Genomic DNA, 230,686 nt, shown 5'->3' on the forward strand with positions numbered 1-230,686 from the left:
ATGAGTTTGCACAATGCCGTCAGGGCGGTGATGTTCACAGAAATCATATCCACCTCTGTCGTAAGGTCAGTGTCTTCAAATTCCCCAAACAAACCGAAGCCTGCATTGTTGATAAGAGTATCCACCTGCAGCTGATGAGACTGAAGTTTATCATACAGCTCCTTCACCGCGTCAGGTTTAGACAAGTCTGCTGGGAATGCGTATGCCTTCACCCCGTACTTTTCCTTCATTTCCTGTGAAAGGGAGACAAGCTTCTCTTCACTTCTCGCCACAAGAATCACGTCATGGCCGGATTCGGCGAACTTATGACTGAAGTGCAGTCCGATTCCACTTGATGCGCCAGTAATTAACACAGTCTTATTCATGAGAACAACCACCTTTTTCGATATGTTTAAACATTTAAACATATCGTATGTAATTGGGGGGATGTTGTCAAATGAATAGCGTTTATATTGTTGTGTTTGTCAGTTGAATTTTTGATTTTGTTTAACAGGTGAAATCTTCTTTATGTTTGACTGTTAAATTATGTTGTTTTTTCAACAGTTAAAATATCCGTTTTATTTAACTGACAAATTATCCTGCTTTTTTAACAGGCAAAATATCCGTTATTTTTAACTGACAAACTTAACCTTTTTTTCAACAGACAAACCCCACAAAAAAAACGGACCCCATCCCCATGAGGTCCGTCCCCTTCTTACACTGTATACTTTTCAGCGTCGATCAGTTTTTCTGATGCAGCACGCTTTGTGGCGATAACGTTGATTGGTGTGTGGCGAGTGAATTTACGCAGTGCGGAAAGCATCATGCGCAGGGTATCGCCCGTTTCTGTTCCAACAAGTGTTTCCTTGGCGTGTTGCTCGATTTCGTTGAACGCTTCCTGACAGAAGATCTGAGTGTAAAGAAGCTTTTGTTTCGCTTTTTCCACTCCCACTTTATTGATGGCTTTCTCTGTACGTAGGACAACCGATTCCATTGCGTAAGCGTTGGAAACGATGTCGGCAATGTTCACAAGGATTTCCTGTTCTTTTTCAAGCGCTTTTCCGAATTTTTGAGCAGCCAATCCGGCAAGCATCAAGCCGATTTTCTTCGCATTTTTCACAAGGTATTTTTCTTGTGCAAGCGGCTCGTCGCCAACCTCTTCAGGCATCAGCATCATCAATTCTTCTTGAAGTGCCTGCGCTTTTTGAAGCAATGGAAGTTCACCTTTCATGGCTTTACGGAGATATGTGCCAGGCACGAGGAGACGGTTGATTTCATTCGTCCCTTCAAAAATACGGTTGATGCGGGAGTCACGGTACATTCTCTCGATTTCATATTCTTGCATGAAGCCGTATCCGCCGTGAAGCTGTACGCCTTCATCGACTACATAATCCAGCACTTCTGTTGCGAAGAATTTGTTCAGTGAACACTCGATCGCATATTCTGCGATGGACTTTGCCACTTCTGTACCGTTTTTCACTTCTTCGTCAGTCAGTTGACTCATACGGTCTTCGAACAATCCTACAGTACGATAGACGGAGCTCTCTGCCGCATATAATTTAGAAGCCATTGTCGACAGCTTTTCTTTCGTCAAGTTGAAGCCTGAAATCGGTGTCTTGAACTGCTGACGTTGATTTGTGTATTGAACCGTCACTTCAAATGCACGTTTGCTGGCCCCGACAGCCCCTACACCTAATTTATAGCGTCCGATATTCAGGATGTTGAAGGCGATGATGTGCCCTTTTCCTGCGTCGCCAAGTAGGTTTTCAACCGGAATTTGAGCGTCTTCAAGGATCAGTGTGCGGGTTGAAGAACTCTTGATTCCCATTTTCTTCTCTTCAGGACCTGTCGAAACGCCAGGGAATTCTTTTTCAACGATGAACGCTGAGAAATGCTCCCCATCGATTTTCGCATACACGACGAATACATCGGCAAATGCAGAGTTGGTGATCCACTGCTTTTCACCATTTAAAATGTAATGCGTGCCTTCTGCGTTCAGCTTGGCAGTCGCTTTCGCACCGAGTGCATCGGACCCGGAACCAGGCTCTGTCAACGCGTAAGCAGCTAACTTTTCGCCAGTTGCAAGCGGTGGAAGATATTTTTGTTTTTGCTCTTCGTTACCGAACAATACGATTGGAAGTGAACCGATGCCGACATGGGCACCGTGTGAGATCGAAAATCCGCCGGCACGGGACATTTTTTCAGCGATCAGGGCAGAACTTACTTTATCCAGTCCAAGTCCGCCGTACTCTTCAGGTACATCGGCACCAAGAAGTCCAAGATCTCCCGCTTCTTTTAACAAGCGTACAGAATGGTCGAACTCATGGTTTTCAAGATTTTCGATGACAGGTACCACTTCATTCAACACGTAGTCTTCCGTCGTTTTGGCAATCATTTTCTGCTCATCGGAATATTCTTCCGGTGTGAAAACCTGCTCATAACTTACGTCTTCAATTAAGAAACTTCCACCTTTGATTAGCTTTTCTGTTTGATTCGCCATTTCGAATCCCCCTAAAGTATTATTTTGAAGGAGTTGGGAGGGGCCTGTTTAGAGGTCCGTCCCTCCCCTGTTAACCGATTAATTCAAAGACGCCCGCGGCGCCCATTCCGCCGCCGATACACATGGTGACGATACCGAATTGCTGGTTTCTGCGCTTCATTTCGTGTACGAGTGAAAGGGTGAGTTTCGCCCCTGTACAGCCTAGCGGGTGACCGAGTGCAATTGCCCCGCCATTGACGTTTACTTTGTCTTCGTCCAGTCCCAGCTGACGGATGACCTGGATTGATTGAGACGCGAATGCTTCGTTCAGTTCGAACAAGCCGATATCCGAAAGCTCAAGACCCGCCATCTTCAGTGCACGGGGAATCGCTTCAACCGGCCCGATCCCCATGATTTCAGGCGGTACGCCCGCTACTGCAAAGCTTCTGAATTTCGCCATCGGCTGAAGTCCAAGCGAGCCTGCCTTTTCCCGGTCCATGACCATGACTGCTGCCGCGCCGTCACTCGTCTGAGAAGAATTCCCTGCCGTAACGGAACCTTTCACATTGAAAGCCGGTCGTAATTTAGCAAGAACATCCGCACTCGTTTCAGCCCGCACCCCTTCATCTTTTGAGAATTGGAAGGTTTTCTCGACGAGTTTGTTTTCACCGTTCACTGAGCGATGAAGTACATCAACGGGTACGATTTCATCGTCGAACTTTCCTTCAGCGATCGCTTTGGCTGCTTTTTGGTGGCTTCGTACAGCAAAGGCATCCTGATCTTCACGGGATACACCGAACTTGCTCGCCACCTGTTCAGCAGTGTGGCCCATGCTCATATAGTATTGGGGAGCATGTTCAGCAAGCTTCGCATTCGGACGGACCACATGCCCCATCATCGGTACAAGGCTCATGGATTCTGCTCCACCTGCGATGGCCGTATCCGAGTGCCCGAGCATGATTTTTTCTGCAGCATAGGCAATGGATTGCAAGCCTGATGAGCAATATCGGTTGATCGTGATCGCCGGAACCGAATCAGGAAGTCCGGCAAGGCCCCCGATATTCCGTGCCATATTCAGCCCTTGTTCTGCTTCCGGCATCGCACATCCGATGATTAAATCATCGATGTTCCCTTCATAATTTCCTGCTCGTTTGAGGGTCTCTTTCACTACAAGTGCCCCAAGATCATCCGGGCGTACCTGAGCTAGTGATCCTTTTCTTGATTTACCGACCGGTGTTCTGGCACCAGCCACAATGACTGCTTCGCGCATGTTATTCCCCCGCTTTCTAATATGTCATGATCAGTTGCGTAATGGTTTTCCTTTTACAAGCATGTGCTGCATCCGCTGCTGCGATTTCGGCTGTGCTACCAGGCTAAGGAATGCTTCCCTTTCAAGATCCAGCAAGTACTGTTCGTCGACTTCCGTTCCGTATGGCACTTTACCGCCTGCGATGACGTATGCGAGCTTCTTCGCGATCATCAAATCATGCTCAGAAATGAATCCTGACTGGAACATGGACTGTGCACCGAGAAGGAGTGTTGCATATCCCGTCTCACCGACAACCGGCACCTTTTTCCGAATCGGTGCTGAATAGCCCGCTTCATACAGGCTTAAAGCAGCCTGCTTTGCATCAAATAACAGATGATCATTGTTAACGCTTACTCCATCTGCTGAATTTAAGAAGTTGTTTTCCCTTGCTTCATCACCGGATGTGGAAACCTTCGCCATGGCAATCGTTTCGAATACTTTATTCGCCACTTTCTGAAGGTCGAACTCCACTCCATTTGGCAGGTTGGCCAAGTGCTTCATGTAAAGCTCTTTGTTTCCGCCTCCCCCAGGGATCAATCCTACTCCGACTTCGACTAGGCCCATGTACGTCTCCATAGACGCCTGGATGTGTGCAGCCGGCAGACAGACTTCGCTTCCTCCGCCTAATGTCATCCCAAATGGTGCTGCTACAACCGGTTTAGAAGAATATTTAATCTTCATCATCGCCTGTTGGAAGTGACGTACAACCATGTCAATTTCAAAGACGTTGTCATCCTGTGCTTCCATGAGGATCATCGCAAGGTTTGCCCCTACACAGAAGTTCTTGCCCTGGTTCCCGATGACGAGTCCTTTGTAATTCTTTTCTACTTCCTCCACGGCAAAATTGATCATTTGCGTGATATCCATGCCGATTGCGTTATTTGGAGAATGGAATTCAAGAAGGGCGATGCCGTCACCGATATCGATCAGGGAGGCTCCTGAGTTCTTCTTGATCAGCTTTCCTTGCTTTTTAAGCGCCTTTAAATCGAGTGCTTTCGGATTTCGTTCTACAAGCTGATATTCACCATTGTGATAGAAATAACGCTCTCCATTTTCTTCTTTATAAAAAGCGGCGTGTCCTTCAGACAGCATCTTCTCTACCCATTCCGGTACGTGAAGGCCTTCTTCCTTCATGCGGGCAACGGATTTCTCCACTCCGATTGCATCCCACGTTTCAAATGGACCCATTTCCCAACCGAAGCCCCACTTCATGGCCTGGTCGATGCTTACGATATCATCGGCGATTTCTCCGTGAAGCTGTGCCGAATACGTTAAGACAGGAGAGATGATGTTCCACAGCAGCGTACCTGCCTGATCCTTCGCATACACGAGGGCTTTTACTTTATTTTTTAACCCTTTTTCATTCTTCGCCATTTCAAGGGAAGGGGTTTTCAATTTTTGACGGGGCTGATAGTCAAGCGTTTCAGGGTTGAGTTCAAGGATCTCCTTGCCTTGTTTCAGGAAGAACCCCTGACCGCTTTTGCTCCCCAACCAGCCTTTTTCAAGCATTTTCTTCATGAAGGCAGGCACTTCGAATACTTTCTGTTCTTCACCTTCCACCTGATCGTAGACATTCTTCGCAACGTGAGCGAATGTATCAAGTCCCACCACATCAAGCGTGCGGAAAGTCGCACTCTTCGGTCTCCCGATCACCGGCCCAGTAACGGAATCCACTTCACCGACTGAATAGCCTCCTTTAAGCATTTCCTGTACGGTGATCAGTAATCCATATGTTCCGATTCGGTTGGCAATGAAGTTCGGCGTATCCTTCGCCATGACAACACCTTTACCGAGAACATCTTCACCGAATGTTTTCATAAAGCTTACGACTTCTGGATCCGTGTTCTTTGTCGGAATCACTTCAAGAAGTTTTAAATATCTTGGCGGGTTGAAGAAATGTGTTCCCAGGAAGTTCTTCTGGAAGTCATCACTTCTTCCTTCAGACATGGCCTCGATTGAAATCCCTGATGTATTCGAACTGATGATGCTTCCCGGTTTACGGTAACGCTCCACTTGCTCAAACACTTTCTTCTTAATGTCCAGGTTCTCTACGACTACCTCAATCACCCAGTCACAATCACCGATATGCTGAAGATCATCTTCGAAGTTTCCTGCCGTAATAAGAGAAGCATTCTGTTTGGATGTAAGTGGTGCCGGTTTTTGTTTAAAAAGCTTTTTTAAAGCGTTTTCACTAAACTGGTTGCGAAATGCCTTACTTTCTTCTGTAAGGCCCTTTGCTTTATGTTCATCGGTTAACTCTCTCGGCACGATATCTAATAGCATTGTCGGGATACCGATATTTGCAAGATGAGCGGCGATTCCCGAACCCATGACTCCTGATCCTAATACTGCGGCTTTTTGAATTCTGCGAACCAATGGTGTTTCCCCCTTTTTTACACTTTGAATGAATACTCATTCATTTTTCTCTCAAAAAAAAGACCCGAATGAGTTCCTGTTACATCTAATATAACGGATATTCTAAAATATCGCAATATTTAAAGAGTTGAAAAATCATAAATTTACAAAAAATTCATACCCAACATTAAACGGAGAAAACATCCCCCTCATCAGCCTATTCCAACACCCCTCCACCAGTGCAGTCCTTCCCCGAAAATACAACTCCTTCTACTATATATATGAAACAAGCTCCTGTTTTGCTCATGGGTATTTGGAGGGACGGACCTTGATTTTTGAACGCTCCCCTCCTTTCACTCATCCATCATTCCTTGTCACATCAGCATTTATCGGCTGCTATGCAATCATCCGGACGACGTTTCCACCAGAAATATGAGGTCCGTCCCTCATATTTCTGGTGGAGGAGGGAAAGTTAGGGGTGTTGGGAATGTTAGGAGTGGAGGTGTTTGTGATGGCGAAGCGGAAGAAGGATCCTTCGAAGGCTGCGGTTAGTGCGGCAAGTGTGAAGGGTGATGCCGGTCCTGTCGTTGAGATGGACGGCGGCGGTAAGAGGAACAGTCAAAACAATCAGTTTAAGAAACAGCGTTAGTATGTGCGCGCGGCATCCGGAGGGTATTGATCGGATGCCGTTTCCTTTTGAGGATGGTTTCCCTTCTGTGGATCCCCTCTCTTTCCGGATATTCACAACCTCTTATATGTACTGACACAGCCTCGCCATCTTCCAAGATTTTTTCCTCCCGATGCAAAATTTAACTTTGCCTTCTTGCCATAAATACAGTAAACTAAGAATATATGTTTGAAGATGTCAGACCTCCTACTTTCCATACGGAAGGTAGCTCGTCTGTTTTTTTCGTATTTGGATGATAACGTTTGCAGATAAGGAGACAAGATATGAAACGCAGATTATTATTTTTTACGGTTGGATTGTTTATTTTGACAATGGGCGTGGCCTTGATCATTAAATCTGGATTGGGTGCGTCTGCATGGGATGCCCTTGCTGTCGGAGAGTCGAATATGTTCGGGATCACGGTCGGTACGGCTGTGTTCATCAATGGGATCGTCCTGATCGGACTCAATGCTCTGATCATGAAGAAGAAGCCTGATGTACTAGCTGCCGGATCGATCCTTGTGATCGGCATGCTGATTGATTTCTGGCTGTTGGTTGTCTTTAACAATTATGCGCCGGAAATGCTGATGAACCAGCTGTTTGCCCTCGCTTCCGGAATTTTGACGATGGGACTTGGAATCGCGATCTATTTACAGGCGAAGTTCCCTGCAAGCCCGATGGACACGTTGATGGTGGCGATCCATACCCGTTTTGGATTGAACCTTCGCAACTCCCGTATCATCAGTGAAGGATTCGCCCTTTCCCTTGCATTCCTCTTTAAAGGGGATATCGGAATCGGTACAATCATTGTTACGCTTCTATTAGGGTTCGTCGTACAATACAGCTTCCCGATTTTCGAACAACTTTTCCAAAAAAAATCATTGGGGAAAGCAGCCGTATCTGCTGACTGACCCGACTTAAAAAAGCAATCTTCTGTTTAGGAGATTGCTTTTTTATTTGAAACCATATCCAAAGCTGAAATCCTCCAGACGTGATATGATAGGACGAAAATGATGCAACCGGTAGGAGCGTTACTCATGCTGCAGACCTTAAATAGAAAACTTGAAAAACTGATGCCCTTCATCACGCCAACAGCGGTGCTGATCGGCGTATTGTGTGCAAGCCGACTGTCTCAATTTTCTTTCCTTGTTCCCTGGGTATTTGCGTTCATGACATTCTCTGGGAGCCTGAGCGCTAACTTCCATTCGCTGCACAGAGCGTTCAAATATCCGTTGCCGCTTCTGACAGCTCTCTTTGTCCTTCATCTCCTCATGCCGCTGTGGGCGTTTGGTGTCGGTCACCTTCTTTTTCCTGAAGACGGACTGACCGTGACCGGACTGCTTCTCGCCATGGCCATACCGACCGGGATCACCAGTTTCGTGTGGGTATCAATTTACAAAGGAAATATCGGTTTGGCTTTATCAATCATTTTGATTGATACGATTCTTTCACCATTCATTGTCCCGGCAAGCCTGTCGCTGTTCGTTGGACAGAAAGTGGAAATGGATATCGCCGACATTATGACCGGCCTCCTGTTGATGGTGGTGATTCCTTCCCTGATCGGGATGCTTTGTAATCAGTTGACAGAAGGCCGAATCAAGAAGACACTCGGCGTCCATTTATCTCCATTTGCAAAGATCGGGATTGGTGTCGTCGTTGCCATCAACAGCTCTGCCGTCGCACCTTATTTGCGACATGTGGACAGTAAGCTGATGCTGATCGCGGGCACCGTTCTCTTCATTGCATTGTCTGGGTTTGGATTTTCCTGGCTCCTTGCCACGATCCTCAAGCAAGGAAGGGAGACAAAAGCGAGCCTTCTTTTTACCGGGGGGATGAGAAATATCAGCGCCGGAGCCGTCATTGCGGTCCACTACTTCCCTGCCCCGGTTGCCGTCCCGGTTGTCATTGGCATGTTATTTCAGCAGGTGCTCGCTTCTTTATTTGGATTTTTATTTCATACAAGGGAAAATAAAAAACGTGAGAATATAAGAGGACCCCATCTTCTATGAAGAATGGAGTCCTCCTTTTGAATTCAGAAGTTCATTGATACGTTTTCTCTGACTTTTATCCGCAAGTATATAAAGTGTGTCATTCGCCTTAATCACTGTATCCCCCATGGGCGTAATTAATTCATGATCCCGGATCACGGCTGAAATTAACGTCTTGTCAGGCAGGTGAATATGTCGAATTTCCTTATTCGTGATGTTAGCATCAGAATTGATGTGTATTTCAAGCATTTCGTTATTTGTTTTACCAATTGAAACGAGTTCAAGACTGTGTGCAACAGGAGGTTTCTCCTTTTTTGCAAGCTTCAGGTAGTTGGCCAGCGGTGAAATCGTCGTTCCTTGAATAAGGGCAGAAAGGAGCACCACAAAGAATACGACATTGAAAATGACTTCATTGTTCTCAATATTTGCAACCATTGGGTATGTTGCTAAAACAATTGGTACAGCTCCCTTTAATCCTGCCCAGGAGATAAAGAACTTCTCTTTCAGTGTAAAACCTTTCACCAGTGCCAAACTTAAATAAACACCGAGGGGCCTCGCTACAAGAATCAATAGAATCGATAAGATGACTCCCTGCCATGCAATGCCTGGCAAGTGCTGTGGAAAGACCAATAAGCCCAATAAGATGAACATGACGATCTGCATCATCCATGCAAACCCTTCATTAAACCTGATAATCGAATGCCTGTAAGTCAGTTCCTGATTCCCTACAACGATGGCCATGATATAAACGGCTAACAATCCACTGGCCCCCAGTATACTCGTGAACGCATAGGTGAAAATGGCAAGGGAAACGGATAATACCGGGTATAGTCCTGATGAATCAAGGTTAATTCGATTGATAATGAAAACAGATGTCCATCCCAGTGCGAGTCCAATCACCAAGCCCAACCCCATTTGCCAAAAAAAGCTTGCAATCAAACTTGCAGGATTAAGTGCAGGGAATTGGATTAACTGTAGGAACGCTACAGTTAAAAAGATAGCCATCGGATCGTTACTTCCCGACTCCGCTTCTAATGTAGATGTAATTTTCCCTTTAATATTTTTGTTCCCCAGTACAGAGAAAACCGCTGCAGCGTCAGTTGATCCAACAATCGCTCCAAAGAGCATCCCTTCCAGCCAAGTAAGATCCAGAATATATTTCGCAGCCATTCCAATCGAGACCGTTGTGACCACCACCCCTATTGTGGCCAACGATAAAGCAGGTTTATAAACCCCCTTTATGCTTTCCCACTTTGTCTGCAGACCACCTTCAAACAAGATAATGATGAGTGCCAGGGTTCCGATAAATTGTGTAAGAGGTGCATTGTCAAAGAAGAAATATGTATTTAAGACCATACCAACAAGGATGAAGAAGATTAGTGAGGGCACGCCTAATCGAGCGGAGAATTTAGCAGTTATCACCCCGATCAATAGCAACAGACCCAGCAGTAAAGTCAAATTATTTATCGTGATTTCCATCCTATCTCCCCAAATGTCATGATGAGTATATTATATGATATTGTGAAGGGCCAAACCATTTTCACGCTTTAAGGACTGAGGCTGACACTTTCGGTTTGAAAGGTATGAGAATATATACGTACCATACACAAGCTATGCCGGACCTGCTTTTATTGAAAGTGATTAACTGTGGCATGTTTTGATCGAGGATTTGGCTTCAATCATTCTCTCCATCTCTTCACATGTATTGGATTCACCTTTGTATACCCCTTCTGGCGCTGACCGGCAACAGAAGGGGGCACTCTTCCCTCAAGGGGTATCAACAATGATTAGGGGGATGTCCGGTCCAACAAGGAACTTAGGATGTCATGAGCTCGGCCATAAAATGAAGGAGTACCGTCTCTCTATTCATTTCCTCCCTGCTCCCTTACATTACTGAAGCTCCTTCCCCATGATGATATACTCCTCTCTAACATTCGGATAAAAACCGTCACGAAGCGTCCGAAAACCCTGGTTTTCATAAAAAGTGACCGCACCCTCATTATCTTTCCGGGTCGTGAGCACCACCTTTTCTTCTCGACGGTTATGAATCAATCGTGCAACGAGCTGCCTCGCAATTCCCTTCCCCCTGTAGCGGGGATCGACGCCAAGTTCCACGAGTTCCATGGTGGTCTTCATCCAGCCGGGATCCGCATATAAGTGCCTGGCGAGTAGATCATGATAGTACTGACCTTTACGAGAGGAATAGCCATATATATATCCGGCGACTCTCTCATCGATGATGGCCAGATACCCTTCAAATCCCGGATACTGTGAATGACGTAAGAACTGGCTTTGCATCGCCCCCGGGTCGACTGCAAAGAGCTGACAATAGAGCCGCATCATGCCCTTGAAGTACTTACCTTCCATTTCAAAAGGGACAATCTTCATTTTCAGGACCCCCCATTCTCTTCACTGCAGTAAAACAAACAAGACCCTATGAAGAATCATAGAGTCTTGTTACATGATTATTTTTTCATGACGCCTTTTAGAACAAAGGCAACGTTGGCAGGTCTTTCGGCAAGCCTTCTCATGAAGTAGCCGTACCAGTCCGTCCCGTATGGAACATAGACGCGCATTGTGTATCCTTCTTTCACAAGCTCATGCTGTCGCTCGACACGGATGCCAAAGAGCATTTGGAACTCGAATTGATCACGTGGGATATTATGTTCTTCCACGAGCCGTTTCGTATATTCGATCATCTCATCATCATGGGTGGCAATCGCTGTATAATTGCCGTTCAGTAAATGAGTCTTGATGATTTTCTTAAAATTGTCATCTACATCTTTCTTATCTGGAAAAGCCACTTCAGGTGATTCTTTATATGCCCCTTTCACCAAACGGAGGTTCGGCGAATACGCATTCAAATCATCGATGTCCTTTTCTGTTCTATATAAATAGGCCTGGATGACCGTACCGATATTATCGTATTCAGCCTTCAAGCGGGTGAAAATATCGATTGTCTTTCCACAGCGGGAATAGTCTTCCATGTCAATCGTGACAAAAATGCCCTGTTTGGTCGCTTCCTCAAGGATCAGCCGCATATTTTTCATGACAACTTCTTCAGAAATATCCAATCCCATCGATGTCATCTTAAGGGAAAGTTGAGAATTCAGGTTTTCTTTCCCGATGGCACGGATCGCCTCCACGCATTCAAGGGCCATTTCATTCGCTTCACGCTCGTTATCCACGAATTCTCCTAAATAGTCGATCGTCACAACCAGGTTTTGCTTATTCAGCTCTCGGATGACTTCAACAGCCTGCTGGATCGAGGACCCGGCAACGAACCTTCCTGCTCCGAAACGCAGACCATACTTTTTAGCCAGCTTCGTCATAGGTTTATTTTTTGAAAGGAATAAAAAGAAATTACGCATTGCTTGCTCCATGTTGCTTACCCCCTGAAAAAACATATATACCAACTCATGAAACCGCTTTCCTTATTGCTAAAAATGAAAAGGTTCAAACTATTAGTACATTTACCATCATCTTATCACCTTTTAAACGTTTTGAATACACTTTCATACACTTATTAGTAGATTATGACGAAATTTGTAAAGAATTGAATAAGGATGTCTATAGTAAGGGAAAATAACCATTGTTTCTCGCCTGGGAGGCGATGAAAACCGACTGAGAAGGAGGAATTACACATGCAGCAGCAACCTCAACAGGGCCAGCAGCAGCCCTACACACAACCGCCGCAAATGCTGACGACAAAGGATTCTCTATACTTAAATGACATGCTTGCCTGGAACTTGAACGCCATGAAAAAATGTCACTTTGCCGCAGCGCACTGTCAGGATGCCGACATTAAAGCAGAGCTGGATAAATGCGGACAGATGCATCAGCGCCACTATCAGCAACTCCTGACCCATTTAAATATGACGAACCAAACCATGATGTAGATAGGAGCTGTTTACAATTGAACCAGCAGAACCAGCAAAAAATCCAAAACCCACAGACACAGGTACCGGAGACGCCTCAGATGAATGACCGGGACTTTATCACGGATATTCTTTCACAGGAAAAATATATGACGGCTTCGTACTGTACAGCTTTGAACGAAGCGAGCCACCAATCTTTATTTCAGGATCTACTCACGATCTTCAATGAAACGCAAAATGCCCAAAGGGAATTGTATAATGAAATGTTCCGGAAGGGCTGGTACAAACTGGAGGCTGCAGACAGCCAAAAAATCCAGCAATCCTACCAGCAGCATCAGCAGTATGCTTCCCAATTTCCTTATGGATATGGCGGGCATGTTCAGTAGAAGGGATGGCAGACGATGGTCTGCCGTTTTCCTTTTTAAGGGGAGGTTTATGGGGGGGTTATGGGACGGGGCGATGGTATTTTGGGTCAGATGGACTGGAGTTGATAATAAATCCGGGAAAGTCGATAATATCTTGCCCGAACTCGATAATATATCCAGAAAGTCGATAATATCCATTCCAAACTCGATAATATCTTATCCAAACCTGATAATATCCCATCCAAACCCCTTCATTCCCCATATGAAATCAATTAAATCCCCCTCTTTTCTCCATCACATCAGCAAAAAAAAGACCCTCTCTACCAAAAGGGCATCTGAAGGTCCATCATTCCTCGTTCTTTTTATCGTTCATTTCTGCGCGATGGGCTTCGTTCATTTGTTTGATTTCGCCTACGATCCGTTTCATCTCTTCCTTGCCTTCCGGGTATAGACCGTTCCAGTGTTTGACGAGTGCAGGCATATTCTTTGCGATGAATGAGTAAAGGGCATATTGTGTGACCATTTCTTTCTTGTCTGGGTCAGAGTCCCCGACTAGCAGCTCTGTGTACTTTTCCAGCAGGGCGTCAAATTGGTCGTTAAATTCGCTCATTTTTCATACCTCCTTGTTGATTGTCATCATTTCCGGCAGAGAGTTTGCGGACAGGTTTTACAGCGATACTGTTCTCCGTCTTCCACCATATATGACAGGCAGCATGTTTTTCTTACTCGCACTTCTTCTTTTGCTTTACTGGTGTGGTACCGTGCCAGGGGATTTTTTTTGAAGCGGCCGAACCAGGTACTGTTTTGATGTGAAAGGAGCTCGGAGAATTGTTCATCCCTCTCTTTTCTCGTACGATCATCCCCTAGAAAATCATCGTTTTCGTATATCCAGAAAACATATACGGCGATATTTTCCCACAGGATCGCATCGGACATACCGGTTGCCTTTTTCAATACCTGCACAAGTGGCGTGAGGTGACCCTGAAAGATCGATTGGATGTAATCGACTTTGTCTTGATGGGATACACATTCAGTCACGGTTGAGTTTTTCAGGTGAAAAAAGGGCATCCATTTTCCGTTTTTCTCCCCGTCAGTGAGGAGCAGATGATCAGGGGATAGATTGATTCTTTTATTCCAATAGGTCATCGCCATCAGGCCGAGTGCGACTGTGAAGGCATAACGTTTGAGGAAAAGGGACGCGGCCACTTTAAGGTCATCTGTACCGATGAGTGGCATCCGGTCGGAAAGATAAGAAATCATCCCCTCCTCGCTCATGAGTGAACGGGGAGTCACCCCTTTCGCTTCCCCGCTCAAGTCATGATATAAGCGGTAGCCCCTTAGGAATCCCCACTGTTCTTCGGTGAGGCTGGTCATCCCGTACCCACCGTGGAATCCATGATACAGCGGCCTTTTCCAAACGGGATGCATAATGGTGTACCAAAGAGAGGATCACGTGAAACCTGGCAGTCCATGTCAAATACGTTTTTCACGAGCTCACAGCTGATGACGTCTTCCGGTTTCCCCTGGGCATAGATCTTTTTATCACGTATCGCCACGATATTATGGGCATATCGGCACGCCAAGTTCAGATCGTGGAGGACCATGACGATCGTCCGCTCTTCTTGTTCATTGAGTTCGAACAATAAATCCAGGATTTCAATTTGATGGGTCAAATCAAGATAGGTTGTCGGCTCATCCAGTAAGATGATGTCTGTGTCCTGGGCGAGTGTCAACGCGATCCATGCACGCTGCCTCTGACCGCCTGAAAGTTCGTCGACTTTCCTATGTTGTAGTTCTTCCATCTTCGTTGCCTTCAGGGCATTTTGAACAATTTCCTCGTCTTTATGTGACCACGTATTTAGCCAAGTCTGATGAGGATACCGCCCCTGTTTGACGAGCTGCAGGACTGTTAATCCTTCAGGAGCAGTCGGTGATTGGGGAAGGATGGCCATTTTTCGAGCGACTTCTTTCGTGGATAAACGGGCGATCGCCTCCGCATCGAGCATGACTGATCCCTGTGCCGGTTTAAGCAGTCTTGCCATGGAGCGGAGAAGGGTCGATTTGCCGCACCCGTTTCCACCGATGAACACCGTGATTTCCCCTTTTGGGATACTGATATCCAGTTCTTCGATGATCGTCCGTTCCCCGTAAGATAACGTTAATTCCTTTGTTGTTAGTACATCACTCATATATGGCCAACCCCTTTAAGAATTTCTGGTTTTAAATAGTAAATAGATAAAGTATGGTGCACCGATCGCTGCAGTGAATACGCCTGCCGGCACTTCGAGAGGCAGGAATAATGTACGGCCGATCAAGTCTGCCACCATCACGAGAATCCCCCCGATGAGGGCAGCAGTCGGAAGGAGGACACCGAATGACGAGCCAACCATCCGTCTTGCCATATGCGGTGCCATCAAGCCGACAAATCCGATCCCGCCTGCGAACGCGACGGCCCCGCCCACCAGTGCCGTCGCCATCAGGAGAAGGATAAAGCGCTGCCGCTCAACATTCCCTCCGACACTTGTCGCGATTTCTTCGCCTAGTTCCTGTATATTCAGCTGCCGCGTAATAAAGAAGCTTAACAGGATAAAGACCAGGCTCCATGGCAGAAGCATCCACACATCCTGCCAATCGGATCCGTTCACTGTGCCCGTGATCCATATATTTGCCTGACTCGCCCTGTAGATTGGACCAAGTATCATCAATAGTGTCGTCAAAGCCTGGGTCAAAGCGGAAATCCCGATCCCGATTAGGACGAGTCTAACAGGAGACACCCCTTTTCGCCAAGCGAGAAAGTATACGAGAAATGCAATGACGGTCGCACCGGCGAATGCCGCGACCGGAAGCCATTTGATACTGACCGTAAGTGAATTGTCATCATTGCTGAACAGGGTCAGGAAGCCGACGACCGCAGCTCCTGCTCCCCCTGTGATCCCGATGATGTCAGGAGAAGCCAGCGGATTGCGGATCATCCCTTGAAGGATTCCACCCGCAACGGCTAAAGCCATTCCTGCAAGCAGGGCGATGAGAATCCGTGGCAGTCGGAAAGACGTCACTACGAGCTGTTCCAGGCTTGTCCCCCCGCCGAAAAAGACACTGATCACTTTCCATGGCGCAATTTTCATATCACCGATTCCGGTGCTCATGATCAGGACGATCAGGGCGAGCACACCCAGGATGGTCACCTTTTTCAATGCCGATACATCAACAAGGAGAGAGACACGGTCCTGAAGCCAACGTTTTCCAATAAACCGATTCATCTGCTAAAACCCCTTCCTTGCCACATACACGAAGAATGGGGCACCGATGATTGCAGTCATGACCCCTACCGGTACTTCCTGCGGCATGATAATGTAACGGGCCCCGATGTCTGCTGCCAATAATAAAATCGCACCTAAGAGCCCTGAATAAGGAATGAGCCAACGGTGATCAACGCCGATGATCTTTCGCGCGAGATGTGGGATGACGATTCCGACGAAGCCGATCGGACCGGCTACTGCCACCGATCCGCCTGCCATCAGTACTACAATCACCAGGGCGATGAATTTGATCAAGGCTGTTTTCAGACCTAGACCTTTGGCAACATCTTCACCCATGGCAAGTATATTCATTTTGCCGGCGATCACGAGTGCCAGCATCCAGCCGCCTGCCATATAAGGGAAAACAGCGCCTAACTGTTCGATGCTTCTCCCCTGAACCGAACCCGCGAGCCAGAACAATACCTGCTCAAGTGCCGCTTCGTTCAGAACGAGCAAGCCCTGGGTAAAGGAAGAAAACATCGCTGTGATCGCAGCCCCTGCCAAAGTAAGCTTCATAGGTGTCAGGCCTTTATTCCCGACTGAGCTGATGACATAGACGCCGACTGCTGCTATACCGGCACCTGTAAACGCAAGCCAAGTGAAAGATTGGAGGCTCGAAACGCCGAACAGCGTGACGGCCACTACGACCATGAATGCACCACCTGCATTGATTCCGAATATACCCGGAGAAGCGAGAGGATTTTTTGTCAATGTCTGCATGATGACACCTGAAATTGCAAGGGAAGCCCCCACCGCTGCTGCAATCAGTGCCCTCGGAAGCCGGATCGTCTGCAGCACAATATGCTCCGTCGAACCGTCCGGATCTGTAAATGCGTTGAAAGCTGCCTTCCAGGATGTATCCGTATAACCATAAACAATACTTATTCCCATGCACACTATAAGGAACAGGAATGTCACCATAAATAAAATAAATTGTTTTTGAGTTTTCATTATGTGAACCTTTCTATTAGGAAAAAAGATTTCATTTCGGTCTATTCTTCCCTTTCTAGTTTAAAGAAGAGACGTACAAGCGTCAATGACTTTGAAAATCATTATCAATTAACTGTTGACAATGAAAACCTTCTCATCTACTATTATGAATGTAAATGATAACGATTATCAATCGATAAAAAAGATTCAGGGGGACCTACATATGAAATTAAAAAGTTTATTATCTTTTCTGCTCATCACAACTCTCCTCTTTCTAGCCGCTTGCGGTAATAAAGAGGAAAAGGAAGAATCAGCAGATAAAGATGCGAAAGAAGAAACATATACAGTCGATCACGCAATGGGGACGACTGAAATCAAAGGAACACCAAAGAAGGTCGTGATCTTAACGAATGAAGGAACGGAAGCACTCCTTTCAATGGATGTAACGCCTGTTGGAGCCGTACAATCTTGGACAGGAGATCCTTGGTATGATCATATCTCCGAGCAAATGAAGGATGCTGAAGTTGTCGGTACTGAAAGTGAATTGAACATCGAAGCGATCGCGAAGCTTCAGCCTGATCTGATCATCGGGAACAAAATGCGTCAGGAAGAACAGTATAACCAACTGAAGGATATCGCTCCTACAGTCATGGCGGAAACCCTTCGCGGTAACTGGAAAGAGAACTTTGAACTGTATGCAAAAGCGTTGAATAAAGAAGAAAAAGGCCAGGAAGTTCTTGCTGCCTATGAGCAGCGCATGGAAGACCTTAAAGGCGAACTTGGTGATAAACTGAACCAGGAAGTGTCCATGGTCCGTTTCATGGCTGGGGATGTCCGTATTTATCATAAAGATTCATTCTCTGGTGTTATTCTTGATCAGTTAGGGTTTGCACGTCCGGAAGGCCAGGATGTTGATGACTTTGCTGAAAAAGGTGTAACGAAAGAACGCATTCCTGCAATGGACGGGGATGTTCTATTCTACTTCACATACGAAACAGGTGATGGTGAAGCGAATAAACTGGCGGAAGAATGGATCAACGACCCACTGTTCCAAAACCTTGAAGTCGCAAAGCAAAATCAAGTCCACGAAGTAAACGATGCAATCTGGAATACTGCAGGTGGTGTCATTGCAGCGAATAAAATGCTTGATGATATAGAAAAGATTTTCTTAAATCAATAATCATATCTCTCACAACATGCCTGGAAGGGTGCCCATCCTTCCAGGCATGTTTTTTTATGTGCACAATGCTTTTTCATAATTCTTCTATTTTCGGAAACACTACAGGATAGACTACACATCGAATATGAGGGGTTAGTATGTTGTCATTTTTCAAAAACAAGAAAAGTACAGATAAAAAGCAATCATATGAAAGCATTATAAAGAGTGCGGAGAAATCTGATGATTTTAAGGAAGCCTTTTACCAAAACCCTCATACCGGGGCCAAATTCAGCCTGCATTTCATTACGACCCTGATCGATGGAAAGATCCTGCAGGAGGATGTCCTTCCCTCTTTGCTTTCGAAGGATTTTCATTCATTTGATGATTTAAAGAAGCTCGTCCCCGTTCTGGATATCCAAGTGTCGAAAGATGAATCGAAAATTGAACAGAAGCTCTATAACGGATACACGGTCCTGACGATGGATGCCTCTAGTAAAGAGTTTGCATTCATCGCCACAAAGAATGAAATGGGAAGGAAAGTGTCCCAGCCCGAAGTGGAATTCAGCGTTGTCGGTCCAAAAGAAGCCTTTGTCGAGTCTCTCAGTGACAACTTGAATCTGATCCGGAAGCGGCTGCCGATTAAAGAATTATTAGTCGAAGAATTCAATATCGGAAAAATGACCCATACGAGAGTCGTCCTTGTCTACCTTGACGGCCTTGCCAATGAAGCGAATGTGAACACAATGAGACAGAGGCTGCAGGCCATAGATTTCGATCAGATCATGGACAGCTCGTTCATTGAGCAGCTCATTGCCGACAACAGCTACTCCCCTTTCCCCCAGCTTCTCGACTCGGAAAGGCCTGACAGGATTGCATCGGTCCTTGTGGAGGGAAAGGTTGTTGTCATGTCAGACGGATCGCCTCATGCCTTGATCGGACCGACGACATTGACCGAGTTTTTCAATGCGTACGAGGATTATTTCCTGAACTTCTCCATTGCCTCTTTCTTCCGTCTCGTACGGGTATTTTCTGTTGCCTTTTCAGTATTGATTACACCAATTTATGTAGCAGCATTAACCTATCATTACGAATTGATTCCAAAGGATCTTATGGCTACCTTGATCACTTCACGGCAGGAGATCCCCCTCCCTCCTATATTGGAGGCGTTGTTTCTCGAGTTGACGATTGAACTACTCCGGGAAGCAGGGGCAAGGTTGCCTACCAAGGTCGGTCAGACGATCGGTATCGTTGGCGGGATCGTGATCGGGACGGCTTCGGTCGAGGCGAGCTTAACGAGTAACGTTCTGCTCATACTCGTTGCGCTCTCTGCCCTTGCCTCCTTTACGACACCGGTTTACCGGATGAGTAATACTATCCGTATCTTACGGTTTCCTTTCCTGTTGTTCGCACAGCTTTGGGGACTTGTCGGTATCGTCTTCTGTTTCTGTCTGCTCATGGGTCACCTGTTACAGTTAACATCACTCGGAAGACCGATACTCGAGCCTCTCTATCCTCCTCGTCTGAAGGACCTGAAGGATGCCCTGATCCGGTTTCCATTCAATAAGCAGGCGGGCAGACCGGAATTTCTGCGCACTAAGATTCCCTTCAGATTCCGTCCTTCTGAAGGAAAACGAAAGGTTGATATTGACGAATGAAGCTTGGAGGTGATGACATGCAGCCAATTCCAGATAGAAGAAAAATATCCCCATTTCTCGTCTTTTTCCTCGTTCACTCGATCCAGGTCGGGGCAGGTGTGCTTGGATTTCAACGCATCATTGCTATGAATGCAGGATATGATGGCTGGGTTGCAGTCATTTTAGCCGGGATCATCACCCATGTCTTGATGATATGTATGTATATCATCCTCGATAAATCAGGCGGTGACCTGGTGTCGGCCCATACCCTCGCCTTCGGGAAGTGGATCGGGAAGCTATTCAGCCTGCTGTTTGCCATCTATTTCAGCCTGCTGGTCGTCACGATCCTCCGTACGTATATCGAGGTGCTGCAGGTGTGGATGTATCCGGAGCTGAGCACCTTCATGTTCGGATTTTTTTTCATGTTCTTGGTGTACTATATTGTAAATGGTGGAGTCAGAACATTGACCGGTACGGCCTTTTTCGGGACAATCCTGCCGAGCTATCTGCTCCTGACATTCATGTTCACCTTTAGATACGCCGACTTCCGGAATTTACTGCCTGTCTTTGATCATTCTATAAAAGATATTTTGATATCTACGAAAAATATGTCTCTCACTTTTCTTGGATACGAATCGATTTTAATGATCTACCCGTTTATCAAAGACGCAAAGAAGTCCCAGAAATATGCGCACTGGGCCCTTTTCACAACGACGACGGTCTACACACTCATCGCCCTTATATCATTCGCTTTTTTCAGCCAAAAACAATTGGAGAAAACGGTGTGGGCCACATTATCCATGTGGAAAATCGTCGAAATGCCCTTTGTGGAGAGATTTGAGTATATCGGCATCGCAAACTGGTGCCTGGTTATCCTGCCGAACGTGTGCATTTCGATCTGGTGCGCTAGCCGGACGCTAAAACGGATCACCCCGGTCAAGCATAAATACACGCTGATGATCGTTTGTATCCTATGTCTCGGTTCCCTGACATTTATCTCAGACCGGGAACAAGTCAATTTGTTAAATGATATTTCTGGGAAGATTGGATACTATTTTAATTTCTTCTATATTCCCATCCTCCTGATACTGGTGATCATCATGAAGAAGGTGAAACATAAACCATGAAGAGGTTCATACTATTATTCACGATATGCCTCCTGTTCCTAAGTGGCTGTGTGGAAAGGGAAATCATTGACGATCTCTATATCGAAACCGGAAAAGCATTTGATTACGCCGGGGAAAATAAGATCAGGGGAACCTCCCTTTTCCCGATTTATGCCGCTGATAAAACCATCCAAAATGGAACCTTGTCTGCAGAAGCAGACTCTACCCGTGAGGTACTCGAAAAGCTGGAAAGGCGCTCTCAGCAGCCTTTGGTCCGGGGAAGCCTGGATGTTGTCGTGATCGGTGAAAAGCTCGCAAAGAAAGGGATCATCGATATCGGAGACTCCCTGCAACGGGATGCAAGTGTTGGGGCAAGATTATACCTTACCATTGCTGAAGGGGAAGCGGGTGAACTCTTAAAGGGAAACTACGGACAAAGAGGAAACGGTACCTACCTTTCAAACCTCATCTATCACAACATCAACAAAAGGGAACTTCCTGAAACAAATCTCCATTTATTTCTGTTTGATTATTTTCAGGACGGACAAACACCTTATCTGCCCTTGGTAAAGCAACTCAATAAAGAAAGTGTCGCCATCACAGGAATCGCCCTGTTCAACAAAGATAAGATGGTAAAGAAAATCCCCGCAAACGATTTATTCTTCTTCAAAATATTGGTCGATAAACTGGCAGAGGGAAGTCATGTAGTGAAAATGGAAGGAGAGGAGGCATCGGAAACAGAAAAATCAGTAGAAGCTTCGGTCACTAGCTTGAGCGCCAAACACAAAATCATCGTAAAACATAAGACCGATCCTGTCGAAGTGACCATAAAAATAAAAATCAGGGGAATCGTCAGGGAATATACCGGAAAGAAATTAACGTCTAAAAAAGTGGATACAGTAGAAAAAAAGATGAAAAAAGATATAGAAAAAAAGTGTATAGCCATGCTGAAGGAGTTTCAGGAATTAGGGATCGACCCCATAGGGATCGGTCAGAACCAAAAGCACGGTGTACGGGGATTCGATATTAAAGAATGGGAAGAAAAAATCTATCCCGAGGTGAAATTCGATGTGAAAGCGGATGTTCAGATCCTGGAAGCTGGTACGGTTGAATAAAAGAAAGTAAAGGGATGAGACATAACGATGCCCTCATCCTCAAAACACGAACTTCTCTGAAATGCAATTCACTTTGGTACTCCACTGCTGATTTCCGTACAGGGCTTACTACATGTATGAAGTGATAGCACAAAAAATCCGAACGAAGCAGATTTTCGACTTCGTTCGGATTTTTATTTAGCAGGCACTTTTTGTGATAAAAGTGATTTGAGTGATCGGCGAAATATTAATTTAATTGGTGATATCGATTTTTACCGACGAAACCACCATATACCATTTTCATAATCGAGCCGAATAACCCCACAATCTTATTTCCCCAAATAAACAACCCGCTTTTCATCCGAACTTTGCTTGCAGGCTTCGATTACTTCAATCACCTCTAACGCGTCTTCAGGGGAAACAGGCAGAGGTTCGTTCCCTGTGATGGCACGGTGGATCCCAAGATAATAACGGGTGTAGTCTCCTTTTTCAGACGGGATGACTTCTGATATGATGTCGTCACCATTCACTGTCGTAAGGACGCCCCAGTTCTCTTCCTCTTCCATCCCCCACTCGGCGGATAATGGATTTTTCCCGGCCTTCAAGTCTTCCTCCTGGCGGTCCATCCCGTGTTTGACGTAGCTGCCGTTACGGCCATGAACCTGATAGCGAGGTCCTGGATCCAATACGATTGAACGTGAGTAGAGCTGGACTCTCAACACGTCATATCCAAGGGTGATCACGAAATAGTCCTCCGCTTTCTCCGGGTTGCGCTGCGGGAACACATCTGCCTGCACCCACTCGGGGGTACCGAACAGGGTGAGTGCCTGATCGATCAGATGGGAACCGAGATCGTACAGAACGCCTGCCCCTTCAATTTGGTTCTCTTTCCAGCGGTCCTTTATTTCCGGACGGAAACGGTCGAAATGGGCTTCGTATGTATAGATTTTTCCAAGTGTTTCTTCCTTGACCAATTGCTGGACGGTCAAAAAGTCCGCATCAAAGCGGCGGTTATGAAAGACGGAAAGATGGAGGCCCCGCTCTTTCGCCAGTGAAAGAAGCTCTTTTCCGTCCTTGCTGTTCGTCACGAACGGTTTCTCGACAATCACATGTTTATCTGCCAGCAAGGCTTGTTTGATCATCGGATAATGAAGATGGTTCGGTGTTGTGATGACAACCAGTTCGATGTCCTGCTGAAGCAGCTCTTCCATGGACGATACGACGGTGGTGCCTTTCAGGTCCTTTTGAACTTTTTCTTCATTGGAAGACAGTACCGATTCAATATGAAACTCTTCTAAATGAGAAAGCAGCGGACGATGAAAGCTTTGTCCTGAAAAACCGTATCCTGCCAAACCTACTTTGATTGTTTGCATAATGTCACCTTTTTCCTCAAAAATGTATTCTCATCGTATCATGGACGGGTTGCGGAAAGAAATGATTCGTTTTACACACTGCATCGTTTTGTATAAAATAGGGGGACAAGGGAGGTTAACAACTTGCAATCAATCAAAAACAAAGAAACCTTTGACGACTTAATCGCGTCAGCTCAACCTGTTATCGTTAAATTCCATGCAGACTGGTGCCCGGACTGCCGCCGCATGGACATGTTCATCGATGAGATCATGGAAACGTTCAATCAATATAAATGGTATGACATCAATAAGGACGAATTCCCGGAAATCGCCGAAAAGTATGATGTTATGGGAATCCCAAGCCTGCTTGTGTACAAGGACGGCGAAAAAATCGCCCACCTTCACAGCGCACATGCCAAAACACCGGAACAGGTCACAGACTTCCTGAACAGCCTGTAAGCTAAAGGTCCGTCCCTCGATCGAGGGACGGACCTTTGTTGTTCAGATGATCTTCTCAGCGAATATTCCCTTTCCCATCAACATACACGGTCTGGACGATCGTTCGCTGATAGGGATTTCCCATCCCTGTGTACCCTTCGATGTCGAGGGTGATATTATGGATCCCTTCTTCAAAGTCTGCAAGGGGCAATGAAGATATTTCCCCTGCGGTTGTGACTGTGGAAGGGTTTGAATCAGGATTGAACGGCAGGTGATGGATCGTGTAAGTCTTCTTTCTCCCTGTATCAGGCCCACTTAAGGCACTGATCATTCCAGCTTGATGATGGAAAAATGCGGTCATCAAATAATGCTCTTTTCCTCTTCCCCTTGCCCTTACTTCCCATTGACCAGGGACGGGGGCTGAAAGGGAGATGGCATGATGATGGGCTCCTGGGAAGAAACCTGTCCTATCGGCCTCCCTATCCCAGGCGGTATACCCTTTTCCGTCAGGGGCGACGAGCTCATACTCACAATCTTTCCTGTCGCTGACCCACACCACGGTGAGACGCCCAATCCCCTCTTCAACCGGGAACCTCTCGATTGCAGAACCTTCATATTCCCCGCCCCGATGAAGGACGGAGGTTTCATCTTCACCGGGCAATTCCTTGAATATTGAAACCTCACCAGGCAGTTCTTCACCTTTGAATACACGCTGCAGGTATTGAAAAATTTCGTTCCCTTCCTTGATCGTCCCGTGGGTCCAGTCACCGACAGCAACTTCAAGGCCAGACTGAAGCCTCGAACTTCTCACCAGGACGGCTCCATCATTTTGACCGAATCGGCTCAGGTACAATCCTCCCCAGAATAACGGAGAGCCTGCATTTCCCCAGCCCGTGCCACCGAACGTATAAAAAGGTACGACCGGTCCACCTTCGTCAGTGGAAGAACGAAACCTTTGCATATAGGCCGTTTGCAGAGAAAATACAGCCTGCGTCCTACTGCCTAATTTCCCGGTCAGCCAGCCGGCCCATTTACTGAAAGCAAGATCTGCAAGTTCGGAGCCATGATGTGGGGATGACAAGGTGATGACCTGCTCTACATATGGATGAGCCCCGTAATGGACAAGGGCTGCCTGGGCATCGATCCCTCCCTTGCTGTGTCCCACGATGATAAGCTTTTGTTGAAAATGGGCATACATCTCCCGAATCTTTTCAGCAAGGATTTCTCCATTTCTCCACATATCCTCATCGGGATGCAAATCGATCAATACCGACTGATGACCGGCATTCCTTGTGGATTCAAGCAGGTCTCCCTCTTCTATCCACGTTGATGAGGATGAATCGATCCCATGGATGAATAACACAGGTAGTCCGTTTACACTGCATGCTTCTTCGTCAATGAACCATCTGCCAGGATGGACTGTCCTTTTCTGCACCAGCTTTCCCTCCCTTTTCGTATCTGATACTCTTCATTATCGTTCAGAGAGGATAAATATTCACCCTTCATTTCCAAAGACAGGAAAAAAGACATATATACTGTTAAACCTTGCATAACTCCGTTTCACTTATCAAACACTACTCTTGAATACGTCTATGGGAGGAATGCAAGTTGACGAAGAAGTATAACAAAGGCAGCGAAAATCAAAATTCACCAAAACGGGGCACAACCGAGTTTGCCTCAGAAATCACCCACGGAGATAACAGTAAAGGGAATAAACATAATAAAGATCAGAGAAACAAGTCGAAGTGACAGATGTCTGTCCTGTGATGAGAAGGAGGAAATGAGATTGGATTATAATCGTGCAAAGCAGATATTATCTTCATCAGCTGAGGTGGAAGTGAAGTATCGGGACGCTTCCGTGTGGATCGATTCGGTCAATGAAGATGGGAGAACAGCCGTTGTTCATCTCCGTGGTCCATTGGAAGAACGTTCGGAGGTAAGTATCGAAGACTTAGAGGAAGCATAAAAAAGAGACGATATGGCCCGGCCATATCGTCTTCTTTATTTGCTTAATGTTTTTCACGGTCCTTGTCTTTATCATGATGTCCTTTATGCTTACCTTTGCCTTTCAGGATATCAAAGATCAGTTTCGCTTGATCCGTATTATCGATTCGTCCTGCAAAGCGTTCTTTTTCTGGACCGAATGCGTATACAGGAACGTCATCACCTGTGTGGCCGCCAGTCGTCCAACCAGTGCCGGAGCGCTTATCAAAGATTTTTTCAATTGCATCATCGATTTTCGTTTGGTCGCCGGTTTCGGCTGCTGTTTTGACAGAAGCGACTTCCTCTTCCGTCAGTTCCAGGTCGATGTTTTCTGCAAGTGTATCTTCCACTGAAGCACCGTTGACGATTTGCTCTGCCATGTAGTCAGGCGTATGCTTCGCCGCTTGGATCGGAGCCGGATCCCAGTTATACTCACCGTCGGCACCGATAGAAATGCCGCCTGTGGAGTGGTCAGCTGTTACGATGACAAGCGTTTCACCATTTTCTTTCGCGAAGTCCCTTACTTTTTCAAAAGCCAGTTCGAAGTCCTTCATTTCACTCATGGCAGCAACAACGTCGTTGTCATGGCCTGCCCAGTCGATTTGACTTCCTTCCACCATCAGGAAGAAACCTTTTTTATTGTTCTCCAAACGATCAAGGGCAGCTGTCGTCATATCAGCAAGGCTGGGCTGCTTCTCATCACGGTCGATCATCTTATCCATTCCCGACTCTGCGAAAAGCCCAAGCACCTGCTCATTATCATCCTTGCCAAGTTCCTCTGCAGATTTCACATAGCTATAGCCATCATTCTTGAACTCATCGGCAAGATTACGGTCTTCACGTTCGAAGAAATCCGTTCCTCCGCCAAGCATGACGTCAATTTTATGTTTTCCATTAATCATTTCATCATAGTAGTCATTTGCAATCGCATCTTCACTTTTACGCTGCTCCTCATGTGCCCCGTAAGATGCAGGCGTCGCATGCGTGATCTGTGATGTAGAGACGATCCCTGTTGACATGCCATTTTCTTTCGCTTGTTCCAATACCGTTTTGACATCTGATTTATCATTATCAACGGCAATTGCATTATTGTACGTTTTCACACCGCCGCTCATCGCTGTCGCAGCAGCTGCAGAGTCGGTTACGTTCTCTTTTTCATCTTCTGGATACGTTGTTTGGAGGCCGACAAGATAAGGATCAAATGCGGTATTCTCCATCTCTGCCGTATCAGGGTTGTCATTCATATAACGAAGGCCGGTTGTATACGGTACACCCATACCATCACCGATCATGAAAATGACGTTCTTCGGTTTACCATGTTTGTAATCCTTCGCTTCTACTTCTGTGTTGTCCTGGTTCATTCCTATGAAACTCCCAAGAGCAAGTGTAGACACTACCGCTACAGGAAGGATCTTCTTCATTGATTTCTTCATTTACCCTACCTCCTATTTTTTCGAGTACATGTAGAAGGATAAAGGGGAAATGTGAAGAACCATTTGCAAAACCAATACAGCAGTGTAAAGCTTCTGTAAACACAGAAAAAACAGGAGAAAAGCCCCCTGTTTTTTCTGTGTAGTCCATGAATTTGGTCACGTTTATTTTCTATATTTTTCTTTCACCATTCATATGGGGTGCTATTCCCTAATCAAAGGCAGGGTGCAGCAGCGGAATGAACCACCTGATTTAATGATTTCTGATAAATCCAGTTCAATGACTTCGAAGCCCTTGTCACGGATCCGTTCATTCATCGAATGATTTTGAACGAGGGAGATGATCTTGTTATCGCCGATCGCCAATACATTCGGTCCCATTTGGAATTGCTCATCATCTGACACGGTGATCACTTGATAGTGCTCCTTGATGAGTGCAAGATCTTCAGGGGAAAATGCCGGCGGATAGACAATCGCCCATTCACTTGAGATGATTGTGAAAACACAATCGAGATGCAGGATATCATCTTTCAAGGGGATTTCATGGACGGTGTATTCAGGCAGCTGGTTCCGCAGGGATTGGATGGCCAGTTGATTCGTGCGGCCGCTCACCCCGATCCAGATATTTTCCCCATCGACAAGTACATCTCCCCCTTCAATGGAATGAAGCAGTCCACGACTTGGCACTTCATTTGCCTTCAGCCAATTCTTCAACGTTTCCACTTCTCCACTGCGCACATCCGTGTTCATGGAAGCAACGAAGAAATGTTCATGGATCGTGAAGCCGATGTCCCTTGTAAAGACTTGTTCATTGAATGCTGGGGACGGCGTGAGGTGAATGACCTCTGAGCCGTGCTTTTCCAACGTCTCGACGAATGTTTTGTGCTGTTCGACCGCTTTATCTATATTGATATTCTCTTTAAGAAAATGCTTTTGTGTTTCATTTATGATTTCATTAATTCTCATATATTCCGGGGAAACCACCATAACCTTCTTTAATTTCCCATACTCGTTAGCACAATATGTTTTATGGTTAGGTGCCATTGGGGAATTCAAACTCATCATTATACCCTCCAAATATTTACTCTTCGGAACTGCTTTTCCCTATTATTATGATAATAAAACTTCCTTTTTATAAGTTATGCGGAAGCAGCATGAGCAGGGACAACGGAGGGCTGACATTGTGAAAATAGGGCTGTTGTCCTTGGGTGATTTTCTACCCTACAAAAAAAGCAGCAAAAAGAAGCTGACACATTACACGCCAGCTACCTTCCCTGTTACGATTCTTCCTTAATGGACCATCCGATCGTGGTCCTTCCAGTACGCTTTTCTGATGACCACCTTTTGGATTTTCCCTGAAGCGGTTTTCGGTAATTCAGCGGCGAAGCTGATGCTCTTCGGTGCTTTGAAGTGGGCAAGCTTTTCCCGGCAGAATGCAATGAGCTCCTCTTCGGTCAAGCTGCGCCCTTCCCTCAGGACCACAACGGCATGGGGCACTTCTCCCCAGCGTTCATGGGGGACGGCAACGACCGCTGCCTCAAGGACACTGTCATGTTCATACAGGGCCCCCTCGACTTCAATGGAAGAGATGTTTTCTCCGCCGCTGATGATGACATCTTTCATCCTGTCGACAATTTCGATGAACCCATCTCCATCAACCGTCGCCATATCACCGGTATGGAGCCACCCGTCCCTGATTGCCCGGTTTGTTGCGTCGGGATTTTTATAATAGCCTTCCATCACCGTATTCGTCCTTGTGATGATCTCACCGATTGCCTTGCCATCATGGGGGACTTCTTCCCCCGCTTCGTCCACTACTTTTACCCTGCTTCCAATCATGCTGTAGCCCGCTTTCGCTTTGAGGCGGTACTGCTCCTCTTTTGGCCGTCCCTTTTCCGTCGACCTTAGTACAGAAGTCGTAATCAGCGGGGAGATTTCTGTCATTCCGTACACCTGGATGAATTCCCAATTCAGATCTTCTTCCACCCTTCTGACAAAGGCAGGCGGAGGTGCTGATCCGGCAATGACCACCCTCACACTTTGATCAATTTCCCGGACCTTCTCCGGGAAGCGTTCAAGGACCATATTAAGTACAGTCGGCGCCATATGCATGACTGTTACGCCGTGAGCTTCCACTTTATCCAGTATCACCTCCGGATCCACCTTCCGAAGCATCACCTGGGTCGCGCCGTTGGCTGTATAGTAAAAAGGCGACCCCCAACCGTTCACATGGAACATCGGCAGGACGTGAAGGAGTGTATCCTGATCCGATACCTTTAAATGATGCATCGATGATAAGGCATGCAAATAATTTGAGCGATGGGACAGAAGCACACCTTTCGGGTCTCCTGTCGTTCCGCTCGTATAAAGCAGGGAAGCGATATCCGTTTCTTCCAATGAAACCCGCTGGATAACCACTTGATTTTCACTTATAAAGATTCACTTTCAATGCCCTGCTTTCACACGGCTCGGCCAATCCCCGTAGAGACCCGTAGAAGCCCTCGAGCATTTCCGTTGTATTCGGGGCAAGATAAGCAACCTTATCCCCTTTCTTAATGCCCCATTCCTTCATTCCCCTAGACAGCTGGTTCACTCGTTCGGACAACTGCCTGTAAGTCAAACGCTTTTCATCATCGATGATCGCCACCTTATCACCGTACTGCTCCACGGCCCTGTCCAAAAAATCCGTCAACACTAAAGGTACATGCATATGTAACGCCAGCCTTTCCCGATAAAATATTTATGTGATATATGGAGTATTTTAACAGATACCGGTTACATTTTGCGAATATTCTGATATATACTTTTTCACTGGAACTCATCTTTCCCTTCATCATTCAATATAAAAAAGCAGCATGATGACACAAATGGTCATCATGCTGCTTTTGGTCAGCGTCCTCTTTTAGCCGTATTCGATGATCTTGAATTTCCGTTGCGGAGGTGTGAACCGCTTTTCCCGGGTTTGTTGCTGGTATTCCGCTTAGACTGCCTTCCCCTTGATGAGCCTTCACCACTCTGTCGGGACGGTCTGTCTTCGCTTTTGCCGCGGCGGCCACGGGAGGATTCCCTTTCCTCTCCGCTCCGGGCCCTTCCTCCCCGGCTGGACTTTGCTTTTCGGTCTTTGTTTGCCTGGATGTGTTTTTCCCGGCGGTCTTTTGCGCTTTCTTCTGATCCCTTCTTGACAGGTGCAGATGATGAAAGAGGGACTTCTACGATACGGCGGGGTAACGTACGGTCGATTCCTTTCTCAATTGCAGCCAGATCCTGCTTGTCCTTTAATGCAACAAAGGTGATCGCCAGTCCGTCATGACCGGCACGGCCTGTGCGCCCGATTCTGTGTATATACGATTCAAGGTCCTGTGGGATGTCGTAGTTGAACACATGTGTGACACCTTCCACGTCAAGTCCACGGGCAGCTACATCGGTTGCGATCAGCAGCTGGAGTTTCGCATCCCTGAACTTCTTCATCACGGCTTCCCTTTTTGCCTGGGATAAGTCACCGTGAAGTTCGTCGACCAGAAAGCCCCTCGCTTTCAAGTCACCGAGCAGCTTGCTGACCCTTCTTTTCGTACGGCAGAAAATGATGCCTAAAAACGGCTGTACGTCCTGGATCGTTTGACTGAGGGCATCCAGTTTCTGACGATCCGTCGTTTCCACGATTTCCTGTTGGATTTCCTGAACAATTTTCTCTTTCTCACGAATCTGCACATTCAGCGGCTGCTTCATATATCGCTTGCCAATCTTGCGTATATCCTTGGACATCGTCGCTGAAAACAGTGCTGTCTGACGGGTAAACGGCGTCTCACGAATGATCGTTTCCACCTCATCGAAGAAACCGATGTGAAGCATTTGATCCGCTTCATCGAGGACAAGGAACGATACGTTCGAGAAGTCGACCGTTTCCCTGCGTACATGATCAAGGATACGGCCAGGTGTCCCGATCACGATATGGATCGCTTTATTTCTCAGCCTTTTAATCTGTTTATCGACATCCTGGCCTCCGTATACGGCCAGAACATGTATATCATCTTCTGCTGAAGACAGCAGCTGATTTAATTCAGCCGTCACCTGGATCGCAAGCTCCCTTGTAGGTGTGACAATCAGGGATTGAATCTCGTCCCGCTCCGGATCGATCTTCTCAAGCATCGGCAGGAGAAACGCCATCGTCTTTCCGGTTCCTGTCTGTGCTTGTCCGATCACGTCTTTCCCATCGAGTAAAGCCGGGATCGTTTCGCTCTGGATCGGTGTCGGTTCTGTGATTGATTGTTCTTTTAATGCATTAACGTACTTAGTTTGAATTCCTAAACTAGTAAAATCTTTCATGGGGTCACCTCTTTGTACCCCATTATACCTGTAATCTCCTTTAGAAAATAGGGCACTATGTTATAATGGGGAAATCGTGAAATGAAAAGAGGAATAGAATGTTATCATTTGAAGATAAATTATCCATTGTCGAAGAGTTCAGTGAATTATCCCGTAAAGATGTTTCATTAAACAGGGTGAATTTTCACTTTGAAGAAAGTCTGTATGAAAAAACGACCGTGGTGTATCATCTGCATCCGAACGGCAACGGATTTGTTTATACCGGCAGCCTTCCAGATTATGAAGCCGACAAAAAAGGGCTCGTCAACATCCGTGACTTTGACCGGGAAGAGCTGAAAAGCATCATCCGCGCGTCCATCGATCTGCTGGCTACCGAAGAAGAAACCGTACCTCCAGTCGAAGAGCGCTGGAAAGATACTGAAGGTCACACCCTCCTGCTCATTGAAGAGGACGACCGCTGGAGTATTTATGCCGGTGATAACCTTGAGGACAGCTTTGGCGGATACGATGAAGCCGCCCTGTACCTTCGGGAGGAAGGCTTCCGCCGGAGATAATATGAAAGGCCGAATCGGATGTCCGGTTCGGCCTTTCGTGTATAGTCCATTCTTATAGTGAACGCGTCAAAATATCCCTTACGCTTTCAGCGTCCATTTCTTTATACGTCCCGACTCCCGGCTTGATGAACGTTTTCTCAACGATCGCATCGAATTCGCTGTCATCGATTTCATAATCGGCGAGGCGTTCAGGCGCACCTAAGGAATTCCAGAAGTCACGGAGCGCTTTGGCCCCTTCCCGCGCCACTTCGATATCCTCTTTCCCTTTCGATTCTATGCCGAAGACATTGACCGCTAGCTGCTTCACTCTTGATAGGTCTTCTTCCAATACATGCTCCAGCCAATTCGGGAATAATATCGCAAGACCCCCGCCGTGGGGGATATCATATACGGCTGAAATCGCATGCTCGATCCGGTGCGTCGCCCAATCCCCTCCGTCTGTTCCGTTAGATAACGTTCCGTTGAACGCCGTCGTACTGACATACATCATCGTTTCCCGATGCTCGAAGGATTGCATGTCTTCCAGCAATTTAGGACCGGTGGCGATCGCGGTTCTCAGCAGGGACTCGATGAAACCGTCAATCATCGGAGTGTTTTCCGTGCGATGGAAGTAATGCTCCAGTGCGTGTGACATGCTGTCCACGATTCCGTAGACCGTTTGATCCCGGGGCACGGAGAATGTGTACGATGGATCAAGGATTGATAACTTCGGAAATACATGGGGTGACGACCAGCCAAGCTTATCGTTCGTTTCCCAATTGGTGATCACGGATACAGGGTTCATTTCAGAGCCGGTCGCAGCAAGCGTCAGAACCGTTCCAAATGGCAACGCTTCTGTGATCGGCGATTTTCCTGTGATAAGATCCCAGGCATCCCCATCATATGTGGCACCGGCCGCGATCGCTTTCGTGCAATCGATCACGCTCCCTCCACCTGCAGCAAGGATGAAGTCGATTCCTTCTTCACGGCAGATTTCTACCCCTTTCCGTACAGTCGTCAGACGAGGGTTGGGTTCGACACCGCTCAATTCGAAAATCTTTGCGTCGATCTTCTTCAATTCGGCCGTCACATCATCATAAACACCATTCTTTTTAATGCTCCCTCCCCCGTACACGAGTAACACGTTCACACCTTTTTCGAGAGTGGTGGATAATTGCTTCACTTCACCTCTTCCGAAGTAAAGCTTTGTAGGATTATATTGTAAAAATGTATTCATTTCTGCACCTCATTTTGTTTTTATATCTTCATTCTAGCAAAGAGTCAGCTCAATGAGATATTGAACCTTTTTCATCCCTTTCATCAAAATATTTGATAGTTAAGATGTCAGGGAAGCGATCAACTGGGTCAACGGAGGAGTCAGCCATTTCTTATTTTGATAGATGATTTGAGTATAAACCTTTACATCCCCATGATTGAAAGGAAGCATCACAAGCTTCCCGCTTTGAAGTTCTTTCTTCACTGAGATCTCCGGCAGGATTGCAATTCCCAGTTCATCAGCCACACACTGCTTGATTGCCTCTAGACTGCTAAAGGAAATGACTGATTTAGGCTGAATTCCTCCCTCATTCAGCACCTGCTCCAGCAGCACCCTGTACGAGCAGCCTTCTTCAGTCAAAATCAGTGTTTCCGATGCAAGCTCATTCAATTCGATTGCATCAAGGCCCGTCAACCGGTGGCCGGGAGATCCGATCATGACGAGCTGTTCCTGCCTGATCGGGATGGTCGTCAACTCCGGATGCTCCACATAACGGTCCATGAGGATGGATAGATCGAACTTCCCCTCAAGTGTCCCTTCTTTCAGATTGGGACAAAGCCCCGATGCAAGCAGGATCTTGAGCTCCGGGTGCTGTTCTTTCAGCTGTTTGATGAATGGGGTGATGAAGTAGGCAGCAAGTGATTCGACCGTCCCGACCCGGAGCGTTCCACGGAGATTGCTTTCCTTCGAGAGCCTCTCCTCCGCCTCATCCAGCAGGGAGAGTATTTGATCCACATAGTAATACAGCTCTTCACCTGATTGGGTCAAGCGCATCTTCCTGCCCGACCTTTCAAATAATTTGGTCCCGTAATGCTCCTCGAGCTTCTTTATTTGAGTGGTCACACTGGATTGTGCGTAGCCCAGCTCTTCGCCTGTCTTTGTATAACTTCCCCATTTGGCCACTTCTTTAAAGGTGTAGTAATAATTCACATCCATAGAGATCCTCCATCATTTATTCCGATAGTTGGTATCGATTATTATAGATAACTCCCATCCTTCAATCAATGATATACTCCTATCCAATGAAAAAAGCGTGGGTCTACGGGACAAAATATGGCGCCCACACGGTCCGGTGCGGTACACTTAGACGACCAAAGCGCTTATGACAGATCATTTGATTTATAGAGGAGTGTTGAATTCTTGAAAATACTTACCCTGTTAGGAAGTACGCGAAAAAACGGCAATTCCGAGTATATAGCGAGAAAAATCGTAGAAGGGACCGATCATACCATCGTCTCCCTGGCCGATATGCATATTGAAGCGATCGAGGACTTACGGCATGCAGAAGGCGGTTTCGTACCGGTCGACGATGATTATGAACAGCTTGTCCGATTAATCGAAGAGCACGACGTACTGCTTTTCGCCACACCTCTTTATTGGTACGGGATGAGCGGCCCCATGAAGAATTTCTTCGACCGATGGAGTCAGTACCTAAGGGATCAGCGCTTTCACCTGAAGGAAGAACTCATGAAGAAGAAAGCATATGTCGTCATCACCGGTGGAAGTTCAGCCAAAATCAAAGCCCTTCCCCTTGTACAGCAGTTCGATTACATTTTCCAATTCGTCAATATGGAATTTGCCGATTACATCATCGGCGCCGGCGTCAAACCGGGAGAAGTCCAACATGATATCGCTGCCCTCGAAAAAGCGGCCCGTTGGAATGCATCATTTAAATAATGGACGTCATATCCGAATGGCTTTCCGGAATTCTTATATAGAATTTCGGAGGTTGTTTGGATTTTTTTATTACCATTTTAATGTGTCAGGGGCCGGAACAGCCCACTTAAGGAAAACAATGTGCTAATCACAGCCCCTTCTGGACATAGTAAGGACAAAACCCCATTGGAGGTGCTTTATGGATTTCCCGACGATCCACACAAACTTCTGGGATGCTGTGATGGCGATCCCCATCATCATGGCAGTCACTCAGCTGATCAAGCTCTTCTTCAAGCCGCCTGCCTTTCTCATCCCGAATATCGCGGTCACTCTCGGGCTCCTCATCTCTATTTTCATCAGCCATAAAGGACATCTTCCGACCGGGGTTTTCATGGGCTTTTTTTACGGATATGCCGCAATAGGAAACTACGCTTCGTTAAAAACAACCCTGTTAACGCTCAGGGGGGAGAAAAAACAGTAGTGAAGTAACTTAGTAAAAAAACGAACAAGCGTTCTTGTTTTTAGCATGACTTTTGTTTTATAATAAAAGAGTACTTAAATACAAGCGAATTGGAGTGGAAATGATGAAGCATCAAGCTACACCTTATTTTAGTTTCAATGGTCAGGCAAAAGAAGCATTGGCGTATTACAAAGATGTGTTTGACGGGGAGATCCTCAGCGTCATGACTTTCGGAGAAGCCGATTTCCCCAGTCCACCTGAAATGTCAGAACATATCATGCATGCCCAGTTTAAAAAAGGAGAGCTGTTCTTCATGATGTCAGACAGTTTCCCCGGTCAGGAAACGACGGCAGGAAATCACATTTCACTCGTACTGGAGCTTGAAAGCGAAGAAGAAATCCAGCATTATTACCGCCGTTTAACCGAAAAAGGGACGGTTGTGATGGAACTGCAAGACACGTTCTGGGGCGCTGTTTATGCAAAGGTGAAAGACCCATACGGCATTCATTGGGACTTGAACTATACGAAGAAATAACATCTGTGGGCGCTGTACATAACTCACCACCCGCTGAACAAGCATTGTACGCTGTTTGAACCAATCAATCCGGACGCATTCGATTTCCAACCATACAGATCGAATCATCGTCCGGATTTTCCTTTCCTTTGAAATCATCTGTTTCAGTTACTTTCATCCCCCTCTCTCCCCTTGATATTTTTGTCCCGAATGAGGTTTTAACCCCCGCTATTTTAGGGAATGGAATATGAACATTATGTTCATTTACCTTAATCATTGGAGGCTCTCTTATGGAATTACACAACGGCAGTTTGTTCTGGCCAACTACATTAAACAACGAACGGTTTGAAAATCATTACGATGTCGCCATCATCGGAGGCGGGATGTCAGGCATTTTATGTGCCTATGTCCTGACAGAAGCCGGATTGAAAGTGGCTGTCATTGAAAAGAGAAAGATCGCCGCCGGCAGCTCTTCTGCGAACACAGGACTGCTCCAATTTTCGAACGATATCATGCTCCATGAGCTGATCGATCAAATCGGTGAAGAGAAAGCAGTGCGATTTTATAAGCTTTGTCTGGAGGCTGTGGAAAACCTGGAGCAAGTGGCGATGAAGTGCACATTGTCACCTGAATTCTCAAGGAGGAAAAGCATCTATTACGCCAGTACCCCACGTCACGTCCCGAAACTGAAAAAAGAATATAAAACGTTGAAGGCTCACGGGTTTCCTGTTGAGTACTGGACGAGAAAAGACATAAAGGAACGCCTGCCGTTCTCAAAGTCCGGCGCCCTGATCACCCACGGAGACGCCGAGGTGAATCCATACCGGTTCGTAAAGGGGATATTTGATTATTTACAGGAAGAAAATAAGACGACGTTCTTCGAAAATCTTGAGGCCGTAGAGATTGAAGAATGTCCTGATTCGGTAAATATCCATACGCCTGAAGGAATCATCCATGCATCTCAGATCGTACATGCAACCGGCTATGAAACACCGCCGATCGGGAAGAAGATCGGGACCGAAATCAACCGTTCATACGCAATCGCCACCAAGCCGATCGACGACTTGTCTCAATGGGATGAACGGGCACTCATATGGGAAACCAAGCGACCTTATCTTTATATGCGCACAACCGCAGACAACCGGATCATTGCAGGCGGCCTCGATGAGGATCACCATGAAGCCCCTCAAAGTAAAAAGAAAATAAAAAAACGTGGGAAGCGGATCGAAAAAGCTATTCAAAAGCTCTTCCCCGACCTGGACATCAAAATGGACTACGCCTGGGGGGCAAGCTTCGGGGAATCGGTGGATAACCTTCCCTTCATCGGCAAGCATCCGGAAAAAGAGAATATCTATTACCTGCTGGGCTATGGAGGTAACGGAACCGTCTACAGCATGCTCGGTTCCCAAATACTCCGCGACCTCATCTTGAAACGACCAAATCCGGATGCAGAGATTGTAAAGTTAGACAGGTGAAAATAGAGGTTGGGACAAAAGGATCCCCGCCAATAAAAAATCCGAACGAAGATTTATCAACATCTACTTCGTTCGGATTTTTTGACGAAAACCCACCGCCGCCCGAGGAAAGCGAAGCCTTGTACGGAAATCAACAGCGGGACAAAATGAGGTGCATTTTATAGTAGTTCTTCGTATTTTTTAGAGGGAAGGCATCGTTATGAACCAGCCTCTAATAACATATGATAATGCTTATCGATTTTTTTGAGGGTTCCTTCTGTGATCAGTTCTTTCGTAAGTGAGGTGACCGTTTCCCGGGTCGATCCGATGAAGCTTGCGATGTCTTGGTGGGTAAGGGGGACATGGATTTTGATCAGCTTTCCTTCACTTTCTCCAAAGCTTTTCATCAAAAAAGACATGAGGTGGAGGATTCTTTCTTTCACAGGCACGTACATGATCCGCTCGAGGAACATGTTTCTCTCCTTCATATGCCTGTGGAGAACCAAATAAAGTTCAGTGAGCACCGCTGGATGGGTGACATGCAAGCTGTCGACCTGTTTTTGTGAGAGGACGCGCACGTTAGTCGGTTCGATCGCCTGCGCAAACACCCCTTCATCATCAAGGCTGAAGCGTTCAATATTACTGAAGAAGTCTCCTTCCCCAAGGACAGCAAGGATGGTGCTCCGGCCGTCATCACTGTTTTTAAAAAGCTTGATTTTCCCGGATTCGATCATATAAAGATTCTTCCCGAAAGAATATGGTTGAAAGATGATATCCTTCTTCCCGTATGTCATGAGTTTCGCCGGCAGTTCTTCGACTGCGGAAACCTGATATTGGGTTGCTGAATTCATGAAGCTCCCTCCCCATCACTTTCAAACTGATCCAGAAACTTGCCATACCCCTCTTCTTCGAGCTTATCTTTCGGTACGAAACGAAGGGCTGCAGAGTTCATGCAATAGCGTAAGCCGGTTGGCTTCGGCCCGTCCTTGAACACATGACCGAGATGGGAGTCTGCGTGCCTGCTCCTCACTTCCGTCCGCACCATGAACAAGCCTCGATCTTCCAGTTCTACAATATTCTCTTCCACAAGCGGCTTTGTGAAACTCGGCCATCCTGTTCCACTTTTGTATTTATCCTTCGAGCTGAACAGCGGTTCCCCTGACACAACATCCACATAAATACCTTCATCTTTATTATCCCAGTACGCGTTGTTAAAAGCTTCCTCCGTACCATCTTCCTGTGTGACCTTGTATTGGATGTCTGTCAGCTTTTCTTTTAACTCCTCATCCGTAAAGGTTGGATAGAGGGAATTGGTTTCAAGCTTGATATGCCGATCCTCTCCCCAGGCTTCATCGAGAAAGTCATCCCTGCCTGAGTTGTTTCGATAAAACTTGTAACTCAATTTATTTTTTTTGTAATAATCCTGGTGATAATCTTCTGCTTTGTAAAACGTTTTAGCCGGTTTGATTTCCGTCACGATTTCTTCATCAAAGCGGCCTGAGTCCGCTAGTTCCTGTTTGGACGCCTCGGCAAGCTTCTTCTGCTGTTCGTCATGATAGAAGATCCCGCTCACATACTGTGGACCCCGGTCGACAAATTGTCCGCCTGCATCGGTCGGGTCGATTTGTCTCCAAAACACTTGCAATAACTGCTCATAAGTGATCACTTCGGGGTTGTATTCCACCTGGACAGCTTCCACGTGTCCCGTCTGTTTCGAAGATACTTCATCATAAGTCGGATTTTTTTCATCCCCGCCTGTGTAGCCTGATACGACCGCATATACTCCGTCCAGTTTTTCAAACGGTGGCTCCATGCACCAGAAGCAGCCTCCTGCAAACGTGGCGACGGCATGTTCTTCATCGAGCATATCCGTGTTCACCGCTTCGCTCCCCAATGACTTCTGGGTCAGGCTTGCATATAACTTCGGTCCGAAAAAAGCGGCAAGACCCACGATAAATAAAAGTCCGATACCGATCATCACTTTTTTCATCCTCTCTCCTCCTTGTTGTTCTCTAAAGGCAGTCGAAACCAGAAGGTGCTTCCAGTCTTGCCGTCACTTTCCACACCGATTTCCCCGCCGTGAAGCTGTATGATTTCCTTACTTATGGAGAGTCCGAGTCCGGATCCTCCACCTGCTTTGTTCCGTGATTTTTCAACACGGTAGAATCGTTCAAAGATTGAATCCTGCTCGTCAAGATGGATGCCCTTTCCATGATCCGTCACAGAAAACTCCATTGCCCCCTCCCTTTTCACTGCAGAGATGACAAGGTTCGTACCGTCCGGTGAGAAGGATAGGGCATTTTGAATCAGATTTGTCATCACTCTTTTGACTTGTACCGGCATGAGGGGGACATGGGGAAGTGTTTCATCGTATTCCACATGTACCTCCATCTCTTTTTCTTCGAAACTCCGCTCGAATTGCTGCATCGTTTCAACGAGAAGCTGATCCATCGGGGTGAATTCAGGGTTCCATGGGAGCTTTCGATTTTCAAGCTGGGAGAACGCCAACACCTCTTCAATCAGGTCACTTAATTTTTCCGTTTCCGTCAGTATCGTTTCATAATACCGTTTCCGTGTTTCCCGGTCTTCGATGATTTCATCATTCAAAGCCGCCACGAACGAATGAATCGACGATAAAGGGGTCCTCAAATCATGGGATACATTCGCAATCAGTTCACTTTTGAACTTTTCCGACTCCTTTAATTCCTCGAACATCCCCTCGATCCTGGAGGACATATGATTGAAATTGGCAGCCAGCTCCTTAATTTCCTTAGGTCCTGCCTCTGTCACCTTCACATCGAAATCACCGCCAGCCATCCTTTCCGCTTCCTTGCTCATCTGCTTCACAGAGGTCAGCAGCGGGGAAGTGATCATCAAATTAACGGCGAAGGACAGGATCCCCGCCCCCATCGTGATCAGCGAAAGGAGGATGATGATATCTGTTGAAAGGAACATCTGCACATAAGAAATGGTCAGAAAGACGAGAATCACGACAAGCGAGATGGTATTGGCCAAGATGAGCAGTGTCCTAATCTTCATATGATCGTTTCCCTTCGAATTTATATCCGATTCCCCAAACGGTCTTGATCCATCGAGGCTCGGATGGATCATCCTCGATCTTTTCCCTCAATCTCCGTATATGTACATTGATGGTATTGGCATCCCCTAAATATTCGTATCCCCACAGTTTTTCAATCAGTTGGGATTTGGAGAATACCTGGGAAGGGTGTTGGGCAAGAAGGGATAACAGCTCAAACTCTTTCACCGTCATGTCCACGTCCTTGCCGCCTGCGGTCACCTTCCGCTTGGACCGGTCGATCATAAGACCCTGCCATGAAAGGACCTCTTCTTCCTCGGCTTTTGCCGGGGAAGAATAAGTCCTTCGCAGCACATTTTTCACTCGCAGCAGCAACTCACGGGGGCTGAACGGTTTCGTGACATAATCATCCGCTCCTATCGTGAGCCCGTAAATCCGGTCCTTCTCCTGTCCAAGTGCCGTCAGCATGATGATGGGCGTATCATGATTTTCCCGTATCTTTTCAGCCACCTGCCATCCATCGATTTCAGGCATCATGATATCGAGTACCACAATGTCCGGACGAAAGGCTTCATAAAGCTCGATCGCTTCTCTCCCATTGGAGGCGGTACTCACTTCATAGCCTTCCCGCACCAGATACCGGGAACATACATCTACAATATTTTCTTCATCATCTACCAACAGCACTTTGTTTGCCATGTGAACGCTCCTTTACATCTCTGAACCTAATTTGGCCCTTCCAAAATCTTCGTTGAATTTCTTACACCATATCACGATTTCCATCCCGGCAGCAGCAGAGGCACCTTCAGGAATTTCATAGCTTTGACTGCCCATGTTTTGTTTTAATTTTCCAAGGGACACGCCGTCTTTAGTATCTTGTCCTTCCTTCACTAAGTAAACGTAAAGATCAGGTCCATCTGTCACTTCAAAATCTTCCAACTGGACATTCTGTGCCGACACCATCACTTTTCCTTTTGCTTCATGATCAGCATCCGCTCCTTTGAATGTACCATTTAAAGCTTCTGCTTCCATTGTATCCTTTGTCATGTCATCTGACGAAGATGAATCGGCTCCTTCCATCATATCGTGTTCTTTCATAGAATCGTCCATCTTCCCATCGTCTTCTTTCATGCCGTCACTGCTTTCTTCCATGGAATCTTCCATCATAGCATCTTCCCCGTCCATGTCTCCATGATCGGACATCACAGACTCATCATGGCCCATTTCATCCATGAATAACGGGGAAACAAGCCACCATCCCATGCCTAATACACCTACTGCAAGTAAACCCAACAACCATTTTTTCATAATCTTTATTCCTCCTTTATAGCGATTAACGTCAGTATAAAAAACAAACCTTATCGATTCATAACGGAATTCTTAATTAATTCTTAAATGTAGATGGCATTCATCTTGGACAGCTTCCTCTCAATCTGAGATAGTAAAGGAAATTGTACAAAAAGGAGTATCCCATGATCATTTCTCTGTTTATCCTGCTTATCATCGTTGTCACAGGCTGGATTGTCATCCGCCCCCCACTTGGAAAGAAAGCTTCCAGGGAAAGGGTTCATTTGTCTCCCCGGCAGTCAGAAGGGGTGTTTCAAAACGAGCTTCCCACTTCCATGGATACAAGCTTTTCGGGCACCGTTTCCATGGTCCGGGACCTGATTAAGAGAGATCCGGGCAGAAAGCCGCCTGGCGATCTGCCGAGAGTGGATTTCCCATCCCTCCGCCACCCCCATCCTGTCCCGAATGTGACCTGGTTCGGCCATTCAGCATCTATGATTGAATTGGAAGATAAAAGGCTGTTGCTTGATCCCATGTTCGGTCCTTCCCCTTCGCCGCTTCCATGGTTAGGCGGAAAGCGTTACAGCAAAGAGCTTCCGTTCAGCATGGATGATCTGCCTGATATTGATGCCGTAATTTTTTCACATGACCATTATGATCATCTTGACTACTCTACGATCCAGAAACTCCGGGGGAAGGTACAGCAATTTTTCGTCCCGATCGGAGTCGGCAGCCATCTGGAACATTGGGGCATCGATCGGGGGCATATCACGGAACTTGACTGGTGGGATGAGCTTGAATGGAGCGGTCTTACTTTGGTTTGTACCCCTGCCAGGCATTTTTCCGGCAGGAGCCTGAATGACCGCAATGCTTCTTTATGGTGTTCGTGGTGCATCATCGGTCCTTCCACTTCCATTTTCTTTAGCGGGGACAGCGGGTATGGCCCCCATTTCGAAAAAATCGGCCGTAAGTACGGTCCCTTTGATCTGACCATGATGGAGTGCGGTCAATATGACCCACGGTGGGCCCCGATTCATATGACCCCTGAAGAAACGGTCCAGGCCCACCGGGACGTACAGGGCAAGTGGCTCCTCCCGATACATTGGGGTGCATTCACATTATCCTTCCATGCCTGGACAGACCCGGTCGAGCGGGTGACGAAAAAGGCGGAGGAAATCGGAGTCCCTGTGGCAACGCCTCGTATCGGGGAAACCTTTCTATTGAAGGAAGGCTCCCTCCCTGATTCAAAATGGTGGAGATGAACATACAATCGCCTAGTTGTATACAATATCTAAGACCATCAAAGTAGGCGATTATACTATGAGCAATAAGCAGAAAGCCACATTCGGAGCCTGGGTGGCCGCCATCGGGACCGTCCTCGCCGCGATCGGCAGCACCCCGATCAAGAGGATTCCCGAGGATACTCTTGAGGCGTTCTCACTCATAGGAAATGAAATGCAGGGAACCGGAAATGCCTTACAGGCAGATGCCATTGACGGATTCTCTTTAACGAAAGCGGGAAATCAAATTCAGGCCATCGGGAATTCCACCGTCATCGCAGGACTTCTCATCGATTTCAATGTAATCGTGAAGCAGGAGCTGAATATCAAGGGGAACCTCATGCAGGCATTGGGTGGGGGCGCAGCCCTTGGTGAATCTTTCAGTAAAGAACATACGACGGAAGAACTGTTTTCAATTTACGGGAACCTCCTCCAGATCATCGGAAACTCCCTTCAAGCCATTTCAGGAATTCTGGAATTAAACGGGAAAGACAGCGGTAAACTTGATGTGGTCGGAAGCTGGATCCAGGCGATCGGGGCGATCATCTCTGCCCTTGTCCAAACGGAAGCCTCCATGACGTAAGGTTGTTTTACATACTCAGTGTGACGGGTTTGTAGGGCAACTTTATACAGCTGCCCAGCCTGATTGCACCTTTTGAAATGTGACAGGGGACCATTTTTAAAAATCATGAGAACTGGGCAAGTGCCCATACCATTCCTCCTTGTATCGAATACTCATAACCATAGAGAGAGAGGAGGATTTGGCTATGAATGATTTTCAACCTGTTCACCATGATTCGTTTATAAATATGTATGATGTCCGCCGCCCGGTCGGCAGGCCTGGATTCGGCAGACCCGGATTTGGATACGGAGGATTTGGCAGAAGGCCATTTGGATTCGGCTTTCCGTTCCTCGGCGGCCTTGCCGGAGGCCTGATCGGCGCCAGCCTGCTCAGTCCGTATGGATATGGCTACGGATACGGTTATCCACCGCCTTACTACGGCTACCCGCCCTATCCCTACCCATACTACTAATCAAAAAAAGAGCCGATCTTCCTCCAAGGTGGAGGAAGATCGGCTCCTTTTACTTGGTAAAGCGGTGAGGGACGGACCTCCATTGGAGGTCCGTCCCTCTTTTTGGGTTGGGGTGAGATGCAGGGGATTCCGGTGTATAATTAATCGATTTTTTTACGATTTGGGGATTTGAAGACGATATTTCACTTCAGATGTGATCTGTTAGAGAAAAATATCTATTTAGAAAGACCTCAAATTTTTTTATCGGCGAAATATTTCATTTAACGGCGATATTCTGGATATAACGGCGAAATTTTGGTTTTATCGGCGAAATCCCAAATATAACGGCGATATCTCTATTTTATCGGCGAACGCTTCCCTCACACCATCCTCGCCCCCAGGCCACCATCCCCATCCCGCCACAAACATATCCCCTGTATAATAATGAGAATTATTATCAATACTATACATTAAAGAAGACAACCACGCCTATGGTTGCCTTCTGATTGCTTACATACCCGGTTCAAAAGTTTTACAGTCGGTTTCTTCACTATTGTGGGCTTTGTCCCCTTTGTGACTGACAACGAAGATTTGGTCAGCAGAGCACATCTTGCCTTCACGGTTATATTTACAGTTTCTCACTTCACACATCACGTCTTGAGCCATGTTTAAACACCTCCCTTATAATCTTTAGCGTGTACGTTTCGAGCACGATTCATACCTGAATTGAAAGAGTGGTTTTCATATTTCCGGGTGCGCCCCCATATAATCAAAGAGAATGTTTGATATGAAGGGAGAGCCTCTATCATGGAACAAAGACGTTTGTACCACGTTCAGAATCTGGCCTTTGAAATCATGGATCAAATGAATACTGAAACCGAATTGAAAGAGACGGATCATCTAAAGCATGTCATTGACAACTTATCCCGTGCCATCGGAAATCTGGCCGATCCATCTGGGACGTTTTCACTTGAGTATGTGGAAGAAAAAATTGCGATCGCCCATTACTTACTATTCAATAACGAAAAGAAGGTGTCCCGGATATCGTTCGATAAACAATCGGTCCCTTTCCAGCCAAAATGAAAAAAAGCAAGAATGCTGCGAGGTCAGCATTCTTGCCTTTTCAATTTTTTAGAGGTCCGTCCCCCTAATGTTTAATCGGATTGATCTCGCCCACCCAATCGCTTGCGCAGATGTCTTTGAAGGGACAGCTTGTACATACTTCCCCGTTCGGCTTGGTGCTTGAGGTGAGAGGTCCAAACAGTTTGTCTTTAAGTGTTTCGATGTAGAGTAGGCCTTTTTCCATCTCAGATTGGGTTGGGGAATGAACGAATTCTTCGCCGCTTAACAGCGAGACGATACGGACAGCAGCTGGCAGCTTTCCGAACGATCTCCCGCAGAAAACCACCGTCAAATAATAATACAGTGTGATCATTTCCGGGTTCGAATCGACAAGGTATTTGGTGACTGTGAACGAATCCTTTTCCCACTCTGCTACTTCAATTGTGAGGGATAGGTGGGTTTCGAGCTCTTCAAAATATTGGCGGAACTTTTCATTCACGAAAAGCGGCGGCAGGCTTCCATAGTTTTGTGTAAGATCCTGCATCAAGTAATCGGTCACCTTTGCCACAGCTAAATAATACTGAATTTTGGAATCGAAGAACGTTGTTTTCAATGAACCTAGGTGTTTTTGAATGATTTCAAGGGCATTGAAGGGTGTTCTCATCTTGGCTGGCATCAGAAAGAAATCTTTCACAACCTGGTTCACAATGAACTGCATCACCTTTTTCCATTCAACTTCCCTCGCTTCTTCCCGCTGTATGTAGTGGTAATAAAATTTATGGGGGCAGTTGATGAATTCTTTCAAATGTACGTCAGACAATGTTTTGATTGAAAGCGAATAGTTCATGTGCCAGGCTCCTTTCATTTATTCTGTTTACTGAACAACAGCTCATTTGCAAATCTTCTGCCAAATTCTTTGCAGGATTCCACATCGTCATCCTCCGGGGTCAATTCCACTTTCAGGCCTTCATGGATCAAGCGTGCCCCTCTTTCAGTGAGCTTCTCATTCAACAGATCCACTGCTGCCCCGTATTTGGGATAGAATGAGTCACAAGACCCGAAACTTGCCGCTGCCTTGGCGGCCAGATCCACTTTATCCATGTCGTCATAAAATTCTTCAAACTCATACGGCAGTTCTCCGTCCCCCCAAGTGTACGCACCGAGCAGAATGCCGGCATAATTCTCAAGGACGGCTGGATCCGGGCAGTCATTCACATCCATCACATCTATTTCGGCACCGGTTTCCCTGATACCGTTCTCAATGGCCGTGGCCATTTCTTCTGTATTTCCACTCATACTTGCATAAATCATCACGATCTTATTACTCACGATAAACCTCCATACCAATTCAATTGATAATAATTATCATTCTCATTATAAATTTAACATTACAAACTTTATTCTCCTTTGTCAACATTTAATTGATAGTTATTCTCAATTAAACTCTTAAAAAAGCATCCCTCACATGAGAGATGCTTTTTGGTCCAACTTTTTTGAAGGAAGGCTGCGGTGGTTCCTGACTGCTTTATAAACGATCAGCGTCACAAAGACCACTCCACTGCACAAGAGGTACAATGCAGGAAAGCCAAAGCGGTCGGAAAGAAGACCTAATAAGAAGGAACCTGCTCCAATCCCAAAATCATAGAAAATAAAGAATGTTGCCGTTGCATGACCGGTCCTTCCCTTTGGTGATGCCTGGATCGCCATCGTCTGAAAGCTCGGTAGCAGGGCACCGTATCCTAAGCCGATGAGTGTCCCGGCGATGATTAAGACAACCAGGGAACCAGTGGCGCTGAGCAGTATCAGCCCGGCGGCGAATATAAAGAGAGACGGATAGATGACCGCGTCCGGACCTGAGCTGTCGAACCGACGTCCTGTATACGGCCTTGATAGCAGCATGGCCGCTGCGAAGACGACGAAGAACACGCTGACCCATTCAAATAAACCGATGGATTTCGCATATACGGAAATAAACGACATGATGCCTGAATAAGCAAACGATGTGAGAAATCCCACCGTGGCAATCGGCACCGCTTTTTTCTCAAACAAATCTTTTAAAGAAATCGGCCTTGAATGATTCACTGCCGCCTCTTCATTCACCACAATGCCGAATGAACACAATAAGCCAATGACGATGACCATTGCAAGACCCATGAAGAGCGTTGTATACGGGATCCAGCGGATGAGATACAGTGACAGGAACGGGCCTGCGACGACGGCCAGGTTCATCGACATGGCGAAATACCCCAGCCCTTCTCCTTTTCTGGAAGCGGGGATCATATCTGCCGCAATGGCAACAAGTACTGTCGTGACAATACTGAACCAAATGCCATGGAAAAAGCGCAGCCCCATCAACAGATAAAAGTCATGAATCCAGTAGTAAAGGAATGACGAAGCCCCAAACATCATCACACTCATGATCAAGGTCTTCTTCTTCCCCACCTGTTCCATGATCCTCCCCGAAAACGGCCGGACAAGTATGGCCGACAATAAGAAAATCGTGGTCGCCAATCCTGCCTCGCCTTCCGTCCCTCCCAGTTCATCGATGATATAAAGGGGCAGCACTGTCAATAACGAATAAAACACGAAAAAGATAAAGAAATTATTCACCAGCGCCATAAAAAATGGACGTGTCCATATCGCTGATTGTTTCGAGGAGTCCATAAAACCCTTCTTTCTAAAATTAGTTGTTATGCTAATTATATCTATAACATGTATATATGTAAATCTAATTGTTATGACAAGAATTTGTTTTATACGCTCAACTCACACTCAATTTCATGTATGATAAAGAAAAAGAATGAAGCAGGTGATAAATGATGAAAATGTCACGTGATGAATCCATCGGGTTGTACACAAGTCATACCGTAAAAAATATCATCCGTTTCCTCACGCTTCATATGAAGGATTTTGACGTGACGCCGGAACAATGGACAGTCCTTCGGAGACTCTCGGAACAAGATGGCATCAGCCAAAAACAGCTGGCGCTAAAGTCAGAAAAAGATCAGCCTACCCTGACAAGAATCCTCGACATTTTAGAGAGGAAAGAATTGATTTTGAAACAAAAAAATCAGGAAGACAGGCGGTCATTCCTGATTTCCATCACAGATAAAGGCTCGAGGGCAAATAAAGAATTATCCCCTTTTATTGAAGAATTATATGAAAATACGATACTTGAAGGGATCTCCGAGGAGGACTTAGAAGTATACAAAAGCGTTCTTTCTCAAATCAATGAAAACATGTCAAAAGGATAGGAGTGGTTTGGATGGAGCATATTCCAATGGCTTTACAAATGTATACGCTTCGGAATGAAAGGGACTTTACAGCTACACTTCATAAAGTAGCGGAGCTTGGATATGACGGGGTGGAGCTCGCAGGCTACGGGGGATTGACGCCTGAACAGCTCAAGAAAACGCTTGACTCTGTAGGACTTGTGGCCGCTTCGAGTCATATACCGTTAGCCGACTTAAGAAGAGATGTTGATAAAGTGATCCATGAAACGCTTGCGCTTGGAAGCAGTTATATTGTCTGTCCGTATCTTTCACCGGAGGAACGGTCGGAAGCCGATTATCATCAATTGATTGATGATTTGAACAAAGTTGGAGAAAAGTGCTTTCAAGAAGGAATCACGCTTTGTTACCATAACCACGAATTTGAACTGACCACCTTGTCAAACGGGAAAACTGCTCTCGATACGATTCTTTCAGAAACCAATCCCCATTGGGTCAAAGCGGAATTTGATATTTATTGGCTGACATATGCCGGCGAAAATCCCGTCGAATGGCTGAAACGATATCAGGGACGGACACCCCTTGTCCATCTGAAAGATATGACGACAGACGGGGAGAAATATTTTGCAGAGCTTGGTGCCGGCGGTGTCGATCTTGCCCCGGTCCTTGAATATGGGCTGCACAGTGATGTAGCGTGGTGGATTGTTGAACAGGATGAGTCAAGAATCCCTCCGCTTGAAAGCGTCAGGATGAGCCTGGATTATTTGCGTCACAATCGGATATGAGGTTACCAAGGACTTGCCATCTGTTTGCAAGTCTTTTTCTTTTTACCTTTAAAGAAAATTAGTCATGCCTTGCAGATTGTATAGTAATGAAGGTGTATCCTGAAACCTCCCCGTCACCATGCTTTCCCCTCCACAAATCCCCAAGTAAAATATGCCTAGAAAAATAATTTTCAACAAAAGGGGCAGGAAATTGCAGATATTCCCGTTCAGATTGTTTCATACGGAAATTCATATACACTAAATATTTCAAATTTACTGATAATTTCCATAATTTTCATTGTCAAACTATCTTTTTTTTACTAGACTACTAATTAGCCGCCGGGGCCAAAAGAAATAGCTATTTCCAAAAATCTAAGATCAAAAGGGGAAATTGTAATTATGTCGAAAAAGAAATTAGTCAGTTTAGCACTAGGTACTTCTCTCGTATTCAGCGCCTCATTTACGGGTGCATCCGCATTTGCTCAGTCTTCTGATTCAATCACTTCGAAAATGGACATCCATCAAAAGGTCATGAATATAGATAAAAAAGGACCTAGCTTCTTATCTGGCAAACTATCAAAAGGTTTTGTAAAGAACGATAAAGACGTCAAACAATTCCTGAAAGACAATAAAGAGCTTTTCGCTGTCGATCCTCATTCTGAGTTGACATTACTTGAAAAGACGACGGATGACCTGGGGATGTCCCACTACAAGTTCACCCAATCGGTCAACGGCGTGCCTGTTGACGGTGCCATCTTCATCGTTCATACCAATAAGCAGAATGAAGTGACGGCTACGACCGGTCAACTTTATAAAGAAGCTTCCAAAAAAGTAACGAAGACAAAATCAAAAATCAATCAAAAGTCAGCCACGGATCTGGCGTGGAAGCATATCGGTGTATCGAAGGCAGATACAGTGGCAGGTTCTCATGATGACCATGCCATCGATGCCCCTAAAGACAGCAAGGTAGAAAGCACGACGGAAAAGAATGAACTCGTGGTCCACCAAAAAGATGGAAAGTTCTCACTTGCTTATAAAGTGCAGCTTCAATTCATCGAACCTTATGGTGCCAACTGGCAAATTTACGTAGATGCGAAGGACGGTTCTATCCTGGAATCTTATAATGCGGTCACTGAGGGAGCGACTACCGGTTACGGTTATGGGGTTTTAGATGACTATAAAGATCTTAATACTTATTATTCAAACGGTACTTATTACTTATATGATGTGACGAAACCAATGAATGGCGTCATCGAAACCCGTACCGCTCAAAATGGTTCGAGCCTGCCTGGCAGCTATACCGTTGACAGCAACAACGCATGGACTGCTTATTCCCAAGCGGCTGAAGTAGACGCACATGCATATGCCGGTCAAGTGTATGACTACTATAAAAACACGCATAACCGCAACAGTTATGACAATAACGGTGCAACGATCCGTTCGACCGTCCACTACGGATCGAATTACAACAACGCGTTCTGGAATGGTTCACAGATGGTTTATGGTGACGGGGACGGTACTACTTTCACTTCCCTTTCAGGCGCATTGGACGTTGTCGCTCATGAATTGACTCATGCTGTTACAGAGCGTACGGCTGGATTACAGTACCAAAATCAATCCGGGGCATTGAATGAATCATTCTCAGATGTATTCGGATACTTCCTTGATCCGACAGATTATTTATTAGGTGAAGATATTTATACGCCAGGCGTTTCCGGAGATGCGCTTCGCAGTCTTTCCAACCCTACTCAATATGGACAGCCTGCCCATATGAGTAACTATGTGAACACCACTTCCGATAACGGAGGCGTTCATACGAATTCAGGTATCCCGAACAAAGCGGCTTATAATACGATCTCAAGCATTGGTAAAGCAAAAGCCGAAAAAATTTACTACCGTGCACTGACTGTTTACTTAACTCCGACAAGTAACTTCAGCTATGCCCGTGCAGCCCTTCTTCAATCAGCCGCAGATCTTTACGGCAGCGGCAGTGCGACATATAACTCCGTAAAATCAGCTTGGGATGCTGTTGGAGTGTATTAAAACAAACGTATCATCCAGATAAAAGTCGTCCTTTACGGGACGGCTTTTTTGTCTCCTGACTAATATTTTGAAAATTCTTTCATAAAACCTAACCAAAACTTCCATTTAACCGATATAATAAATATAGGTACAATGTCACACTGCCGATCCTTTATGAAGGAGGGATGTTCATGTTGGAGCCTTTATTCATAAATGTGTGTATTTTCATCACATTCCTTTATTTCGCTGGTATCATCATGAGGAATCACCGCAAGATCCCCGTTCCCCTCTCTTTATTAATGGGAATGTTCTCGGGTGTGCTTGGGCTTATCATCATGAACTTCTCCATCCCTTTGAACGACAATACGATCGTTGATTTAAGGCATCTGGCAACTGTCGCATCGGCCATTTACATTGGATGGATCCCGGCCCTGATTTCAGCCATCATCATCTCTGCAGGGCGGATAATCATGTTTGGCGTAACGCCTCAGGCAATCGTTGCCGGGGTAGGAATGCTGTTGATCGGCATTCTGACAAGCTTCATGACAAAGCTTTCGTTTCAGAACCTCTACAGGATGCAAAGTATGAACATTGTCAGCCTGATCATCATATTTTTTGCTCTATGGATCAATGTCGGACTGAGCGTCACAATGATGATCATCCCTTTTCATGCAGCGACTTCCATCATTGCAGGGTTTATCTTCTACTCCATAGCAGAACAGATCAAGCGCTCAAATGAGCAATATCAAATGCTGAAACAAAGCGCGACAAAAGATTTCCTGACGAGCCTTAACAACGTGCGACAGTTCGACGTCAGCTATAATCAGGCGTTAAAGGATGCGAAGGAAAGACAGGAAAAACTCTCCTTCCTCTTGATCGATATAGATAACTTTAAGTCGGTAAATGATACGTACGGTCACCAAGCCGGCGATGACGTATTGAAGGAGCTCGGCAAAGTACTTCCCCTCCACTCCAGGACATTTGATATCGTATCAAGAAACGGTGGGGAGGAATTCAGTATCCTGCTGCTCGATTGTCCACATAAACATGCCATGGTGATTGCAGAAAGAATCAGGAAAGCCGTGGAGGGGCATGAATTCCCTATCCATTCTCAGGAAGTACTTCATATCACCGTATCGATTGGTGTTTCAACCTTCCCTGATACGGTTGCACCTGAAAATGAAGAGATATTTGAGCAAGCAGATAAAGCGCTCTACCTAGCTAAACGGACCGGACGAAATAAAGTATGTGACTTCCAGATGGTCCAGGCTACAACTTGATATCAACCGACAGCATTCAGCAGCTTTTCCCAGGAAATGATGGTGAATGTTGTCTAAAATCAAAAAATCCGTACACATTCGAATCTCTTCAATGAATGTGTACGGATTTTTTGATTTTCCAGCAGTGCAACGCGTGGCAACAGCTTAGGACTGCCGCACAAAGGGGAGCGTCATGCACCTGATTCCTCCCCCGCCCTTCTCAAGTTCATTCACATTGACTTCGATCAACTTCTTCCCTTTCAACTTCGGATGGTCATTCAAGATATTTTTATTCGCTTTCGTACTGATCAGAAGGGTTTCCGGATCAATGTTCAGGAAGTTGATGTCAGCGACCGTATGCTTGATTTTATCCGTCCATAGCAGGTCGAAGCCGTGTCGGCGGATGAATTCTTCCATCATCGTGTATCTTCCCCCACTTTCAGTGATGACCTGTACAGGGAACAGTCTCATATAGCTCTTTGCGATCAGAAGCTCCGGCCCGGCTACATTGCAGTTCATGTCCAGGTGCATCGTTTCGCCTGTCCGGGGCAGATCGATGATGCCGATCTCGGAAAATCCAGCCTCGAATATGCTCTTTTTTAATTTCTCCACGCTTTCTATACTGGTCCTGAGGCCTGTATTGATGAAGACCACATCTCTGCTCAGAATGAATACATCCCCATTCTCCAACGCTTTCAATGAATTGTTGTTCCTGATGGAAAACGTATCTTCTTTAAACCAGCTTTGAAACAGTTCATGGCTTTGAATATATTCCGGCGCCCTCATCGTGATCCCGGCCTCTCCCGGTATCACCTTATTGCCATAGACGCAGGCCAGATCCCTGACAAATACCCGGTTGATCAGCTGTGTGCTCAACTCTGCCTCTTCCCCTTGAAGGAAATCGGCATAATCGATCACTTCCACGCCTGCATCTTTCATCGCCTTTTTCATTTCTTCATGATTTTCCTTCGCTTTTTCCTGTTTCACAGGCTTTTCCCAGCCTACATAATCTGCGGTCCGCTGATCGGGGATATCATTTGAAGAGGGGGAGCAGACGAGTACCGTCTTTAATTCCCCGTGTTCACTCCAGCAGTTCGGATTGATTTTCACCATCGGAAAGCCTCCTTGTATTCTCTCCCCATTACTTTCTCCTTTCCTATCGTAATCAATCCATCAACCTTCACATAATTCGCCGGTTGCCGCGCAAGACTATGGAGGGAAAAGGTCAGGTGAAAATGATGAGCAAATGTACAAACGAAACAAATCTTACATGGTGGAAGCTTTCCTTCATCGGTGTGGGCTGCATCATCGGGACAGGCTATTTCCTCGGTTCCGCCATCCCGATCCAGCGGGCAGGATCCCCGGTCATGATTGCCTATTTAGTGGCCGGTATCGGTACATGGATGGTATTCCAGGCACTGGCCAAAATGACAGCAGATCATCCTGAAAAAGGCTCGTTCCGCACTTATTCAAAGAATGCCTATGGAAGATGGGCCGGATTTTGTACCGGGTGGGTGTATTGGTCTGCAGAAATGCTGATCATGGGAAGCCAGTTGACCGCCCTCGGGCTCTTTGCACGATTCTGGTATCCAGGGATTCCCCTCTGGGTTTTCACTGCCGGCTTTGCCTGCCTTGGATTGTTGATCATCCTGATGGGCGTTCAGAAAGTGGAACAGATGGAGAATCTGTTTGGGATGATGAAGCTGTCTGCGATTGTGATGTTCGTCATCATCGCCATTGCCGGCCTCTTCGGCTTGCTTGGGGAAGGGTCTGCCGGCGGAATCACGTCCCCTGTGACCGAATGGTTTCCAAAGGGGGGCAAAGGATTATGGCTTGCGCTTTTGTTTGCGTTTTACGGCTTCGGTGGGATTGAGGTGATGGGACTGATGGCAAGGGAACTGAAAGATCCACATGATGCACCGAAATCAGGCAATATCATGCTTTTGGTTCTCACGGTTCTTTATCTTCTTTCGTTTTATTTTGTTCTGAAGCTTGTGCCTGTGAGCAAGGTCACGGCCGATGAAAGTCCATTCCTTACCGCACTGAAACAGTATGATCTTCCCTGGGTGCCCCATATATTCAACTCGATTTTGATCATTGCCGGGTTTTCTACCATGGTAGCTTCCCTCTATGCGGTCACAACGATGCTCGTGGCCCTTGCAGAGGAAGGGGATGCGCCTTTTGTGTTTGCGAAAAAAGGCAGGATGAGCGTCCCGCTTCCTGCCTTCGGTTTAACCACCCTGGTTGTTTTTGTATCCATCGTGGTCGCGATGCTGCTGCCGGAGAGGCTTTTTGAATATATCACGACTGCGGCGGGACTTATGCTCTTGTACACATGGCTTTTTATCCTCGCTTCTTTCCATAAGCTTCTATGTCATTCAGTCTGGGATACTACAAAGGCAGTACTCCCGGCCCTTCTCATATTGGTCGCCATCAGCGGCACCCTCCTCGAACCGGTAAGCCGGATCGCCTTCATCGTCAGCATTGGGATGCTCCTGTTGATTGGTGTTGCAGCCTTCATAAAAGGAAAAAGAGCTAAAGCATGAACCCTTTAGCTCTTGATTTTTTTATGCTTATTCATAAATGGACATTTGCTCATAGAGGACTCATCATCACTGAGATAATATTGTTTCCACTCGTGATTATCCTCCTGACCGTACCACTTCAGGCTCGGATGCGGTTCCTGTTCATCAAACTCATGAAGCCGCTTGCGGATGACCTTCTTTAACTTTTGGCCGAATGAAGTGGAAGCATTGATTTCATCAAATACCCAGCGGGGCTGGAACGCCAACAGGAAATAAGGGAAATGGCGGCTCTTGCGCAGCGTATGGGCAGGGGTTGCACAGAAGGCAAAATACGGTTCACCATCAAAGCAAAATTCCCATGTGTGATCATGGGGATCAAGGGCGATATCATCCGGCCAGGGCCCTTCGTCAAGTTCATGGACCCGGTTTAACAGCTCCCAAAATACATGTTGATAAGATTCAACTGAGTCCCCATCCATTTCACGGGAATCGAAGAATACGACAAGTGATGCATAATGACCTGTATCCCTCGATACTTCTCCATATTGTTTAAGGATGGACGCCACCGCTTGCGACGCTTCTTCCTGTCTCGGATCTCCTGCGAAACCGTATCGCAATGTATCAGTCTGATAGCCCTGTTTTCCAGGTACGCATGGATAAGGATGCGCTTCATCCAACATCAATGCGGAAAAATGGTGAAAGGCCGATTGCTGCCATGGGGTGAGTTCTTTCATATGTTGCTCAATCCAGCTTTTTGAACATAACATAGTCGATCCCTCCTAAGGATTACTCATTTATCCTATTAGGAGGGTGGAGGCCGGGTGTCTGTCTAGCCGAAGATTACCAGGCAGGCCTGGACACCGAAGTAGATGCCGAACCCCATTAAGATGAGGCCAGAGATGATGGATATAACACGAAGGATCCTGGGACTGACGAGTTTCCTCGCACCTGTTGCCACGCCCGCCATCGTCACATCCCATATCGTGATGCCGAGGAAGATCCCCATGCTGTATAGAAACAGTTGACCGGTCTGATAAGAGCTTGCTGAATGTGCCAGTATCGATCCGTATATCCCGAGCCAGAATATGATGCTGAGCGGGTTGGAAATCGCCATGAAGAATCCTGTCCGAAATGCCTTACCCTTCGTTTCACTTTCATGGTGATCAGATTTGGTGGTGATGCCCCCGGCGTTTTGGATACTTTCAATTCCCGTGTACGTCAGGATCAAGAAGCCAAAAGTCCACAGCAATAACTTTATCGCCGGTGTATCGATGAACTGGGCGACACCGAAATAGATGAGGAGCATGAAAATGCCGTCGGCAACCATTCCTCCCACTCCAACCAGCCATGCATGAAAGAATCCAAAGCGGATTCCCTTGTCCAACTGTGCGGCATTGATCGGTCCCATCGGCGCAGACAGGGATAAACCTAACACGATATAGCTGATGAATATACTCATTTCAAACCACCTTCACATTGACTTCTCCCTATTGTATTCGGACAGGCCGGGAAGTAGTAGACCCCTGTACGGGAAATCATACATATTTTCACCCTTTAAGGTTAATCTAATCATCGATGCCACACCCAAACAAGGAGGAACACCTATGCTCAACCAAAATCAACCGAATGGAGCGCCCGGAACTCAACCGCCGCCTGATATGATGACTGCAACAAGCAGGGATCACGGCGGCCATGAGCTTTACGATGCCCATGAAGTCATCGCCGGTATCATCAGTTTGCTGGACCAATATCAAATGTACAACCAATACATCCAAGATCCGGAATTAAAAGATATTTCCATGCGCCAGTCTGCATTTGTGACGACGATGTACAACTCGATCGTCGAAAGCTTTTCGACCGGACATGACCCCAAGGTCCCGACACAAACCTACTGTATGACTCAGGATCACACCACAACTTACGGCATCAAGCCCGGACCGCCAAAAAAACCGAACGCATCGGTCAGCGAGCTGTCTGATAAAGGATTGTCGGCGTATATGCTTGGTCAGACAAAATCCCTTGCATCACTACTTGCCATGACTGCCCTTGAAATGACCAATCCGGTACTCCGCCGTGTCGTCGCAGACAGTGTACCGAACTTCATAGAGATGAGTTATGAAATTTTCCTGTATCAAAATAAGCACGGATATTATCAGGTCCCTCAGTTAAATGCCCAGGATATGAACCTGATGCTCCAGAGTTATACACCGGTACCGATTCAACATCCGCCTCAGTGACACCAGAACGCCTGCATGTCCTATATGCAGGCGTTCATCTTGAAAGAAAAGCGTATAGAGGTACTGTACGCTTTATAAGACTGCTCTTTTAGGTTCGATATAATCCAACCCGAAGTGCATATGAAGGATCCTCGCCGCCTTTTCAACAGCCTGCCGGTCGACCAGGGCACTCAAGCCGACTGGAGACTCCCAGACCGATACCTTGTCGATATGATAATCATGAAACACATTGGTCACTTTCTCCTGTATTTCAGGCGGAGATTGGATGCGTCCGATCACGCAGACCTTTGACAAGTCATGGCATACTTCCACATGGGTGTAGCTCCGGCTGTATTGCTTTATGATGGTTTGGACTTCACGGATATCCTCATCCTTCACAATTAAAACAATCGTTCCACCGCGTTTGATCAGATCCGTCTCTATATGGTGGGAATCAAGATCATAAAGGATCAATGACTCGCCTCCATCACAGCCATGGATGGTGAGCACCGATACACTCTCCTGATGTGCGACCCCTACGATCGCTTCCTGTCTCTGTGCACGGCCACTGATGACGGTTCCCCTGCTTTCTTTCAGACTGGAACGAACAACGACCGGCACATCGTATTCCCGTGCATGCTTGATTGCCCTCGGATGAAGGACGGTTGCCCCCATCGTAGCGAACGTGAGCATTTCATTATAGGATAAGCGTTCAATCTTTGCTGCATGGGGCACCACCCTCGGATCAGCCGTATAAACCCCATCTACATCCGTATATATATCACATCTTTCCGCTTTCAGGGCTGAAGCGAGAGCAGCCGCCGTCGTATCCGATCCTCCCCTTCCCAATGTCGTCAGTTCTCCCGCTGCCGTTACACCCTGGAAACCTGCCACAATGACGATCCTTCCCTCTGCTAACTCTCCCCGGACCCTGCTTGTATCGATGGAAGTAATCTTGGCGTTGCCGTGCACATCATCCGTTACAATGCCCGCCTGACGGCCAGTCAGGGATACGGCTTGCTGCCCTTTTTGCTGCAGGGCCATTGCGAGCAAGGATATCGTCACTTGTTCACCTGTTGCAAGGAGCATATCCATCTCCCTTTTCCCCGGATCGTTAGAGAGTTCCCCGGCGAGCTTTACGAGGGTATCGGTCGTTTTTGCCATGGCGGAAACGACGACGACCACATCATGACCCTTTTGTCTTTCTTTCAACACAAGACCTGCGACCCGTTTTATGCGATCAGCCGAACCTACAGAAGTCCCGCCGTATTTCTGAACAATGATACTCAATGCTACCCCTACCTTCCATCAGATCTATTTTTATTTAAAATCAGGGAACCAATACGCCCTTTTTCACTTCGTTTTCCAAAGGGATACCCTGAAGGATAGCGACAGCCTGGATGCCTTCATTTGTCCGAAGAAGGGTTCCAATATCCCTTCTCTTTCCTTCTATGAACACATACAGGTGACTGCCGAGCTGGATGCGGTCTTTTAAGTTGAATCGGGAAAGTTTGCTTTGATGGTCCCACTGTTCAGGAAGTCTTAACACCCATTCAAGCACTTCCTGATCCCTTTGAATGTCGACGGGACCGACCATGCTGTCTGCAGCTGCGGTATACTTCCCTTCCATCAGGGAGAGAAAGTCCTCTACCATGGCACTGCCCGTCGGCCGCTTACCTGCTCCCGGCCCTGACAGGGTGATTCTCCCCACGAGGCTGCCCTGTAAAGATACTGCATTTTCTACATCTTCCACACCGTAGAAGGGATGGGTATCATGAACAAGGCGCGGAGCCACCTCTCCCCTGATGCGCCCCTCATCATCCCGTTCAAGCGTTCCCACATGTTTGAACCGGAGCCTGAAGGATTCTGCCGCCTGTAGCCACTCTGCTGTCAGATGTGAGATTCCTTTACGGGAGACTTCACCCACAACAGGCTGCCTGCCGAATGCCGTCTGACTTAAGATCAGAAGCTTATTAAGAGCATCCTGACCTTCAATGTCACTGGTTGGGTCTGCTTCAGCGTACCCCTTTTCCTGGGCCTGCTTCAGTGCTGATTCAAAGGAAATTCCCTTTTTCCTCATTTGGGAAAGAATGAAGTTGGAGGTTCCATTCAGGATCCCCTGAATCCGTTTGATTTCATTGACCTTCAATAATTGCCGGATGCTTCCGATGACCGGGACCCCTCCTGCCGTGGTCGCTTCAAATCCAACACTTACATCATGCTGTTCCGCTTTTGTTAAGAGCGCCGGACCATGTTTAGCAAACAGCGCCTTATTGGCGGTGATGATATGAATCCCCATCTCGATTGCCTGGGTCAAATACCCACGGCCGGGCTCTTCCCCTACGATTGCCTCGAAAATGACGTCAAGGTCCGGAATCGCCAGTATGTCTTCAAAATCCGTCGTGACCGGAATGGATGGCTCGATATTCCTTTGCTTTCCCCCATCCTTGACGAGGATTCCCTTTACCTTCACTTCTTTTCCAAGTACTTCCTTCAATCTTTCCTGATGGGTTTCAATGGCTTCCCACACACCTTGACCGACGGTTCCAAATCCCAGAATCGCCACGTTAATCTTTGACATCTGACTGCCTCCTTTAATCGATGATAGTCTCTGTAGAAGATTCCTGCGATGGAAAGAATGAAGGTATAAAGAAAAACCCTCTTCTTAAGAAGAGGGCTTGATGAGCATGCTCCTCCCCTTATCTTCCAGATTCCTAATGAACCTGTAGGAATTGGCACCTTTACAGATTGTTCCTGTAGGTTGCCGGGCTTCATCGGGCCTATCCCTCCGCCGCTCTTGATAAGAGATATAATGTTTGTTTCGGATCTCGATTTTGAATATGAATTGGATTATATAGTGGATTTCTCTCACCGTCAATACCATTTTCGGTATTTTCTAAAAATTATTACAGGCGTGCACCCTTGGACATACTGTAATAAGATGCTTCCTGATTCTATATTTTTCTTTCTCCAAAAGGTTTTAACTGTTCTTTGGAGGGAAATGGATTCATAATATCATTACCGGAAAGGATCACAATCATGCTTAAAAGACTGCTCCCATTATCTATGAAAAAATATATACTGATGTCAAAACGTCAGCGGAAGAGAGAAATCCGGCTGAATATCTGGTATATGCCCTTCTTTTATATTTGTCTTTCTCTATTATTTGTAGCACTGACGTTATTTTTCGACCTCCACCTGGAGATTTCCAGATTTACATGGAGCTTTCTTCATATGGATGCCCCCGTCACGCGGACACTGGTTAGTACGCTCATCGGGGCTGTCCTTACGCTCAGCGCCTTCACCCTGAATTCACTGCTCGTCGTACTGACCATGTTCAGCGGGCAATTCTCTCCAAGAATGCTGCTTGATTTCATTTCGGATAAACAAACCCAGCATGCACTCGGCATCTTCAACGGCAGCTTTGTATATGTCCTCTTGGTCTTTTTATTTATTGGAAATTCGGATAAAGAGATCTTCGTGGCTGCACCAGTTATGACGATCGGTCTTGCCTTCCTTTGTGCCGTAACGTTCATCTTTTTCATCAACCACGCCTCTACTTGGATGCAGGTTCACAATATCACGTTCAATATGAAGCAGGTATCAGAGGTGATGATCCATCAAACCCTGAAGAACGACCTGGAAGCACACCGGACGACGGAACGTGGAGACATCATGGAGGAAGAAAAGAAACATGCCCTCCACGTCACGTCAAAATGGTCTGGTTATATCCAACTTGTCGACTTTCAAGGCATGATCCTCCGTGCACAGGAGGAGAATCTTGTCATACAGCTCCATTATAAGGTGGGGGATTTCGTCTTGGCAGGAAATGAACTGTTGAGCATATGGGGACCTGATACAGAGGCGGTATCAACCGACGCTTATCTTGCATTTATCGAAATCGGCCATAAAGAAACCGAGATCCAGGACCTGCAGATGGGGATCCATAAACTTGCAGAAGTCGCAATCAAAGCATTGGGGAATGACGATCCTAAAACCGCATCCAACACAATCGATCAAATGGCTGACTTGATGCGTACAGTGGAAGACCAATTATCGTTCACCCCTTATTTGATCGATGAAGAGGACAGGGTCCGGGTTATCCTTCAGTCAGAAGCTTTCGACTATTACCTGTATCGGGGGTTCGGCTATATCCGTCATTATGCGAAAGATAATCACTTGATTATTACGGAAATTGTCCGGGCACTGGCGTTGATCGCAGAAACCATCCCAAAGTCCAAGCACAGGGATCTGTGGGAATTCGCCTGCAATACGATCGATCACATTGAAAGGGAAGTCATCTATGAGCTGGATAAAACCTTCCTCCTTCAAGAACTCCATAAACTGGCCCGGCTCACCAGACATCTTGAAGCTTATCAAGAGGTTGAAAAGAAATTCTATTAAAGAATCGGCAGTAATATGACAAGGAAATCCCGAAATCGTCAACCATCATCGAATGTGTTAAATTACTTTTATGAAGGAAGGTTCCCTTGGTGGAATCCGTCCTTATTTAAGGGAGGGAGTAATAACCCTTCACGAAGAGGACTTTAATTAGGATGTCTGTATAAAGAGATGGAGCACCGTTTTTCAAGTAAAAAAATCCGAACGTTCAATCGAAATTCTTTGTAGAAAATCGACTGCGTTCGGATTTTTTAGTTTGAACTCATATATTATAGGCCATCGTGTCCACTCACTTAAGAACGATCAAACAGCGCCTTCCCTGCAATTCCCGGGTTTGTCATTTCATACGGATTGAGGATCAAATCAAGCTCTTCTTCCGTCAGGACATCGTAATCAAGGCAGAGTTCTCTCACCGATTTCCCTTTCAGGATCGCTTCCCTGGCGATTCTTGAAACCACTTCATATCCTAAGTGGGGATTGACTGCTGTGATGATGCCCACGCTGTTTTCCACATATTCCTTCATGCGGTCTTCATTCGCTTCGATTCCTGCGAGACAATGATCGGTAAAGCTTCTGAACGCATTGTTCATGATGCTGATCGATTGAAGAAGATTGAATACGAGTACTGGCTCCATGACATTCAATTCAAGCTGCCCGGCTTCAGAAGCGAGCGAAATCGTCTGATCATTCCCCATGACCTGGAACGCCACCTGATTGATCAATTCAGGCATGACAGGATTCACTTTCCCCGGCATGATGGATGATCCTGGCTGTCTTGCAGGAAGGGAAATTTCGCCTAATCCGGCACGTGGGCCAGACGCCATGAGGCGGAGATCATTGGCGATTTTGGACATATTGATCATGCATACTTTCAGCGCTGCCGACACTTCTGTATACGCATCGGTATTCTGGGTGGCATCGACAAGATGCTCAGCCCCTGTCAGCGGCAAGCCGCTGATATCTGCAAGATGTTTCACGACGCTTGTGATGTAGGAAGGATCTGCGTTCAAGCCTGTCCCTACAGCGGTCGCCCCCATATTCACTTCATAAAGATGTTCACGTGTGCGGCTGATCCGTTTTATATCCCGTTCCACAACCCTGCTGTACGCTTCGAATTCCTGACCAAGTCGGACCGGCACCGCGTCTTGCAGATGGGTCCGGCCCATTTTGATGACGTGGTCGAACTCCTGTGCTTTCTGTTTCAAGACGCTGTGCATATGTTCCATCGTGTTCAGAAGTTTTTCTATCAGCTTTAGCGTGGAGATATGGATGACCGTCGGGAATACGTCATTGGTAGACTGGGACATATTTACATGGCTGTTCGGGCTCACCTTCCCATATTCCCCTTTTTGATGGGACATGATTTCGAGGGCCCGGTTGGCAATGACTTCGTTGGCGTTCATATTGATGGAAGTGCCTGCCCCTCCCTGGATCGGATCCACGATGAAATATTCATGAAGCTTCCCTTCCAGAATTTCATCCGCTGCCTGTACGATCGCTTGACCAATTCCGTCATAAAGGCGCGTCGTTTCCATGTTGGCAAGCGCTGCCGCCTTCTTTACGGTGGCGAGGGCATCGATCATCTCTTTATGGATTTTATACCCGGTTACCGGAAAGTTCTCAACTGCCCGTAAAGTCTGGATACCGTAATAGACATCTTCAGGTACTTCTTTTTCTCCGAGGAAATCTTTTTCGATTCTATATCTTGCTGCAACATTTATCATGATGATTCTCCCTATTCTGATTTACTGTTTCCAAATGATGATTTTATCAATTCCGGGGATGACAGGCAACGATTTTGCCGTTTCCCCACTGCTTCTGCTGATAGAATCAAACCCTGAATCTCTTAATCTCTTTTCACCTGTGCCCGGAGTTCTTCAAGCTCGCCAACAAGCTTCATGATCAGTTCGTCGCTTTTTCTCAGCTGCTCATTCAGCAGCCGGAGCGTCTCTTCTTCCCATTGAAAAGGATTTCCGTGATCAGGTGTATAGCGTAAGTCTTCGTAAACATCCCCGTCCTCTGCTTCTGTTTCTCGGAAATAGACGGCCACTTCACAGCCCGGATCCCCGAGTGCGATCCTCTTTCTCAAAACCACCTTAGAGTAGCCGAATTTCCGTGCCGCGATGCCGCCGAACACACTGGATGTCATATTGCAAAGGTGGGGGGCATCTTGTACCGCCTCCCCAAATGGACAGGCTGTTGACTTGACGACAATATGATCAGGGTGCACCTCTGAAAGATAGAAATGACCTCCGATTGAATTTTTCAAATCGACGATGACCTCAACATACCGGTCAACCGACCAATCCTCTTCTTTATCTCCGTATAGACCCTCAACCCATTCTCCTGTCCGGAGACCGAGCTGACGGATATATTCATCTGCGGTTTTACCTACTGTTTTTTGATGGATATAGGCGTATTGAGTGATCAATTTGCTTAAGAAAACCGTCCCTGTTAATGATGTCCTCGTTTCCACCTTATCAACCCTTTCCTTGCACGTATGCACTGTAATCTATCTGTTCCATATTATTCTATATCTACTTTTAGGCTAATGCTGATTTCTTTCAGTATACCATCTCTTAAACCCCTGCTGTCCATTTTGGACAATCTGTCTTCTATATAAGGTTAACAATCGATGGGCGTCCTGTCATCTTTTCCAAACCTTTTTTAAAAGATCATATCACGCTTGCGTTGCTGCGCAGCGATATGGAAGTGCCCGTCCCTCCATCTTTCATAGATAGGTAGTTATGGAACTGCCGGAGCAAGCTTTACGGTCCGGTCGGTATACAGCGGTACTCCAATGGTATGCGTAACAAAAAATGAATATAAAAAAAGGCTGCTGGAATGTCCAACAGCCTTTTTCCTTATGATTAATGCATACTGCTTAGTACCCAAACGGACCCTGCCACGATGACAATCGCGATGAAGCCAGCCGACAGCATTTTACCTACTTGCCATTTGCCTTCCCCTTCAGTTACGTGCATGAACATGAAGAGCTGGATTGCAGCCTGGATGAATGCCAGTACGAATACAATCGCTACAATCAGTTGGTAGGATAGATTCGTATATAGCCCGAACCAAACGGCTAAGAACGTTAACGCAATCGACAAGATGAAGCCGATGATCTGAGTCCAAGGCAGTCCACTGTGATTCGATGTGTTATGTCCCATTATTCCACCATCCCTAATAAGTACACGCTTGTGAACACGAAGATCCAGACGAAGTCCAGGAAGTGCCAGTACAAGCTTGATACAAATAGTTTTTTAGCGGTATCAGGATTCAAGCCCCGATTTTTCACCTGGAACATGACGAGAATGATCCATAGAATCCCCACCGATACGTGGAGACCGTGCGTCCCTGTCAGCAGATAGAAGGAAGACCAGTATGCGTTGGTCCCCATCGCTGCCCCTTCATGGACGAGATGGATGAATTCCGTGATTTCCATGTAAAGGAATCCTAATCCGAATAATAATGTGATGATCAGCCAAATCATCATTGATTTGACGTTTCTTGCCCTTAATGCATTGATCGATAAACCGGATGTGAAACTACTGATCAATAACAGGAGCGTCATAATGATCGTATTCTTCATATCGAATACTTCACTTGGAAGCGGACCGCCCATCGTGCCTGCCTTCAAAGCGAAGAACGTTGCGAAGATCGTGGCAAACAATGCGATTTCCGCTCCAAGGAAAACCCAGAATCCGAAAATATTCAGTCGGCCGATATCTGATTGATATTCTAATGGCGTGTTTGGATCTATATTCGTACTATGTGCCATACTCACGCCTCCCTCTTAAACGGATTTTCGTTCTTTTCTATTTCTTCTACACTTACGTAGTATCCTTCATCCTGCTTGTGGGACGTCATTGAGCGATGTGCCATGCATCCGAAGATACCGACTAATGCCAGAATCGCCATCCACCACAGTTCAAACACCAGTCCGAATCCTCCTACGAAGAAGAGCGCAGACATGATGAACGGTGTCCCTGCGTTGCTCGGCATGTGAATCGGTTGATATTCAAAGTTATCAGGAACCATCTTTCTTCCTGTTTGTTTCATTTCATAGAATGCATCATGGCTTTTCACTTCAGCCACATGTGCAAAGTTGTAGTGAGGAGGGATCGCTGAACTTGTCGCCCATTCAAGCGTACGTCCATCCCATGCATCACCTGTTGTTTCTCTTTTTGCAAAACGGTAGCTGTAGTAGATTCCATAAACAAGAACCATGAATCCTACACCCATTCCGAACGCCCCGACGGAAGAAATCACATTCAATGCCGTCCAGCCGTCTTCAGGTCCATACGTGTACACACGTCTTGGCATTCCTGCAAATCCTAATACGAATTGAGGTAAGAAACATAGGTTGAATCCGATCGAAAAGAGCCAGAAAGCCCATCTTCCGATCCGTTCATCCATCTTGTGTCCGAACATTTTCGGATACCAGTACGCAAGTCCCGCGAAGCAGGCAAATACGACACCGGCAATCAGTGTATAGTGGAAGTGAGCAACCAGGAAGTAGTTATTGTGATATTGGAAATCGGCTGCCGCCATTCCAAGCATAACCCCTGTAACCCCGCCGATCAGGAATGTCGGGATGAACGCGACAGACCACATCATCGGCACTGTGAACTCAATCTTCCCTTTATAAAGGGTACCCAGCCAGTTGAATATCTTAATCCCGGTCGGTATCGCGATCGCCATCGTCGAAATGGAGAATACGCTGTTGACTGCCGCGCTTCCACCCATCGTGAAGAAGTGATGGACCCAAACGACGAAGCTGAGACCTGAGATTGCCACCAGTGAGATAATCATAGATTTATATCCAAATAGTGTTTTTCTAGCAAATGTTGCAATGATTTCTGAGAAGATACCGAAAGCAGGAAGAATGACGATATATACTTCCGGGTGTCCCCATAACCAGAACAGGTTTGACCAAAGCATCGGATTACCACCGTCTGTCAATGTGAAGAAGTGGGAACCAAATAAGCGGTCGAAAGTCATCAGTGCCAGCGTCACCGTTAGAATCGGGAATGCAAACACGATGATGAAAGCCGTGATCAATGTCGTCCATGTGAACATCGGCATGCGAAGAAGCGTCATGCCCGGCGCGCGCATCTTGATGATGGTGACGACGAAGTTGATCCCGGTCAAGAGTGTACCGATACCTGATATCTGTAAGCCCAGCAGGTAATAGTTGATACCCGGTCCAGGACTTCCCTCAATCGCAAGAGGTGCATAGTTCGTCCAACCTGCATTCGGTGATCCACCGAATACGAAGGAAATATTGAAAAGGATTGCCCCGAACATGAATGCCCAGAAGCTCAGGTTATTCAAGTAAGGAAATGCAACGTCCCTGGCACCGATTTGCAAAGGTACGACAACGTTCATCAATCCAAGTAAGAACGGCATCGCCATGAATAAAATCATGATCGTACCGTGGGTCGTAAAGATTTCATTGTAATGCTCAGAAGTTAAAAATGAATTATCCGGCACAGTCAATTGGGCCCTCATCAAGAGTGCATCAACTCCTCCGCGGAAGAGCATGACAAGTGCTGCAAGGATATACATAATCCCGATCTTTTTATGGTCAACGCTTGTGATCCAGTCATTCCACAACCATTTCCATTTTTTGAAATAAGTGAGGACTGAGACGATTGCGATCACGGTGAAAACGATCGAAATGTTGGCTCCTAAAATCAACGGATCGTTGAGGATAAGATTATCCTTAATAAAATCAAACATTTAAAGTCCTCCTTTCTTAGTGCTCATGTTTTTTATCTTCATCTTTTTTCATTTCGTCATGGTCAGATTCTTTCATCTCACCGTGGCCTTCCATATCCATATGCCCATGAGAAGACTTCGCGTCTTTATCTGCACCGCCTACCGTGGTATCAAGACCATATTTCTGGCGGATCGCCATGGCATATTCTGAATTCGTACCATGGTCGACGAAATCAAGATGGGTGGATGAGAACGTCATACGATCGACCGTCTCGGGGAGCATCAGTTTTTCATATACGTGCTCTGTTAACTTCGGCTGGTTCGTTTGTGAATCTGTCACCCAGCTTTCGTACTTATCTTCTGTCAGCGCAACGAAATCGAACGTTTGATGGGTCATCCCTTCACCAGTGAAGTTGGAGTTCCGTCCATCATACGTTCCAGGTTCATCTGCCTGAAGATACAGGTCATTGACCATGCCAGGCATACCATAGATCTGGCCGCCAAGCTGCGGCACCCATAATGAAGCCATTGAATCAGCAGCCGTCACTTTAAAGAGAATCGGATGATCCTCAGGAACATTCACATAATTTACCGTTTCGATTCCTTCTTCAGGGTAGCTGAAGATCCATTTCCAATCGACGGCAGTGGCATGGATCACGATCGGATCCTTATGGGAAGTCGCTTCAGGCGCTTCTTTTAATTCATATAGTGCCTTTGTATTTGGGATTGATAATGCAATGACGATCAGGACAGGAATCAGCGTCCAGATGATCTCAAGGAATGTACTCCCGTGCATATCCGGCTTATAGTCACTATCTTTCTTACTGCTTCGGTACTTTAATAGAATCATTGTAAAGAAACCTAATACGACAACCATAATCGCAAGCATATAGTAAATCGACAGCATGATCAGATCCTTTTGAACAACGCCTACAGGTCCTTTTGGATCCAGGATAATTAACTCGCTATCCGTGCTGAATATAATAATGAAAAATAAAGAAACCAGACTTATTAAAACAATTAAATAAGGTTTGAATTTATTAAACAAAAGAAATCACCTTCCTTTATGTAGAATTTGCACTCGTAGACCTATACTATCAAAATTCTTTAAACAGGTACCCTAAGTAAGTGCAATTTCAAACAGATTTTCGAAATTTAGACGCATTTTATTCACAGAACGGTAACAATGTTGGAAAGAATTTCAGGTTGGAGAAAAAAATAGCTCCCAAAGTTATAGGAACATAACGTTGAGAGCGTTTTATAGGTTGATTATTGTGAAAATAAAGTGTTAACTAACTTTTAGAAATAACTGTTTTTTTGCCGTAGCCTATATACCTTTTTAAATCTCTTTTAAGGAAGCTTATTTTAAATCCTCTTACGAATTGAGGATTTTGATTTATTTGGTCTTCTATGAGTAAAAGCGACTGAAAATAATCATTATTGTTTGTCTTTTTAAACATACTATTATAACAGCGACATAATTCTGCAAGCATTTTATAATAATTTGCGTCCAAAATATTTAAAGCTTCAAAAATACTTTTAGATTCTTCAAGATATTTAATGGCATTCGGCTTATCTTGAAGGTTTTTACTTAGAAAAATTCCATAAATCCATAAAATTGCTGCATAGGATTTTGTGTTTCTAATATAATTATAATTAAATTGTACTGAGTAAATTGTTTGTTCAAAATAATCATTTACTACCTTTGTAGAATGCTCGGTCTCTACTCCACTGTCTAGAAATAGCTTAAAGATCCTTGCTTTTTGACATTTCACATAGGGATGAGAAGTTCTTATTTCAAATTCCTTAAACTTTAATTCCATATCTTTAACTTTTTCTTTTAATTCCTCTCCTTTGTACCTTCCAAGTGAATCTAGTGCTTGTCCGTATAGATTAAAAACCTCAGAAATAGCAATTTCATCTATATAATTTTTGGGTTTCCAATCGTCCATAATTTTATTTAATAGTGCATTTTTAGCTTTAATCCCTTCCAGATTACTTAGGTTCCTTTTTATACTTTTTTTATGATTATATATTTTATCTTCTAAATTTATTAATTCTATTCTATTAGGCATAAATTTAATAAATATAAATTTATTAGCAAACTCATTTAAACTATATAGCTCTTCGGTTTTATTAAGAATTAGTTTTGTGGATAGATAATTACACATGTGTTCTATGTCTTTAATATTTATGTTAGAAATCTTACTTATTGAGAATATGTCTACGGGTTCATTGTATAAAGAAATTATTCTTAACATCTTAATAGGTTCATATCCCTTACTTGTAAGTTCATCTATTGTTTGATTAAAGCTGTTTTTGTACATAAAGTCCGCTATTATCTCTGCATTTTGCGATGAGACATCCTCTAATTCAGAAACTATTGTATTTATTGAAGTTTTACCTTCGTTTAATCTCTCTAGAGCTAAAACTAATATCAAAGTGTTTCCCTTAGTACCGTGTAGTAATTCTAGTTTTGACTCATTACTTAAATTTAAAGATAAGTTATTTTCATTAATATAATCATTAATGAAATTCACTCCATTATTTTTTTCATTAAAACCCTCAATGTACAGCTTTTCTTCACATCTCTCTTCATTTCTAGAAGTAATTATATACTGCACACTTCTTGGACTTTTCTTAATAAAGTCAAGTGTTTTAATTTTATCTTCTTCATCGAAAGTTTCGAAGTTATCAATAATGATTAAACCTTTATTATATTGTTTTTGAAAGGACTCTTCCCAATTCTTAATACCCAAGTATTTATAAATATTGCGGTTTAATTCTTCAAAAGAATTTATCTGTTTACGTATATCACTTATATAAAGATTTCCCGTTGTTGTTGAAATTTTCAATAATTCCTCTTTACTTGTAAAAAACAACATAAAATCATAAGGTTCGCCTATGTTTTTATCAATTGTATCTTTTATAATTTCTTTCAAGAATTCAATAATTAGTGCTGTCTTACCTACGCCCCCATATCCATATACTACTACTGAACCCGCTTTCCTATAGTAACTCTCGTGACCTACAATTAAGTCTCGCAAACTCTGAAGTTCATTATCTCTAAATAATAGCTTTTTATGGTCTAATGTAATTTCACTTAGATTGTGTGTTTTTATTGGATTATTTTTGTTATCTAAAAGAAGGTTATTTATTTTTTCTACTATTTGGCCTTTAGATACGAACCAAAAATATTTCTCATCCAATTTTTCGATCATTTTTCGAATAAAGGTTATAATTTCCTTGGCATCTTCGTAAGTAACTTTAGAGGATGCTGGATGCGAAAGAGAATTTCTAATCTTCTGGTAATTTATTGAGTAATAAACAAATTGTTCAATATTCTTAAATTCCTTACTTAGAATAATAAAGTCTGTTGAAAAGTAAAATAAAGTAAAATCAATTATCTGACCTAAATATAAAACATCTTTTTGATTTTCATCAATATCATAATCTTTATTACAATAACAGTTGTAACTATATTCTATGGCATTATAGATATCTTTTTGATTTTGTCTTATTTCCTTTATTTTTTGGTTAAACTTATTACTATGTACTAATGAACTTTTAGAAATTTGAGACTGTAATAATGTGATACCTGAATAAAATTCTGTTTCGTTAATAAATTTTTTTTTAAGTTTATCTACAACCAGTGAACGGTATGCTACTTCAAAGCTTTTTATAACCTTATCTAATTCAAAACACTTAGTAGTCGAAAGGTACATCATTTTTAACCACCTTTTTACAATATAGTTAATTTCTATTATAATGAAATTCTGTTTATTATGTAATTAATATTTATTCAATATCACCAAACAAATTATAAATGTATTTAATAATAGGTTTCTGTAATTATTGGGTAATTTAATTTAATGAGAAAAGGCAAAAAGCATTCATTCCGAAGTCCATCGTTATGAATGCTTAATTATTGTACATGATATCAATCCTATGTTACCCGTTTGTCACTTTTACCCTTTCAAAGTAGGAATATCATTTATTCCTTGCTAACACTAATTACATGATTTAACTTACAGACAAACAGGAGTAGGGACACTTGTATTTTTTCTACTAATTATGCTCCCTCTTTTAAGACCAACTAAGGGACGATTCAATCGCAACGGGCTCTTGTTACCTATTTTCCTCACAACCTACATCTTTAAGGATATAATCCACCTTCTGTTCACTCAAGTACGTTTTCGCTGCTTGACAGTCTGAACAGGTCGGGCGGGTATAGAGCTCTAACTCCAAATTACGGCTCATCAAACCACCAGCTCCTTTCATCATGACCTACATACTTGACTTAAATCCTTTCAAACGCAGGGCGTTCAGCAATACAGATACAGAGCTGAAGCTCATCGCCGCCCCTGCAATCATCGGATTCAGCAATGGACCTCCGAACAGATAGAGGATGCCCATGGCAACCGGTATACCGAGGATATTATAGCCAAATGCCCAGAACAGGTTCTGCTTAATATTCCGGATCGTCGCTTTACTCAGTTCAACTGCAGCAGGTACATCTCTGAGGTCACTCCTCATCAGGACGATGTCTGCCGACTCCATGGCAACATCCGTTCCAGAGCCGATGGCAATCCCGATATCTGCCTGTGCAAGGGCAGGGGCATCATTGATTCCGTCTCCGACCATCGCCACTTTGCGTCCCTCTCCTTGAAGCTTCTTGACTTCATTCGCCTTATCTTCAGGCATGACTTCACTGAGCACCCGGTCTATGCCGACTTCCTTCGCAATCGCTTCAGCGGTGCGCTTGTTGTCCCCAGTGATCATCGCGACTTCAAGCCCCATGCTGTGAAGCTTTTCAATCGCTTTGTAACTTGTTTCTTTCACTGTATCGGCAACGGCGATGATGCCGGCGATTTCCTCTTCAACCGCGATATACATCGGCGTCTTCCCTTCCGCTGCCAACCGGTCCGACACTTCTGCGAACTCCCCGACATCAACATCATTTTCATCCATGAGCTTCCGGTTTCCAAGGAGCAGATCGTCGCCTTCGACGGTCACTTCGATTCCTTGGCCGGTAATGGCATCAAAGAAGTCGGTTTTCCGCAGGGTGAGTCCCTTCTCTTCCGCCTCCCTGACAATCGCTTCGCCGAGGGGATGTTCAGAGCCTTTTTCGGCAGATGCCGCAAGGATCAGAAGTTCCTCTTCCGTTATGCCTTCAGACGTTACAATATCTGTCACGACAGGTTTTCCTTCTGTGATGGTACCCGTTTTATCCAACACGACGGTGTCGATTTTATGTGTTGTTTCGAGGGCACCTCCGCTTTTGATCAGGACGCCATTTTCCGCTCCCTTGCCTGTACCGACCATGATCGCTGTCGGAGTTGCAAGGCCGAGGGCACACGGACAGGCGATGACGAGAATCGAAATCGAAATGGTAAAGGCAAAGAGACCGGATTCTCCCCCCATGTACCAGGCGAGCCCTGACAGGATGGCAAGGACGATGACGATGGGCACGAAATACCCTGAAATGATATCCGCCATTTTCGCAATCGGTGCTTTTGATCCCTGCGCCTCTTCCACCAGCTTGATGATCTGCGATAATGCCGTATCCTTTCCGACCTTTGTCGCCTCATAACGGATTGTGCCGTTTTTATTGATACTTCCCCCGATCACCTGGGATCCGCTTATTTTCTCTACAGGGATGCTTTCACCTGTGAGCATGGCTTCATCGACGGAAGTCTTGCCTTCCGTCACCAAACCGTCCACCGGTATTTTCTCCCCTGGCTTGACGATGATGATGTCACCGACTTCCCCCTGATCAACTGCAATTTCTGCTTCTTCCCCGCCTCTTACGACAGTAGCCGTCTTCGGTGCGAGGCCCATCAGCTTCTTGATGGCTTCAGATGTCTTGCCCTTTGATAAAGCTTCAAAATACTTGCCTAATGTAATGAGGGTAAGGATGACGGCAGCCGATTCATAATAGAGATTCTGTGCATACCCTTCACTGCCCGAGATGATCATGATCGTCGCAAATAAACTGTAGAAGAACGCAGCCCCGGTTCCAAGTGCAACCAGAGAGTCCATATTGGGATGAAGTTTGGTAAGCGTCTTGAATCCCACTGTGAAAAATGGTTTCCCCATCACCATCACTGGGAGTGTAAGAACGAGCTGAATCAATGCAAATCCAGTCGGGTTCACCATCGGGTCAATGGCTTCCGGCAGCGGCATGCCGAACATATGCCCCATGGAAACAATGAGCAAGGGCAGGGTAAAGACCGCTGAAACCCAGAAACGTTTCCACATAGATTTGATATGCAGCTCTTTTTTGTCCCGGTCTTCGTCCACCGCCTCTTCTGCTTCCTCATGGGCTTCGTAGCCTGCATCTGAGACCGCCCCGGAAATATCAGTAATCGTCACGACAGTCGGATCATACTCAATGACCATTTTCTCCGTCGCCATATTGACCGTCGATTCCTTTACCCCGTCGAGATTCCTCGTTGCCTTTTCAACCGATTGTACACAGGATGCACAGGTCATCCCCGTCACAGCGAACGTCTTTTTCACCATTTCGGTGACGGCTTTATACCCTGCATCATCGACGGCTTTCTTAATGTCTTCGATGGAGAGTTCTTTCTCATCGAACGTAACAGATAATTTCTCGGTAGCGAGGTTCACGTTTGCCTGTTGAACACCCGATTGCTTTTTCACCGCTTTTTCTACGGCCTGGGAACATGAGGCACAGGTCATCCCTTCGATGCTTAATGTTTTGACTGTCATCGTGCCAACCACCTTTATTGTGCTGGTTTCGTTTCGTATCCCGCTTCACTGACGGCTTCACTTAAACTGTCCGGTGACTGCTTTGCTCCGTCATACTTTACCTTGGCAGCCCCGTTTTCAAGATCTACTTTAGCCTTTTCGACCCCGTCCATGCCGTTTAAGATCGTCTCTACTTTCTTTACACAATTTCCGCATGTCATGCCTGATACTTTCAATAATGTTTTTTCCATTGAAAAACACTCCTTATCATGTTTAATGTTCGCAGTTCTTTCCGTGCTCTTTTTTGCATGTGCACTGTCCCGGTACGCAATTGCACGGGATATAGTCGACAGCATGCTTCTTCTTCGTTTCTAGCGTTTGTTCCAGGAGGGCGATGTCTTCATGACTCAGCACAGCTTCATCGATCAAATCGGCGATTGTCCTGCCGACTGCCCGGCTGCATATGTGAGTGAAGAGTCCGGATTTTAACGTCTTCAAGCTTTCTTCTTCACTGACTCCCGCCCTGTAGATGAACCGGTTACCGATCTTTTCGGTCGTCAGCATCCCTTTTTTGACCAGACGGCCGATGAAGGTCTTTGTCGTCGCCGGCTTCCAGTCTTTCTTTGCCTGAAGCACAGCGCTAATTTCTTTACTGGTCACCTCTTGAAGGGTCCAGACGACTCTCATGACTTCCCACTCAGAATCGGTAATTTCCGGTTTTTCTTCATTGGGCAAAGGGAATCCCTCCTTTTGTTTACAATTGTAATCGATTGATATATTTAGTTTACATCTGTAATCGTTTTTGGTCAACTGATTTGACTGGATGATGAATCCATTTATTATTTTGTACCACCGGGTGGTCTCTATAAACCCTCCAAGAAGCCTTCTATTCCACCGGCGATAACTCAGTACCCGTAACCCATTTGTGCTGGTTGACCTTCTCTCCTCCGGTGACCGGCGTGTAGTCAACCATATAGACGGTCATTTTTTCTGCTGAGTCGATCGTCGCCCTGGCCCCTTTCATCCCTTTCATATGCTCAGTGTTCAAGACGACTTCATCTCCGGGCTTAACCGGTTGATCTCCAACATCCTGAAGCTCTTCATGGATGACCCACTTGTGGTTTTCCACCTTTTCTCCGCCTGTCGTCGGCGTGTATGAGACAGTGTAGACGACGGTATCATAGGCACCTGCAATCGTCGCTTCCGCAGATTCCATCCCTTCCATATGGCTCGCTTTCAGGATGGCTTTGCTCCCCACTCGGTACTGGGGGTTCGGTGCTTCCTTCAATCCTTTCGGCAATGCGCCTGTATCTTCATGATTCATTTCACCGTGCTCCATCCCTTCCATATCACCGCTCATGTCGCCCTCATGGCCATTGCCGTTGGAGCAGGCACTGAGCAGGATTCCCGAGATGAAAAGGAGTGTAATTGCTTTATGTTTGATCATGCTTGTTCCTTCCTTTCGAATAAGATCTTTTACATTTTATCCTGTAAGTATGCAGATTCTATGGAGAACAAAGGTATTTTCTCCTGTCACGAAGAAAACCGCAGAAATGAAGGGTTTATGCATACATTTTTCATATTTTCACTGTACACTTGAAGAAGAAAAAGACTAAATGAGGTTGTGACTGATGAATAAAATATCTACTAAATTAGCAGCTTACTTTACCGTTGCGGTCTTAATCATGGAAGGACTGTTGATGCTGTATCTGCATGACAATATCATCGATTCAAGGATCGAAGAGGAGTTCCAGTCGATTTTATCCCGGGGGAACAGTCACCGTGATGTTCTCGAAGATCGCTATTCCAATACGACCCTTCACCATATCGCCCTCATGGAATCGAAAACGGAAACTGAAGTTGTGATAACGGATCAACATCATGACATCATTACAAGCTCCAGGGACGTCACGGCCGGCATGAGCGCTTTGATCAACGACATGCCCTCATCTCTCTCCCGGGAAGGAACGGTCATCGAAGCGAACTGGAAGGATGTAAATTATCTTGCCACCGTCACCGCTTTCAAGAATGGGGAGCATGATGGCTACGTGTATATGTTTAAAAGCGCGGCACCACTCAGAACGTTAATCAGCAAACTGAACGGCCATTTCCTGCTTGCCGGTATCATGAGTCTCATCATATTGGCTTGTATCCATTTCCTCCTTTCCAAGATGCTGACCCGTCCCCTGCTTAAAATGAAAAGAGCCACCGAAGAGCTGAGCAAGGGGAATTTCGAGGTCAAGCTTCCGCAACTTGGTAAGGATGAACTTGGAGAGCTCTCATCCTCAATCCAGAAGCTGGCAAATGACCTTGAGACGATCCAGCATGAGCGCTCTGAATTCCTGGCTAATATTTCACATGAGCTGAGGACCCCGCTCACCTATGTAAAAGGATATACAAATGTCGCACTCCGGGATGATCTCCCCGAGTCGGAAAGAAAAGAATACCTACAGATCATCAAGGAAGAATCAACGACCATCGTACAACTAATCGAAAACCTGTTTGAACTTGCTAAGATCGATGAAAACAATTTCTCCATCAAAAAGGAAGAAATCCAATCTTCTTATGTTGAAAAAATCATCAGTAAAATGACGCCTGCCTTTAAAGAGAAAGGAATGAGCCTTGTCCTGAAGGTTGAGGATGACATTCCTTTCAAAGCAGATCCAATCCGCCTCGAGCAGATGATCATGAATCTGCTGGATAACGCATTGAAATATTCTAAAACCGGCTCAACGACTGAAGTGATCCTCAAGCAGCATGAGTCTCGGAAAATGAGCCTTATTGTAAACGACCAGGGCATGGGGATACCTCCTGAAGAGCTCCCTCATGTGTTCAACCGGTTGTACCGGGTAGAGAAATCACGTTCAAGGGACCATGGCGGATCGGGTCTTGGCTTATCCATCGTGAAGGAGCTGGCAGAAGCACATGGAGGTCACATCACCATTGAAAGTGAACCCGGTTTAGGGACATCGATTGTCATCATACTTTAACGCTTGGAGGCATGACCAGTGAATAGGATTTTATTGATAGATGATGAAATACGGATGATGAACCTGCTGGAGCTTTACCTGACTCCACACGGTTACACATGCGCTAAAAAGAATAACGGCTATGATGCGATTCAGTATATGAAGAAGCATCCCATCGATCTCGTTATTTTAGATATTATGATGCCTGAATTGAACGGCTTTCAAACATGCGAAAGAATCAGGGAATTCTCCCACGTCCCGATCATCATGTTGACGGCAAGGGGAGACAAAGACGACATCGTAAAGGGGTTGAACGCCGGGGCGGATGACTATATCTCCAAGCCCTTTGACGAAGAAGAACTTGTCGCAAGGGTGAATGCCCTTTTCAGGAGAAAAAACCGTTATGATCAGGCGGCGGATTCCCATCTTCTCACCAGGGGAGCCTTCACATTGGACGGCCATACGTATTCATTACAATTTGAGGATCAGGTTCTTTCCTTAACCATGAAGGAATACAAGCTCCTTCAGTCCTTGATGAAACATACTGACCGCGTCTACACAAGGGAACAGCTCCTCCTGATGGTGTGGGACATCAATTCCAAAACCGATATCCGGACCGTCGACTCCCACATTCGGAACCTGAGGGATAAATTGAAAAAAGCCGGATTCCCGATTGAGAATCATCTCAAGACCATCTGGGGAATCGGCTATCAGTGGAAAATATCATGAGAAAGCAGGAGAATCAATGAAAAAGATCAGTGCACTATTTCTTATCACTTCTTTGAGCCTCGCCGGGTGTTCTTCCTCCAAGGAAGAATACTCTTTCATCAAAACTGACAACACGACCATCGATCACATCCATGGAATCGGGTACCCGGACCATAAAGGAGAGCTGGTCATTGCCACTCATGACGGCCTAATGAAATACAAAGACGCTGTATGGTATGAAACCACCGGGGAAAAACACGATTATATGGGGTTTCAAGCTTCTGAAGACGGCTTTTATTCCAGTGGACATCCTGAAAAAGGCTCTGATTTAAAAAATCCTTTAGGTGTCGTGAAAAGTACAGATGAGGGCGAGACCCTTGAAAAGCTGGCCTTTTACGGAGAGTTGGATTTTCATTATCTCGGGGCAGGCTACTCATCCAGGGTGCTGTATGCATTAAATGAAGAGCCACATCCGGAGTTGGAAGCAGGACTGCATCGGACGATGGACGAAGGGGAGAATTGGGAGCAGCTTGAGATGAAAGGATTTGATTCCACTTCGATCGGGAATATCGCTATCCACCCTACAAACCAAGACGTGCTTGCCATCTCCAGTAAAGACGGCTTATTCATATCCAGAGACGGCGGGGATTCCTTTCAAAATGCGGGTGATGCCAAGGTGACGACGAGTGTCTACTTAACCGAGGAGAGTGGACTATTGGCACGCATCGAGGAAGGAAGTATCCAGTTATATGAGCTGGACCAAGATTCATTGGATATATCCCCCTTCCCTACGCCTGAATTATCTCAAGATAATCCGATCATGTATATTTCAGGGAGCCCTGTGTCTTCAGAAGAATGGTCGATCGTGACATATGAGAATGACATCTTCACCACCACCGACAACGGAAGGAATTGGGAGAGGCTTGCGGATAAAGGAAAGCTTCCTCAATCAAATTAAAAAAGCGGAGACCTGGTGTCTCCGCTTTTTTAATCGTTACGCGATTTTCTTGCACTCTTCTGCACAATTGAAGCATGCATCGGCACATTTTTGACAATGATCATGATCATGCTTCTTACATTCTTCCCCGCACGTTTCACAAATCTTCGCACACAACTGGGCGAGATCCGCCGCAAATGGTGTCCCTCTTACTAAGGATTGTTCTAAGTATGCACACATATCAGCACATTCCCTGTCCAAACGGATACACTCTGTCATCATCTTCACGTTCTCTTCCTGTAGGCAAGCATCATAACAATGATTGCACGCTTCCATACATTCATGCAGCGCTTTGATTACAGATTGATATTTTTCGTGTGACATGTTAAATTCCTCCCTGGTATTTGTGTGACTCGTTACATATTTACTATATCCAGTTCAAAAGCCCTTAAACGGAAAATTCATATTTTTATTGATTTATTCAGGAAAACTTTCATTTGCAAAATATCTGCAAAATTCACGGGTAAACAAGGGGATTTTGCGGAGGGACCGGGATCCTGCTAAGTTAAATCGGTTCTTCAAATACACATAAGTAAACATCTAATGGTACACCGCTGTTGAATTTTTTCAAAACAAAATAAAACCCGGACGAGTTCGGGTTTCATTGAAGAAACGCGAACAGCGTCCGGATTTTACTTTTTCTATCATTTTCAATCTATTGTCGTTTCCTTTCAGTGGAGCTCTTATAGACGCAAAGTAAAAATAGATGCCTATATCATAAACAGTACCATCCCTACAGCCAGATAAAGCAGGCATGCATAAGTCACAATCGTCTTGAACTTCGAGTCCCCTTCCATTTGCATCATGTGAGCGTGGGCATCTGACTTCTTGAATAATCCATTCAAGTAAATGCTCACCCCTGCCACGACGGCAAAAACGATATTCAGCCAGAACGTATAGTCGATCTTAAACGGATCTTCATTCATGACCTGCTTCGCATCTTCCGGCAGAAGGCCCATCGCTGTGAATCCGTAATGCATGCCGAGTGCCGTCAAGATGATGGAAACGTAAAAGACACCTGCAATGTACAGTGCCGTTTTCAGGCCGTAATACTTTTTATGAACCGCTACGATAGGCGGAACGACCAGATCGGAATAAATGAATGCCATGATGCCTGCAAATGCGACACCGCTCGAAGCGAGTATCGTCGAAATCGGAATATTCCCCATTGACCCGATAAAAGTGAGCATGGCCACCAACGGACCAATCAGGGCGTTTTCCATTACCTTTAAGAATGAGTCAGGCTGATCTGCCAGAAAAAAGCTCTTCCACGTATCTTCCGAGATAAAGGTCGCCATCATCCCGGCAATCGTGAACCCGATCGTGATCTCCTTCCATACCATCTTCCAGTTCATGACGAATTCATGACCAACCTGCAGCCAGCCTTCCCTTGACCTGATCTTGTCTTTCCAATCGAATTCTTCATTCTCTTCCTCTTCATCTTCAACATGCTCCCTGGCTTCTTCCACTAACTTCTTCGGGAATGTCAGTTTTACCAGCACCCATGTGACCAGAATCAGTATCACTCCGCCGATCATTTCGGCCACAACGAACTGCCAGCCGAGGAAAATGTAGATCAGGATGCCCAGCTCGATAACCAAATTGGTAGAAGCAAACAAGAAGGCCAGTGTCGGAATGAAGTGTGCCCCTTTTTTAAATAAATTCCTTCCTGCCGCCAGGGCCGCAAAGGAACAAGATGAACTGATCGCCCCAAAGAGCGAGGACAATCCGACCGATTTTAAGCTCGCATCCCCCATATACTTCACCATCTTATCCTTCTGGACAAACGCCTGGATCATGGAGCTGATCAAGTACCCCAGTACAAATGCCCAGCCCGACTTCCAAAAGTACCCCAGAGAGGTCTTGGCTGATTCGCCAATTAAATCCAACAAAGTATCATCTCCTTTTCTAAGCTTGGTGTTTATACCATACCCAGTAATTGTGCAGATATGATGCAAAAAATGAATTTAGTTGGTTAGAAAACTCTAACAAAGAGGAATATTTCAAAATAAAGATTCAAAGAGGAGTTGTTATTTATGGAAGATTGGGAAGCCGCTTATCTGGCAGGAATTATTGATGGTGAAGGTTCGATTACTTTGACACGCATGCATGAAAAAGAACATAGGCGCCCATGCATTACCATTGCCTCAACCGATTATGAATTGCTGGAATATATCAAATTATTAACAAATGGGCATATTACTAACAAAAAGAACTACCATCCAGATCGCCACTTAAATTCTTATACAATTACGATCAAAACAAAGGATCAAGTACTGTTTATATTAAAATCAATCTACCCCTTTCTAAGGGTTAAAAAGAAGAAAAAACGTGCTTCTTGGATACTTGAACATTATGATAGGGTGACAATCAGAAACGGAAAGTATAGTCCGGATAAATTAAAACAAAAAGTATTTTTTGAAGAGGAATTTTTCAAATTATGATATTTATCACTTTCTTCATATTCGTATATATAAAAAAGCCATATTTAAGCTAAATAGCATAAACATGGCTTTGCATAAATCTAAGAGAGAATTTATGTTCAAGTTATGTAAAAATAAAAACCACCAAATATGTATTTGGTGGAGACGGTGGGACGTGCACTTCCATGCTTTCGACATGGCACTGACTATATCTTGAACCTTGTAGTTTCAGGTCCTTTGGCGTATTATGCGAAATATGAATTTATCTATTGTCAGATAGCATTCCGCATCCTAGTACTACCGGAATCCGGCAGCCTATAAGTCGATACACGGCTGTTGGATTGCTCCACATACCGCTCGGCATTGCCTTATCACACAGTGTGTGACTTAGGTTTCACCGATAAAGCCAAATTTTCACTTATGTGTTACCACATAAGGCGACTATGAACTAATCGAACCCACGTCCAGAAACATCGCCACTTAAGCGTCTACGAGCGTAGTCGATATATTCGCAAGTTCGCTGCAGCTTTTGCCTATCGACGGGCGTCCGTGCAGCTAGTCTGATTAGTCTCTTCCTTTGTCCTCAGACGGTGGACTCCGGCGTAGCCTACTAAGAGTGAGTCCCTTACCCTACCACATAGGCGATGGAGGGAGGAACAGCTAAAGTGCTATTACGCAGCTAAAGCTAAGTTATTGTTAGTTTTGCCAGTTATTATTGGCTTTGGCGTTTTATCGTAGACGACCCCTACGGCTCGCAACCCAAGCTCGAACTATCCCTGTCGAATCCGTAACGTCCCCATATAAAAAGGGAAGAACGGGAAAGAATAAGTTAAGCGTGTAAGTCACTTATTCAATTGTTCTTACTTGCCACAATAACCTTGCGACATCTATTAGTATAACAAATCCTGTGATAATTGCAAATGGCATATTCCGGAAATCTGTAGTTTACATCCCTTTTTGGCGCTGAGCAAGTTCACGCTGGATGGATCGGTTCGCTTCTTTCCGTTTCAGGTCTTCACGCTTATCATATTTCTTCTTACCACGTGCAAGTCCGATCAACAGCTTGGCCACACCGTTTTTGATGTAGAGCTTTAACGGAACGATCGAGTATCCCGCTTCCTTCGAATCTCCGATCAGCTTGTTGATCTGTTTCCGGTGAAGGAGCAGTTTACGGGTTCTGAGCGGTTCATGATTGAATCGATTTCCCTGCTCATATGGGCTGATATGCATGTTGTGGATGAAGATTTCGCCGTTCTGTACGCGGGCGAAGGAATCCTTCAGGTTCACACGGCCACCGCGGATCGATTTGATTTCCGTCCCCTGCAGTACAAGACCTGCTTCATATGTTTCTTCTACGGCATAATCATGCCTCGCCTTTTTATTTTGGGCAATAAGCTTGCCTTCTCCCTTTGGCATTGGAATCCCCCTAGTCATCGCTGGTTTACTCATTATTATCTCATATTTTGAAGAAAAATTGTATCTTTACACCCTGAAAGGAAAAGGAGCAAAGGTTGTCCCATTGCTCCTGAATCCATTATTTCTTCTTTTTACGTTTGCTTCGGGGTGCATTTTCAAAGTGTTTCTTATTCGACTTTTTCTTTTTGTTGTTTTTAGGCGGACGTGTTGACCACTCCCCGTCCTTCTTGCGGGAAGAAGAGCGATTTGATTTGTCACGGTTACCACCTTTATCCGAAGAAATCGAACGGACACGGCCTTCACGTTCCTGGCGTTTGCCCTTCATGCCAACGATTTCAAAGTCTATTGCCCGTTCATCTTTATTGACGTTGACGACGCGTACCGTGATTTCGTCACCGATCCGGAACACATTGGCCGTCCTTTCACCGATCATGGCAAGGTGGCGCTCGTCAAAACGGTAATAATCATCGGTCATATAGCTGACATGGACCAGGCCTTCGATCGTATTCGGCAATTCGACGAACAGTCCGAAATTCGTAACCGAACTGATGATTCCGTCGTATTCCTCACCGACCTTATCTTCCATATACTCTGCTTTCTTCAGCTCATCGGTTTCACGCTCGGCATCGACGGCACGGCGCTCCCTGCTCGACGTATGCTCTGCAATGTGACCCATTTGGGCGCCCCACTTTTCACGGGTCGCCTGGTCGAGTTTCCCTTCGATCAGGTAGGTTCTGATCAAACGGTGAACGATCAAGTCAGGATAGCGGCGGATCGGCGAGGTGAAGTGAGTGTAGAACTCTGTCGCCAGTCCGAAGTGACCAAGGCTTTCAGGGTCATACTTCGCCTGCTGCATGGAGCGGAGCATCATGGTTGAAACGACCATCTCCTCCGGCTCTCCCTGTACGTCCTCGACAATTTCCTGAAGGGCACGTGGATGGATGCTGTTCGCTGTTCCTTTCACGATCAATCCGAAGTTCGTGATGAACTCGAAGAAACGCTGCAGCTTATCTTCTTTCGGATCTTCGTGGATACGGTAAATGAACGGAACGTCCATCCAGTGGAAATGCTCGGCCACTGTTTCATTCGCCACCAGCATGAACTCTTCGATCAGCTTCTCGGCAACCGAACGTTCACGGAGGACGACTTCAGTCGGCTCCCCTTCTTCATTCACAAACACTTTCGCCTCTTTGAAATCAAAATCGATGGCGCCCCGCTTCATCCGTTTTGTACGGAGGATCTGTGCAAGGTTCTCCATGTCTTCGAACATCGGGACGAGGGGCTCGTATTGATTACGCAGTTCTTCGTCCTTATCCACGAGGATCTTGTTCACATCAGAATACGTCATTCTTTCCGTCGTCTTGATGACGCTCTGGAAGATTTCATGTTTGACGACTTCGCCTTCAGGTGAAATCTCCATATCACATGAAAGGGTCAAGCGGTCCACTTTCGGATTAAGGGAACAGATCCCGTTCGATAAGCGGTGCGGAATCATCGGGATGACCCGGTCTACAAGGTAAACCGACGTCCCTCTGTCAAATGCCTCCTGATCAATCGGGGAGCTTTCTTTCACATAGTGGGTCACGTCTGCGATGTGTACCCCCAGCTTATAGTTCCCGTTGTCGAGCTTTGTGACCGTGACCGCATCATCAAGGTCCTTCGCATCTGCACCGTCGATCGTGACGATGGTCTGGTCCCGGAGGTCTTTCCGGTTCGTGATCTCAGATTCATCGATTTCACTCGGCACGTTGTTCGCCTGATCCATGACCTCATCAGGGAATTCAATATCAATTCCGTGCTTATGGATGATCGAGAGGATATCGACTCCAGGATCATTTTTATGACCGAGGATTTCAATGACCTCACCCTCGGCACTCTTTCTGCCTTCAGGATAGGAAGTCAATTTCACGACGACTTTATGTCCTTCCGTCGCTCCCATCTGAGCGGATTTCGGGATAAAGATATCGCTCGCGAACTTTTTATCGTCAGGGATGACAAACCCGAAATGCTTGCTCTCGGTGAACGTACCGACCATTTGATCGACCCCACGCTCCACGATACGCACAACGGTCCCTTCCCGGCGTGAACCTGAAGAAGATGTCGAAACCCTTACTAATACAATGTCACCATGCATGGCGTTATTTGTCTCGTTAGGAGGGATGAAAATGTCGTCCATTCCCGATTCTTCCGGTATCACAAACGCAAATCCTTTCGCATGAGCGGATATCTTCCCTCTTACCAGATTCATTTTTTCAGGCAGGCCGTAACGATTGCTTCTCGTACGTACGACAAGGCCCTTCTCTTCCATTACAACAAGCGCTTTGACAAAGTCCTTGAAGTTCGTCGATCCTTCAATTCCGAATGCCTCTTCAAGCTCCTGTACCGTCAATGGCTTATACGCTTCTTCCTTCATATAGGAAAGGAGCCTATCCACATGCTCTTTAATATTTTCGTCCATGACAATCCCTCCTGATCATCGAATTCATCAAACCTTCCAGTCCAACTTCTCTAAGAAAGCGTAGACGTCTTCATGAAGCTGTTCTTTTTCTTTATCTAATGTAATGACATGACCGGACTCTTCGTACCACTTGATTTCTTTCTCATCAGACTCAACGCTGTCATAAATGATGTTTGCTGAATCTGTATTGATCATATGGTCATGTCTGGCCTGTACAACAAACGTCGGTGAATAGATCATATCCACGTTCTCACGCACATCTGCAATCAATTCCTGCAGGGCCTTCAATGTATTCATCGGCGTTTTCTTGAATTCTTCTATTTCTTTTTCAATTTGATCTTCCTGTTTTCCTTCAAATTTCTTAAATTCACGGGCGTAATCCACAACCCCTTGATACATGACTTCTTCACTTTTTATATACATTGGCGCACACATAGGGACAATACCCTTTACAGGTACAGTGTAACCTAATTTCAGAGAAAATACCCCTCCCAGTGACAGGCCGGCAACCGCGATCTCTTCATATCCCTTGCTCTTTAAATGCTCATAACCGTCCATGACATCCTGCCACCAGTCAGCAGGCCCTGTGTGGACCAATTCTTCAGGCGGGACACCATGTCCTTTATAATGAGGGGCGTGGGATGAATAGCCCTTTTTCTCCAGGAAACGTCCAAGCATCCGGACATCGGCAGAATTCCCTGTAAAGCCGTGAAGCAATAATACGGCACGGGGCCCTGCTTCAAAGGTAAATGGTTTAGGTAAAACGGTTTTCATCTCTTTTGACTCCTTTATCAGAATTTAAACAAACGTTTGTTTAGGATTTATAAACCTTGATCTGACAGGCTTTATCCTATTAAACAGTTGTTTAAACAAATTTGGTATGTAATGGGGTTTTCGTGTATTTTTTTAAACAAACGTTTGATTAACAGCTAGAAAGCTTGATAAGACGGGCTTCATTCTATTAAACGTTTGTTTAATCCACTCTTCCTCTTTATTTTTAGCAAACATCAGGGTGACAATCCAATATTTCGCTTGTAAAAGGATGATTTTTTGGTATGAGATTGAGCGCGGTTTGCTCCATGCGTTCGTGCTGGATCTGATCCCTGCAAGGAAACAGCTAAAAACTTCATTTCCCCACTCATTTTCTGAGGAAAACGGCTTGTTTTCAGTCAAAAATAGCTATTTTTCGTTTTTGTGAAGGGGGTTTACGCTCCCATACCGTCGAATATCAGGCCATGCCCTCTTTTATGAGCCGGTTTCCCGAAAATATGATCCCATTTTTTCATATATAAGCCCGTTTCGAGATTTATGAGCAGGAATCCTGATATATGAGCCCGATTTTAATTATATGATCATTTTGTCGAAAAATAGCGGGCGACCTGCCACTCACATCTTTTGACGAAAAATAACGCACCAACAGACACCAACAAATCCACTTAATCGAGTAGGAGGGGATGATTAATCCCCGACCTCTCACACCACCGTACGTACCAATCGGTATACGGCGGTTCAATCAAGATGATTGACGAAGACTTTCATACCTATCGATAAGACTTAGGAGCCCTTGGCGATTCCAAAAGGAATTGCCAAGGGTTCTGTGTAGTATTGGACTTTGTGCGATCCTCCAATATCCCTTCCGGGTATTTCCCCATTCATACGCCTTCCATTTTGGAACGCCGAGCGCAATGAGGTTACGGACTTTAGTTTTCGGCAGTTTCCACTGCTTCCACAGACACATTCGCAATCTTCTTCTGATCCATGCATCCAGGTATTTTAGGAAGCTGTGTGTATCAGCCAGCTGAAAATAGCCGATCCATCCCATTAAATATTGGTTCAGCTTTCTGATTCGAACCTCCATCGACCATCCTGAAGATCTGGAAGTTAGAGAGCGGATTTTCTGTTTTAACCGTTTTATACTTTTGGAGGCCACTCTGACTTTTGGTTTGCGATTTGATGTAAAACTAAAGCCAAGGAACGTTCTTCTCCAAGGTCGGTCCACCGCAGATTTCTTTCGGTTTACCTTCAGTTTAAGTTTCTTCTCAAGAAACGTTGTCACTGAAGTCATCACCCGGTTACCGGCTTTTGGCGAACGGACAAAGATATTACAATCATCTGCGTACCGTATAAAGCGTAGCCCCCGTTTCTCTAATTCCTGGTCCAGTTCATTCAAAATGATGTTAGAAAGCAATGGACTGAGAGGTCCGCCCTGTGGCGTACCTTCCTCACTTTTCACCTTTACACCTTCTATCATAATTCCTGCATTGAGGTAAGAACGAATCAGTTTCAGAAGTGCTTTGTCCTTTACTTTCTTCGCCAGAAGACCCATGAGCTTATCATGATTCACTCTGTCAAAGAATTTCTCTAAATCTATATCGATAACCCAGCGATATCCTTCCCGGATATACATCTTCGCTTTTCTAACGGCGTCATGGGCACTCCGATTTGGTCGGAACCCATAACTATGATCAGAGAAGGTCGGCTCGTATATCCCGGAGAGTATCTGGGCAATTGATTGTTGAATCATACGGTCTGTCACCGTTGGGATGCCTAACAACCGGACGCCGCCGTCTGGTTTCGGGATTTCGATTCGACGTACCGGGCCCGGCTTGTAGGTTCCCCCAAGGAGATTCTTGCGAATCGACTGCCATTCGCGCATGATATGCGATCGCAGGTTTTGTACGGGCATATCATCCACGCCATGGCTTCCCTTATTACGTTCTACACGTTTCAGTGCTTCAAGCATATTCGGTTTAGACAGAATCATATTCATCAACATCACTGATATTCCTTTCCTTCGTGTGTCACGTTTCCTCTTTCGATGGCCCTGCCTCACACTTCCACCAGCCCTCACGGAATTCACCGTTACCTCTAAATGGACAGCTCTTTTCAGATTGTCTGTGAGTCTCTCAGTTACCATGAGCCAGGTCGTGACACTCTCTTGATTGTTCAGTCCTTCCCGGCTTCCTCGAGAAAAGCCGGTACTATGACCTCGGCTGACTTCTGGCGGTTCAGCGGAGAATCGCTTCTCCGGTTACCAAGTGTTCAAGGCGTATCCGCCAGATCTCCCCGGGTAAGAGTGTAATCTTTCCCTCCATCTATCCGCCTCATTTACTTTCTGCACCTTCGACAGTTCGGACTTCATCTTGTATTGCAGACTCATCCAGTGCAACAAGCCTTATATGAGATTCGTGTTCCTCGGACCGGAGGTTTGCCGCCCGCTTCCTTCAGATTCCAGGTCACCCCGGACACCCTTGCGTTAAGCTAACCGCTACAACTGTCTTCACGGCTCGGGACTCTCACCCTATAGATCACACCCATGCCGGGCGCACAATAAAAAAACCTGACCTTAATGATCAGGTTTTGGTTCGTATTAGATAGCTACGATCGCAATGGTAAGTACGAAGAATAGTACTGATAATACGATGGTAATTCTGTGAAGTACCAAGTCAATACCACGCGCTTTTTGTTTTCCGAAAAGTTGTTCTGCACCACCAGAGATGGCCCCTGAAAGTCCAGCACTTTTACCTGACTGAAGTAATACAAGAGCAATAAGTGCAATCGATACGATAATAAGTAAAGTGATGAGTATTGTGTGCATGAGTCCCACCTCCTGATACGAACATAACATTAGTTCTAGTTTACCATAGGAAAGATGAAGTGGACAAGGTAATATTGTTTGAATTATGTAAAGAGTTGGATGCAAGAGAGGTTGTTCACCTCTAGTCTTGCACACGGTACATGCGATTGATGAAAGTCAGATGAAAGTCAGATGAAATCACACCATAAAAAAACAGCCCCGTCAAAAGACGGGGCTGCCTCTCTTCAATCGCGATTAGCGATTAACGTTGTAGAAAGTTTTCGCGCCAAGATATTGAGCTGTGTGAGCCAATTGATCTTCGATGCGAAGAAGTTGGTTGTATTTCGCTACGCGGTCTGTACGTGATGGAGCACCTGTTTTGATTTGACCAGCGTTTGTTGCAACTGCAATGTCAGCGATTGTGCTGTCTTCTGTTTCACCAGAACGGTGAGAGATGACTGCTGTGTAACCAGCGCGCTTCGCCATTTCGATCGCGTCGAATGTTTCTGTCAGTGTACCGATTTGGTTTACTTTGATCAGGATTGAGTTACCGATACCTTGCTCGATACCTTGAGAAAGCTTAGTCGTGTTTGTTACGAATAAGTCATCCCCTACTAATTGAACCTTTTTACCGATACGGTCAGTCAGAAGTTTGAAACCATCCCAGTCGTTTTCGTCAAGACCGTCTTCGATCGAGATGATTGGGTATTTGTTGCACATTTCTTCGTACCAATCAACCATTTCTGCTGATGTGCGAACAACGCCTTCACCAGATAGGTGGTATTTACCGTCTTCTTTGTTATAGATTTCAGAAGCTGCTACGTCCATTGCAAGAAGAACTTCTTCTCCTGGCTTGTAGCCTGCTTTTTCGATTGCTTCAATGATTGTAGAAAGTGCTTCTTCATTTGACTTAAGGTTAGGAGCGAATCCACCTTCGTCACCTACAGCTGTGTTGTAACCTTTTGCCTTAAGAACAGCTTTCAGGCTGTGGAAGATTTCAGTACCCATGCGAAGACCTTCTTTGAAAGTAGAAGCTCCTACAGGCATAACCATGAATTCCTGGATGTCTACGTTGTTATCAGCGTGCTCTCCGCCGTTAACGATGTTCATCATTGGAACTGGAAGTTGCTTCGCGTTGAATCCGCCAAGGTATTGGTATAATTCAACTCCGAAGAAGTCTGCAGCTGCGCGTGCAACAGCCATGGAAACACCAAGGATTGCGTTAGCACCTAATTTACCTTTGTTGTCTGTACCGTCAAGCGCCATCATCGCGTGATCGATTGCAACTTGTTCAGTTACATCGTATCCGATGATTTCTTCAGCGATTTCGTTGTTTACGTTATCTACTGCTTTTTCTACCCCTTTACCAAGGTAGCGGCCTTTGTCGCCATCACGAAGTTCTACTGCTTCGTATTCACCAGTTGAAGCGCCGGATGGAACAAGCGCGCGCCCGAAAGCACCTGATTGTGTATAAACTTCTACTTCGATTGTTGGGTTACCGCGTGAATCTAATACTTCACGTGCGTATACGTCTGTAATGATTGGCATGTAAAATCTCTCCTTATTTTTTAATTAATGATGTTCCAGTCATTTCTGCTGGTTGATTGACATTCAATAGTTCTAACATTGTTGGGGCAAGATCTCCAAGGATTCCACCGTCACGAAGCTCGATGCCTTCTTTTGTCACGATGACAGGAACCGGGTTCGTCGTGTGGGCCGTCATTGGCGTGCCTTCTTCAGTCAGTACTTCATCCGCATTCCCGTGATCTGCAGTGATGATGGCCGTTCCGCCTTTTTCAGTGATGAGGTCAATGATTTTGCCAAGGCACTCATCCACTGTTTCAACTGCTTTGATCGTCGGCTCAAGCATGCCTGAGTGACCGACCATATCAGGGTTTGCAAAGTTCAGGATGATCGCATCCTGACGATCTTCACGAATCTCTTCAAGTAAAGCGTCCGTCACTTCATAAGCACTCATTTCAGGCTTTAAGTCGTACGTCGCTACTTTAGGGGAATCGATGAGGATCCGTTTTTCGCCTGGGAATTCATCTTCACGGCCGCCGCTCATAAAGAACGTGACATGAGGATATTTCTCCGTTTCGGCGATACGCAGCTGTTTCAGTCCATTTTGTGAAAGGACTTCACCAAGCGTGTTATCAAGGTTTGTCGGTTTGAAAGCAACAAATCCGTCAACCGTTTCACTGAAGCGTGTCAAGCACACAAAGTGAAGATCTTTAGGGGACTTGTCCCCGCGGTCGAATGAACGGAAATCTGCATTCGCAAATGTATTTGAAATCTGGATGGCGCGGTCTGGACGGAAGTTGTAGAAGATGACTGCATCTTCATCTTTGATCGTCGCAACCGGCTCTCCGTTTTCTTTCGTGATCACGGATGGGATGACGAATTCATCGTAAATCCCGTTTTCATATGAATCGTTCACAAGCTCGATTGGATCCTGATAGCTTGGGCCTTCGCCGTACACCATTGCACGATAGGATTTCTCCACACGCTCCCAGCGCTTATCCCGGTCCATAGAGTAGTAACGACCTGAAATCGTCGCGAATTGGCCGACGCCGATTTCTTTCATTTTTGCTTCTGCATCTTCAATGTACTTCTTAGCCGTTTGAGGGCCGACGTCTCGACCGTCAAGGAAGGCATGGACATAAACATCCTTCATTCCTTCTTTGGCCGCTAAACCAAGAAGGGCATAAAGGTGCTCGATGTGGCTGTGCACGCCGCCATCCGAAAGAAGTCCGAAGATATGAAGATTGGTGCCTTTTGCCTTCGCGTGATTGATCGCATCAAGGAAAGTGGTATTCTGTTCGAATTCCCCTTCACGGATGGCCAAATTCACACGGGTCAAGCTTTGATATACGACGCGTCCTGCACCGATATTCAAGTGACCCACTTCAGAGTTACCCATCTGACCTTCAGGAAGCCCTACTGCTTCTCCACTTGCCGTCAGCTGGTTGTGGGGATATTGATTCCACAGGCGGTCAAAATTCGGTTTGTTTGCCTGTGCAACAGCATTCCCCTCTGTGGTATTACGGCAGGCAAAACCATCTAAGATGATTAATGCTACTGGTGACTTACTCATTATTGCTTGCTCCTTCTAACAGCTGCAGGAAGCTTTGAGGCTCAAGGCTTGCTCCACCTACAAGGGCACCGTCGATATCTGATTGTGCCATGTATTCTTTGATGTTAGCAGGCTTTACGCTGCCGCCGTATTGAATGCGCACTGCGTCTGCCGCTGCCTGAGAGACTTCTCCTACAACCACTTGACGGATGTGGGCACATACTTCGTTCGCATCTTCTGCTGTAGAAGATTTCCCTGTACCGATCGCCCAGATTGGCTCATAGGCAATGACCGTTTGTTTCACTTGATCTTCTGAAAGACCTGCAAGTGCATTTTTCACTTGAGTTCCGACAAGTTCTTTTGTTTCGTTGTTTTCACGCTGTTCTAACGTTTCACCAACGCACACGATTGGCGTCAACCCATGTTTGAAAGCAGCAAGCGTCTTCTTGTTCACTGACTCGTCTGTTTCATTGAACATTTCACGGCGCTCAGAGTGTCCAAGGATGACATATTGCACACCAAGGTCAGCAAGGGCAACAGGGCTCACTTCACCTGTGAACGCTCCGTTCTCTTCAAAGTGCATGTTTTGAGCACCTACAGCCACTTTTGAATCCTTTGTTAAGCCTACAAGGCTTTCTAGAAATAGGGCTGGTGAACAAATGACAGAATCAACAACTTCTTGATCAGGCACTAAACCTTTCACTTCTTCAGTGAAGGATTTCGCTTCTCCAAGCGTCTTGTTCATTTTCCAGTTACCCGCAATAATCGGTTTACGCATTGTACTCATCCTTTCCGGTTATTAAATCGTTTCGGCAAGATTGTTGGTCTTTGACAAAGCGATTACTTATCGTTAAGAGCGACTACTCCAGGAAGTTCTTTTCCTTCCATGAATTCAAGTGAAGCCCCGCCACCTGTAGAGATGTGGCTCATTTGATCCGCATAGCCGAATTTCTCAACGGCTGCTGCAGAGTCACCGCCACCGATAACAGAGTATGTATCTGTTGCATCGGCTAACGCCTCCGCTACGGCTTTCGTTCCGTTTGCGAATGTTTCTAATTCGAATACACCCATCGGTCCATTCCAGATGACAAGCTTAGAGCTCTTGATCGCATCTTGGAATATTGCTCTTGTCTTAGGTCCGATATCAAGTGCTTCCCAATCAGATGGGATCGAATCGATATCCACTTCCTGCGTGTTCGCATCGTTAGAGAAATCATCTGCAACGACTACATCGACAGGCATGAGGAACTTAACACCTTTGTCTTCTGCTTTTTTCATGAATTGCTTCGCTAAATCGATCTTATCTTCCTCAAGAAGTGATTTACCGACTTCATGGCCTTGTGCTTTCACGAATGTGTAAGCAAGTCCGCCACCGATGATCAGGTTGTCCACTTTATCAAGAAGGTTGTCGATGACACCGATTTTATCTTTTACCTTTGCTCCACCAACAATCGCTGTGAATGGGCGTTCCGGATTGGAAAGTGCTTTTCCTAATACTTCAAGCTCTTTTTCCATCAGAAGGCCGGCTACAGCTGGAAGGTGCTTTGCAATCCCTTCAGTTGAAGCATGGGCACGGTGGGCAGCACCGAAAGCATCATTCACATACAGATCTGCAAGCGCTGCGAATTCTTTCGCAAGCTCAGAATCATTTTTTGTTTCGCCAGGGTAGAAGCGGACATTTTCCAATACAAGGACGTCCCCTTCAGCCATGTCGCTGATCTTCGATTGAACAGCTTCACCATAAGCTTCATCCGCTTTGGCAACATTTGTGTCAAGAAGTTCTGAAAGTCTTTTCGCAACAGGTGTCAGACGAAGTTCTTCAACCACTTCACCTTTAGGACGGCCCAAGTGACTTGCCAAAATGACTTTCGCTCCGCCTTCTACCAAGTACTTGATCGTAGGCAGTGCAGCCTGGATACGGGTTTCATCTGTGATTTTGCCTTCAGACATTGGTACGTTGAAGTCTACACGGCAAAATACGCGTTTCCCTCTTACATCGACATCTTTGATCGACTTTTTGTTCATCGTAAAAGGCCTCCTTCGTTTCTCAATTTCTTCATGTTTTTCAAATAAATAGAAACAACAATAAGAAAGGGGAGAGGGGAATCTTCCCCGCTCCCCTTCAACACATCTTCATTATAGATGGTGGGACAAAATTTATCCATCAATCACCATGCTAATGATGTCAATTTACAAAACTTTAAATATTAAAGTCCTTTAGAAGCGATATAACCTGCAAGATCTACTACACGGTTAGAGTATCCGCTCTCGTTATCATACCAAGAGATAACTTTTACCATGTTGTCTTCTAGAACCATAGTAGAAAGTGCATCGATTGTAGAAGAAGCAGGGCTACCATTGTAATCAGTTGAAACTAAAGGCTCTTCGCTGTAAGCAAGGATTCCTTTAAGATCGCCTTCAGCAGCTTCTTTAAGCGCCGCATTTACATCTTCAGCCGTTACGTTTTTATCAAGTTCAGCAACTAAGTCAACTAGAGAAACGTTTGGAGTTGGAACACGAACTGCTCCACCGTTCAGTTTCCCTTTAAGCTCCGGAAGAACTAGAGATACAGCTTTCGCAGCACCTGTAGTTGTTGGGATCATGTTCTCAGCAGCTGCACGGGCACGACGGTAATCTTTATGTGGTAAGTCTAAGATTTGCTGGTCGTTTGTGTAAGAGTGGATTGTCGTCATCATTCCACGCTTGATTCCGAACTTGTCGTTAAGAACTTTCGCGAATGGCGCTAAGCAGTTTGTTGTACAAGATGCGTTAGAGATAACGTCGTGGCTAGCCGCGTCGTATTTATCTTCGTTAACACCCATAACCACTGTGATATCTTCATCAGATGCCGGAGCAGAGATGATTACTTTCTTCGCACCAGCTTCGATGTGTTTCGCAGCGTCAGCACGCTTTGTGAAACGTCCAGTAGATTCAACAACGATATCTACACCAAGATCTCCCCAACCAAGTTGAGCAGGATCGCGCTCAGCAAGTACTTTTACTTTTTTGCCGCCAACTACCAGGTAGTCACCGTCAACAGTTACTTTCTCTTGAAGAGTTCCGTGAACTGTATCATATTGTAAAAGGTGAGCAAGCATGTTTGCATCAGTTAAGTCATTAACCGCTACTACCTCTACGTCGTTATTTTTAAGTGCTGCACGGAATACATTACGTCCGATACGTCCAAATCCATTAATACCAATTTTTGTTGCCATGAATAATTTCCTCCTTTAGATGTTAAGGATGATTTTTTTTATATTTCAAAAGGGCTTACCCTTTTAAAAGCTCTCTTGCTGCCCCCTCATCCGTGATGAGCACGGTTGATGCCGGAGCACTTTTCATATACGCCCGGATTGCTTTCGCTTTCGAGCTGCCGCCTGCGACGGCGATGACGTTCTCGATGTGACTTAAATCCTCTAATTGAAGACCGATCGTCGGCACCTTATGTACCACTTCACCCGCTTCGTTAAAATAATAACCAAACGCTTCCCCGACGGCATGCCCACCTGTGATCTTCTCGAAATCTTCTTCAGTGGTTTTCCGTCTTTCTGCCATTGTGATAGCATCCCCGATTCCATGGAGAACCATGTTAGCCGATTTGATCAAATTCAATACCTCTTTGATCATCGGTTCTTTCAAGAAGGATTTATATACTTCTTTACTAACCTGATCGGGCACATATAAAACACGATGTCGCGTTTTTGTATGCTCAGCCATCTTGGCACAGATCGTATTGGCCTGGTTTTTAACGTCTTCCCCGATTCCACCCCGTGCAGGAACAAACAAGGCATCGTCAGAGAAATCAGGCGTCAGCATTTCTGCCACAGCGGCCATCGTCGAGCCTCCAGTCACAGCGATGATAGTATTTCCTTTCAGGCGACGTTTCATACTAGAAGCAGATGCACGTCCTAATTCTTCTTTTACCCAAGGAGACTCATCACTATTCCCAGGAACGATTACAATTTGATGAAGATTCAGTAAAGATTTTAATTCCTGTTCCATTGAATTAATCCCGGAAATCTCTCTCATCATGCCTTCTAGCTTCTCTAAAAGCTGGATACCGTCCCCCGTCATGATCATTCCGGAGGTTTTGATATCGATGAGATCCTGATTCTTCAGGAATTCGACTTCGCTTCTGAGCACGCGTTCTGTCAGCCCCATGTTCTGGGCAAGACTCCTGCGTCCAACAGGCTGCAAGAAACGGATGGAACGAAGAATGTGGTGCCTCTTTTGCATAACTTCAAGCAGGTCGGGTAATAATCGCTTTTGTATGTCAATTAAAGATTCCATAGTTAAAAGCTCCTTCAAAAAGAAGTGCGTGGATATGGGTGGACTGTAAAAGTCCCGCATAGACATATTATGTCCCACTACCTCCAAAAAAAATTCATCCCTGCTTTCAAATTTAATTTTAGCAGGGTATGAATCTTAATTCAACTAGAAACTACGGGGTTTTTTCATGTAAACGCTTGCTTAGTGTAAAATAATCAATTTGCCCATACTGAAGGATCTCGCCTTCCCTTTCCACAACGGGAATCATCAGGCCGAAACGTTCTGTCAGTTCATCACTGCCATCGATATCGATTTCCTTTATCTCGAAACCTATATCATCCTGTACCAGTTTTAATGTAAGCTTCGCATCTTCACAAAGCCCGCATTGTGAACGTGTGTAGAATGTGACTGTATTCATGGTCGTACCTCACTTTTTTAGGATGGTTTATGCAGGTTCAGCACTCCCCTTCCCTATTCATACCTCTTGCGCATCGTCGAAGACACAATCCCTAATTGATCCCGGTACTTTGCAATCGTCCTTCTTGAGACATCATAACCCTTCTCCAGAAGGAGATTGACGATTTTTTGATCTGATAGGGGCTTTTTCTTATCTTCTTCCTGAATCAATCTTTGCAGCTCGTTTTTCACAGCCGTTGCAGAAGCCCCTTCTGCTTCCTCGAGGTTAACCGATTTGATCGCCGTGGTGAAGAAATACTTCAGTTCGAAGATCCCGTATGCCGTTTGCATATACTTCCCTTTCACAGCCCGGCTGATTGTGGATTCATGCACATCGATTTCATCTGCCACCTGCCTGAGCGTCAGCGGCTGCAGGGCAGTCGGCCCCTTCAGGAAAAATGCCCGCTGCTTGTCGGCAAGCACCCTGCCCACTTTGAGGATCGTCTGTTTCCGCTGCCTGAGGCTTTGAAGCAGCCATTTGAAGTCCTGTTCCTTTTCCTGCAGGTAGGACTGGACCTCTTTATCCGGATGATCTTTGAGAAAATCGGTATATTCCCTATTATAAGCAACGTGGACCGTCGTCCCGTCATTCAGGGAAACAGCCACCTTACCGTCGATCACTTCTACGACAAGCTCGGGGGTGATGTACTCAGATATATCATATGTATAGATCGATCCCGGCCTCGGATTGCAGCGCTGAATGAAATCGGCAGCCCGCTGGATTTCCTTGAGCTGAACAGAGAGCTCCTTCGCAATTCCTTTCCACTTCTTTTCGGCGAATGCCTGAAAATGGTCATCCACTATCTTCTTGACCAGCGGAGGGACGCCCGCTTTCCGCTCCAGCTGCAGGGAGATGCACTCCTGCAGGCTTCTCGCCCCAACCCCGGCAGGCTCCATCTCCTGCAAACTGTGAATATAGTATTCAAGAACATGATAATCAATCCCATGCTTTCTCATGAAGGAGTCCTCATCGATCCGTAAGTACCCATTGTCGTCCAGGCTGTCTATCAACTCTTCCATTACTTTACGGCCTGCATAAGTAAGCGATTTCAAATTTAATTGAACCGTTAACGCATCTGACATCGATCCCTTTGGAACCGATACATATTCATACCAATCCACTGTATTCTCACGACTCTTGCCGCCAGTCTGTTTGTAACTTTGAGGTTCTCGTTGATGAAGGGGGCCTTGCTTGGGGGGCTCCAGTTGAATGAGGGGATTTTCTAACTGCTTTGCTTCTAAGAAAGCGTTCAGTTCCATCGTAGAGTATTGGAGGATGGTGATCGCCTGTGAAAGCTGCTGCGTCATCTGAAGTTTTAATTGTTGATTTTGAAAAAGTCCTGCCTTCAAATTCATGATTCATAACCTCCCATTCATTTATTCTACAATAAAAATGGTGGTTCGTTAATGGGAATATACTGGATAACGTATGAAAGACAAAGAAAGCCAAGGCTCCTTTTTCGGCAGAAGCCTTGGCTTTTTCCTTATAACAATTCTGACGCGTAAGAATTCAACTTCTTACTCATTTCTTCAATTTCATTTATGAATACAGCGATCTCATCCGTAGAAGATGCTTGCTCTTTCCCTACCGTCACGACCTTTTCTATGGAAGAAGCAATTTCATCCATAGAATTTTGAATATTCAATAACGTATTTCGTATCTTCTCCGTCGAAGTAACCGTCTCATTGGACAATTTCCGGATTTCATTTGCCACTACCCCAAAGCCTCTGCCCATATCGCCTGCACGGGCAGCCTCTATCGAAGCATTTAATCCAAGCAGATTGGTTTGGTCAGCCACCCGTTTAATGAACGTTAACACTTCATCGGTATTCTTGACTTCTTCTGCTGCTTTTTTTGATTGATCAAGGAGAGTGCTGCTCGTTTCCGCCAGCTCGTCCGCTCCTTTTGCAATGACGGCCACCCCTTGATTCGCCTGGGTAATCGACGTCACCATCTGGTCAGAGATGCGCAGCAACTCCTTTTCATTATGCTCCTGAAGCTGAATGGCGATCGCACCCACGACTTTATTTTCATGGATGATAGGATTCGCAAGGCCCGTAAAAGCAAAACCAAAAAACTCTTCATCCACCTCGGTTCTGATCACTTTTTTATGATTGATGCAGTCCGCCAAAGGTTCTCTCGGATCGATCTTATGTCCAGGCTTCACACCCAAATCGATCTTCTGGCTTGGATAATATGCGATCCATTCTTCCCGATTCGTGATCCCAATCGCGATATCAGGAAGCATCGCATGAAGCATAGGGATCACTTTCAAGTAGGAATCTAATACAGGGTGAATCTGATTATCTTCATTGGTTAATCCGTTTCTTATTGCAGGGGATACGATTGTCAAAGTCCAGCACCTTCATTCTTATTGTTTTATTGTGAAATTTTATGTAGATTCATAACCTTATACAGCAAAGCAGAATCGTTCCTTTGCAGTGCTACTAATATACTATTATGCATCATGGAGGAGATAATAGAAAATTTTGAGCGTCGTTGTTTGGGTGAGATAGGTATATGGTTGTGGATATTATTTCACATAGTCGGAGGTATTTGCGAATTGGGGTGTGCTTATATAGAGGGAAATATTTTGTTGTGGGTGATAGGTTGTCTCCTGTATGGAGAATGTAGCGCCAGTTGATTTCCGCTCCAGGTGCTCGCTTTCCGCGGGGCGTGAGTTGAGCCTCCTCGGGCTGCGCCCTGCGGGGTCTCAACTTTCCCGCGTTTCCCGCAGGAGTCGAGCACCTTCCGCTCCAATCAACTGGCAGGGGTGTGGTGCTCTCCAGACATTAGTACTAGAATCGTTTTAATATTGAGCATCTAATAAAACTTTCAAAGCAAAAGACCTCTATACTTGTAAATCTTTCACAAACATAATCGCTCTTCAAAAGTACATCTATTAATTTGTACCTGTGTCATATCTGCATACATATATGCGTGTTATTCGTTGCGTGGTATTAACAACTGAAAAGCACCCAAGCATCTTAAATCAAAAAAGACCCCATGCCTGCTGATCTACTCAACAAACACAAGGTCTTTGGTACGCCCTCGGAGGGAATCGAACCCCCATTTTAAGAACCGGAATCTTACGTGCTATCCGTTGCACCCATTTTCGGACTTCGGATTTTGACAAAGTTATTATACCGAGGGGTTTCAGATGTTTAAGTTTGTTTGAGCATTTTCAATGTGTGTTAAACCCTCTCTCTATGATGGCAATAAATGATAACAACAAAATAAGACCTATTCATTTAAGAATAAGTCTTATTTTATAAATTTTAGACTTTCACCAACATGTTACCAACAAGTTCTAAATGATGTTTAATCGAATAACGTTTCAGCATACCTAGACCAGGATAGTTTCCATTTTTATAACAGTCTAATAATTCATTTATTCCTTCGGTATTAATTAATGCTGTTTCATTTTGGTTATACCAATCTACGAATTTATAAAGGGCTTCCCCGAACTTACCCGCTTGGTCTGCCCGATTTTCATTTGAATCTGAGACAAAATGCCTCACCCATAAATTTTTCGCTTCATCTGGATAAAGAATATGAAAAGCAACAGCTTTAGCCCCAAATCCGCTTTCAGTATATTCTTCCCCTACGATAGAATAATCAGAAAAACCCAAAAATCCTTCTTGTTCAAAGTCTAAATGGTCTGAAGAAAACCATTCAACCTGATGATTCAAATATTCAGCGTTAGGTGTACGTTTAATAAAAGAATCTCTTAGAATGACTCCGTTATTATTTGCAAATCGTCTTTTGAGGGGCTTGATATCAGCTATAAAATTATACTTTGCTTCATGTTCAGCAAACATTACTTCATAGATGTCTAAATATCTTAAATCACTGTGAAAAACAGCTGTCTCATCCAGGGTTCTATTACATCTGTTAACAAGTTGAGGCAATTCTTCTAATGCTGCATTTGAGTTCAAATAGTAACCAATAGTTGCATTCCTGTGTCCCATAAGCTCTAAAATTTCTTCCATTAGTTCTTCATTGTCATTTAAGTCGTCCACAAATGTCCCAACACTAGGGTTCATTATCATAATCAATTTTCGATTATCATCAAGTAAACCTTTTACTGTACTAACCAACTGTGTTGAATATTTAACTGGTTCGATAACTGGTAATATTTCACCTGATAAAACATTTGAATCTTTCAAATCCCTTAATGCAAATAACTCGTGCTGTTTACCTCGTAAAAACGGAAAATACATTTAAATGCCCCCTTGTAGATTGTTTAAGAGCCTTTCAAATTTTTCACGATTTAAATGTGATTGATAAACTAGCCACCTTAATTCCAAAGGCACTCTCTTCAAATATTCTACATTATTTCCATTTACCCTCCTTAAAATCTCATTAAATACTAATTTTTGGGATTTTTCTAATCCTAATTGTCTATACATGTCTAAGTAAGTCGCATATCTGAAGATAGGTTTTACATCTGGAACCTCCTTAAATTGTTTTTTAATTAAGTCCTCATACTCTTCCTTCCTTAATAGCCTGAAAAGATTTTCATGTTTCAATTTACTGAAGTCTTCTTTTGCAAATTTTCTAATACTAATAGTGTTTCTTTTGGTTAATACCATAATTCCTACATTTGTATTTTTAACTAAGCGGTAAACTTGATAATAGTAGTTCTCCGAAGTTAGTACATACACTAAAGAAAAGACTTTATAATAATCTTCAATTTGATATATCAATTTGTCTAATGTGTCTAAGTCGGTTTTTATTTCTACAACAAAAGATTTTTTCTTATTAATTATTGCAAAATCTGCCTTTGAATTATCAATCTCAAATTCACTTAAAGCCACTGTTGTATTTAAACTATACGTCCCTAAAACATACTTATTAAAAAGGGTGTTTTTGTAGAAAAACTCATTCCTGTAAGATGATTCCATTTCTTTATATAAGCTTTTGGAGTTAACTAATTGATTGGATATTTTCTCATCGATATCTTTTTCAATTAGTTTTGTAATAGTTTTTTTATTAAACCATTCATTAAACTTTGCACTTTCCATCTAACCACTCATTTCTTTCATGTAATTCATAGGTATTTTACTCTGGAAAATAATACCATATCATTATTAAAAGAACAGCGCCTAAACACTAAATTCACTTTATGACTTGTGATGAAGTTTATTAGAATTAACGTACATAACACCAATTGAATCCATTGAACAAGTCTCGTAATGCACACCAATTGGAACGAAATCATCAGTCAAAATTCTCTAATGATGCGATTAATATATATATGGAAATGTCACCCTATAAGAACGCTCAAATAGTAATAAAAAAACTTGCCTTTATAAGCAAGTTTTCTACTAATAAAAATCTAAGCTGATTTAGTATGGTCATTTCCAGGTTCACTTTCTATTAATCTCTTGAGTACAATTGCTTCTAATTTCATTTTATTTATAATTTCTTCCATATAGTTTGATTTGATATGTTGACTTGTACCTTCATGTACAACAGAATTTGCAAACCTTAATAATTCTCTTAAGTTGTGATAGAATTCGATCCCAATAATATTATTATCACGTAAAAGCATTAATGACTTAACGGGAGAGAAATACTTTTGATGGTCTTTAAGAGTTTTTCTTATTAATTCATTTATTAAATTCTCTAGGATATACCGTTGTTTAAAAACTTCAATTACAGTTGGTCCATCCTCCACTAAACTATTAAAATCTATTTCTTTGTCGGTAACAGATGAGCTATGAGTATCATTAATTAACGATGGGAATGTAGGGACTGTATTTATGCTAATTTGGTTACCATTAGCTGGATTAGCATTTTGTTTTGTAATTTTATAATTTCTAACTATTGGCTGTATTACTTTTATAATTACCAGAGGAAAAGCCACAATAAATGCTAATACTAATATTAATAATAAAGAATTACTTATTACCCCCTTACTTGGTTCTACATATCCGATAATCCAAGAAGGTATTAATGATATCACTGCAGCTGCTACAATCGAAATAGATAACGACCAGACACTTCTTTTATCACTATTATAAGGCAAATCAACTTCTTCATACATTAAACTATTAATCCTATCTTCGATTTCGGACAATAAACTTGGCCGTACATCAATACTAATATGTTCGTTTTCATAAACCTTAGCATACACCATTTTTAATATTTGTTCTGTATTATGCCTTAAGTTAAAATTCTTTGAAATCATCATTCCTTCAAGCATATATGTAAGATTAATATTTGATATATTTAGGTTTTTATTTACTGAATTACGAATGATAAGATTAACAAGTTCTTCTGTTAATCGAATTGTTTCTTTTGTGCTATGCTTTCTTTGCCTTACTTCTTGTACAGAAAAAAAGCCTATAGTTAATAAGACTGAAAGAATTGCAATCGTTGTATTAAATTCGGATGTAGATACAAAACTGAAAAACTCCTCCAAAAGACCCCACCCCCATAATTAAAAACTAATTCTATTTTATCCATTTTCCCATAATATTGGAAGGTTCAATTCGTACCTTAACTAATTTTAGATTAATCATTTGAGAGATATATTTTTTATGTTGAAAGATTTTTTAATTTCATGAACTCCCTACACAAAAACATTAAATATACTAACATACACATTTCGATATCCCGTTTTTATAAACCAGTTATAATATCTTATCCACCCATAATTGACATTCTAATATTACTTCCCCTGATATCACTAAGAGAGGGGTAAATTTATTGTATATCGCTTTCGTATTAGATCGAGACTTACAAACAAAGCATCATTCTCAAGGGTACTGATCTCCTCGCAATAAGCTTTTTAAACTGTTTTAAGTCTCTTTGTAATGGGTATTCGTCACGCTCACCTATTCTTCACGTGTGAAATTTTGACCTCTCCATAACCATCAAACAACTAGTCTTGAACCTTTAGAGAACATAATTCTTTTAAGGAAAGTCCCACATGAGCAAGGTTAACATGATAGCAAAGTCAAAAAGTCCAACAAATTGAAATATATGTGGAGCACTAATTACTTCACCTCTACTTTATGCCATATTTAAAGCGCTAATTGAAAAGACGACTCTTTTATTTTTCAACATACTTTCAGTCCACTCAAAACCTCATCAGGCTGCAATTTGTAAAAATCAACCAACGATATTTCCATTTCATGAAACGCTTTAAATAATCCTTTAAGCTCCTTGTCATAAAACTTAACTGTATCTGGTGAAATTCCTTTTATCGTCCAATGCCTTAAAAACTCTTTTGAAACCGTCTGAAAACCTTTAGATTTCTGATCGTTCTTTGGAACTTACGAATTTAATACCTTTGAGCAAGTCGTTGCTTTTCTTCTTGACATGTTTGTTCCTTCCAATGCGTGGTATAACCATTTGAAAAGCCCCCAAACAAACTAAACAAAAAAAGACCCCATGCCTGCTGATCTAATCAACAAACACAAGGTCTTTGGTACGCCCTCGGAGGGAATCGAACCCCCATTTTAAGAACCGGAATCTTACGTGCTATCCGTTGCACCACGAGGGCATGTAATAAATATCCGTCACGAATATATATTATAAGGTAGATATTGCTTGTTTGCAATAGATATTGTAATTTATCTTTTTCAGAGGATTCCTCATCATATAAGTTATGAGACGTATGAAATTATAAAAGGCCTATAACCCTCTTCTAATATCCTAGTCAAAAACCACAGAGTGGAATGAAGCGGAAGGCACTTGACTCCTGCGGGACTAGCGGGAAGTTGAGACCCCACAGGGCGAAGCCCGAGGAGGCTCAACTCACGCCCCGCCGGAAAGCAAGTGCCTGCAGCGGAATGAAACGGTCCACATCCCACACTTAATTTATTACAGAATGCTCCTCCCTTTATCTAAAGGATTTCTGTTTAAAAAAGGTATCTATGGGTATCATGTAGAAAGGATTTATATACAAGTCAATATTGGAAGCGTTTAGTTTGACCTTTATTGACCATGGGTGTATGATTACAGTACAAAGTGAATATGGTATTCTAAACAATAAAAAGGATATTTAAGGAGGAACGAGGATGAATTTAATTCCTACAGTAATTGAACAAACAAACCGCGGTGAGCGTGCGTATGACATTTATTCACGCCTGTTGAAAGACCGTGTGATCATGCTTGGAAGCGCCATTGATGATAATGTGGCAAACTCCATCGTGGCACAGCTTCTTTTCCTTGAGTCGGAAAACCCGGAGAAGGATATCTCAATCTACATAAACTCTCCTGGTGGAAGCATCACGGCTGGTATGGCCATCTACGATACAATTCAATACATCAAGCCTGATGTACAGACGATCTGTATCGGTATGGCGGCGTCAATGGGTGCGTTCCTTCTTGCAGCTGGTGCTAAAGGCAAGCGTCTTGCCCTGCCAAATGCTGAAGTAATGATTCACCAACCACTTGGTGGCGCACAGGGTCAGGCGACGGAAATCGAAATCGCTGCAAAGCGCATTCTATTCCTTCGTGAAAAACTGAACCAAATCCTTGCTGATCGCACAGGTCAACCACTTGAAGTGATTTCAAAGGATACAGACCGTGATAACTTCATGACAGCTGAAAGAGCGCTTGAATACGGATTGATTGACCGCATCATCACGCGCAATGAAATGAACAACAAATAATGATGAAAGAACCCGCTCACGGAAAGACGTGAGCGGGTTCTTTTTGATTTTTATTGGATTTCGTCTTTCAATCCGTTTTTCAACAGGAGATGAAGGACAGTCTTCGAAAGCTTACTTGGCTGATAAGGCTTCACCAAATATTCATTCGCTCCCAATGTCATGCCTTTCTCCTTCTCCTCGAGGGCAGATGAGATGATGATCGGCACTTCAGATAGTGTTTCATCTTCTTTGATTTTCTCAAGTACATCCCAGCCCGACATATTTCCTTCGAGCATGATGTCTAGGACGATGGCACATGGATTGATTTCTTTCATTTTTTCCAATGCTTCTTTACCGGATTTCGTATGCTGCACTTGGAAGCCGCTTTCAGAGAGTTCTGTACGCAGCAGTGTGGCAAGATTCACGTCATCTTCAATGACCATGATCTCCATTCCGTTTCCGCACTGCTCTTCCTCTTTGAAGATTTCCATCGTCACGACCGGCAATGTTACCGTGAATGTCGTCCCTTCACCAAGTTCTGATGAGACATGAATCGATCCTTCATGGGTCTCGACGATTTCCTTCACGATGGTGAGTCCGAGTCCTGTTCCACCGATCCTTCTCCGGTCTGAGTTGTCGACCCGGTAGAATTTGGTGAACAGATTAGGGATCGCTTCCTCTGGCACGCCAAGGCCTTCATCCTCGATATCGATGTGAATCCGATCATCGTCTTCACGCAGGCGTACAAAGATATGGCCACCGTCAGGAGAATACTTGATCGCATTACTGATCAGGTTTGTGAACGCCTGGGATAATTTATCTTTATCTCCGAGGACGATCGTACAGTCGGTTTCTTTTTCGATCACGAATTGGTGGGATGGTGCATTCACTTTTTGGTTTTCGATCACTGTTTCCAGGATCGGGGTGAGATCTTCATACCTTTTTTCAAACGTTTGTCTTCCCGATTCCATCCGTTGTACGTCAAGGAAGTCGTTGATCAAGGACGTAAGGCGTTTGGCCTCTTGGTAGATTGTCGTTAAATATTTCTTCGTCCGTTCAGGCTTCAAGTCTTTTGTCAGCATCAGTTCGGTGAATCCGAGGACACTGGATAACGGCGTACGCAATTCATGGCTGACGGTGCTGACAAATTCAGATTTCATCTGATCTACTTCGAATTCCTTCGTAATATCCCGGTGGACGAAGATCGTACCTACATGATCTTCCCCGCGATAAAGAGGTTCAGAGTATACCTGGTAGACCCTCTTTGTATCTTTCAGGTGGTAAGTGTGGACGTTCTTTCCGCTTACTTCCTGGGTCATCACCATTTCATAGTAGTGATTCATGCCTTCTTCATCTTCAACCTGTGGGAGCAGCATCTGCTTCCATTCTTTATAGGTCGCCTTCTGCAGAAGGTCGAAATCACCATTGATGACCTTCGATAAGGTCGCATTCATTAATAACGTATTTCCCTGTCTGTCCACAAGGTGGATTCCTTCTTGGATATTGCTGAGAATATCCTGGGTGATCCGGCGATCTTTTTCTGATTCTTCAAAAAGATGGATTTTCTGAAGAGAGATCGATACTTGTTTGGCAAGGCTCATATATTCATCAAGTTCCTGTGCATCGAAGTCCTGCCCGAAACGGCTGAACACCATCACGGCTTCCACTTCGAGATTCGGGGAAAGGATCGGGATGAAGAGGTCATAGGAATATAACGTCCCTTCATGGTACCCTTTTTCCTCGACGCCAAGTTCACGTTTGATGGTGAAGGCTTTCTTTGTCTCGAATAAGCGCTGGTGTATGCCGTTGTCCATATATTCGATGAACTGACTCACACCCGACTTTGATATCCCGAAGGCCGCATGGGAATCCTGCTCATCCATCAGGACGATCATCCCGCAGGAAGCGTCCATCACCCTGCTCATGCTCCTTACGATGCTGTCGAGGACTTTCTGTTTGTTCAGTGATGTTGAGATGCCGTGGATGAACTCATTACGTCGCTCAAGCTGCTGCTCCCGATTTTTTGTGATTGCAAGGAGGTGCTCGAGTTCCGACTGTTGTGATTCCAATTCATCCTGCTGTGCCACCAACTCTTCATTTTGTGACAAGAGACTCTCTTCTTTTTCCTGTATTTTATAAATCATCTTTTCAAATGCTCTCGACAATTTGCCGATCTCGTCTTTCCGCTCATTGGCAAATGACCATTGCTGATAGCTCTCATTTTCTGAAATCTTCTCCGCAGCAGATGCCACTTCATTCAATGGCAGACCGATTTGTCTTGCAATGACCCTCATCATTCTCATCAGGACGAGGAGCATGATAAAGATGAACAGGACAAATGCCTGTTGACTGTAAGTTTCTTTCATTTTGACTGCTTCATATTCTTCGATGCTTGCTTCCTGCAGCGAGTCATTATACTGATCCAGTTGTTTCTGGAACGTATTGATCGTGGCTGTCGCTCCATCCTCTGAAGCCCGCATTACTGCTTCTATGTCGTCATTTTCAAAATTATAAAAGGCGTTTTCCACCAAAATATCGAAATAGTATGAAGCAAATTCTTCTGCATCGTTCACGAATTTTACATCCTGTTCATCCGTGGAAAGCTTCTTCAATTTCTTGATGGAAGCAAGCACAACCTCTTCTTCGCTGTATATGCTGTCCTTAAATTCCTGTCTGCCAAAGGCAATGTATCCCCGGGCATCGAAAAATGCTTTTTTGAAGCTGCGGTCCAGCTGTTCTGCCACTTCTTGTTTTTGATCCAACAGGACTTTTTGCTCCTGATATTCATTGGTGATATACCGGTCGTATGCAAATAAGCAAATGGAACCGGCAAGGAAAATAAGGATGAAACTGCTCATCAATCCGATGAATTGATTGCGCAGGCTCGTCTGAAAGTAATGTTTAGCTTTCTTCATTTAAAATGTCCTCAATTCGTTGGACGATGTCAAGCGGACTGTATGGCTTTGCCACAAAGTAATCGGCCCCGGACTGAAGGACACGTTCCTTGTCTGACTGCTGACTCTTTGCAGATACCATCATGATCTTCACACCTGCCTTCTCCGGTACCTTCCTGACTTGTTCGATCACTTCAAGACCTGTGAACAGGGGCATCATATAATCCAATAGAATGAGGTCATAATCATTTTCCATGATCTGATTGATGGCTTCCTGCCCGTCAGCCGCTTCATCAAGCTCATGCCCCTCGTCTTCAAGTGTATCAACCAATAACATCCTCAATACTTCTTCATCTTCCGCTATTAAAATCTTTGCCACGGGTCAATCCCCTCTTTCTTCGAATGCTTTCTTCATTTCATCATACGACTGCTTCAGTCTTTCATGGGCAGACGGTTCATCCCATGCATCCCATGTATAGTGGATGTAATCTCCTTCATCCATCTCGTCCCCGTTCATAGCAGGGTAGGAGAAGGATTCTTTTCCGTCTGTTTCATAGAGACCGATATGGATCCCGTCCAACACCTGGCTGCTTTGAATACCTTTTTCACCCCAGATGTCCCCCATTGCTTCCTTCATGCTCGGATCCTTGATGTTCAGGAGCGCCCATGGAATGCGAAGCTCGTATCCATCATCTTTGCTGTTCACGCTGATATCGGTGAGGGAGTTATAATCGGGATCACTTGTATTGGCGGTACCGAATTGCATCACACCGGTTTCATAGGATTGGAACGGAATTTCTTTGCCTTGAATCGTAAGCTCTTTGTTCAATGTGAGACGGATGGGATGATAAACCCCATTGTCCTTCTTGTTTGCATAATCGTGTTTCTCAATCATATCCAGCACGTGGCCGTAATGGTAATAAAACGTATCGTAATAGCTGTCCACCCACATGCGGGCTTCTTCCTCGCCTTTGATTTGAAGGGCGAAGTCCACTCCCGAGGTTTGAACGCCTTTTGTATCAGGAAGCGTCGATTGACCTTGATTCTTTACCGTATCAAACAGCAGGTACGTTTCCTTGTCTGGTGAAGGATTGTCAGAATCGATCCTTAAATAAACGTATCGCTCATCGCTTGTGACATATAATGCGTGACCGTCCTTCTTGAAAGACGGTTTCACACCCTTCAACTCCCAATCCGCTTTCCTGCCGTCCACATGGATCATCGCCGTCCTGTCTGCAGTCGGGTCGAAGCTCAGCATCCCGAACTGCTGCTCATTGGTCTGTGCGTTTGACCAGTATGGGCGCCTGTCAGGATTATCGTAGTCCATCGTGTTCCACGTCCGCTTGAACCACTCATCCTGCCAGGTGAACACAAGTCCGCCGGCCATCTTTTCTTCCTTGATGTCTTCGAACAACTTCCGGTCGATGTCTCCCTGTTCTTTCTCAGAGTGATGTCCCTGGTCCATTCCGTACACGTTGCGGTGGGTCAATCCCCTGGAGCCGGGCACGCCGAACTCGGCAACCAACAGCGGCATCGTATGGACTCTTTTCATATCATTGAGATAGCCTGCGTAGTTGTTCTTCTCTCCCCGGTGATCGATATAATCGACATACTTCGGTTCGTAGTTCAGGAAATCCGGATAGTATGGGTAAATATGATACGATGCGAACAGCCCTGTATGAAGCGCTTCTGTCCCTTTCATGACATTCGGATCAACCGTCACCATATCCTCGGTCTCAGAAGGCTCGGTCGGATGGGTCAACAGATCCGTCGTCACCCAGTTCGTAAAGCTGACGGGGCGTTGCCATTGGTACTTTTCTGTTTCATACTCAATTCCTTCATCCATCATGCCGGCAAGCCAGATTTCAAACGGCTGGGCATTTTCCGTTTGGATGTACGTGCCTTTTATATCTTCAAGGTTACGATGTTTATTATTTGTATCCAGTACAACCTGGGGATCCCACTCGACCCCGAAAATCCAACCGAGTACATACGGTGAAATATCATACTGGTACGTGCCGGAAGCGTGGCCTTTACGTTCTGGTATCTCTGCATTTCCATGAACGATATCGATCGTCCGCTTCATCTCGTCCAGAAATTCCTCACTGTTTTCCTTCGCGAAGGCATCCTTGGAATCAAGGAAGATTTCTTCATTCACCCATACGCCGTGAAAAAGGTACAAAGGCTTCTCGGCGATCTGATTGTATTCGTAGAACGCCTCATAAAAGGCAGGCGGATGGATCGTATAGATCCTGAGGGAGTTGGCATTCATCGCTCCGATCTGTTTGAACCAGCGGAAATACTCCTCTTTCGTGATGGCTGTCTCACCAGGGAACGACCCTGGTTTCGCGATCCCCATATTCACGCCTTTGATGAGCAGGTTTTCCCACTTTCCATCTTGATTCACCTGAATGTAATCAGTACCTGTTTTTCCGGCAAGCTTGATGCCTTTTTCAGATTTGATTCCGGCCGATTGGGTTTCTTTCTTTTCTTCTGTCAGATCTTCAAGGATGCTCGACATCATCGGGGTATACGCTTTCCAATAAAATTGTGAAAGGTTATCGGGACTTGATGATTCGGTCCATTTCCTCCAAGTGGAGAAGCCTGTCGTTTGATAGAGATTCGGAACTTCAGGCTGATCGGCAAAGTCTCCTGAGAAATAATACGTTTGGTATGACCGGTTCTTTTGATGAACAACCGCAGGGAATGTTTCAGGAATATTCAATCCCCGCAGCGTTTCTTTCCCGCTGTCGGTAAGGGAGAGGGTGTAATTCGCCAGCACTTGATCCGGATTGATCGGTTCTACAATATCGAACCAATATGAATACGGTACGCTGATGCTCTCACCAAACGCCTCTTCTCCTGATGCCGTCGTCTTGAAGACGACCCCTTTTTTGCCAATGTCTTTTTCGTCAAGGATGACGAGGCGGTCCCTCTCATCCACCAGGACATATCCCGGACCTGTCAGATCAAACGCTTTTCCGGTCTGGGTTTGGTAGTTATCCCTTACCCACTGAGGGACTTCACTGCTTTGAAGGTCCGGAAAATAGCGTCCGATCCAGCCGGACCATTCTAAATTGAACAGGCCATAAAATTTTGAGCGGACGTCTTCCGTGGTCGGATGGGCCATCGAATTGAACTCGGCAATGATTGTTTTTCCTTCATCCATCGCCATCGTATGCAGGGCTTCGATATCCTCATCGGTCATACCGCCATAAATTTTTGAAGACCGTTCTCCTGAAACGGTCTCATTATAATACTCATCTTCATACACACCATATGTATCTGCCACATAGACAGCATCATATTTGTCATAGGAAGAAGGGAATTCTTTGATGCTGTATTCCTTCTTTTTACCGGGGACAAAGCCGACGTAGTCTTCTTTCAGACGGTACGGCTCCCCGTTCGACTGGACATATTTCTGTTGATTCAACAGCCACATCAAGCCTTTATGCTCCCGGTAGGTGTCATCCGGGACCGTTTTATCGATCACCAGCATATTCAATTTCTTTTCACTCTTTAACTGCCACAGCCAGAATGGAGAGGAAACGACCAGGACAACCCCGATGATGAACAAAATCAATCCGGATACTTTAAGCTTTCTCATTTTGAAACTCCTTTTCTTGTCATTTCTCCCCATCCTCTTTTCTTTCGGAGAACATCGAGGATGCCTTCACATCTCCACAGAACCGTCAATGGCCTGTACCATAATGTTTCTGTTAAAGAGTAGAAGAACAGCCGGACAATATCTGAAACTTTCGGATACTTCCGGATCGACCATTCCTCCAGCAGCACGGCTGCCATCGACAGGATGGATCCATAGATGATGGATAATAAGAATAATAGAATGGCAAACTCAAGATAAACCCCGCCGAGAAACAGGGAAAGGATCATCACGATATATCCTGTCAATTCGACGAGCGGGCCAAGGAACTCGATGATCAGGAAGTAAGGCATCGACACGAGGCCGATCGATCCATACTTCGGATTAAAGAGAAGGCGGCGGTGGATCCACAGGCTCTCAAACAGCCCACGGTGCCACCTGCTCCGTTGACGGCGCAGAAATTTCATTGATTCAGGCGCCTCTGTCCAGCTGACCGGGTCAGGGACATAGACGATCTTCTTGTCTGCCTTTTGTTCTTTCACATAGCGATGGAGTCTGACGACGAGCTCCATATCTTCACCGACCGTATGGGAATACCCGCCGGCATCTACGACCCAACGCTTGGAGAATACGCCGAAGGCACCTGATACAATCAGGAGCAGATTGTGTCGGCTGAGTCCGATTCTCCCCATCAGGAATGCCCGTAAATACTCGATCACCTGCATGATGACGAGGGGTGATCGGGACAATCCTACTTTGATGATTTCACCGCTTTCGATGTCACAGCCATTGGCGATCCGGATACTTCCACCGGACGCGATCACCTCGCCGTCTGACTCGATGATCGGCTTCATCACCTTCAAGAAGGCGGTCCGTTCGAGTACCGAGTCTCCATCGATTGAGCAGAAGTAAGGGTAATTGGATACATTGATCCCGGCGTTCAAGGCGTCTGCCTTCCCGCCATTTTCTTTATCGATCACAATCAGATTGGAATACAGCTTCGATTGGTAGACTGCTCTGATCTGCTTCGTTTCCAGCTGCTGGCGCACGACCCATTTGAGCTTTCTCAGCTGGAAGGTCTCGATGAGCTTCTCCAGTGAATCATCTGTCGATCCATCATTGATGATGATGATTTCATATTCAGGATATTCAATGCTTAATAGTGACCTGACCGTTGCCATGATCCCCACCGATTCATTGTAGGCAGGCACCAGGATTGACACCGGCTTGGTCTGGGACAGATGGAGCAATTCTTCGTATGGTTCCCATTCATCCAGCTCATATGTTTTCCTCAACTGAAAGAGTGAGATAAAGAGCAATATCGTGTAAAAGGAGATGACGATGATCATATAAATCAGGACGAACCATCCGATTCCCACCAGGATATCCCCCCATAGTTCAGAGATCCTCATTTGGCATCCCCCTTTCCAACCATTGTTCTGCCATATCACGGGCGTAGTCATCTTCAGCCGTTGCAGCAATTCCCTCAAGAATGCCTCTTCCTTTGTCTGCCCGCAACAGTGCCTGGGCAGCTTGAGAGCGTACATAATAAGAACGATCACCCATCAATGCGATAAGGGACGCAGTCAGTTCTTCCGTACGGATATATTCACATGCCTTGATTGCCATCAGCCTGACCTGCCAGGACTCCGACTGCAATAATGTGTTCAATTTAGGGAGCGGTATGTAATATTCCATCTCCACAAGGGCTTTCAAGGAGCGGATCCTGATCTCCAATGATGGATCCTCCAGTTTTTCTTCCAACAGATCACCCAATTCAATTTGGTTGCGAAGGCCTATCGCATCGATCATCGCATGCTTCATACGATCGGACAATTCCGTAAAACGCATCAACAGGTATGTGAATTGTTCATGATTCAGGGATTGAAACAATGTGCTGTACTCAAATTCAGTCAGATCATGGACAGGATCCATCATCTTCTCCACAATCGATTCATCTTGAAGGAGGATGCCGATTTTCAATAGCTGCAATTCCTCTCCTTTAGTCAATCTTGAAGAAGAATGGACCTCCTCAAGCTGGGAGATCATCGACTTCATCTTGAAATCCCCCACCCAGTACAAGGCATTCATCCGAATGCTCCATCGCCTGTGCTTCAATCCGGATTGTATAAAATCAGTAAAGTGACGGTCGGCAAACTGCTGGATCCTTTCCTGGAGATCTTCACTGGCAACGGCTTTTGAATAGCCGGCCAATAATTCGACCAATGCCTGCAGTTGAAGAGGAGAATACTGTTCGGCCGGGAACGCTTCTTCTTTGTTTTCATTTATATAATGAAATAATTTCAGCCGATACGCTTCTTTATACTCCTCCACCCTTTTCCTTTTGTTGTTTTCAATTGCTTTCTTGGCAATCAGATAAAGAAACAACAGGATCAACAGGCTTAGAAGACTGATCAAACCGATAGAAAAATAGAATATTTCTGTTCTGAACACTTCATTACCTCATCCTTTTTAATAGTTGACCTAACCGGGCTTCAAGCTCTAATAGTTTAAAAGGCTTTGTCATATAATCATCCGCACCTAGCTGGAGAGAACGTGAAATGTCTTTTTCGCTCTTCCTGGAGGTCAGCATCAATACTTTGTATCTGTCAGTGTCCTTTTTCTTGCGGAGCTGTTCCAGCACTTCGAGTCCATCCATCCGCGGCATTACGCCGTCGAGGATCACGAGGCAAGCACTCTCCTGGTGCCATTGTGACTCCAGGAAGGACACGCCGTCTTTGAATGTATGGATATCATATTCCACACTTTCTTCCCTTGGAAGCTTGGACACGATATCGGTCATGATTGTACGGATGATCGGATCATCATCGACAATCGCGACTTTGATCATTTTCAGATGCTGATTGCCGCTTATATTCGAATCGATCTTCACGCAGTTCCTTCCGCTGTTCTTTGCTTCATAAAGGGCAGTGTCCGCAACCTTCAGCCAGTCTTCAAACGGTTTATTCACATCTGATATTTCGGTCAATCCTGCCGAGAATGTACAAGTGAATGATTCATCCTCCGTAAACACCTGGTGGCTGAAGCTTTCCCTCAGTGCGTTCAAGTATCCGTAGGCATCTTTCAGTGGCGTATTCGGGAATAGAATGATGAATTCTTCGCCGCCATATCTGAATACGATATCCTGTACCCTCGTCTCCTCTTTTAACAGGGAGGCGAATGATTTCAGCACCTGATCCCCCATCAAGTGACCGTATTGATCGTTCACCTTCTTGAAGTGATCGATATCAAGGACCGCTACACAATAAGGGTTCTTTGATCGTTCCCAGTCAAACTTGATCTGTGCATAGGCTTCCGCAAGATATTTGCGGTTGTACACATGTGTCAGTTCATCGATCAACACGAGCTCCTCAATCTGCTTCTTCCGCTCCAGCTGCCTCCTCACCCGTACGACGAATTCATCGAAATCGAATGGCTTCTGGATGAAGTCATCCGCTCCCATCGAATAGCTTTTCATCCGGATTTCCTTGCTGTCGTCCACACTCACCATGACGGTCGGAATGAATTGCTGCTTCATCTTTTTCTTGAAGAAGTCCAGCACTTCGAACCCATTCGTTTCGTTCATATACACATCGATGATGGCGCAGTCCGGCCTCACATCGTAATAAGACATGATTGCTTTCTCAGGATTCGCGACCGGTACGACATACCACCCCATACTTTCAAGGCGGTCCTTCATGAACATCAGGAATGTCGTGTCGTCATCAATGATGAGAACGACCGGCTCATCTCCCTGACGCTTCTGCTTTCCTTCAACAGCCTTGCTCTTCAGGGCATCACCCTCATAAAGGTAACAATACTCAATGATGTCATACAGCTCATGATTGATATCGTTCATGGACCATTCCCGTTCTTCGGTTTCGTCCATGCTGTCCATCAGCCCTTTGGCCGATTCACCGATTTTATGCAAACCGAGGATTGAAGCCGACCCTGCCAAAGAGTGCACAAACCGGTAGACTTCCTGATGAGTGATCGTTTCTGCGACCTCCCATTCCTCAAGCTTCTTTCTTATGTTATTAAAAAAATGATTTGTATACTTCTCCATTTCATTCGTCCTTTGTCATTTATTTCTCTGGACCCTTGTATGCTTTAAAAACAGGTCATACACGTACATTTTTACATCTCTCATTATACAATCTGACATGAGAGTTTAATAGTATCTGAGCACACTCTATTTCACTCTAATCTTAATAAATATTTCGGAATAATGGAATGAGAATCTTCAATGTAACAAAAAAATTCAGTTCCTCCCAGAATGCCACCTATATTATAGATAAAATGGTAAAATCTTATCATCTTACATGAATTTTCATTATTTTTCCCATAACAAAAAAACCAACGACCTACTCCCTTGGTCATTGGTTTTTCATATGTGTTTGAAGTTGATGCTACGCTTCCTTTTGGACGAATCTTTCAAGGGCAGCGATTGCTTCTTGTTCATCGCTTCCATCTGCGGCAAGGGTAATAGCCGCACCTGTAGAAATCGCCAGGCTCATTAACCCCATGATGCTTTTTGCGTTTACTTTCTTCCCATCTTTCTCTAAGAAGATTTCAGATGAGAAACGGTTTGCTTCTTGAACGAATAGCGCAGCCGGCCGTGCTTGAAGACCTGTCTTTAATTTCACTTCCACTTGTTTTTCCACCATAATGAATTTCTCTCCCCTTTGTTCACAATTAGGATTGTATATTCTCACCCGCCCTGAGTTTTTCCGCAAGCTGGTCGATCTTGCGCAACCGGTGATTGATCCCAGATTTACTGATGGTGCCGCCTGACACCATTTCTCCCAGTTCTTTGAGCGTGACATCTTGATAATTCACCCGCAGCTCGGCAATTTCCCGCAGCTTATCGGGTAAAATCTGCAGTCCGACAGACCGTTCGATAAACTTGATGTTTTCTACCTGCCTCAGTGCTGCACCGATCGTTTTATTCAAATTGGCCGTCTCACAATTCACCAGACGGTTCACCGAATTCCTCATATCCCTTACAATCCGTACGTCTTCGAATCGGAGCAGTGCATTGTGGGCACCGACGATATTCAAGAATTCCGTAATCTTCTCCGCTTCCTTTAAATACGTAATGAAGCCCTTCTTCCTTTCGAGCGTCTTACTATTCAAGCCGAACGTATTCATGAGCTCGGACAACGCGTCGTTGTGTTCAGGATATAGGGAGAAGATTTCCAAATGATACGACGATGTTTCCGGATTATTCACCGATCCCCCGGCCAGGAACGCACCGCGTAAGTACGAGCGCCTGCAGCATTTCTTCTTGATCAAGTCTTCCGCTATATTATGAATGAACGTAAAATGTTCGCCGAGTATTTTCAAATCCTCGAGGATCATCTTCGTATCTTCTTTGATTCTGACGATATACACATTATTTTTCTTCAGCCGCATCTTCTTTCGTACCAGAAGTTCTACTGGGGTGTCGTACCCTTTTTTAATCAATGTATAGATTCTTCTGGCAATGGCGGCGTTTTCTGTTTGAATATTGACAACGAGCATTTGATTCGAAAATGACAATGACCCATTCATCCGGATCAACGCGGACAGCTCTGCATTTGCACAACAATCCTTTATTTCAATATTCGTCAGTTCTTTTTTCGTTTCGGACGCAAACGACATCCCCATCACCTCCTAGCAAACGCTTGCACAACCTTATACACAATCATTTTTTGTGCTTATTTGGCTGCTTCTTTCAAATATGAATATATGATATCTGCGACTTTCTCTGTATTGTGACGAACAAGGTTGTTGTCATAGGAAAGGATTTCTTCTGCTATGACCTCGAGACCCATGGACTTCAATTTATCCACATCAAAGTGAACGGGACTCGCTTGTTCTTCATCGTACCGGGTCTGGACTTCTTTTGGCACCTGTTTTTTATTCACCAGAATATAATCGATGCTCGGTGTTTCCAGGTGATCGTACAATGCTCTGACATGATCGCTTGCTGAATAGTCCAGGGTTTCCCCTGCCTGCGTCATGATATTGCATATATACATCTTCTTCGCATCCGCCCTGCATACCGCTTCACCGATACCCGGAACGAGAAGATTCGGCAATATACTAGTATAAAGGCTTCCCGGCCCCATCACAATCAAATCGGCTTCTTTGATGGCACGCAGCGTTTCGCTCAGCGGCTTGATGCTGTCAGGCTTGAGGAAGACACGTTTGATTTTTTTGCCTGCTTTTGGAATGGCCGACTCTCCCGTCACGATCGTCCCATCATCCATCTCAGCTTTCAGGATGACACTTTGATTCGCAGATGGAAGCACCTTTCCTTTCACATTCAGTACCCTGCTCATCTCCTGGATGGCATGGACAAAGTCACCGGTAATGGAGGCGAGCGCCGCGATGATCAGGTTTCCCAGCGCATGTCCCGATAACTCATTCGTCGTTTCAAAACGGTGCTGGAACATTTGTTCAACCAATGGCTCTACTTCTGACAGGGCAGCCAGGACGTTCCGTATGTCCCCCGGGGGCGGAATATCGAGGCTGTCACGCAGCCGGCCTGAACTGCCACCATCATCTGCGACGGTGACAATGGCCGAAATATCAATCGGGTGTCGCTTCAATCCCCGGAGAAGGACAGGCAAGCCCGTTCCTCCTCCGATCACGACGACCTTGGGTGTAGTTGTCATGTTGTACGACCCTTTCTCTTCTCGATGTCTCGATGAGAAACTTTGGTTTGATAATCTTTTTCAAAATGATGGGCCAAATACTCGGCCAGGGCAACCGAACGATGCTGTCCGCCTGTACATCCAATTGCAACAACGAGCTGGCTCTTGCCTTCCCGTTTGTATTGAGGAAGCATGAACGACAGTAAATCGGTCACTTTCTCTATGAATTTATTCGTTTCATTCCATTTCAGCACGTACGTAGACACTTCTTCATCAAGTCCCGTCTTCGGCCGCATATGTTCGATATAGTGCGGGTTCGGCAGGAACCTGACATCGAATACAAGGTCTGCATCGATGGGGATTCCGTGCTTGAAACCGAAAGACATGACGTTCACGGTAAAAATCGTCTTTTTATTCACCGAGAATTCCGTTAAGATCTTTTCCCTGAGTTCACGGGGCTTCATGGTTGATGTCGTGTAGATCAGCTGTGCACGGCCTTTCAGTTCTTCAAGGAGTTCCCTTTCCTGACGGATCCCTTCAAGTGGCAGCCCGGATGGTGCGAGCGGGTGGGACCGCCGTGTTTCCTTGTAACGTCTCACAAGGGAGGAATCATCTGCATCCAAATAAAGGATCTGCGGTGACACCCATGAGGTTTCCGCCAGTTCATCCAATGCTTTGAAAAGGTGATCGAAGAATTCCCTTCCCCTCAGGTCCATGACGAGGGCGACCTTATTCATCTTATTACCGGACTCTTTCATCAGTTCCAAAAATTTAGGCAGGAGAGTGGGCGGCAGGTTGTCCACACAGAAAAACCCTAAATCCTCAAAGCTCTGGATGGCGACCGTTTTTCCCGCTCCAGACATCCCCGTTATGATTACCAATTGAACGTCATTCGTAGAACCTGTACTCATACTCTTCCCCCACTTTATCGTTATGTTCTATTTATAGTTGGTTAACTTGGATCTAATCGATAAGATAATAATTTAAAATCAGGAGTATAGGTAAATGTTCCGTATATCGTATTCTTTCCGTGCAACAGGTAGTCAAGAATATGATAATCCCCCTCAGCCATCGGCAGGTCCTTTATGTCCTCAATTGGGTGCCATTTGATCTTTCCTTCATCCGATTCCTGGAGGTTGACGCCATCTGCTTCCGTTGCAAAGAAAGAGAACATCATCCACTCCGATACGATTTGATTGCCATCCTTGATGATGAACGTAAAGACACCTTTTAAATCAGGGTTCTTCAAGTAAATGCCTGTCTCCTCACGGTACTCGCGAATGACAGCGTCCCTGATCGATTCACCTGACTCCATCTTGCCGCCGGGGGCGACCCACCAATTCCTTCTTGGCTTCTGGAGAAGGAGCACCTTGTCCCCATCTAGATATAAACAATTTGTGACACGCTGCACTACCTTCACCTCAATCTTGATGATTCGGGATCGATGTAGATATCAGTCCCACTTTCAGTCATTATCATTCCTTTTATTATACTATGATTGTAGACAAGCCACAATGTCTCGGCTTGCTGCATGGAAGGTTGTCGATTTCCATCGAAATATGAGTGGACAGGTTTTGACAGGATCTTTGGGTGTGATGAGTGGTACAGACCGTGGGTAATCAATGATACAGGGGGAAAAGGGCAAAAAAATAGACACAGGCGAGTCCTGTGTCGTCTACGGGATTTATTACTTAAAAGGGGGTCAATTTCTTATTTTCTATATTACCCGAAAATTGTTTCACTAGTGTTACAACAGATTTAAAACGGTATTACGGAATGGTTAATGTTTCGTAATGAAATTGACGAATGGAGGCGAATGATGTGAAAAACTGTCAGTCTACAATCAGAAATCATATTCCTTAAGGATCTGATCTGCCATCAAGTCATACCCTTTCCCGTTCGGGTGCAGGGAATCATGGAAGTATTCCTCTTTCGACTTCCCTTTGAATAACGGATTGGTGGAGACATATTTCACATTTTCATGCTTTTTCACTTCTTTCATGATTGATTTGTTCCAATCGTCCACATATGCCTCTATTTTGTCACTGTCTTTATCCGGATAAGGATTGTATAACCCCAGCACAAGGATGTCTGCATCTTCACTTGCTGTTCCGGTAATATTCAGGATTTTCTCCAAATGATCCAGGTAATCTTCCTTCGCTTCCATGATCTCATCATGATGCAGCGGAAACAGGTCCCCTCCATTGTTCTTGATCAGATCATTTGTCCCGATATTAATGATAAATACGTCCGCTTCACCTAAATCCTCTGCGACATCCGGCTTTACAATCTGGGACAACATTTCGTCCGACTGCTGTCCCGGCACCCCAAGATTTTGGAAATGATAGCTTATCTCTGTATGCTTCTCATTCACCCTCTTTTCCAGGCGTCCGATATAACCTTCATCCTTTTTATCACCGTATCCATAGGTGAGTGAGTCACCAAGTGCGATGACCCTCTTCTTGGATGCCGACTCACTTTCATCGGTAAAGAAACCGAAGTAAAGGACGGGGATAAGGGCAAATAGTGCTGTGATTCCTATGATTTTCAATGCTTTCATCGTTGATCCAACCTTCCGAAATAAACTGGGATGACTTTACTAATAGTCGTTATTCCCTGTTACGGAGGTTGTAACCCTGTTTAAATTTGGAAACACCTTCAGACTGTTCCTTTTATTTTTTCTGGATGCCAAACCTGGCATTGAGCTGGCCCCGTATCATTTTCTGCTTCGCTTCTTTTCTTTCTTTTCTTGATAGCTCATGTTTGATTTCTTTCGTAGTCACTCCTTCTTCACGCTGATCGGCAATATCCATCAGGCGCTCCACATCGGAAAAGGAATATTTACGGTAGCCCCGGTTCGACCGCTTCGGAAAGATTAAATTCTTCTCTTCATAGTAGCGGATCTTCCTTTCGGTCAGTCCGGTCAATTCACTCACGACACCGATGGAGATTACTTTTTTATCCTTATAGGAAGGTTCATTATCCACGCTCTCCTCATCCTCCCAGTCTGTGAATACCTTGATTATACATGTACCTCATCGATCTTTGGACTAGTATGTCAGAAAACCTGACAAATAATTCGAAATTGGAAGAAAACTTAACAAGGTGGAGGACTTTGTTCATCAAAGATCCTACAATACAAACAAGAACCCATAAGGAGTGAACATTCATGCCCTTACTACGCGAAGCCGTTGAGAAGAAAAGGCAGCAATTTATCCGTCGGTTGGTAGAAGCTGGTGTGTACAAATCAGGTGATGAAGGATTGAAGAAGCTGACGCTGTCGGAGCTGGTGGAGGTGTTTCACAAATATGAGGGGGAGTCGTGGATGAGGAGGTAATGGGAGGTTGTAAGGTGATAGGGTCCGAATAGGTGTTGTATAAAAAGAGGACTGTATTTGTAAACATTGTGGCTATTAGACAAGCGAGATGCGGTTGATTTCCACTCCAGATGCTCACATTAACCCCTGTTAATAACAACAATCAATGCGAAAAGAACCAAAAAGAAAAATCCGAACGAAATCTATCTCGTTCGGATTTTTTGCTGCTTACATATCATTCATGTATTTAGCAGGTTTAGACCTGCTTTAATAAAAAATTAACCGTTTTTAACTTTCTCTTTCAGCTCTTCGATATAGTGCTGGGCAGTTTGGGCGGCGATGCTTCCGTCACCCGTTGCCGTCACGATTTGACGGAGCTGCTTTTCACGGACGTCACCGGCTGCAAAGATTCCAGGAACCTTTGTTTCCATCTGTTCGTTCGTTTCGATGTAACCTTCAGCATTCAGGATGTCAAGGTTGGCAAACGGCTTCGTCAATGGAAGCATCCCGATGTAAACGAAGACACCATCCGTCTGGAAGTCTCTTTCTTCACCGTTTTCAGTGGACACAAGCGTCACACCGCCCACTTTTCCGTCTTTTTCATTGATTTCCTTCACCGTGTGGTTCCAGATGAAATCGACTTTCTCGTTATCAAACGCACGCTGTTGCAGAATCTTTTGTGCACGAAGCTCGTCGCGTCGGTGGACGATTGTGACTTTGTTTGCGAATCTTGTCAGGTAAACCCCTTCTTCCACTGCAGAGTCTCCCCCGCCGATGACAACAAGGTCTTTTCCTTTGAAGAACGCACCGTCACATACGGCACAATAAGAAACGCCGCGGCCGCCAAGTTCTTTTTCACCAGGGACGCCGATTTTCTTGTATTCTGCACCGGTCGTGATGATCACGGCACGTGCCTTGAATTCTTTTGAACCGGTCTTGACGGTCTTGAATTCTTCTCCGTCGACGATCTCTTTAATGTCCCCGTATGCGTACTCTGCACCGAATTTCTTCGCGTGATCAAACATTTTATTGGAAAGGTCAGGTCCAAGGATATGGTCGAAGCCAGGATAGTTTTCCACTTCCTCCGTATTCGCCATCTGTCCACCCGGCACCCCTCTTTCAAGCATGAGGGTTGAAAGGCTCGCACGTGAAGTATAAACGGCAGCGGTCATACCTGCAGGGCCTGCACCTACTATGATTACATCATAAATCTTTTCTTCAGACATCTCGACATTCTCCTTCCGAAACAATACTGTCGCATATGCTTTATTTAAATACGCTGGATCTGGCTGTTGAGCTTCCATTCATAGTATTAACTTCCTACACTTATCCTATAAAAAACAAGGTCATATCGTCCAAAAATATGCTCAAGGGAGGTAACTCTCCACGATGTCCACGTATTTGGTCAACGTGCTCTGTGAAACTTCGAAGCGGTCACAAAGCTGTTTCTTCGTCACCTTTTCATTCCGCAGACGTTTCCAAACATATTCGGTTGCCGCTGCGAATGCTTTTGTATTCTTGAAAGCTTCCCGTTCTTTCATCCCCCGGTACGCAATCGTGAACCATGTAAGGAATAATCCCGATTCCACACTGGAGACAGGCTTATGTTTGCTGTAGAGATGAAGCGCGACCTGATGCATATTGTGGATTTCATTATTTTCCTGAGTATCGCCGTTTTGATTCAGCACCTCTGCCAGATACAGTTTCTCCACAACCGAAAGGTCCCCGACATCACAGAAATCTGCATGTGTAAGAATCGCCCTTTGCTGATTGGAAACAGACGTCAGGAACAAACCGAATAGCTTTTCTTCAGTATAGTCACTTTGCAGCTTTTTCAGAATCGACGTAACGTGATTCTCGAATCCTTCCGCCTTCTTCTTATCGTTCCAAGGCTCAAGCCCTTCTTTTTCCGGATTGATTTCCAATACTTTCTTCCACGCACTGCGGGCCGTGTCGGCATGCCCTGTGTCATGTGCGGAATAAGACAGCCAGTAATAGAAGCTTCCATCCCCTTCAAAACCGACCTTCTGCAGAAACTTCAGCCATTCATAAGCCTTCTCAGAATGTCCGATCAGCGCAAACGTGGCGCCGAGCTTGTAGCGGTGCTCATGAAGCAGCGGACGCACCTTCTCGAGACCCTGCACGAGCTGGGCGAGCTCATCTTTCTGGTCCTGATAGAAATAAAAGACAGCCGTATTGCACAGGGCATGAAGATTACCCGGATTCTTCCCCAGCACCTCTTCAAGCGTAGCGGACGCTTTCTTCACTTCTCCTAAATAGAAGTATGCAAGGGCAAGATTATTGTACGCAGACCAAAATTCAGGATAATCCTTAATCACCTGCTGTAATGCTTCCACGGCTTTCTGGAAATGCCCTGATTCAAGAAGATCCCTTGCTTTTTCCTGCTGGACGATGAGGTCATCATGCTCATATAAATCGTCCAGGATCAGATCGGAATCAAGTTCCAGAAGTTCCAGCAAATCTTCTGCATCCTCGACGAATTCACCATACTCTTCTTTATCCAAATAAGCAGAAACCTGCTCGTAGGCCTCTTTAAACAATCCCAAATGGGCATAGTTATTGGCTAAAAAGTAATGACACTCGGACATATGGGGATCCAGTTCATCCAATATATTATGCAGGAGATCGTTTGAGCGCTTGTATTCCCCAAGCTCTGTATATACGATCGACAATTGACAGGCAATCATCGGTTCCACCGGTTCTAATTGAAATGCACGATTTAAATATTTTAAAGATTTCTTAAGCTCCCGACGTTGATAGGCTTTCATCCCTTTGTTGTAGTAATACTCACCAGTCGGGACAAAAGACAATACCTTCGCTTGCTCACTACCTAAATTTGACCCTTTTCTCATCAAAGTCCTCCGAAACGTTCATAGTATAACTACAGTAGTATATCATACAATACCCCTGCACTAAACTACCATATTTTGAGGGACGGACCTTTGCTGCCTTCAGCAAAGGTCCGTCCCTCAAGGTGTTATTTATTATGTCGTTCCACGAGGACATCGAGGACGTCGTCGAGTGGAAGTTTTTGTTCCCTCATAAGAACCAGTACGTGGTAGAGAAGGTCTGCGATTTCCCATTTCAGTTCTTCACTGTCCCTGTTTTTCGCCGCGATGACCACTTCTGTGGCTTCTTCGCCGACTTTTTTCAGGATTTTGTCCACCCCTTTTTCAAAGAGATAGGTAGTGTAAGCTCCCTCGGGCATTTCGAGTTCACGTTCTTCAATCAGTTTTTCAAGCGTCAGTAAGATGTTTGCTGACGATGATCCCACTGTGCCGTATACGCCTTCGTGGAAACAGCTTTCTTCCCCGGTATGACATGCCGGACCCTTTTTATCCACCATCACAAGGAGAGCGTCTTTATCGCAATCCCACGTGATGCTTTTCACCGTTTGGGTATTTCCGCTTGTTTCCCCTTTATGCCAGAGCGCTTGACGGGAACGGGAGTAGAACCAGGTTTCCCCTGACTCCACCGTTTTCTTCAATGATTCTTCGTTCATATAAGCGAGTGTCAATACTTCTTTCGTGGCTGCGTCTTGGACGATGGCAGGCACCAGGCCTTTTTCATCGTATGTAACTGAAGCCATCCAATCGTTTGTCATCGTACGTGCACCTCCTGCTCTCGTAAATAGCTCTTCACTTCTTCTACGCTTGTTTCTTTATAGTGGAAAATGGAAGCTGCCAGGGCCGCATCAGCCTTGCCTTCCGTAAACACCTCTTTAAAGTGCTCTGCATTGCCGGCACCGCCTGAAGCGATCACCGGGATCGAGACTGCTTCACTTACAGCTTTCGTAAGAGCAAGATTGAAACCTTTCTTCTCCCCGTCGCTGTCCATGCTCGTGAGCAGGATTTCACCTGCACCGAGCGCCTCTACTTCCTGTGCCCATTTGACGGCATCCAAATCTTTCAGCTTTCTGCCACCGTGGGTGTATACCTTCCAGGATTCGCTTCCTTCATCGTACTTCGCATCAATCGCGACGACGATGCACTGGGAACCGAAATATTCCGCCCCTTCACGTACCAGTTCCGGGCGCAGGACGGCTGCCGTATTCAGGGAAACCTTATCTGCTCCTGCACGGAGTATTGCTTTCATATCTTCCACCGCGTTGATGCCCCCGCCTACCGTGAACGGGATCGCAAGCTCTGCCGCTACATGCCTGACGACTTCGACCATCGTTTTCCGGCCTTCATGTGAAGCGGAAATATCAAGGAAAACCAGTTCATCGGCACCCTGCTCGTCATACACCTTCGCAAGCTCGACCGGATCACCGGCATCGCGTAGTTCCAAGAACTGGATCCCCTTCACCACACGGCCGTCCTTTACATCCAAACAAGGGACAATCCGTTTCGTTAACATGATTTCACCTCATTTACTGCCTCACTCACCGTGAACTTGCCTGTATAAAGTGATTTCCCGCAAATTGCGCCGGTCACCCCTTTGTTTTCATATTGCTTGAGCGTTCTCAAGTCTTCAAGTGAACTGATGCCTCCGGAAGCGATCACGCTTTTCCCTGTTTGTTCAGCCATCTCAACGACCGCCTCAACATTCGGTCCGCTCAGCATGCCGTCTGTCGCAATGTCGGTAAAGATGAATGTTTCCGCACCAGCTTCTGCAAGCTCTTTCCCAAGGTCGACTGCTTTCAGCGCTGACGTTTCTAGCCAGCCGTGGGTTGCCACATATCCGTCCTTCGCATCAAGGCCGATGGCGATCCGGTCGCCAAACTCGGCAAGCCATTCCTTGACGAGCGCTGTATCTGACACGGCAATGCTTCCGATGATTACCCGGTCGATACCACGGTTAAGGTAGTGCTCGATATCTTCCCTGGACCGGATACCTCCCCCGATCTGGACTTTCGCATCGAGCTTTTCTGCCACGGCGATGACGAATTCATCATTGATCCGTGAGCCTTCCTTCGCCCCGTCAAGGTCGACCATGTGGATCCATTCGGCCCCCTCGTCAACGAATTTCTTCGCCATATCAAACGGGGAATCCCCGTATACCGTTTCTTGATTATAATCCCCCTGCACCAGACGTACGCATTTACCACCGCGCATATCGATGGCTGGATAGATTGTAAAACTCATGAAACCACCTCCGATTCCTTCACCCGTTTTGTAAAATTCTCAAGCAGCTGCATGCCAAGTTCACCGCTTTTTTCCGGGTGAAACTGCATGCCATATATATTTTCACGGCTAACGACGGCAGGAATCTCAACACCTGCATAATCTGCACTGGCGGCAATCACGTCTTTTGAACCTTCGTGCACATAATAAGAATGAACGAAGTACACATACCCTTCTGTCAGACCGTCAAGCAGCGGCGATTGCTTCTGATAGCGAATCAGGTTCCAGCCCATATGAGGAACCTTGTATGCCAAACCATTGCTGTCTTCCTTAGGGATGTGGATCACTTCACCAGGGAGAAGCCCCAATCCTTTCGTCTCACCGTTTTCCTTACTTTCGTCAAACAGAAGCTGCATCCCTAGACAGATACCCAACAGGGGTTTGCCGCTGTCTGCAAATGTAAGGATGGTATCTTTCAGGTGGGTCGCTTCAAGCAGGCTCATGGCATCCTTGAATGCGCCGACACCCGGCAGAATAAGACCGTCTGCGTTCAACAGCTCTTCTTGTACATCACTGATAAAATAAGGGACGTTCAGCCGTTCAAGTGCTTTGCTGACGCTGAACAGATTCCCCATTCCATAATCTACGATGCCGATCATGAATTATAACATCCCTTTCGTCGACGGGATCCCTTTGACACGGGGATCGATCGTCGTTGCTTCATCAAGGGCGCGTCCCAGCGCCTTGAAGATCGCTTCGATGATGTGGTGGGTGTTGTGACCATAGTGGACGATGACGTGTAAATTCATTCGGGCTTCCAGGGCGAACTTCCAAAGGAACTCATGGACATTTTCAGTATCGAATGTCCCGACCTTCTGACTCGGAAGCTCTGCACGGAACTCAAGGTGCGGACGATTGCTGAGGTCAACCACGACCTGGGCAAGTGCTTCATCCATCGGAACCATCGCTGATCCGTAACGCTTGATGCCTTTTTTATCCCCCAGTGACTTCAACAATGCCTGACCGAGGCAGATTCCGATATCCTCCGTTGTATGGTGGTCATCGACCTCGACATCCCCGTCCGCCTCGATCGTACAATCAAACTGTCCGTGTTTCGTGAACAAATCCAGCATATGACTCATAAACGGGACACCCGTCTCAATCTTCGAGTTCCCCTCTCCATCAATTCCAAAATTCAAACGGATATCCGTCTCATTCGTCTTGCGCACAACCTCTGCACTTCTCACCATGATGTCCTCCTTTTTTGGAGGGACGGACCTCCAGATGGAGGTCCGTCCCTCTTTCTTACTTCTCTTTATCGAATCGGATCTCTACCGCACGGGCATGGGCTTCCAGCCCTTCCAGACGGGCAAGCTTCGCGATTTTTTGATAGTTTTTCTCCAGTGCTGTTTCACTGTAGGATATCACACTGGTCTTCTTCATGAACTCGTCCACGTTCAACGGACTCGAGAACCGTGCCGTACCGTTTGTCGGCAGGACATGATTCGGTCCTGCAAAATAATCGCCGACAGGCTCTGAGCTGAATCGGCCGAGGAAGATCGCACCTGCGTGACGGACCTTCGCCATCGTTTCAAGGGGTTTTTCCGTCAGGATCTCGAGGTGCTCCGCTGCAAGCTGATTCACAACATCGATCGCTTCTTCCATATCCTTCGTTACATAAATCGCACCGTAATCCGAAATGGACTGACGGGCAATCTCTTCTCTCGGAAGGGAAGAAAGCTGCCTTTCGACCTGTTCAGATACTTCTTCAGCGAGACGCTCAGAATTGGTCACGAGTACTGCAGAAGCAAATACATCGTGCTCAGCCTGGGAAAGAAGATCGGCGGCAATTTCATCTGCCCGCTGATGCTCATCTGCAAGAATGACAATTTCACTCGGCCCTGCGATCATATCAATGTCCACATCCCCGAACACTTCACGTTTGGCTAGAGCGACAAAGATGTTGCCGGGTCCGGTGATCTTATCGACCGGACTGATCGTTTCGGTTCCGTAAGCAAGTGCCGCAACTGCCTGGGCACCGCCCACTTTGAAAATGTTCTCCACTCCTGCAAGTTTGGCGGCAACGAGCACGCCTGCCGACAGCTTCCCGTCCTTACCTGGAGGAGAAACCATCGTGATCTGTTTCACTCCGGCCACTTTGGCAGGCAGTACATTCATCAAGACGGATGAAGGGTAGGCGGCCGTTCCGCCTGGGACATAGACCCCGACAGAATCGAGCGGTGTCAGTCGCTGACCGATCATCGTTCCGTCTTCATTCGTTGTAAACCAAGAATTCCTCTTCTGCTTTTCGTGGAACTCCCTGATGTTCTCACCTGCTTCTTCAATGATCGAAATCATTTCCTGATCCAAAGAAGCAAAGGCTTCATCGATTTCAGCCTGGGACACTCTGATGCTGTCTAACTGTACACCATCAAACTTCTCCGTATATTCGCGGACCGCTTCGTCACCTTTCTCCTGAACAGAAGCAATGATCTCCTGGACCGCTTTCCGCTGCTCTTCCGTACCACCATCAACCGAGCGCTTAATCGACGCCCCGCTTATATCCTTAATCAACTTCATTCCATTCACCAACCTTCAGTGGAGGGACGGACCTCCATTTTCACGCTTCATCCGACCCTTTCACTCTATTTAAGCTTGCTGTAACGCGATTACCGGACCTCTCTAGGGAGGTCCGTCCCTCACAATGCCATCACCCGATGATGCGTGTCAGGCGGGCGACGAGGTCTTCGATTTTGTCGTCTTTCATGCGGTAGCTGACCGGGTTGACGATGAGGCGGGAGGTGATGTCTACGATCGTTTCGTATTCTACCAGTCCGTTTTCCTTCAGCGTTCTTCCCGTAGAGACGATGTCGACGATGCGGTCGGCGAGTCCGATCAGCGGGGCAAGTTCGATGGAACCATTCAGCTTGATGATTTCAACCTGCTCCCCCTGTTCCCTGAAGTAAGATGACGCGACATTCGGATATTTGGTCGCGATTTTCGGGGCCACATCATTCATTTTCGTATCCGGCAGTCCTGCCACAGCCAAGTAGCATCCGCTGATTTTCAAGTCGAGGAGCTCATATACGTCACGCTCTTCTTCAAGCATGACATCCTTCCCGGCAATCCCGAGGTCAGCGACGCCGTGCTCCACATACGTCGGAACATCCATCGGCTTTGCGAGGATGAAACGCAGATTCTCCTGGGGGACCTCGATGATGAGCTTCCGTGAGTCATCAAACTCCGGCGGCAGATCATAGTCTGCCTTTCTCAGCAGTTCAACCGCTTCTTCGAAGATCCTTCCTTTCGGCATGGCAATTGTTAATGCGCTCATGACGTTTCACCACCCTTTCGATCCTGTCCTACGACGAAATGCACATTGCTGAAGCCTTTTGTGAACTCGTCCACGTCTCCTACGCCCTTCCAGTTCTGAAGCACAACCTCGACGCCTTCACTTCTCAGCTCATGGGCAAGCCCGATCGCTTCTTTTCTCCGCTCATCACTGAACAGCACACATTGTTGAAGACTTGAGGATAACTCGACCTGCATCGCTTCAAGAACGTAATCAAGGCGCAAGCCAAATCCTGTTGCACCGGAATTCTTCCCGAATTTCTCAAGGAGCTTGTTATAGCGTCCTCCATTACCGATCGCAAAGCCGACGTTCTCCCCGTACACTTCAAAAAGGATACCTGAGTAATAACTCATGTGGCTCACCAGGCTCAAATCGAACTTCACATATTGTGCCACATCATAATCGTTCAGGATGTTCCACAACTCATTCAGCTGACCCAACGCCTGCAGACCCTGATCCCCTTCCAGCAGGGAGTGGGCTTCTTCAAGGACCTGCTCTGATCCACGCAATTGGAGGAACCTGAACAGTCGCTGTTTATCAATGGACGACAGCGCCAGTTCATTGACATGCTGGCGGAAGCCGACATAATTTTTCTCATATAAGTATCTTCTCAACGTATCGGCACGTTCTTCCGTTCCGACAATTTGCGTGAACAGTTCCTGAACGAATCCGATATGTCCGATGGAAATCTTGAAATTTTGTAAACCTGCCTCTTTCAGGACAGAGACCATGAGGGCAATCACTTCAGCATCGGCACTGACAGAGTCGTCACCAATGCACTCGATGCCCACCTGTTCGAATTCAGCCGGACGACCGCCTTCACGCTGCTGTGCACGGAACACGGAGTTCGAGTAAGCAAGCCTGAGCGGCGCTTCATCCTTCAATAACTTCGATGCGGCGATCCGGGCAATCGGCGCCGTCATATCCGGCCTTAATACAAGCGTATGGCCCTGCTGGTCAAGGAGCTTGAACAGCTGCTGATCAAGAATGGCCGAAGCTTCCCCGACGGTTTCATAATATTCCAGGCTCGGGGTTTCGATAAATCTATAGCCCCACAGCTTCATCGCCTGCTCCATCTTTTTCTTCGTCTGATCTTTGATTTCATATAAGTCAGGAAATGTGTCTCTCATTCCCAATGGTTTCTCAAACATAAATAAGTTAGTCATAACAACCACCTTTGGTGTAGGTTCTATCCAATTATTTTCCCCGTTTCAGGGAATGCTAGTAATCGTGGATTATTCAGAAATCCTTTAGTTCACTAATGTGCTAATAAAATAAAGTTATTTGTAGTGTAGCGTTTCTTTTATTATCCGTCAACCGTTTGGGCGGGTTTTTTAAATGCTGATTTACGCTCCAGGTGCCCGCTTTCCGCGGGGCGTGGGGCGGAAACCTGGAGCGTAAGTCACCATGGGGATTTCTTTCGATAAATTTGTATACCCCCTCTGTTTTATTACCGTTTTTTTTTACATACAACCACCACTCCCCCAAAAAAGACAAAACAAAAAGGCAAAGACAGTATCCATCTTTACCTTTTCCCTTCGTCTTCAGTTTTCAATCCATATATCGGATCTTCCCGCCATCTGTCGGCCATTTCTTGTTTCGTGTAGATGATTCTCATCGGGTTTCCCCCTACGAAGGCCCCTTCAGGAACATCCTTATGTACGAGGGTCCCGGCCGATACGATGGCGCCGTCGCCGATTTTCACGCCGGGCAATATCGTAGTGTTTGCGCCAATCATGACTTCCGATCCGATTTCTACATCACCCAGCCTGTATTCCCTGATCAGGTATTCGTGAGCGAGGATCGTCGTGTTGTAGCCGATCACCGTATTCCGTCCAACGGATATTTTTTCAGGGAACATCACATCGAGCATGACCATCAGGGCGAACGATGTCTGTTCGCCGATGTCCATGCGGAGGAATGTTTTATACAGCCAATTCTTCATTCCCAAAAAGGGTGTGTAGCGGGCGAGCTGGATGACGATGAAATTTTTGACCACCTTTGTGAAAGGAACGGTATTATACACATGCCAAAGGGAGTTCGCACCTTCTACACGGTAACGGTCCGTTCTCCTCATGAACCGGGCGCTCCGACGATCTTCAGTAAATCTCTCATATTGTCGAGCATAAAGTCCGGTTCGTAGTGGGCGAGGTGCTCTCTTCCCTTTGCACTCCATGCGACACCTGCAGACAGGACGCCTGCATTTTTGCCGGCTAAAATATCATGATGGTTGTCGCCGATCATGATCGCTTCATCTGCAGAAGCGCCCAATGCCATTAATGCCTTCTCGATCGGTTCTGGATGGGGCTTGGCGTTTTCCACTTCATCGAGGGTGATGATGACGTCAAAGAACTGGCGTAAATTCATCAAGTCCAGCCCTTTCAATACAACGTCACGAACCTTTGTCGACACGATCGCCAATTTGTATCCGCTCTGGTAAAGGGTCTGGACTGTTTCATATACCCCTTCGAATTCGGTGACGAGGGCATCATGATGCTCATGATTGTACGCACGGTAATGGGCACACATTTCTTCCATCCGTTCTGGATTCAATCCACCGAACGACTCTTCTAAAGGAGGACCCATAAAAGGATGCACATCCTTTTCCTCGTATTGCCCCGGATAGTAATGATTCAACGTATGCATAAAGGATGAAATGATGAGATCGTTCGTGTTGATCAATGTTCCATCCAGATCAAATAATATTGTTGTAATCCTGCTCATAATGCAGCTCCTTTTTTCTCTTGGCTTCGACCTTGTTCCAACCGTACGCCACCGCTAGCGTCAGCAGGATGGCTGTGACCAGTCTGATCACAAGTAATGGAAGGACAGGGATGCCGAGTGGTATAAAGATTAATGTATCCTCGACGACCGCATGGCATGCGACCAAAAAGATGAAGGCGATCGTGACATCCTTCTTGCTCACGCCGTCTTCTTTAACGGCCTGGATCATCACGCCCGCTCCGTATGCAAGTCCGATGACAAGACCTGCCACCATCGTTGCTGAAGTATTTTCGTTCATACCAAGTGCCCTCGTCGCAGGAGCCATCCAGCGTGAGAACGCGTCCATCCATTTCAAATCCTTCATCACCTGAATGATCATCATAAGCGGGATGACGATCAGCGCAAGCTGCAGCACCCCGTAACCTGCCTTTTCAAGTCCAAGCATGATGATTTCTCCCCACCCGCCGGGCTCTGCCTGCTGAGGGGGCATCATGCCATAAACGGCCGTTTCCGATCCGCCGCTCCAGACCAGGTTGATGACAACCGCAGCGACCAGGGCGAGTCCGATCCTTACGGCTACAATCAGCCAGATCTTCACTCCCACCTTGGAAGCAACCGTTGATTCGATGAACAGATTGTGGGAAAAGGAAAGCATCACCGCAATGATGAACACTTCCTTCACGGTCAGATCAAGTGACAAAATGCCTCCGATCCCCGCATACAGATTGAGAAAATTCCCAAGAACAAGGGGAATCGCCGCATCACCGGACAGACCGAGAAGCTTCATAAAGGGTGAAATCCTCTCCATGATCCACGGGAGGACCGGCGTGTATTGCAGTAAATAAACGATCAGCGTGATCGGAAAGATGACCTTGCCCAGTGACCAGGTCGTCCGCAAACCTACGATGCCGCCATTCTTAAAAGATGACCACATACTCCCACTCCCCTTTATCAGGCGTTTACGCTCTCTGTCTTCTCATCGTATGCCTTGTTCGCAAGACCTGCTTTCCTTCTATAGATGAACATCCCGATGGCAGCAATGATGAGGACAATGGAAATGACCTGTGCAAACCGAAGTGATCCGAGCATCAGACTGTCTGTTCTGAGACCTTCCACGAAAAATCGTCCGATAGAGTACCAGATGACATATATAAGGAATAATTCCCCACGGCGAAGCCAGTTAGCTTTCCTTCTCAACACAAGGAGGAGAATCAGGCCGGCAAAGCTCCAAAGTGATTCATACAGGAATGTAGGGTGATAATACGCACCACTGATATACATTTGATTGATGATGAAATCAGGGAGCATCAGACTTTCAAGAAAAGAACGGGACACTTCGCCGCCATGGGCTTCCTGATTGATGAAATTGCCCCAGCGGCCGATTGCCTGCCCTAAAATAATGCTTGGTGCAGCAATATCAGTCAGCTTCCAGAACGACAGCCCCTTAATCTTGGCAAACACGATCGTCGTCAACACCGACCCGATCAATGCACCGTGGATGGCAATCCCTCCCTCCCACACTTGGATGATATCCCCTGGATGATCCGCATAATAATTGTCCCATTCAAAGATGACATAATAGGCCCTGGCCGAGATGATGGCGATCGGGATTGCCCACACGAGTAAATCAATGAATGTGTCAGGATGAAGACCTAACCGTTTGCTTTCACGAATGACCAAATAGAGTCCGAGTGCGATGCCAAGTCCGATAATGACACCGTACCAGTGTACCGGAATCGGTCCGAGTGTAATCGCAACCGGATTGATCGGCGTAATATTCTCGTTCATGTTGTCTCTCCTTTTTCACGTATAGGATATGTAAAACTTAAATATCTTCGTTTTCACCGTCTTCGATCACATCGGATAAACGGTTCGTAAACTGCTCCGCTGCATTCACGCCCATCCGCTTCAGGCGGAAGTTCATGGCAGCGACTTCAATGATGACCGCCAAGTTTCGTCCAGGACGGACAGGCACGGTCAGCTTCGTAATATCGGTATCAATGATCCGCATTTTCTCTTCCTCAAGTCCGAGGCGGTCATACTGTTTCGTTTTATCCCACAGCTCAAGATTGATACAGAGGGTGATCCGTTTATAGCTCCGGACTGCTCCCGCCCCGAATAAAGTCATCACGTTGATGATGCCGAGCCCCCGGATTTCAAGGAGATGTTCGATCAATTCAGGAGAGCTCCCGATCAGCGTATCCGTATCTTCCTGCCGGATTTCCACGCAGTCATCGGCAACAAGGCGGTGTCCTCTTTTCACAAGCTCAAGGGCCGTCTCACTTTTACCAACGCCGCTTTTACCGGTGATCAGCACCCCAACCCCATATATATCAACAAGTACACCGTGGATCGCCGTTGTCGGTGCAAGCTTGCTTTCAAGATAATTCGTCAGTCTCGAAGAAAAGCGTGTCGTTTTCATAGAGGAGCGCATGACAGGTACATCAAAGCGGTTCGCCGCCTCTACAAGCTGCGGCGGAATCTCAAGATCCCTGGAGATGATGATGCCGGGTGTGATATCGGTACAAAGCGCTTCCATTCTGCGCTTGCGTTCAGCTTCATCCAATAATTCAAGGAATGACAGCTCGGTTTTCCCCAATAATTGAATCCGCTCTGCCGGATAATAGTTGAAATAACCGGCCATCTCAAGTCCCGGCCGGGAAATGTCACTCGTTGTTATCGGCCTATGTAAACCTTCTTCTCCGCCGACCAGCTCAAGATTGAACTTTTCGACGATGTCTTTCGTGCGAACTTTTGCCAAAAATAGCTCCTCCTTCATGTTACACTCGCTTCATATTTATTATGTTTCTTACTCTAACCTATTTTAGCAATTATAGAAAAAAGCGCAAGGAAGCTTACTTCGAAGAAAAAAGGGGATAAATGAAAAAAAGCGCAGATCTGCGCTCCTTAAAATGCTTCGATGATTTTCATGATCTCCCGGTGGGTCGATATGCTGTCTATGACGTTGAAGTCATGCTCGAGACTGTGATTGGTCCCTTCCATCACATGAAGCTGCAGGCGGGGATTGCGTTTCAACTCATCTAAACGTCCTTCATCATAGTGACGGTCCTCGCTTCCAAAGATGCAAAGCCCTTCATTGTGACTATCTCTCATCGCCTGGAACAGAAAATCCTCTTTTATTAAAGGAGTCAGCCAGACGAGCCTCGCATCCTTCAACTCATCCCGCACAAAGTCTGCGCACAGCGCGATCGTCCCGAACGACTTGGCGATCAAATAAACCTGGGGATAGCTCTTGTCATCTAATACATGATTGATCACCTTTTGAACGTCTGCCTTCAGCACTTCATCCAATTCTTCCACGGTCAGATCCTCATAGCCCTTATTCCCATAGTGGTAATTGACCTGCAACACATCAAACCCTCTATTTAAATAAATGCCCGTCGCATAATGCAGCAATGGCGCCTGGACCGAATAGCCGGATCCCGGCAGCAGGATGGCGATCCCTTCAGCCTTTTCTTTCATGGATAACAATGCGTACGGTACATCCAAACCACGGAAACCTTTCATCACACCAGCGGTCTTTTTCATCTGCTTCTCCTCCTGTTTCCAAGTATTTCTATCTACAGAGAGGAAACTCCTTTTTTCACCACAAAAAAACCTGACTATACCAAAGTCAGGTTTTCCGTCACTTATCTCTCATCGGGTCAAGCACCGCTTTTTGGATGACGAGGTTCGCCAGTGACAGGATGATTGAAGCCAAAAATGCCATGCCGAATCCTGATAACTCGAAGCTGCTCCCCATCAATCCGTCGGTCAAAAGGAGCGTGATTGCATTGATCACAAACAGGAACAAGCCGAGGGATAAGATCGTCACCGGCAGGGTCAGGATGATCAGTATCGGTTTGACCAGCACATTCAGGATGGCGAGGATGAAACTCGCCCCGATGGCCGCACCGATCCCTGATACCGCGAACCCCTCGAAAAATCCAGCTAATGCAATGAAGATGACTGCATTAATTAAAATTCCAATAATCCATCTCATTATCTGATGGTTTCCTCCTCATGTGGCAGCACGAAGGCGAGTAAACCGTATACGACGACCAGAGGGAAAAATCCCGTCGGAATGAGCAGGATGATGAAAATCACCCTGAGGATTGTCGCATCCATCCCCACATATCGGGACAGTCCTCCAATCACCCCAGCCAGTTTTCTGTCGGACCTTGATCGTGCCAATTGTTTTTTCATGGTTATTCCTTCTTTCTCATCTTATGCGTTGTCCTTATTAACATTCTTCTGTTCATACTTTTTTATGAGGACAGATCCTGCTTTTGTTTCCGCGAATAGATGCAGCTTATCCGTTGCGTCTGTTTTACGGCTGAAACGGATCGATTTTTGTACCACTTCATTTTTTTCTTCCAATACATCAATACCCTCAAGCTCGAGCTTAAAACCGCCGAAGTTTGATTTTGCTTCACCGGATATATTGACTTTCTCCGGTACGAACAGATCGATGTTGCCCGTCACTGTTTTCGCATGAAGGGTGTCTGCCTTCTCACCGGTCAGGGAGCATACGACGTTTCCGTTCAACGATTGCACATCAGAATAAGAGATGTCCCCTTCAACGTGCACTTTACCGTTAATAGATTCCGCTTCCACATGATCAGCTTTGGCATTCAGGATGGAAATCGCCCCGTTCGACGTCTCCACTTCCGCTTTCTTCGCCGTCAAGTGATCGATCATGATCTTCCCGTTCGCGGCCTTCGCACGTAAATCCTCTACATCCAGATGCTCCGCTTTCAATCCGCCGTTGAACAAACGGACAGAAATCCGCTTATATTGATGCTTCGGTATAAACAGCTTCGAATCTACCTTCATCCATTTCAGTTGGGTTGCATAATACAGCGTTTCCCCATCGACTGTGAATGAAGTATTCTCCAGGAACTGCTTTCTTGCTTCTTCAAGGTCCTCGGTACGATACACCTTCGCCTCACACTCCACACGGACTTCCTCACCGTCCCAAGGAATGAGTTCAACCTTGCCGTTAGCCACATCCACATCGATTTTCACAAATTCCGTGTTCGGTTGCTGATAGACATGTGACAGCTCGACCGATTGATTCCACTGGAAATCAAAATCGAAATTCTTGATTTTGGTGAACGCCGTGTTCATGAAATCAATAAGCTTATCCTTTGGCTTTGAGTCCGCTGAATGGTCTCTTCCGCTCTTTTTGCCATCCTGGAAGATCGACACAAATTCATCTAAGAAATCCTTTTCTTTTTCCTTTGATGAATCAGGTTTCTTCTCAAGTGCCTCCAACAATGCCAGAGCTTCCTGTGCCGAAATCGTTCCATTTTCCAACATATCCAAAATGCGTTTACGTTCTTCATTCATACTTCTTCATCCCCTCTATTGGTTATAAAAGTACTTTGATGCCCTTATACACATTCCAAATGACTACAGCCACACTGACCAATATCACTAATCCGATGATCAAAATGGTGAATACCGGCAATCCTCCGCCGGCGAAAAAGCCTAAATCCATCACCAGTCCGGTGAAGATGAACGGCACCGCAATGACCGGTATCAAGTGGGATAGAAATGCCGCTTTCGCATCCTTTTTCACGCCAGGATCGTCGGATACAAAATAGACGATCAGGGGGAAAAGGAAGCCGGCAAAGAAGATACTAAAATAGCAAAGAGCTGATAATACTTTGTTGGTTTCCACCTACATCATCTCCTCTACTACTATTTACGATACGTGGCGGAAAAGGTTTCAATGCATTTCTTATGATCTTATTTTCACATATGGTGCCGGTTTCTCCCTCCATCCCGGGGCTGATATTCAGTAGGTACGGAGAGGTGTTTTCATAATGGATAGAGGGAGATGGGGGACCTCGCCCTATTAATAAAGGGAGATGCTCATGCACCTCCCTCCCCATCAATTGGTCACTTCTTCTTTTTCACGTATCTTCTGCTTCATGCGTTCACGGTCTCGCTCGAGTACTGGTTTCAGATACTTGCCTGTATAAGAGCCTTTTGCTTCGGCCACTTTTTCAGGTGTACCGCTTGCGACGATCATGCCGCCTTTGTCTCCGCCTTCAGGACCAAGGTCCACAAGGTAGTCGGCCGCTTTGATGACATCAAGATTATGCTCGATGACAAGGACCGTATCCCCGTTATCAACCAATCGCTGAAGGACGACGAGCAGGCGGGCAATGTCATCCACGTGAAGACCTGTCGTAGGTTCGTCAAGGATATAAAGAGATCGGCCTGTCGAACGGCGATGCAGTTCGGACGCCAGCTTCACACGCTGTGCTTCTCCACCTGATAACGTAGTGGCAGGCTGCCCCAAAGTGATATAGCCCAATCCGACATCATAGATCGTCTGCAGCTTGCGCTTGATCTTCGGGATATTTTCAAAGAACTTCACCGCATCCTCCACAGTCATTTCAAGGACATCGGAAATGTTCTTATCTTTATATTTCACTTCAAGCGTTTCACGGTTGTAACGTTTTCCGTGACATACTTCACAAGGAACGTAAACATCAGGCAGGAAGTGCATCTCGATCTTGATGATCCCGTCCCCGCGGCATGCTTCACAGCGTCCGCCTTTTACGTTAAAGCTGAAGCGGCCCTTTTTGTATCCCCGGACTTTCGCTTCATTCGTTGTGGCAAACACATCACGAATGTCATCGAAGACCCCTGTATATGTGGCAGGGTTCGACCTCGGAGTACGTCCGATCGGTGACTGATCGATGTCGATGACTTTATCAAGGTTTTCGATTCCCTTCACTTCTTTATGCTCACCTGGTTTGGCTTTTGCATGATGAAGCTTCTGGGCGAGTGATTTGTGAAGGATTTCATTGATCAGCGTGCTTTTTCCTGAGCCGGAAACACCTGTGACCGCCGTAAAGACGCCTAATGGCAGCTTCACTTTGACGTTGTTCAGATTGTTCTCCTTCGCACCGACGATTTCAAGATAGCGTCCATCAGGCTTCCTTCTTTCCTGAGGCAGGGGGATGAATTTCTTTCCGGATAAATATTGACCTGTCAATGAATTCGGATCGTCCATCACTTCCTGGGGAGTTCCCGCTGAGACGACCTCTCCTCCGTGGACTCCGGCCCCCGGACCAATATCAATAAGGTAATCGGCTGCCATCATCGTATCTTCATCATGTTCCACGACGATCAGCGTATTCCCGATTTCCCGCATATTTTTCAACGTATCGATCAGGCGGTCATTATCCCGCTGATGCAAGCCGATCGACGGTTCATCAAGGATATACAGGACGCCGGTCAGGCGGGAACCGATTTGTGTGGCCAAGCGGATCCGCTGCGCCTCTCCCCCTGACAGCGTCCCTGCCGCCCGGCTCAATGTCAGGTATTCCAACCCTACATTCACAAGGAAGCCAAGTCGTTCACGGATCTCCCTTAAGATGAGATTGGCGATTTTCATATCTTTTTCAGACAGTTCGAGCTTGTGGAAGAACTGCTCTGCTTCCTCGATGGAAAATGCCGTTACTTCCCCGATATGAAGGGAATCCACTTTTACTGCAAGACTCTCCTGCTTCAAACGGTGGCCTTTACAGGTCGGACAGTGCTGCTGAGCCATATACTTTTCCATCTGTTCCCGGATGTAGTCTGAGCTCGTTTCTCTGTAGCGGCGCTCGACATTCGGGATGACACCTTCGAAACGGAGATAGTTTTCACGGACCTGTCCGAAATCATTTTCGTAGCGGAAATAAATCTCATCCTTGCCTGATCCGTAAAGGATTTTGTCCATTTGTGTTTTCGGGATGTCCTTCACCGGGATATCCATCGGAATTTCATAATGGTCACAGACCGCCTTCAATAAAGACGGATAGTACTGGGAACTGGTCGGCTCCCACGGAGCAACCGCATGTTCATCAAGGGTGCGGTCCCAATCCGGGATGATGAGCTCCTTATCGACCTCGAGCTTCGTACCCAGACCGTCACAACTTTCACATGCTCCGTATGGGCTGTTGAAAGAGAACATTCTCGGTTCCAGTTCAGTGATCGAAAATCCACAGTACGGACATGCGTGATGTTCACTGAACAATAACTCCTCTTCACCGATGACATCGATGATGACCTGGCCGTCCGCAAGCCGCAGGGCCGTTTCAAGCGAATCGGACAGACGGGCTGCGACCCCATCTTTTACGACAATTCGGTCGATGATCACTTCGATGGAGTGTTTCTTATTTTTCTCAAGGGAGATGTCTTCCCCGAGATCCTGGACTTCCCCGTTGATCCGGACACGGACAAACCCCTGCTTCTTGATGTCTTCCAATGTTTTCACATGGGTCCCTTTACGTCCGGATACGACCGGTGCAAGCACTTGAAGCTTGGTCCTTTCCGGATATTCAAGGATCCGGTCGACCATCTGTTCAATCGTTTGGGAAGAGATTTCGATGCCGTGATTCGGGCAGATCGGCTTCCCGACCCTCGCGAATAACAGTCTGAGATAATCATAAATTTCGGTCACCGTCCCCACTGTCGAGCGGGGATTTCGGCTCGTCGTTTTCTGGTCGATGGAGATCGCCGGGGACAATCCTTCGATTGCATCCACATCAGGTTTGTCCATCTGCCCAAGAAATTGACGTGCGTAGGCAGAAAGCGACTCTACATATCTCCTTTGCCCTTCTGCATAAATGGTATCAAAGGCCAGGGAAGATTTCCCCGAGCCTGAAAGCCCGGTTAAAACAACGAGTTGATCACGGGGGATTTCAATATCTATATTCTTTAAATTATGAGCCCTCGCTCCTTGTACGATGATTTTGTCTAGCGCCATAATGCGTTCATCCTTCCGCTTTCAGCTCAAGAATGGTATCACGAAGCTGTGCTGCACGCTCAAAGTCCAATGCCTTGGCGGCTTCCTTCATTTCCACTTCTAAGCTGGCAATAAGTTTTTGTCTCTCCGGTTTAGACATTTTCGAGGGTTTCGTACGCTCTCCTTCATACACCTCTTCATCTTCTGCGGTACGGGTCGCCCTGATGACGTCCCGGATGTCTTTTTGGATGGTCATCGGTGTCACACCGTGCTTTTCATTATATTCTTCCTGAATCGTCCGGCGTCGCGCCGTTTCATCCAGGGCTTTCTGCATGGAGTCTGTGATTTTATCCGCATACATGATGACCCGGCCGTTGCTGTTACGGGCAGCACGCCCGATCGTCTGGATGAGTGACCGCTCGGAACGAAGGAAGCCTTCTTTATCGGCATCCAATATCGTGACGAGGGAAACCTCAGGGATATCCAAGCCTTCCCGAAGCAGGTTGATCCCGACGAGCACGTCATATTTACCAAGGCGGAGATCCCTGATGATCTCGATTCGTTCCAGCGTCTTGATTTCAGAATGAAGGTACTGGACCTTGATGCCCATTTCTTTTAAGTAGGCTGTAAGATCCTCTGACATTTTCTTTGTCAGGGTGGTCACGAGGACACGTTCGTTCTTCTCTATTCGCTCGTTGATTTCACCCAGCAGATCATCAATCTGCCCTTCGATTGGACGGACCTCGATGATCGGGTCGAGCAGTCCTGTCGGGCGGATGATCTGCTCGACCATCTCAGGGCTGTGTTCGATTTCATATGGGCCCGGTGTCGCAGAAACATAGAGAAGCTGGTTTGTTTTCCCTTCGAATTCTTCAAAGCGCAGCGGACGATTGTCCATCGCCGACGGCAGACGGAAGCCATGGTCCACGAGCACTTTTTTTCTGGCCTGGTCACCGTTGAACATTCCCCGGATTTGAGGAAGGGTCACGTGGGACTCATCAATGACGATCAGGAAGTCTTCTGGAAAATAGTCGATTAGGGTGTATGGCGTCGAACCTGACGGCCTGAGCGTAAGATGCCGGGAATAGTTCTCGATTCCGGAACAGAAGCCCATCTCCCTCATCATCTCCAGGTCATAGCGGGTCCTTTGTTCCAGGCGCTGCGCCTCCAGAAGCTTATTCTCCTCTTTCATGATGGCGAGCTGCTCTTCAAGCTCCTGCTCAATATTCTTGATGGCAACTTGCATCTTCTCCTGCCGGGTGACGAAGTGGGAAGCCGGGAATAGTCTAAAATGATCCCGGTCTCCTATGATTTCACCTGTCAGGGCATCCACTTCACGGATCCGGTCGATTTCGTCACCGAAAAATTCTACACGCATACAGTGTTCATCGCGGGAAGCCGGGAAAATCTCAACGACGTCTCCCCTTACCCGGAAAGTCCCCCGCTGAAAGTCGATGTCATTCCGTTCATACTGGATATCCACAAGTTTCCGGAGCAGCTGGTTTCGTTCGATTTCCATGCCGACACGCAGGGACAGAACGAGCTCTTTATATTCTTCCGGATTACCCAAACCGTAAATACAGGAGACGCTGGCGATGATGATGACATCTTTCCGCTCGAATAAGGCAGATGTGGCAGAGTGCCTCAGTTTATCGATTTCATCATTGATGCTTGCATCCTTCTCAATGAAGGTATCCGTTTGCGGGACATATGCCTCAGGTTGATAGTAATCATAGTAACTGACAAAATATTCAACGGAATTCTCAGGAAAAAACTCTTTGAATTCACTATAGAGCTGTCCTGCCAATGTTTTATTGTGTGCAATGATGAGGGTGGGCTTTTCCACCTGCTGGATCACGTTGGACACAGTGAATGTCTTTCCTGTCCCCGTCGCCCCAAGCAGGGTCTGGTGACGCTTCCCCTCATTGATGCCTTCCACTAATTTCTCAATCGCCCGGGGCTGATCCCCTTCAGGCTTATACTTAGACTTGAGCTCGAATTGATCTTTCACCGCGAAACCTCCTATATTAAAGGACTGCTACCTTGTATTTACCTACTTTTACCCTGTTTAAACACTGTCCATTCATCTATACACATTCTACCACATTCCTCTTGATCTTAACCATTAATAAGCGAACAAAAGTTCGTTTTTATTTTGTTCAATCTGTTTTTCTGTGGATAAGTTCCAAATAATCCAAGTGGTTGCAGCTCCAGACAGCAATTCGACAAAATCTGAGGATGTCTATGCACAATCTGTGTATAACTATGTGTATAAGTGTATTACGCTTGTGGAAAATCTCTTTATTTACTCACAATTCGTCATTTTTTTTGTGAACAATGTCGATGTTTACGGTTTCAAGCTGTGAATAACTCTATTTATTTTCGTTTATTCACACAATTCCATTTTTTATCCACAATAAAAGAAGCTTGAATGCGAATGATTCAATTAGGCGCATAAATACCGTTTGCTTATCCATTTTTCTATTGGTAATTTTAATATTACTAGCTGTTCAAGGGGATATCCTCTCAAAGAAAAGAAAGCACCAAATAAAACAAGGCTGCCCTTAAATAGTAAGGGCAGCCTTGTTACATGATTCTATTCATTTCGCACTTTTCTTCGCTTTCTTCATCATCCGGTCACTATACCAAAATCCGGCGGTCAATGAAGCCGCGTCTATGACAATCAGTACCCAGGAGTCTGTATACCCCTTCGACACAGAAGCCGCAATGAGGGCAACGGTCAAGATCAAACCGACATAATGGTTGTACGTCACCCGGGCGAACAAAACGACAAGTAATCCTGGCAGAAATATGCCTAATATTATTTTGGACACGGTCAACTCTCCTTGAAAGATAAGGGAATAACACATATTCTACCGAAGATTCCCCTATCTGGAAAGGGAATTCTATTGATCCCCTTCTCGTATCAGCTTTTTGGTTCTCTCCTTCAATTCACTGTGAGGGATGAATTTTTCCGAAAGCATGTCGGGAAGGATGTATTCCAGGAAGTATTGAACGCACGCCATATCTTTATACTTTACGATTGTGGACAATGCTTCTTGGTAGATTTCGATAAAGAGAGGTTCAGGATTCCCTTTTTGGATTTCCCCAAACGATTCGTAAAGAAGATCAATTTTATCTGCGACCGCTAAGATCCTTCCTTCGATCGTCTCGTCCTTTCCTTCTTTAAACCGTTCCCTGTACACTTCCTGAAACTGTGGAGGGAACTCAGTTGTAATGAATTTATTCACCATCTGCTCCTCCACCTGGTTGAACAGTTCCCGGAGCTTTCCAGAGGCATATTTCACAGGCGTCTTGATATCTCCTGTAAATAACTCTGCATAGTCATGGTTCAACGCTTTTTCGTACAGCGATTTCCAATCCAATTCCTTTCCTTCCTGTTCCTCAACTGTCGCAAGAAATTGGGCGATTTTCGTCACTTTGAATGAGTGGCTGGCCACATTGTGTTCGTGGTACTTGAACCTTCCTGGACAGCGGGTGAGGGTTTCGAGATCTGATAAGCTTTTGAAATAATGGTGGATGCCCATAATATTCTCCTCTCCTTGTAATTCTTTATAAAAATAGTACCAAGTAGAAAAAATAAGGGCAAAGATTATTCATTCATCTCTTTTCGAACTCTCCTATTTCTCCTATCAATATGTTATTTAGTGCATGGTGATAACGTGTGGGAATCTGATGGGAGGCACCTTGAATGGTATAGATTTTTTTCGGGTGGCAATCATCGAATAAAGATGCGTGAGAATTGATCCAATCCGAATACTCCCCATATATTAAGAGAAGTGGGACAGAGAGGCTTTCCACCTGCTGTATGCCATCATAATGGAGCGATTCCATGTAATAATGATGCCAAATATAAGGGTTCGCCTTATACATATGTTTCCGTAGCGTTTCCCGGTCGGACCGGTCCCTGAAATGGGCCCTCGAGATGATGTCAGCCAGTCGGGATGGATGATGACGGGTCATTCTCATCCCAATATGATGCATCCATTTAAGCTTCGGGTTCGTCACTTTAGGATAACCACCGATTAGAATTAAGAAGGAAACCCGCTCTTCAAAGGAGCGGGAGAAGGCTTGTCCAATGACTCCCCCTGCAGAGTATCCAATCACTACACAACGGGAAATGTCCAAATGATCAAGGACAGCGCTGATATCAGCGATAAACTCGTCAATGCCGCAATGCTGTTTCAACGTGAATGAGTCCCCGTGCCCTGTTAAATCGGGGATGATGAGGCGAAAATGGCTGGAAAGGCTATGCTGCTTAATGAAAGTCATCCTCCCCATGCCCGGGGGATGGATGAAAAGGAGCGGGGTCCCTTTTCCTATATCTTCATAATATAAGTCCCTGTCGTGTAAATGTATGCACGGCATACGACCAATCCTCCCTCAACCTATTTATACACATTGTTCTCCGGCTGAGGGGGTTCTAGTCACACAATTAAGATTGTTTGCCTAATCCTTTATATGAGGCGGACGGAAACCACTCCCTGGATTTCTTTCATCCCGGTCTTCACTTGCTGCTGGTCTTCCTCTGACAGCTTCTGATCCAAGTCGATCATCGTATATGCCCACGTATTCTTACTGCGATTAATCATATCTGCGATGTTGACGGCGTAGCCTGAAAGGACCGTTGCGATTTGTCCAACCATGTTCGGGATATTTTGGTGCATCACGGTCACCCGCATTTTCCCGCTGTACGGAAGCTCAACATCCGGCAGGTTGACCGCATGCTTGATATTCCCTGTTTCAAGATAGGTTTTCAGCTGTTTCGTTGCCATGACGGCACAGTTCTCTTCTGATTCAATCGTAGAAGCACCCAGATGGGGGACCGGTACGACGTTTTTCATGCCGAGCACCTTTTTATTCGGGAAGTCTGTCACATATTTCCGGACGGTTCCTGATTCCAAGGCATGTGATAGGAAGTCTTCCTCAACAAGCTCCCCTCTGGAGAAGTTCAGGATCGTCATCCCTTTTTTCATCTTCCTGAAGGCCTCTTCACCTACAAAGCCCGCCGTTTTGTCTGACAGTGGGATATGGAGCGTCACGAAGTCACATTCTGCCCACACCTCTTCAATCTGATGGGCACGCTTCACATCCTGGGACAATCTCCAGGCAGCATCGACTGAGATGAACGGATCATATGCCACAACGTCCATTCCGAGGGCAAGAGCATCATTGGCCACGAGGACACCGATTGCACCCAATCCGACGACCCCCAGCTTTTTCCCTTTGATCTCCCTGCCTACAAATTCCTTTTTCTTCGCTTCAACGGTCCCTGGCACATCTTCTTCCGAGTCTTTCAGTGAATGGGTCCAGCCGACGGCAGAATAAAGGTTACGGGAAGAGGCGATCAAATTGGCAAGGACAAGCTCTTTGACTGCATTGGCGTTGGCTCCTGGCGTATTGAATACGACGATCCCTTTTTCCGTGCAGAAATCGACGGGGATATTGTTCACCCCTGCGCCGGCACGTGCGATTGCTTTAACTGATGCAGGAAACGCAAAGTCATGGAGATTCTTCGATCTGACAAGGATTCCGTCCGGATCTCCCTTCCCATTCAGGTGGTAATTCAAGTCATCCTCGATCAGTGAAAGTCCGCTCTGGCTGATGGCGTTGTAGGTATTAATAGAAATCATTTTCAAAATCCTCCTTGTTTCGATTCAAATTTCCCCATGAAATCAATAAGTGCTTCCACCCCTTCAAGAGGCATCGCATTATACAGGCTGGCCCTCATTCCTCCTACGGAACGATGACCTTTTAAAAATTGGAATCCGGCAGCTTCCGCTTCTTTAATAAACGTGGCGTTCAGTTCCTCATCCTTTGTGGAAAACGGGATGTTCATCAGTGAACGGTTTTTTTCAGGTACGGGATTGTGGAAAAGCTGTGAATCATCAATGAAACGGTATAACAGGCCTGCCTTTTTCTCGTTCAGCTTCTGCATGCCTTCTACCCCACCGTTCTCCTTCACCCACTCAAGCACAAGCTTCAACACATAAATCGAAAAAGTGGGCGGTGTATTATAGAGGGAATCGTTTTTCACATACGTCTCATAATCAAGCATCGTCGGGCAAGTATCAGGTGCCCCTCCAACGAGACTGTCGTGGATGATGGCAACCGTCACACCTGAAGGACCAAGATTTTTCTGTGCCCCGGCATAAATGAGCCCGAACGATGAAACGTCTATCTTCTCGGAAAGGATATGGGAAGACATATCCGCCACAAGCGGGATCCCCCCTGTATCCGGCCATTGGTGAAAACGGGTTCCTTCAATTGTATTGTTTGATGTGATATGTACATACTTTGACTCTGGCGAGAAATTTTCCGGTTTATAAGCCGGGATTTCAAGCGGTTCAGCAGGCGTTAGCGTCCGCACCCCTCCTGCTTTTTCCGCTTCCTTGACCGCCTTTTTCGACCAGCTTCCCGTCAGGATATAGTCTGCTTCTTCTCCTGCTGACAACAGATTCAGCGGAATCATCGAAAACTGCAGAGAGGCCCCGCCCTGCATAAATACGACATGATAATCATCCGGGATCGAAAGCAATTCACGGAGCAAAGACTTTGCTCCGTCGATAATCCCTTGGAACGGGGCAGAGCGATGGCTCAATTCCATCACAGACATGCCTGTTTCCCCATAATTCAATAACTCATCTTGCACTTTACGCAACACAGGTTCAGGCAACACAGCCGGACCGGCAGAAAAATTATACACTCGCTTCAACGATAGCACCACCAAGAGTTCAGAATTTTTCAACAGTATACTGTCGGCGGCCCGTTTAGTCAACAGGAATCAAGCCCGATGAAAACGCTTAACGGGATGGTTTTCAGACTATTGCGAGAGTATGAGGGGTTCTTTGGTGTTTTTGGAAAGTTGGGGGTGTCTTTTAGCTGGGGCACGCTCACTCTCAGGGAGTGAATCAGGAGGGATTGGGAGGAAGCTTATGATATGCTCATTTGAAGGTGATTTCGCGGGGGAATGGATGGTTTTTAAGAAGAACCTTCACTGACATCTCCTTTTTGTTAACACACAGCCGGTATTTCTCCTGATTACAGATCCTGCACAACCACCCCACCTGCTTTATGAGCCGCTTTTCACCAGATATGATCCCCTTGTCGAAAAATAGATATTCTCATCAGCACATGCCAATAGCAGCGCAAACAAAAAAGGCTTCCCGCTTTCCTGTATGAAGGAAGCAAGAAAACCAAGGTCATTCCTATTAACCTGTTAAAATATCTTCTTTCGGATAACGGATTTTCTCTTTATCCGGCCTTGAAAGTGAGAAGGCAAGGGTAAGCGGGCCGAGCTTCCCGGTGAACATGACGACGATGATGATCCATTTGCCGACGGTAGAAAGGGATGCGGTGATCCCCATCGACAACCCGACTGTGCCAAAGGCCGAAACAACTTCGAAAACCAGTGACATGAATGTAGCGTCGCTTTCGGTCATCTCAAGGAAGAACAGTGCCGTAAAGACAAGCAACACGGAGATCATGGAGATGGCGAGCGCTTTGAATATATGGGTTTGACCGATCGTACGGCGGAAGATGCGAATCTCTTTCTTATCCCGCAGGAACGCAAACACACTTAAGGAAATTACCACAAACGTCGTTAGCTTGATGCCCCCTCCCGTCGAAGCGCTCCCTGCCCCTATGAACATCAGCAGAATTGTTAAGAGGAGGGTCGAGCGTTCCATTCCTCCGTAATCCAGGGAATTGAAACCGGCTGTCCTCGGCGTGACCGCCTGAAAGTAAGAGGCGAAAAGCTTATCGGGAAGCGGCAGCTGGGCCAGTGTATTCGGGTTGTTGTATTCAAGGACGAATATCATCAGGAACGCGGCCACATTGATGATGAAGGTTCCAAGGACCATGATTTTCGTATGAAGGGAAAGTTTCCGGATCGACTTTGATTTCCACAGATCCACAAGGACGGTGAATCCGATCCCGCCCACGATGAAGAGGAACGAAATCGTCAAATTGATGACCGGGCTTCCGACGTATCCTATCAAACTATCGGACCACAATGAGAATCCGGCATTGTTAAAGGCGGAAATGGAATGAAAGACGCTGACATACAGCCCGTGCTTCCAGCCAAACGCCGGGACCCATTCAGTCGCCAACATCATGACGGCGATTCCTTCAACAAGAAACGAAAAGATAAATAAATATTTTACAAGCTTGATGACTCCGCCGACAGATGTCTGATTAAGTGCCTGCTGCAGCAGCAGCCGTTCTTTGAATCCGATTTTTCTTCCAAGCATCATAAAGATCAAGACAGCAAATGACATGATCCCGAGTCCCCCGATCTGGATCAAACACAGTACGACCACTTCCCCCAAAGTGGTGAAGGCGCCGCCAGTGTCGACGACGGCAAGTCCCGTCACCGTCATCGCACTTGTCGTGGTGAACAGTGCGTCCAGCCACGTAATCGTTTCTGTAGTGGCAAACGGCAGCTTGAGCAATCCCATCCCGAGGAGGATGAAAAATAAAAACGTCACAACAAGAAGCTGCGGCGGGCTTAACCGAATGGCCTTTTGCTTCATCCTTTATACACCTTCTTTTTCGAAACGATTGATATCCCGATTATGACCGATGATGATTAACAGATCATCGATTTTCACCACTTCATCGGCTGAAGGAGAAACGATGACTTCCTCTCCCCGGTGAATGGCGATAATATTGCAGCCGAATTTCGCCCTGACATCCAGGTCATTCAGCGTTTTGCCTGCAACCTTTTTAGAGGCATACACTTCAACGATGCTGTGTTCCTTTGAAAGCTCGATGTAATCAATGATCTTTTCAGAAGTGATATGATGGGCGATCCTTCTTGCCATATCCCGTTCCGGATGAATGACTTTATCGGCGCCGATCCGGTCCAGCACCTTTTGATGATAGGCATTCGATGCCTTTACCCATACTTCCTTGACCCCTAATTCTTTCAGGAGGAGGGTCGTAAGTATGCTTGCTTCTATATTATCCCCGAAGGAAACGATCACGTGATCAAAGTTCCTTAAACCGAGGGATTTTAATACCGACTCATCCATCGCATTCGCCTGAACTGCATGAGTGGCAACATCAATATACCTTTGTACAACATCGTGATGAATGTCGATGGCCAATACCTCGACATCCAATTCCGTCAATTCCTGAACTAGATTCCCTCCGAATCTTCCTAATCCAATAACGGCAAACTGCTTTTTCATGCTGAAATCCTCCAAAACCTTTTTTATAGCTTAACCAACTGCCACTTCTTCCATCAATCTCAACGCAAAAAGACCACCAGGAACTAAGCCTGTGGTCATCCATGACAGATCACAAGTATCATCCTCTCCCACTACGCTTACGGGGTTAGCTGACGGATTCGGGTCATGGAAGTGCCCCTACCCTTCAATAGAAAGGATTCACCCCTAGGAAATCGGGTCCCCCGCTTCAAAATGAATTAAGCGATCAAGAATATTCAATTGATGATAGATATATTACTCCTCTCCTATACCGTTGTAAATAGGTTTCTTTTAAAAAATCGCTCCTGCCAAAACAGGTAAAATTGTTTTCATTCTCCCAACATTTACTGCCCTTAAAACGGGTTTGTAACGCCACGATTGCGGGAATAGCATACTTAGGTACTATGAATATCGATTCAGAAGGGAAGTTACGTATATGGCAAGAGTGTCATCCATCACTTCTTCAAACGAAAGAAAGCAGCGTCCGTCTGTTTCACCCGGAGACATTAAACCTTGGATAAAAGGATTCGCACGAATTGGATACATTTCACGTGGGACCGTCTATATACTCATCGGGGCCCTTTCCGTCATGGCCGCACTTGGCATTGGGGGAAGCACATCTGACTCTAACGGTGCATTTTCTGCCGTTGCTTCCAAGCCTTTCGGGGAAATCCTTCTTTGGATTCTTGGGGCAGGACTGATCGGCATCGTCCTTTGGCGCCTCATTCAGGTGATCCTCGATCCTGAACATGTGAAAAATGACGGTAAATCCCTATTCAGAAGGTTGACTCACCTGATCAGCGGAATCGCCTACGCCTCACTGACATATAATGCTTTTGCCATTGCCATGCATGCCAAAAGTTCAGGTTCCGGTTCGGGATCCAAGCAGACACTGTCTGCAAAATTATTAGCCCAGCCGTTCGGACAATGGATCGTCGGGGCAGTCGGCCTCATCATTATCGGTTTCGCCCTTTATGAAATCCATAAAGCCTATACAGAAAAATACACCGACAAATTCAAACGCAGTGAAATGAGCGAGAAGGAATGGGAACTGGGCAGGAAAACCGGAAAGCTTGGTTTATACTCCCGGGGGATCGTCTTTTTGCTTATCGGATATTTCTTTGTTCAAACCGCCATCACGGCAGATCCCTATAAAACCAAGGGCTTGGACGGTGCCCTGCAAAAAATTGCCCAACAGCCGTTCGGTCAATGGCTCCTCGGTATCGTTGCACTCGGCTTGGTCTTATATGGCGTTTTCCAGATATTAAAAGGAAAGAACAGACACCTGTCGATCTATTGAGGGTCTTTTAATAGTTGAATTGATCGGAATCTCCGAATGATGTTCGTGAAGAGCGAATGCATTCGGAGTTTTTTGTTTAGTCAGGGACAATGTTTTAAGCCGAAGATGCCTTCCAAATCAATAATCCTCATGTGAAATGCAGTGTTATTGAATAGATAATTATCGTGCTGCCTCGGCTTTTTTGATCAAGTCAGGAATTTTGACACGTCCATCCTTCTGGTGTATAGTATGGCAATCAATCCTTACTAAACCTATCAGAATTAACAGAGGATTAAATTTATTGACCATTAAAAGGAGAAGTACACTATGACATCTATATGGAAGGGATATCTTCACACGTCCCTCATTGTAAAAATTACTGCAGCACTGGTGTTGGGGATCGCTGCCGGACTTATTTTCGGAGAAGGAGCATCTGTCTTGTCACCACTCGGGGATGTATTGATCCGCCTGCTTAAGTTCTTGATCATCCCTCTTATCCTGTTCACCCTGATCGTCGGGGTCAACCAGACGAATGTCAGTAAACTCGGACGGATGGGTGGAAAAACGTTCTTATATTATGTACTCTCATCTGCACTTGCCATCATCGTCGGAATCGCCGTCGCAAGCGTCTTTCAGCCTGGAACAAGGATGTCCCTCAACACGGAGGAAACGTTCGATGTACCGGATAACCCCGGATTGACGAGCGTACTGTTGAACATCATCCCGGACAATATCGTCGTCGCATTCACCAATATGAACCTGCTTGGCATCATCTTCACTGCCATTGTGTTCGGAATTGCCATTTCCTATTTACGTTCCTCGTCAGAACATCACGAAGTCGGAGAACAAGTGTATAAAGTCGTTAGCGGCTTGAACGAAGCAACGATGATCATCATGAAAGTTGTCCTTCAATATGTGCCTGTCGGGATCTTTGCCATCATGGCTAGTACCGTGGGCAATCAAGGATTGACCGCTTTAACCTCATTGGGGAACATGGTTCTCGTTCTCTATGTCGCTTTACTCGTTCAACTGGCGATTTATATGATCGCTCTGAAAGGATTCAAGATCAGTCCGCGCAGCTTCTTTGCACAGGCACGGACACCGATGATCACGGCATTTGTGACACAAAGCAGCTCAGGCACACTGCCGCTTACGCTGAATGCTGCGAAAAACCTCGGCCTACCGAAAAGCCTGTATGGATTCAGCCTGCCACTTGGGGCAACGATCAATATGGACGGCGCTGCCATCCGGATTGCCGTTTCAGCCGTTTTTGCCGCCAATGTGGTTGGAAATCCGTTGAGCTTCACCGATATGCTTGTCGTCGTCCTTGTCGGCACGCTCGCTTCGATCGGTACGGCCGGCGTTCCCGGTGCCGGTATCATCATGATTGCAACGGTCTTTGCACAGCTCGGACTTCCGATGGAAACCGTCGCACTGCTGACTGCCATCGATGCACTTGTCGGGATGGGCTGTACCGCTCTGAATGTCACGGGCGATTTGGTTGGAACATCGATTATTGATAAGACAGAGAAGGAATAGTTGAATAAGCACAGAAAAACGTCCATCATGGACGTTTTTCTGTGTTTTTAGCTATTATAATCATACACCCTTGCATTGAAGCTTTCAGGGCCGACACGATTTAAGGTGTTATCTCCACCATCTATACTGCTCTGTACATACATAGAATAGATTAACAGATCATCCGGATCCGCCACTTGATAATCAGACCCTTCAAATGAAACAATCGTTATAGCTGGTTCAGGACCTGTCTCCAACGGGACATTTAAATTTTCCGTAGCAGAATATACAAGCGTCCCGGTCGGGTCTTCTCCTCTGTAAATATTGATGGTAATCCCGGTCACCCCGACGAATCCTGGTCTTGGTTGGATGGACACGGTCCCTCCGAACTGTGTGGTGACAGCACCTGCAGCCCCGGTCGTATTCAACCCGACAATCCCCGTTAACACTGGACCGGCAGTCAAAGGAACGTTAATCGAATTCTCAAAGCTGGCATTTTGTGACGTTCGTGCATCAAGTAATACCGTCATACAATCACCTCCCTTCCCTATATTTGATTGAATCAATTCTTTTAAGATCATCATTTCAACATGTAAATGGTGCTGTTGTTGTACAAATGTTATCTCTTCTTCCATTTCATTTCCAAACCTCTTGGTTCCCATCTCCTCATGTACCCTGTATTGTATGAGCGGTTCATCTAAATAAGAGAAGGAATATTGACGCAAAATACGAAGCCAGAGATCATAATCCTGTGTATAAAGAAGTGATTCGTTGAATACACCGATCTGATCGAGCACATCCATCTTCATCATGATGGTGCTTCCGTTGACAAAGTTCCCCTGTTTCAATTGATTGAGAAACGAAAGACGATCTTCAAAATGTTTACCGATTGAGGGCGTGAGAACATGATCATTTTCATCTATCAGCGAATAAGCGGTATGACAAATATCGGCCGCCACAGACTCCATGTACTTCAATTGTTTTTCGATCTTATCAGGAGCATAAATGTCATCTGCACTCAGCCAGGCGAAATACTCACCTGTCGCATATTCAATGCCTTTATTTAACGCGCTTCCGGTTCCCCCATTTGTTTTTTCTATATAGAGGTTGATGTGATGAAGAAAAGGGTATATTTTTTCCGTGTAACTGGTCGAACCATCATTGACGACAATCAGTTCGATGTTCTGATACGTCTGATTCAGTACACTCAGAATCGCTTGATCTACATATTCACAATTATAAAATGGAATGATGATGGATACTTTTTTCACGTTCTCCCCCCTTTTTCCATCTCTCAACTAGCTGTTGTCATATACTTCTGCGTTAAAACTTTCCGGTCCTATCCGAAAGGGCATGAATCCTGTTAGCCTGGCATTATTCACATATACTGTATAAATTAATAAATCATCCGCTACCACATTGTAATCTGACCCCTCAAACGTGACTACGGCTTGAGTGATATCCCCTGCATTCGATAAAGTGTAGGTTTCAGTTGCTGAATACACAGTGGGATCGGCCACTAAATCCACCCCTCTGACTACACGAATCGTCACGCCTACATCCTCCCCGACTCCAACGTCTCTAAATTCAAGGGATAGTGTACCAGAAAACTGGGCGGTGACAGGTCCGGTTGCCTCGTAAATATTTAAACCCACCACCCCTATCAAAACCGGTTCATTCTCCAGAGGAACGTTGATAGAATTCGCAAAACTCGCATTCTGAGATGTTCTCGCATCTAATAATCTCGTCATCTCGACACCTCCTGACCTTTCTTCTATCATTTCTTTCATAACGATTCATAGGATTAAAAGATTACCTCCCATCCTATCAACCGCCTCATTTCATTGTATGCAACAGGTAAAAAACAGTTCGGACAAGTCCCCAATTTGCTTATAAAAGTCTTGAAATCTATTTTTTTCATAAAAAAAGACCAGCCCGCGATGGACTGATCTCTCGTTATTTGACTTCTCTCTATCATGAAACCTGATATTGCTCCCAACCTGAAGCTTCATCAGCGAAGATGATTCCAAGTTCATGGTGATCCCCTTCATACAGGGCACCTTGGGTGAAACGGTTTTCCCCGTTGGTCCCGAGAACCTCGAGCTTACAATAAGCCCCGTTCTTTTGAAGCGCCTCATAAAAGGCCCGCTCCGTATTCACGTCTGTTCCGTTCACTTTCAGAACGATCTCACCAACTTGAAGTGTTAGCTTTCTGGCTGGGGAACCTGGTAGGATCCCCAGTATCATTACTCCGTTTGGCTGACGCTTGAAGAAATACGGCTTGGCATCATCCCCGGCCCGGAATCGATACCCAATCCATGCCCTGCCGACTATACCGACAACCGCGGCGGCAATTGAAAACATTGAGGCCCAAAATCCGGTGATTGCCAGGGTGAGCGTAAATGCACCAAGCCAAAAGACCCGAGAGCCTGTATGCTTCATCGCCACTTCCGGCAGTGTGCTTTTCACCAGCTGCTGAAAGCCGATAAGAAACGGTACGCATAGAAGGGAATAGGTTTCCGTCCCGAGTGTAAACACCGGCCACCAGTCAAAGGGAAGGCTGAACGAACCCGTCGGGATCAGCACAAACATCGGGACAAGCCATAACCTTTTCCCAAGATGTGCACCTACTTTCAATCCCCTTGCACTTTTGAACAAGCGGGGAGACGTATGTTTCCATCCATTCAGACGGATCAAGCTTCCTTCAATCAACGTCAATACACCGAGGAGGACGACAATGGAACTTAAAAGCCCCAGATTCAAATCGTCTGCATATGTACTGAACACAGGAAGATCCCATTGGAAATAATCCAGCATCACCAGGATAAAATACGAAAACCCAACCGTCATCGCTGCCGACAGCAGCTGATATCGGCTCGTCAAGGCAAACAGAATCGTGATTACTCCTATAAGAAGGATGGCAGCTGGAGGAATGACCACCCCTGCCCCGACAATGAGAAGTGAAAACAATAGTCCCAACCCAAGACCGTGGGTAAACATCATCCTTAAGTCATGATAACCATCGAGTAATCTCGTATTAAAATCCCTTCGTTCCCTCTTTACGCGATAGTAGCCTGTCATGATCGCGAAAAGAATAGATACATATAAGACAGGATGAAGAAATAACTTCCCAAATCCTTTCAACACTTCAAGCAGCCAAAGCTCAATCAATGATCCGTCACCACCTTCGTTAATTTGCATTATCTACTATTTTATCAAAAGACTCTCCTAAAACCTATTGCAATTTTAGTCGAGGGTTTTACGATATGATTTCATTTCTGACAGCATTCATCATATTTTCCCGGGAAATGATGTCGGAAATCATCAAAACAGGCTGAAATACCGTTAACAGAAAAAGGAATGAGCCGGTAATCGCTCATTCCTTCCCTTCTATTTAAAGCTCGCCTCGACAAAGTCCGGATTCTTCTCCCATTTCTTACTTAGAACAAACAGGACGGCTTTCCCTGCCAAACTATCAGCTTTGTAGTATTTATACTCCATGACTTCACGTCCGCCGAAGCCCTTTTTAAATTCCGTAATATTCTTCATGGCTTTATCCCGGTCATCGAAAGACAGGCCGACAAAATCATACGTTTTGAAATGCTTTCCTTTGAAATAAAGCATATCGTTCCAGTGGAGAAGCCGGTTTGCCCTTCCGATCCGGTTCCTTTCAGCGTTGTGACCAAACTCGAAACGTCCCGAACAGGAATGGATCATGCTCGCTTTTCCTTCCGTCAGTGAATAAGCATGGGATGCTAATTTCCTTCCGTCTTTGTCGACTACCTTCGTCAGGACGAGCATGCCTTCTTTCCGGAGCGACAGCAATTTACTGTGACTGCATGGCGGAATGTCCTTTTCTTTCGCAAACGGGATGAAAAACTGAACAAACTCTTCGATATCTTTCACGGATGGAGTGTCAAGGATTGTGACGGTATGCGATTCTTTAAACGCCCTGTTGATCTGATAGCGGGTGGTCCTGTTCATCGCTTTAAACAGCTCATCCTCTGTCTGCTCAAGATCGATATGCAGGGTTTTAAACCTTTTGAGCATGTGATACTTCCCTTGGATCTTGTCTTTCGGCAGTTGAGAGACGATGGTGATATCGGTTTTCTTACGGGGAATATCACGATCGCTTCCATACAAATCAGTTATATCCAACATCCATTTTCGCCAATAAATCGGTTTCATCATAGATCCCCCTATTTCGATTGAATTCCGTTTCCAGCTCTTTCATATTCATCGTCCTCATCCCGTACTCTTCCTTCAGATGTGAGAACGTGTCCAGGATTTGCCGGAGAAAATCGATGTTCTCCTTTAAGTTCGCATTGAAATTATGGGGGTGCCACCAGAGGTGATACACTTCGCCATGCTTCGCCGCGTATGTCAGGTCGTCCACGATTCTCTGTAACCGCAAGTGCTCCACTTTTTTCAGACGGGAACAATACGGCCTCAGAAATCGGCTGGATGGAATATTCAAAGGCATATCCTTTTCGTTTTCTTTCAATTTGTACGTATTGTGTCCGGTCAGATTCAGATATGAATCCAGGAAGCGGAGTGCCCTCTTAAGATATCTTTTGTTTTCTCCAGTTTGGAGGTCATATATCCACGACCGCTCCGTCCCCCGGTAAGAAGTGATTCCTTTCCTTTTGCATAATTGGACATATTCTTTCACGATCTGATTTCGCGGGAAGACGATGCTTTTCGGCTCATGCCTCGCTTTCTGCATGACTTCAATGGCTTTGCTCAGGTCTTCATCGAATTGCTCGAGCGTCTGCCCCTCCTCTAGGCAATAGTAGTGGGAAAAGGTGTGTGTCCCGATTTCCTGATGTTCCGTTTTCGCGATTTCCTGTATCAAAGCAGGAGAGAAATGAAAATCCCGGTATTCTTTCTCTTTTTGGATGGAGCTGAGATAGTGATACGGCGAAAGCTGTGTATCACGATAGCTCGGTCGTTTTTCCGGTAGATCTTTTCTTAACTCTTTGAAGTGGTTGTAGAACATGAAACCGACGACGGCCCAGGTTGCATGAATCTGGTATTGTTCAAAGCATTCCAGTATCGATTTCACCACATGCCCGGCATCTTCTTCAGATTGATCTTGATAGGTTGATAGGGAGAGTTGATCCTGCATTCCCCAATAAAGTTCAAAATCCAATGAAATCACAAGTGTTCCCGGTTGCACTTTGTTAAATGGAGTGACTTTTTTCCCTGCCGGCTTCATGGCTCCTCCTTCTATCTCTTTGTATTTCTTCCATCGTTTCCAGTAAGCCCTGTTCTAAAGAGTATGTTGGGTCCCATTCTAATTGTTTCCTGGCATGATTGTGGTTCAGGCTGCTGTGTTCTATGTCGCCTTCCCGGGGGTTCTTGAATTGTATGGATAAAGGTTTTTCGCTCACCTTCGATATTGTATGAATCAATTGATTGATGCTCAACTGTGTCTTGGACCCGATATTCACGATTTCATTATCTCCCCGGTCGATTGCCCGGACGCAAGCATTTGCCACGTCTTTCACATAGATGAAATCCCGGGTCTGATTTCCATCGCCGAAGACTTGTATCGGCTTATTTTCTGCCGCATTCGTCAGGAATATGGAGACGACGCCTGCTTCGCCTTCCGCCGTCTGCCTTGGACCGTATACGTTGGAAAACCGCAGAATCGTAAATGGCAGTTGCTTCGACTGGTGGTACATCTGGATGTAATTCTCTGATGTCATCTTGGATAATCCGTATGAAGAGGTGGGCATAAGTTGATGGTTTTCAGAAACCGGCAGCGTCACCGGGTGTCCGTAGACGGCAGCTGAAGATGCGAAAATGAATTTCCTCACATCATACTTTGCACTCAGATGGAGGAGGTTGATCGTACCGATGATATTCACTTTCCCGTCTTCCTGAGGATATTTCATGGAGTAGGAAACGGATATTTGCGCGGCCAGATGAATCACGACGTCCGGTTCTTCACTGCTGAAAACCGTCTCTATCTCTGGATCGGTAATATCCATGGAATAAAACGTCACAGCATCAGGGATATTCTCTTCTTTTCCGGTAATGAGGGTATCGACAATGATCACCTCATGTCCTTTTTCAAGCAGCTCTTTCGTCACATGATGGCCTATGAATCCGCCTCCGCCCGTCACGAGTATTTTCATGTTTACACCTCTCTCTTTTTAGTTGAAAGTACCAGTTTCTTATTTTCAACGCTTCTTCCCAATATGTCGGCATACATCTTGACGGTTTGGTTTCTCATCTGGTCGAAAGCAAAATGCTGTTCATATTTTTGCCGGCTCATCTGTCCCATCTTTTCCATCAGTTGTTTTTTCACCATGAGTGAGTTCAGCCTTTTTGTTAAAAGTCCGGTGTCATCCCGGGGGATCAGGAAACCGTTGTGTCCGTCATCGATCAGTTCATTTACTCCCCCGACATCAGATGCGACGATCGGCAAACCGCTCCTCATCCCTTCGATGATCGAGATGGGGAGGCCTTCATGCCTGGAAGTTAAGACGAGGATATGGGACCGGGCCAGGAGTTCCGGTATATCCCGGCTTTTCCCCAGGAAGTTTACCCTGTCTGCAATCGGGCCCCGCTTCACTTGCTCCTTCATGGTCTCCAGCAAAGGTCCGTCCCCCACAAGATCCAGCTCCCATGGTAATCCCTCAATCTGCTCCAGTGCCTTGAGGAGGTGGTGGTGATCTTTCGGGAAGGCGAAGCGTGCGATCATGATGAGTTTGGTGACACCCGGGACTCTGTCGGGTGGTGGCAGCGGTATGTCCGGTATGCTGTTATGGATGGTCCTCATGTTGGAAGGCGGGATGACTTTATGTTTGAGCGCTAATTGATAGTCGTATTGTGATACGGTGATGACCCCCGTGGAGATTTTTCCTGCAGCCCTTTCAAGCAGCCCGTACACCTTCCGCTTCCTCTCGGGCACCCCTTCTGAGAACGCCCAGCCGTGGGCAGTGAAGACGGTCGGGACGTTGCACATCTTCCCTGCAATCCTGCCGAGCATCCCGGCTTTCGATGAATGTGTGGCGAGGATGTCAGGCTCCCATTCCTTCAAAAAGCGGCACAGCTGCATAAGCGCAAGACCGTCATGAACAGGATGGATCTTTAATTGAAGATTCATTAATTCCACGCACGTGATCCCGTGTTCCTTGAGTTCTTCCGTTACCGGACCCGTGCCCATCGACAGCACGGTCACTTCATGACCTGCTTCCTTCAGGCTTAACGACAGATCCAACACATGTATCTGGGCCCCTCCAACGTCATCCATCCTTGTAATGAACTGAACGATTTTCATATGGTACCCTCCCTTTCTTTTCGACCGTGATCAGGCTTATCCGTCATGCACCACGGCAATGCAAGAAGCAGCCAGAAATGGCGCCAGTGCAGCGTATCGATGAAGAAACTGTTAAAGAGTAACCCGATGATGGAAGCGAGTATGACGACAAACAATCCCTGTTTCATCCCTTGCAGGCAACTGATCTGTTTAAAGCATTGGGAAATGCTCAATCCGACAAAGGCGAGGAAGGAAATGATCCCGATCACCCCATTTTCAGTAAGGATCCTTACATATAAGCTGTGGGTTGAATGATTGAACAACATTTCCGACTGACCAGACCCGACTCCCCAGGGATAGGTGATGGCAGCTTCCAGCGATTCCCTCTGTTTATCAAACCGGGTATTGTCATATTCCTGATAGCCGAAGCGCTCCTGAAACAATTCCATTAAATCTGACGACGCCGTGACAAAGAATAATATCGGTATGAATGAGACCAGCAAAAGGATCAAAACCCCGATCCGCTTGTTCAAATTCCCTCGAAAAAAATGAAAGTAGACAAACAGTGCAATGACAAGATGCCCCCAGGCTGCCCTTGAAAAGCTGAGTGAAACGGCTAGAACCAGTACGATGAAACCGAAGAACATGAGCGCTTTCCTTCTTCCTGCACCACTTTCAATTTTTAATAGAAGAAATAGCGCCGCAGGAATGAGAAAGGGACCGAACACATTCGGATCTTTAAACAATGACTTGATCCGCCCCGACCACATGAACACGTCTGAAAACGGGAAAAGGTTGAAAAAGGAACCGATGCCGATCAAAGCTGCTGCGATCGCCGCAATGACGTAGCCGTTGAAGATGGTCTCAATTGCTTTTTCACTATAAAGATAACTGACGCTCCCTATACACACCCACGTCACCACAAGGTAAAAGGTGATGACACTATAATTGAGGCCGTGCACCGGGTCTTTCGCAAAAAAGAGTGAAAACAAATTGCATAGTATGAATGCGACAAGGAGGAGCATGGGTGCCGGGAACGCTAAGGAAAAAGGGATCAGCTTTTTCAAAGTTAAAAAGATGAGCACCATCATCAACAGATCATATGGCGAAGGCTCCACCAGCACGATGGAGCTGACCGCAATGGTGATAAATAAAAAGGGTAACAGCCACCCTGGCGGTGAATTAGTTGGCTTCACGGGCTTCAACTCCTATTTCACATTCATCTTCCTCCTCCCTGCTGTGCATCGCATACCAGGCAAGAAAGGCGAGCGCCATATAACCCAACGAGCCAACAACACTTAAGCAAAGGAGCGTATGGATGGCTGAAAGATCGGAACTTGCCGAAATCCAGACGGCAGCGAGGAGCAGGATGAAACGGATGCACTCCCCAATGAAATGTAACCGCTGCGCTTCGAATATAAAGAAGTTGGCGGTGATCGGTCCCACGACCATCTGGAAGAAGAACAGGATGGAAAGTACCTGGATGTACGTTCCCGATTCACTCCACCCCTTCCCAAAGACATGGCCAAAGGTCCAGGGCGCCACAAAGACGATGAAAGAGATGATCAGGAAACTCACCCCCGACAGCTTCCACACCATTTGCCAGAAGAGGGCAGTCAATGGCGTCGTCGTCGATCTGATCTGCTTCGTGGCGCTGGCGAAATACACCTGCTTCACCGAAAATCCGATTAGCGCATCAGGAATCGACAGCACCCGCTGTCCGAGCATGTATAACCCTGCAGCTTTAGAACCAAAGGACGCAGCGATGAAGAAGACAGGAAGATGACCGCTTGCGACACTGAGGATAGATGACCAGCTCGAGATGAGCGGAAAATATTTATACCGGCCTGCAAGGTTCGCCATCGTCCGAACCCTGATGCTCTGCAGCCTGGTTCTCATCGAATGCCATGAAAGCCTGAATGCTGTACCGCTTCCAGCCATCCTTCCGATCACTTCACCTGCGACCAACCCGGCAGGTCCCACCTGGAGGAGCCCCAAGCTTACCTGTGAAAACACCTGGCCCAAGTTCATGACCACCTTCCCTCTCGCCATGGAAGGATAGGCTTCATTCCGGATCAGCCAGGCATTCAAAATTTGAAAAACCCCAAAGCCGAAAAGACTTAACGGCAATAGCCACAGATACCCTTCCAAATGCGGGATGTTTACGACCGATGCAATGAGGTCACGGAACACCCACACCCCGGCGAGTGTCAGAAGGCTCATGCAAAAGACGATAACGAAGGAAAGGCTCACAAGATTCAACGCATCATCCTCATCCTTCGGCAGTGGAATCGCTGATTCGTACAGGAGTGACGCCATCACCGAGGCCGTATAAAGGATTGATACATAAATCGAATATCCACCGAATTCTTCAGGTGTGTACAACCTTGTCAATAAAGGGGTCGTCAACACGATGACACCGAGTGACAGGGCCGTGCCCGAAACAAGTATGGAGACGTTTCCGAAGAAGTTTCCTTTCATCATGAGCGATTTAAGCTGCTGAATTAATTTCATCTCCTTGTACCACCTCACTCAAGGTTCCCTTCGCAGAAATGTACTCACCTGAACCCGATCAGCCTTTGTTTTCTTCTCATCTTTTCAGGTTGAAAGCTTGAGAAGTCCATCCCATTTGCGATATAAATCGCATTGGCCCGAAAATAGTTGGTGTACATGGCCGAAAATTCATGCTGGATCGCTTTATAGCTTTCCGCCAATGTGAAGTTTCTGGAACGAAGATTATGGGCGTCGGATGCTACGACGTGAACGTGATTATACTTAATGAGCTCATACACGAATTTTTGAATCGTTTTCCCAAACTTCCCGAGGATGCTCCCTGCGTTCACCTGGAAAAGAGCCCCTTTTTGAAATAAAGAGTAGAGAAGCTCAGGTTTCTTCCTCAACTCTTCATTCCGTTCGACATGGGCGATGACCGGGACGTAGCCGACCAACTGAAGCTTATAGAGGATAAGTTCCGTGTAAGAAGGATAATGGCTGTCCGGCAGCTCGATCAGTACATATTTATTGGTTTCATTCAGGGTCAACAGCACCGAGTCGATTTTCTGTAGATCCTCGGCCACCTCCCCATACAGATGGATTTCCATCCCCGGCAGGACAGTGAGGGGGATGCTCCTGAACTGCAGCTCCCGATTGAATTCCATCACTTGATGGATGATCGGCTTCGCCCGGTTCAGATGGAGCCCGTTTTCCCGGTGTGGCGTGGCGATCACATGGGTAATGCCGGCATCCACTGCCTGTTCGGCCATTAATATCGATTCCTCAAGCGTCTCTGGTCCATCATCGACCCCATGCAGGATGTGGTTGTGTATATCAACGATCATGTGGTTTCCTCCTTATTAATAGTAGTAATGAACCTTCTTCCCGTTGGCGATTTCGTTTAATACGATACCGAGGATATCGGTTTGTATGTGCTGCAGCTGCTGAATTCCGTCGGTGACCTCATCCCGCTTTGATTTCCTGGCATTCACCACGAACACACATCCATCCACCTTGTTTGCGAGACTGAGGGAATCGGAAACGACCATCGGCGGGCTGTCGATGATGATATAGTCATAGTCTTTCTTCAATTCCTCCAGAAGCTGATCCATCTTCCCCGATGAAAGGAGCTCCGACGGATTCGGCGGGATGATCCCTGCGACGATGACCGATAAATTGGGGATATGGGTTTTCGATACGATTTCACTGACGGTCGAGTACCCTTCCAAATATGACGTCACCCCTTTTCGGCTGCTGATGCCGAAAATGAATTGTCCGTCCGGCCTTCTTAAGTCGCAATCAATATAGACTGTTTTTTTATGATCCAGGGCCATGACGATTGCAAGGTTCGCACTGGTCAATGACTTCCCTTCATTCGGGTGCTTGCTTGTCACCATCAGGGAATACGGCCCACTCGGCTTCGTTTTATATTGAATGATTGTCCTTAGTGAGCGGTACGCTTCTGAAAGGGGAGAATGAACCTCGCCTTCTTTCAACAGATGATAAGAATGACCCTCATCTGCCCTTTTCGGCTTCTTCATGTGAGGGATGCCGCTCAGCACGGGAAGCGACAGGGCTTCCTCTACTTCATGGATCGATATCAATTTCATATCAAAGTGTTTCCTATAGAGAACCCATGTAGCAGACAAAATAAACCCAATTGCCATAGACAGCAGGATGTTGACGGCTTTATTCGGACGCACCGGATCTCCAGTGGGGCGCGCTGCTGATAAGACATGGACATTGTCTACATCCATGACCGTTTTCACTTCTTTCTTGAACGTATCGGCCACCATATTCGCAGTATCGGCTGCCTGCTTCGGATCGGGGCTTTCGACGATGATGGTGAGGATTTGTGAGTTTTCATTGGTGAGCACCCTCGTTTGCTTCACTAACTCTTCCTTACTCAGTCCGTCATCAAGACGGGCAAGGACCTTATCCATAATGCGGTCACTCTTGATCATGATGCTGTATGTTTCGATTAATCGTATATTGATTTCCACTTCGCTCAAAGACAGGTTTTCACCATTTTCTTTCACAACCGTTCCATTGACGAGAAGATCGGTCCTGGATTCATAAACGGGAGAAAGCAGGAAAAATGTGATGAAGGCTCCCAAGGCCGTCGAGAACAAAGTGGTTAGGATGATGAACTTCGAGCCGTTTTTCAGCTCTTTCATCAAAGCTTGATAATTGAATGTCTGCTCCACCCCTACACTCCTTTCCACCACAGGTGTTCTTTAATAAGAACCCTTACGCCGCAAAACGATGGAGAAAGTCTTCAACAGGATCTTGAAGTCCAATCCAATCGATTGATTATATACATAATACAAATCATATTCTATTTTTTGTCCGTGATTGATGTCGGATCGTCCGTTGATTTGGGCGAACCCGGTCATTCCAGGCTTAACAGCAAGGCGCTGCGCCTGATGATGATCATAGAAGTTGGTGATATGGGGGACTTCCGGTCTCGGGCCGACAATGCTCATGTCCCCTTTCAGCACGTTGAACAGCTGGGGGAGTTCGTCGAGACTCGTTTTACGGAGGATCTTTCCTAAAGGAGTGATATTGGGGTTGCTTCCCCGCTTGAAAACGAAGTCATCCGGGACTTTGTCTTTCCATTGATAGCTCACTGCTTTCGATTCTCTCATCGTTCTGAATTTATACATCGTGAACGGGGTATGATGGACACCTGAACGAACCTGCTTAAACAGGATCGGCCGTCCGTCGAAAATGAATATGAGTACAGAAATGATCAGGAAGAACGGGCTTAATAGTATGATAGAAACCAAGCTGATCAGAATATCCATTATCCGTTTACCATTCAGCCTCTCCCTTTCAAGGGTTACAGCCCTCCGATGGAAGGAAATGGTAGATTCTTTCATTTTATCCTGCTCTATCACGTTTCCTCACCTCCTTTAACATCCTCTATTAATCCAGGACTTTGTTAGTCTACTATATTTAGGAGAAGGACTATATATGCATTACTTTTCTTTCAATTTGTTGACACTTCACCTCCATATGGTTAATTAGAACCTAACATTGGTAAATTTAGTTATATTATTCGACACTCCTACCCAATACCCCTCCTTTTTTCCCAATAAACTTAAAAAAAGAGAAAGATTCTGAAAAATGGAATCTTTCTCTTTTATATTTTACTGAGCCGCCCGTTTTCCAGTACGGTCGATATATTCGAGGGCCGCCTGGAGTTGAAGGTCATTTTTGTCGTTTTGGACTGCTTCGAGAATTTCCTCCTGGAGGCGCTCTGCCGTCTTCGCATCGATGATTCCCGTGACGTCGAGGCTTTCCTGGATTTGAAAATCTTTTACGGCCCTTGCCGTTTTTTTGCTGAAATAACCATCCACCCGGTCCGGCGTAAAGCCGATGCCTTGCAGCATTTCCTGCGCATTTTTCACCTGTTCATTATTCGTTCCCTCTGTCAGTGGTTTATCCACTTGAAGCGGATGGGCGTAGAAATAATCAGGCTGCCTGACCGGGATATCCGGCTTGATCCCTTTTTTATGGATCCAATTGCCGTTTGGCGTCAGCCACTTGAACATCGTCAGTTTAATATTGCTTCCGTCCCCCATCGGCACCGCCTGCTGTACGGTCCCTTTTCCAAAGCTTTTCGTCCCGATCAGCGGATATCCTTCTGCCTCTTTCAGTGCGCCTGCAAGGATCTCAGAAGCTGAGGCACTTCCTTCATCAATCAAAACGACAACAGGGTACGCTTTTCGATCCTTGCTGTTAGAGAAGGATTTCAGTACTTCCCCGCTCCGTTCCTGAATCTGTACATAAGGTTTCTTCTCTGTGACGAACTGTTTCAGGATCTCTTGCACGCTGGAGAGGAGCCCACCCGGGTTGCCCCTCACATCCAATATCAACCCTTCCACTTTCTGCTTCTCAAGTTCATCCAGCTGTTTCTTAAAATCGACGGCAGTATTTTCCGAGAAGGTCGTAATCTGAATATAACCGGTCTTCTTGCCATTGACCTCTTTCACATCCGAGATCACCGTCTCAACCGGGATCTCGTCCCGTTTTACAGATACCTGGATCGGGTCATTCAATCCTTCCCTCGTAATGTCGAGCATTACTTCCGTCCCTTTCTTACCCCTGATCTTCAGCGTCGCTTCATAAAGATCAAGCCCTTCGATGCTGTTCCCATCCACCTTGATGATGCGGTCATTCGGCCTCAGTCCGGCTTTTTCCGCAGGAGAATTTTTAAAAGGTGCCACAATCAGCAACTTGCCATCCATGATCGTGACCTCTGCCCCTATCCCTTCAAAGGAAGAATCCAGGGCATCGTTGAATTGAGACGCCGTTTCCGCATCCATGTAAACCGAATACGGATCATCCAGCGTCTTCAGCATCCCTTGGATCGCCCCTTCGACCAGGCGGCCCTTGTCAACATCCTGATAAAATTTGTCGCTGATCAAGTCATAAGCCACTTCGACTTTGTGAAGCTTATCATTCAGCTCACCTTTTCCGTCAAATTGGGCAACGCCGTCCCCGGACTTACCGGTCCACTCCAAGCCGCCGTACATGCCCCCTGCACCGATCAGCATACTGACGATGATGGTGATGATGAACTTTCTGCCCGTCCACTTCATATATTCCCCTCCAGCTTATGTTTATCTTTGGCAATGACCAGGCGTTCAACCACAGCTGCCCGATCTCCAACGAAAAAAGACACCACACAAAAACGCGCTGAGGCGGTGCGATGTCTTTGCTTATTTCACTATATGCCGGAGAGGGACGAGTTATGATAAGGGGGGGTTCATTTCATGCCGGTAAATACTTCTTTTTTCAAATGGGAAGCGATGATCCCTCCCCACTTTTCAAATTCAACGAGGAAACCGTCATGGCCGAATTCTGTCGAAATAAAATAGTGGCGGCCGTTTGACGTCTTCTCGGTAAAATCCTTTAAATACTCAGGGGAATAGATGCTGTCGCCTTCATAGCTGATGGAAATCAGCTCGCTCGGATAAGTTCCGGCCACATGTTCAAGATCTCCCCTCCCCCGGGCGATATCATGGGTGTTCATTGCTTTCAGGAGCGTCAGATAGCTGTTCGGGTCAAACCTCCTTGCTAGCTTCTGTCCCTGATAATCCAGATAGCTTTCCACACTGAAGCGGTCATCCTTTTCCTCACGGCGGAACCGCTCGTCAAACAGCTCCCGTGTCCGGTACGTGACCATGCCGACCATCCTGGCAATCTCCAATCCTTTTATAAGTGAACCATCACGGTAATGTCCATTGCAAAAGGCAGGATCCCCTTCAATCGCGGTGATGCCGATGTGATTAAATGCAATCCCAAAGTCATTCAACCGGGGCGTGACCGCCAGTGCGAATACTTTACCGATGTAATCAGGATAAAGGACGCCCCACTCCAGTGCCTGCATGCCTCCCAACGAACCCCCTATGACCGCTTCTATACGGGGAACTGCAAGCAGCTTTAACGCCTCATACTGAGCGTTGACCATATCCCTGATCGTGATGCCAGGAAAGCTCGGACCGTACGGCTGTCCAGTATCCGGGTTTCTTGTCGTAGGCCCTGTGCTCCCTTCACATCCTCCCAGGACATTGAAAGAAATCACCTGATAGTGATTTGTATCGATATAAGAACCGGGCCCGATCAATCCATCCCACCAGCCCGGGCACTCATCCGTCCCCTTCACTATATGGGTCCCGGTGAGGGCGTGGCAGACAAGGATCACAGGACCCTCTTTATTTCCTGTACGTTCATATGCCAAATCGACATTCCGCAGCGTGGTGCCTGACTCTAATGTGAGGGATGGGAGAGATATGGAGCTGACTTCATACGCAGTGGACGCATCCATTTCTCCACCTCCTTTTTCAAGTTTGTCGTTTCTTCCTTATACAGGAGAGGTTTCCAGTGCCACTTCGATTGCGTGGTCAAGGTCCTCAATAAGATCCTTCGCCGATTCCAATCCAACAGAAAGCCTCACCAGATCCTCCGTCACGCCAGTCGCCCGGATTTCCTCGGCGTTCAACTGCTGGTGTGTCGTGGAAGCCGGATGGATGATCAATGATTTCGCATCCCCCACGTTCGCCACATGTGACCAAAGGGAAATATTGTCGACGACTTTCCGGCCCGAATCCCTTCCACCTTTGATGCCAAACACAACGATCGATCCGGCACCGTTTTTCAAATACTTCTCGGCAAGCCCGTGGGACGGATGCTGTGGGAGTCCCGGATATGACACCCATGCGATCCCTTGATGCTGATCGAGATGCTCGGCGATCTTCCGGGCATTTTCTGTATGGCGTTCAATGCGGAGATGGAGCGTCTCCAACCCCTGCAGGAGCAGGAACGCATTTTGCGGGCTCAGACATGCCCCAAGATCCCGCAGCAGCTGTACCCTCAATTTAGTAATGAAGGCGGCCGCACCCACATCCTGTGCGTAGCGCAATCCGTTATAGCTTGGATCCTCCTCGGTGAAGCCCGGGAACTTCTCATGATTCCAGTCAAACTTCCCGCCGTCGATCACCACTCCCCCAATCGCCGTCCCGTGGCCGCCGATCCATTTCGTGGCAGAATGGATGACAATATCTGCTCCCCACTCAATCGGCTTACAAATATACGGCGTCGCAAACGTGTTATCGATGATGAGCGGAATATGATGCTCATGTGCAACCTTCGCCACCGCTTCAATATCCAGCACGTGAAGACTTGGATTCCCGATCGTCTCCGCAAACACCGCCTTCGTTTTCTCAGTGATCCTCTTGCGGAAATTCTCCGGATCGGACGGATCTACGAAATGGACCTTGATGCCGTATTTCGGAAGCGTCGTGGAAAAGAGGTTATACGTCCCGCCATACAGATTTGTCGCAGCCACAATCTCATCACCTGCCTGCGCAATGTTCAGGATCGCCAGGGAAATCGCCGCCATCCCCGACGACACCCCAAGCGCCCCGATGCCGCCCTCGAGCAGTGCCAGGCGCTTCTCCAGCACATCGACCGTCGGGTTCATGATCCGGGTATAAATGTTCCCCGGCTCTTCAAGGGCAAATAATTTTGCGGCATGATCACTGCTGTCAAATACATAGGATGTGGTTTGGTAAATCGGGACCGCACGTGATCCTGTGGTCGGGTCCGGTTCTTGGCCTCCGTGAAGCAGTAGTGTGTCGAAGTCGAATGATTTGGTCATTTTGGGTTCCTCCTGTGGGTTGGGATTTTGGTTTGGTTAGGGTGTTGCCTAGGCATTTGCCTAGGGTTTTGCCTGTTGAATTTTGGGTGGATTTTGTCTGTTGAATTTAGGCTGATTTTTGACTGTTAAACTTTGAACGAATTTTAACTGTTGAATCCAAACTGATTTTTACTGTCAAACTTCAACCGAATTTTAACTGTTAAATCTAAGCTGATCTTTACCTGTCAAACTTCAACCGATTTTTAACAGGCAACAAAACCGGGCAAACCGCCCAGTCAAACTCCCCCCGATCCTCTACCGGAAAGAGCAAAACAAAAACCCCCTTCCTAAGAAGAGGGTCTAATTGAATAGGGTCCTCCTCTTATCTTTCAGGCAAATTGCCTGCAGGAATTAGCACCTTTTCATGAGACGCGATCTGCGCACATGAAGGTTGCCGGGTTTCATCGGGCCTAGTCCCTCCACCTCTCTGGATAAGAGCATGTAGTTGTCAATGTGTGATTTCTTGCGTTGAGATGAATTATAAAGGGTAACCGACCTCAGCGTCAAGGGTATTGTTAGAATTTTTTAATTATTTACTTTTCGACCGATTTTTTAACAGCTTCTTCAAATTGAGCGACGATGTCCTCCCCGTCTTCGATGCCGAGCGATATCCGGACGACGTGGGTGTTGATGCCGAGCTTTTTCTGGGCATCTTTCGGCAGGGCACGGTGGGATGTTCCGAGCGGGTAGGACACCGTTGTTTCGACACCGGCAAGGGAAGGAACGATTTTGATCCAGCCGAGGGACTTGAAGAAGGTGCTCATATCGCATCTTTCATCAAGCTCGATCGTCACGATCGCCCCGTTTCCTTTCGTCGATAAGTTTGTCGGGTAATAAACTTCTTTAATATCGGTGTTGCTGTGAAGCCATCCTGCCAGGGTTTCTGCGTTGCGGGCCTGGGTGCCGATCCGGAGCGCGAGGGTTTTTGCCCCTCGGCATGTCAGCCAGGCTTCGAATGGACTCAGATTGGAGCCGATGTTGACGACCTTCTCTCTTGCCTTCCTTACCAACTCTTCCTTTCCGACGACGACCCCGGCGGTGATGTCACTGTGGCCGCCGATATATTTCGTGGCGCTGTGTGCGACAAGATCCACCCCTTCAAGGTAAGGCTGTTGTAAAAACGGTGTCGCAAAGGTGTTATCAATCATGGTGAACAGATTGTGTTCTTGAGCGAGGTTCACCATTTGTTTGATATTCTCTACCCGCATAAACGGATTAGTGACTGTTTCACTGTATAGGAGCTTTGTTTGCGGGGTTAGGGCCGCTTCAATGCTATCTTTATCGGTAAAGTCGACGAAAGTGGTCAAGATGCCGAATGACTTCAGCTCTTCTTTTAGCATATGGAATGTGCCGCCGTATAAATCCTCGGCAGCCACGATATGATCACCTGAGCGGACAATGGCAAGGATGCCGACAAGGATGGCCGATAACCCTGATGATGTGGCCACTCCGGCCGGTGCACCTTCAAGGCCGGCAACCATGTTCCCCAGCTCATCTGTATTGGGATTCCCCGTTCTTGTGTAGAGATAAGGGGACTTCCCTTCATAGAAACCTTCAAGCTCTTCAAGGGAACTGAATGAGAAAGCGGACGTCTGATAAATCGGCGTCGTTTTACTGTGGATCTCCTCCGTTCCCTGTAACTGACTATGTACGACCTTCGTAGTGAAATTCATGTCTGTCATCCTTCCTGAATCGATGTATTTTTAAAAGTGTATCATATTCAGAAGATTGTGGCATGAAAAAAACCTGCTGCCGATCAAGGCAACAGGTTCTTCTTTATACGCGTTCCAAACATCCGATCAAACGGTTTTCAATATCGAGTGCAGTAGCCTTCAATTCATCAGAATCGACCATTTCAATCAGCTTGCTTGGCTTCGCCATACCGATCTTCGTTGTCCCTGATTCTGTGTAGACGGTCACTTTACAAGGGAGGAAGTAGCTGACGAGCATGCTCTCTTCAAGCACCTTCTTCGCTTCATGGGGATTACACACTTCCAATACGACGACTTCTTCGTTAAAGTCCAATCCTTTGTCATCAAGTTTTTGTGCCAGATCAAGATGCCACAGTACACCAAAGCTTTCCTCTTTCAGTGCCGCTTCCACTTTCTCGACTGCTTCCTTTACGCTCATTGAGACTTCCTTTGTATAATGAAACATAAAAACATCTCCTCCTGTCATTTTTATACCTCAGAGAGTATCGGATCAAACTACTTTTTGGGAGGTCCGTCCCTCCGGTTATTCCATTCCTTTGACCATTTTCTCCATCATGTCTTCGTTCATGGGGCCGACGATTTTGTGCTGGATGGTCCCATTGGTGTCGATCATGTAGGTGGTTGGGATGGTGAAGGCCCTGTACAATTCACCTGCATCGCCTGTTTCATCCATCAAGATCGGGAAGGTGAGGCCGTAGCCATCAACGAACTGCTGCACCGCTTTTTGGCCTTCATCCATGGAAGTCAAGTTGACGGCAAGGATTTCGACATTTTCCGATTCTGCCTTTTTTTCGTAGTATTTTTGCATATGTGGCATTTCTGCCTTGCAGGGCGGACACCACGTCGCCCAGAAGTTCAGGATCACCTTCTTACCCTGATAATCGGAGAGTCTCACACTTTCCCCGTCAAGGGTCTCAAGCGCCAATGCCGGTGCCTTGTCCCCTTTTGCAAGACCCTGCTCCGCATCCGAGAGATCCATCGATTCATTGGCTAATTGAGCGGCTTCTTCCTTTGCCTTTTTTTCCTGCTGATCTTGAAAGAAGTTCACCAGAAAGATCCCGATCAGAATCGCGACCACCGCCAATGCGAAATTCCGTTTATTCACTTTGTTTCCTCCTTACAAATAAAAGAAAGGTGAAGTATGCTGCTGCAACAAGGTAGGTCCAGTCGGCCGTCGTCAACTCAAAGGCACCGTTAATAGAATGAAAAAGGATCTGCAGTAGAGTAAAAACAATCAGTAGCTGTCCTGACCATACATTCCCTTTTGCCCCCCTTACTTTTCCCTTAACATATAAAAGCAACGCGCCATTGAAAACAAATTGAATTGATCCGATGAGGTATTCCTTCTCCAAAAGATGAAAAACAAGCTCAAAGAATAAGACTGTGATCAACCAGACAAGGATGGTCACCGAAATTTGATCGACCCGTTTTAAAAGGAGATAGCCGCCTGCAGCAAGCAACCCAGACCAATATCCAACTGTACCCCCATGGAAATAGATCAGGGTCAGCGGATGTTTGATGACGGTTTGAAAATCGACTATGATTACACTCAGCTTCCAAACGAGAATAAATAAGATGATCCCCGTGGAATACCAGTCGCTCGCCTTCCGATTCCAGAAGTGGAGTAACAGGAATGTCAGGAAAAAGGATGCCAGCATAGCGCCCCAGGAACTGGGGAAAGTAAAGGATCCTATCGTATACCAGTTTTCTGTCATGATGATTCCTCGATTCTTTCTATATACCCCATTATGTATGATTATCTGAAATTTCAAAGGATTAATCAAGCGGAGAGGCTTACCATACAAATAAAACCGAATGCTTGAGGGCATCCGGTTTAAAGCTTTTATGCAGCCTTGATTCCTTTCAAGATCAGCATGAAATATTTCACTGTATCTCCATTCCTGCGGCTGATGATTTCAATATCCGCCAGAATCCTTCTCAACTCGTCTACCCCCAGCCGCTCAATCAACAGGTCACTGATATCCTCTGCACTGCATTCCCCTATTTGGGTATACTTCAATGCGGTCCGGTTTCTTCTGCAAAAACTTCTTAATTTCCTTTTTATCTCTCGTGCTTCCAACATCATCATCCTTCATACAGATTCAAATCATACTATTTCGAATATCAAGACAAAAATAACCTACCTATAGGCAGGTTACATGATGCTAATAACATTCGAGTCAGTAGTCATCGCGTCCATTTTTTCGGTAACCCGGCGATCATTATCTTATTGGAACAGGATAGAAGACCCGTGGCTTTGCGTCCTAATCTTTCAATTAGTTTGCCTTTATCGAAATGTTGCATGAATATAATTGTCATTATACTAGAAAAAACAGGAGATGAAAACAGGTCAAAGCATTCCGGTGTTCCGGAAAAAACAGGGAATCGAGTAGGAGGGGATGATTAATCCCCGACCTCTCACACCACCGTACGTACCAATCGGTATACGGCGGTTCAATCAAGATGATTGACGAAGACTTTCATACCTATCGATAAGACTTAGGAGCCCTTGGCGATTCCAAAAGGAATTGCCAAGGGTTCTGTGTAGTATTGGACTTTGTGCGATCCTCCAATATCCCTTCCGGGTATTTCCCCATTCATACGCCTTCCATTTTGGAACGCCGAGCGCAATGAGGTTACGGACTTTAGTTTTCGGCAGTTTCCACTGCTTCCACAGACACATTCGCAATCTTCTTCTGATCCATGCATCCAGGTATTTTAGGAAGCTGTGTGTATCAGCCAGCTGAAAATAGCCGATCCATCCCATTAAATATTGGTTCAGCTTTCTGATTCGAACCTCCATCGACCATCCTGAAGATCTGGAAGTTAGAGAGCGGATTTTCTGTTTTAACCGTTTTATACTTTTGGAGGCCACTCTGACTTTTGGTTTGCGATTTGATGTAAAACTAAAGCCAAGGAACGTTCTTCTCCAAGGTCGGTCCACCGCAGATTTCTTTCGGTTTACCTTCAGTTTAAGTTTCTTCTCAAGAAACGTTGTCACTGAAGTCATCACCCGGTTACCGGCTTTTGGCGAACGGACAAAGATATTACAATCATCTGCGTACCGTATAAAGCGTAGCCCCGTTTCTCTAATTCCTGGTCCAGTTCATTCAAAATGATGTTAGAAAGCAATGGACTGAGAGGTCCGCCCTGTGGCGTACCTTCCTCACTTTTCACCTTTACACCTTCTATCATAATTCCTGCATTGAGGTAAGAACGAATCAGTTTCAGAAGTGCTTTGTCCTTTACTTTCTTCGCCAGAAGACCCATGAGCTTATCATGATTCACTCTGTCAAAGAATTTCTCTAAATCTATATCGATAACCCAGCGATATCCTTCCCGGATATACATCTTCGCTTTTCTAACGGCGTCATGGGCACTCCGATTTGGTCGGAACCCATAACTATGATCAGAGAAGGTCGGCTCGTATATCCCGGAGAGTATCTGGGCAATTGATTGTTGAATCATACGGTCTGTCACCGTTGGGATGCCTAACAACCGGACGCCGCCGTCTGGTTTCGGGATTTCGATTCGACGTACCGGGCCCGGCTTGTAGGTTCCCCCAAGGAGATTCTTGCGAATCGACTGCCATTCGCGCATGATATGCGATCGCAGGTTTTGTACGGGCATATCATCCACGCCATGGCTTCCCTTATTACGTTCTACACGTTTCAGTGCTTCAAGCATATTCGGTTTAGACAGAATCATATTCATCAACATCACTGATATTCCTTTCCTTCGTGTGTCACGTTTCCTCTTTCGATGGCCCTGCCTCACACTTCCACCAGCCCTCACGGAATTCACCGTTACCTCTAAATGGACAGCTCTTTTCAGATTGTCTGTGAGTCTCTCAGTTACCATGAGCCAGGTCGTGACACTCTCTTGATTGTTCAGTCCTTCCCGGCTTCCTCGAGAAAAGCCGGTACTATGACCTCGGCTGACTTCTGGCGGTTCAGCGGAGAATCGCTTCTCCGGTTACCAAGTGTTCAAGGCGTATCCGCCAGATCTCCCCGGGTAAGAGTGTAATCTTTCCCTCCATCTATCCGCCTCATTTACTTTCTGCACCTTCGACAGTTCGGACTTCATCTTGTATTGCAGACTCATCCAGTGCAACAAGCCTTATATGAGATTCGTGTTCCTCGGACCGGAGGTTTGCCGCCCGCTTCCTTCAGATTCCAGGTCACCCCGGACACCCTTGCGTTAAGCTAACCGCTACAACTGTCTTCACGGCTCGGGACTCTCACCCTATAGATCACACCCATGCCGGGCGCACAATAAAAAACCCCCGCTGTTCAAAGCGGGGGTTCGATGTTAGAAGTTGATGTATTGACGTGGGTTTACAGCGTTTGAATGGGATGCATTCCAAGGGCCTGCATGAAGCTCAAAGTGTAAATGCTGTCCGAATGAGTAGCCTGTATTCCCCATATAACCGATTTGATCACCTTTGTTCACTGCTTGTCCCTGTCCGACTAAAGAAGAAGACATGTGGGCATATACAGTGGTGAACATTTTACCATTGATAGAGTGAGTGATGTATACGACGTTTCCGTAGCTTGAACTGTACTGGCTTTTAATAACATAACCATCTGCCGCTGCAGAGATCGGCACACTGCCCCGTGCTGCGATATCCATCCCATAGTGGAAGCGTTGCTTGCCGTTCAGCGTATCCCAGCCGAAGTTGGTTGTAACCGTTCCTGAAGCTGGAGATGTCCATGCACCGGCGCTAACAGGTGCTGCTGGAGCTGACGCCGCTGGAGATGAAGATGAACCGCCTGTCGCCTGTTGCTGGGATGCCGCACGTTTTGCAGCTTCTGCTTCAGCCTGGCGCTTGCGTTCGATTTCCCGTTTACGGGCAAGCTCGGCTAGACGTGCCTGTTCAGCCTGGATTTCACCTTCAAGCTGGTGCTCCATTTTAGAAAGCTCTTCAGATTCTTTTTCAAGGTCTGCTTTTTCTACTTTCAGTGTAGCTTGTTGTGCTTCGAGCTGCTTGAACAGGTCAGCTTTTTTCGCTTTTTGACTGTCCAGGTCTTTTTTCAGTGACTCAAGATTCGCTTTGGAAGCTTGAAGGTCTGCAAGTTCTTTTTCAACTTCTGCTTGCTTCTTCTCTAATTCAGCTTGATCACGTTTCTGCTCGTCCATGATCTTTTTATCTGCACTGACGATTGTGTTCACTGCTGTTACACGGTTGATAAAATCTCCGAAGCTGTCCGCACCAAGAAGTACATCCAGGTAGTTTGCTGAGCCGCCTTTTTCCTGGATTGCACGTGCACGCTCTTTAAGAAGCTCATTGCGCTCTGCGATTTTCTTCTTCAGAACTTCGATCTCTTCTTTAAGTTTGTTGATTTTTTCAGTCGTCTCATCGATTTCTTTTGTTTTTTCAGTGATTTTAGTTTCAGTATCTTTTAGTTTGGTACTGATCTCCGCAATCTGTGCCTGAATATCTTTTTGTTTAGTGATATTTTGATTAATCTCTGCTTTCTTCTCATCAATCTTGCCGTTGATTTCTTCTTTCTTAGAAGAGATGTTGTCCTGCTGTTTCTTCAAGTCCTCTACAGAGGAGTTAGCGTTAGCAGTTGTAGCTAACGTTGGTAGACTTCCGATTGTTAATGCTGCTGCGATTGTTAATGATACAAAATACTTCTTGTTCAAGCGGCATGCTCCTTTCAGCTTCTATCAACCTATCAAATTTTACACTTTTAAGAACTTACGTACGGACATAAAGCTTCCCCAAGCCCCGATCAAGCAACCCATTAATAGAATCAATCCGTTTACTTGATAGATAAAAGGGGTAAAATCTAATATCTGAATAAAATGGTTTTGTAGTTTTGGTTTAATAAATTCATAAGCATAGTAGTAACCTGTTGTGACAAGAGCGATCGGGATAATAGAACCTAAAATTCCGAGCCATAATCCTTCTAATATGAATGGCCAGCGTACAAACCAGTTGGTTGCACCTACGAGTTTCATTATCTCGATTTCCCTTCTTCTCGCGACAATGGTGATTTTGATTGTATTCGAGATGAGGAACATAGCGGTAAACAATAGACCGATGATCAACACAAGTCCAACGTTTCGACTCATTTCCAGCACATTGAATAATTTTTCAATCTTCGCTTCACCGTACAAGGCTTCATTGACACCTTCATACTGATTAATTTCCCGAGCTATTTTACCAGTTTCCCGGGGATTTTCCGCTTTCACGATGAACACATCGTATAACGGGTTATCCTGTTCAAATAGTCTGAAGTCATCTCCAAGATCCTTCACAAGATTTTGAAGTTCTTGCTCTTTGGAAGAATATTCAACCGATTCGACCCCGCTTATGGAGTGAATCTTCTTATCAATTGCATCGATTTGAGACTTTTCCGTACCGATTTCAAGCAATACCCGCACTTCAACGTCTCTTTCAATGTCTGTTGCAACTTTATTCATGTTTAACATCAGGACAATAAACACACCGACAAGCAACAATGTTACGGTGACGGCACTGACGGATGCGAATGTCATCCAGCCGTTTCGTCCGATGCTTTTAAGACTCTCTCTCAGGTGGCGGCTATATGTTCTAGCTTTCATAACCGTAATCACCTCGCTGTTCGTCCCGGACAATCCGGCCATTCTCGATGGCGATTACCCGATGCTTGATTGTATTGACGATTTCCCGGTTATGGGTGGCCATGATGACCGTCGTTCCCCGGTTGCTGATATCTTCGAGAATGTTCATGATATCCCAGGACGTTTCAGGGTCAAGATTCCCTGTAGGCTCATCAGCGATCACAAGCTTCGGCGTGTTCACGATGGAACGTGCGATCGATACCCGCTGCTGTTCTCCGCCTGACAATTCATTTGGAAGCATTCTTGCTTTGTGCTTCAATCCTACAAGATCAAGCACTTCCATGACCCTCTTCTTGATTTGCTTAGGCTGTTCTTCTATCACTTCAAGTGCAAAGGCGATATTTTCATAGATTGTAAGCGATGGTAACAGCTTGAAATCCTGAAATACAACCCCAACGTTTCTTCTTAAATATGGAACCCTGCTGTTTCGTATTTTTGCCAGATTAATACCGTTCACGATAATATCACCTTTTGAAGGGCGTTCTTCACGGTACATCATTTTAATGAATGTAGATTTCCCGGCACCACTTGGACCGACAACATACACAAACTCGCCTTGCTTAATGTGGACGTTCAAACCATTAGCAGCCATGACACCATTGCTGTACTGCTTATAGACGTCTTTCATTTCTATCATATTAAAATCACCTAATTTGTATTATGTAGTAACCCTCTTGGCTGTTATCGACATATGAGCTCGGTACGCAACCAAAGTCGTCTTCATCACTTTTAGACAAAAAATGGTGAAAAAACTCGAATCACGCTTCCGAAAATAATTATAACATCACTTTCTCCGATTTTAAGGAAAAAAATTATTACATTTTTGTTTCAGTAATCAAAAAAATGTGAATTTTTTACCTGTTTTCCTGTCGATTCTACCTATTATTTGAGCTTTTTTTAGGTTATTCGACCTATTACCAGGTAATAAAGGTAAGTCATTAGGTCTCTCTTATTTTCTCTTGTAAAACCTTTGCCCATGCTATTCTGATTAAGTTACTAGGTTATAATTCTTACGTGGTGATGGGAGGATAAATACTGGGGGACGTTTTGTAATATAGACTTAAAGAAGGGTGAAAAGTGGCTGTGGATATTGAGTTTTTTTATATTTGTCGACATTCCCTATTCATGAAGGTTTTCCGGATACAAAAAAAAGAAGAAGATCTGTTACAGACCCTCTTCCCGTGTTTCACGCTTATTTTTTATTCGATAACCATTCAGCCACGGCTTCCGCTTCTTCCCCTTTGATGAGTCCAGGAGGCATCTGTCCTTTTCCGTTTTGAATGGTTTCAAGAATCTGATCTTTGCTCAGTTCGGCACCGATATTTTTCAGGGCCGGCCCCATACCACCTTCAAGGTTTCCACCGTGGCAGCTGGTGCATTTATTGGTGACGATTTTTTCAGGGTCCACTCCGCCAGAGCTTGTTTCTGTACTGTCACCGTCTCCACCGCAGGCTGCCAGTACCAATGAAGCGCCAAAAAGAACACCAAGCAGCTTTTTCTTCATTTTTATTTCCCCCTTTTCAAGCATTTTAGAGTTGCGGATTTCCCACTCCTCTCCTACATAATTATACCAAGTTTACACCCGTTTGAAACCTTCACCAAGGACCTCGGATGCGTCCATTGTGACGACAAACGCAGAAGGATCAATGGTTTTGACCAGTTGTTTCAGTTTTGTGAATTCTGTTTGATCCACAACGCACATCAGGATCGGACGCTCGTCATCCGTATATCCCCCGTATGCGGATAATTTGGTCACGCCACGGTCGATCTTACTCAAGATCCCTTCACGTACCTCTTCTTGTCGGTTTGTAATGATCAGTGCCATCTTCGATCTGCTGATCCCCACCTGCACCAAATCGATGGTCTTGCTCGTGACATACAAGCCTATGAGAGCGTATAAGCCACGTTCGATATCGTAGACGATCGCTGCAGACAGAACGATCATGCCGTCGATCATGGCGACACATGTACCGAGGGAAAAGCCTGTGAATTTATTGACGATCTGTGCTGCAAGGTCCGTCCCTCCCGTAGAGGCTTTCCCCCGAAAGACGATGCCAAGACCAATGCCGACTCCAATTCCGCCGAAGAGTGCCCCTAGCAGGGGATCCTCTGTCCACGGCTGCCAATCTTCCGTCAAGTAAACGACAAGAGGTAAAAATACGGTCCCAATCGCCGTTTTCACACCAAACTGAAGTCCCAGAAAAATCAATCCTGCTATGAACAGCGGGATGTTAAATGCCCATTGAACATACGCCGGCCTCCAGTCAAACAAACCGTACAGGATCGTCGAAATCCCGCTCACTCCGCCTGATGCCACTTCATTAGGAAGTAAAAACACATTGAACGCAATTGCCACAATCGTCGATCCAAACACAACAAACAAATACTCTAACAACTTCTCTTTCCTCGGATTAAAAGCCTGCTCCCGACGCCTTTCCTTCAAACCCATCCAGTACGACCCCTTTACCCTATGTATTAATAGTATGAACCCAACCCAAACCTTTGATGCAATACGAAGGACGGACCTCTGTATTGGCCTGTTTTCGTCTCCCTACATTGCACCGTAAGGACGGTTGGTCCCTGTTTATAAATTCAAGCTGGTGCAAATCCAAACACCCGGTTTTTGCGGACCACGCAAAACCCCTCTGCCTCAACCTTTGAGAGTATAGCATGGGTGCACAGAGGTGTAAATAACAGCTCAATAACGTATTAAAGCATTAATCTATTGAGGCGTTAGAGCGTTTTCGTTGTGAGGGACGGACCTCTGTTTGGTAGCGATTTGAAGGGGACACGGGGTATCAGGTTATCCTTGAATACAGATGGCATAAGGGTTAGCATTTATATTACCCGTTTAGAGTTACATATAATGGAAGAAACTCGTTATTTGTGGAGGTCCGTCCCTCATAACAAAGCCCTCTCCGGCATGCCGGAGAGGGCTTTTTAGTTTGTTGTTGGTTATTGAATTCTGGAACGGAGGTATGCGTTGATGAATGGATCGATGTCGCCGTCCATGACGCCTTGTACGTTCCCTGATTCTGTGTTGGTTCTGTGGTCTTTGACCATGGAGTATGGATGGAAGACGTAGGAACGGATTTGGCTTCCCCATCCGATTTCCTTTTGCTCACCGCGGATTTCAGCAAGTTCCTGCTCTTGCTCTTCGATCCGTTTTTGGTAGAGCTTCGCTTTCAGCATCTTCATGGCTGACTCACGGTTCTTGATTTGCGAACGTTCCGATTGGCAAGTTACCACGACATTGGTCGGAAGGTGGGTGATCCGGACCGCCGAGTCGGTTGTATTGATATGCTGTCCGCCAGCTCCGCTTGCACGGTACGTATCAATTTTCAGATCTTCCGTACGGATTTCGATTTCGATTTCTTCATTGAATTCCGGCATGACTTCACATGATACGAAGGATGTGTGACGGCGGCCTGAAGAATCGAAAGGCGAAATACGGACAAGGCGGTGTACCCCTTTTTCAGCTTTAAGGTACCCATACGCATTGTGTCCTTTGATGGCAAGGGTCACACTCTTGATCCCAGCTTCATCTCCAGCCAGGTAGTCAAGGGTTTCAACTTTGAATCCTTTTTTTTCAGCCCAGCGCGTGTACATGCGCAGAAGCATCGAACCCCAGTCCTGTGACTCGGTCCCGCCTGCACCCGGGTGAAGCTCGAGGATGGCGTTGTTTTTATCATGCTCCTCGCTTAGTAGCAGCTGAAGCTCGTAATCATTCAGACGTTTGACAAGATCTTCAAGCTCTTCTTCAAGATCTTTTTGAAGCTCCTCATCCGGCTCTTCTTTGATTAATTCCAGTGTAAGTTCAAGGTTTTCATGGGATTCAAGCAAAGATTTGTACTCGTTCACTAAATCCTTTAATCCGTTTCCTTCGTTGATGAGTCCCTGTGCTTTTTGCTGGTCATCCCAGAAGTCCGGCTGAACCATGATTTCATCCAGTTCCTGAATTCTTGCCTCTTTGTTTTCTAAGTCAAAGAGACCCCCTGAAGTCCGCTAATGTCTTAGCTGTTTTTTCTAACTCTGCTCTGATTTCTGAAATTTCCATGTGTGGTCACCTCTATAGTTATTTGGGTTGTTGATTTTGCGTAAAGGCTGTTCTCGTAAACATTGTGGCTTTTAAATAAGCGAGATGCGGTTGATTTCCGCTCCAGATGCTCGCTTTCCGCGGGGATGGCGGTGAGCCTCCTCGGGCTCTGCCCTGCGGGGTCTCACCTGTCCATCAGTTCCCGCAGGAGTCGAGCATCTTCCGCTCCAATCAACCATCGAAGATAAAAACCAAAAATTCATTGGATAAACTGCTTATTCATCTTCTGAATAATAATGATCAACTTCATTCAAATTCAATGACCTTGATTCATTGCTATGGCATTTTTTTCATTCCACAGTCTCAAATTATCGAAGATGCTCACATTAACGTCTAATAATAGCAACAATCTATGCGAAAAGAGCCCTCTTAAAAAGATTTTGCGTTCTTATTAAACAGTGGTGTAATGACCGCTGCCCTATTACAAGTACATTCACTATTCATGCCTTCTATTTTATCCAACCTATAAAAAACGGAAAAGTACCTGGCACTTATTTTAACAAAATAAGCACCAGGTAGCATCTTTCATTTATCCGGTTATGCCGTGGCAATGTTTATATTTCTTGCCGCTGCCGCATGGGCATGGGTCGTTTCGGCCGACGTCAGCCTGTTTGCGCAGTGGTTGTTTCTTTGCTTTGGCGCCGTCTTCCTTCGGGTTCACCGCTTGGCCTTTAGCTACTTCCTGGCGCTCCAGGTTGTTGCGGATTTCCGCTTTCATGACGTATTTTGCCACGTCTTCTTCGATTGCGAGGATCATGCTTTCGAACATGGCGAAACCTTCATGCTGGTATTCACGAAGCGGGTCGTTTTGTCCGTAAGCGCGAAGATGGATACCTTGGCGTAGTTGATCCATTGCATCGATATGGTCGATCCATTTCGTATCAACGGCACGGAGCAGGATGACTTTTTCAAACTCGCGCATTTGTTCCGGCGATAGCTGTTCTTCTTTTTCATTGTAGCGATGCTGAACATCTTCATAGATCAAGTGAAGCATCTCTTCCGGCTCTTTGCCGCGAAGGTCTTCGACGGTTACATCGTTTTCAGGAAGCAGATTTGCGTTCACATAATCGACGATGCCCTGAAGATTCCAATTCTCCATCTCTTCTTCTGCCGTGTGGGCTGCCACCTGACGTTCGATGGTTGATTTGATCATGCCTTCCACGATTTCACGAAGATTGTCAGAATCGATGACTTCATTACGCTGTTTGTAGATGATTTCACGCTGTTGACGGAGGACATCATCATATTGAAGAAGCTGTTTACGGGCGTCGAAGTTATTTCCTTCAACCCGCTTTTGAGCTGATTCAACGGCACGGCTGACCATTTTACTCTGGATCGGCTGTGAATCGTCCATACCAAGGCGTTCCATCATGCTCTTCATGTTGTCAGAGCCGAAGCGGCGCATCAGTTCATCTTCCATGGAGAGGTAGAATTGCGTGACACCCGGGTCACCTTGACGTCCCGAACGTCCACGGAGCTGGTTATCGATACGGCGTGATTCGTGACGCTCGGTTCCGATTACCGCGAGACCGCCAAGATCGATGACGCCTTCGCCAAGCTTGATATCCGTACCACGGCCGGCCATATTCGTCGCGATCGTAACCGCGCCAGGCTGACCCGCTTCGAGGATGATTTCCGCTTCTCGTCCATGGTTTTTCGCATTGAGGACGTTGTGACGTACGCCTTTTTTCGTCAGCAGCTTGGAAATAAGCTCTGACGTTTCAACAGCAACAGTACCGACCAGTACCGGCTGTCCTTTTTCATGGCGTTCCTTGATGTCTTCCACTACTGCATTGAATTTCCCTTCAATGGAAGCATAAATCAAATCGGCACGGTCATCACGGACGATTGGTTTATTCGTTGGAATGACAATGACGTTCATATTGTAAATGTTACGGAACTCTTCCTCTTCCGTCTTCGCCGTACCGGTCATACCGGAAAGCTTTTCGTACATACGGAAGTAGTTCTGGAACGTGATCGTTGCCATCGTCATGCTTTCGTTCTGGATTTCAAGGCCTTCTTTAGCCTCGATTGACTGGTGAAGTCCGTCACTGTAACGGCGGCCTTTCATCAGACGTCCCGTGAATGAATCGACGATGATGATTTCACCTTCCTGCACCACGTAGTCCACATCACGGTGCATGCTTACATGAGCTTTTAACGCCTGATTGATGTGGTGATTCAGGGTAACGTGTGAAATATCGAACAGGTTTTCAATGTGGAACGCTCTCTCCACCTTGCTGATTCCATCTTCGGTCAGTTGCACACCCTTTGTTTTTTCATCATAAGTGTAGTCTTCATCTCTGTTCAGCGTACGGACGACCGCATTCGCCTGGATATAAAGCTGAGGCGTGCGCTGTGCGTTACCTGAAATGATGAGTGGCGTACGGGCTTCATCGATTAGAATTGAGTCAACCTCATCAATGACGGCAAAATGAAGGTCACGCTGCACCATTTGATCTTTGTACAGGACCATATTGTCACGAAGGTAGTCGAAACCGAATTCGTTATTCGTACCGTATGTAATATCGGCTTTATACGCTTCCCGCTTCTCGTCCTTGGACATGGAGTTCAGGTTCAGGCCGACAGTCAGGCCAAGGAAGTTGTACAACTTGCCCATTTCCTCGGCATCACGGCTCGCCAGGTAATCATTGACCGTGATGACGTGAACGCCTTTACCTGTGATCGCATTCAAGTACACCGGCATGGTCGCCGTCAACGTTTTACCTTCACCGGTTTTCATCTCGGAGATGTTCCCGCCGTGGAGGGAGACACCACCCATGAGCTGAACACGGTACGGATACAGACCAAGCACGCGGCGGGCCGCTTCCCGCACGACAGCAAATGCTTCAACGAGCATATCCTCTAATTCTTCACCTTTTTGGTAGCGTTCTTTGAAACGCTCCGTTCTTTCACGGATTTCGTCATCCGTCAAACGCTCCATATCCGGGCCTAATTCTTCTATTTGATCGGCCAGTTTCTCAAGCCTCTTTAATTCTCTTTTATTTGCATCGAACACTTTATTCAGTAGACCAAGCATATATGAACGCTCCTTTATCTGTGTTTAAATGAGAGCCAAACGTCACCAGTATAACGAAAGAAAATGAGATTCCGATGAGAAAGATGTGAAATCCTTGTAAATCATCCGATTCACGCTCCACTCACTCTACATAAAATTCGCTACAAAAGCCCGATATCCTCCCAAAAAACACGATATATTCCCTACCAATCTTACCACTATCCCCTATTGGTTACAACTGGAGGCTTTTGTGGAGGAGGGACGTGCTGGTCTTTGAGGGACGGACCTCCAGATTCCCGTCCACAGGAGAAAGGAATGCTATGGTATCAAGCTTCCCTCCTATAAAAATCATCAAAAGGGAGGTCCGTCCCTCAAAAAGCACACCAAAAAAAGCCGCCTTTTCAGACGACTTTCAGTTGCATCTTAGATTTGGTTGTCAGGCGTTTACCGTTTTCAGCAGTTCCTGGACGGTGTCCTGGTAGCTTTCCCAGATTTGTTTGCTTCGTCTGGAGATGCTGTTGGCGGAGACGTCGAAGTGCTCGGCCAGTTCTTTTTGAACGTGGCGGATGCTGATTTCGTCGATGTTCTTCGCCATGTCGACCATCGCGCCCGAGTAGATTTTCGGGTTGCGGATCGTCGGGCGTTCTGTGTAGAAGTATTTTTCCAATACGGCTACGAGCAGATCGCTTTCTTTTTTATTCTCCCCTTTTTCAGTAAGGAAGCTTTGCAATGCAGTGATCGCCTCCACGTACTCAGGGGTTTTCCAGATTTCGATGCCTTCCGTTCCGGCTTCTGTTTCTTCACCAGATTCAAGGACAGCATCCGCTTCTTCTGTTTGCTTAGCAGGTGCCGCGGCTTTCCCTGCCTTCTTCTTTTCGGCACTGTAAAGGACGAATCCTACATCTGCAAGTTCAAGGTACTGTCCTGATAGATAATCGTTCAGGTTCGTAAATTCACCTTGCTCGTAGCGGATCTTCACAAGTTCCATTGCGGCTTTCTCGATCACAGGATAAATGAAGTATTGAGCGAATGGCAGATACTTCTCACCGTTCGGCAGCAGTAATCCCAAGAAGAAGCTGTTCTCCTCAAGCTTACCGAATTTCTCGGTGACAACAAGTGTATCACCTGAGATTGCTTCCTGGACACGCAGCGTCTGATCGTCAATTTTCTCGACTGTACCAGCCGTCACACGGACATTCTTCCATGATTCAAGCACTGCTTTTGTCTGAGGACGGGTAACCGTACCCAGTTGCTTATCCACAAATCGCTCAATCAGGCGGACGCCTTCCCCATCCTTTTGAGTCGCACCGTACCAGCTGACAAACGCCATTTCATAAATATCCGGGTCTGCCTGCATCAGATCCATTTTCGTTAAGTAACGATGATAAGATTCTTCCATCTCGGCAGACTGAGCGGTTGCGATGAAATCATACAGCTGTGCCTGAAGCACATCCAATTCCTGATTTACCAACGCATCTATATTCACAGCATTTTCGCAGCATTTCTTATATTTTTTCCCACTGCCACAAGGACATGGTTCATTTCTTCCGACTGTACTCATGTTTGTATTTACCTCCAAATTCTCGAGTCCCGTACACAAACATTCATTATATAACATTTCAAGCGTTCGTTAAACTGTTTCAGGGCAAGAAAAAAGAACCAATCGATTTCCGACTGGTCCCATCACGGGCTATTACCCCTGATTTCTCATATAATCCAATACATCAAGATCGATATAATCCCCTTCCTGCTCACGCATTTCAAAGTTTTCCGTGTGCAGGTAGTCTTTTAGATTCTGATGAAGAGATTGATGTTCTTTCCCGTAGCCCAACCGGGTAAGTTCACGCTCCACATCGCCCCGGATTTCTCCTTCGAGCGCTACGACTCTATCAGACTTCGATGCTTGGAAATACAGCTGATGAAGATGAAAAAGCCGCTGCAACTCTTCAATCGGTGAAGCATGATCGTCCACCCTTAAGTCTATGTACCGGTCGTTGAAGCCGCCATAGCCACCATTTTCTTTTACAATTAAAAGGGCCGCAGACTGCATGCCCCGGGAATCCCCGCCAGCTTCCTGACCGGCAGCGAGGGCCCCCAACAGCCTTTCGGCAAGGGAACCGGCCGACGATTCGAAGCTTTCCGCCATCTTCTTAACCGTCTCCTGATTCACCAGAATATTCCCCTGGGCAGCGAAGTGCTTGCCCGTCTGTCCACCGGCCCAGTGATAGCAGCCTTCCCCCGTGAACGTAGCCGGGTTTCCACATGAATCAATCATCCCAACCTGCCGCAGCGGGCGGTCGGGATCGTCCTTTGTCACAATTTCAAGGGCCTCCTCGGCCGTCTTTCCCTGTTTCATCAACCGGAGTGCCTGCGGACCGTATGAAGTATTCGCGAACGATTGGGTCGCCACAGCCCCTACACCGGCCTTTGCAAACGGAACAACCGACCCTACACCGAGGAACTTGGACTGAACCGCGACCCCCCACTCTTTCTCTTCCGGATCATAGCCTACAATGGAATACGTCATGGTGAAGCCCTCCTTAAATTAACGCGTCAGGATTCAATCCTTTCAGCTCATCTACTACAAACAACCCGTCTTTCCGTATCAACACATCGTCAAAATAAATTTCCCCGCCGCCGTATTCAGGACGCTGGATGCAGACCATATCCCAGTGGACGCTGGAACGATTGCCGTTGTCAGCCTGCTCATACGCCTGTCCAGGTGTGAAGTGAAAGCTCCCGTTGATCTTTTCGTCAAATAAAATATCCAGCATCGGCTCATTGATCTTCGGATTTACCCCGAGGGCAAACTCCCCAATGAACCTCGCCCCTTCATCCGTATCCAAAATATCGTTCAATTCTTTCGTTTTATCCGCCGTCGCCTTCACAATTTTCCCATCTTCAAACGTCAGCGACACATGGTTGAACGTAAATCCACGGTACAATGTCGGCGTGTTATATGTAATCGTCCCGTTCACACTGTCCTTCACAGGAGCCGTGTACACTTCCCCGTCCGGGATATTCCGTTCACCAAAGCACATGACCGACGGAATATCCTTGATCGAAAACGTAAGGTCCGTCCCTTCACCGGTGATACGTACCTTGTCCGTCCTGTCCAACAGCTCTTTCAGCGGTTTCTGCGCCTCTTCCATCTGCTGATAGTTGACCGTACAAACGTCCAATACATAATCAAAAAACGTGTCGTTGCTCATCTTCGCTTTTTGGGCAAGTGATGGATTCGGATAGTTTAAAAGAACCCACTTTTTATTTTGAATCAAGTAATCATTGGACTCTTTCATATGAGGAATCAAAAGCTGCCACTGCTCAGCCGGTACCTCACTCATCTCCGCATCGTTGAGCTCACTTGAAATATGGATAAACGCGTCTATATCCTCGTATTGCTGCAAATTCCATTTATTTTTCAAAATCATCTGCTCTGGTTTCGCATGGGTAGCGACGATCCGTTGCAGTTCCATATCTCCGAACTCAAAATACGGAATGACTCCCATATCATAAGATTTTGCAACCAGTTCCTTTACAAGAGGCTTCGTTGAATACTCTCCAGTAATGAAAAGCTTCTCCCCTTCTTTCATCTTCAGTGAATGCGTCAGCAGCACTTCCGCCAGCTGTGTTAATCGTGGATCTCTCATTGTGGTTCCCCCTCTTTTTTGTCTACATTCACACTTCGACAAAAAATGGTAAAAACCTCCTTTATCAAAAAAAATCCTGCGGCCGCAATGACCGCAGGATCCTTCCTCTACGAGATTAATTCGTTTCAATCAAGCCGTACTTGCCATCACGTCGCTTGTATACGATATTCGTAGCGTTTGTTTCTGCATCTGTGAAAATAAAGAACGTATGACCAAGCATATTCATCTGAAGGATCGCTTCCTCGCTATCCATCGGCTTCAGATTGAACTGCTTCGTTCTTACTACTTCCGTATCGTCCTCTTCCTCCAGTTCAACGGCTGCTGCACCATTTGGAGAAACATGGTTCAGATCCTCCTGAGCCGCAAAGAACTCCTTCGGGCTGCCCTTTTCACGCATCTTGCGGTTCACCCGTGTCTTATGCTTGCGAATCTGACGCTCCAATTTATCCACTATAAGATCAATGGCCGCATACATATCCGTGTTCCGTTCCTCTGCACGAAGCACCAAATGCGGCATTGGAATAGTCACTTCAGTTTTCGTATTTTTATCAGGATACACTTTCAAATTAACATGTACATTTGCATCAGGAGTTTCATTAAAGTAACGGTCTAACTTGCCAATCTTCTTCTCCACGTGTTCGCGAATCGCTGGAGTTACCTCAATGTTCTCGCCTCGAATGTTGTAGTTCAACATGTAAACTCCTCCTTTTAAAAATAAAGCTATGTTTATCTATTCTCCATTCCCTTCACAATTCCTTCTTAAACTTTCTTAATTTTATGTCATTTTATCGTAAAGGTTGTAACATAGTGTCGAAAGTGTTGATGGAACAAGGATTGGAGAATATGAGAGTGGGGTGATGGATGCCGAATTCTTTGGTTCACCTTTCACTCTTTATAGTATTATTATCCCACTATTTTTGGTGTTTAGACGGTGGGAATTTGGAGGTTTTGTGGAGAGATTGGGGCGGTTTTGTGAATGGGGGGTTTTTGTTTGACGTTTATTTGTTTGTCAGTTGAATTTTGAGGGAGTTTGTCAGTTAAATAAAGGACAATATTCAACTGTCAAAATATCATCAAAGTTTAACAGTCAAATATCAAGCTAAATTCAACAGGCAAAATAAAAAACCCGCTGAACACCACATCCAGCAGGCACACCCCTCACTCATTAAATTGCTTCCACCTAATCTCCACATAAAACTTATAGTGACTTTTCGACCCACCATTCATAAAAGAGAGAATCTTTTTCGTATCAACATGCTTATTTTCCCTGTTTGAAATAAATGAACGATAACTCGACCACTGATAGTTTTGTGCTTCAGCAGTGATCCCAGCTTTCACTGGGTTCAGGTGAATATAACAGCTTGTATCGATCAGCTGCTTGTTATTGCGGATGATGACTGATTTAAAACGTCCTTGAAATAGATGCCCTTGGAAGCCATTTTTCTTATTAAAATAGCGGGCGTAACGGTAATGGATGTATTGAATGATTTTGCCTGGGGGAACATCGATGGTTTCTATGAGAAGGTGAATGTGGTTCGTCATGAGGCAATAAGAGTGGAGAATAAAGGGGAACTTGTCTTTGGCTAATTCAACGATTTCCAAATACTTAAGTCGATCGGCTTTGTTGCGGAAGATGGTGTATTTTCGGTTTCCTCTTGCGGTAATGTGATAGGTATATCCAGGGGACCATTCTCTTTTTGGGGCCATGTCAACATCCTTTCTAGTTTTGGTCTTTCTTTATTCGACATGGGTGGAGCGAATTCCTGCTTGTAGATGAGTTTGTCTGTTGAAATCACGTTGATATTTAACAGGTAAACTTTTGTGATTCTTTGTCTGTTAAAAAACCGCCCAAATTCAACAGACAAATTAATCACAAAATTCAACTGACAAACAAAAACCCCTAAACATCCACATCCCTCCTCCCAAACACCCATCCAGCCAAACCACCAAATCCGATCAAATACACCAGAATCACCACAACCGAAAACCCAAACGTCATTCCTTCGAACGGCGGCGAACTGAAGAAATACTGCTGCAAATCAGTATTAGCGAGCAGAAGATACCTTCCCCACTCCAAACCGCGTTCGTTCATCAGTATCAATAATGTCCCGGCAGAGAATGTCAAAAAAATGGTGGTACCGATCGCAAATGAACTGCTTCTGGTTACAGCCGACAGCGTAAAGGCAATCGAGCAGATGACGACCATTTCCAAAAACCTCAACACATAAGCCCCCGCAACGATAAAAAAGTTCACGTCCAGATCCAGGAAGCTATCATAAAACCACAGGGCACCAAGCAGGGCAGAAAATAAGAAATGACCGGCGGTGAACACAGTCGCAATGACTAACACGGTTAAATACTTGGAAAGTAGAATCTTCATTCGGTTAGCGGGGCGGATGAGCAACAGCTTAATCGTTCCTGCTGAAAATTCGCTGGAAACAATGTCCCCTGCAATGATCAGGCAGAAGATTTGAATGACGATCAGAAGGTTGGAGCTGATCCGCATGTATTCCCAAAAGGAAAAATGGATACCGTCGAAGAGCATGTAGACGAACAGGGATGCAACGGCATCTATGAATACGATGAGGCCAAGGGAAATCCACATGCGGGGGCGGGATATTTGTTTGATGAGTTCGTTGGTGATGAGATTGGTCATGTTTGTCCATCCGTTTCTAGAGATATTAGTCGGAGAGGAAACACAGTCCCTTTGACTTTCTACTATTATACCATGAGAGAATTTGACAAAAGAAAAAAGCCCCGGGATCCGGGACTTAATGCGTTAAAAATGGTTGGATTTCTTTTTCCATGCTCTCTTTCCATAGAGCGAAGGCAGGCGCCAGATTTTCCTGAACGATACTTTGTTTCATTGATAGATTGTCTAAATGTCCGTCGAGCTTCCATGCCTGATCGGTGACCGTATCAAAATCGCTCAGTGCTTTCTGAATCCCTTCGTGTCCTTCAAACATTTCTTTCAATAAGGGATTACTTTCTGAAATCTGTCCAATGGCCAAGAAGACATCTGAGAGTACTGTGTCCCCTTCTGTTTTGCTTAAATCCGCGAAGCTTGCTTCGACATATTTCAAGGCTTCCTCAATGGTGTCGAGCATGGCGACGTATTGGCTGACCAATTCGTATTGTTTTTCGTCGAGTTTCGTTGTCAAAGAATCACCTATTTCTTTTTATCGTAGAACATTCCATCATGTTGCAGGGATTCGTATGGGTTTGAGTATTTTTGAACAGAAGTTTTTTTCTTCGATAATCCGTTCATATCCCGTTTAATAACGAGGCGCAGTTGAGCAAGCTTCTGGTCGATTTCGCCGTTCCAGGCAACCATCTGCTTCCCAAGTTCCTGCTCCTCCTGAGTGTAAGGCGGCTTGAGGCTGTCAATTGCACTTTGTCTTTTTTCTAAAAGGGACTCTACTTCTTCAATCGTAGATTCCCTGTTCTCATCATTCACTTGATCCAATGCTGTTTTCAGCTGTTTCGTGATGGTGTAGCAAAGGAGAACGGAACTCATTATGCCTGTCCGCCCTGTCCTGCATGCTGCTTCTGGCGGTTCAGCTGAATGACTTGTTTCCACGTATCACGGAAATCCGTGATCAGCCCCTCTACTTCCTCTAAAATCGCCACATCGTTTTTAATATTGGCTTCTGTCAGGCGACGATTGATGTAGTCGTACAGTGACATGAGATTTTGTGACACTTCCACGTCGGTATTCAGTGTCACCATCAGTTCATTCACGATGGCTTGGGTTTTTTGGATGTTCGTATTTTTCAACTCAATGTTTTTATCTTCAATAGCTTTTTTGGCGATGTGGATAAATTTCAGGCTTCCGTTATAGAGCATAAGGGTCAGTTCACCCGGTGAAGCGGTGTTGACCGAGTTATTCTGGTATGCTGCATACGGGTTGTTGATGGCCATATTGACACTCCTTTAGTTATGTTTAGCCGCCGAATTGGTTCATGAGGTACATCGACTGCTGGTTCGCGCGCTGGATGGCTTTTTCCATGGCGGTGAATTGGCGCCAGTAGCGGTCTTCTACTTGGATCAGGCGATCTTCAAAACGATTCATCTGGCTGTCCATGTTGTTTAATAAACGCCCCAGTGTAAAGGTGTTGTTGGTACTTGAAGCTTTACCGGCTTTCTTCTCGATGCTGTCCATCGTGGTTTTCAATGTATCACGTAAACGGCGGGCGATTCCCTGTTCATTAGACGTGGAACCGTTTTTCGCGAAGATTTCATAAATCGCATTCGGATCTTTGGAGATTGCTTCTTTCAGCTTGCTTTCATCGATAATCAGCTTACCACGGTCAAGGTAGTTACTGGATGTTTTGATGCCGATTTGAGCCAGTTGGTCGAGGCCTGACGTACCTCCGGAGACTGGTGTGTACATGTCTGTCCGCATCTTGTTCAAACCAGACGTCAGGACAGAATCATTTCTCAGCGTCCCACTGCGGGATTTTTCTTCCCATAGTTCTATTTCCTTTTCTTCCATCGACTCTTTCTGCTCTGCAGTCAATGGTTGGAAGTCACGGTATTTCTTTTCGTTTACTTCGCCGTTTACTTTTTCGATGAGCTTATTGTATTCGTCGACGAATTTTACGATTTTTTCAAGGATTTTGTCGGTGTCGGGTTTAGATGCAAAGGTTACATTCGTATTGGATGCATTTTTAAGGGAAATCTCAAATCCATTAATATTGAAAGTGTTTGATGAACGCTCAGTGGCCATCCCGTTGTATGTAAACTTGGCATTTTCTCCAATTGAACCTCGTGTATTTGTCACAGCGATATCATTATTCGCATCCAATTTCAGATGTGTGGTGAATAGATCACCCTGCAACTCAATTTCAGCACCGCTGTCGTTACTCCCGGTGTTTTTGCTCATGACCGACATTTGCTTCGTTTGCTGGTCATAGAACATCGTTACCCCTGTTTGAGAATTGATTTTAGAGATTAAACTTTCCAAAGTTTCGTCTTCAGCCTTGAACTTGATTTCAGTGAAATCCGCTGCCATCGTTCCGTCCGCTTTAATCGCTTTGACCTTGATGCTTTGTTCACCAGTCAGTCCAAATGAAGCACTCAACTTCTTTTTCGAATCAAATGCCCCACCGTCTGCCTGGGTGATAGGGGTGCTGTACATGGTAGCTGCCGTGGCTAATTTCTCAACTTTTAAAGTGCCAGTAAAATCAGTGGTAGCGTTAATATTCTTAATGGTCACTTCATTCGGGTTCGAAACCGAGACTGTCTTCTGCGTATACGTCCCCTGCTTCATCACCCCGTCAAAAATAAGATTACTGAAATCAAACATCATCTTATTCATGTCACGGTAATCATCACGCTGCCACTCGAGGTACTGTTTCTTCTGTTCCAGCTTATTTAAAGGAATCCGTTCCGCCTTCATCAAGTCTTTAATAATCTGATCTGTGTCCATACCACTGGCAAGGCCACCAATTCGCATATCAGCCATATGTATCTCCTTTCGTTAAACCTTCTTATCAACAAGTAAACCAACAAACTCCGTCATCGCAGCATGCATGTCGAGAACCTTTTTTGCTGGTATTTCCTTCACTATTTCATCTGTACGATTGTCCACAATCGTTACATAGTATTCTTTTAATTTATCATGAAATTCAAATTTGAGGTGGGTATTAGAACCAGATAAAAACTCATTCATGCCCTGGACGACTTCTTCCATTTTTTCTTTCGTGACAGGTTCCTTTGGTGTTTGTTCATGGTGTCGTTCCTGTGCTTGAATACGCTTCACTTCTTCATTCGTTTGGTTCTCTAATCTAGTAAATGATTGTACTGCTGGTATAGTGCCCGTCACTTTTTCAATCATCGTTTGATCCTCCTGAGGGTTATATGGGTTATATCGGTGGTTGGTGGGGAAAGTTTAGTTTAGTACAGAAGAAATAAGGTTGTTTGGGCTATTCAATAGCAATTAACTAATTCGCACAATAAAAAACAATTTTTTCAATAAGGTAATAGATTACAATCGATATTCTCAAAATGAAAGAAATTGGTACATAAATAAGATGATCCACATTAAAAACGAATAAGTCCAAGAAATATATATTGCCATGGAACCCCGCGGTGGATTTCCTTGCAAGACTTCGCTTCCTCCCAGGAGTCTTCGACTTGCAATCCTATCAACAGCTGGGACCAACTCTATAAATTGAGAGTGCTTTAAAAATAAAAAATCCGAACGCATTCGATTTCCATCAAAGAAATTCAAATGTTCGTTCGGATTTTCATTTACCTTGCAGACTTTATCCCAGCCTCATCTTATAAAAATATTACTATTAACGAAGTAATTGTAATACTCCTTGTGGCTGTTGATTTGCTTGAGCTAACATAGCTTGAGCTGCTTGAGAAAGAATACCATTCTTAGTAGATTCCATCATCTCTTTAGCCATATCAACGTCTCTGATGCGTGACTCTGCTGCTGTTAAATTTTCAGAAGATGTGCTAAGGTTATTGATTGTGTGCTCAAGACGATTCTGTACAGAACCAAGGCTAGAACGTTGAGCAGACACCTTTTGAATGGCTGAATCGATTACTTTTATTGAAGAACTAGCTTGACCTGCACTACCTACTTTAAGGTCTTTCACTCCAAGAGCTGAAGCACTCATGTCTTTAATTGCAAGTTGGATACTTTGACCAGTGTTAGCGCCAATTTGGAATGATGCAGAACCATCAGAATGATCTTTTGTAGCTTGAGTTGTTTCACCAAAGCTAGAAAGTGCACTTGATGCTCCACTACGAACATTTCCTGCAGAATCTTTTACGCTTACTGTGAATCCGTGAACTGCTCCTGCATCACCAGTACCTGTAGCAGTAATTTCGATCTCACCATTAGCTCCGATAGCTGCGGCTCCAAAATCTCCTGCTGCTACGATATCAGCAATAGTAGAAGCACCTGTTAAAGAAACGGTTTTAGTTTCGCCATTTTTCACATAAGATACTTCGATAGAATCAGTCGCTTGAATACCTAAACTATTTCCATCTTTATCAGTTAATGTATCAAGAACTTCTGTTGCTGCTGCGATTGCTGCTCCTCCAGCACCCTTAAGTGATGAGTTACTGTTAACGTTAGCTCCAGCAGTTGTTGATTTATCCATTGAACCATCGATAAGGTTTTTCGTATTGAATTGAGTAGTTCCCGCAATACGGTCAATTTCTTTTCCTAATTGATCCATTTCATCTTGAATATTTTTGCGGTCTTCAGCAGTGTTCGTGTCATTTGAAGCTTGAGTTGCTAACTCACGTTGTCGTTGAAGAATTGAATGCGTTTCAGATAAAGCTCCCTCTGCTGTCTGTACAAGTGATATTGCATCCTGTGAGTTACGTGTCGCTTGATCTAAACCACGAATCTGCCCACGCATTTTTTCAGAGATAGCAAGACCTGCTGCATCGTCTCCTGCTTTGTTTATGCGAAGACCAGAAGATAATTTCTCCATAGATTTAGATTGAGCACCAGAAGCACTATTTAGTTTGTTGTAAGTATTAAGAGCTGCAATATTATGATTAATTCTCATTACAAAGTTTCCTCCTTGAAAGTAAGCCCACATCCATGTGAACTATATCATTTTTAGTTTGCAAGAAGTCTCAAAGGTCGGCCGCCCTTCTCCTCATTGCTTACAATACTATTATCGGTCGTTTAGAGTAGTATTTAATAGTTTAAGAAAAATAATTAATCATTTTTTGTCAAAACATTAAATAGATTGTCTATGCCTTTCGAAGCTTCGGTATTTTCTTCCTGAATAGAAAGGTAGACTTCTTTTCGATGGATATCGACATTCTTTGGTGCATTGATGCCCAATTTTACTTGGTCCCCTTTAACAGAAATGACTGTTAGCTCAATTTCATCCCCAATCTGAATACTTTCTCCCGGTTTCCTCGTCAGTACTAACATCCCCTCACCCCTTCTTTCCTGCAGGTTGCGCAAAGATCAGGTGCTTGGTTTGGTAGTCTGTATTGGTTAAGATGACTTGTTTTCCCTTACGATTTGCTAGATTAATAATGATAGGGGCTTGCAGGTTTGCAGTAGATTCTTGCAGGGTTTCACGGATAGTAAGAATAGAGAGAACCTGAACTTCTTTTTCTGAAGGACTTCCAAGAGACTCTACACTAGCCTGGTCAAGTTCAAAATCATATTCCTTAATAAAGACAAATGGATTTGTTACGACAAACCCAAGTTGAGGGGTTTGGACCGATTGCAAGATATGAAACCACTCATTTTCCGGAAGAGGCAACAAGATAAACTGCTTTTCTTCTCCAAACCCTGGGATCCCGTAACCAAATGTCAGAATCTCTTCTGGTTTGACTTCTATTTCACCATGATACTTTGTATTGATTTTCATCTACTTCACTCCTTCATTCTATATTTCTTGTTCATAGTTGATCCCAACATGTTTTAAGTTCGCTAAATCAACTTGCAAATCTGCATATCGCTTCAAACTGACATCCACTTTGGCTGGAGTATACTGTATCTCGGGCTTTTGCGGACGAGAGTGATTCACCACTTTTTGCGGTTCAATATTCACTTTGACACTGCCGGGATCATAGCTGATTTTGACGCTTCCTGCAGAAGGAACCCAGCCTATATTAAAGTCGTAGATAGGATCCTCACTGTTCCGTTTCGCCTGCTCAGCAATAGCACCATCTCCCTTTTCAATCATCATCAGTTCATCCCCGTCCTGTGAGACCCGGGCAAGTCCCGATAACCAATCTTCATACCCCTGTCTAGAGTATTCTTCTATCCTCCGGCGAACTGATTTCAAATCCATGTCAGCCCTGGCCTCTGTCTGATCGATGGTCAATTGGGAAGGCTTCCGCTCAATTTCCATCTTCGCCTGGGGCTGCTGGATATCCAGCTCTGCGGCTGGCTGTTCCATCTCCATCTTTCCGGGGGTTGTACGAATGTCAATCGCTCCGGACGTTGATTGCAATCTTATTTGTGGAACGTTCATGCCCTTTCACCTCCATACAAAAAGGGACTGACCCCAAGGTGACAAAACACCTTAAAGGGTCAGTCCCCTTGCTTTATCGTAAGAAATCCATTAATGTCGGTTGAATGATCCTTGCTCCCACTCCAAGCGCGGCACGATGTACGCTTTCTTGGATTTTCAAGTCTGTGATGACACGTTCAATATCGGCATCCTCGTTGTCCGAAAGGATGCGGTTCGTTGTTACTTCCTGTCGGGACAGTCGGTCGTCTACCATCTCCAGGCGATTGTATCTTGCCCCAAGTTCAGAGCGTTCTGCAGATAATGTGTTCATGACGCTGTCCAAATTTTCAAGTTCTGTATCAAGGGGAGAAATACCACCTGATTCCAAAGCCTTTTGAATATTGTGGACCGTATCAAAAAGTTTCTGATTAAATACATTATTTGGGTTAACATTAACTTTTAAGGAAACACCTTGAGACACTTCAATCGGATAAGAATCAATTGCCCCACTTCCTAAATTATCAGCAACCCTTGGAGCACTACCATCTGCAGGATTACCATCCTTGATCGGGGAATTTCCAACGTCCGTTCCATGAAAAATATATCTTCCCGCTACCTTCGTTTCAGCGACGCTAACCAGATCTTGTTTGATTTGTTCGATTTCCGTTGCAATAGCTTTTCGATCTTCATCACTTAATGATCCATTCTTACCTTGAATGGTCAATTCACGAACACGCTGTAACCCTTGATTCGCTTGCTCGATTCCCGTCTCAGAGTTCTCCATCCACAAATAAAGCTCTGATAGATTCCGCTTATACTGCTCAATCCCGGTCAGATTCGAACGGTAAAACATCCCCTTCATCGCAACGACGGGATCATCAGAAGGCTTTGTAATCTTCTTCCCTGTCGCCAATTGATCCTGCAGCTGACCCATCCGTCCATAAGAGGAGCTGAGGTTTCTCATTGAGTTATTCGTTAACATACTTTGTGTTACGCGCATTTGGCATTCACCTCACTATCTTCCAACGGTACCCATACCGTTGATGATTTTATCGAGCATTTCATCCTGCAGTGTGATCATTCGGGCAGAAGCGTTGTACGCATGCTGGAATTTGATCATGTCAGTCATTTCTTCGTCTAGGGAAACTCCGCTTACAGACATGCGGCGTTCATCTACTGCAGACCTTAGTACATTCGAGTTGCTTGCAAGTCTGACAGATTCTTGGGATTCCACTGCCATCCTCCCAATGACGGATTCGAAGTGGCTTTGGAACGAAGCTTCTTTTTCACCGTAAGGTAATGCTGTTGTCGTGATGATGTCAGCCAGTGCCTGTACATTTGATGCGTCACCAAGTGTTGGGTTACTCGCACCCGCCGTGGCGATCCTATCGAGATTGCTTAGTTCATCGGCAATTTGAATACGCTGGGCAAATCCTTCTTTCGTGACACCATTCAAATCTGATGATGCGTTTTTTGAATCCTGGAAGAACTTTGGTGTATCCGGGGTGAAGTTATCAGGATCAAAGTTTGGATCATTCATCTGTTCCGGTGTGACACCCTTTTGATGCTGTTCATTGAATGCCTTCGCAAATTCATACGCCATGCTGTCCAGTTCATCCAGCATACTGATGTAGGATCCTTCTGCTTCACCGGCTGTATTTTTATAACCGTATGTATCGACAAGGGCTCTCAGTTTCCCTTCACCTTGCGATAAAAAGTCTTTAATATCGAGGGTTTGCTTTCCAATCGTCACTGAATCGACTGAGTTTTGTGGTCCTTGATAGGAAAGTTTGAGTTCGTTTGCCCCGCTTCTGCCCACCAGGTTCACAGCAAGATTGCCGTCTTTTCCGACTAATGTGACAGTTACAGCACCTTCAGCGACCGGTGAAGATGCCCCTCCGTTCGATTGGTAGCTCGTTTGGATCGATACATGCTTGGACAACTCATCGATTAAGCGATCACGTTCGTCGTACAAGTCATTGGGCAGATAGCCGTGTGGTTCTACATCTGCTATTTGTTTATTGACGTTGTCGATCTGCCGCGTCAGTGAGTTGATTTGCTTTTCACTGACAGACAATTCATTTTTCAAATCGTTCCGCACACTTGTCAAGGATGAGGATAAGTAATTAAACGTTTCGGCAACGGCGATACCACGCTGGCGGACAACGGAGCGGGCGCCTGAGTTGGACGGGTTGACGGCCAGATCCTGAAGGGACTGCCAGAACATATCCATCGTTTTTGACAAGCCTGAATCAGACGGTTCGTTCATGACTTCTTCCATCTTCTTCATCGCTTCCATCTTGGTTTCCCAGTAGCCAAGCTTCTGGTTTTCACCTCTATACTGCATGTCGAGGAAGGAGTCCCGGACGCGCTGAATCGAACCGGCGTCTACTCCGGTTCCGATTTGACCGGGGATTTGCGGGCGGTTCATGGCCGGGGCAGGATACGGTTCTGTTTGTTCAAAGTTGACCCGTTGGCGGGTGTATCCAGGGGTATTTGCATTGGAGATATTGTGGCCGGTCGTATAAAGGGCTCCCTGCTGGGTGTACATCCCCCGCTTCGCCGTTTCCAGGCCCATAAAAGTGGATCGCATGGTGTTGCCTCCGTTTCAAAATTTTGAGTGCTATGCTTTCGAATCGAACATGGATCGTCCGCCTGGTGATTTTCTTTCACCGTTGGGACGGGAATAGGTTGATTGTTCGGGCTGTGGCTGCATAATCGACAGATTCATATTTACGAATTGAAGGGATTGATAGACGAGTTTTTGATTCAGCTCATTTCTCACCTTCAAATCGTCAATCATGCCAATCAGTTTCTGCTGCCAGTTAGCAAGTGATTCTTGTTCTTCCTGCGTACTATGCTCGATACACTGTGAGATCGTCGGGGTTCCGTTCATGGAGATACCCCGTAATTGGAGATACTGGGCGGCTTCACGCTGCCGCTCTGCTTCGACCGTATTGATGGCAGCCAGATGCTTTTGCTCTTCCTTCAATACCCGATCGAGCTCAATCATTTCCCCTTTTTTAATCACATCCGTTTTATTCACAGAAAGGTCGAACAAACTTTTGTGCAGCTTATACAGTTTTTCAAGATTGGTTAACAGATTGGTGGCTGACATGTTTGTTCGCTCCTTATGTTAATTTCCGCTGTAAAAATTCTTCAAGCCTTTTGCGATGGCTTTAGGATCGATCGTATAGTTTCCGTTCTGCACCTGATTTTTCAGTGACTCCACTTTAGCCTGACGCTCCTTGCCAAGCCTCGACACTTCCTGCATTTCTTTTGCCGCAGAAGAAATTTCAATCTTATCCGATGCAGTTTTGCCAGTCTTTCCGGCCTGATCCACTTTGTTGGTAAAATTGCGTTGATAAGGATTAATCTTTTGACTGCCGATATTGTTAATCTTCATCAGTTTCGCCTCACTTTCATCACGTCCATCGTTTCTACCTAGTATATCGGATGAGACCGTCATTTGTTTAGTGGAAGACCCTGGTTAGTTCTTCCTGATTTGGTTTAAATGGAACTAGTCCTTATCTCTCATCGTATAATACGTTCTTTGATGGGATTCCCTTGATTTATTTTTCCATTCCTGATCGTTTTCGAACTGTTTCAGATCATTTGCAAGTTCTGTGGAGCAGTCACTGCAAATCCGCCCCGTCCCAATAATCTTCCCGCATTTATCACAAGGATAACCCATATTCGGAAATTGTCTCGTCTGGATACGGCCTTTTTTCACCCATTTATATAGAAGTTCCTCGTCTACCCCCGTCACTTCAATGACTCGGTCCATAGTTGCGGCACGGTTATCCCGCTTTTTCAAAAATTGGTAGACCGTCTCATACATCGCTTCTTCTTCTCTAAAACATTTGTCGCACACATCGCGGAATTTATTTCTCATAAAAATACCGTTGCAGCTTGGACAATTGATAATTTCTGACATGTTTCTTTCCTCCCGGTGAATCTTCTCTTTCCCTTTATATCGGCAGGAAAGGAGATTGCTTTAACCTCGGGCAAGGGTCAGGGATGACACCTGATCGGCACCAGCTTCCCTCAATCGTTTCGCCGCCTGCCTGAGCGTCGTCCCCGTCGTATAAATATCATCAAACAGAAGAATCGCTGCACCCGAAAGATCCACATTCCCCAACTGAAAAAACTGCTCCTGCTGAAGCCGCTCCCTCCGCGTCTTCTTCGACTGCTTCTCCGAATGCGTCCTCGTCAACAGGTGCGAGGGACGGACCTCTGCTTCTTCCAGGAGAACGGTTGACTGATTGAAACCTCTTTCGTAGAGTCGCTGATCACTTAGTGGGATCGGGGTGATATGGTCATACTTCTGTTTATTAAGGTAAGAAGAAATGACAGATAAAAATGCTTGTCCCAAAATATAGTCCCCTCTATATTTATATCTCGCCAAATACTCCTTCAGGAAGTCATTGTACTGATATAGAGAATGATTTTCTGTAAGGATGCCCTTCCATGAAGGATCACTTTCCCACCGGTCACAGTCCAGACATACGTCCCCACTACAAAGTTCAGGTGCTAAATCTGCCAGCGATCTGGAGCAGACACGGCATCGAGTTCCTTTTATTATCATCAGCCCCCTTTCACATTCACTGCATAGAAACTGAGGCTCCCGGTAAAACAAACCTCTCCAGGTCATCACCTCCACCAGGTCTCCTTCACAATACAAACAGTTAGCGTTCATGAAGCAGCCCCCGTTTCCTTGCTTCTTTGTTCATGTTATCTATGTGAAGCAGGGACCGGACCATTTCACCGGTACGCCCGTAATGGAAAAAGACGATATCACCCTGTGGATGGTCTGCACTTCTCCCCACCCTTCCGGCGATCTGGACCAGGGCACTTTCCGTGAAAATCTTTTCCTCCGCCCCAAGGACTGCGACATCGATATTCGGTATCGTCACGCCCCGTTCTAAAATGGTTGTCGTCAACAAAATTGGAATGTCTCCATTCCGCATACTCATGACCTTCTCTTTCCTCTCGGGATCTTCAGAATGGACCGATTCTATCAGTGGATTCATTTCTTGGAATAAGGGTAGGGATTTCTCCATCAGCTCGACCGTTGGGAAGAAAATCAACGCCTGTTTGGAATGCAGGAGTTTTAATGCCGTCCATTTTTTTAAAGGAGTTGGAATGCGGTTTTTCTGAAGTGATTTCTTCCATAGACCACACCATAGGAATTTTGGCAGGGGAATGGGATGCCGGTGGTAGCGGGCCGGGATTTGGATGAAGGGTCGCTGCTCTTTTGCGCATTGCCGCTGGGTTACCCGATCAGGGGTGGCAGTCAGGTAAATGGTTGAGGACTGGGCTTTTCGTGCTTTTTCCACGGCCCATTTCAAAGAAGGGTCATAGGAATAGGGGAAGGCATCGACTTCATCGATGATCATGACGTCAAAGGCGTCCTGATATCTATAGAGCTGGTGGGTGGTGGAAAGGACGAGTTGTCCGTAGGTATGTCGGTCTTCAGATCCACCATATTGGGTGGTAATCGGGGTGTCTGGGAACACCTTTTTGAGTCGTGGAGACAGCTCGAGAATGACATCGGTCCTTGGTGCGGCGAGACACACCCGCTTGTTGTCGAGAAGAGCTTCGTAGATTCCCTCGAATAGCACCTCGGTTTTCCCGGCGCCGCATACCGCCCATACGAGGAGGTCTTTTCCATCATTCACGGCAGAAACCATTTGTTTTGAAGCGTTTTGCTGCGCATCCGACAAGGTACCTGTCCAATTGAAGATTCGTGGGATCTCAGCTGTTGGGGACGGACCTAGCCAATTCAGCAACGGCGTACATTCAGACACCCGCCCCATCATGATGCACTTCCGGCAGTAGGTACACGTCTGATGGCACCTGGCACAATGAAAAGAAGCAAACAAATGGGGTTTATCATTTCCGCAGCGGTGGCACTTCCCTTCCTGTATTCCTTTTTCATAGGAGATGTAGCCATGTTGATAATGCTCCTGAAGGGTATTAAGTGAAAACGGGAGCTCTTCTAATAGTAAGGATCGTCCAGAGAGGAAGGATTGCAGGTCAGGTGAAAAAGGGAAGGTTGGATTGAGGGGTTGAGGAGATGTGGCATGGAAATCCGAGATTCTTTGCAATGGATGGGAGTTTTCTTTTAAAAGGGGCTCGGGAATCAACATTTGATCGATGAAGGCAAAGCGCAAGCGCATCACTCCTTGTGTTGGATAAGGAATCATTCGACATAAGAGGAGGGAATTCCTGCTGATTAATTGGTTAGGGTGGATAAATCGTTTTAGGTATGTGTTTTTGAAGTGAAGAAGGCAGCAGCGATTTTTCGACAAAGAGATCATATATTGAGAGAGGCCGCTCATATATGAAAATCGGAGCTCAAATATTTCCAAAAGGGATCATATATTTAAAAAAGAGATCATAAGTTCGGGAAACCGGCTCATATATCGGCTGGAGGGAGAATTTCTTGACGTTTTGGGGTTCCTCTGAACTTAAAAGTGTCTTCATTTTCAGCTTTTCAGGAAAAATCAGACCTGATCCGTCCAAAAAACGACTAATAATGAAAGAAAAGAGTCTGATCCACGATCAAACCCTTATTTGTCAAAACCTTTTTTTATTAAAATCAACGATACGGTGGCCACGATTCTGACATCTTCCTAAAACGAAAATCTGTCCCGCATGATATCAAGAAGTTTCTCTTCTCCAATGTCTGCTGAAAACATTGAACCCACTAACGCAAGTTCAAATTTTTACAGATGTAAAACCCCAGCGCAGCACCCTCCTATCGACTCACCTTCCGAGCCCATCCCATCCCCATCGAGCCTTCCCCTAAATGGGTACCGATGACAGGACCGAAATAGCTCACGTTGAACTCAACATTCGGGTATTTCTCCTCCAGTTCATTTTTCCACGCAATGGCGTCTTCTTCTCGGTTTGCGTGAATGATGGATGCCTGGAATGCTTCCCCTGATTTCACTGCTTCTCCAAGTAAATCCTCCACTCGCTTCAGTGCTTTTTTCCGCGTGCGGATTTTTTCAAACGGTACGATCACTTTGTCTGCAAAGTGCAGCAGTGGTTTTACTTGCAACAGGCTTCCGATGATGGCCTGTGCCTGTGATAATCTGCCTCCCCTTTGGAGGTGGGCGAGGTCATCTACCATGAAGTAGGCTTGGACGGTTTGTTTCATTTCATTTAAAAGCGTAATGATTTCTTGAGCGGTCTTGCCTTGACGGCTGAGTTTTGACGCTTCCAGAGCATAGAATCCTTGGATCATGCAGCTGATTTCCGAGTCGTAAGGATAGACGTCGATTCCTTCAACCATTTCCCCTGCCTGGACGGCTCCATGGTAGGTTCCGCTGATTCCGCTCGACAGGTGGATGGAGATGACGGCGTCGTATTCCTTTGAAAGTTCTTGGAATAACTCAACGAATTGGCCGACCGGCGGCTGTGAAGTGGTTGGCAGCTTCTCTTGGATGCTGACTTCTTCGTAAAATTCGTTTGCCGTAATATCAACTTCTTCCCGGTACGTTTCTCCTCCGAAGATGACGCTGAGAGGAATCATATGTATGTTGAGTTGATCACGCAATTCTTTCGGGATGTAGGCGGTACTATCCGTGACAATTGCCGTTTTCATAGAGAATTACCATCCTTATTTTTTATTTTTAGAGAGTCTGGACGAGCCCTCTCAATCAATTGTATATACTAAGCTATGTATCTTATCTATTTTATATGAATCTGTTATTTTTTGCATTAGATTCAAAGTAAAAAGATCCACTGACATTCAGCGGATCCCGGGTTGATCATTTTTTTACATATTTCTTTAATTCTTCCGTAATCGAATTCTTCAGAACTGGGTCCTGTTCAAATTTGATTCCGTACTGATATTGATCCAATCCTTTTCTTTTCTGCCACTGGATGGCTCCGACGGCAAGGATCTGGGTGAATTCTTCATCAAGCTGAAAGTCTACCTGCAGGGTGACCTCCTGGTCTATGGGGATATTCAATCGGGACTGAATCCTGCACCCTTGAGGGCTGAGGTCGACAATTTCCCCTTTGGCGGTTTTGGATTGAATTGATTTCTCTCCGATCCCAATAATGGTAAACGAACAGGGGACCGGCTGGGAAAATGTAAAACGGTAGGATTCATCTCTTCTATATTTCATGGCACATCTCCTCTCGCAGAGTTGAGAATGATTATTCAATATAAGCGCAAGGATGAACCCTCTTTCTAAGCCGTTCCTACTATGGAGGATTATCCATTCTTATATGCTCATTATAGCAAATGGAAGGATTTGTGGTAGTGATAAATTCAATTAAACGTTTGTTTAGGGTGTTCAGCTGATGATATATAAGGGTTTTCGCGTCTTAATCAAACGTTTGTTTAAACTTTCTTCCTCTTTAAATGACGACGCCTTCTCCAAGAATATCAGGAATTTGAAGAAGCTCGAACACGTCCTGTACGTCTTTTTGGACATGGGAGATGGTGACGTCGGTTCCTGCCTCCCCAAGGGTTTGGACCATATCGAGCAGCAAACCGATGCCCGATGAATCGACAAAGGGCACCTGTTCAAAGTTTATGAGCACACTTTTATATTTTCCCATGAGGGGAAGGAGTTGTTCCCCGATCACCTCGGTGCTGTCGATGTCTAAGTCTCCTTCGAATGTCACTTCTAGACGTTCATTTTCTTCTTTTGTTGAAAAATGGATCATGTATGATTCCTCCACAACTTAATTTAGTAAAAGTTTGCCGTCCGGGTTGAGGTGGGCATGAATCTGGTAAGTTGTTTGATCGAAAATATGTCTGATTTGCCCGATCTTGATAATCGTTCCTTCCATTACTTTCTTGATGGCGATCGTTTGATTAGAAGGGACCGTAATCAGCGTCGGGGTACCGCTTACCGCTCCGGCTTCATTGATTTCCACTCCACATTCACCGTATACTTCTCCCCCACGGACAACACCGCTGACTTTCAACTTTCCGCTTGAGTGCATCTTTGTATTGATGACCCCTTTTCCCAACACGAGGATGTTTCCACTGCAATAAATTTTGCTATTGAGTGCATTTGGGATTGTGATATACGCATGTTGTTCTGCCGGGGTGATGCTCAGTTCATGAAGTGCTTTCATTTTCATGGATAATTCCTTTATTTTATCCAGGGAAGTGACATCGTTCGTTAAAGATAAGAAGAAATGGGTCAATTCCCCTCCAACCAGACTCCAGTCATCGTCGGCGAGCAATACGCCGCCATTTCTGACCAGCTCTACATATTTCTTCACCTGTGAAGGAAAGTCCATAAATTTCTTCTCCAACAGTATACGGATCAACGGCTGCAGGCCGCCCCTTGAGAAGTCACTTGATTTAAATGCCGGGGACAGGGTGAGCTGATGGATGAACGCAGTGATTTTATCAACATCACGGTAGATATTTCCGATTAGTTGACCCAATTCTGCGATTAAAAGATTATTCTTTCCAGAGGTCAAATCGGAACTGATGATGTTACCGAACGTGACAATGGCGCCAGATGAGCGGAGCGTAGCATTGTTGACGGTTTTATGGACGGTGAGATCCCCTTCTGTTTCCACAGTCATCCCATCTTCCACTTCACCCGTAACTTCCACATCACCTTTGAAACGTATATTACCCGACGTCAGGTTTACATTTCCTTGATGAACAAGCTTTGGAAGAACGGCGAGTTTCACCAGCTTTCCCCGGATTTCCACATGAGGGCGCCCTGCTTCAACGGCTATTACTTTATCTCCAGCCAAGCTGACGCCATTTCCTGCCCTGAGGACAATCGGATGGGTCTGTTTGGCCGGAAGCGGTTCATTGGTGACGGTATAGCCCATCTTTCCTGGCACAGGAGGATGAATAGCGGCAATGACTTGTCCCCTTTCTGCAGAAGGAAAGGACTTTGTTTCCCTAAAATCGACACGTCCATCCTCTGTTTGTTGCGGGCCGCCCGTCCCATCTTCCACGTCGATCATTAGTTCAATCCAGCCGTCTTTTCCTGGCTGGGGCTTGATCCCTTCTGCAATGACGAATGTGCCCTCTTCCTCTGTTTCTGTCGCTTTTATCATTTGATCCTGATGGAACCCGTGAATCACCCGGAGCGCTTCCAGTTCAGTCATAAGATCGGCGTATTGCAAAGTATTTTTAACTTGTTTAGTTTCTTTCGCTGCCAATGTGATGTGTTCTGCCGGCTCAGTATCCTGAATGCTTCTGGTGATTTTGTAACCGGGTTGGACTTTGACTTCGACTTTTAGTTTATGGGTATCCATAGTAACAGACCACTTGGTTTCTTTTTCTTCACCTTTTACTTTCACTTCAAAGTGATCGCCTTCAGAGACAATGATGGTTTTTTCCTTCATCAATACGTCATTTCGATATAATTCTATCCCTTCTCCGATTGTGACCATCGGAAAATAGTCCGGGGAGTGGACAAATTGAATCTCCCCATCCTTCACCCACACCTTACCGGCAAGAGAAGCAGGGGCTGGCTCCGGATCTGAAACATACTCTTCTTTATGTTCCTCTTCGTCTATATATCTCTCAAATGCGTCAAAAAGATCGGGGCTGGCAGCACGGTGATTACTTGCAGACGTTTCTCTTTCCAGCTTCGTTAATTTCACAACCGCCTGCTTCCCCCTTATTCCCATAAAACCTCTGGATTCCTGTTGAAGGATTTCAATATCTACCTCCTTCTTTGTGGCATCCAACAGTTGAAGACCGATGGTAATTGCTTCGTTAACATCTCTGCCCTTTGAAACAACCTTTGGCATATCAATCATCCTCCCACCTTATATATTTAGAACAGGTGCATTCAAACTAGAGATATTGGATGTTTCCTCTGTGACTTTCAGAATCACCATGGTAATGTCATCTTTTTGCGGAGCTCCCTCGGTAAAGTGTTGAATCGAGTCCATGACGCATTTTTCCAAGTCTCCGACAGCCCTATGCTGGTTATTGGAGAGGGTCTCTACTAACCGTTCGAGCTTGTATTGTTCCTTTTGCTCATTTTGCGCCTCCACGATCCCGTCTGTATAGAAAAAGATCGTGTCATTTTCATTGAGCTTGATCGTTTCTTCCTGGTATACCTGGTTCGGAAGCCCACCCACCATGATGCCGTTTGTTTTCGGCAGACCTGTTACTTCCTTCGTCTTTCCATTCACCCGGAGAGGGATGTTATGGCCGGCATTTGCGTATGTGAGTATTCCTGTATCCGGATCCCAGTCAGCACAGAATAAAGTGACAAATGACTTCAGCGCCCTCAAATCTTTGTATATCGCTTGATTCATTGCGTTCAGGTTATCGCCTGGACCCTGCGTACTTTCAGCAGCACTCCTGAAAGCACCCCTGGTTAAAATCATAAGCATGGCGGCAGGGATGCCCTTTCCCATCACATCGCCTATCACGATGCGGATCTTTCCATTCATCAACGGGTAAAAGTCGTAATAGTCGCCGCCTATGAGCCGTGCAGGGAGAGAGGATCCAACGACTTCCCCACCTTGAAACGACGGTATTTCCCCATTCAAGAGGGTGGACTGAATGTTCCTCGCCAGATTGATTTCACGCTGTAAGCTTCTCTCTTCTGTGCTTTCATTTTCTTTCTCGTGAGGTACCGAGAGTCGATTTCTATACAATTAGATGACCTCCCCTTGCAAGGCATCCAAAATCTGATACAAGCCCACGATTTCAAATACTTGATGCGTCATTTCGTTCACGCCTTGAAGCTGAAGCTTGAAGTGTTTTTCATTCGACAAGTAGATGGCATTCATGATGGAACCGATTCCGGTTGAATCAATGAACGTCAATCCGCTGAAATCGAACACCAAAGCATTCACGTCTTCCAGATCCTCGAGGTACGGCTCAATGGAACCTGTCGTAGAGATATCAAGAATCCCGTGAAGTTCCAAAATGAGTGTCTTACCCTTCCATTCTTTTTTCACCATCAACTCTTCCATATGCATCGCTTCCTTACAATGTAAATTTCTCCATATACTTGATTAATCTGTTTGATATGTCCGACAGTTCCCTTGCCTGCCCGTGCAGGGACTGAATCAGATCCGACAATGTAATCGTCGTGTCTGTTGTGGCAGCAGTGCGTTCATGGGCAATTTCTTTCAAGGCTTCCACCCGGGAAAGGATCTTTTCACTGCTTCCAGTCTCAGGGTATCCCTTCATCGATTCTGTAATATCTTCTAAAAAAGCCGTGAACTCATTCAGCTGTTCTCTCGCTTTGATCGTGGCTTCTGTTGACAGAGTGTACATTTTTTCTACGGAGTCAGACGCCTCCGCTTCGAGTAAAATCGATAACCGCTGGGCCTTTGTTGCCTGTTTATGGGTTTCTGCAACGAGCTGATTTAATTTGTCCACCATCCGGTTTGTGCTTTGCGACAGAAGCTCGAGCTCACTGCCGTCTTTGATATCGCTTTTCACCGTCAAATCCCCTTCTTCCAAGGAAGTGATTTGATTTTTGATGTGCTGCAAATTTTCATAAATGCGGTTGAAGAATCTCGCTGTCAGTAAGAACAATACGATGAGTGATGCCAATCCAGAAATGATCAGGATGATTGAATGCCGGTAGAGGGGGCCACTCATCTTTTCATAGTCGAGTGAAAGGTAAATGGTTCGGTTGTCATCGATTGGGATGAACATTTTGTAGCGTTTTTCCCCTTTCACTTTTTCGATATAAGATATTGTGACAGGATTCGAATCTGCTACCATTTCTTCATCTTTTGGCGTACCGTAGCGAAAGGTTCCCGCTTCGATCTTCTTCACGGGAGGATAGATCTGTTTTTCGAGCGAAGGATCAGCGAACACTTTAGGGTTCAACACACCGATTTCTTCTACAATGTCACTTTCTTTTACAAGCTGTTTGATTTCGGTTTCCGGTCCGACATTCTTCATATATTCATAGACTTCGTTTGCTTCTATGAAAGGGTTGATCGTAAAGTCGGTACCTTCAACATGGTAATAAGCAAATTTATAAAATCCGGATTGTTCTATACCAGAACCTGCCTGGGCAATGGGGAGTACAAGTGTGTATTGATCCGTAAACGTAGCGCCTGGAACTTCAGGCACTTCACCGCTCACCAATCGTTTTCCGGCTTCATAATATCCGAATTTCTTGAAGCTGAATCCGATTTCTTGTTCTTCGGTTGATTGTACCGCGATATAATCATCTTTTGATGGTGCTTCTTTAAAGATGGAAATGCCGGACAGCCCCAATTGGTCACGGATGTCTATCAATTCCTCTTTGGTAATCTCATCTGCACTTTTCTCTTTTAATTGTGTGGCGATGTGCTTCATATGAGCAACCAGTTTCAGATCGATTTGATGTTCAATGGTCTCTGTCGCAAGCTCTGTTTGTTCTAAGCCCCGTTTCACTGTATTGGCCACAGCTTCAGCCTGTTCGTTTGTTTGATTGACGATTTGTTTCTTCATGAAATAAAGCTGGGTAAATCCTGAAATGACTGCTATCACTACCAAAATGGATAATACCCTTAATAAAAATTGTTTTCTTAAAGTCACATTATTCCCTTTCATATGTCAGTTCCTCTTTCATTTTCAACTCTCCTGAAAACCACGCCATGGAAATCTGGCGAATCTCCTCTAATTTATGGTTGCATACATGCCCTTGATCCTCGAACTCTATTAAGTATTTCTCTGAGGAAATACGATTGAACAACCGGTGCATCTCCCCATCGGAGATCATCGTATCTTTATTCCCGTGAAATACCAGCAAAGGGGAATGATATTGTATCGTATCAAATCTCGGAAAAAGTCTTTCAGTTTCTTCTTCACTTTTCATATCGTATACACATGAACATTTCATCCTTTGAAGGAAATATGCTGGTATATTCATTCTGTCGATTTCGACTGCCGGACTCACCGCCACCGCTTTAGACACCTTTCGATTGGAACTCCCGTACAGGACCCAAGAGGCAGCCATGCTTGTCCCGAATAAATACAGAGGGAACTCGCCATACGTTTCTTCGGCATAGTCAATCAACCGGTCTATAAAGTACGCCCAATTTTGCCGTGTTCCGATCACCCCGTTGGATAAAAATGTATCGCCCTGACCTGGACCGTCAAAGCTCAAAGTAATGAACCCTTTTTCCGCAAAATCCATTTCATATTGATAAAGTTCTTCTTTAGAAGAATCTATCGGGTTAACCGAGATGATGACGCCGACCGGATCATCGGGAAGACGTATTCTTCCTGAACAGATACTGTGATCGGGAAGGACGATCTCCTTATATATGGTTGGGATGTTCGATATTGAATCAGCTTGTTTCATCGCTTGCTGGCATTTCTTATACCAACCGGCCTTTTCTGGAGAATGCATCGGGTCCAGCCAATAGTTCAAATAGTAGTAAAGGGATGCTTGTTTATACGCTGTTTCTGCCGCTGGGTAATCAAGTCTTGTTTCATGACCTTTCCCTGTATTCATCTTTTCTTCAGCAAGGCGTTCCCATGTATTCTTCCACTCTTTTGCTGAATCCATATGAAGACGGGCATTTGATACGTCATCATGATCTACCCCGTGCACCAGCCACCTTTCCCAGAAGACATCAAACAGCTTGGCGGTTTTTAATGTCCGATCAATATTTTTTGAGATGGTTTTAGGATCCATAGGAATCATACTTTATCTCCTTTTCATTTTTATTTATGCTGTTTGCTTTTGAGCAAGTGAGAGATGATTGATTTCGGTAACCAGCATTTGAGTTTGAAACCTTTGTATACGTTTACGGTTCTTCCTTTTAACCCGTTTGATTAATCTTTCCTTTATGGCCTTCACGATTGAAGGACAGAATGATGGTCGAGCCTTTTGTGCTACTATACAAACAAACCTGCTTCGATATTTTCATCATCAACGTAAATCCCTGTCCGAGCGATTTTTTAGTGGAATAGCCTGCCAGCAGAGTTGCTTTTGGCAGGTCTTCAAGGGGAAAGCCCGGTCCTTTGTCTTCTATCATAAAGCGGATTTCATTCTGATCTTCATCCTCGATCAATGTCATCTTTCCTTCTTCACCATGCTTGATCGTATTGGTGATCGCTTCTGACAGGACAAGGAGCCAGCTCATGATCGAAGCGTTGCTGTAGCCCATTTCCTCAAGCGTCTGCTGGGCGAGCTTTCTGCATCTCGGTATGTCGGAGAATATGTGGATCGTTCCTTCTGCCAGTATACGCCCCTGTTTATATCCGGTCAGTTCCTTTTCCAACAGGAGAAGAAGCTTTCCCTGGGTGGAAGCGAGGATGACGTCCCTGTATACCTTCCACTTCTCATCTTCTAACGAAAGAGCGTTCTCAACCGGCTCCGAGCTCTTCCTTTCAGAGAACAATTCTTCCTTAAACATTTCATACGCTTTCAGCATGGCATTTTGTATTTCGGGCCTTATGGTCAATCGATGGATTTCTTCTCGAAGGTCACTTCCTTCATCAGCCCATTCAAGCATCTGTTCGCTTATTTCGAGAAAGAACCCGTACTCTCCGTTTCTTTCTGCTTCGCTGTCCATTGAGATGGATCGATAAAATAAGTCGTCGCCTTCCATCGCTCCCATCCCTGCGTACTCAGTTAATTTTTTCGCAAGAAACCCCCTCTTTGTTCTGTATTGAAGGTCTTTGTAGGTCATGTCCGGGGGTAAGGCCGGTTGCTGATCATCGAGTGAAGTGTCTTTAAATACGTTCTTAAATAGACGCCTCAATGTTATATCCCCCTATAAAATGCCAAGCGGCGGCATGATCGTTATTTCGTCGACATATGCTCCCTCTGGCTGCGTCAGTAAAGAGAGTAGATGCTTGGCGATAACGTCTGCTGGAATCATTGCACTCATATCCGGTTTCGGGTCGATCTTTTCCCAGAAGCTGCTGCTGACAGCGCCCGGTATGACGGCTGTCACCTGTACGCCTTCTTGACGGAGTTCTGCCTGCATCACTTTGGTTAACCCGAGAAGACCGAATTTAGAAGCCGAGTACCCTCCACATCCAGGCAAAGCAGACGTACCAGCGATTGAAACCAGGTTGAGGATATGTCCTTTTCTTTTCTCGGTCATGATCCTCCCCACATATTTAGATAGCAGAAAAGCTCCCCGTAAATTTGTGGATATCATGTGATCAAAGTCCTCAACGTCTGTATCCAATACACTCCCGAATACTCCAACCCCCGCGTTGTTGATCAAAATATCGATGGTGCCAAACTGCTCCACCGCTTTTTCTGTAAAATCCTTTACAGATTGTTCATTTGATACATCAAGGGGATATTCGAGTACACGTTCATTCAAGTTTTCTTTCATGCTCCTGCTTCCAAGCACGAGGTTAGCTCCTTCTTCCTTAAGGAGTGATGCCGTTTCATAACCGATTCCTTTACTCGCTCCCGTGATCATGACCGTTTTACCGGTTAATCTTCCACTATGCCCCATGTCGCACATCCTCTTCCCCGCAGTACTCGAAATAGTTCTTTTCTGTCTCGTATAATCCGATTTTAAAGAGGTTTGATAGTTTCGAAGACAGGAGTTCCCATATCACCACTGCGACATTTTCCGATGTAGGGTTGATATGTTTAAATTCTTCCGTATCTAAATTTAAATGCTTATGGTCAAATTTTTTCATGATTTCTTGTTCTACGATTTCGTCCATTTCTGAGAGACTGGCGATCATCCCCGTTACCGGGTCCGGCGTGCCATGCACCGTCACTTCAAGGTAATAGTTATGTCCATGTCCAAACGGGTTATTGCATTTCCCGAATATGGCCAGGTTTTCCTCATTGCTCAATTGCTCACTGTGCAGCCGGTGGGCAGTACAGAAATGATACTTTCGGGTTAAGCGGACCATCGATCCTTCCTCCTTTTCAGCATATAAAAAGTTGTTTTCATGCAAGCGGATTTTATGAAGTTGGCAATTGTCTATTTTTCCATCCAATGAGTCCCATATGAATGAGACAATATTTTCAGTGGTCGGGATGTTTTCCGTGAAATGATCATTTTCTTTGTTTAAGAACTTTCCATCCATTTGTTCTGAAACAAATGATTTCACGACTTTGTCTATGTCTGTAATATTAACGACGATTCCCGACTCACGGTTCAGCTTACCTTTCACCATGACTTCAAGCGTATAATCATGACCGTGGCCGCTCGGATTGCTGCAAGGCCCGAATACTCGCTGATTTTCTTCTTCGCTCCACTCTTCGATCCTGTACATGTGAAGAGCGGAAAAGTATAACTTCCTGGATAGATAAAGCATGCAATCCCTCCTCTTAGTCTCTCGCCAATGCCCGTTCAAATTCCGTTACAAGGGCATCATTTTCTTTAAAAGAACCCTTCTTGATTGTCGTGACCGTCCCACTCCCGGGCTTCTTTACCCCACGGGCACACATGCATAAATGCTGACCTTCCACACTGACAATGACTCCTTGCGGCTCGAGGACGTTCATGATCGCTTCAGCCATCTGACGGGTCATCCGCTCTTGGACTTGCGGACGTTTGGACACCAGTTCTACGAGTCTCGCAAACTTACTTAAACCGACAACTCTTCCATCCGGAATATAGCCGATATGGGCTTTTCCAAAGAACGGAATCAGGTGATGCTCACAAAAGGTGTAGTATGTAATATCCTTGACCACAACCATCCCTTCATACGCTTCCTCAAATGTAGTGGTCAGCGCCACTTCCGGATCGACCCCCACTCCTTCAAATACTTCCCTATACATTTTTGCTACACGCCTGGGTGTTTCAATAAGACCTTCCCGCTCTGTATCTTCACCTACTAATTCCAATATTGCTTTGATATGATCTTCCAATGCGCCAGTTCGTGTTTCAACCGTCATCCTTCATTCCTCCTTATTAATCATGTTTTCAAGTAAGCAAAAAGACCCACCAAAAAGATTGGTGGGTCTGCTTGAATAAAGGCAGCTTTATCGCTCCCCTCTTCATACATTCCAATCCTTTTCGGTAACCCGGCGATCGTAGCTCATGCCTTAGACCCGTAGCTTTGCGTCCTTATTTTTCAATAAGTTTGCCATTATCGAAGGTGTCCTTCATCATTTGTTCCGTTCGTTTGCTTTTACAACCTGTTTCACTTCTTCTGTAATCAATGTCTTTAATTGATCATTTTTCACAAATTCGACTCCATAAAATCGTGTGATTCCGTTTGATCTGCTCCACACGAGCACCCCGTTTACCACCAGGAGGGCTTCATGTATCCTCATTTCCAACTGCACGAGTACCTTCTTTTCTACAGGGATTGAAAAATCGGCGCTGAACCTGCAGCCATTTGGACTGATGTCGATCAATTCACCTTTTCCCTTGCTCGTCCTGGCCCTGAGTTGGCCCACACTTATGATCGAGAACCTACAGGGAACCGGCTGTGGAAATGTATAGCGATAAGCTTCCTCTCGTTTATATAACATGGACATGTACCCCTTATAGTTTGTATATACATCCAGGATTCATCCATTCTCACTTAACGTGAAGGGTCTCTTAGGCAATATAACTTCAACCGTTGTACCCTGGTTCTCTTCACTTTCGATTTTGATTGATCCGTTATGCTGCTGGATGACACGGAAGCAAAGCATCAATCCGAGGCCCGTCCCTTTTTCCGTGTTGCTGTAAAATGGTTCTCCGAGCTTTTTTATCCGCTCTTTGCTTATTCCGATTCCATTATCTTCGACCCTGAATATCACATACCCCTTGGTTTCTTTCGCAAAGACGTCGATCACTCCCCCATCAGGCGTAGCTTCGATACTGTTTCTTAATAAATGAATCAATACTTGTTTCATGAGGTTGATATCACAGTGGATGGGACCTATTTCTTTATCAATCGTTGAAGATAACCGGACATTTTTTAAGCGGGCTACCGCTGACATAAAGTTAAGCACCTCTTCGATCAACTTGCCGGGAGCTGTTTGTTGCAATTGGACGGGCTTTTGTTTCGCCAATGTCAGGAATTCAGAAACAATCTCTTCCATCCGTTCAAACTCCTCGTATATGAATGTAAAGTATTCATCATTCAGCTCTCCTTGTTCAAAAAGCTGGATGAATCCTTTTATCGTCGTTAACGGTGTTCTTATTTCATGTGCAACCCCTGCAGCGAATTCCCCGACCAGTGCCAATTTCTCAGTGTTCCACAGGAGCTTTTCCGCTCTTTTCTTTTCTGTCATATCACGGCCGACCGCGATGATTTGTTCCACTTCCCCGTCTTTTCCCAGGATGGGTGTCGCAGAAGTCTCTAAAAACATCCATTCACCGTTCACATGTTTATAGCGGAATTCAATCTCGAGGGGTTTTTTATTGTTAATCATATATTTCAAAGTTTGGATCACGACTGCTTCATCTTCTGGATGGATGTATTGCAGGACGTTCAGATTTTCTGAGTATCTGCCTTCTTTATATCCGAGTACCGCTTCATGGGACGGGGATGCGTACAGCAAGTTCCCCTCGGCATCAATGATGCTGATTAAGTCCGACATATTCTCAGCAATCAGCCTATACTTCTGTTCACTGTCACCAAGGGCCTTCTCCACTCTCTTCTGTTCTGTCATATCGATACACGAGCATATGACTTCTTCTATCATCCCGCCTTTTTTAACCGCGCCTAGCCTTGCCATATAAGGGACCCCGTTGATGCTTCCTTCATAAGAAACATTGTCTTCCCCTTCCCACGCTCTTTCATAGTAGGTGTGCTTTCTCGCAGCTTCCTCTTTGGTGAGGATGTCGAATAAGTCTTTTCCAATGATTTGTGAAGGGTTCATCCCGAATTTGTAAAGCAGTTCCCCTTCACAGAAAGTATGGACGAAGCGTCCACCTACTTTCTTATACTTCAAGGTCAATCCTTGCTGCAGACGAATCGTCTCCTGTAAATCCCTTCTTGCTGCATGAACAAGTTCTTCAGCCCACATCCGCTCATTCAATTCTTGTGAAATTCCGTCTTTCCCTACAGTTTTCTGTATTTCAGCAATTTCAACCTGGAGCTGTTCAGGGGGAAGGGGCCTGCAGAATAAGAAACCCTGCCCTTCATCACACAAATGCTGTTGCAGGAATACAAGCTGCTCCTGCGTCTCAATCCCCTCTGCCACTACAGTTAAGTTGAGATGATGGGCCATGGAAATGATCATTTTCACAATCGTTTCATCGTTAGGGTGATGATAAAGCTCTTTCACGAAAGATTGATCGATTTTCAACGTATCTACAGGGAATCGTTTGAGGTAATTCAGAGAGCTGAAGCCAGTCCCAAAGTCATCGATGCTGATTCTTACCCCGATTTTTTTCAATTCTTGGAGGGTCTCAATCGCACGGTCTAAGTCTGCGGTCATACTTTCAGTCACTTCCAACTCCAGGCACTTCGCAGGCAACCCTGTGTCTTTCAGTACATCTTTCACCATTTTCACCAGGTTTGTCTGCGAGAACTGGCGAGGTGACAAGTTGACTGAAACCGTTGTTTCCAACCCCTGTTCATGCCATCTCACGTTCTGACTGCATGCTTCATATAGGACCCATTCGCCGATCGGGATGATGAGTCCCGAATCTTCAGCAATGGGGATGAAAGTCCCGGGTGAAACCATCCCCCATTCAGGATGAAGCCATCTTACCAATGCTTCAAAACCGGTCACCTTACCTGTTTTAAGATTAATTTTAGGCTGGTAGTAAAGGGTGAGTTCCTTCCGTTCAAGTGCTTTGTGAAGTTCAATTTCCATTTTCAATGGATTTACATTCTCGTTTAATTCAGAAGTAGAAAAGAAGTGAATTTCCTTATTTCCACTTTTCTTTGCCTGATACATGGCATAATCAGCATGCTTAATCAATTCATTTCCCGTCTGACCGTCTTCCGGGTAAAGGCTGATCCCGATACTCATTGAGCAGAAAATTTCATAATGGCTAACAAAAAACGGCTTGGCCATCGCATCTTTAATCGATCTCGCGGTAGCTTCTGCCATGTTGTAGTCAGCTTCTGGTATGATCATGATGAATTCGTCGCCGCTGTGCCTGAAAAGATGTCCATCCTCACCAATCACAGCTTTCAAACGCTTTGACACTTCCTGGAGAAGAAGATCCCCGATTTGATGCCCCATACTGTCATTCACAATTTTGAAACGATCAAGGTCTAAGAATAAGACCGTTAATTTTTCATTCTTTTCTATTTCAGCTTGAAGTACACTTTCAAGCTTATATCGATTGGGCAATCCGGTTAAATAATCATGATAAGCCCTGTGCATGATGTCCTGTTCATATTTCTTCCGTTCTGTGATATCACGGTAATTGACGACCACACCGTTCACGTTTTTGTCGTTCAATAGGTTCGTGATATACGCTTCACAGTGCACGACCCGTCCGTCGATCGCTTTCATCTGAAAATCATGTATGATCGTCTCATTCGGACTGTGCAGCACTTTCATCATCAAACTCTTTGCAATCATGGCATCTTCATCCACCATATAATCAAAACAGCTTGTGCCGATGACTTGATCTGCTTCGTATCCTAAAACATTTGAAATGGACGGACTTTCATAGGTGATGATGCCATTTCCATCTAACACAGCGATTACATCAGCAGAATGCTGAATGAGGGATTCGAATCTAGCGTTGGTATTTTCAATGATTCTTTCCAGTTCCTTTTTCTCTGTCCTATCCTTGGCCGTTCCGAATGCCCCGATCAATGTAGCATCATGCATCGCTGCCCCGACCGTCACGGAAACATAACGGATGGAGCCATCATGCTTGACCACCCTGAAATCCCGGTTCTGAACCTCCCCCTTCAACGCCCCTTGAAAATATTCCTTTACAAGCGGCAAATCATCCTCATGTACATAAGTAGAGAAGTGGGAATATATTAATTGATCCTGAGGAACGCCTGTGAGTTCCTCAAGACCCTTATTCACGTCAATAAAATAGCCTTCTTGATCAAGGAGAAATAAAGCATCGGGGAAGTGTCCGAATAATTTTTCATACAGATGATTTTTATTTATTTTTTCACTATTTTCCCCTCTTTGAATCGTTATAAAGTTTTTCATCTTTATCCCTCCGAATAGCAGCGTCATAAAATAAGCTACACAGCTAAAGACATTATTCCTGTATTCTTTTCCCCGCAGCGATGACTGTTTCATCCGGTTTTTTATATTGATAGAAAGAATATGGTGGATTTCCCGTGATGAAGTCTAGGGCCAAAAGTGGTTCAAGAAGGTTTACCTGTTCATCAGAAATTTGAAGAATTTTGTCCTCCAATTCCCTAAGGGGTATGCGGTTGAATCTCACAAATAATAGAATCAGCTGAGCAGTTAGCATTTCCTTTGAAAGTATCATTGAATCGCATGACTTTTCATATATATTTTCCTTTCAGATGGAAGTCACTCATTTCTTATTTCTATTGTCACTTAATGTAGAAGTTTCGTATATCACCTTCAAGTCTTATTTTCCATATAAAAACAGATACAGAGATTTATCAGGATTTTCGCATTTTTCACATAAGGAATAGCATCTTTGAATCGAAACCCCTGCTTAAACCATCAATACGAATGAATGAACACGCAAAGATTTCCATATTATTGTAAAAAACACTTTTAAATTAGGAACAAAAAGGATAAAATAGGAGCTGACTCCTATTAATATATTTGGCAGGACCATACGTGGTTAATGTGAAGGTGCGAGCTGTTGCCTTCCCTATAATAAAAAAGCCAAGAATACTGTTAAACAGCATTCTTGGCTTGATCATTCTTTTCATAAAATATAGGAATGAATAAATAGTCCGGAAGATTATGATTCAATAGGAAAATATCCCAGCTTATATACTTTTGCGATGGCCTGGGAACGGTCGGCAACACCAAGCTTTTGCAGAATCTTTGTCATGTGATTCTTTACTGTATGATCACTAATATATAATTCAGAGGCTATTTCAAGATTACTGCAGCCCTTCAACACAAGATTCAATACGTCTATTTCTCTATTAGATAACTGAGTCATATCCTTCAACCCATTGATGTCGATTCTATCAACTTCCATACTTCCACTCTCTTTCACACTGGCTATTGAAATTTCACTTTCTATAATATGTTGATGATGGACATAATCGATGAACTGCTCCCTTAATAGGGGTGAGAATGTCTTGAAGTCTTCAATAGCCTTGATGTCTTCACCCTGTTGAACAAAATAGTGACAAATGACAAGGATTTCACCCTGGATGAATATGTCTTTTCCTTTATCATTCCATTGATGAAATTCCTTCAACACTCTCTTGACGGAAGAGTCTTTCATTAGCTCATCAATCACCATTTCATCATATTCCACTAACAAACTCGCCTGAACAAGAACATCTGCGTCATGTTGATAAAAGCGTTTTGTAAAACTTTCAACAATATCCCTTACCCTTAAAGAACGCTCATATTTCTCAGGACCGACTGTAGCCAATATATTCGTTAAAACCTCCATCATTTGCCCAGATGGCAAAGAGGTTGTCTTATTTCGGTGAAGATGCATGGAAATGCTGCCTGCTACTGCAAGACTGGATAAAAATGATTGATAATTTTCCGGGGGATTCCCAGGATAACATCCTACACATAAGATCCCTTGTAAATCGTCATTAAAGATCAATGGGAACTCCAGAACCTTTGTCCCCCATTCGGTCTGATGAACCGTCGGATTGGCCGGATCAATGGTCTCAGTTCTCTGTGCGGACATTCTTCGGATGACATCCATCCCGTATTCATTGATCTGATCTGTTGAAAGCCCTCTTGAGACAATCTCTACATTCGAATGTTTCTGATCAGGCATCAATACTATACACGAAAATGGTCCCCGCACGACATTCAAGCTTATATCCACCAATATATAAAGGACCCGTTTGATATCCTCCACAGACGTAATGACCTTAAAGGTCTCGTTGAATGTAGATAATTCCATCAAGTGATTCTGAAGATCTGCCCTTAACGTTTTTGTTGTGATGAGGATGCTGATGATTGCAGATTTAAGGTAAGCATGTTCCCGTGTATCTTGTTCAGTAAGTTCTTGATGATAGGTGCCCCCGAAATATACGCCTTTCACATTGTGGTCACCATAGATCGGTATACAGAACAAACTTTTGATATCCATACCGATTGAAGCAAAGAAGTGGATTCTCGGATCCATACCTGCGTTCTTCCAATGTTGGAACTGTTCAATGGCAACGGTATGTCCAAGAAACCCTTCACCGAGCAAAAAGGTGTGACCTCTCAATCTGTCGGTACGTTCGCCTTCAATAAAATCCACTGCATACCCGTTTCCATCCTTGCTCTCCAGTGCAAGCCCGATAAAATCAAATTGATTGTTCGTTGAGAGAATATCCTCCATCAATGAGTTGGATAAAACCCCATCACGCCTTGTCAATTCAAGACTTTGCTGAATGACGGTAAGCTTTTTGTTCGTTCTTGCCTTATCATCATGTAACGTTAAATACTCGGTCAGCATACCGGAACACTTCTTGACCAGTTCAATCTTTTCCAGCTTCTCTCCTTCTGTACACTCTGGAGTGGCATCAAGGGCGGATAAAACATCTGCAGGATTTCCCATGAACTTCTTTACCCGCTGTTGCACAAAACTCCGTGAAGATGTTTCTAAAATATACCCGGCAAACAAATAATAAATGAGTGTGTCATGTATATAAATTGGAGAAAGGATATACTTGGCGCCTGATTCTGAATTCAGCAGCATCGTTGTCTTCATCGCACCTAACGGCTCCAACACACGGGCGAAGCTTTCTCGTGCCCTATCGCTGGATAAATCCATTTTAGAATACCCTTCTCGATATGTGACATCGGTTATCAAATTCCCTTCCCGATCCACGATGAACATCGTCAATTCTGCCAATTTTGCATAAGCCTCCTGAATGTCTTGAAGAAACTTCATCTTTACAGCCATAAAGCTTCCTCATTAACTGTTCCCGGATTTACTTTGCAGGTCCTTCCGATAGGAATGTGACTAAAAGGATCGACACTATCAGGATCACGCTCTTGCTCAAGATAGACTTCAGGTGCTAAATAAATGACATCATTCAATTTTTCAATCCTCAATTCTATCAACCCCGATCTGTAAATAGTTTTAGATTTTCTATTCGGATACTTTTCAATAACCCAATGTTTTCTTAAAGCAGGTGTGGTGTGGCAAAATGTTCATGTCGTGCAAGTTTCTGGGGAAAAGGAATCAATGTAAAAAGACGCTTATTCACATCGACCACAGGGAATAAATACCATTTTATGTATATTTATTCATTTTTATCCTCACTTTTACTATAGACATTCAACATTTTACGATAAAGCAAGAGTGGATAGTAATAAATTTACAAACTACATAAAATTGGTACATATACCATTTTAATCATGATTAGAAAATGCGGTGTAGATGTTAAAACCAATCAATATACACACGGGTATGAATTTTAAATATTCTGCTAATATCACTATACTAAATACAAGTATTTTTGGAAAGTAATTGGCACAGAGTGATGTGCTGACGTAGATTCCTTTCATTGAGATAGTGTAATTTGTAAAAGCCTCTGAAATAAAATAAACGTTTGTTTAGCCTACTAACCCCTTGATACACAAAGAGTCAGACGTGCTAATCAAACGTTTGTTTAAATCACTACCTCGTCCCTGCCGGCAAAGAGGTAAGCACCTTCTTAGATTTTCTGGAAGAAAGAAATACGCCGACAAAGATGATCACCAGGCCAAGCAGGAGATTGTGCGTTACCGGCTCCTGAAGAAGCAAGAAACCCCAGATCATGGCCGTACCCGGTATCAAATAAGTAACGGTGGACGCAAATTCCGGACTTCCTTTTGTCATGATATAAAAGTACAGAAGCGTCGCGACACCTGAACCGAGACAGCCTAAACCGAGCACACCGAGGATGACCTCTCCTGACATGACATCTCCGACAGAAATTGGATTCGTGAGCATCATCCCAATGAACCCTGCAAAAGCCCCGATCAACAGCTGGAACGTGGAGATGGTGACGACGCTTGTTCCTGTCAGGTATTTCTTCGTAAACTGGGAAGCGAACGCATAGCTCATCGTGGCAAGGACCATCGTTCCCACCCCGACGAAGTCAGAGGAAAAGATGCCGCTCACTTCGAAATTCATCAGGACAAGGATGCCGATAAAACCGACAATGATGCCGATCCACTGGAATCCGGTCAATACGACGGAAAATAAGAGGAAACCGATCAGTCCCGTCCAGATCGGCGTCGTTGCATTCAGGATCGACGCCGTATTGCTGTTAATTGCTGTTTCGCTTAACGCAATGAGCGTCCATGGGAGCGCGGCATTTCCAATCCCGACGACAGTCAGTTTTCCAAGGGGTAAAGGCTTCCTTTCGCCTTTTTTCCTTTGTATAAAGAAGATCGGAAGAAGCACAAGGGCTCCTGCCAGACAGCGCAGGAAGACCGTCCCCCATACGCCCACCGGGTCCACGAGCCACTTGATAAAGACAAATGACATCCCCCAGATCAGACTTAGGCCGACCAATGATATGTATAAACGAGCCACTTGGCTTCCTCCTTTCGGTTGGTGAAGAATTGTGTAGTTTAGTGGATGAATGGATGTTATAGCGGATTTAGATAGTACTATCCTATCTTACTTTTGTATCGTTGAAAACATTCTTTTTTCACCTTGCAGTTCCAGAAAGGTCCATTATATTCAGGATGAAAGCAGCGTTTCTATCCCACGAACCCCTCTGCCAGCCGAAACCATTTAACTTTCATTGGTTTTCGTCATATAATGGGGAGGTAAGATATTGATATGAATTCGAAAATTAATTTATAGGACTGATATAGCATGTACAATAAAGAAAAAGTGTTCCAAGAATTATCAAAGGTCATGCACTCGGATAATATTAAACGCGACGAGCTGTTAAGAGACCACTTGTATACGAAATTGGGTGGAAAGGCAGATTTCTTCCTGACCCCTACTACTTATGAAGAAGTTCAAAACATCGTCAAGCTTTCCAATGAAGTGGATGTCCCGTTTACACTGTTAGGAAACGGATCGAACCTGATTGTCAAAGATGGCGGAATCCGGGGGATTGTCCTTCATCTGAAGAACTTCAAAGACATTAAAACGACCGATCAACTGATCGTCGCCCAAAGTGGTGCAGCCATCATTGATGTATCACGACGTGCCCTCGCTGAGAAATTATCAGGTTTGGAATTCGCATGTGGCATCCCAGGGACAGTCGGTGGTGCCCTGTTCATGAATGCTGGTGCCTATGGCGGGGAAATCAAGGACGTCCTTGATTATTGCCACGTTGTCGACCGCGAAGGAAACCTGGTTAAGCGCACAGCCGCAGAATTGGAACTTGATTACCGTCACAGCAATATTTCCGAAAAAGGGGATATTGTCCTGGAGGCGACTTTCAGCCTGCAACCTGGTAGCTACGAGGAGATCAAAGCGGTGATGGATGATTTAACGGACAAACGGGAATCCAAGCAGCCCCTTGAATATCCATCCTGTGGAAGCGTCTTTAAGCGTCCGCCTGGTTACTTTGCCGGTAAATTGATTCAGGATAGCGAACTGCAGGGAACAAACTTCGGAGGAGCAGAAGTCTCAACGAAGCACGCAGGTTTCATCGTGAATAAGGACAATGCCACAGCATCCGATTATATTTCGCTGATTGAACACGTCCAAAAAACCGTGAAGGAAAAGTTCGATGTAGAGCTTGAGCGGGAAGTACGGATCATCGGTGAGGATCTGGAATAGACAGAATCTAGTCCATAAAGTAACGGAAATCCGGACGAACTCGATGATCGAATTCGTCCGGATTTTTATTTTGAAAGAATGGACTGTGTCTGGGTGCAAAGTTTATCCGTTTGTTTTCAAACAAAAAAAACAGCCTAAATGATTAGACTGAGTATTTCATATGATATTCATTTGGCACAGGCACCCTGCCCTATCTTTTTTTCATAAACGGAACGGGCTTCATTTTGCGTGTTCCCCTCATCTTTGTCACTTGGGCTCCTGATGATTTCGCGTCGAATTCATAGGCTTCACGGGCTTTTAAATAGAGTAGTGGCACTGGTATTGCCTCCTTTATAAAAAGATTAGTTTCTTTTTACCCGGCAACGCCCGTCTAAAACCAAATCTGCAAAAAATCCACTTCATTTTTTTATGTTAATAATGATAATCCCACAGTACCCGCCATTTCCCCTTTTCCATGGCCAGATAACAGGTTTGGGTCACCACCAATTTCCCGAACTGGCTATCGAAATACAGATTCACCTCGGCCTTTCTGACATTTTTGAACCGAAGACCTTCACTGTTGAACGTGAAGTTTTTTTCCTTTTCGACCTTGCCTACTTCTACCTTGAATGTATCTACTCCCATATGTCCCATAAATACATGATTTTTCGTCTGGATATAAGAGGACTTAGAGAATTTGTTTTTCATCTCTGAATGAAACAGCTCCCACGCATTTCCGAAATCACCGTCTTTTTCATAGTGATAAAATGCCCCGATCACTTCTTCCGGTGTATCAGGTTCCTGGGTGCTTCCGACCAACATGAATAAAGCCACCAGGATCAGTATCACGGCAATGGCACCTGCTATTAGAGGAACCGGGCTTTTCCTTCTCATACGAACACCCCTCACCTATAAATATGCTTATGTGGGACGGGGTGGATGTATGAACTTAAAATCAAGCATGTATAATGGTGCAGCTTATTGATTCTTAACTTTATTCAACTTCTTAGATATTTCATCCTGCTTTTTATTAAGATGATACTGGTATCGATTATCTTCATACATGCCAAAGATCAGGATGGACTTTTCAATATATTGAAGGGCTTTTTCAAGCTTTCCTTCCATTTCATAGTTGTACCCGGTATGATAATAAAGCTCACCAAGCCCAAAGAGGTGTTCTTCTTCTATACACCATTTTATCGCCTGGGCACAATATTCGTTAGATTCTTGGTATTTTCCCAATCTCGTTAGCGTACGGGCAATATTATAAAGAATTCTCGTTTTGATAGATTTATCATTCAGCTGCATGTTAGATTGCAGCGTCGTTCTTACTTCTTTATAAATCTTTAAAGATTCTTCCATATTTCCTTTGCCATATTCGAACACACCAAGTGTCATAAGGATTTCAATTTCACGTTCCGTCATTGCCCTTTTTTTATTCCAAGTAAGGGAGAGGGCTTCTTTCAAAAGGGCAATTCCCCCATCTTTGTCATTTTCAATTTCATATTTGTATATACTTTTATGCCAATAGAGCAGTTGAAGGTTAGTTTCATCTTTAAAGAACAGTGGGTTTTTCTGTTCGGCCTTTACTACATCCATCATTTCTTCATACAGGATCTTCACCCTAAAGTTTCTTAACTGCCGCTCGACTTCTTTTACATAGTCCAATCGTGGCGTTGTTCCGATTTCAAAGAAGTAGTTTACGTCGACACCGAGCTTCCTTGAAATTTGATAAAGTGCCGTTGCACTTGGATAGATGTCCCCTTTTTCAATCCTGCTGACAAGCGCCTGGGTGCAGACCCCTTCAGCGAGCTCACCCTGAGTCAATCCGACTGCCCTTCTAAGCTCCTTTATCTTCTTTCCTATGACAGAGTAATCCATGTAACCACCTCTCCAGTGAATATTTGGTGAAAGGTATTATATCGAGGAATCCAATTTCTCTTGTAATTGATTCCTTTTTTCTTCTATAAAAGTAGTCATTTTGTTGTTGCATTGAATCTCAAACAACACTTCAGCTTTTGCATAATAAGATACGGCGGTTTGATATTCCCCTTGGAGCTCAAGGTTATACCCCATATGATAACTCAATTGTGCAAGGCCGTATAAGGTTTCCTCCTGGATGATCCAGCGGATGCCTTCTTCACAATGCCTGGTGGATTCCCTGTATTCACCTTTTCTTGTCAGGACCCTTGCAATATTATATAGGAGTCTCGTTTTGATCGATTTGTCATTCAGTTGATCATGATAGGTCAAAGCGTCATATACAACCCCATAAATCTCTAATGCACGGTCAAGTGAGTTCCTGCTGAATTCAAGTATTCCAGTAGAAATCATAATATTCATTTCACGCTCAGACATCGCTTTTTTCTTACTATAGGTAAGGGATAGGGCTTCTTCCAGGATGCGCAGTGCTTTATCTTTATCTTTCTCGACTTCATTTACATAGATTCCCCGATGCCAATAGAGCAGCTGAAGATTGTTGCCATCTTTCAGGAATAAAGGGTTCTTCTCTTCTGTCCTGACGATTTCCAGCATTTCCTCGTATTTTAATCTTGTTCTCAGCTTCTTCAATTGACGTTCTACCTCTTTTATATAATCCAGTCGGGGCGTTGTTCCGATCTCGAAGAAATAGTTGACGTCTACACCGAGCTTCTTAGAGATTTGATAAAGATAGGTTGCACTCGGATCGATGTCTCCCTTTTCTATTCTGCTGATCAGGGCTTGTGTGCATATCCCTTCCGCCAATTCTCCCTGTGTCAAACCTACAATCTTTCTTAATTCCTTAATCTTTTTCCCGATCACCGAATAGTCCACTGTTTCACCACCGAAAATATTAATATCTTAATATTTTATCAGAATTCACCTGATTTTTTTATGTAACTGTGCAAATATCACCTTAAACAGACCCAAATCGACAATACATACATTTTAAATCTATGTTTTAATAGATTTAACGACAAATTACAATACCTTTTGATGGCGCTTCTCCTTGTGGGAAGCGCTCTTTTTTTCTGAAGGATATTAATATCTTTATAAATGGGAAGAAAAAGAAGTCATTTTCTGAGCAAACCCTTTCTTTTTCGATTGAAATCGAATCATACCCAACATCCAGCCATCATCTATCTATGTTTTAATAGACTTAACGATGAATTACAATACCTCTGGACGGCGCTTCTCCCTGGTGGGAAGCGTCCTTTTTTTATCTGCCAGAAGATATTAATATATTTATATAATATGGAAACGAAAGAGATATCTCTCATAAGACCGGTCAACATCCCCTGTCTTTCCCCGACACCGGCATTACACCAAATCTCGATATATGATTTAATAAACCCAACGACAAATTACAATACCTTTTGACGGCACTTCTCCTGGTGGGAAGTGCTCTTTTTTTTGCAAAGTCCTCTGGAGGGACGGACCTTCATTAATATTCGTATATTTCCAACGGCAGTCCATCCGGATCTTCAAAAAAGGTGAAGCGTTTTTCCGTATAAGGGTCGATTCTGATATCCTCTGTTTTAATCCCTTTTGCATGTAATTGTTCCACGCAGTCCACAATATCCTCCACTTCAAATGCCAGATGCCGCAACCCTCGTGCCTCTGGATAACTCGGTCGGGGAGGAGCATTCTGGAAAGAAAAGAGCTCGATGATGTATTCACCCTGTAAAGTGAGATCGAGTTTATAAGAATCCCGTTCTTCCCGATATATCTCCTGCTTCACCTCAAACCCGAGTTTATTCACATAAAAGTCTTTCGATACACCGTAATCCGAACAGATAATGGCTATGTGATGGATTTTTTTTAAATTCATGATGTATTTCTCCTTCTACCATGAAATGAATGATGTTTCTAGGCAATGAACCGGCATTGGGGAAAGCTGCTGCACCCTTTAAATGAACCTTTTCCATCTTTACGAATGCGTGTGACCAATGGATTCCCGCATTTCGGACAAATGCCTGCTTTCACTTTCATCTTTTTCTCTTGCTGATCTGACCTGACCCGTTTGATATGTTCTTTTCCGGCACCTTTTTCAACAATATTTCTCTTTTGGAGCAGTTGAGTGATCCCTTTGATTTGAAATGCTGTCAGGTTTCCGCCCTCTTGCCTTTCAATTTCCTTTACCACCTGATTTGAATAAGTGACGATGGCATGAGGAGACGTGACCTCCATCTTCTTAATCGTGGCTTTTGGATCGAAGGCAATGATGGAATAGTATGCCGGCTGAATGCTGCTGCTTCCGATAATCTGTTCAATTGCTTTGATATGACCATAGTTTTGATGTAATGGATTTTGAAAGAACGATTTTCGCCTGTTGAGGACCTGTGTCCATTTGTTATTATGTTCGCTTCCGAATATCCAGCCACGGTAATTCTTTGTCTCAATAACAAAGATTCCTGCTTCGCCAATGACTACGTGATCAATTTGAGTCGTCCTCCCGTCTCTTGCGTGA

General features: G+C 45.4%; 214 protein-coding genes, 2 tRNA genes, 1 other RNA gene, 3 pseudogenes and 5 riboswitches (2 of these 225 running past the window's edge). Of the genes and pseudogenes, 37 read left to right on the top strand and 183 right to left on the bottom strand.

The features are described from left to right. The 4 genes from KH172YL63_RS18405 to KH172YL63_RS18420 form a co-directional block, all read right to left on the bottom strand. Positions 1-365: the 5' end (the start) of an SDR family NAD(P)-dependent oxidoreductase gene (locus KH172YL63_RS18405; protein WP_173107456.1), read on the bottom strand. 415 nt of this gene lie to the left of the window's left edge; only the first 365 of its 780 coding nucleotides appear in the window; its start codon is at positions 363-365; its stop codon lies off the left edge, out of view. 329 nt (positions 366-694) lie between these two features. Continuing rightward, positions 695-2,479 (bottom strand): acyl-CoA dehydrogenase family protein, encoded by a 1,785-nt coding sequence (locus KH172YL63_RS18410; protein ID WP_173107457.1) that lies wholly within the window; start codon positions 2,477-2,479, stop codon positions 695-697. A gap of 70 nt (positions 2,480-2,549) precedes the next feature. After that, entirely contained in the window at positions 2,550-3,728 is a 1,179-nt protein-coding gene (locus KH172YL63_RS18415; RefSeq protein ID WP_173107458.1) for an acetyl-CoA C-acetyltransferase, read from the bottom strand. A 30-nt stretch (positions 3,729-3,758) separates the two neighbouring features. Continuing rightward, positions 3,759-6,098, bottom strand: a complete 2,340-nt coding sequence (locus KH172YL63_RS18420; protein ID WP_232066213.1) for a 3-hydroxyacyl-CoA dehydrogenase/enoyl-CoA hydratase family protein — start codon at positions 6,096-6,098, stop codon at positions 3,759-3,761. A 535-nt stretch (positions 6,099-6,633) separates the two neighbouring features. Here KH172YL63_RS18420 and KH172YL63_RS18425 point away from each other — a divergent pair. The 3 genes from KH172YL63_RS18425 to KH172YL63_RS18435 all read left to right on the top strand — a co-directional run bounded on the left by KH172YL63_RS18425 (position 6,634) and on the right by KH172YL63_RS18435 (position 8,798). Further along, on the top strand, positions 6,634-6,771 hold the full coding sequence (locus tag KH172YL63_RS18425; protein ID WP_173108283.1) for a YuzL family protein: 138 nt from the start codon (positions 6,634-6,636) through the stop codon (positions 6,769-6,771). Between the two features lie 302 nt (positions 6,772-7,073). Continuing rightward, positions 7,074-7,700, top strand: coding sequence for a YczE/YyaS/YitT family protein (locus tag KH172YL63_RS18430; protein ID WP_173107460.1), 627 nt, complete (start codon positions 7,074-7,076; stop codon positions 7,698-7,700). Positions 7,701-7,826: 126 nt separating this feature from the next. Then, positions 7,827-8,798 (top strand): bile acid:sodium symporter family protein, encoded by a 972-nt coding sequence (locus tag KH172YL63_RS18435; RefSeq protein WP_173107461.1) that lies wholly within the window; start codon positions 7,827-7,829, stop codon positions 8,796-8,798. Here the strand turns inward: KH172YL63_RS18435 and KH172YL63_RS18440 are convergent. The 3 genes from KH172YL63_RS18440 to KH172YL63_RS18450 all read right to left on the bottom strand — a co-directional run bounded on the left by KH172YL63_RS18440 (position 8,793) and on the right by KH172YL63_RS18450 (position 12,160). After that, positions 8,793-10,256 carry a potassium/proton antiporter gene (locus tag KH172YL63_RS18440; protein ID WP_173107462.1) on the bottom strand — a complete coding sequence of 488 codons (1,464 nt, stop codon included), beginning with the start codon at positions 10,254-10,256 and terminating at the stop codon, positions 8,793-8,795. The genes KH172YL63_RS18435 and KH172YL63_RS18440 overlap by 6 nt on opposite strands. A gap of 411 nt (positions 10,257-10,667) precedes the next feature. Then, positions 10,668-11,165 carry a GNAT family N-acetyltransferase gene (locus tag KH172YL63_RS18445; RefSeq protein WP_173107463.1) on the bottom strand — a complete coding sequence of 166 codons (498 nt, stop codon included), beginning with the start codon at positions 11,163-11,165 and terminating at the stop codon, positions 10,668-10,670. 77 nt (positions 11,166-11,242) lie between these two features. Then, entirely contained in the window at positions 11,243-12,160 is a 918-nt protein-coding gene (locus tag KH172YL63_RS18450) for a proline dehydrogenase family protein (protein WP_173107464.1), read from the bottom strand. Between the two features lie 261 nt (positions 12,161-12,421). Between KH172YL63_RS18450 and KH172YL63_RS18455 the strand changes: the two genes are divergently transcribed. Both KH172YL63_RS18455 and KH172YL63_RS18460 read left to right on the top strand, forming a co-directional pair. Next, entirely contained in the window at positions 12,422-12,676 is a 255-nt protein-coding gene (locus KH172YL63_RS18455) for a hypothetical protein (protein ID WP_173107465.1), read from the top strand. A gap of 80 nt (positions 12,677-12,756) precedes the next feature. Beyond that, positions 12,757-13,041: a spore coat protein gene (locus tag KH172YL63_RS18460; RefSeq protein ID WP_442858791.1), complete on the top strand. Its 285-nt coding sequence runs from the start codon at positions 12,757-12,759 to the stop codon at positions 13,039-13,041. Positions 13,042-13,366: 325 nt separating this feature from the next. Here the strand turns inward: KH172YL63_RS18460 and KH172YL63_RS18465 are convergent, their stop codons facing one another. The 5 genes from KH172YL63_RS18465 to KH172YL63_RS18485 are packed head-to-tail and all read right to left on the bottom strand — an operon-like array spanning position 13,367 to position 17,270. Next, positions 13,367-13,630, bottom strand: coding sequence for a DUF2573 family protein (locus KH172YL63_RS18465; RefSeq protein WP_173107467.1), 264 nt, complete (start codon positions 13,628-13,630; stop codon positions 13,367-13,369). Between the two features lie 26 nt (positions 13,631-13,656). Beyond that, complete coding sequence (fhuF, locus tag KH172YL63_RS18470; protein ID WP_173107468.1) at positions 13,657-14,394, bottom strand: siderophore-iron reductase FhuF; 738 nt, start codon at positions 14,392-14,394, stop codon at positions 13,657-13,659. After that, a complete protein-coding gene (locus KH172YL63_RS18475) occupies positions 14,391-15,209 on the bottom strand; it encodes an ABC transporter ATP-binding protein (protein WP_173107469.1) in 819 nt (272 codons plus the stop codon). The genes fhuF and KH172YL63_RS18475 overlap by 4 nt, the downstream gene beginning before the upstream one ends. A gap of 15 nt (positions 15,210-15,224) precedes the next feature. Further along, positions 15,225-16,280 carry a FecCD family ABC transporter permease gene (locus KH172YL63_RS18480; protein WP_173107470.1) on the bottom strand — a complete coding sequence of 352 codons (1,056 nt, stop codon included), beginning with the start codon at positions 16,278-16,280 and terminating at the stop codon, positions 15,225-15,227. Positions 16,281-16,283: 3 nt separating this feature from the next. Further along, entirely contained in the window at positions 16,284-17,270 is a 987-nt protein-coding gene (locus tag KH172YL63_RS18485) for a FecCD family ABC transporter permease (RefSeq protein WP_173107471.1), read from the bottom strand. Positions 17,271-17,472: 202 nt separating this feature from the next. Here KH172YL63_RS18485 and KH172YL63_RS18490 point away from each other — a divergent pair, with 202 nt between their 5' ends. The 4 genes from KH172YL63_RS18490 to KH172YL63_RS18505 all read left to right on the top strand — a co-directional run bounded on the left by KH172YL63_RS18490 (position 17,473) and on the right by KH172YL63_RS18505 (position 22,263). Beyond that, positions 17,473-18,429, top strand: a complete 957-nt coding sequence (locus tag KH172YL63_RS18490) for an ABC transporter substrate-binding protein (protein WP_173107472.1) — start codon at positions 17,473-17,475, stop codon at positions 18,427-18,429. A 137-nt stretch (positions 18,430-18,566) separates the two neighbouring features. Continuing rightward, entirely contained in the window at positions 18,567-20,063 is a 1,497-nt protein-coding gene (locus tag KH172YL63_RS18495) for a spore germination protein (RefSeq protein WP_173107473.1), read from the top strand. Between the two features lie 17 nt (positions 20,064-20,080). Continuing rightward, positions 20,081-21,169: a GerAB/ArcD/ProY family transporter gene (locus KH172YL63_RS18500; protein ID WP_173107474.1), complete on the top strand. Its 1,089-nt coding sequence runs from the start codon at positions 20,081-20,083 to the stop codon at positions 21,167-21,169. Then, positions 21,166-22,263, top strand: coding sequence for a Ger(x)C family spore germination protein (locus KH172YL63_RS18505; RefSeq protein ID WP_173107475.1), 1,098 nt, complete (start codon positions 21,166-21,168; stop codon positions 22,261-22,263). The genes KH172YL63_RS18500 and KH172YL63_RS18505 overlap by 4 nt, the downstream gene beginning before the upstream one ends. A gap of 308 nt (positions 22,264-22,571) precedes the next feature. Here KH172YL63_RS18505 and KH172YL63_RS18510 read toward each other — a convergent pair whose 3' ends face one another. Then, the gene (locus KH172YL63_RS18510) at positions 22,572-23,615 is read right to left on the bottom strand and encodes an oxidoreductase (RefSeq protein ID WP_173107476.1); all 1,044 of its coding nucleotides are present in this window, start codon (positions 23,613-23,615) and stop codon (positions 22,572-22,574) included. Between the two features lie 123 nt (positions 23,616-23,738). Between KH172YL63_RS18510 and KH172YL63_RS18515 the strand changes: the two genes are divergently transcribed. Beyond that, positions 23,739-24,053: a thioredoxin family protein gene (locus tag KH172YL63_RS18515; protein WP_173107477.1), complete on the top strand. Its 315-nt coding sequence runs from the start codon at positions 23,739-23,741 to the stop codon at positions 24,051-24,053. Between the two features lie 55 nt (positions 24,054-24,108). Here KH172YL63_RS18515 and KH172YL63_RS18520 read toward each other — a convergent pair whose 3' ends face one another. Beyond that, the gene (locus KH172YL63_RS18520) at positions 24,109-25,467 is read right to left on the bottom strand and encodes an esterase/lipase family protein (protein WP_173107478.1); all 1,359 of its coding nucleotides are present in this window, start codon (positions 25,465-25,467) and stop codon (positions 24,109-24,111) included. Positions 25,468-25,640: 173 nt separating this feature from the next. On the opposite strand from KH172YL63_RS18520, the gene KH172YL63_RS18525 reads away from it, so the two are divergent. Both KH172YL63_RS18525 and KH172YL63_RS18530 read left to right on the top strand, forming a co-directional pair. Further along, a complete protein-coding gene (locus KH172YL63_RS18525) occupies positions 25,641-25,781 on the top strand; it encodes a hypothetical protein (RefSeq protein WP_173107479.1) in 141 nt (46 codons plus the stop codon). 37 nt (positions 25,782-25,818) lie between these two features. Beyond that, positions 25,819-25,998 carry an H-type small acid-soluble spore protein gene (locus KH172YL63_RS18530; protein ID WP_173107480.1) on the top strand — a complete coding sequence of 60 codons (180 nt, stop codon included), beginning with the start codon at positions 25,819-25,821 and terminating at the stop codon, positions 25,996-25,998. A gap of 43 nt (positions 25,999-26,041) precedes the next feature. Here the strand turns inward: KH172YL63_RS18530 and KH172YL63_RS18535 are convergent, their stop codons facing one another. The 4 genes and pseudogenes from KH172YL63_RS18535 to KH172YL63_RS18550 form a co-directional block, all read right to left on the bottom strand. Beyond that, a complete protein-coding gene (locus KH172YL63_RS18535; protein ID WP_173107481.1) occupies positions 26,042-27,448 on the bottom strand; it encodes an alkaline phosphatase in 1,407 nt (468 codons plus the stop codon). A 201-nt stretch (positions 27,449-27,649) separates the two neighbouring features. Beyond that, positions 27,650-28,507 (bottom strand): dimethylarginine dimethylaminohydrolase family protein, encoded by an 858-nt coding sequence (locus KH172YL63_RS18540; protein ID WP_173107482.1) that lies wholly within the window; start codon positions 28,505-28,507, stop codon positions 27,650-27,652. Between the two features lie 228 nt (positions 28,508-28,735). Beyond that, positions 28,736-30,155 (bottom strand): annotated as a pseudogene (locus tag KH172YL63_RS18545) (class I adenylate-forming enzyme family protein). Positions 30,156-30,334: 179 nt separating this feature from the next. Next, positions 30,335-31,768 carry a DEAD/DEAH box helicase gene (locus KH172YL63_RS18550; RefSeq protein ID WP_173107483.1) on the bottom strand — a complete coding sequence of 478 codons (1,434 nt, stop codon included), beginning with the start codon at positions 31,766-31,768 and terminating at the stop codon, positions 30,335-30,337. Between the two features lie 98 nt (positions 31,769-31,866). Here KH172YL63_RS18550 and KH172YL63_RS18555 point away from each other — a divergent pair, with 98 nt between their 5' ends. Further along, positions 31,867-32,322 (top strand): hypothetical protein, encoded by a 456-nt coding sequence (locus KH172YL63_RS18555; RefSeq protein ID WP_173107484.1) that lies wholly within the window; start codon positions 31,867-31,869, stop codon positions 32,320-32,322. A 52-nt stretch (positions 32,323-32,374) separates the two neighbouring features. On the opposite strand, the gene KH172YL63_RS18560 is transcribed toward KH172YL63_RS18555, so the two are convergent. Together KH172YL63_RS18560 and KH172YL63_RS18565 are read right to left on the bottom strand one after the other, a co-directional pair. Continuing rightward, positions 32,375-33,538: an iron-containing alcohol dehydrogenase gene (locus KH172YL63_RS18560; RefSeq protein WP_173107485.1), complete on the bottom strand. Its 1,164-nt coding sequence runs from the start codon at positions 33,536-33,538 to the stop codon at positions 32,375-32,377. Between the two features lie 99 nt (positions 33,539-33,637). Then, on the bottom strand, positions 33,638-34,513 hold the full coding sequence (locus KH172YL63_RS18565) for a LysR family transcriptional regulator (RefSeq protein WP_173107486.1): 876 nt from the start codon (positions 34,511-34,513) through the stop codon (positions 33,638-33,640). A 204-nt stretch (positions 34,514-34,717) separates the two neighbouring features. Here KH172YL63_RS18565 and KH172YL63_RS18570 point away from each other — a divergent pair, with 204 nt between their 5' ends. The 4 genes from KH172YL63_RS18570 (at position 34,718) to KH172YL63_RS18585 (ending at position 37,682) form a co-directional block, all read left to right on the top strand. After that, positions 34,718-35,254, top strand: coding sequence for a flavodoxin family protein (locus KH172YL63_RS18570; RefSeq protein ID WP_173107487.1), 537 nt, complete (start codon positions 34,718-34,720; stop codon positions 35,252-35,254). A 178-nt stretch (positions 35,255-35,432) separates the two neighbouring features. Further along, positions 35,433-35,714, top strand: a complete 282-nt coding sequence (locus KH172YL63_RS18575; RefSeq protein WP_173107488.1) for a hypothetical protein — start codon at positions 35,433-35,435, stop codon at positions 35,712-35,714. A gap of 103 nt (positions 35,715-35,817) precedes the next feature. After that, on the top strand, positions 35,818-36,228 hold the full coding sequence (locus KH172YL63_RS18580) for a VOC family protein (RefSeq protein ID WP_173107489.1): 411 nt from the start codon (positions 35,818-35,820) through the stop codon (positions 36,226-36,228). 269 nt (positions 36,229-36,497) lie between these two features. Further along, positions 36,498-37,682 (top strand): NAD(P)/FAD-dependent oxidoreductase, encoded by a 1,185-nt coding sequence (locus tag KH172YL63_RS18585; RefSeq protein ID WP_173107490.1) that lies wholly within the window; start codon positions 36,498-36,500, stop codon positions 37,680-37,682. Between the two features lie 197 nt (positions 37,683-37,879). On the opposite strand, the gene KH172YL63_RS18590 is transcribed toward KH172YL63_RS18585, so the two are convergent. Genes KH172YL63_RS18590 through KH172YL63_RS18610 form a run of 5 tightly spaced genes read right to left on the bottom strand, consistent with a single transcriptional unit; the run spans position 37,880 to position 42,006 of the window. Beyond that, positions 37,880-38,512 (bottom strand): Crp/Fnr family transcriptional regulator, encoded by a 633-nt coding sequence (locus KH172YL63_RS18590; RefSeq protein WP_173107491.1) that lies wholly within the window; start codon positions 38,510-38,512, stop codon positions 37,880-37,882. Next, positions 38,509-39,651 carry a peptide-methionine (S)-S-oxide reductase MsrA gene (msrA, locus tag KH172YL63_RS18595; protein ID WP_173107492.1) on the bottom strand — a complete coding sequence of 381 codons (1,143 nt, stop codon included), beginning with the start codon at positions 39,649-39,651 and terminating at the stop codon, positions 38,509-38,511. Before msrA ends, KH172YL63_RS18590 begins: the two co-directional genes overlap by 4 nt. Beyond that, positions 39,648-40,700 (bottom strand): sensor histidine kinase, encoded by a 1,053-nt coding sequence (locus KH172YL63_RS18600; RefSeq protein ID WP_173107493.1) that lies wholly within the window; start codon positions 40,698-40,700, stop codon positions 39,648-39,650. Before KH172YL63_RS18600 ends, msrA begins: the two co-directional genes overlap by 4 nt. Next, entirely contained in the window at positions 40,690-41,397 is a 708-nt protein-coding gene (locus KH172YL63_RS18605; RefSeq protein WP_173107494.1) for a response regulator transcription factor, read from the bottom strand. Before KH172YL63_RS18605 ends, KH172YL63_RS18600 begins: the two co-directional genes overlap by 11 nt. A 12-nt stretch (positions 41,398-41,409) precedes the next feature. Next, positions 41,410-42,006 (bottom strand): DM13 domain-containing protein, encoded by a 597-nt coding sequence (locus KH172YL63_RS18610; protein ID WP_173107495.1) that lies wholly within the window; start codon positions 42,004-42,006, stop codon positions 41,410-41,412. 164 nt (positions 42,007-42,170) lie between these two features. Between KH172YL63_RS18610 and KH172YL63_RS18615 the strand changes: the two genes are divergently transcribed. The 3 genes from KH172YL63_RS18615 to KH172YL63_RS18625 all read left to right on the top strand — a co-directional run bounded on the left by KH172YL63_RS18615 (position 42,171) and on the right by KH172YL63_RS18625 (position 44,299). Next, positions 42,171-43,247: an MBL fold metallo-hydrolase gene (locus KH172YL63_RS18615; protein ID WP_173107496.1), complete on the top strand. Its 1,077-nt coding sequence runs from the start codon at positions 42,171-42,173 to the stop codon at positions 43,245-43,247. Between the two features lie 58 nt (positions 43,248-43,305). Then, a complete protein-coding gene (locus tag KH172YL63_RS18620) occupies positions 43,306-43,848 on the top strand; it encodes a DUF6944 family repetitive protein (protein ID WP_173107497.1) in 543 nt (180 codons plus the stop codon). Positions 43,849-44,032: 184 nt separating this feature from the next. Next, on the top strand, positions 44,033-44,299 hold the full coding sequence (locus KH172YL63_RS18625; protein ID WP_442858742.1) for a spore coat protein: 267 nt from the start codon (positions 44,033-44,035) through the stop codon (positions 44,297-44,299). A 489-nt stretch (positions 44,300-44,788) separates the two neighbouring features. On the opposite strand, the gene KH172YL63_RS18630 is transcribed toward KH172YL63_RS18625, so the two are convergent. Beyond that, complete coding sequence (locus KH172YL63_RS18630; RefSeq protein WP_173107498.1) at positions 44,789-44,944, bottom strand: DUF1540 domain-containing protein; 156 nt, start codon at positions 44,942-44,944, stop codon at positions 44,789-44,791. A 141-nt stretch (positions 44,945-45,085) separates the two neighbouring features. On the opposite strand from KH172YL63_RS18630, the gene KH172YL63_RS18635 reads away from it, so the two are divergent. Beyond that, positions 45,086-45,361: a hypothetical protein gene (locus KH172YL63_RS18635; protein ID WP_173107499.1), complete on the top strand. Its 276-nt coding sequence runs from the start codon at positions 45,086-45,088 to the stop codon at positions 45,359-45,361. A 64-nt stretch (positions 45,362-45,425) separates the two neighbouring features. On the opposite strand, the gene KH172YL63_RS18640 is transcribed toward KH172YL63_RS18635, so the two are convergent. From KH172YL63_RS18640 to KH172YL63_RS18650, 3 genes are all read right to left on the bottom strand, one after another. After that, positions 45,426-46,187, bottom strand: a complete 762-nt coding sequence (locus KH172YL63_RS18640) for a hypothetical protein (RefSeq protein WP_173107500.1) — start codon at positions 46,185-46,187, stop codon at positions 45,426-45,428. A gap of 14 nt (positions 46,188-46,201) precedes the next feature. Then, on the bottom strand, positions 46,202-46,651 hold the full coding sequence (locus tag KH172YL63_RS18645) for a flavodoxin (RefSeq protein ID WP_173108286.1): 450 nt from the start codon (positions 46,649-46,651) through the stop codon (positions 46,202-46,204). A 150-nt stretch (positions 46,652-46,801) separates the two neighbouring features. Beyond that, entirely contained in the window at positions 46,802-48,004 is a 1,203-nt protein-coding gene (locus tag KH172YL63_RS18650) for an MFS transporter (protein ID WP_173107501.1), read from the bottom strand. A gap of 155 nt (positions 48,005-48,159) precedes the next feature. On the opposite strand from KH172YL63_RS18650, the gene KH172YL63_RS18655 reads away from it, so the two are divergent. The 4 genes from KH172YL63_RS18655 (at position 48,160) to KH172YL63_RS18670 (ending at position 52,636) form a co-directional block, all read left to right on the top strand. Then, the gene (locus KH172YL63_RS18655; protein WP_197747081.1) at positions 48,160-48,594 is read left to right on the top strand and encodes a MarR family winged helix-turn-helix transcriptional regulator; all 435 of its coding nucleotides are present in this window, start codon (positions 48,160-48,162) and stop codon (positions 48,592-48,594) included. 11 nt (positions 48,595-48,605) lie between these two features. Next, on the top strand, positions 48,606-49,355 hold the full coding sequence (locus tag KH172YL63_RS18660; RefSeq protein ID WP_173107502.1) for a sugar phosphate isomerase/epimerase family protein: 750 nt from the start codon (positions 48,606-48,608) through the stop codon (positions 49,353-49,355). Positions 49,356-49,733: 378 nt separating this feature from the next. Next, positions 49,734-51,377, top strand: coding sequence for a M4 family metallopeptidase (locus tag KH172YL63_RS18665; RefSeq protein ID WP_173107503.1), 1,644 nt, complete (start codon positions 49,734-49,736; stop codon positions 51,375-51,377). Between the two features lie 170 nt (positions 51,378-51,547). Beyond that, on the top strand, positions 51,548-52,636 hold the full coding sequence (locus KH172YL63_RS18670) for a GGDEF domain-containing protein (protein ID WP_173107504.1): 1,089 nt from the start codon (positions 51,548-51,550) through the stop codon (positions 52,634-52,636). 144 nt (positions 52,637-52,780) lie between these two features. Here the strand turns inward: KH172YL63_RS18670 and KH172YL63_RS18675 are convergent, their stop codons facing one another. Continuing rightward, on the bottom strand, positions 52,781-53,728 hold the full coding sequence (locus KH172YL63_RS18675) for an arginine deiminase family protein (RefSeq protein WP_173107505.1): 948 nt from the start codon (positions 53,726-53,728) through the stop codon (positions 52,781-52,783). A gap of 125 nt (positions 53,729-53,853) precedes the next feature. Here KH172YL63_RS18675 and KH172YL63_RS18680 point away from each other — a divergent pair, with 125 nt between their 5' ends. Beyond that, positions 53,854-55,161, top strand: a complete 1,308-nt coding sequence (locus tag KH172YL63_RS18680; RefSeq protein ID WP_232066061.1) for an amino acid permease — start codon at positions 53,854-53,856, stop codon at positions 55,159-55,161. Between the two features lie 5 nt (positions 55,162-55,166). Here the strand turns inward: KH172YL63_RS18680 and KH172YL63_RS18685 are convergent, their stop codons facing one another. Next, entirely contained in the window at positions 55,167-55,907 is a 741-nt protein-coding gene (locus tag KH172YL63_RS18685; protein WP_173107506.1) for a YqcI/YcgG family protein, read from the bottom strand. A gap of 62 nt (positions 55,908-55,969) precedes the next feature. After that, the gene (locus KH172YL63_RS18690; protein ID WP_173107507.1) at positions 55,970-56,599 is read right to left on the bottom strand and encodes a LysE family transporter; all 630 of its coding nucleotides are present in this window, start codon (positions 56,597-56,599) and stop codon (positions 55,970-55,972) included. 145 nt (positions 56,600-56,744) lie between these two features. Between KH172YL63_RS18690 and KH172YL63_RS18695 the strand changes: the two genes are divergently transcribed. Beyond that, positions 56,745-57,377, top strand: coding sequence for a spore coat protein (locus tag KH172YL63_RS18695; protein WP_173107508.1), 633 nt, complete (start codon positions 56,745-56,747; stop codon positions 57,375-57,377). A 72-nt stretch (positions 57,378-57,449) separates the two neighbouring features. On the opposite strand, the gene KH172YL63_RS18700 is transcribed toward KH172YL63_RS18695, so the two are convergent. Then, positions 57,450-58,646 (bottom strand): aspartate kinase, encoded by a 1,197-nt coding sequence (locus KH172YL63_RS18700; RefSeq protein WP_173107509.1) that lies wholly within the window; start codon positions 58,644-58,646, stop codon positions 57,450-57,452. Between the two features lie 40 nt (positions 58,647-58,686). Further along, positions 58,687-59,937, bottom strand: coding sequence for a homoserine dehydrogenase (locus KH172YL63_RS18705; RefSeq protein WP_173107510.1), 1,251 nt, complete (start codon positions 59,935-59,937; stop codon positions 58,687-58,689). A 115-nt stretch (positions 59,938-60,052) separates the two neighbouring features. Next, positions 60,053-60,163, bottom strand: a riboswitch (SAM riboswitch). 232 nt (positions 60,164-60,395) lie between these two features. On the opposite strand from KH172YL63_RS18705, the gene KH172YL63_RS18710 reads away from it, so the two are divergent. Then, the gene (locus KH172YL63_RS18710) at positions 60,396-61,760 is read left to right on the top strand and encodes a DUF2254 domain-containing protein (RefSeq protein WP_173107511.1); all 1,365 of its coding nucleotides are present in this window, start codon (positions 60,396-60,398) and stop codon (positions 61,758-61,760) included. A 290-nt stretch (positions 61,761-62,050) separates the two neighbouring features. Here KH172YL63_RS18710 and aspA read toward each other — a convergent pair whose 3' ends face one another. From aspA to KH172YL63_RS18770, 12 genes and pseudogenes are all read right to left on the bottom strand, one after another. Next, positions 62,051-63,481, bottom strand: coding sequence for an aspartate ammonia-lyase (aspA, locus tag KH172YL63_RS18715; RefSeq protein WP_173107512.1), 1,431 nt, complete (start codon positions 63,479-63,481; stop codon positions 62,051-62,053). Positions 63,482-63,603: 122 nt separating this feature from the next. Continuing rightward, positions 63,604-64,233 carry a methanogen output domain 1-containing protein gene (locus KH172YL63_RS18720; protein WP_173107513.1) on the bottom strand — a complete coding sequence of 210 codons (630 nt, stop codon included), beginning with the start codon at positions 64,231-64,233 and terminating at the stop codon, positions 63,604-63,606. 394 nt (positions 64,234-64,627) lie between these two features. Beyond that, positions 64,628-64,927 (bottom strand): cytochrome aa3 quinol oxidase subunit IV, encoded by a 300-nt coding sequence (gene qoxD, locus KH172YL63_RS18725; RefSeq protein WP_173107514.1) that lies wholly within the window; start codon positions 64,925-64,927, stop codon positions 64,628-64,630. Beyond that, positions 64,927-65,538, bottom strand: coding sequence for a cytochrome aa3 quinol oxidase subunit III (gene qoxC / locus KH172YL63_RS18730; protein ID WP_173107515.1), 612 nt, complete (start codon positions 65,536-65,538; stop codon positions 64,927-64,929). Before qoxC ends, qoxD begins: the two co-directional genes overlap by 1 nt. A 2-nt stretch (positions 65,539-65,540) precedes the next feature. Beyond that, positions 65,541-67,502 (bottom strand): cytochrome aa3 quinol oxidase subunit I, encoded by a 1,962-nt coding sequence (qoxB, locus tag KH172YL63_RS18735; RefSeq protein ID WP_173107516.1) that lies wholly within the window; start codon positions 67,500-67,502, stop codon positions 65,541-65,543. Between the two features lie 16 nt (positions 67,503-67,518). Continuing rightward, positions 67,519-68,529: a cytochrome aa3 quinol oxidase subunit II gene (gene qoxA, locus KH172YL63_RS18740; protein WP_173107517.1), complete on the bottom strand. Its 1,011-nt coding sequence runs from the start codon at positions 68,527-68,529 to the stop codon at positions 67,519-67,521. Positions 68,530-68,773: 244 nt separating this feature from the next. Then, entirely contained in the window at positions 68,774-71,209 is a 2,436-nt protein-coding gene (locus KH172YL63_RS18745; protein ID WP_173107518.1) for a hypothetical protein, read from the bottom strand. Between the two features lie 421 nt (positions 71,210-71,630). Next, positions 71,631-71,741: pseudogene (locus KH172YL63_RS18750) on the bottom strand (glutaredoxin family protein); the annotation flags it as partial. A gap of 27 nt (positions 71,742-71,768) precedes the next feature. After that, the gene (locus KH172YL63_RS18755; RefSeq protein WP_173107520.1) at positions 71,769-74,216 is read right to left on the bottom strand and encodes a heavy metal translocating P-type ATPase; all 2,448 of its coding nucleotides are present in this window, start codon (positions 74,214-74,216) and stop codon (positions 71,769-71,771) included. Positions 74,217-74,230: 14 nt separating this feature from the next. Next, on the bottom strand, positions 74,231-74,446 hold the full coding sequence (locus KH172YL63_RS18760) for a heavy-metal-associated domain-containing protein (RefSeq protein ID WP_173107521.1): 216 nt from the start codon (positions 74,444-74,446) through the stop codon (positions 74,231-74,233). 22 nt (positions 74,447-74,468) lie between these two features. Beyond that, the gene (locus KH172YL63_RS18765; RefSeq protein WP_173107522.1) at positions 74,469-74,930 is read right to left on the bottom strand and encodes a CopY/TcrY family copper transport repressor; all 462 of its coding nucleotides are present in this window, start codon (positions 74,928-74,930) and stop codon (positions 74,469-74,471) included. 151 nt (positions 74,931-75,081) lie between these two features. After that, positions 75,082-75,642: a YdhK family protein gene (locus KH172YL63_RS18770; protein ID WP_173107523.1), complete on the bottom strand. Its 561-nt coding sequence runs from the start codon at positions 75,640-75,642 to the stop codon at positions 75,082-75,084. Positions 75,643-75,826: 184 nt separating this feature from the next. On the opposite strand from KH172YL63_RS18770, the gene KH172YL63_RS18775 reads away from it, so the two are divergent. Genes KH172YL63_RS18775 through KH172YL63_RS18785 form a run of 3 tightly spaced genes read left to right on the top strand, consistent with a single transcriptional unit; the run spans position 75,827 to position 78,830 of the window. Then, the gene (locus KH172YL63_RS18775; protein ID WP_173107524.1) at positions 75,827-77,185 is read left to right on the top strand and encodes a sensor histidine kinase; all 1,359 of its coding nucleotides are present in this window, start codon (positions 75,827-75,829) and stop codon (positions 77,183-77,185) included. Positions 77,186-77,203: 18 nt separating this feature from the next. Beyond that, positions 77,204-77,893 carry a response regulator transcription factor gene (locus KH172YL63_RS18780; protein WP_173107525.1) on the top strand — a complete coding sequence of 230 codons (690 nt, stop codon included), beginning with the start codon at positions 77,204-77,206 and terminating at the stop codon, positions 77,891-77,893. Between the two features lie 16 nt (positions 77,894-77,909). Continuing rightward, entirely contained in the window at positions 77,910-78,830 is a 921-nt protein-coding gene (locus tag KH172YL63_RS18785) for a F510_1955 family glycosylhydrolase (RefSeq protein WP_173107526.1), read from the top strand. A 36-nt stretch (positions 78,831-78,866) separates the two neighbouring features. Here KH172YL63_RS18785 and KH172YL63_RS18790 read toward each other — a convergent pair whose 3' ends face one another. Together KH172YL63_RS18790 and KH172YL63_RS18795 are read right to left on the bottom strand one after the other, a co-directional pair. Next, positions 78,867-79,193: a four-helix bundle copper-binding protein gene (locus KH172YL63_RS18790; protein WP_173107527.1), complete on the bottom strand. Its 327-nt coding sequence runs from the start codon at positions 79,191-79,193 to the stop codon at positions 78,867-78,869. Positions 79,194-79,579: 386 nt separating this feature from the next. Further along, the gene (locus KH172YL63_RS18795; protein WP_173107528.1) at positions 79,580-80,761 is read right to left on the bottom strand and encodes a permease; all 1,182 of its coding nucleotides are present in this window, start codon (positions 80,759-80,761) and stop codon (positions 79,580-79,582) included. A 144-nt stretch (positions 80,762-80,905) separates the two neighbouring features. Here KH172YL63_RS18795 and KH172YL63_RS18800 point away from each other — a divergent pair, with 144 nt between their 5' ends. Beyond that, a complete protein-coding gene (locus KH172YL63_RS18800; RefSeq protein WP_173107529.1) occupies positions 80,906-81,313 on the top strand; it encodes an LAGLIDADG family homing endonuclease in 408 nt (135 codons plus the stop codon). 428 nt (positions 81,314-81,741) lie between these two features. Here KH172YL63_RS18800 and ssrA read toward each other — a convergent pair. The 20 genes from ssrA to KH172YL63_RS18900 all read right to left on the bottom strand — a co-directional run bounded on the left by ssrA (position 81,742) and on the right by KH172YL63_RS18900 (position 104,061). Further along, positions 81,742-82,082, bottom strand: a transfer-messenger RNA (tmRNA) gene (ssrA, locus tag KH172YL63_RS18805). Positions 82,083-82,237: 155 nt separating this feature from the next. After that, entirely contained in the window at positions 82,238-82,708 is a 471-nt protein-coding gene (smpB, locus tag KH172YL63_RS18810; RefSeq protein ID WP_173107530.1) for an SsrA-binding protein SmpB, read from the bottom strand. 118 nt (positions 82,709-82,826) lie between these two features. Next, positions 82,827-85,166: a ribonuclease R gene (rnr, locus tag KH172YL63_RS18815; RefSeq protein ID WP_173107531.1), complete on the bottom strand. Its 2,340-nt coding sequence runs from the start codon at positions 85,164-85,166 to the stop codon at positions 82,827-82,829. A 27-nt stretch (positions 85,167-85,193) separates the two neighbouring features. Further along, the gene (locus tag KH172YL63_RS18820) at positions 85,194-85,940 is read right to left on the bottom strand and encodes an alpha/beta hydrolase (RefSeq protein ID WP_173107532.1); all 747 of its coding nucleotides are present in this window, start codon (positions 85,938-85,940) and stop codon (positions 85,194-85,196) included. 739 nt (positions 85,941-86,679) lie between these two features. Next, positions 86,680-87,942, bottom strand: a complete 1,263-nt coding sequence (gene ltrA, locus KH172YL63_RS18825) for a group II intron reverse transcriptase/maturase (protein WP_173107533.1) — start codon at positions 87,940-87,942, stop codon at positions 86,680-86,682. Between the two features lie 594 nt (positions 87,943-88,536). Then, positions 88,537-88,764, bottom strand: coding sequence for a preprotein translocase subunit SecG (gene secG / locus KH172YL63_RS18830; protein WP_173107534.1), 228 nt, complete (start codon positions 88,762-88,764; stop codon positions 88,537-88,539). Between the two features lie 234 nt (positions 88,765-88,998). Next, positions 88,999-90,291 carry a phosphopyruvate hydratase gene (eno, locus tag KH172YL63_RS18835; protein WP_173107535.1) on the bottom strand — a complete coding sequence of 431 codons (1,293 nt, stop codon included), beginning with the start codon at positions 90,289-90,291 and terminating at the stop codon, positions 88,999-89,001. A gap of 13 nt (positions 90,292-90,304) precedes the next feature. After that, positions 90,305-91,840, bottom strand: coding sequence for a 2,3-bisphosphoglycerate-independent phosphoglycerate mutase (gpmI, locus tag KH172YL63_RS18840; RefSeq protein ID WP_173107536.1), 1,536 nt, complete (start codon positions 91,838-91,840; stop codon positions 90,305-90,307). Beyond that, entirely contained in the window at positions 91,833-92,597 is a 765-nt protein-coding gene (tpiA, locus tag KH172YL63_RS18845) for a triose-phosphate isomerase (protein ID WP_173107537.1), read from the bottom strand. Before tpiA ends, gpmI begins: the two co-directional genes overlap by 8 nt. Before the next feature lie 62 nt (positions 92,598-92,659). Then, complete coding sequence (locus KH172YL63_RS18850; protein WP_173107538.1) at positions 92,660-93,844, bottom strand: phosphoglycerate kinase; 1,185 nt, start codon at positions 93,842-93,844, stop codon at positions 92,660-92,662. A 182-nt stretch (positions 93,845-94,026) separates the two neighbouring features. Beyond that, positions 94,027-95,034 (bottom strand): type I glyceraldehyde-3-phosphate dehydrogenase, encoded by a 1,008-nt coding sequence (gap, locus tag KH172YL63_RS18855; RefSeq protein WP_044338275.1) that lies wholly within the window; start codon positions 95,032-95,034, stop codon positions 94,027-94,029. A gap of 55 nt (positions 95,035-95,089) precedes the next feature. Further along, a complete protein-coding gene (locus KH172YL63_RS18860; protein ID WP_173107539.1) occupies positions 95,090-96,109 on the bottom strand; it encodes a sugar-binding transcriptional regulator in 1,020 nt (339 codons plus the stop codon). A 151-nt stretch (positions 96,110-96,260) separates the two neighbouring features. Beyond that, complete coding sequence (locus KH172YL63_RS18865; RefSeq protein WP_173107540.1) at positions 96,261-96,506, bottom strand: glutaredoxin family protein; 246 nt, start codon at positions 96,504-96,506, stop codon at positions 96,261-96,263. Positions 96,507-96,559: 53 nt separating this feature from the next. Next, on the bottom strand, positions 96,560-97,900 hold the full coding sequence (gene rpoN / locus KH172YL63_RS18870; protein ID WP_173107541.1) for an RNA polymerase factor sigma-54: 1,341 nt from the start codon (positions 97,898-97,900) through the stop codon (positions 96,560-96,562). Between the two features lie 128 nt (positions 97,901-98,028). Continuing rightward, positions 98,029-98,898 (bottom strand): methyl-accepting chemotaxis protein, encoded by an 870-nt coding sequence (locus tag KH172YL63_RS21780; protein WP_269475175.1) that lies wholly within the window; start codon positions 98,896-98,898, stop codon positions 98,029-98,031. A 688-nt stretch (positions 98,899-99,586) separates the two neighbouring features. Next, positions 99,587-99,657: transfer RNA gene (locus KH172YL63_RS18880), tRNA-Arg, on the bottom strand. Between the two features lie 166 nt (positions 99,658-99,823). After that, complete coding sequence (locus KH172YL63_RS18885) at positions 99,824-100,768, bottom strand: sce7725 family protein (protein ID WP_173107542.1); 945 nt, start codon at positions 100,766-100,768, stop codon at positions 99,824-99,826. Further along, positions 100,769-101,572: a sce7726 family protein gene (locus KH172YL63_RS18890; RefSeq protein ID WP_173107543.1), complete on the bottom strand. Its 804-nt coding sequence runs from the start codon at positions 101,570-101,572 to the stop codon at positions 100,769-100,771. Positions 101,573-101,886: 314 nt separating this feature from the next. Next, the gene (locus KH172YL63_RS18895; protein WP_173107544.1) at positions 101,887-102,975 is read right to left on the bottom strand and encodes a hypothetical protein; all 1,089 of its coding nucleotides are present in this window, start codon (positions 102,973-102,975) and stop codon (positions 101,887-101,889) included. Between the two features lie 1,014 nt (positions 102,976-103,989). Continuing rightward, positions 103,990-104,061, bottom strand: a tRNA-Arg gene (locus KH172YL63_RS18900). Between the two features lie 517 nt (positions 104,062-104,578). On the opposite strand from KH172YL63_RS18900, the gene clpP reads away from it, so the two are divergent. After that, a complete protein-coding gene (gene clpP / locus KH172YL63_RS18905) occupies positions 104,579-105,175 on the top strand; it encodes an ATP-dependent Clp endopeptidase proteolytic subunit ClpP (protein WP_173107545.1) in 597 nt (198 codons plus the stop codon). Between the two features lie 50 nt (positions 105,176-105,225). On the opposite strand, the gene KH172YL63_RS18910 is transcribed toward clpP, so the two are convergent. From KH172YL63_RS18910 to KH172YL63_RS18970, 13 genes are all read right to left on the bottom strand, one after another. Continuing rightward, positions 105,226-108,069, bottom strand: a complete 2,844-nt coding sequence (locus KH172YL63_RS18910; protein ID WP_173107546.1) for an ATP-binding protein — start codon at positions 108,067-108,069, stop codon at positions 105,226-105,228. Continuing rightward, a complete protein-coding gene (locus tag KH172YL63_RS18915) occupies positions 108,056-108,427 on the bottom strand; it encodes a response regulator transcription factor (protein ID WP_173107547.1) in 372 nt (123 codons plus the stop codon). The genes KH172YL63_RS18910 and KH172YL63_RS18915 overlap by 14 nt, the downstream gene beginning before the upstream one ends. A gap of 3 nt (positions 108,428-108,430) precedes the next feature. After that, positions 108,431-111,655: a hypothetical protein gene (locus tag KH172YL63_RS18920; protein ID WP_173107548.1), complete on the bottom strand. Its 3,225-nt coding sequence runs from the start codon at positions 111,653-111,655 to the stop codon at positions 108,431-108,433. Further along, positions 111,652-113,064, bottom strand: coding sequence for a glycosyltransferase family 2 protein (locus tag KH172YL63_RS18925; RefSeq protein ID WP_173107549.1), 1,413 nt, complete (start codon positions 113,062-113,064; stop codon positions 111,652-111,654). Before KH172YL63_RS18925 ends, KH172YL63_RS18920 begins: the two co-directional genes overlap by 4 nt. Then, the gene (locus KH172YL63_RS18930) at positions 113,051-114,106 is read right to left on the bottom strand and encodes a HEAT repeat domain-containing protein (RefSeq protein WP_173107550.1); all 1,056 of its coding nucleotides are present in this window, start codon (positions 114,104-114,106) and stop codon (positions 113,051-113,053) included. Before KH172YL63_RS18930 ends, KH172YL63_RS18925 begins: the two co-directional genes overlap by 14 nt. A gap of 4 nt (positions 114,107-114,110) precedes the next feature. Continuing rightward, positions 114,111-115,718 (bottom strand): diguanylate cyclase, encoded by a 1,608-nt coding sequence (locus tag KH172YL63_RS18935; protein WP_173107551.1) that lies wholly within the window; start codon positions 115,716-115,718, stop codon positions 114,111-114,113. A 343-nt stretch (positions 115,719-116,061) separates the two neighbouring features. Next, on the bottom strand, positions 116,062-116,319 hold the full coding sequence (locus KH172YL63_RS18940; RefSeq protein WP_173107552.1) for an HPr family phosphocarrier protein: 258 nt from the start codon (positions 116,317-116,319) through the stop codon (positions 116,062-116,064). A gap of 28 nt (positions 116,320-116,347) precedes the next feature. After that, complete coding sequence (gene whiA / locus KH172YL63_RS18945) at positions 116,348-117,295, bottom strand: DNA-binding protein WhiA (RefSeq protein ID WP_173107553.1); 948 nt, start codon at positions 117,293-117,295, stop codon at positions 116,348-116,350. Positions 117,296-117,351: 56 nt separating this feature from the next. Continuing rightward, entirely contained in the window at positions 117,352-118,314 is a 963-nt protein-coding gene (locus KH172YL63_RS18950; protein WP_173107554.1) for a gluconeogenesis factor YvcK family protein, read from the bottom strand. Further along, positions 118,311-119,204, bottom strand: a complete 894-nt coding sequence (rapZ, locus tag KH172YL63_RS18955; protein ID WP_173107555.1) for an RNase adapter RapZ — start codon at positions 119,202-119,204, stop codon at positions 118,311-118,313. Before rapZ ends, KH172YL63_RS18950 begins: the two co-directional genes overlap by 4 nt. A 41-nt stretch (positions 119,205-119,245) precedes the next feature. After that, positions 119,246-119,704, bottom strand: a complete 459-nt coding sequence (locus KH172YL63_RS18960; RefSeq protein WP_173107556.1) for an 8-oxo-dGTP diphosphatase — start codon at positions 119,702-119,704, stop codon at positions 119,246-119,248. 432 nt (positions 119,705-120,136) lie between these two features. Further along, positions 120,137-120,853, bottom strand: coding sequence for a GDSL-type esterase/lipase family protein (locus tag KH172YL63_RS18965; RefSeq protein WP_173107557.1), 717 nt, complete (start codon positions 120,851-120,853; stop codon positions 120,137-120,139). A gap of 112 nt (positions 120,854-120,965) precedes the next feature. Further along, entirely contained in the window at positions 120,966-121,280 is a 315-nt protein-coding gene (locus KH172YL63_RS18970) for a MerR family transcriptional regulator (RefSeq protein ID WP_173107558.1), read from the bottom strand. A gap of 182 nt (positions 121,281-121,462) precedes the next feature. Between KH172YL63_RS18970 and KH172YL63_RS18975 the strand changes: the two genes are divergently transcribed. After that, the gene (locus KH172YL63_RS18975) at positions 121,463-121,630 is read left to right on the top strand and encodes a Fur-regulated basic protein FbpA (RefSeq protein ID WP_173107559.1); all 168 of its coding nucleotides are present in this window, start codon (positions 121,463-121,465) and stop codon (positions 121,628-121,630) included. Positions 121,631-121,887: 257 nt separating this feature from the next. Here KH172YL63_RS18975 and trxB read toward each other — a convergent pair whose 3' ends face one another. The 29 genes from trxB to KH172YL63_RS19120 all read right to left on the bottom strand — a co-directional run bounded on the left by trxB (position 121,888) and on the right by KH172YL63_RS19120 (position 150,739). Continuing rightward, positions 121,888-122,835: a thioredoxin-disulfide reductase gene (gene trxB, locus KH172YL63_RS18980; protein WP_173107560.1), complete on the bottom strand. Its 948-nt coding sequence runs from the start codon at positions 122,833-122,835 to the stop codon at positions 121,888-121,890. A gap of 141 nt (positions 122,836-122,976) precedes the next feature. Continuing rightward, complete coding sequence (locus KH172YL63_RS18985; protein WP_173107561.1) at positions 122,977-124,482, bottom strand: tetratricopeptide repeat protein; 1,506 nt, start codon at positions 124,480-124,482, stop codon at positions 122,977-122,979. A gap of 125 nt (positions 124,483-124,607) precedes the next feature. After that, positions 124,608-125,234: a bifunctional phosphoribosyl-AMP cyclohydrolase/phosphoribosyl-ATP diphosphatase HisIE gene (gene hisIE / locus KH172YL63_RS18990; protein WP_173107562.1), complete on the bottom strand. Its 627-nt coding sequence runs from the start codon at positions 125,232-125,234 to the stop codon at positions 124,608-124,610. Further along, a complete protein-coding gene (gene hisF / locus KH172YL63_RS18995) occupies positions 125,231-125,989 on the bottom strand; it encodes an imidazole glycerol phosphate synthase subunit HisF (RefSeq protein WP_173107563.1) in 759 nt (252 codons plus the stop codon). The genes hisIE and hisF overlap by 4 nt, the downstream gene beginning before the upstream one ends. After that, positions 125,983-126,717, bottom strand: coding sequence for a 1-(5-phosphoribosyl)-5-[(5-phosphoribosylamino)methylideneamino]imidazole-4-carboxamide isomerase (gene hisA, locus KH172YL63_RS19000; protein WP_173107564.1), 735 nt, complete (start codon positions 126,715-126,717; stop codon positions 125,983-125,985). The genes hisF and hisA overlap by 7 nt, the downstream gene beginning before the upstream one ends. After that, positions 126,714-127,355: an imidazole glycerol phosphate synthase subunit HisH gene (gene hisH / locus KH172YL63_RS19005; RefSeq protein ID WP_173107565.1), complete on the bottom strand. Its 642-nt coding sequence runs from the start codon at positions 127,353-127,355 to the stop codon at positions 126,714-126,716. The genes hisA and hisH overlap by 4 nt, the downstream gene beginning before the upstream one ends. 3 nt (positions 127,356-127,358) lie before the next feature. Continuing rightward, entirely contained in the window at positions 127,359-127,943 is a 585-nt protein-coding gene (hisB, locus tag KH172YL63_RS19010) for an imidazoleglycerol-phosphate dehydratase HisB (RefSeq protein WP_173108294.1), read from the bottom strand. Positions 127,944-128,001: 58 nt separating this feature from the next. Continuing rightward, on the bottom strand, positions 128,002-129,276 hold the full coding sequence (gene hisD / locus KH172YL63_RS19015; protein ID WP_173107566.1) for a histidinol dehydrogenase: 1,275 nt from the start codon (positions 129,274-129,276) through the stop codon (positions 128,002-128,004). A gap of 130 nt (positions 129,277-129,406) precedes the next feature. Next, positions 129,407-130,030: an ATP phosphoribosyltransferase gene (hisG, locus tag KH172YL63_RS19020; RefSeq protein WP_173107567.1), complete on the bottom strand. Its 624-nt coding sequence runs from the start codon at positions 130,028-130,030 to the stop codon at positions 129,407-129,409. After that, positions 130,027-131,214 carry an ATP phosphoribosyltransferase regulatory subunit gene (locus tag KH172YL63_RS19025; RefSeq protein ID WP_173107568.1) on the bottom strand — a complete coding sequence of 396 codons (1,188 nt, stop codon included), beginning with the start codon at positions 131,212-131,214 and terminating at the stop codon, positions 130,027-130,029. The genes hisG and KH172YL63_RS19025 overlap by 4 nt, the downstream gene beginning before the upstream one ends. Positions 131,215-131,573: 359 nt before the next feature. Then, the gene (locus KH172YL63_RS19030; protein WP_173107569.1) at positions 131,574-132,125 is read right to left on the bottom strand and encodes an acyltransferase; all 552 of its coding nucleotides are present in this window, start codon (positions 132,123-132,125) and stop codon (positions 131,574-131,576) included. Beyond that, positions 132,122-132,772 (bottom strand): pyrophosphatase PpaX, encoded by a 651-nt coding sequence (ppaX, locus tag KH172YL63_RS19035; RefSeq protein ID WP_173107570.1) that lies wholly within the window; start codon positions 132,770-132,772, stop codon positions 132,122-132,124. Before ppaX ends, KH172YL63_RS19030 begins: the two co-directional genes overlap by 4 nt. Then, positions 132,744-133,706: a nucleoside recognition domain-containing protein gene (locus KH172YL63_RS19040; RefSeq protein ID WP_173107571.1), complete on the bottom strand. Its 963-nt coding sequence runs from the start codon at positions 133,704-133,706 to the stop codon at positions 132,744-132,746. Before KH172YL63_RS19040 ends, ppaX begins: the two co-directional genes overlap by 29 nt. A gap of 17 nt (positions 133,707-133,723) precedes the next feature. After that, entirely contained in the window at positions 133,724-134,560 is an 837-nt protein-coding gene (gene lgt, locus KH172YL63_RS19045) for a prolipoprotein diacylglyceryl transferase (RefSeq protein WP_173107572.1), read from the bottom strand. Between the two features lie 37 nt (positions 134,561-134,597). Continuing rightward, positions 134,598-135,533: an HPr(Ser) kinase/phosphatase gene (gene hprK, locus KH172YL63_RS19050; protein WP_173107573.1), complete on the bottom strand. Its 936-nt coding sequence runs from the start codon at positions 135,531-135,533 to the stop codon at positions 134,598-134,600. A gap of 146 nt (positions 135,534-135,679) precedes the next feature. After that, positions 135,680-136,321: an alpha/beta fold hydrolase gene (locus KH172YL63_RS19055; protein WP_173107574.1), complete on the bottom strand. Its 642-nt coding sequence runs from the start codon at positions 136,319-136,321 to the stop codon at positions 135,680-135,682. Positions 136,322-136,418: 97 nt separating this feature from the next. Further along, positions 136,419-136,775: a phage holin family protein gene (locus tag KH172YL63_RS19060; RefSeq protein WP_173107575.1), complete on the bottom strand. Its 357-nt coding sequence runs from the start codon at positions 136,773-136,775 to the stop codon at positions 136,419-136,421. After that, positions 136,775-136,978 carry a PspC domain-containing protein gene (locus KH172YL63_RS19065; protein ID WP_173107576.1) on the bottom strand — a complete coding sequence of 68 codons (204 nt, stop codon included), beginning with the start codon at positions 136,976-136,978 and terminating at the stop codon, positions 136,775-136,777. Before KH172YL63_RS19065 ends, KH172YL63_RS19060 begins: the two co-directional genes overlap by 1 nt. Positions 136,979-136,999: 21 nt before the next feature. After that, positions 137,000-138,124, bottom strand: a complete 1,125-nt coding sequence (locus KH172YL63_RS19070) for a DUF4097 family beta strand repeat-containing protein (RefSeq protein ID WP_173107577.1) — start codon at positions 138,122-138,124, stop codon at positions 137,000-137,002. A gap of 22 nt (positions 138,125-138,146) precedes the next feature. After that, positions 138,147-138,458, bottom strand: a complete 312-nt coding sequence (locus tag KH172YL63_RS19075) for a magnetosome magnetite crystal formation protein family (protein ID WP_173107578.1) — start codon at positions 138,456-138,458, stop codon at positions 138,147-138,149. A 213-nt stretch (positions 138,459-138,671) separates the two neighbouring features. After that, positions 138,672-141,545, bottom strand: a complete 2,874-nt coding sequence (gene uvrA / locus KH172YL63_RS19080; protein ID WP_173107579.1) for an excinuclease ABC subunit UvrA — start codon at positions 141,543-141,545, stop codon at positions 138,672-138,674. 7 nt (positions 141,546-141,552) lie between these two features. Continuing rightward, positions 141,553-143,535 (bottom strand): excinuclease ABC subunit UvrB, encoded by a 1,983-nt coding sequence (gene uvrB, locus KH172YL63_RS19085; RefSeq protein WP_173107580.1) that lies wholly within the window; start codon positions 143,533-143,535, stop codon positions 141,553-141,555. Positions 143,536-144,124: 589 nt separating this feature from the next. Beyond that, positions 144,125-144,394: a CsbA family protein gene (locus KH172YL63_RS19090; RefSeq protein WP_173107581.1), complete on the bottom strand. Its 270-nt coding sequence runs from the start codon at positions 144,392-144,394 to the stop codon at positions 144,125-144,127. Positions 144,395-144,430: 36 nt separating this feature from the next. Next, a complete protein-coding gene (locus tag KH172YL63_RS19095) occupies positions 144,431-145,072 on the bottom strand; it encodes an HD domain-containing protein (RefSeq protein ID WP_173107582.1) in 642 nt (213 codons plus the stop codon). Between the two features lie 73 nt (positions 145,073-145,145). Then, positions 145,146-145,913 (bottom strand): alpha/beta fold hydrolase, encoded by a 768-nt coding sequence (locus KH172YL63_RS19100; RefSeq protein WP_173107583.1) that lies wholly within the window; start codon positions 145,911-145,913, stop codon positions 145,146-145,148. Between the two features lie 89 nt (positions 145,914-146,002). Beyond that, positions 146,003-147,178 (bottom strand): phosphoglycerate dehydrogenase, encoded by a 1,176-nt coding sequence (locus tag KH172YL63_RS19105; protein WP_173107584.1) that lies wholly within the window; start codon positions 147,176-147,178, stop codon positions 146,003-146,005. A gap of 2 nt (positions 147,179-147,180) precedes the next feature. Then, complete coding sequence (gene serC, locus KH172YL63_RS19110; RefSeq protein WP_173107585.1) at positions 147,181-148,260, bottom strand: 3-phosphoserine/phosphohydroxythreonine transaminase; 1,080 nt, start codon at positions 148,258-148,260, stop codon at positions 147,181-147,183. A 496-nt stretch (positions 148,261-148,756) separates the two neighbouring features. Beyond that, positions 148,757-150,079, bottom strand: a complete 1,323-nt coding sequence (locus KH172YL63_RS19115) for a TrkH family potassium uptake protein (RefSeq protein ID WP_173107586.1) — start codon at positions 150,077-150,079, stop codon at positions 148,757-148,759. Between the two features lie 3 nt (positions 150,080-150,082). After that, positions 150,083-150,739 (bottom strand): potassium channel family protein, encoded by a 657-nt coding sequence (locus KH172YL63_RS19120; RefSeq protein WP_173107587.1) that lies wholly within the window; start codon positions 150,737-150,739, stop codon positions 150,083-150,085. Between the two features lie 118 nt (positions 150,740-150,857). Further along, a riboswitch (cyclic di-AMP (ydaO/yuaA leader) is annotated at positions 150,858-150,992 on the bottom strand. A 201-nt stretch (positions 150,993-151,193) separates the two neighbouring features. Between KH172YL63_RS19120 and KH172YL63_RS19125 the strand changes: the two genes are divergently transcribed. Together KH172YL63_RS19125 and KH172YL63_RS19130 are read left to right on the top strand one after the other, a co-directional pair. After that, the gene (locus KH172YL63_RS19125; RefSeq protein ID WP_173107588.1) at positions 151,194-152,057 is read left to right on the top strand and encodes a DUF1206 domain-containing protein; all 864 of its coding nucleotides are present in this window, start codon (positions 151,194-151,196) and stop codon (positions 152,055-152,057) included. 306 nt (positions 152,058-152,363) lie between these two features. Beyond that, a complete protein-coding gene (locus KH172YL63_RS19130) occupies positions 152,364-153,575 on the top strand; it encodes a dicarboxylate/amino acid:cation symporter (protein WP_173107589.1) in 1,212 nt (403 codons plus the stop codon). Between the two features lie 47 nt (positions 153,576-153,622). Here KH172YL63_RS19130 and KH172YL63_RS21660 read toward each other — a convergent pair whose 3' ends face one another. From KH172YL63_RS21660 to KH172YL63_RS19470, 67 genes and pseudogenes are all read right to left on the bottom strand, one after another. Next, positions 153,623-154,825: a glycosyltransferase family 2 protein gene (locus KH172YL63_RS21660; RefSeq protein ID WP_232066063.1), complete on the bottom strand. Its 1,203-nt coding sequence runs from the start codon at positions 154,823-154,825 to the stop codon at positions 153,623-153,625. Positions 154,826-154,852: 27 nt separating this feature from the next. Next, complete coding sequence (locus KH172YL63_RS19145; RefSeq protein WP_173107590.1) at positions 154,853-155,305, bottom strand: hypothetical protein; 453 nt, start codon at positions 155,303-155,305, stop codon at positions 154,853-154,855. A 223-nt stretch (positions 155,306-155,528) separates the two neighbouring features. Next, positions 155,529-156,725 carry a PDZ domain-containing protein gene (locus KH172YL63_RS19150; RefSeq protein ID WP_173107591.1) on the bottom strand — a complete coding sequence of 399 codons (1,197 nt, stop codon included), beginning with the start codon at positions 156,723-156,725 and terminating at the stop codon, positions 155,529-155,531. A 219-nt stretch (positions 156,726-156,944) separates the two neighbouring features. Next, positions 156,945-157,742: a hypothetical protein gene (locus KH172YL63_RS19155; protein WP_173107592.1), complete on the bottom strand. Its 798-nt coding sequence runs from the start codon at positions 157,740-157,742 to the stop codon at positions 156,945-156,947. Next, a complete protein-coding gene (locus KH172YL63_RS19160; protein WP_173107593.1) occupies positions 157,699-158,772 on the bottom strand; it encodes a polysaccharide deacetylase family protein in 1,074 nt (357 codons plus the stop codon). Before KH172YL63_RS19160 ends, KH172YL63_RS19155 begins: the two co-directional genes overlap by 44 nt. Continuing rightward, positions 158,738-159,697 carry an NAD-dependent epimerase/dehydratase family protein gene (locus KH172YL63_RS19165; protein WP_173107594.1) on the bottom strand — a complete coding sequence of 320 codons (960 nt, stop codon included), beginning with the start codon at positions 159,695-159,697 and terminating at the stop codon, positions 158,738-158,740. Before KH172YL63_RS19165 ends, KH172YL63_RS19160 begins: the two co-directional genes overlap by 35 nt. A 2-nt stretch (positions 159,698-159,699) precedes the next feature. After that, positions 159,700-160,845, bottom strand: coding sequence for a glycosyltransferase family 4 protein (locus KH172YL63_RS19170; protein WP_173107595.1), 1,146 nt, complete (start codon positions 160,843-160,845; stop codon positions 159,700-159,702). After that, a complete protein-coding gene (locus KH172YL63_RS19175) occupies positions 160,842-162,020 on the bottom strand; it encodes an O-antigen ligase family protein (RefSeq protein ID WP_173107596.1) in 1,179 nt (392 codons plus the stop codon). Before KH172YL63_RS19175 ends, KH172YL63_RS19170 begins: the two co-directional genes overlap by 4 nt. Then, positions 162,007-163,338 carry a lipopolysaccharide biosynthesis protein gene (locus tag KH172YL63_RS19180; RefSeq protein WP_173107597.1) on the bottom strand — a complete coding sequence of 444 codons (1,332 nt, stop codon included), beginning with the start codon at positions 163,336-163,338 and terminating at the stop codon, positions 162,007-162,009. Before KH172YL63_RS19180 ends, KH172YL63_RS19175 begins: the two co-directional genes overlap by 14 nt. 44 nt (positions 163,339-163,382) lie before the next feature. After that, a complete protein-coding gene (locus KH172YL63_RS19185; RefSeq protein WP_173107598.1) occupies positions 163,383-164,162 on the bottom strand; it encodes a tyrosine-protein phosphatase in 780 nt (259 codons plus the stop codon). Between the two features lie 15 nt (positions 164,163-164,177). Next, complete coding sequence (locus KH172YL63_RS19190) at positions 164,178-165,524, bottom strand: tyrosine-protein kinase domain-containing protein (protein WP_173107599.1); 1,347 nt, start codon at positions 165,522-165,524, stop codon at positions 164,178-164,180. 30 nt (positions 165,525-165,554) lie between these two features. Next, a complete protein-coding gene (locus tag KH172YL63_RS19195; protein ID WP_232066216.1) occupies positions 165,555-166,124 on the bottom strand; it encodes a sugar transferase in 570 nt (189 codons plus the stop codon). A 345-nt stretch (positions 166,125-166,469) separates the two neighbouring features. Then, a complete protein-coding gene (locus KH172YL63_RS19200) occupies positions 166,470-167,924 on the bottom strand; it encodes a S41 family peptidase (RefSeq protein WP_173107600.1) in 1,455 nt (484 codons plus the stop codon). A gap of 167 nt (positions 167,925-168,091) precedes the next feature. Then, entirely contained in the window at positions 168,092-169,153 is a 1,062-nt protein-coding gene (gene metX, locus KH172YL63_RS19205; RefSeq protein ID WP_173107601.1) for a homoserine O-acetyltransferase MetX, read from the bottom strand. Positions 169,154-169,189: 36 nt separating this feature from the next. Continuing rightward, the gene (locus KH172YL63_RS19210) at positions 169,190-170,485 is read right to left on the bottom strand and encodes an O-acetylhomoserine aminocarboxypropyltransferase/cysteine synthase family protein (RefSeq protein WP_173107602.1); all 1,296 of its coding nucleotides are present in this window, start codon (positions 170,483-170,485) and stop codon (positions 169,190-169,192) included. Positions 170,486-170,843: 358 nt separating this feature from the next. Continuing rightward, a riboswitch (SAM riboswitch) is annotated at positions 170,844-170,962 on the bottom strand. A 95-nt stretch (positions 170,963-171,057) separates the two neighbouring features. Beyond that, entirely contained in the window at positions 171,058-172,197 is a 1,140-nt protein-coding gene (locus tag KH172YL63_RS19215; RefSeq protein WP_173107603.1) for a trans-sulfuration enzyme family protein, read from the bottom strand. Positions 172,198-172,300: 103 nt separating this feature from the next. Further along, positions 172,301-172,681 (bottom strand): DUF302 domain-containing protein, encoded by a 381-nt coding sequence (locus KH172YL63_RS19220; protein ID WP_173107604.1) that lies wholly within the window; start codon positions 172,679-172,681, stop codon positions 172,301-172,303. 78 nt (positions 172,682-172,759) lie between these two features. After that, positions 172,760-173,341: a redoxin domain-containing protein gene (locus tag KH172YL63_RS19225; RefSeq protein WP_173107605.1), complete on the bottom strand. Its 582-nt coding sequence runs from the start codon at positions 173,339-173,341 to the stop codon at positions 172,760-172,762. Next, positions 173,334-173,951 carry a hypothetical protein gene (locus KH172YL63_RS19230; RefSeq protein ID WP_173107606.1) on the bottom strand — a complete coding sequence of 206 codons (618 nt, stop codon included), beginning with the start codon at positions 173,949-173,951 and terminating at the stop codon, positions 173,334-173,336. Before KH172YL63_RS19230 ends, KH172YL63_RS19225 begins: the two co-directional genes overlap by 8 nt. Positions 173,952-174,079: 128 nt before the next feature. Continuing rightward, positions 174,080-174,319, bottom strand: coding sequence for a hypothetical protein (locus KH172YL63_RS19235; RefSeq protein WP_173107607.1), 240 nt, complete (start codon positions 174,317-174,319; stop codon positions 174,080-174,082). A gap of 120 nt (positions 174,320-174,439) precedes the next feature. Then, positions 174,440-174,532: riboswitch (cyclic di-GMP riboswitch) on the bottom strand. Between the two features lie 162 nt (positions 174,533-174,694). Beyond that, positions 174,695-175,956 (bottom strand): annotated as a pseudogene (gene ltrA / locus KH172YL63_RS19240) (group II intron reverse transcriptase/maturase). Between the two features lie 591 nt (positions 175,957-176,547). Then, on the bottom strand, positions 176,548-177,885 hold the full coding sequence (locus KH172YL63_RS19245) for a murein hydrolase activator EnvC family protein (RefSeq protein ID WP_173107608.1): 1,338 nt from the start codon (positions 177,883-177,885) through the stop codon (positions 176,548-176,550). Between the two features lie 39 nt (positions 177,886-177,924). Continuing rightward, on the bottom strand, positions 177,925-178,809 hold the full coding sequence (gene ftsX / locus KH172YL63_RS19250) for a permease-like cell division protein FtsX (protein ID WP_173107609.1): 885 nt from the start codon (positions 178,807-178,809) through the stop codon (positions 177,925-177,927). Next, on the bottom strand, positions 178,799-179,485 hold the full coding sequence (ftsE, locus tag KH172YL63_RS19255) for a cell division ATP-binding protein FtsE (protein WP_173107610.1): 687 nt from the start codon (positions 179,483-179,485) through the stop codon (positions 178,799-178,801). The genes ftsX and ftsE overlap by 11 nt, the downstream gene beginning before the upstream one ends. A gap of 555 nt (positions 179,486-180,040) precedes the next feature. Beyond that, entirely contained in the window at positions 180,041-180,352 is a 312-nt protein-coding gene (cccB, locus tag KH172YL63_RS19260; protein ID WP_173107611.1) for a cytochrome c551, read from the bottom strand. 72 nt (positions 180,353-180,424) lie between these two features. Continuing rightward, positions 180,425-181,297, bottom strand: a complete 873-nt coding sequence (locus tag KH172YL63_RS19265; RefSeq protein WP_173107612.1) for a YitT family protein — start codon at positions 181,295-181,297, stop codon at positions 180,425-180,427. A gap of 506 nt (positions 181,298-181,803) precedes the next feature. Continuing rightward, a protein-coding gene (prfB, locus tag KH172YL63_RS19270; protein ID WP_173107613.1) for a peptide chain release factor 2 occupies positions 181,804-182,905 on the bottom strand; the annotation gives its coding sequence in 2 pieces (ribosomal slippage) (positions 181,804-182,832 and positions 182,834-182,905; 1,101 coding nt in all). 568 nt (positions 182,906-183,473) lie between these two features. Then, positions 183,474-185,984: a preprotein translocase subunit SecA gene (gene secA / locus KH172YL63_RS19275; protein WP_173107614.1), complete on the bottom strand. Its 2,511-nt coding sequence runs from the start codon at positions 185,982-185,984 to the stop codon at positions 183,474-183,476. Positions 185,985-186,399: 415 nt separating this feature from the next. After that, the gene (locus KH172YL63_RS19280; RefSeq protein WP_197747082.1) at positions 186,400-187,524 is read right to left on the bottom strand and encodes a YecA family protein; all 1,125 of its coding nucleotides are present in this window, start codon (positions 187,522-187,524) and stop codon (positions 186,400-186,402) included. Between the two features lie 132 nt (positions 187,525-187,656). Next, positions 187,657-188,490 carry a DUF1028 domain-containing protein gene (locus tag KH172YL63_RS19285; RefSeq protein ID WP_173107616.1) on the bottom strand — a complete coding sequence of 278 codons (834 nt, stop codon included), beginning with the start codon at positions 188,488-188,490 and terminating at the stop codon, positions 187,657-187,659. Positions 188,491-188,503: 13 nt separating this feature from the next. Next, positions 188,504-189,613: an aminopeptidase gene (locus KH172YL63_RS19290; RefSeq protein WP_173107617.1), complete on the bottom strand. Its 1,110-nt coding sequence runs from the start codon at positions 189,611-189,613 to the stop codon at positions 188,504-188,506. A 115-nt stretch (positions 189,614-189,728) separates the two neighbouring features. Continuing rightward, a complete protein-coding gene (gene hpf, locus KH172YL63_RS19295; RefSeq protein WP_098351949.1) occupies positions 189,729-190,307 on the bottom strand; it encodes a ribosome hibernation-promoting factor, HPF/YfiA family in 579 nt (192 codons plus the stop codon). A gap of 464 nt (positions 190,308-190,771) precedes the next feature. Then, the gene (locus tag KH172YL63_RS19300; protein WP_173107618.1) at positions 190,772-191,320 is read right to left on the bottom strand and encodes a transposase; all 549 of its coding nucleotides are present in this window, start codon (positions 191,318-191,320) and stop codon (positions 190,772-190,774) included. Between the two features lie 193 nt (positions 191,321-191,513). Further along, on the bottom strand, positions 191,514-192,269 hold the full coding sequence (locus KH172YL63_RS19305; RefSeq protein WP_173107619.1) for an ABC transporter permease: 756 nt from the start codon (positions 192,267-192,269) through the stop codon (positions 191,514-191,516). Between the two features lie 115 nt (positions 192,270-192,384). Then, the gene (locus KH172YL63_RS19310; protein WP_173107620.1) at positions 192,385-192,774 is read right to left on the bottom strand and encodes a DUF8042 domain-containing protein; all 390 of its coding nucleotides are present in this window, start codon (positions 192,772-192,774) and stop codon (positions 192,385-192,387) included. Positions 192,775-192,782: 8 nt separating this feature from the next. Next, complete coding sequence (locus tag KH172YL63_RS19315; RefSeq protein WP_173107621.1) at positions 192,783-193,130, bottom strand: flagellar protein FliT; 348 nt, start codon at positions 193,128-193,130, stop codon at positions 192,783-192,785. Beyond that, a complete protein-coding gene (gene fliS / locus KH172YL63_RS19320) occupies positions 193,130-193,534 on the bottom strand; it encodes a flagellar export chaperone FliS (RefSeq protein ID WP_173107622.1) in 405 nt (134 codons plus the stop codon). Before fliS ends, KH172YL63_RS19315 begins: the two co-directional genes overlap by 1 nt. A gap of 22 nt (positions 193,535-193,556) precedes the next feature. Continuing rightward, positions 193,557-195,080, bottom strand: coding sequence for a flagellar hook-associated protein 2 (locus tag KH172YL63_RS19325; protein ID WP_173107623.1), 1,524 nt, complete (start codon positions 195,078-195,080; stop codon positions 193,557-193,559). A gap of 15 nt (positions 195,081-195,095) precedes the next feature. Further along, a complete protein-coding gene (flaG, locus tag KH172YL63_RS19330) occupies positions 195,096-195,452 on the bottom strand; it encodes a flagellar protein FlaG (protein WP_173107624.1) in 357 nt (118 codons plus the stop codon). 463 nt (positions 195,453-195,915) lie between these two features. Continuing rightward, on the bottom strand, positions 195,916-197,151 hold the full coding sequence (locus KH172YL63_RS19335) for a flagellin N-terminal helical domain-containing protein (protein WP_173107625.1): 1,236 nt from the start codon (positions 197,149-197,151) through the stop codon (positions 195,916-195,918). Positions 197,152-197,306: 155 nt separating this feature from the next. After that, on the bottom strand, positions 197,307-197,528 hold the full coding sequence (gene csrA, locus KH172YL63_RS19340) for a carbon storage regulator CsrA (protein WP_173107626.1): 222 nt from the start codon (positions 197,526-197,528) through the stop codon (positions 197,307-197,309). Between the two features lie 4 nt (positions 197,529-197,532). Beyond that, on the bottom strand, positions 197,533-197,976 hold the full coding sequence (gene fliW / locus KH172YL63_RS19345) for a flagellar assembly protein FliW (protein WP_173107627.1): 444 nt from the start codon (positions 197,974-197,976) through the stop codon (positions 197,533-197,535). A gap of 18 nt (positions 197,977-197,994) precedes the next feature. Beyond that, on the bottom strand, positions 197,995-198,585 hold the full coding sequence (locus KH172YL63_RS19350) for a DUF6470 family protein (protein ID WP_173107628.1): 591 nt from the start codon (positions 198,583-198,585) through the stop codon (positions 197,995-197,997). Positions 198,586-198,658: 73 nt separating this feature from the next. Next, on the bottom strand, positions 198,659-199,564 hold the full coding sequence (gene flgL / locus KH172YL63_RS19355; RefSeq protein ID WP_173107629.1) for a flagellar hook-associated protein FlgL: 906 nt from the start codon (positions 199,562-199,564) through the stop codon (positions 198,659-198,661). A 15-nt stretch (positions 199,565-199,579) separates the two neighbouring features. Next, positions 199,580-201,157, bottom strand: a complete 1,578-nt coding sequence (gene flgK / locus KH172YL63_RS19360; protein WP_173107630.1) for a flagellar hook-associated protein FlgK — start codon at positions 201,155-201,157, stop codon at positions 199,580-199,582. A gap of 30 nt (positions 201,158-201,187) precedes the next feature. Next, positions 201,188-201,682 (bottom strand): flagellar protein FlgN, encoded by a 495-nt coding sequence (locus KH172YL63_RS19365; RefSeq protein WP_173107631.1) that lies wholly within the window; start codon positions 201,680-201,682, stop codon positions 201,188-201,190. Positions 201,683-201,700: 18 nt separating this feature from the next. Further along, positions 201,701-201,970 carry a flagellar biosynthesis anti-sigma factor FlgM gene (gene flgM / locus KH172YL63_RS19370; RefSeq protein WP_173107632.1) on the bottom strand — a complete coding sequence of 90 codons (270 nt, stop codon included), beginning with the start codon at positions 201,968-201,970 and terminating at the stop codon, positions 201,701-201,703. A 114-nt stretch (positions 201,971-202,084) separates the two neighbouring features. Continuing rightward, positions 202,085-202,501 carry a TIGR03826 family flagellar region protein gene (locus KH172YL63_RS19375; RefSeq protein ID WP_173107633.1) on the bottom strand — a complete coding sequence of 139 codons (417 nt, stop codon included), beginning with the start codon at positions 202,499-202,501 and terminating at the stop codon, positions 202,085-202,087. Positions 202,502-202,561: 60 nt separating this feature from the next. Then, complete coding sequence (locus KH172YL63_RS19380; protein WP_173107634.1) at positions 202,562-203,263, bottom strand: ComF family protein; 702 nt, start codon at positions 203,261-203,263, stop codon at positions 202,562-202,564. Continuing rightward, positions 203,253-204,740 carry an ATP-dependent helicase ComFA gene (locus KH172YL63_RS19385; RefSeq protein WP_442858743.1) on the bottom strand — a complete coding sequence of 496 codons (1,488 nt, stop codon included), beginning with the start codon at positions 204,738-204,740 and terminating at the stop codon, positions 203,253-203,255. The genes KH172YL63_RS19380 and KH172YL63_RS19385 overlap by 11 nt, the downstream gene beginning before the upstream one ends. A gap of 587 nt (positions 204,741-205,327) precedes the next feature. Continuing rightward, positions 205,328-206,179, bottom strand: a complete 852-nt coding sequence (locus tag KH172YL63_RS19390; RefSeq protein WP_173107635.1) for a DegV family protein — start codon at positions 206,177-206,179, stop codon at positions 205,328-205,330. 166 nt (positions 206,180-206,345) lie between these two features. After that, positions 206,346-206,708 carry a PilZ domain-containing protein gene (locus KH172YL63_RS19395; protein ID WP_173107636.1) on the bottom strand — a complete coding sequence of 121 codons (363 nt, stop codon included), beginning with the start codon at positions 206,706-206,708 and terminating at the stop codon, positions 206,346-206,348. A gap of 235 nt (positions 206,709-206,943) precedes the next feature. Further along, positions 206,944-207,255, bottom strand: coding sequence for an STAS domain-containing protein (locus tag KH172YL63_RS19400; protein ID WP_173107637.1), 312 nt, complete (start codon positions 207,253-207,255; stop codon positions 206,944-206,946). A gap of 18 nt (positions 207,256-207,273) precedes the next feature. Further along, positions 207,274-209,325 carry a flagellar assembly protein A gene (locus KH172YL63_RS19405; protein ID WP_173107638.1) on the bottom strand — a complete coding sequence of 684 codons (2,052 nt, stop codon included), beginning with the start codon at positions 209,323-209,325 and terminating at the stop codon, positions 207,274-207,276. Between the two features lie 18 nt (positions 209,326-209,343). Next, positions 209,344-210,186, bottom strand: coding sequence for a PP2C family protein-serine/threonine phosphatase (locus tag KH172YL63_RS19410; protein WP_173107639.1), 843 nt, complete (start codon positions 210,184-210,186; stop codon positions 209,344-209,346). Then, positions 210,187-210,507 carry an STAS domain-containing protein gene (locus KH172YL63_RS19415; RefSeq protein ID WP_173107640.1) on the bottom strand — a complete coding sequence of 107 codons (321 nt, stop codon included), beginning with the start codon at positions 210,505-210,507 and terminating at the stop codon, positions 210,187-210,189. 13 nt (positions 210,508-210,520) lie between these two features. Beyond that, positions 210,521-212,092: a methyl-accepting chemotaxis protein gene (locus KH172YL63_RS19420; RefSeq protein ID WP_173107641.1), complete on the bottom strand. Its 1,572-nt coding sequence runs from the start codon at positions 212,090-212,092 to the stop codon at positions 210,521-210,523. Then, the gene (locus KH172YL63_RS19425) at positions 212,079-213,191 is read right to left on the bottom strand and encodes an alpha/beta hydrolase (RefSeq protein ID WP_173107642.1); all 1,113 of its coding nucleotides are present in this window, start codon (positions 213,189-213,191) and stop codon (positions 212,079-212,081) included. The genes KH172YL63_RS19420 and KH172YL63_RS19425 overlap by 14 nt, the downstream gene beginning before the upstream one ends. A gap of 118 nt (positions 213,192-213,309) precedes the next feature. Further along, positions 213,310-214,254 (bottom strand): ATP-binding protein, encoded by a 945-nt coding sequence (locus tag KH172YL63_RS19430; RefSeq protein WP_173107643.1) that lies wholly within the window; start codon positions 214,252-214,254, stop codon positions 213,310-213,312. A gap of 12 nt (positions 214,255-214,266) precedes the next feature. Then, positions 214,267-214,968: an SDR family oxidoreductase gene (locus tag KH172YL63_RS19435; protein ID WP_173107644.1), complete on the bottom strand. Its 702-nt coding sequence runs from the start codon at positions 214,966-214,968 to the stop codon at positions 214,267-214,269. Then, positions 214,958-215,788 (bottom strand): 6-carboxytetrahydropterin synthase, encoded by an 831-nt coding sequence (locus KH172YL63_RS19440; RefSeq protein WP_173107645.1) that lies wholly within the window; start codon positions 215,786-215,788, stop codon positions 214,958-214,960. Before KH172YL63_RS19440 ends, KH172YL63_RS19435 begins: the two co-directional genes overlap by 11 nt. 13 nt (positions 215,789-215,801) lie before the next feature. Then, entirely contained in the window at positions 215,802-216,371 is a 570-nt protein-coding gene (gene folE / locus KH172YL63_RS19445) for a GTP cyclohydrolase I FolE (protein ID WP_173107646.1), read from the bottom strand. A gap of 120 nt (positions 216,372-216,491) precedes the next feature. Further along, positions 216,492-216,574: riboswitch (cyclic di-GMP riboswitch) on the bottom strand. Between the two features lie 10 nt (positions 216,575-216,584). Further along, on the bottom strand, positions 216,585-216,953 hold the full coding sequence (locus KH172YL63_RS19450) for a PilZ domain-containing protein (protein WP_173107647.1): 369 nt from the start codon (positions 216,951-216,953) through the stop codon (positions 216,585-216,587). A gap of 39 nt (positions 216,954-216,992) precedes the next feature. Beyond that, positions 216,993-220,550, bottom strand: a complete 3,558-nt coding sequence (locus tag KH172YL63_RS19455) for an EAL domain-containing protein (protein ID WP_173107648.1) — start codon at positions 220,548-220,550, stop codon at positions 216,993-216,995. Positions 220,551-221,289: 739 nt separating this feature from the next. Beyond that, positions 221,290-223,425, bottom strand: a complete 2,136-nt coding sequence (locus KH172YL63_RS19460) for a LuxR C-terminal-related transcriptional regulator (RefSeq protein WP_173107649.1) — start codon at positions 223,423-223,425, stop codon at positions 221,290-221,292. After that, on the bottom strand, positions 223,416-223,577 hold the full coding sequence (locus KH172YL63_RS19465) for a hypothetical protein (protein ID WP_173107650.1): 162 nt from the start codon (positions 223,575-223,577) through the stop codon (positions 223,416-223,418). The genes KH172YL63_RS19460 and KH172YL63_RS19465 overlap by 10 nt, the downstream gene beginning before the upstream one ends. Before the next feature lie 568 nt (positions 223,578-224,145). After that, positions 224,146-225,048, bottom strand: coding sequence for a DMT family transporter (locus KH172YL63_RS19470; RefSeq protein WP_173107651.1), 903 nt, complete (start codon positions 225,046-225,048; stop codon positions 224,146-224,148). 288 nt (positions 225,049-225,336) lie between these two features. Here KH172YL63_RS19470 and murB point away from each other — a divergent pair, with 288 nt between their 5' ends. Then, positions 225,337-226,257: a UDP-N-acetylmuramate dehydrogenase gene (murB, locus tag KH172YL63_RS19475; RefSeq protein ID WP_173107652.1), complete on the top strand. Its 921-nt coding sequence runs from the start codon at positions 225,337-225,339 to the stop codon at positions 226,255-226,257. A 190-nt stretch (positions 226,258-226,447) separates the two neighbouring features. On the opposite strand, the gene KH172YL63_RS21785 is transcribed toward murB, so the two are convergent. From KH172YL63_RS21785 to KH172YL63_RS19500, 6 genes are all read right to left on the bottom strand, one after another. Beyond that, positions 226,448-226,573, bottom strand: a complete 126-nt coding sequence (locus KH172YL63_RS21785; protein WP_269475176.1) for a hypothetical protein — start codon at positions 226,571-226,573, stop codon at positions 226,448-226,450. Positions 226,574-226,668: 95 nt separating this feature from the next. Beyond that, positions 226,669-227,130, bottom strand: a complete 462-nt coding sequence (locus tag KH172YL63_RS19480; protein WP_173107653.1) for a hypothetical protein — start codon at positions 227,128-227,130, stop codon at positions 226,669-226,671. 84 nt (positions 227,131-227,214) lie between these two features. Further along, positions 227,215-228,117 (bottom strand): helix-turn-helix domain-containing protein, encoded by a 903-nt coding sequence (locus tag KH172YL63_RS19485; protein WP_173107654.1) that lies wholly within the window; start codon positions 228,115-228,117, stop codon positions 227,215-227,217. Positions 228,118-228,153: 36 nt separating this feature from the next. Then, on the bottom strand, positions 228,154-229,050 hold the full coding sequence (locus tag KH172YL63_RS19490) for a helix-turn-helix domain-containing protein (RefSeq protein WP_173107655.1): 897 nt from the start codon (positions 229,048-229,050) through the stop codon (positions 228,154-228,156). 610 nt (positions 229,051-229,660) lie between these two features. Then, entirely contained in the window at positions 229,661-230,047 is a 387-nt protein-coding gene (gloA2, locus tag KH172YL63_RS19495) for an SMU1112c/YaeR family gloxylase I-like metalloprotein (RefSeq protein ID WP_173107656.1), read from the bottom strand. Positions 230,048-230,085: 38 nt separating this feature from the next. Next, positions 230,086-230,686 carry the 3' portion of an NERD domain-containing protein gene (locus KH172YL63_RS19500; protein WP_173107657.1) on the bottom strand. 149 nt of this gene lie beyond the right edge of the window, so the window shows 601 of its 750 coding nt (coding positions 150-750); the start codon falls outside the window, past its right edge — the gene reads right to left on this strand; its stop codon occupies positions 230,086-230,088.

The organism is Bacillus sp. KH172YL63, from assembly GCF_011398925.1.
Lineage (GTDB): Bacteria > Bacillota > Bacilli > Bacillales > Bacillaceae_B > Rossellomorea.

Coding starts and splice junctions, on each gene's coding strand:
- KH172YL63_RS18410 (WP_173107457.1), bottom strand. CDS start 2,479: ATGGCGAATCAAACAGAAAAGCTAATCAAAGGTGGAAGTTTCTTAATT.
- KH172YL63_RS18415 (WP_173107458.1), bottom strand. CDS start 3,728: ATGCGCGAAGCAGTCATTGTGGCTGGTGCCAGAACACCGGTCGGTAAA.
- KH172YL63_RS18420 (WP_232066213.1), bottom strand. CDS start 6,098: ATGGGTTCGGGAATCGCCGCTCATCTTGCAAATATCGGTATCCCGACA.
- KH172YL63_RS18425 (WP_173108283.1), top strand. CDS start 6,634: ATGGCGAAGCGGAAGAAGGATCCTTCGAAGGCTGCGGTTAGTGCGGCA.
- KH172YL63_RS18430 (WP_173107460.1), top strand. CDS start 7,074: ATGAAACGCAGATTATTATTTTTTACGGTTGGATTGTTTATTTTGACA.
- KH172YL63_RS18435 (WP_173107461.1), top strand. CDS start 7,827: ATGCTGCAGACCTTAAATAGAAAACTTGAAAAACTGATGCCCTTCATC.
- KH172YL63_RS18440 (WP_173107462.1), bottom strand. CDS start 10,256: ATGGAAATCACGATAAATAATTTGACTTTACTGCTGGGTCTGTTGCTA.
- KH172YL63_RS18445 (WP_173107463.1), bottom strand. CDS start 11,165: ATGAAGATTGTCCCTTTTGAAATGGAAGGTAAGTACTTCAAGGGCATG.
- KH172YL63_RS18450 (WP_173107464.1), bottom strand. CDS start 12,160: ATGGAGCAAGCAATGCGTAATTTCTTTTTATTCCTTTCAAAAAATAAA.
- KH172YL63_RS18455 (WP_173107465.1), top strand. CDS start 12,422: ATGCAGCAGCAACCTCAACAGGGCCAGCAGCAGCCCTACACACAACCG.
- KH172YL63_RS18460 (WP_442858791.1), top strand. CDS start 12,757: ATGAATGACCGGGACTTTATCACGGATATTCTTTCACAGGAAAAATAT.
- KH172YL63_RS18465 (WP_173107467.1), bottom strand. CDS start 13,630: ATGAGCGAATTTAACGACCAATTTGACGCCCTGCTGGAAAAGTACACA.
- fhuF (WP_173107468.1), bottom strand. CDS start 14,394: ATGACCAGCCTCACCGAAGAACAGTGGGGATTCCTAAGGGGCTACCGC.
- KH172YL63_RS18475 (WP_173107469.1), bottom strand. CDS start 15,209: ATGAGTGATGTACTAACAACAAAGGAATTAACGTTATCTTACGGGGAA.
- KH172YL63_RS18480 (WP_173107470.1), bottom strand. CDS start 16,280: ATGAATCGGTTTATTGGAAAACGTTGGCTTCAGGACCGTGTCTCTCTC.
- KH172YL63_RS18485 (WP_173107471.1), bottom strand. CDS start 17,270: ATGAAAACTCAAAAACAATTTATTTTATTTATGGTGACATTCCTGTTC.
- KH172YL63_RS18490 (WP_173107472.1), top strand. CDS start 17,473: ATGAAATTAAAAAGTTTATTATCTTTTCTGCTCATCACAACTCTCCTC.
- KH172YL63_RS18495 (WP_173107473.1), top strand. CDS start 18,567: ATGTTGTCATTTTTCAAAAACAAGAAAAGTACAGATAAAAAGCAATCA.
- KH172YL63_RS18500 (WP_173107474.1), top strand. CDS start 20,081: ATGCAGCCAATTCCAGATAGAAGAAAAATATCCCCATTTCTCGTCTTT.
- KH172YL63_RS18505 (WP_173107475.1), top strand. CDS start 21,166: ATGAAGAGGTTCATACTATTATTCACGATATGCCTCCTGTTCCTAAGT.
- KH172YL63_RS18510 (WP_173107476.1), bottom strand. CDS start 23,615: ATGCAAACAATCAAAGTAGGTTTGGCAGGATACGGTTTTTCAGGACAA.
- KH172YL63_RS18535 (WP_173107481.1), bottom strand. CDS start 27,448: ATGAAGAAATCAATGAAGAAGATCCTTCCTGTAGCGGTAGTGTCTACA.
- KH172YL63_RS18540 (WP_173107482.1), bottom strand. CDS start 28,507: ATGAGTTTGAATTCCCCAATGGCACCTAACCATAAAACATATTGTGCT.
- KH172YL63_RS18550 (WP_173107483.1), bottom strand. CDS start 31,768: ATGAAAGATTTTACTAGTTTAGGAATTCAAACTAAGTACGTTAATGCA.
- KH172YL63_RS18555 (WP_173107484.1), top strand. CDS start 31,867: ATGTTATCATTTGAAGATAAATTATCCATTGTCGAAGAGTTCAGTGAA.
- KH172YL63_RS18560 (WP_173107485.1), bottom strand. CDS start 33,538: ATGAATACATTTTTACAATATAATCCTACAAAGCTTTACTTCGGAAGA.
- KH172YL63_RS18565 (WP_173107486.1), bottom strand. CDS start 34,513: ATGGATGTGAATTATTACTACACCTTTAAAGAAGTGGCCAAATGGGGA.
- KH172YL63_RS18575 (WP_173107488.1), top strand. CDS start 35,433: ATGGATTTCCCGACGATCCACACAAACTTCTGGGATGCTGTGATGGCG.
- KH172YL63_RS18580 (WP_173107489.1), top strand. CDS start 35,818: ATGAAGCATCAAGCTACACCTTATTTTAGTTTCAATGGTCAGGCAAAA.
- KH172YL63_RS18585 (WP_173107490.1), top strand. CDS start 36,498: ATGGAATTACACAACGGCAGTTTGTTCTGGCCAACTACATTAAACAAC.
- KH172YL63_RS18590 (WP_173107491.1), bottom strand. CDS start 38,512: ATGAATTCAGCAACCCAATATCAGGTTTCCGCAGTCGAAGAACTGCCG.
- msrA (WP_173107492.1), bottom strand. CDS start 39,651: ATGAAAAAAGTGATGATCGGTATCGGACTTTTATTTATCGTGGGTCTT.
- KH172YL63_RS18600 (WP_173107493.1), bottom strand. CDS start 40,700: ATGAAGATTAGGACACTGCTCATCTTGGCCAATACCATCTCGCTTGTC.
- KH172YL63_RS18605 (WP_173107494.1), bottom strand. CDS start 41,397: ATGGCAAACAAAGTGCTGTTGGTAGATGATGAAGAAAATATTGTAGAT.
- KH172YL63_RS18610 (WP_173107495.1), bottom strand. CDS start 42,006: ATGAAAAAATGGTTGTTGGGTTTACTTGCAGTAGGTGTATTAGGCATG.
- KH172YL63_RS18615 (WP_173107496.1), top strand. CDS start 42,171: ATGATCATTTCTCTGTTTATCCTGCTTATCATCGTTGTCACAGGCTGG.
- KH172YL63_RS18620 (WP_173107497.1), top strand. CDS start 43,306: ATGAGCAATAAGCAGAAAGCCACATTCGGAGCCTGGGTGGCCGCCATC.
- KH172YL63_RS18625 (WP_442858742.1), top strand. CDS start 44,033: ATGAATGATTTTCAACCTGTTCACCATGATTCGTTTATAAATATGTAT.
- KH172YL63_RS18630 (WP_173107498.1), bottom strand. CDS start 44,944: ATGGCTCAAGACGTGATGTGTGAAGTGAGAAACTGTAAATATAACCGT.
- KH172YL63_RS18635 (WP_173107499.1), top strand. CDS start 45,086: ATGGAACAAAGACGTTTGTACCACGTTCAGAATCTGGCCTTTGAAATC.
- KH172YL63_RS18640 (WP_173107500.1), bottom strand. CDS start 46,187: ATGAACTATTCGCTTTCAATCAAAACATTGTCTGACGTACATTTGAAA.
- KH172YL63_RS18645 (WP_173108286.1), bottom strand. CDS start 46,651: ATGATTTATGCAAGTATGAGTGGAAATACAGAAGAAATGGCCACGGCC.
- KH172YL63_RS18650 (WP_173107501.1), bottom strand. CDS start 48,004: ATGGACTCCTCGAAACAATCAGCGATATGGACACGTCCATTTTTTATG.
- KH172YL63_RS18655 (WP_197747081.1), top strand. CDS start 48,160: ATGAAAATGTCACGTGATGAATCCATCGGGTTGTACACAAGTCATACC.
- KH172YL63_RS18660 (WP_173107502.1), top strand. CDS start 48,606: ATGGAGCATATTCCAATGGCTTTACAAATGTATACGCTTCGGAATGAA.
- KH172YL63_RS18665 (WP_173107503.1), top strand. CDS start 49,734: ATGTCGAAAAAGAAATTAGTCAGTTTAGCACTAGGTACTTCTCTCGTA.
- KH172YL63_RS18670 (WP_173107504.1), top strand. CDS start 51,548: ATGTTGGAGCCTTTATTCATAAATGTGTGTATTTTCATCACATTCCTT.
- KH172YL63_RS18675 (WP_173107505.1), bottom strand. CDS start 53,728: ATGGTGAAAATCAATCCGAACTGCTGGAGTGAACACGGGGAATTAAAG.
- KH172YL63_RS18680 (WP_232066061.1), top strand. CDS start 53,854: ATGAGCAAATGTACAAACGAAACAAATCTTACATGGTGGAAGCTTTCC.
- KH172YL63_RS18685 (WP_173107506.1), bottom strand. CDS start 55,907: ATGTTATGTTCAAAAAGCTGGATTGAGCAACATATGAAAGAACTCACC.
- KH172YL63_RS18690 (WP_173107507.1), bottom strand. CDS start 56,599: ATGAGTATATTCATCAGCTATATCGTGTTAGGTTTATCCCTGTCTGCG.
- KH172YL63_RS18695 (WP_173107508.1), top strand. CDS start 56,745: ATGCTCAACCAAAATCAACCGAATGGAGCGCCCGGAACTCAACCGCCG.
- KH172YL63_RS18705 (WP_173107510.1), bottom strand. CDS start 59,937: ATGTCAAAGATTAACGTGGCGATTCTGGGATTTGGAACCGTCGGTCAA.
- KH172YL63_RS18710 (WP_173107511.1), top strand. CDS start 60,396: ATGCTTAAAAGACTGCTCCCATTATCTATGAAAAAATATATACTGATG.
- aspA (WP_173107512.1), bottom strand. CDS start 63,481: ATGATAAATGTTGCAGCAAGATATAGAATCGAAAAAGATTTCCTCGGA.
- qoxD (WP_173107514.1), bottom strand. CDS start 64,927: ATGGGACATAACACATCGAATCACAGTGGACTGCCTTGGACTCAGATC.
- qoxC (WP_173107515.1), bottom strand. CDS start 65,538: ATGGCACATAGTACGAATATAGATCCAAACACGCCATTAGAATATCAA.
- qoxB (WP_173107516.1), bottom strand. CDS start 67,502: ATGTTTGATTTTATTAAGGATAATCTTATCCTCAACGATCCGTTGATT.
- KH172YL63_RS18745 (WP_173107518.1), bottom strand. CDS start 71,209: ATGATGTACCTTTCGACTACTAAGTGTTTTGAATTAGATAAGGTTATA.
- KH172YL63_RS18755 (WP_173107520.1), bottom strand. CDS start 74,216: ATGACAGTCAAAACATTAAGCATCGAAGGGATGACCTGTGCCTCATGT.
- KH172YL63_RS18760 (WP_173107521.1), bottom strand. CDS start 74,446: ATGGAAAAAACATTATTGAAAGTATCAGGCATGACATGCGGAAATTGT.
- KH172YL63_RS18770 (WP_173107523.1), bottom strand. CDS start 75,642: ATGATCAAACATAAAGCAATTACACTCCTTTTCATCTCGGGAATCCTG.
- KH172YL63_RS18775 (WP_173107524.1), top strand. CDS start 75,827: ATGAATAAAATATCTACTAAATTAGCAGCTTACTTTACCGTTGCGGTC.
- KH172YL63_RS18785 (WP_173107526.1), top strand. CDS start 77,910: ATGAAAAAGATCAGTGCACTATTTCTTATCACTTCTTTGAGCCTCGCC.
- KH172YL63_RS18790 (WP_173107527.1), bottom strand. CDS start 79,193: ATGTCACACGAAAAATATCAATCTGTAATCAAAGCGCTGCATGAATGT.
- KH172YL63_RS18800 (WP_173107529.1), top strand. CDS start 80,906: ATGGAAGATTGGGAAGCCGCTTATCTGGCAGGAATTATTGATGGTGAA.
- smpB (WP_173107530.1), bottom strand. CDS start 82,708: ATGCCAAAGGGAGAAGGCAAGCTTATTGCCCAAAATAAAAAGGCGAGG.
- rnr (WP_173107531.1), bottom strand. CDS start 85,166: ATGGACGAAAATATTAAAGAGCATGTGGATAGGCTCCTTTCCTATATG.
- KH172YL63_RS18820 (WP_173107532.1), bottom strand. CDS start 85,940: ATGAAAACCGTTTTACCTAAACCATTTACCTTTGAAGCAGGGCCCCGT.
- ltrA (WP_173107533.1), bottom strand. CDS start 87,942: ATGTTGATGAATATGATTCTGTCTAAACCGAATATGCTTGAAGCACTG.
- secG (WP_173107534.1), bottom strand. CDS start 88,764: ATGCACACAATACTCATCACTTTACTTATTATCGTATCGATTGCACTT.
- eno (WP_173107535.1), bottom strand. CDS start 90,291: ATGCCAATCATTACAGACGTATACGCACGTGAAGTATTAGATTCACGC.
- gpmI (WP_173107536.1), bottom strand. CDS start 91,840: ATGAGTAAGTCACCAGTAGCATTAATCATCTTAGATGGTTTTGCCTGC.
- tpiA (WP_173107537.1), bottom strand. CDS start 92,597: ATGCGTAAACCGATTATTGCGGGTAACTGGAAAATGAACAAGACGCTT.
- KH172YL63_RS18850 (WP_173107538.1), bottom strand. CDS start 93,844: ATGAACAAAAAGTCGATCAAAGATGTCGATGTAAGAGGGAAACGCGTA.
- gap (WP_044338275.1), bottom strand. CDS start 95,034: ATGGCAACAAAAATTGGTATTAATGGATTTGGACGTATCGGACGTAAT.
- KH172YL63_RS18860 (WP_173107539.1), bottom strand. CDS start 96,109: ATGGAATCTTTAATTGACATACAAAAGCGATTATTACCCGACCTGCTT.
- KH172YL63_RS18865 (WP_173107540.1), bottom strand. CDS start 96,506: ATGAATACAGTCACATTCTACACACGTTCACAATGCGGGCTTTGTGAA.
- rpoN (WP_173107541.1), bottom strand. CDS start 97,900: ATGAATTTGAAGGCAGGACTTTTTCAAAATCAACAATTAAAACTTCAG.
- KH172YL63_RS18885 (WP_173107542.1), bottom strand. CDS start 100,768: ATGTATTTTCCGTTTTTACGAGGTAAACAGCACGAGTTATTTGCATTA.
- KH172YL63_RS18890 (WP_173107543.1), bottom strand. CDS start 101,572: ATGGAAAGTGCAAAGTTTAATGAATGGTTTAATAAAAAAACTATTACA.
- clpP (WP_173107545.1), top strand. CDS start 104,579: ATGAATTTAATTCCTACAGTAATTGAACAAACAAACCGCGGTGAGCGT.
- KH172YL63_RS18910 (WP_173107546.1), bottom strand. CDS start 108,069: ATGAAGAAAGCTAAACATTACTTTCAGACGAGCCTGCGCAATCAATTC.
- KH172YL63_RS18920 (WP_173107548.1), bottom strand. CDS start 111,655: ATGAGAAAGCTTAAAGTATCCGGATTGATTTTGTTCATCATCGGGGTT.
- KH172YL63_RS18925 (WP_173107549.1), bottom strand. CDS start 113,064: ATGAGGATCTCTGAACTATGGGGGGATATCCTGGTGGGAATCGGATGG.
- KH172YL63_RS18935 (WP_173107551.1), bottom strand. CDS start 115,718: ATGGAGAAGTATACAAATCATTTTTTTAATAACATAAGAAAGAAGCTT.
- KH172YL63_RS18940 (WP_173107552.1), bottom strand. CDS start 116,319: ATGGTGGAAAAACAAGTGGAAGTGAAATTAAAGACAGGTCTTCAAGCA.
- whiA (WP_173107553.1), bottom strand. CDS start 117,295: ATGTCGTTTGCGTCCGAAACGAAAAAAGAACTGACGAATATTGAAATA.
- KH172YL63_RS18950 (WP_173107554.1), bottom strand. CDS start 118,314: ATGACAACTACACCCAAGGTCGTCGTGATCGGAGGAGGAACGGGCTTG.
- rapZ (WP_173107555.1), bottom strand. CDS start 119,204: ATGAGTACAGGTTCTACGAATGACGTTCAATTGGTAATCATAACGGGG.
- KH172YL63_RS18965 (WP_173107557.1), bottom strand. CDS start 120,853: ATGAAAGCATTGAAAATCATAGGAATCACAGCACTATTTGCCCTTATC.
- KH172YL63_RS18975 (WP_173107559.1), top strand. CDS start 121,463: ATGCCCTTACTACGCGAAGCCGTTGAGAAGAAAAGGCAGCAATTTATC.
- trxB (WP_173107560.1), bottom strand. CDS start 122,835: ATGTCTGAAGAAAAGATTTATGATGTAATCATAGTAGGTGCAGGCCCT.
- KH172YL63_RS18985 (WP_173107561.1), bottom strand. CDS start 124,482: ATGAGAAAAGGGTCAAATTTAGGTAGTGAGCAAGCGAAGGTATTGTCT.
- hisIE (WP_173107562.1), bottom strand. CDS start 125,234: ATGACAAACGATTGGATGGCTTCAGTTACATACGATGAAAAAGGCCTG.
- hisF (WP_173107563.1), bottom strand. CDS start 125,989: ATGTTAACGAAACGGATTGTCCCTTGTTTGGATGTAAAGGACGGCCGT.
- hisA (WP_173107564.1), bottom strand. CDS start 126,717: ATGAGTTTTACAATCTATCCAGCCATCGATATGCGCGGTGGTAAATGC.
- hisH (WP_173107565.1), bottom strand. CDS start 127,355: ATGATCGGCATCGTAGATTATGGAATGGGGAATCTGTTCAGCGTCAGC.
- hisD (WP_173107566.1), bottom strand. CDS start 129,276: ATGAAGTTGATTAAGGATATAAGCGGGGCGTCGATTAAGCGCTCGGTT.
- hisG (WP_173107567.1), bottom strand. CDS start 130,030: ATGAGCGCATTAACAATTGCCATGCCGAAAGGAAGGATCTTCGAAGAA.
- KH172YL63_RS19025 (WP_173107568.1), bottom strand. CDS start 131,214: ATGACTAACTTATTTATGTTTGAGAAACCATTGGGAATGAGAGACACA.
- KH172YL63_RS19030 (WP_173107569.1), bottom strand. CDS start 132,125: ATGAGGAGAACGGACCGTTACCGTGTAGAAGGTGCGAACTCCCTTTGG.
- ppaX (WP_173107570.1), bottom strand. CDS start 132,772: ATGAGCAGGATTACAACAATATTATTTGATCTGGATGGAACATTGATC.
- KH172YL63_RS19040 (WP_173107571.1), bottom strand. CDS start 133,706: ATGTGGTCATCTTTTAAGAATGGCGGCATCGTAGGTTTGCGGACGACC.
- lgt (WP_173107572.1), bottom strand. CDS start 134,560: ATGAACGAGAATATTACGCCGATCAATCCGGTTGCGATTACACTCGGA.
- KH172YL63_RS19055 (WP_173107574.1), bottom strand. CDS start 136,321: ATGAAAAAGACCGCTGGTGTGATGAAAGGTTTCCGTGGTTTGGATGTA.
- KH172YL63_RS19060 (WP_173107575.1), bottom strand. CDS start 136,775: ATGAGATGGATTATTGGAATTTTAATTAATGCAGTCATCTTCATTGCA.
- KH172YL63_RS19065 (WP_173107576.1), bottom strand. CDS start 136,978: ATGAAAAAACAATTGGCACGATCAAGGTCCGACAGAAAACTGGCTGGG.
- KH172YL63_RS19070 (WP_173107577.1), bottom strand. CDS start 138,124: ATGAATGAAGAACGTAAACGCATTTTGGATATGTTGGAAAATGGAACG.
- uvrA (WP_173107579.1), bottom strand. CDS start 141,545: ATGGCGCTAGACAAAATCATCGTACAAGGAGCGAGGGCTCATAATTTA.
- KH172YL63_RS19090 (WP_173107581.1), bottom strand. CDS start 144,394: ATGTGTTATTCCCTTATCTTTCAAGGAGAGTTGACCGTGTCCAAAATA.
- KH172YL63_RS19095 (WP_173107582.1), bottom strand. CDS start 145,072: ATGGGCATCCACCATTATTTCAAAAGCTTATCAGATCTCGAAACCCTC.
- KH172YL63_RS19100 (WP_173107583.1), bottom strand. CDS start 145,913: ATGCCGTGCATACATTTACACGACAGGGACTTATATTATGAAGATATA.
- KH172YL63_RS19105 (WP_173107584.1), bottom strand. CDS start 147,178: ATGATTTCTATTAATACCTACAACGCCATCAGCCAGAGCGGACTTTCA.
- KH172YL63_RS19115 (WP_173107586.1), bottom strand. CDS start 150,079: ATGAAGCAAAAGGCCATTCGGTTAAGCCCGCCGCAGCTTCTTGTTGTG.
- KH172YL63_RS19120 (WP_173107587.1), bottom strand. CDS start 150,739: ATGAAAAAGCAGTTTGCCGTTATTGGATTAGGAAGATTCGGAGGGAAT.
- KH172YL63_RS19125 (WP_173107588.1), top strand. CDS start 151,194: ATGGCAAGAGTGTCATCCATCACTTCTTCAAACGAAAGAAAGCAGCGT.
- KH172YL63_RS19130 (WP_173107589.1), top strand. CDS start 152,364: ATGACATCTATATGGAAGGGATATCTTCACACGTCCCTCATTGTAAAA.
- KH172YL63_RS19145 (WP_173107590.1), bottom strand. CDS start 155,305: ATGACGAGATTATTAGATGCGAGAACATCTCAGAATGCGAGTTTTGCG.
- KH172YL63_RS19155 (WP_173107592.1), bottom strand. CDS start 157,742: ATGAAACCGATTTATTGGCGAAAATGGATGTTGGATATAACTGATTTG.
- KH172YL63_RS19160 (WP_173107593.1), bottom strand. CDS start 158,772: ATGAAGCCGGCAGGGAAAAAAGTCACTCCATTTAACAAAGTGCAACCG.
- KH172YL63_RS19165 (WP_173107594.1), bottom strand. CDS start 159,697: ATGAAAATACTCGTGACGGGCGGAGGCGGATTCATAGGCCATCATGTG.
- KH172YL63_RS19170 (WP_173107595.1), bottom strand. CDS start 160,845: ATGAAAATCGTTCAGTTCATTACAAGGATGGATGACGTTGGAGGGGCC.
- KH172YL63_RS19180 (WP_173107597.1), bottom strand. CDS start 163,338: ATGAAATTAATTCAGCAGCTTAAATCGCTCATGATGAAAGGAAACTTC.
- KH172YL63_RS19185 (WP_173107598.1), bottom strand. CDS start 164,162: ATGATCGTTGATATACACAACCACATCCTGCATGGGGTCGATGATGGA.
- KH172YL63_RS19195 (WP_232066216.1), bottom strand. CDS start 166,124: ATGGATATTCTGATCAGCTTGGTTTCTATCATACTATTAAGCCCGTTC.
- KH172YL63_RS19200 (WP_173107600.1), bottom strand. CDS start 167,924: ATGAAGTGGACGGGCAGAAAGTTCATCATCACCATCATCGTCAGTATG.
- metX (WP_173107601.1), bottom strand. CDS start 169,153: ATGGATGCGTCCACTGCGTATGAAGTCAGCTCCATATCTCTCCCATCC.
- KH172YL63_RS19210 (WP_173107602.1), bottom strand. CDS start 170,485: ATGACCAAATCATTCGACTTCGACACACTACTGCTTCACGGAGGCCAA.
- KH172YL63_RS19215 (WP_173107603.1), bottom strand. CDS start 172,197: ATGAATTTCACTACGAAGGTCGTACATAGTCAGTTACAGGGAACGGAG.
- KH172YL63_RS19220 (WP_173107604.1), bottom strand. CDS start 172,681: ATGTTTCATTATACAAAGGAAGTCTCAATGAGCGTAAAGGAAGCAGTC.
- KH172YL63_RS19230 (WP_173107606.1), bottom strand. CDS start 173,951: ATGACAGAAAACTGGTATACGATAGGATCCTTTACTTTCCCCAGTTCC.
- KH172YL63_RS19235 (WP_173107607.1), bottom strand. CDS start 174,319: ATGTTGGAAGCACGAGAGATAAAAAGGAAATTAAGAAGTTTTTGCAGA.
- ftsX (WP_173107609.1), bottom strand. CDS start 178,809: ATGAAAGCTAGAACATATAGCCGCCACCTGAGAGAGAGTCTTAAAAGC.
- ftsE (WP_173107610.1), bottom strand. CDS start 179,485: ATGATAGAAATGAAAGACGTCTATAAGCAGTACAGCAATGGTGTCATG.
- cccB (WP_173107611.1), bottom strand. CDS start 180,352: ATGAAGAAAAAGCTGCTTGGTGTTCTTTTTGGCGCTTCATTGGTACTG.
- KH172YL63_RS19265 (WP_173107612.1), bottom strand. CDS start 181,297: ATGGGTTTGAAGGAAAGGCGTCGGGAGCAGGCTTTTAATCCGAGGAAA.
- secA (WP_173107614.1), bottom strand. CDS start 185,984: ATGCTTGGTCTACTGAATAAAGTGTTCGATGCAAATAAAAGAGAATTA.
- KH172YL63_RS19280 (WP_197747082.1), bottom strand. CDS start 187,524: ATGAGTACAGTCGGAAGAAATGAACCATGTCCTTGTGGCAGTGGGAAA.
- KH172YL63_RS19285 (WP_173107616.1), bottom strand. CDS start 188,490: ATGACGTATTCCATTGTAGGCTATGATCCGGAAGAGAAAGAGTGGGGG.
- KH172YL63_RS19290 (WP_173107617.1), bottom strand. CDS start 189,613: ATGAGAGATCCACGATTAACACAGCTGGCGGAAGTGCTGCTGACGCAT.
- hpf (WP_098351949.1), bottom strand. CDS start 190,307: ATGTTGAACTACAACATTCGAGGCGAGAACATTGAGGTAACTCCAGCG.
- KH172YL63_RS19300 (WP_173107618.1), bottom strand. CDS start 191,320: ATGGCCCCAAAAAGAGAATGGTCCCCTGGATATACCTATCACATTACC.
- KH172YL63_RS19305 (WP_173107619.1), bottom strand. CDS start 192,269: ATGACCAATCTCATCACCAACGAACTCATCAAACAAATATCCCGCCCC.
- KH172YL63_RS19315 (WP_173107621.1), bottom strand. CDS start 193,130: ATGAGTTCCGTTCTCCTTTGCTACACCATCACGAAACAGCTGAAAACA.
- fliS (WP_173107622.1), bottom strand. CDS start 193,534: ATGGCCATCAACAACCCGTATGCAGCATACCAGAATAACTCGGTCAAC.
- KH172YL63_RS19325 (WP_173107623.1), bottom strand. CDS start 195,080: ATGGCTGATATGCGAATTGGTGGCCTTGCCAGTGGTATGGACACAGAT.
- flaG (WP_173107624.1), bottom strand. CDS start 195,452: ATGATTGAAAAAGTGACGGGCACTATACCAGCAGTACAATCATTTACT.
- KH172YL63_RS19335 (WP_173107625.1), bottom strand. CDS start 197,151: ATGAGAATTAATCATAATATTGCAGCTCTTAATACTTACAACAAACTA.
- csrA (WP_173107626.1), bottom strand. CDS start 197,528: ATGTTAGTACTGACGAGGAAACCGGGAGAAAGTATTCAGATTGGGGAT.
- fliW (WP_173107627.1), bottom strand. CDS start 197,976: ATGAAAATCAATACAAAGTATCATGGTGAAATAGAAGTCAAACCAGAA.
- KH172YL63_RS19350 (WP_173107628.1), bottom strand. CDS start 198,585: ATGAACGTTCCACAAATAAGATTGCAATCAACGTCCGGAGCGATTGAC.
- flgL (WP_173107629.1), bottom strand. CDS start 199,564: ATGCGCGTAACACAAAGTATGTTAACGAATAACTCAATGAGAAACCTC.
- flgK (WP_173107630.1), bottom strand. CDS start 201,157: ATGCGATCCACTTTTATGGGCCTGGAAACGGCGAAGCGGGGGATGTAC.
- KH172YL63_RS19365 (WP_173107631.1), bottom strand. CDS start 201,682: ATGTCAGCCACCAATCTGTTAACCAATCTTGAAAAACTGTATAAGCTG.
- flgM (WP_173107632.1), bottom strand. CDS start 201,970: ATGAAGATTAACAATATCGGCAGTCAAAAGATTAATCCTTATCAACGC.
- KH172YL63_RS19375 (WP_173107633.1), bottom strand. CDS start 202,501: ATGTCAGAAATTATCAATTGTCCAAGCTGCAACGGTATTTTTATGAGA.
- KH172YL63_RS19380 (WP_173107634.1), bottom strand. CDS start 203,263: ATGAACGCTAACTGTTTGTATTGTGAAGGAGACCTGGTGGAGGTGATG.
- KH172YL63_RS19390 (WP_173107635.1), bottom strand. CDS start 206,179: ATGAAAACGGCAATTGTCACGGATAGTACCGCCTACATCCCGAAAGAA.
- KH172YL63_RS19395 (WP_173107636.1), bottom strand. CDS start 206,708: ATGAAATATAGAAGAGATGAATCCTACCGTTTTACATTTTCCCAGCCG.
- KH172YL63_RS19400 (WP_173107637.1), bottom strand. CDS start 207,255: ATGATCCATTTTTCAACAAAAGAAGAAAATGAACGTCTAGAAGTGACA.
- KH172YL63_RS19405 (WP_173107638.1), bottom strand. CDS start 209,325: ATGCCAAAGGTTGTTTCAAAGGGCAGAGATGTTAACGAAGCAATTACC.
- KH172YL63_RS19415 (WP_173107640.1), bottom strand. CDS start 210,507: ATGGAAGAGTTGATGGTGAAAAAAGAATGGAAGGGTAAGACACTCATT.
- KH172YL63_RS19420 (WP_173107641.1), bottom strand. CDS start 212,092: ATGAAAGGGAATAATGTGACTTTAAGAAAACAATTTTTATTAAGGGTA.
- KH172YL63_RS19425 (WP_173107642.1), bottom strand. CDS start 213,191: ATGATTCCTATGGATCCTAAAACCATCTCAAAAAATATTGATCGGACA.
- KH172YL63_RS19435 (WP_173107644.1), bottom strand. CDS start 214,968: ATGGGGCATAGTGGAAGATTAACCGGTAAAACGGTCATGATCACGGGA.
- KH172YL63_RS19440 (WP_173107645.1), bottom strand. CDS start 215,788: ATGCTTTATCTATCCAGGAAGTTATACTTTTCCGCTCTTCACATGTAC.
- folE (WP_173107646.1), bottom strand. CDS start 216,371: ATGACGGTTGAAACACGAACTGGCGCATTGGAAGATCATATCAAAGCA.
- KH172YL63_RS19450 (WP_173107647.1), bottom strand. CDS start 216,953: ATGTTATATAAACGAGAGGAAGCTTATCGCTATACATTTCCACAGCCG.
- KH172YL63_RS19455 (WP_173107648.1), bottom strand. CDS start 220,550: ATGAAAAACTTTATAACGATTCAAAGAGGGGAAAATAGTGAAAAAATA.
- KH172YL63_RS19460 (WP_173107649.1), bottom strand. CDS start 223,425: ATGGCTGTAAAGATGAAGTTTCTTCAAGACATTCAGGAGGCTTATGCA.
- murB (WP_173107652.1), top strand. CDS start 225,337: ATGTACAATAAAGAAAAAGTGTTCCAAGAATTATCAAAGGTCATGCAC.
- KH172YL63_RS19480 (WP_173107653.1), bottom strand. CDS start 227,130: ATGAGAAGGAAAAGCCCGGTTCCTCTAATAGCAGGTGCCATTGCCGTG.
- KH172YL63_RS19485 (WP_173107654.1), bottom strand. CDS start 228,117: ATGGATTACTCTGTCATAGGAAAGAAGATAAAGGAGCTTAGAAGGGCA.
- gloA2 (WP_173107656.1), bottom strand. CDS start 230,047: ATGAATTTAAAAAAAATCCATCACATAGCCATTATCTGTTCGGATTAC.